Source organism: Alicyclobacillus sacchari, from assembly GCF_004366795.1.
GTDB lineage: Bacteria > Bacillota > Bacilli > Alicyclobacillales > Alicyclobacillaceae > Alicyclobacillus > Alicyclobacillus sacchari.
The window spans coordinates 288,356-451,281 of sequence record NZ_SORF01000001.1 but is presented as its reverse complement, the minus strand read 5'-3'; the positions used below and the strand labels follow the sequence as shown (position 1 = coordinate 451,281).

The following is a 162,926-nucleotide window of genomic DNA, read 5'->3' as shown; positions in this document are numbered from 1 at the left end:
TCCACAGTCCACTTACGTCCTGGCATGAGTCAAACACCTCTCTACGTCTATTTTACCTCACGTCATCTGTCTGGGTTGACTCTGGGGCCAGTATAGGGGCACGCGTAGAACGAGTCGACCGATTCTTGTTGTCAAGGCATGAGGAATCGTACCGTTGCGATAGCCCCTCCGCTCATCTGAACGCTCATACGGCTTCGCTTTCAACTGCTCGGTCACCTGCGCCTGCAAGACTTGATTGAGCACCTGCTCGACGAGCTTCGCCACACCACCATCCTGCAAAAACAGACCTTTCAAAAATTCATCATCCACGTTAATCTGATATTGAGCCATATTCGTTCCCTCCTGGTGAGTGGTTTCTCTCAATCTCACATTCTACCAGAGAGGACGGAGATGGCTCATCTTTTATACCTCAAATGTGCCATCCCTTTTTACACAGCATACTGGACTCAACTGTTTTTTATGCCATGAAGACTTTCCGTATAAGCTAGCCAACCTCGCCGCCCTACGCCTATAATTATAGGTAGAACTTGCATTTTGACAGAGGATGAGGAGAAATGAAATGGCAAATGATACAGTGAATGAAGTAATCAAACCGCAATTACATCCCGTCGTGGAAACGATGATACAATTGGCTCCTGTGCTCGCGGAGGTCTTTCCGGACGATGTGACCATCGGTGTGTCCGATTTGACGACGCTCTGGTTGTCCGTTCCAGGCAAGACATTTTCGTTGGGTTTGCAACCAGGTTATCGTTTGACGCCGGGTGATGGCATGTACGAGGTGGTGGACCAAGGCAGACCGACACGCACGTTTGTACCCGAGTCGGTATTCGGCGTACCGATGATGGCTAACTCCATTCCACTTTGTGACGAGCAAGGGAATATTGTAGGTGCGATGGGCGTTGGCATCAGCATGCAACGCTACAACCATCTGTTTGAGGTCGCGTCGGCGCTTTCCAGCGCTGTGGAACAAATTAGCGCGACGGTCGAGGAAGTGGCTGGTTCCATCAACGTACTGGCTGACAACATGTCTGACATCTCACATCAATCGGACGAAGTTCTGAAGAGTATGAGAGATATCCGCAAAATTTCCGATCGCGTCAAGGACATTTCGAATAACAGTCGTATCCTGGGCTTGAATGCATCGATCGAAGCATCGCGCTCGAACCAGATAGGCAAGGGTTTTGCTGTCATTGCACGGGAAGTTCGCAAACTGGCAGACGATGCCAAGCGGCAAACCGAAATCATTAGTGGCACGGTGGATGAAGTGGAGCGTTTGTTAAACCGCTTGGCCGAGTCTATCGTCGCTGTGAATCGCGAAACGGAAAGCCAATCCGCTGCGACGCAGGAGTTGGCGTCCACCATTCAGGAAGTGAGCCAGTCTGCGGTGGCCTTGGCGAAGTATGCAGAGAGCATTGTGTCTGGGGATGGGAGCCAAAACGAATAACGAACTTTGGCAGCGAGCGGAACCCATTCATGCAACTCCTTCGGTTTCGATCGCCGCTGATATCTTGACTGTGGGAGTCTTGATGGCTGTCCTGTCGATTTGAGCTATGAAGCACAACGATATTATGACTGAAAGAAGGTTTGTCTTATGCACGAGGAATTGCGGATTGCAACAGAACCCGTGGTGGTCCAGGCTATTATCAATGGTAAGCAGGTAGCTGCGGAGAAGCGTTATGCGCGTGAAAATCCAGCCAACCCAGAAGAAATTGTCGGGTATGGTCCGGTGAATACACGCGAAGATGCTGTACAGGCCATTGACGCGGCCGCGGTTGCATTTCCAGCCTGGGCACAAACACCGCTGCGCGAGCGGATCGAATACATGCGTCGCGCGATCGCGCGATTCCGGGAGGCGGCTCCCGAGTTGGTGCCGTTGTTGTCGCGCGAACACGGAAAGCCTGTCTACGACGCGCAAGGCGAGATATTTGTGAGCCTGGCATGGATGGAATACGCCTGTGACATTGCGGAAGAGGTTCTGGCGGAAAAGGTGGAACAACACGAGAACGGCAAAACCATCATTACGCGCGACCCAATGGGTGTCGTTGCGGCAATTACGCCGTGGAACTATCCGCTTGCGCTGTCAACCATCAAGATTGCACCGGCCTTAATTGCAGGAAACACGATGGTGCTCAAACCGAGCCCGTTTGCGCCGCTTGCCGTGAGCAAGGTGGTCGAATGGATGGCCGGCGAACTTCCTGCCGGCGTCTTGAATATGGTTCACGGCGATGCGGATGTTGGCGTCGAGTTGACCACGAATCCTAAGGTTGCGAAGATTGCGTTCACTGGCGGGACGAAGACCGCAACACACATTATGAAATCTGCTTCCGATACGATCAAAAACATGACGCTTGAACTCGGGGGGAACGATGCGGCGCTCGTGCTATCCGATTTTGATGTCAACGACGAGCGGGCGATGCGGCGGCTCGTCATCTCCAACTTCTTGACGACCGGACAAATTTGCATGATTGCCAAGCGCGTCTATGTTCATCGTTCGATTTACACTGCATTTGTCGAGAAGTACATTGAAGCCGCAAACAAGTGGATTCGCGTCGGCGACGCCTTTCATCCTGATGTCACGGTTGGACCGATCAACAATTTGCCGCAAGTGCGTCACGTCGAGCGGTTGATCGAAGACGCCAAGAGCCGTGGAGCGCAGGTGATTCCACTTGGCCGCATTCTCGACGAGAATGTTTTCGCAAAAGGATATTTCATGCAACCAACCTTGGTCTTGGGGGCTGGGTATGACGATCCGATTGTCGTCGAGGAACAGTTCGGACCTACGGTTCCGGTCTTGCCGTATGACGATGAAGAACAGGGGATTCAACTGGTGAATAACAGCATTTACGGTTTGACCAGTTCTGTATGGGGCGAAGAGGAACATGCACTCCGTGTTGCACGCCGAATCGAGGCGGGAACCACGATGATCAATACTGCGGCGATACAGGGTCTCGACATTCGTTACCCATTTGGCGGTTTCAAGCAGTCCGGCATTGGACGTGAGTACGGTGTAGAAGGTTTGCTAGGTTACACGGAATTGCACGTCATCAACATACCCAAAGTCGGTGAACTTCCCAACATTCCGGAGTGAAGGTAAAGCGGTCGTGGCGAACACAGGGCCACGACCGTGTAGTCTCCTCAAACCTCAACAATGACATCATGAGTCCATTTGCGCGAGGTGAATAGATTCGGTCACTTTTCTTGCTTCTATAATTACCTCATCGATATGGGCATGCATGTTCTGGACGTTCTCATGTTGACGCTCGACCGACGCGAAAAGTTGCTCTAACACTCGATTTGCCTCTTCGATGACCCCTACGGTATGTGCGCTCATGTTTTGAATCGTTTCGTGAAACGAGACGATGCGTTCAATATAGGATACGAGTTGTACAATTGTTTCGGACACCTGGCTTGCATGGTCCCGAATACACAGTGCGAGATGGCTGATTTCATGGGCGATGACAGCAAAGCCACGGCCGTGATTGCCGGCTCGCGCGGCTTCAATCTGTGCGTTGATCGTTAACAGCTGGCTTTGCCCCGCGAACTGCGAGATGATATCGGCAATGCCCTCAATGGCATCGATTCGAGAAGCCAACGATTGGATGTATTCGGTCTGCTGTTCGGCAGCGCGGGTGAATTCCTCTAGCACTAACGAGACATGTTTGTCTAAGACGGTTTGGGCACGAGTTGTCGTCTCCGTCATCTGTAGCGATTCTATATGACTTGCCTCGGCTGCGGTTATCGTCTGATACACGAGTGACTGGATGCGTTCTACCATATCTTTCGCCTGCCAAAGTGCTTGTTTTCTCATTTGCTCCGCTTGGTCCTGAGCGTTGCGAGACACTGTAAGTAAATCGCGAATTGTCAGGATGCCGTAATATCTGCCTTTACACGTTACAACAACGGGATCGTAGAATGTTTCGACTGGTCGCGACAGTGCTGAATCGACCACGTCAGCGGCCGGAGTGTGAACAGAAACTACCAAAGGCTGGGTGTCCATCAATAGGGAGACCGGGCGTCCCAGATACAGATCAGCGCCGAAACGCTGACCAATCTGTTCGAAAAACCGTCGATTTACAATCGTCCCCACAACGTTTTCCTCAGGTGTGCATACGACGATGGCTTCTGATCCTGTTTGTTCGAACAACTGACGAACATAGAGGCCTGTCGCGACTTCGGGCACATGAGGAGCGTGTTGCACGTACTCCCAAAACGAGCTGGATGGGGCCATCCCTTTCGTATCCAGAATCAATTCGCATCCTCCTTCGCGCCTTGTGCAAGGCACGGTCGGCCAAACCAAAACCCTTGGCCAACTTCTACACCACATGCTTTGGCAGCCATCAATTCTTTGTCCGTTTCGATTCCCTCGGCGATCACGATTCCCGAAAAGGCGGATGCAATCTCACAGGTGGCTTGCACAACACGGCGTTTCAAAGGATGTTCATCTAAGTTGTCAATCATTTGTTTGTCGATTTTCACAAAATCCGGCTTGATCTGAATCAGCGTGAGCAGACCTGAGTACCCTGCACCGAAGTCATCAATGGCGATTTGATAGCCCTGTTCGCGATAGTGACATAGCAAGCGGGTAAATTGTGCGTAGTCCTCGATGGCTTGCCGCTCTGTCACTTCAAAGACGACTTGGCTGGGTGTAAGGCCCGCGGATTCGAGCACTTTTCGTGTCTCTCCCACGCGAAACGAAGGATCGAGCAGAATGTGAGGTGACACATTGATAAACAACTTTTGCCCGAGGGTGAGGCGTGCACGTCGAATACCAGCATTTCGACAAAGTCTTTCCACTTGCAAGAGACATCCTGCTTGTTCAGCTGCCGCAAACAGCGCCAGTGGTGACTCGTAAGGCGTGCCCAGAGGACCCCGTGACAAGTTCTCAAAACCTAGAACCTCGTATGAACGGAGATCGACAATGGGCTGATAATAACTACGTATGCACGATTCATCTAGAGACTGAAGCAAGGAATCCATGGAAGCGCTAAAGGCTGGTGTGCTCACCTTTACTTCATTGGTGTCTTGTGTCATTTGTGGATGACAGATGTTGGCTGTCTTCAATGGATGGAGGGTTGGCATGTTCGATGAGAATCCTCCCTATAGGGTGTCATGATTAGCATACTGGACGCACTGTGGCAAAGGGTGAATGCCACGTAATGGTTTGTTGAAACTTGGAACAAACAGGTGGATCCTGTTGGTTCATGGAGGCCTTGTCCTGAGAAATTTGTCATGTGCGAACTTCTCAGCTACCTGTCCGTCATGTTTTGGTGTCAAGGCGCATACAAGGAGAGTGCCCGGCCATCTTGATGGACCAACCGTTCATGCTGCTGTTCTTGTTTCGGATGAAGAATAGGGTTGCGCAACGAGGAGGAGATCGAGCTTGTCAAAACGTGTGCTCATCTTGACCGGTGATGCGGTTGAGGCTTTGGAAGTCTATTATCCGTACTATCGTCTTTTGGAAGGGGGCGTGGAAGCGGTCATTGCGGCGCCGACGAAAAAGACGCTGCACACGGTCGTCCACGATTTTACGGATTGGGAGACGTACACCGAGAAACCGGGCTACCTGCTGGAGGCAGACATTGCATTTGCAGACGTCCAGCCGGAGTCATTTGACGGCATCATCATTCCCGGCGGCCGGGCGCCCGAGTACATTCGCCTCAATGAACACGTGCCACGCATTCTCCAGCACTTCATAACCACCAACAAGCCAATTGGCGCCATTTGTCACGCGGCACAGGTGCTTGAAGTTGTACGCGATCAACTGAAAGGACGCACCTTAACGGCTTACATTGCGTGCAAACCGTCTGTTGAAGGCATGGGGGCCAATTACGCACCGGAGACATTGTTTGTTGACGGCAACCTAGTTTCAGGACACGCATGGCCTGACTTGCCAGGGTTTATGCGAGAATTTATGAAACTGTTACAGGCATAACAAGCTTGAAAAAACATCAAGGAGCGCAAGTGTGTGCGCTCCTTGATGTTTTTTGGCCGTTCTTCACGTCATTAAGACGGAATAGAACGACCTGACCCTGGGGCAACCGGGTTATCGATCCGGCGTTGTTTATCCGGATGATGGAAGAAGAGGACAGCCAGCACCGATGTTGCTGCCAGCGCCGCCATCAGCCAGAAGGCGCTGTTGAAGCTGCCTGTTGCATTGACGATCGCGCCGGTGATCACGGGGGCGAGGAAACCTGCAATCGCGAAGAAGGTATCCATGACGCCCAGGGCCGTTCCTGTGCGATCTCGCATCATGTCGACGTTGATCGCGTAGAACGTCGAGTTGGAACTCATGCCGAAGCCAACAGCCAGCGTGATAAAGATAATCGCGATCGTAAAGTTATGTGTGAAGGTGAGCGGTATGACGCAGAGGGCGGACAACAGTTGCGATATCCAGATTGGGTACGATCGCGCGAGCCGTAGGCTGCCCGTGCGCTTCAAAATACCATCCGATAAATACCCAACCAGCCATAGCAATACGGTTGCCAATGCCCATGGCAGCACCGAGAATAGGCCCACCGACTTCAAATTGAGATGGTATTGCTTCTCAAAGTACGACGGAAGCCATGTCATAAAGAAAAAGAGATAATAGCCAAAGACAAAGAATGACCAGTTATTTGCCATCAGCGTGCGGTTCGCGAGCAAATACTTCCACAACGATCCGGACGGCAGGCGATGGGCTTGCGCCCTGCGCATGTCAGCAGGTTGAACGCTGCGGTCGATTGTGTCTGTGCCGCGAATATGCCGTAACTCGGCATCATTGACGCGCTTGCTGTGCTCCGGAAAATCGCGGAACAGAAAATACCACACCGGCACCCAAATGAGGCCGATGATCCCCAGGATGATGAACATCCCGCGCCACGATGTGCCCAGGATCAGCGCGGTTGCAATCGGCCCTCCAATGGCAAGCGCCAGCGGAACGGCGACCAAGGAATTCGACAAGGCGATTGCACGTTCACGACTGGACAACCAGTCGCCTACCGCACGGTTGACCGCCGGGAAGTTCGGCCCTTCTGCGACGCCAAGCAGGATGCGCATCAAGAAGATCATGGCGAAGCCGACAGCCGCACCAGTCAAGCCAATGGATAAGGTCCACAGGAGCGAGGCCCAGAACAGAGCCCGCCGGGCACCGACGTGATCGACCCAAATGCCACCGAAGAAGGTTGTGATCATGTAGCCGACGCCGAACGCACCAAGAATGAGGCCAGTTTGATCCGCATTCAGATGAAGCACTTTGGAAATGTCGGAGATGGCATAGGAGATGGCGGATCGATCGATGTAGTTGACGACGGTGATGAAAAAGAGTAGTGCGATGATAACCCAGCGAAACCGAGATCGCATCGCGTGTTTCCCTCCTTTTGTTGTTTTGTGCATCGAAGTAGTTTAGGAAATCGGTTTCATTGTACGTCCAGGACAGGCCTGGAGACAAGTCTTCGTTACAGCATGTCCGCGAGTGCTGTTTCAAGGTCAGGAAATTGGAACGAAAATCCGACCGATTCAGCCTTGGTGGGCAGCACGCGCTGGCCAGTCAACACCAATTCGGCCCTTTGGCCAAGCGCCAAACGGATGACTGGTGCAGGGACCGAAAACCAGTGCGGGCGGTGCAGTTGCCGCGCGATCGCGCGGGTGAAGTCGCGCATTTGTACCGGATGCGGGGCCGTCGCGTTCAGAGGGCCCGCGATGCGCTGGTCGAGCAAGCAGAATTCGATGAGTGTACTCACGTCCGCCACATGGATCCAAGATATCCACTGTACTCCGCTGCCAATGGTACCGCCCAAGCCAAGGCGAAAGAGCGGCAGCAACGACGCAAGAGCCCCGCCGTCCTGGCCGAGTACCATGCCCAAACGGACGCCGACAACGCGCGTGTACGCACTGGCAGATTGCGCGGCCGCTTCCCAGGCAATGCATACACGGGCCAGGAAGTCATCTCCTGGCGCATCGTCTTCCGTGAAGGTTGCGGTTGGTGAGGTACCGTAGTAGCCAACGGCGGAAGCTTGAACATACGCCTTTGGCGGGCGCGGCATCTGCGAGATAGCCGTTACGATGGCCTGGGCAGTCGTCACGCGCGATGCGAGTATCTCCTCGCGGTCATGTGCGGACCAGCGTCCACGGTTGAGAGAGGCGCCCGCGAGGTTGACGATGGCGTACGCTTGGTCATTGTCTAAGGTCGTGTTGAATTTGCGTATAGGCACGGCTGTGCAAGCGTGGAGTAGACGTTCGACTGTATACGGCCGGCGTACGACGGTCACTTGATGCCCTGCGAGCCCTAGGTGTTTGCATAAATGACTGCCAATAAAGCCCGATCCGCCGATGACGACGATGCGCACGTGGCATTCCTCCGAGAAATATGGATTGGGCTTATCATAGCAGAATATGAAACTTCGTTTTGGTGAGGAGATCCTGTCAGGATGGATGGGTTTGTTGAATTTGCAACAATGAAAGGCACTCGAATGCTGCCCAGATAGTTGATACCTGTGAGATGTCACGCAAACGCACGTCAAGAAGTTGTTCAATCTGTTTAATGCGGTAAAGCAAGGTGTTTCGGTGGATGTATAAGGCCTTGGCAGTTTCGGTTGCATTTTGGTTGGTGGTCAAATACATGCGCATGCGCTATCATCGGCAACTGATGAACGCCATTCTCAATGGGCAGGCTCAAATTGCGAAGGCTGTGAATGCGACTGTCATTGATCTCGATCATGCCCCGGAAGGCTATCGCGACTTCGACAAAGGCGTGGCACGCAAGTTCGTCCTCGATCCACATGGTATTGTCCGCAAACATCATCCAGAGCGAACATTGTAGTTCCCGCCCCCTCGTGATTTTGCTATACCTAGTCCTGCAGGGGTATAGTCATGGAGGTAGTTCTTCGCGAGGTGGGGCACATCATGACTCAACCAATCAAGGTAGCACACGCATTCAGCAACTTGGTTCGGGAAGTCCGTAAACAACACGTTGGCAAAGGTCCAGAGCACATTACCACACGCTTCGTCGGTCCCTGGGCGATTTGTGAGCTCAGAGGCAATCTCACAAGCGTCGAGAAGTTCGCGGTCAAGTCGGAAGAGGGACGTCGCCTTGTACGCGAATTGCGAACGACGTTTATCAAGGAAATTTACAAGGACGAAAAAGTAAAATCGCACGTTGAGCAGTTGGTTGGGGCGTCACTGGTCACCCTGTTCTGTGACTTTGATGTCGATCTCGACATGGCTGTAACGGTCTACGTCTTTGATCGTGCACTTGGACTCGACTCGTCGTCCTGGCTGTGATAAATTGTTTCTATCAACAACATGTCCATGTGGATTGGCCTAAAAGTACCACCTGTGCTTTTTGCTACTCCACCGAAATTCAAGCCTGTTTTGGCGTGGATTTTGGTGGAGTTTTTATTTTGTTGCAGAAGTCTCTGTTTTGATGTTGGAGGGGTCACCGTGGCGCAATCGTTGGATACAGGTGTCTGCACCGTCGAGATTGACGGACGCGTTATCGAAGCGAAGAGTAACAACACGATTTTGCAAGCGATGATAGAAGCTGGTATCGAGCATCCACATATTTGTTATCACGAGCAGCTTGGACCAATCCAAACGTGTGACACGTGTATGGTGGATGTCGACGGCGAATTGGTGAGGGCCTGTGCTACCGCGATCAGGGCGGGCATGCGCGTATCAACATCGAGCGCATTAGCCAGATCAGCGCGCACAGAGGCGATGGATCGGATCCTAGAGAATCACATGCTGTACTGTACAGTTTGCGATAACAACAACGGGAATTGTGTATTGCATAACACGGCGGAGTTGATGCGCATAGAGCATCAGGCTTATCCGTACCGACCAAAGGGGTATGAGAAAGACCTATCCAATCCGTTTTATCGTTACGATCCAGATCAATGCATCCTATGCGGCCGTTGTGTGGAGGCGTGCCAAAACTTGCAGGTCAACGAGACGCTGTCCATCGACTGGGAGCGGGAGATGCCGCGCGTCATCTGGGATGAGGATGTGCCCATCGATCAATCTTCCTGTGTATCGTGCGGTCATTGTGTAACCGTATGTCCGACAAACGCTCTGATGGAACAAACGATGCTCGGGGAAGCCGGCTACTTGTCAGGCATCCCGGATTCCATTTTGTCGCCCATGATCGATCTGATTAAAGCGGTTGAACCGGGCTATGGCGGCATTTTTGCGATCTCAGAAATGGAATCTGCCATGCGTGAACAGCGGATCCGCAAGACAAAGACCGTTTGCACGTTCTGTGGGGTTGGCTGCTCCTTTGACGTTTGGACCAAGGGGCGCGACATCCTGAAAGTGGAGCCGAGCATGGATGCTCCTGTTAATGGTATATCCACGTGTGTCAAAGGCAAATTTGGTTGGGACTTTGTCAACAGTACGGAACGCCTTACAAAGCCCCTCATTCGACAGGGCGACAGCTTCCGCGAGGCTACTTGGGACGAGGCCTTGGATCTGATAGCGGGCAAGTTTCGGGAGATTCGCAATGAATCCGGCTCCGATGCACTTGGTTTTATTTCGTCTTCCAAGGTCACCAATGAGGAAAATTACTTGATGCAGAAACTTGCGCGCGCCGTGATCGGCACAAACAATATCGACAACTGTTCGCGCTATTGCCAGTCACCGGCCACTGATGGGCTCCTGCGCACCGTAGGCCTGGCGGGAGATTCGGGGACGATTGCCGATATTGCAAGAGCAGGTCTTGTCATCATCGTCGGCGCCAATCCGGCAGAGGCACATCCCGTGCTGGCGACCAGAGTCAAACGAGCACACAAGTTGCATGGGCAAAAGTTGATGGTAGTAGATTTGCGTCGCCACGAGATGGCGGATCGCGCTGATTTATTCGTTCGTCCTAACCCCGGTACGGATCACGTCTGGTTGTCGGCCATCACACGCTACATCATCGACCAGGGATGGCACGACGATGTGTTCATCCGCGATCGTGTCGACGGCTTCGAGGCGTATGTGGAATCTCTTCGACCTTACACGTTGGAATACGCGGAACAGGTCACAGGGATTTCAGCGACGACCTTGGTTCGTATGGCTGAAATGATTCGTGAGGCGGACGGTGTCGCCATTCTGTGGGCAATGGGCGTCACACAACAGCGCGGGGGTAGCGAAACAAGCGCGGCGATCAGTGACCTCCTTCTCGTAACCGGGAACTATGGCCGCCCTGGGGCAGGGGCCTTCCCCTTACGCGGTCATAACAACGTGCAAGGTGCATGCGATTTTGGGACATTGCCGAATTGGTTGCCCGGATATCAACTGGTCAGTGACGCGGGTGCCCGCCAACGGTTGGGCGCTGTATGGGGAGTGGAATTGCCGGAACGACCTGGCATGGATAATCAGGCTATGCTCGATGCGATTGTGCGTGGTGAATTGCGTGGCCTGTACCTGATGGGCGAGGAGATGGCGTGGGTTGATGCAAACGCAAACCACGTGCATGCGGCGCTGAGTCAGCTCGAATTCTTTGTCGTGCAGGATATCTTTTTATCAAAGACGGCGCAATTCGCCGATGTCGTTTTGCCTGCAAGCCCCAGCTTGGAAAAAGAGGGAACCTTTACAAACACGGAGCGGCGTGTTCAAAGGCTCTATCAAGTGCTTCCACCTTTGGGCGATGCAAAACCAGACTGGAAAATTATTATGGAAATCGCGAATCGGCTCGGCGCTGACTGGAAATATGCACATCCATCCGACATCATGGCGGAGGCGGCGTCAATCGCGCCACTTTTCGCTGGAATTCAATACGACCGTCTGGAGGGTTATCGCAGCCAAATCTGGCCGGTGGCCGCAGACGGCACGAGTACGCCTTTGTTGTACAAAGATCGATTTGCCCATGCAAACGGTAGGGCGAAGTTGGCGCGCGCCAACTGGATTGCCCCGGAACAGCCGGATACCATGTACGATTTACATTTGAACAATGGGCGCTTGCTAGAACATTTTCACGAGGGGAACATGACCAATCAATCAGCAGGTCTCACGCACAAGGTGCCTGACACGTTTGTCGAGATCTCACCGGAATTGGCTGCTGAACGAAGCATTGAGGATGGAGCTTTGGTGCGCTTGATATCGCCGCATGGTCAGGTTGAGGTGCGGGTCATGGTGACGGATCGCGTGCATGGCAAAGAGATCTATCTGCCGATGAATACGGTGAGCGAACAGTCGGCGGTAAACTTGTTGACCGGTCCTGTGGTCGACTTGCGTACCCATACGCCTGCGTACAAGGAGACCTATGTGCGCTTGGAAGTTATACACCGGCGTGGCCGGCGGCCGCTGGACAAGCCACGTCCGCGTTACGGAAGGCGCCACCCGCAACAGGGTGTGGAGGTTTGGCGCAAGTGGAAGCGGCCGGGATACGTATCGGTGGAGCGACTGGCAAAGGAGAGAATGCAACATGGCACAACCGATTCGAGCCATTGAGCGCCCAACTATGAGTGAAGAAAAGAATGTGGAGGAAGCACTGCACCAATTGCAGACCGAAGTTGCCCGCCATGGGCAGGCGTTGGCGGCGGCGCTGACCGTACTCGAAGATATGCAACGAAGCGGACTTATGGATTTGGCACATGGCATGCTCGGTGCCAAACAACAAATTGCGGAGATTGTTCTCGAGCAAGTGATGAAGCCTGGTGTTCTCGGCGCCGTCCAAAATGCGATGGCGTTCATGGAACTGGCAGGCGGGCTCGATCCGCACGCGGTACGTACGTTGACGCACGCATTGGCAGCAGGCGTTGAGGAAGGACAGCGACGCATCGCCAGCGGCCGGAAGGTGGGCTTTCTGACATTGGCGCGCGTTCTGTCCCAGCCTGACGTCAATCGAGCTGTTGCATTTTTGGTAGGGCTACTTGAAGGGATTGGACGCGAGCTTAACACAGAAGGGCAGTGAGGAAGATTTCGGCGTCGAACTGATGTACGATACACACATGGGGTGGTATGCTAGTCGCCGATTGATGACATGCCGCGTTCCCTACAATTTGGTCTGCTTTGGAGGAAAGGGTATGATTCAGGAAGTCGCTGATCTGTATCAATTGTTCGTCAGTGTGCATGCGACGGTCGATAAGATGCTGGAAGGCTTATCCGATGACGATTGGGTAAAGAAACCGCAGCCGAACTTTAACAATATCGCCTCGATCGTCGAGCATGTCGCGCTGGTCGAGCGCCGTTTCTTTGCGCAAGTCAAAGGAGAACTCAGTCAGCTCGATGCAGGGGAACCATTTCGGGCGGAGTCATGGGATGTTGCGAAAATCAAGGAACTTTGGGTCAGCAACCTGGAGTTTGCCAAGAGTGCACTCGAGCCACTGTCGGAGTCCGATCTCGCCGAATTCGGTGCAAAACTCGGTGTCGGCGAGGTGAACAAGCGGCAGCTCATTGCTTATGCGATTGCCCATACAGCCCATCATCGGGGGCAGATCCCGCTGGTGAAAAAACTCCTGGGGCTATGACGTGCGTGCTGCGGCCGGGGCAGTCCGGCCGCTTCGTGTATATATACAATTCTATGTATGGTTATTTCACGAAAGTTCAGACGAAATTCTTGTTTTGGCGAAAATGCAGTACGATCTTTACAAAACTATTCACGAAAGTTTACAATGAGATAGGTTTATCTGAACTATCCGCGTCTTCCGATGAAACTTGCGGATTTTGCGGAAGTTAGTTGTAAATATAGCTTACAGATGAGATGACGATTTCTGGGAGGTACAAATGGTGCAGAGAAAAAAACGGGTTCTGACGTCTGCAGCAGCGGCTGCTGCTATTGTTCTAGGTATAGCGGGATGTGGGACGACAAGCGCTTCCAACGCATCCGGCACATCATCGAATCAAAACACAACGAACACGGCGACGACTGGGGCAGCGAGCACGGCGGCGGGTGGCGTGATCGAGTTTGCGTTGCCAGCTGGTACAAACTTAACGTGGTTTTTGCCAATCTTTGATGCGGCCAACGACTCACTTTACAATTCCCAGTTGGTCGATCAGCTCTATATTCCGATGCTTCAGTTAAACAATGATTATTCCGTCAACTGGAACAATTCGATAGCTCAGAAGATCACGTACAACAAACAAGGAACGGTGTACCACATCTTCATCAATCCAAAGTGGAAATGGTCGAATGGGCAACCTGTTACGTCGAAGGACGTTCTCTTTACGTGGAACGTCATCAAGGCTGCCTCCGCGAAAAATGCCCCTGCTCCTTGGCCGTTTGTTGGTGTAGGTACAGGTGATATCCCGGATGGCATCCAGAGTGTTGAGGCGACGGGTAAGTATGAGGTTACGATCACGCTGAAGCAGCCGGCCAACCAGCAATGGTTTGAATACAATGGCATTATGCAGTTAACACCGCTCCCAGCTTCCTATATGGATGTCAAGAGCAACATTCAGGATGAAATTAAGTATTTGGGTGCGAACGCAACCAACTTGATGTTCGATAAGGTTGTTGACGGCCCATTTAAGCCAGTAAGCGCGAAGTCGAGCCAGGATTGGGTGATTGCGCCGAATCCAAGCTATGCTGGCCACAAGAGCACAGTCAGCAAGATTGTCTTCCAGTATGAAGGATCGAGTGCTGCTGAATTTGCAGCTTTGCGCAGTGGCCAGATCAACGTTGGCTATCTGGATCAATCGCAGTTGGGATCCGAGTCTGCCCTGACTTCTCTTGGCGACAGCATCACGCCGGAATACCCGTTTGGCATTTTCTGGACGGAGATGAATATGTATTCGGGTGCACCGCACGCGAGTGTCTTTGACCAACTCTATGTGCGTCAGGCTTTGCAAATGAGCATCGACAATAACACGATTGCGAAGAGCATCTACAAGGGATTTGCAGAACCGCTGTCGGGTCCGATTCCGGGGACGCCGAGAACGCAGTTCTATGATCCTGCGGAAAACAATCTGTACCCGTACAACCCAACCAAGGCGAAGCAATTACTTGAATCGCACGGCTGGAAACTTGTCAACGGCGTGATGACCAAGGGCAATCAGAAGTTGAACCTGACGCTGATGTATGTGACAGGCAATCAGTCTTCTCTCGACGCAGCCGAGTTGATGCAACAGGATTGGGGTCAAATCGGCGTCAAAGTATCTCTCAAGGGCGAAGAGTTCTCGACGTTCTTGACGAAGACGAGCAATCCTAAGGACTATACTTGGGATTTGGCGACGGGTTCCGGTTGGGTATACAACGGACCGGGCTTCTACCCATCTGGCGAGGGCCTGTTCAACACGGGTGCGCCATCTGGTACGGGCTTTAGTGATAAAGAGGAAGACGCTTTGATCAATGCGACGCACGTGCCGTATTCGACACAGCAGCAAACCATGCAACACTTCTACCAGTACGAAATGTACACGGCGAAGCAGCTGCCATTCCTCTGGGGTGTCAACGTTGCAACGTTGGCTGTCGTAGCACCGAATGTACACAACGTTTTGCCGTACTACAACGGTGCAACTGGCGTTCCGGAAATGCAATATTGGACAGTCTCGAAATAAGTCGTTGTGCCGCCTTCATCACGGCGCTATTGATCACGAACATGCTTGGCCCGCCATCACGGCGGGCTTTTTGTTTTGCATCACCAATTTTGCATTGTGATCGTAACAGTGTTATGTTACGATAGTTGTGCAGGAGATGGTGGATGTGGAACAGGAGTTGATTTCAAAAAAAGAGCTGCTCGATGTAACGGGGATTTCATACGGTCAATTGTACCGGTGGAAGCGAAAGGACTTGATTCCGGAAGAATGGTTTATTCGCAAATCGACGTTTACAGGCCAGGAGACTTTCTTCCCGCGGGAAAAGATACTCACCCGGATCGAGCAAATTAAACAATTGAAGGACGATTTGTCGCTTGATGAGCTGGCTCGCAGATTTTCTCCGGATCCGGCTGAAATCGCATTGAGCGGTGAAGAGATGGTGCGCAAGGGGATCGTTTCAGAACAGTCGTGGCGCGTCTACCAACTTGAGCATCCCAATGTGGCCGTTTGTTCATTTCAGGAGACGGTGTTCGCAAGTGTTGTCCATCGGGCGCTTGCAAGCGGTGATGTGGGGCTTGACGAAGCGCGAAGTGCTTTGCGTGCATTGGAACAGAGCATAACAGTGTTTTCTGACCTTCGTGTGCGGATCGTCTGTGTTCGTAAACTCGGCGTATCCGTGTGGGTGGTTCAAGCGGCGGACGGGCAGCTAGTCGTGGATCCGGATGCCAAGCTGGTGTTTGAAGCGGATGTGAGCGAGTGCATCGAGGAGTTAAAGCTGAAGTTGATGTAGGGGGACTCGATATGCAGACGGAGATGGGCCATGATCTCCATTTGTCCGGTCACGGTTCGTCCACTGGCGGTTTCTATCGAAATGTGCATTTGGAAGGTCTAAGCACCATTGACGGCGATGTGGTGTGCGAGCAATGTACGGCGCATGGTGTGGCGCGAATGCACGGCAACCTCCGAGCCGACATGACTGCGTTTCACGGGAAAGCAGACGTTTTGGGGGATATGGTGACTGGTTCGGCCGAAATCCATGGAACCATCCGTGTGAGCGGCGTCTGTGACGTGGCGAAGATCCTTCGCATACATGGGACGTCGCGGTTGCAAGGCGGCGTTCGAGCCGATGTTCTCAATATACACGGGCGTACACACGTTGGGGCAGAATGTGTTGCCCGCGAGGTTGAGTTGCACGGAATTGCCCAATTCGCACAAGACATTCGAGCAGAACGAATGGATTGCAGTGGCGTTCTGCATTTGGGCGGCCCGTGTGAAGCTGAGAGCTTTTCATGCAAAGGACAGGTGCACAGTTCAGGACTCATCAATGCGGAAAGAGTTCACATTCGTCTACATGCCAAATCAGAGGTACAGGAGATTGGCTGTACGGAGTTGCGTGTCGAGCGCGGGCGAGGATGGTTTGCTCGTCGACACAAGTTGGTGGTCGATATCATCGAAGGCGACCATATTTATGTGGAGAATGTAGTTGCCAAACGTATACGTGGAAACCGCATTACACTAGGAAATGGCGTGTACGCTGAACGTGTTGAATATCGGGAAGAGTTGAATCGGCACCATGGCGCGAAGGTTAAGGAGGCTGTGCAAGTTTAACAGTTGAGCGATGCGGCCGTGAGATCAGTACGGGATGTGAATGCGATGAACGATGAAAGGGCGAGAAGTTGGCGAGTGATGGGTAGTTCCATGACGTCGGGAGGAATCTTTGGCCATGTCAACGTGATGGGGGAAGCCGTGACGACGGGGCCTATGGAGTGCCAATCGTTGCGCGTTATGGGGGTGTTTCAAACGCACGCCGACGTCCAGGTTGGATTTGCCAATATCATGGGGCAGATGGACGTCGAAGGGCAAATGCGCGGCAATCGCGTTCGTGTTATGGGGGAATTGACCGTACGCGGCGACTGTGAGGTGGAGCAGTTCGTCTCACGTGGCACGTTTGTCATCGATGGTTTATTGAATGCGGGAAACATTGATGTGCGTCTTTACGGGCCTTGTCGTGTTCGCGAGATTGGCTGTGGCACGTTGCGCGTAGAGCAAAAGAAGCCGTTTTTCGGACGCGCCGGACGCGCGGAACACGTGTTGACGGCGGACGTGATCGAAGGAGACGATGTGGTTTTGGCATATACAAGGGCGCGCATCGTGCGCGGAGATAAAATTCGCATCGGTCCCGCGTGCGACATCGACATCGTCGAGTATCGAACGGATTGTACGTGTCATCCTCGATCTCGGGTGGCATCCTGCGAGCAACGAGGTTTGTAGGTTCTCCGTGCAGGGCTTCAATGTGAAAGGAGTGTATCGATGAACAGTGAGCGATCTCGCTTAGGCCTTGTGATCGCGGGGCTTTTGCTCGGCATTTTTGTTTCGGCAATGGACAATACGATTGTCGCCACGGCCACGGGAAACATCGTCGCACACCTAGGTGGCTTGGACAAAATCGTATGGATCACAGCGGCGTACATGTTGACCGAGATGTCGGGGATGCCGATTTTCGGGAAGTTGTCCGACATGTACGGGCGTAAACGATTTTTTGCGTTTGGGCTGATTGCGTTTCTGATCGGTTCCATTCTCTGCGGTACCGCACAGAACATGGACCAACTGGCTCTGTACCGCGCCATCCAAGGGGTTGGCGGAGGCGCCTTGATGCCGATCGCGTTTACGATCATTTTCGATATCGTCCCGCCTGAGCAATCCGGCAAGTTTTCTGGCATGTTCGGAGCGGTATTCGGGATCGCCAGCATTTTTGGACCGTTGCTTGGCGCGTACATCACGGAGCACATGAGCTGGCGGTGGGTCTTTTATATCAACGTGCCGATTGGGATTGTCGCGTTTTTACTGGTCACCTTGGGTTATCACGAATCCAGGCGTCACGGTAAGCAGGTGATCGACTGGGTGGGCATCGTCACGCTCGTGCCGGCGGTCGCATCCTTCATGTTTGCGCTCGAGTTTGGTGGAGCACAGTATCCCTGGAATTCTCCTGAAATTATTGGCGGTTTTGTCGTCGCGGCGGTTCTGTTTGCTGTCTTTCTTGGCAATGAGCGGCGTGCTCGCGAGCCGGTTGTCTCCTTTCATATGTTTCGCAAGCGGGCCTTTGCCAGCAGCAACATTGTGGGTATTTTGAGTGGCAGCGCATACATCGTGGCGGTTGTGTATGTTCCAATATACATCCAGGGTGTTCGTGGTGGCTCCGCCATGACGGCTGGGCTGGAGTTACTGCCGATGATGCTTGGTTCGTCCGTCACAGCACCAGTGGCTGGACAGCTGGCGAATCGGATGACCTATCGCAGTGTGCTGTGGCCGTTCTGTGTATTGTTCTTTGCGGGGATTTATCTGCTCAGCCGCTTGGCTGGCACAACACCGACCTGGCAACTGCTGTTGGTGATGTTGATGGTCGGTTTTGGTATCGGGCCTTTCTTCTCCGTGATTGGCATGGCGGCGATGGGGGACTTCGATGATCGAAACCGCGGCGCCGCGAGTTCGACGAATGCCTTCGTGCGCGAACTCGGGATGGCTGTTGGCATCGTCATCTATGGCGTGGTACAAAAGCATGCCTTTGAGTCCGATGTCGCTGTTGCGTTTCGCAATCTTGGCGCCTATGCGGATCGATTGCGAGGGATGGATCCGCGCGCGATTCTCACACCGACAACAAGAAGCCAGATTCCGGTGCCTATCGTGGAGAAACTGTCGCATGCGATGAACGCATCTATTCATACCACGTTTGTTTGGGATCTCATACCCGCTGGTGTGACGATGCTCGCTATCCTGTGGATGGGGAAGGCCCGCTTTCAAGGAAAAAGTGCCACCGTTCCCGCCTCGGATGTGAAGCTTGGCGAGCTCGAACCCAATGGTTGATGGTCGTCCCTAGTACAGATGTGGTGTCTAAACTGATATACTCTACGTTAGTGCTTACTACATAACGTGGAGGAGTATAGGGTTATGGCAAAGATGCTCGTTTTCGGTCATAAAAATCCGGATACCGACGCGATTACGTCGGCAATCGTCTATGCACATTTGAAGGCACAATTGGGTGAAGATGTCGAGGCGGTTCGTCTTGGCAACCCGAATCCGGAGACCCAGTTCGTGTTGGATCACTTCGGCGTCGCTGCACCGCGTTTCGTCGAGACCGTCGCCAACGAAGTCAAGCAGGTGATCTTGGTCGATCACAACGAGCGTCAACAGAGCGCTGCAGACATCGAGCAGGTGGAAGTCGCCGAAGTGATTGACCATCACCGTATCGCCAACTTCGAGACGGCAAATCCACTATACTATCGAGCGGAGCCGGTTGGTTGCACGGCGACCATCTTGAACAAGCTGTACAAAGAGCATGGCGTAGATGTACCGAAGGCGATAGCTGGTCTTATGCTTTCCGCCATCATCTCCGACACGTTGTTGCTCAAGTCGCCGACCTGCACAGAGCAAGACGTCGCTGCGGCGCGCGAGTTGGCTGAAAAAGCGGGTGTCAACCTGGAGGAGTATGGCCTGCAGATGCTCAAAGCGGGCGCAGACCTCAGTCAAAAGACGATCGCCGAATTGATCTCTCTCGATGCGAAAGAGTTCCAGATGGGCAGTCACAAGGTCGAGATCGCACAAGTCAACGCGGTCGATGTCAATGACGTCCTTTCGCGCAAAGAAGAGTTGGAAGCTGCCTTGGAGCGGGTGATTGCGGAGAAAGGGCTCGACTTGTTCTTCTTTGTCGTCACCGACATCCTGAATAACGACTCTGTCGGTATCGCTCTTGGCAAGGCGGCCAATGCGGTCGAGCAGGCGTATGGCGTAACGTTGGAACATCATCAGGCTCTGTTGCAGGGCGTCGTTTCGCGTAAGAAGCAAATCGTACCGGTGCTGACCGACGTCCTTGCTAAGTGATGGCATGAAGAGCTTGGCAATTGCATAGATCAAGCGTGAGGATGCGTTTGTGAGGTTCAAAGTGGAAACCTGCCGTACCCGTTTCTTTGGGTACGGCTTTTTTGTTGAGGTGACAAGATGACGGCTGTTTTACACGTGTTGAGTGATAGAACTCGCAATGGGGCGCTGCCTCTAGTTGAGGCACTAGCCGAGGCGGCAGCCGGTGGTGCGGATGTCCTGCAGGTGCGGGACAAAAAGGTGCCCGCATCCGTGACGTACGACTTGGTTGGCGAGCTTCGTGCATCCTTAGCCGTTCGCGCATGCCACCCGCAATTGTTTGTGAACGACCGTGTCGATATCGCGATCGCGGCCGATCTCGATGGTGTTCATCTGGCTGCCAAGTCACTGCCTGTTGACACGGTGCATGCTCTGCGCAAACGGCTCGACCTAACCTTTGCCGTTGGCTGCTCTGTGCATGCGTCGGATGAGGCCGTGGCGGCGGAACGCGCGGGAGCTGATTACGTCACGTTTGGCCATGTTTTCCCTAGTGCTTCGCACCCGGGATTGCCGCCGCAAGGATTGCGAGCGCTGGAGCGAGTGGTCGAGGCTGTTTCGATACCTGTCATCGCCATCGGCGGCATCGATGAGCGCAATGTTCGTGAGGTGTTGGCGACCGGATGCAGCGGGATCGCCGTGATTGGGGCGGTATTAGCTGCCGATCGCCCGCGTGACGCCGCCTCCAGGCTGAAGGATGCGATGGCGAGCGCGAACGTGAATCCGAAAGTTCCTTTCTCGACGGCGACAACCAGAAAGGGGAATCGAGGATGAAGTCGATCTACGACGTGGTTGTTGTGGGAGGCGGTGCCATTGGCATGGCGAGCGCGTGGCGCCTTGCAGCGCGCGGCATGAAAGTGCTGGTCATCGATAAAGGGCGCTTGGGGGCAGAGGCGTCCAGTGCCGCGGCGGGGATGCTTGGTGCACAACTCGAAACCCATCAGGCAGGGCCGTTCTATGATCTCTGTCGCGAGAGTCGCGCCTTGTACCCTGCCTATGTGGCGGAGTTGCTGGAGTACACAGGTATCGACGCACAACTCGTACACAACGGGATTCTGCAATTGGCATACACAGAAGCGGACGCAACTCTGCTTCTGAAGCGAGCAAATTGGCAGCGGCAAGCGGGCGATTCGGCTGTGTGGATGGATGCATCGGAGATTCGGGCAGCAGAGCCGGCCATTCGCCCAGTGCATGGGGGATTGTTCTTGCCGAATGACGGCAATGTCAGCGCGCCGCGCCTAGCGAAGGCGTTGGCCCGGGCGGTTGGCATGAGTTGTGATGTGCGCGAAGGATCGCCCGTGTTTGCCATTGAAAAGCAGACAGGCGGGACGTTCGAAGTGGTGACCGCGAATGAGCGATTCCCAGCAGACAAGGTGTTGATTTCTGCTGGTACATGGGCTTCATCCTTGTTGCGGCCATGGGGCTGCGCCCTTGAAATTCAACCTGTAAAAGGGCAGATGTTGTCGATCCGGCCGCCCTTCGGGACGACCCTGCGGCGCACGGTATACGCAGGCGGTACGTACTTGGTGCCGAAACGAGACGGCACGGTTGTTGTCGGTGCCACGGAGGAGCGTGAGGCGGGGTTCAGCCGCGAGGTAACCATCGGGGCCATCTCGGCGTTGAGCGAGGCCTTGCGCGAGATTGCACCGGGCCTTAGCCAGGCGGAATTTCTGCAAAGTTGGACGGGATTGCGCCCTGGGTCCCCGAATGGCGAGCCTCGCATTGGCGAACTGCCAGGTCTGCCCGGACTGATGATTGCCGTCGGCCATTTTCGCAATGGCATCTTGCTCTCGGCGATTACGGCAGAGATGGTTGCCGCCGCTGCGACAGGTGAGGTCTGGCCTGAACGATGGCGGCCGTTTCATCCTGCGCAGACCGTCAAGGTAGGGAGGTGATCGGCGTGCAGGTTACAGTCAATGGAAAGTCAATGGACGTGCCGGATGGATTAACGGTAGAGGGTCTCCTGGTGCAATTCAATCTGGTGGAGGAACGCGTGGCTGTCGAACATAATCAGCGTGTGCTCGATCGCGGAGCGTTCGCCGAAACGGTGCTCGCATCTGGCGATGTGATCGAAGTCGTGCGCTTTGTCGGTGGGGGCTGAGCAAGAACCTCGCGTGGTGAACATAACTCAAGGAGGTATATCGACGATGGAGCAGCTTACAATTGCGGGGAAGTCGTTTCGCTCACGATTGATGGTGGGTACAGGGAAGTATGCGTCGCTCGCACAGATGCGCGAGGCGCTCGCGGCGTCCAATGCGGAAATTGTTACCGTCGCGGTGCGGCGGGTCAACTTGGATGCCCGTGAGGAGTCCATACTGTCTTATATTGATTTGAATCAGTACACCTTACTTCCCAACACGGCGGGCTGCCACACGGCGGAAGAGGCGATTCGCACGGCCCGTTTGGCACGGGCTGCGGGATTGTCGAATTGGGTGAAGCTCGAAGTGATCCCGAATGACGGCACGCTTTTGCCTGATCCCATTGCAACCGTGGAGGCGGCAGAGCAACTGGTAAAGGAAGGATTCGTCGTCCTGCCGTACACGACGGACGATCACACGGTGGCTCGCCGCCTACTCGATGTCGGCTGTGCAACCATTATGCCATTTGCATCCGCCATCGGCACGGGCCAGGGCTTGGAGAGCCTGGATCGCATTGCGCGAATTGTGGATGTGGTCGCCGGGCGCGTCCCGGTCGTTGTCGACGCAGGGATCGGTGCCCCGTCGGATGCTGCCCTTGCCATGGAAACAGGCGCGGACGCGGTACTGGTGAATACGGCCATTGCCAAGGCCAAGGATCCAATCGCGATGGCACGGGCTATGGCTATGGCTGTTGAGGCTGGCTGGTTGGGGCGGCAGGCCGGCAGAATTCCGCGTTCGGCCGTGGCGTCGCCTAGCAGCCCGGAAATCGGACGTATTGGGTCCGAGGCGGCAGCACACCCATGAAAGTGAAAGGAAGCATGAAGATTCGCTAGGTCGATAAAGGAGTCACAAGTATGAACGACGAACGGTATTCGCGGCAAATTCGCTTTCGCCCCATTGGCAGGTCAGGTCAGGAGCGCCTGCGCGCCGCACGCATCGCGATTGTCGGTATGGGGGCGCTTGGTTCGGTCTCAGCACCCCAACTGGTGCGCGCCGGTGTCGGCTATGTACGCGTCATCGACCGCGATGTCATCGAGCCGTCGAACTTGCAACGGCAATCGCTGTACACCGAGGCTGACGCTAGGGTGGGGCGCCCGAAGGCCATTGCCGCGGCGGACGCCCTGCGCGCGGCAAACAGCGATATCACTGTAGAGCCGGTTGTGGATGACGTCCATGCGGGAAACGCAGAATCGCTATTGGCCGATGTCGACGTAATTGTGGATGGATCGGACAATTTTCAGGTTCGTTATGTGGTCAACGACGTTGCCGTGAAATGCGGCGTGCCATGGGCGTATGGCGGCGCCGTTAGTTCGCATGGTACGGCAGCGTTTTTTCGGCCTGGGCAAACGCCTTGTTTTGTTTGCCTACTCGGTCCCGATGGCGGGGGTGGACACGATACCTGTGAAACGGTCGGCGTCATTGCGCCCGTGGTGTCGATGGTTGCATCCTATCAGGTTGCTGAGACCATCAAATATTTGACCGGAAATCTGGACGCGCTCAGCGATGCCATCTTCCAAGTCGATGTTTGGCAAAATGAGTTTCATCAAACAGCCCTGGGCGAACCGAATCCACAGTGCCCCTCTTGTGGAAAGCACGAGTTTCCAGCCTTGACAGGCGCCAGAGGTGCATTGACTGTTTCGTTATGCGGCAGACAGACCATTCAGGTGCGTCCGATGAACACTCGTCCGTTGTCACTAGAGCGGCTTGCAGAACGCTTGCGCCCGTTCGGAGAGGTGCGTGTAAACGAGTATCTGCTTCGCTGGCAACACGGCGAGATTGCGTTCAGCGTATTTCCGGATGGCCGCGCCCTGGTTCATGGAACGGACGATCCGGTTCGGGCCCGCAGCTTGTATGCACAGTACATAGGCATGTAAAGAAGGACGAACGATAGTTCCTGGTTCCAGGAGAACTCAATGCTCAAATCGGCAAGGTAAGCTGCCTACTCTGCGGCTGAGAGGCCATGTTGACCGATTGCGGGCGCCGTGCAGGTTGGGTGTTCATGCCCAAGCGGCGCACCATGGCGGCAGCCTTCTCGGTCAACTGGCGTCGATACCACGAGGGCGCGTAGGGGGTTTTGTACAATTGTTCGTACCTCTCCAGCAGATGCGGGTACTCGTGCCGGATGGCCGCCAAAAACCAGGGCTTGACTTCCGGTGTAAGCCGTAGTGTGGAGGGCATGACAAACTGTGCCCCGTGCGCGGCCGCTTCTTCGATCACGCTGTACATCTGGGCCTCATCGTCGTTGATATATGGCAGGATGGGTGCAAGGAACACGCCGACAGGCAAGCCCTGTTCCGCGAGCGTGCGCAAAGTGGCAAGCCGCGTTTTGGGAGCGGGTGTAGCGGGTTCAAATGCTCTCCAAATGCGTCCGTCCAGGGTATGAATGCTCAATTGAATGGACTCCAACCGCATTCGCCGCAAAACGTCCACATCTCGTAAAACCAATGGCGATCTCGTCGTGATGGTCGTCCGAATTTGGTAATGCGCAAGAATGTCGAGGCATCTCCTCGTGATCTTCCGCTTCGCCTCAATGGATTGATATGGGTCTGTCGCAGTGCCGATCGCCAGTATGCCGAACGACTGAGACAAGCGTTCGCGGTTGCCGCCGCAGGCCCGCAGTTTGGCTTCTAGCTGCCGCTCCAAGGCCTCAGGCGCTTCTGCTTTGACCATGATACGTTTGCGAAATGAGTCATCTGCCGCGAAACCGAGAAATGCATGGGTCGAACGCGCGTAGCAAAACGCGCAACCGTGCGCGCAGCCCCGGTAAGGATTGAGCGACCAAGAGAACGGCATGCTCTGCGTGTGCACTTGGTTAGCCGCCAATTTGACAGGTATGTCGTGGTATTGTGGGACATCCAACACGACGTACCCCCCTTTCACCCAATGTTCGAACATATGTTCTGTTGTGAGTTTATCACACGTGTGGTGAGTGTCAATCTACCGTTATTCAATCCAAATTACCCCAGTGTGCAAACTTAACATGTGTATGCTAGTGTATATACAGCAAGAGAAAGAAGTCGGCATTCGATGCGAAGGATGAGGAGGCTGCAGCGTTGCAGATCGACTTTCATACAGAGCAACTCATTCGCTTGGCGTTGGCCGAAGACATCGGCCGCGGGGACTGCACCACGGTGTATACGGTTGACCCGGCGTTACAGGCACGTGCTGTCGTGTGGGTGAAAGAGCCCAGTCGAATTGCGGGATTGCCGCTCGTCGAACGCATATTTCACATGGTGGATCCAAACTTGCAGTTCACGTATTTGGCGCGCGATGGCGATGACGTGCCGGATCGGCAGGTGGTTGGCGCGATATTTGGCACGGCATCTTCGATTTTGACCGCGGAGCGGACAGCGTTGAACTTCTTGGCGCGGCTGACGGGTATAGCGACGAAGACGCGCGATGCCGCAAAACTGATTGCCGGAACCAAAGCGCGCCTGCTCGACACGCGAAAGACCACGCCTGGCTGGCGGAGTATCGAAAAGTACGCCGTCGTGACGGGCGGTGGCTGCAATCACCGCCATGGCCTCGACGATATGGTTCTGATCAAAGACAACCACATCGCGATGGCTGGGGGCGTTCGCGTGGCAATTGAGCGGGCGCGGGCGAACGCTGGCGTCGCCCAGAAAATCGAGGTCGAGGTCGATACCTTGGAACAGTTGGAAGAGGCTCTGGCAGCTGGCCCTGACATGATTCTCTTGGACAACATGTCAACGGCCGAAATCGTGCAAGCAGTCGCAATATGTGAAGGTCGAGTGGTGCTTGAGGCATCTGGAAACATGACGTTGGCGCGTCTTCCTGAAGTCGCGGCGACAGGAGTCGACTACATCTCGATGGGAGCTCTGACACATGCTGCCCGAAGTGTCGACGTCGGCCTCGACATCGAGCCATGGCTGGCGGAACAAACGGGGGATGCGCGATGAAACAGGACACGGCCGACATCGTCATCGTTGGTGCAGGACTTGCCGGCATGGCGGCGGCATTGGCAGCCGCAAAACACAGCGATGTCGCCGTGTTGAGCAAGACGGCCATCGCGGGCACCAATTCTTACTTCGCCCAAGGCGGAATTGCCGCGAGTGTCGATCCAGCGGATGAAGCTATTTGGCATATGGAAGATACGCTGGCTGCCGGTGCAGGGCTATGCGATCCGGCTGCCGTGCGGACGTTGACCGAATTGGCGCCAAACACCATCCACTGGCTGATTGGGGCGGGGGTTCGGTTCGATCGCGACAGCACCGGCCAGTTGCGCCTGGGGCTGGAAGGTGGGCATGGCCACTCGCGGATCGTCCACGCGGACGGCGATGCGACCGGGCGTGTGATCGTACAGTCGCTCGCCAGCGTCTTGGCCGAGAAGGGAAATGTGCGGATCATCACGGGGAGCTTTGTGGAGACCGTGGTGAAAGATGTGAGCGGCAGAGCCATTGGCGTGATCGCGAAATGCGGCGCTGAGGAGACGTTTTGGCGGGCGCGCAAGGCTGTTGTCCTGGCGACTGGGGGAGCCGGACGGCTGTACCCGCATACATCCAATCCGCCTGGGGCGATCGGGGAAGGTCTGGCGTTGGCGTATCATGCGGGGGCGGCTTTAGGCAATCTCGAATTTGTGCAATTTCATCCGACTGTGCTCCACGTTGAACGCGGCGAGACGTTGCTCATTTCCGAAGCTGTGCGCGGTGCCGGCGGGCAACTTGTCGACGCGCGCGGCGAACCGTTGTTCGCAAACCCGCGCGACAACCTGCGCACTCGTGATGTCGTGGCGCGTGAAATGTTTCGCGCCCAGCGCGATCGCGGCCCTGTCTTCCTCGATGTGACGGGCGTTTCTCATTTTCACGAACGGTTTCCGAACATCGCCCGCCGGTTGCATGACGTCGGGATTGATCCGATCTCGTCGCCGATTCCCGTCACGCCGGCAGCCCATTTCATGATGGGCGGCGTGTTAGCTCGGATGGACGGCACGACTTCGATTCCCGGCCTCTTTGTTCTCGGCGAGGCGGCTTGTACTGGCGTTCATGGCGCCAATCGCTTGGCCAGCAATTCGCTCCTGGAATGCGTCGTGATGGCCACATTGTTCGCCGAGGCCATGCGTGACACGCCACGTGCGCCGAGGTTGCCCGAGGTCGATGTCGAATCGCGGATTTGGGCCGTCGAATCAGAGGCGGTGTTGTCGCAGGTGCAAGCGATCATGTGGAATCATGTCGGGATCGAGCGAACGGGTGAGGGTTTGGCATCGGCGCAGCGCAAACTTCGGGAGTTGTCTGAGCAGTGGCCGGAATCGGCGATCGCGTGTGTGGGGTGGCTCGTTGCACAACTAGCGCTGGTCCGCGAGGAGAGCCGCGGCGCCCATTTCCGGTGCGATTATCCAGAGATGCGATCCGCATTTGCACACAGCAGTGTCATTTCCAAGGCGACACATACATCCATCGGTCGAGGGGAGACAGTATACGGATGGCGATGACAATCGAACAAGGAACGTTGCTTGAGCAAATTCGCGTTTGGAAGGAGAAGCGCAACGCGCTTATCCTCGCACACAACTACGAGTTGCCAGAAGTACAGGACGTTGCTGACATACTTGGGGACTCGCTTGCCCTTGCTCGTGCCGCCGCGCAGACGGCGGCCGACGTCATCGTCCTGTGTGGCGTTCATTTCATGGCGGAAACGGCGGCCATCTTGAATCCAGAGAAGACGGTGCTGCTCCCGGATGCAGAGGCAGGATGCTCGTTAGCCGATTCGATCACGGCGGATCAACTGCGGGCCTGGAAACAAGAGCATCCTGGAGCCGTCGTTGTGTCCTATGTGAATACGTCTGCCGAAGTGAAGGCGGAGAGCGATTATTGCTGTACATCGGCGAATGCAGTCGAGGTCGTCAACAGCATTCCTGCTGATAAGGAGGTGCTGTTCTGTCCCGACATGTTTCTCGGTTCGTATGTGAAACGCATGACAGGTCGTGAAAACATGCACATTTGGCTCGGTGAGTGCCACGTGCATGCAGGCATCGCTCCGGCGGATATCAGCGACACCTTGTCGGCGCATCCGCAGGCAGAACTTCTCATTCACCCGGAGTGCGGTTGTTCGACGTCCAATATGTATCTGCTTGCCGAGGGGCAATTGCCAGCGGATCGCACGCACGTGCTGTCGACCAGCGGTATGTTGCAGCGAGCACGAACGTCGTCACAAGAAGAGTTCATCGTTGCCACAGAAGTAGGCATCTTACATCAAATGGAACGGCAAAATCCGCATAAGCGCTTTATTCCAGCCAACCGCAAGGCGATTTGTCCCTTCATGAAGATGATTACGTTGGAAAAGGTGCTTGCTTCTTTAGTTGAGATGCGCACGGTCATTGCTGTGCCCGCGGAGACTGCAAAACGCGCACGTATCGCGTTGGAACGCATGGTCGAAATCGGTTAAGGTGACAAGGGGACATTCGTTACAGGATAAACCCTATATCGGGCACACCCGGATACCGACGGCGGAGTACGGGTGTGCCCTTATCCTGTTATGTGAAATTGAATCGTTTTTTGTATTTTCTTTATACTCTATCACGTGTATGATGGTGGCAGAATCGCCAAGAACAAACCTGCTGTAGCGATATCCAGATGGAGGCGGCCATGGTAGCATCGATACATATGAATCAGTTGGGTTATCGCCCACAGGATCGAAAGCGCTTTTATGTAAGCGGTTATACCGGTGGTTTTGTTGTTTGTCATGAGGATGGTAGCAAGGTGTCAAGCGGTCAGTTGCAGGCAATGGCGGACGAACATGCGGTCGGGGGGCGCGTGTCTGTGGGCGACTTTAGCGACGTCACAGTAGCTGGCCGGTATACGCTCACCGTTCCCGAGCTTGGACAGTCGGTTTCTTTTCGTGTCGATCCCAATGTATATGACCACCTTCATATTGGCTTACAGAAGTTTTTCTACTTCCAACGCTGCGGGGTTGATCTGCCTCCGCAGTGGGCGGGCGCGTGGGCACATGCCGCGTGCCATACGGACAAGGCGCATGTCTATGGGGAGCCATCCCGCGAGATCGCCTGTCATGGTGGGTGGCATGATGCAGGCGACTACGGCAAATATGTCGTCCCGGCAGCGAAAGCGATTGCGGACTTATTGCTCGCTTTTGAATTCTATTCGGAAGCGTTCACCAAAGAAGTTGGCATTCCCGAATCGGGATTGGCTCTGCCTGATGTTCTTTCCGAGGTTCGGTTCGAACTGGAATGGATGTTGCGCATGCAGGATCCATATACCGGGGGTGTCTATCATAAGGTGACGACCTACCGATTTCCGTCGCTTGCGACCATGCCTGAGGACGATTACGGCGAATTGGTCCTTTCGCCAATCTCGTACGCGGCGACAGCGACGTTTGCAGCAGCCTTGGCTCACGCCGCACGCATTTATCAAGCGTTCGATCCAGTTTTTGCGATCACGTGTTTGCAGGCCGCCGAGCGGGCTTATGAATGGTGTAAGGCGCATCCAGCGACGCCGTTTCGCAATCCGAATGGGGTGTTTACGGGCGAGTATGGCGACGGGACATTGACGGACGAGATGTATTGGGCAGCCGCTTCGCTTTTCCAGGCGACGGGAGAACAGCGTTATCACGAGGCGTGTTTGCGCGTGATCAAAGCAGCAGAGATTTCGCTCGTTTCACTTGGGTGGGCCGATGTCGGCGGGTATGGAACCATTTCATATCTTCGAGCGGATCGCACGTCTACCGATGAAGATGTTTGCGGAGAGTTGCGAAAAGTGTGGTTGGCGGAAGCGGATCGTCTCGTCACACTGGCAAACCGTACTGCTTTTGGCGTTCCACTCGCCACAGAGGATTATATCTGGGGAAGCAACATGGTTCTGTTTAACCGGGGTATGCATCTGTTAATCGCAGCGACACTTGCAGCATCGGACTCATATGTCGATACGGCCTTACAGACCGTTCATTATGCACTCGGAGGCAACGCCTTAAATCAGTCCTACATCACAGGTTATGGATTGCGTCCGCTGCTTCACCCCCATCACCGCCCATCTGTGGCCGATCGTGTACAGGATCCCGTGCCAGGCATGTTGGCTGGCGGCCCCAATCGCAACTTGCAAGACGCTGCAGCCCGTGAGCGCCTGCAAAATCGGCCGGCAGCCCAATGCTTTCTCGATCACGAGGACAGTTATTCGACCAATGAGGTGGCTGTCTACTGGAACTCGCCAGCGGTATTCGTGGTATCGCATTTTGTGTGTCGATAGATTGCGGCATGTTAAGGTTCTTTTCGGTGTCAGAAACTTGAGTTTTTGTGTTCTATTTTGCCTTGGTTTGTGACTTTCAGCAAACCAAGACAAGATGAGCAAAAAAAAGGGCAATCATTGCCGGAATAGACTATTGATTTCGTCTCGTGTCAATTTTATGTTTGAAGCATCAACGAATTTGTTAGCGGTGGCCACAAATCGATTTGGGTTGCCGGATGTCAACCGTCAGGGTTTCCCTTAATTTCACCCGTTAAGGGGGTGATGTCAAAAGGTACGAATGGGTCACTTGCACGATCCGTGCAACGTATGGTCCAACGGTTGGAATCGTGGGGGTCTTGTAAGCGCTATCTTCCCTATTGAGACAAATTGTTGAGGGGTGAATGGTTTGGCAAAGTTGTGCTTTAAATTCAAACTACCGCTTGCTGTGATGGCTATGGGTGGAACGGCTATGGCCGGTCTCTTGGGCGCCAGTGCACCGATTGCGTCTGCTGCTGCTTCGAATGGTACTGTGACGACGACGGCTCCGTCGACACCGGCCATTTCTTCGCTGGATCCTTCACAATGGGGGCCGCAAATTCTGGTCGACCAAGGCACCATTTTCGAGGGACTCTTCGGTTACAACCAACAAAACCAAGTAGTTCCGAAGATTGCATCGGGCTATTCCGTATCGAAGGATGGGCTGACATGGACCATCTATTTGCGCCACGATGCGAAATGGTCGAATGGCGATCCGGTCACCGCGCAAGATTTCTATTTTGCCTGGATGCGTCAGCTCAATCCGGCAAACTCGCAGGCACAGCTGTGGGCAAGCGTGTTGAACAACGTCAAAAATGCCTACCAGTACCACTCTGGTGCGGTACCAGCAAGCCAAGTCGGCCTTAAAGTCGTCAACGACTACGAGTTGCAAATCACCACCAACACACCGCACGCCATCTTGGGCGAATTGGCTGTATCCGCCTCGATGCCTTTGGATCCCAAGGTTGTCAACGCGCATCCGACGGATTGGTACATGCCGCAGTATTTCGTGGGGGACGGCCCATTTGTAGTCAAGTCGTTTGTACCAAACGGCACGCTGACGCTCGTTCGCAACCCGAACTACGTAGGTCATCCAGGCCAAGTGAATGAAGGCAACGCGAAGGTTATCAACATCGTGCCTGGCACCACCGTCGCCGTTGAAGATTTCATGGCAGGCAAGCTGGATGTCGCGATGGTTGGGTCGACTTCCGACTTGCAATACATCAAAACGCACAATCTCAGCAAGGAGTTGCATGAGGCGCCAGACTACAGCATCGAGTACCTGCAGTGGGATAACTCGGCTGTCGCTTCGCCATATGACAAGCAACTCGTGCGGCAGGCCATCGCGGAAGCCATTGAGCGCCAACCCATCGTACAGTCGGTTCTCAGTGGTATGGGCGGCGTGACGACGACCTTCGCGACACCGGGCTGGCCGGCGGCCAAGTACGAAAAGGGGCTTCCAGAAAACGTAGCACAGGCACGTAAGTTGCTTGCCAAAGCCGGTTATCCGAACGGCAAAGGTTTGCCGACCATGTACATCTACGCTCCCGTTCCTGCACTCAATGAGCGCGGTGTACCCGTTGCGGAAGCGGTTTCTGAAGAATTGCAACAAAACCTCGGAATTCAAACGAAGATCATCCAGTTGAACCAGACGGATTACAGCTTCTTGACTTACGGCGGTCCGATGAAAAATGTACAACCTGGTTTCAACGTTGCTTCAAGTGGTACCAACTGGAGTGAGCCGGGACAATTGGATATGGGCGGATCGCAGGGCGTTTACTTCCCTGGTGATTATGGCTGGAGTGCCGCGCAGACGGCGTATGTGCTCCCGTGGTATAACAACCCGTACGATCCAGCATCAGTGAAGAAATATGGCGATCCGACGAATCCGAATGTCGGCGTCAAGTGGAGTGATTGGACGGCTCTCAATCAGGCGGTCCAAAAAGACATTCCAATCATCACGAAGTGGGTCAAGGAACAGCCGAAACAGTGGCAAGCCATTCTTAATCCGCCGGGAAGTGAGTCGTTGCCACAACAGTGGAATGCCATCGTCAACCAATGGAAGACGGCGAAGACAGCGGCTGCGAAACACGCTGCATTCCAATTGGCCTTCCAGTTCGTCGCACCGGCAGCGACCACGGCGTCGACGGGCAGCGTAAATACGGGGGCGCTTGACATCCAGGCGTACTGGGATACGCATGAAACCACTCAGGTGAAGAACTGGAGAATGTGGCAGGCTTACATGCAGAACAGCATGACGACACAACAAGCAGCGCCATGGGCTGGCCAGTTGATGACGAGCTTGATGCAGGCCGGGTATACCATTCCGTTGTTCTACAACGAGACCTACTACCTGGAACGCTCGAATGTCACCGGTACGCAACCAAATCCGTGGTCCTGGGGCAATTTCTATCAGTTCCAGTACCTCTCGGTGAAATAAGCGAGAAGCTGGCAAACAGTACAACTTGCACCTGCAGGCACCTATGGGTGCCTGCAGGGGTAAAGGAGGTTGAGTTTCGAGCATGTTTTTCCTTAGGTTTCTCGCGAAGCGGATCGTTGCCATAATCATTACGTTGGCTGCCGTCATCGCCATTTCGTACATCATGATGTACGCGTCACCGGGCGGCTTCATGAGTACAACGCAGATTGCCACGGCACTGGCGCCACTGGCTGCACAGGATCCAGTTGCTTACCAAAAGGTGATGGAGCAATTCCAACAGCGCTATGGGTTGAACCTACCACTGTGGCATCAGGTGCTTCTGTATATCTGGCACTCGTTTACGTTCAACTTCGGCAATTCTATGGAAAACCCAAGCATTACAATCATGTCACAGCTTAAGAGTGCACTGCCAATCAGCGTAATTTTGGCGTTTGCGTCCGTGGTTGTGTCGGTTGTTGTCGGCATCCCGATGGGCATTATTGCCGCTCTTAAGCGTAACACGTGGATCGATTACACGGTGACGACACTGTCGATGTTTGGGCAGGCGATCCCGTCGTTCGTCCTCGCCGTCATTTTCGTTCTTATCTTTGGTGTCGTGTGGCAGAACGTGCTTCCGGTTACAGGTTGGGGGACCTTTTCCGAAGCCATTTTGCCGGTCATCTCGCTCGCCGCTGGGAATATCGGCGTGGTCGCCCGTTATATGCGCGGCAGTTTAATTGAAACGATGCGGCAAGACTTTATCCGCACCGCCAAGAGCAAAGGTGTGAAATATTGGCCACTCGTCTTCAAACATGGTGTAAAAAATTCGTTGACCGCACTCATTACTGTCATCGGGCCGCAGTTTGCCTTTACCGTTGTCGGTACGGTTTGGGTGGAAAATATTTTTGCGATTCCGGGGCTTGGCAAAGTCATCAACACTGCATTCACGAATTTTGATTTTCCGTTAGCCATCACTGCCGTCTTCATTCTTGGCGCGACGATCATGGTGACCAATTTAGTGGTGGACTTGATTTATGCGTGGGTCGATCCGCGCGTCAAGTTGCAATGATTCAAAATGATATGACCCGTTTGCGAAGCGGGATACAGGAGATAGGAGGGGAACCCTTTGGCCATAGCAGTTTCGCAAGCAGGACCTGTTGCGGCGCCTAAGCGACACTCCCAGTTCTACTTGGGGTGGAAGCGGTTTAGCAAGAACTATTTCGCGGTTGCAGGTCTCGTCTGGGTAGCGATTTTTTTCATCGTCGGCATTATCGGTCCGTGGATTGCGCCGTACAGTTACAAAGATGCCGATTTCCTCGCCATGCATACGGGACCATCTTGGAAGCACTTATTCGGCACCGATACGGTCGGGTATGACGTGTTTAGCCAGATTTTGTTCAGCATTCGCTACGCTTTGGAAATCGCGCTTGGTGCAACCTGTGTCAGTTTCGTGATCGGCGTGATTCTTGGTCTTTGGGCAGGCCTTGCCGGTGGCATCGCGGACGTCATCATCATGCGCGGCGTCGATTTCATGTTTGCGCTGCCGTCATTCTTCTTTGCGCTGATCCTGGTCGTCTTGCTGGGCAAAGGTCTTGGGCCGATGATGTTAGCCATTGGTGTCCCTGGCTGGGCTGGGTACGCTCGATTGATACGGTCGCTGGTCTTGAGCATGCGCAACGGTGAGATGGTCGAGGCTGCGCGTGCTCTTGGCGCGTCGCAATCGCACATCGCATTCAAGTATATGTTTCCAAATGTCGTGGGCAGTATGGTCGTCTCGCTAGCTTTCGGCATTCCGTATGATCTGACTGCGCAAGCCGGTCTGAGCATCGTTGGCATGGGTTTGAATCCGCCGATGCCATCTTTCGGTAACATGCTTGCAGCCGCTGGTGAAAACATTCTTGGTTTCCCGTGGCTGCTCTATTTCCCAGCAGGCATATTCGCGATTACGCTTTTGTCTTTTTTGTTCGTCGCGGATGGCCTGCAGGAAGCGTTCAGCCCGAAAGGAGGTATGTGAGATGGCAGAGGCATTATTGGCGATTGACGATTTACGCGTGCAGTTCGATCGCGGCGAAGACGAAGTGTTCGCCGTCAACGGCGTCAGCTTTTCCATCGCCGAAGGCGAAGCCCTTGGCATTGTTGGCGAAAGTGGATCTGGCAAGTCGGTGACCTTGATGTCCGCTCTCGGCCTCATTCGGGAAAACGGTAAGATCAAGTCGGGAACGGCAAAATTTCAAGGGCACGACCTTCTCAAGATGCGCCCGCGGCAGTTGGAGGATATTCGCGGTCGCGACATCGGCGTCGTTTTCCAGGATCCGATGACGAGTTTAAACCCAGTCATGCGTATTGGCGATCAAATCATGGAATCGATGCTGACGCACCAATATGCTGGGCGCCGCGAAGCGTTTGAACGTACATTACAACTTTTACATGAAATGGGCATACCTGAGCCCAAGGCGCGTTTTCGCAATTATCCGCACGAGTTTTCGGGTGGTATGCGTCAGCGCATCATGATCGCCATCGCACTCGCTTGCGAGCCGCAACTGCTGATTGCGGACGAGCCGACGACGGCGCTCGATGTGACGGTTCAGATGCAGATTCTTGCACTGTTGCAAGAACAACGGCAAAAAAAACGGATGAGTATTGCGATCATTACACACGATTTCGGTGTCGCGACCAATTTTTGCGATCGGATCATCGTATTGTACGCTGGACAGATTATGGAGATGGCTGATACTCGTCAGTTTCTGCGGCAACCTGCCCATCCGTACACGGTTGGCTTGAAAAACTCGATTATCGAAATTGGCCAGCGCGATCGCCAATTGTCACCGATTCCTGGCATGGCACCAACGCTCACCGAACCGCCCAAGAGCTGTTCCTTCGCATCGCGTTGCCCGTTTGCCACAGAGCGATGCAGGTCTGAGTTACCAGCACTTCGCGAAATCAGCCCCAATCACCATGTCGCATGCCATCGTGCGGAGGAGGTCCTCGCTCATGCCATCTAGTCCATTGCTGCAAGTAGAGGAAGTATCCAAGCGGTTCCGCGTGCAAGGTCGAGACCTGCATGCGGTAGAAAAAGTATCGTTCCAACTGGACGCGGGCAAGACGATGGGACTCGTCGGAGAAAGTGGCTCAGGCAAATCGACGCTAGGGCGGTTGGTGCTTCGCCTGCTTGATGCAAATGAGGGTCGCATCCTTTTCGATGGCAAGGATATCACCAGTTTGTCGCCGAAACAGATGCGACCACTGCGCCGCGACATGCAGATTATCTTTCAAGATCCTCAGGCCAGCATGAGTCCGCGGATGACGATAGGTGCGGCAATCGAAGACGCCATGGCGATTCACAATATCGGTACCAAGGCGGAACGGCAAAAGCGCGTCGACGAGCTTCTCGAGCGCGTCGGGCTGCCAACGGTGGTGAAATACGCGTTCCCCCACGAATTGTCCGGCGGCCAGTTGCAACGCGTCGGGATCGCCCGCGCCCTGTCGTTGAATCCCAAGCTGGTGATTTGTGACGAGCCGATTTCAGCCTTGGACGTTTCGATCCAGGTGCAGGTCATTCAATTGTTGCAAGAACTGCAAAAGGACTTCAATCTGACGTATATTTTCATTTCGCACAATCTGGCGGTCGTCGAATATTTGAGTGACCAAGTGGCCGTGTTGTATCTCGGCGAAGTGGTGGAACAGGGGCCGGCTGAAGAGTTGTTTGCCAACCCGACGCATCCTTATACGCAGGTGTTGTTGCAGTCGATTCTGAAGATGCCGGACGACACGGAAAAACGTCAGGCGTTGACATCGATTCAGGGCGAAATACCCTCGCCATTTAATCCGCCAAGTGGATGCACATTTCATCCGCGCTGCCCGTTTGCGACCGATGTGTGTCGAGAAAAAAAGCCGGAGCGAAAAGTGGTGGGGAATCAACACTCGGTGACTTGCCATTTGGCGAACTGATAAAGCACAGACAAAGCCCGGCGATGAAAGTGAGCCGGGTTTTCCCATGTACGCATTCTATCGACTTTGTTCTTGCAACCAAGTTGGCCAATCGATTTCGTCCAACGATGATACATGGTTGCAATGGTCGGGAAACGGAAGCTGGCGAGTGACGTCGTTTGGGATACACAGGACATGCATGCCGGCACGCACAGCCGCCAGCGCACCGTTTGGAGAATCCTCAATGGCAACAGCCTCATCTGGCCTTAGCCCCAGGCAGGCAAGCGTGAGCTCGTACAGTGCAGGATCTGGTTTCACACGTTTGACATCATCTGCGGTTCGAATGCAATCGAAGGCATCTGCGATGCCAAGACGTTCGAGATATGGATCGATCCACACCCGATGTGAACTCGTTGCAAGGCCGATGCGAAGGCCTTGTTTACGGGCCGTTTGGATGGTCTTTTTCACTCCAGGCCGCAAGTCCCTGTCACGCATAAGCTCACCGTGGCGGCGCTGAATAAACTGCTCGATCTCGCTTCTGGTGATGGGGGCCTTTGTAGCCGCCATTAGGTGCGCAACCGGGTCGAATGCGTCGTGACTTGTTCCGATGCATTGTGCGTACAAAGAAAGCGGAAGTTCCACCCGATGTTGCTGGTAAAGATCGCAAAAGGCGGCGTACCAGGCAGATTCGGTGTCGATCAAGGTCCCATCGAAGTCAAACACGATGCCTCGGATCATGGACATTGGCTCCTTTAAATTGAGGGCTTGGGGCAATTGTCAACGATGATGTATCCCTTCTACGAACGTAGCACGCCGTGCCGGGAGAAGCAATGTCTTTGGATGATGGCACTATCGTTAACCATATGAAACATGCACGCTTTGAGAGGGTGGTCACATGCAGTACCGTCAAATCGGAAGTAGTGGACTGCGAGTCAGCGAGGTTGGTCTTGGTAGTTGGTTGACCTATGGAAATGCTACGGAGCGCGAAACGGCTGTTGCCTGTATCGATCGCGCCTATGAACTCGGTATCAACTTTTTTGATACGGCAAACGCGTACAACCGTGGTCAAGCCGAGTTGGTCGTGGGTGAAGCGTTGCGCAAATATCCGAGGACATCGTACGTTTTGGCGACGAAAGTCTACTTCCCCATGGGAGATGGACCTAACGATCGCGGTCTATCGCGCAAACACATCGTCGAACAGTGCGAAGCAAGTTTACGACGCTTAGGTGTCGATTATATCGATTTGTATCAATGCCACCGCTTCGATTCGACTGTGTCTTTGGAAGAGACATTGTATGCCTTGGACGATCTCGTTCGTGCAGGCAAGATTTTGTATGCAGGTGTCAGTGAATGGTCTGCTGCTCAGATTACACAGGCTGTCGCAATTTCGGATAAGCGTAATCTACGCCCAATCATCTCAAACCAGCCGATTTATAACATGCTGGTACGCTATATCGAAAAAGAAGTCATGCCGACTTCTGAACAACTTGGGGTTGGGCAGGTTGTGTTTTCACCATTGGCACAGGGCATCCTTACAGGAAAATATCGTCCTGGCGCACAAGTTCCTCGCGACAGCCGAGCTGCGAATGATGATACAAACTTTTGGATTCGCAGTTATCTGCGTGACGATGTGTTGACTTGTGTGGTGAAACTGGAGGACATTGCAAAGTCGATAGGGGCTTCCTTGTCACAGTTGGCCATCGCCTGGACATTGCGCCAGCCAAACGTGGCATCGGCTATCATCGGCGCCAGCCGTATCGCGCAGGTGGATGAGAACGTGCGGGCGGTGGATTTGGAACTGACGCCAGACATTCTGCGCGCAGTTGATGATGTTCTTCACGAAATCGATGGCTTCGTGCCGATTTGGTAAAACTCGATTCCATAAACAGGCGCCGCCAGCCTGGGCGAGCGCCTGTGTTTAGTGGCTATAGCCTGACTTCGGCCTTCTGGCGATTCGCAAACAGCGCGTACAGGACGAAGGCAATCACAAAGCTCACATAGTACGAAATGTCACCAATTTGTGGATAGTGTTTTGCAAAATATCCGGTGTATATGACCTGGTTGAAAAATGGAATGGAACAGGCAAAGCCAATCAGAAATGCCCAGAACCCGGTGCGTAGAGGCCGATGTTTATCGTAGAAGTCATCCACAACGTCCCGGTGCCGGCGAATGAGTAAGTAATCGCAGATGACAACGGCTGCCCAGGGACTGATCCAATAAGCGAGCACGAATAAAAAGTTGCTGTAATTCTGGTAGTAGCCGGACTGACCGCCTATGTAGGACAGAATGCCTCCAAGGATGCCGACCAACAGTGCGGCAACCCAACGTTTCGGGGCGATGGCACGAACGATGCCGACGTCGATGGAAAGCAGCGAGATCGATCCCGAGTAGATATTGATGACGTTGGCGGTGATGGTTCCGAGAATGATCGCAAGCATGGTGACAATGGCAAGGGGATGCGGAAGTATGCCAGACACCAAATCGGTGGGCTTGCTAACAGACGTGAATGTGGACAAACCCGTACCGAGCAATTCCAACCAAACAGCCGGAATGACATTGCCCCAAAAAGCGGCGGAAAACGCCTTCGACGACCTCGTATCACGAGGGAAGTAGCGGCTGTAGTCTGAACTGTAGGTCATCCACCCCATCATGTACGAGAGTGAAATGGCAATGGACAAAATCATCGAACCGGAAGTGCCGGAGAAAGCTGAGGCGTGCGGATTTTCCGCGATGTTGAAACGGATGTGCGGAAACGCGTACATGCTGACCAAGATAAAGATGACCAGCAGAATGAGCACGGCTACGCGTTCGACCCAGTGAATCATGTTATGGCCGTAAATGCTGATGATGGCTTGTAAGATGATCATGATGATCAAGTTTGGCAGAAAGCCGATGGGTAGCAGCCACTGCAGGGCGTAGACGCCGAGGACAGTGTTCACCGTGTACCAACCGATCCCGCAGAGGAAGTTGAGTATACCAGGTAAAAAATTCCCGAAGTAACCGAACGCAGCTCGCGACTGAATCAATTGCGGCAATCCCCAACGATAGCCAAACGTCGTGAGAAAACCAATGGCGAGTGCCCCCACGACAGTGCCTATGACAATCGCAATTGCCGCCTGCCAGAACGACAGTCCAAATACGCCGACAGCTAAGACGCCAGTCGTCAGTGTGGCAAATTCCAAATTGGCGCTGAACCAGAGCGTGAACACGCTACTGATCCGCCCGTGACGCTCCGATTCAGGAATCGGATCAATCCCGTGTGGCTCGACATGCAGCACCTCCGAGCCGTACGTGTCCGATGCATTCGCATACGACATATCGAAATGCCCCCTCAACGATTCCGCCGTCATTCCATCTTGTTCATCAAGTGGACGCTGTTACTATGACAATGCTTGTACAAGTCGTCAATATTCGACGACAATAAATCTGACATGAAGGTCGAATTTTGTCTTCGTCGACGTATGTTTTCCGGTTGTCTCGAGCCTTATGTAGATATGTAGGGAAGGTGGCATTTGTAGGTGGATCGTACGCGATGTTAGGATGGGTTGGACAAGGTCTTTCTCCATGGAGGTGGCTGCATGTTTGACGTTTTGCTTTCGGATGTTCGCGTCATGGGGCGCGAAGGGCTTTTTGATATCGGCGTTCGCGATGGACATATTCGGGAAATTGCACTTGCGGGTACGCTGGCGCACAGCGGCAAGGTGCTTTCGGGAAGTGGACTGCTTGCGATGCCGCCTTTTGTCGAGCCGCACATCCATTTGGATTCGGTGTTGACTGCTGGGCAACCGCGCTGGAATGAAAGCGGAACCCTCTTTGAAGGCATTCAGCGATGGAGTGAGCGTAAACCCTATCTGACACGGGAGGATGTACTGGCTCGAGTCGACGAAGCTTTGCGCTGGATGATGGCACAAGGTACGCTGCACATTCGTACCCACGTCGACGTCACCGATCCGAACCTGACCGCATTGCAGGCATTACTCGAGTTGCGTGAAAAAGTTCGCGGCGTGATCGACATCCAAATCGTCGCGTTTCCGCAGGAGGGCATCTACTCGTATCAGAATGGCCGCGGGCTCGAACTGTTGGAGGAGGCGCTGCGCCTTGGCGCCGACGTGGTCGGTGCGATACCGCACTACGAATACACGCGCGAGTATGGCGTGCGCTCGATTGACGCATGTTTCGATCTCGCTGAAAAGTACGATCGTTTGGTGGATGTCCACTGTGACGAGATCGACGATGAACAGTCGCGCTTTGTCGAGGTGGTTGCGACGCGAGCCCTGGAGCGAAGCATGGGGCAGCGTGTTACGGCGAGCCATACGACGGCGATGGGCAGCTATAACGATGCATATGCTTACAAGCTGTTCGGGTTGTTGCGCAAGGCCAATATCCATTTCATTGCAAATCCGTTGATCAACATTACGTTGCAGGGGCGGTTTGACAGCTATCCGAAGCGGCGTGGCTTGACACGCTTGAAAGAACTATGGCAGGCGGGGATCAATGTCTGCCTCGGCCATGACGACATCATGGATCCGTGGTACTCGTTTGGTACGGGCAGTATGCTTCAAGTCGCGCAGATGGCGATGCACGTTGGACAGATGACAGGGCGTCAAGAAGCGATGGTTTGTGTGGACATGGTGACAGAGCGATCCGCCAAGACTTTGCAGATTGAGGATCGGTATGGTATCGAGGTCGGGAAGCCTGCGTCGTTGTTGCTCGTCGATGCGGATGACAAGTGGGATCTTCTGCGGCGCATGCCGCCCGCCCAGATGGTCATGAGTCGCGGGGTGGTCGTCGCCACAACGGAACCCAGCAAGCGGCAAGTGTATTGGACTTCTCGCGAAGGCATGCTTGGGGATGGTGGACGCGAGGTCGATTTCCGCGTGCGAACCGGATCGCCAGTGTCGGTATCAGAACCCAGAGCCTGATGTTCGCAAGGGAAACGAAATGAAACCCGATAACCGAGTTAGCTGGAGGTGTGGCTTCCGGCAAACTCGGTTTTTTATACGGAGTTGCCACCTACTCACTCCTCCTTCTATGTGAATACAATTTACGTCATCATCGGAGAATCCGTCGGTTTACACATCATATTTTTCATATGTGTAAGATAATATTACACAAGTCATTGACGCCATTCCACCTTCCCGTGTACGGTTATGAAAAAATTCAGGATAAGGAGTGGAGACGGAGATGAACACACGGCTTGGGCCAAAATGGCGTTGGATTCTATTCACATGCTTGGGCATCCTGCTGTTCCCGAGCACCAGTTTTGCCGCCACCACGTCGCCCATCAACTCGGGTGACACGGCTTGGATTCTCGCATCTTCCGCACTCGTATTGCTCATGACACCCGGCTTGGCATTTTTCTACGGCGGCCTCGTTCGCACCAAAAACGTGATCACGACGATGCTGCAGGTCGTATCCGTTATGCTTGTGGTATCCCTGCAATGGGTCATCGTCGGATACAGTCTGGCGTTTGGACCTGACGTTCATCATATTATTGGCAACCTGAGTTGGTTTATGATGCGAGGTGTCGGCGCCGCTCCAGACTCCGACTATGCTGGCACCATCCCGAATATGGTCTTCAGCATTTTCCAGATGATGTTCGCCATCATTACACCGGCGCTTATTGTCGGCGGCTTGGCAGAGCGTGTTAAGTTTGCATCGTTTGTCGTCTTCATCGTCCTCTGGGCAACCATCATTTATGATCCGCTTGCGCACTGGGTGTGGGGCGCAGGTGGCTGGTTGCACGCGCTTGGCGTACTGGATTTTGCAGGAGGGACTGTCGTCCACATCTCGTCGGGTGTTGCTGGTCTGGTGGCAGCTTTGTACCTCGGCCGTCGCGCAGAACATGGATCCGGTGAGATTAAAGCACACAATGTGCCGTTCGTCCTGCTTGGTACTGCACTTCTATGGTTCGGGTGGTTCGGCTTCAACGCAGGTAGTGCACTTGCCGCCAACTATCTTTCGGCCGAGGCGTTTCTCGCCACCAATACCGCAACCGCTGCGGCCGCAGTCGGTTGGATGATTGCCGAGAAACTGCGCACCGGTCACGTTACACTCGTCGGCGCCTGCGCTGGTGCGGTGGCAGGATTGGTCGCGGTGACGCCGGCAGCCGGATTCGTATCGGCAGGCTGGTCGATTGTGCTCGGACTTCTCGGTGGCGCGATTTGTTATCTCGCCTCGACGTTCATGAAGTCGAAATTGGGCTACGACGATGCGCTGGACGCGTTTGGCGGCCACGGTATCGGCGGTACGTGGGGGGCTCTGGCAACCGGGCTGTTCGCGTCGACCGCCATCAACTCCGCGGGTGCCAATGGGTTGATCCATGGCAATGCGCATCAGGTGCTGCTGCAGTTGACGGGAATCGTTGCGACCTGGCTGTTCTCCGGTATTGGCACGTTCATTCTGCTTTGGGTGGTCGACAAACTCATGGGCATTCGGGTGACCAAGGAAGAGGAGATCATGGGTCTGGATCTCGCTCTACACCACGAGTCGGCATACCCGGAGACTTTGACCGCGAGCGAACTGCCGAAATATTTCGGAGCCTCTGGCCAAACGTTCGGGCATGATTCGTAACGGTGCCGGGCGTTGACCGCTGACCGCTCATCCCAAGAGATACTGCTCGTGTTCCCACCTGTGAATCGTTCTGCTGTACGCCTCCCATTCGGCGGCTTTCGCACCGACGTAATGGGTGAGCGCGTGTTCTCCGAGGCAAGCGCGGATGGTTTCGTCTTCTTCCAGGAACGTTAGCGCATCATCCAGATGGACTGGAAGGCGGGGGATGGAGCGCAAAAAACGTTCTTCCTCCGTCATGGCCGTTGCCGACTCGAACAGCGCGGGGGGCGCGTTCAGCCGGCGGCGGACGCCGTCCGTTCCCGCCGCAAGAGCTGCGGCAAATGCCAGGTAGGGATTGCAACTCGGATCAGGGGAACGCAGTTCAATAGACACGGCGCCGTTGGCGTCCATCGCGGCACGCACGAACGGCATTGGATGTCGCGTCGACCAAAAGGCGTATACCGGTGCTTCGGATCCCGGTCTTAGTCGCTTGTAGCTGTTGACCAGGGGATTGGCGATCGCGGTGAGTGCTGCGGCGTGATCAAGCAGTCCTGCGATAAAACGGCGACCGCAACCGACGTTTCCGTCGCGCAGCACATCTTGAAAATCATCCATATCGGCCCGTTTTGCTTGAAAGCGCAGGTGGAGACCAGAACCGGCAAAACCGGCAAAGGGCTTTGGCATCCAGGACACGTACAGGCCGTGTTCCTGTGCGACGGTGCGCATCGCGATTTTGGCTGTGACCAGTGCGTCTGCCGCCTGCACGATCGGCAGTGGCGCGATGTCGATTTCGTGTTGGCATGGCGCGGTTTCATGGTGCGTGCCGAAGAGCGGGATGCCGAGCTTCGCCAGTGCGTCCGCCATATCCAGGCGACAGTGAGCAGCAGCTTGCTGCTGATCGTTGCCGAAGTAGCCAGCGTGATCGACCACGGCGAGAGCGGGTTGGCCGTCGTTGCCGAGCGGGAACAGGAAAAACTCTAATTCGGTCGCGATTGTCAAAGCGTCCAAACCGCACACTTGCGCGTCGGCGACGGCGCGTTTCAGGATGGCTCGCGGATCACCTGCAAAAGCAGAGCCGTCAGGCAGTTTGATGTCGCAAATCATCCGAGCCAGCGGGCGGCTGGCGTCGTCCAGCCAAGGCAGCAGGACCCAAGTACTTGTGTCTGGGCACAGGTACATATCAGATTCCTCGACGCGGGCAAAGCCGTGAATCGACGATCCGTCAAACAGCACGCCTTCCGCACACGCTTGGGCAAGCCCGGTGACGGGCAGTTCGACCGTTTTAACCGTACCGAACAAATCCGTGAATTGAAGGCGGACAAAGCGGATATCTGCCGCTTGTGCCAGGGAAATCAGGTTGTCCGCAGTTGTCTGGCCTTTCATCTGCGATTCCTCCGTGCCGGGCCTTTTGGCCGTTCCATTTGGTTCATCATAATGCAATGTTCCATGTTTGCACAGATGTGGCCGTATGCCAAGCGTTTTCAGGAGGTCTAGCCGTGAAGCTGCCGGTGATTGTCAAAGCTCCAGATTTGAATATCGAGCGTGCCGCCCATATTGCCGCCGCGTGGTCGGACGCGGTTCTACAAGACACCGAATCGCCGTTCGATCACGCTCCCTTCTCGCGATGGCTGCACGCCTACCAACAGCAGCGCGAGCAACTACTGGCGTTTGGCTGGCAGACATTTGTACCTGATTCGATTCGGCGCGGGCTCACGTACATTCGGCTCGGCTCGGCAGCGCGCGGCGAGGACTTGCCGCACAGCGACCTCGACTTCGCCATTGTCAGCGACGGGACCGTTTCCTTCGCACAGGCGGTCGATCCGCTGCAGCAGTTCGTCCGCACGATGACAGCCCTCGGCTTCCAGCCGTGCCGGGGCAACGTCATGGGCCCGAATCCGCGGTGGTTTGGCACGCCCGCCGATTGGTACAGCCGGATCGAACAGTATTGCGCCTTTCCTGATTGGAAGAGCGCGCGCTACCTGTTCATGGCGATGGACGCGACGCCGCTGTCCCCTTGTGAACCGTGGCAGGGCATCGCTGTCACCGTGCGGTCCCGCCTCGCCGCGTCGCCCTTTTTCCTCTGGCAGATGGCGCACTTGGGCATCCGGCGCACGGTTGGCCTCCATCCGTTCGGGCGCGTCAAGTGGCAGGCCGCGGCGGAAGGCGAATTCTTTGACGTCAAAGAGCAGTTGCTGGCGCCCATCGTCTATGCCATTCGACTGCTTGCCATCGCTGGGGATGTGCAAGCGATGGCAACCGTAGCTCGCCTCGAGGGGCTTACACAGATGAAGATGCTGGATCCGGTGTTTGCTGCGGCGGTCAGCGATGCGTTGTGGTTCGGTTGGCGGCTGCGCGCTCGATTGCACGCCCAGGCTGCCAGGTCGGGCACAAACGCAGAACGTATGGAGAAAGGACGAATGCCACAAGCGTGGCGGGATTGCCTGCAAGTTCATTTGCGTACCGCGAAACGACTGGAACAGTTGGTTTGCCGGCGTTTCCGAAAGCCGAGGGGGTCGCGATGAAATGGTTTTTCACCGCGCGCAAGGAGGAGTCGGACCAACTTATACTTGGCCTGGTTGATCCAGCGGCCCGCGTGTGGGAGCGGCCTCTGGCTGCCGCCGATTACTTCGTTGTCGATCTCGAGACGACAGGCTTCTCGGCAGAGGCGGATCGCATCTTGTCGGTGGCGGCCGCGTGTATGACCGGGCGCCAGGAGTTGAGCGAGATGTACTACGAACTCGTCCGGCATGACGATCTCGCCGGCGTTTCGGACACCGTCTGGCGTTTGACAGGCTTGACGCCGGAAGCGTTGGAAGCCGGCAAAGAGCTCGAGCGCGTCCTTCGCCAGGTCCTCGGGATGGCAGTTGGCCGCGTGTGGATTGCCCACCACGCGCGGCACGAGCTGTCGTTTTTGCAGCGCCAAGCGCGGCTGCTTTGGCGTCTCAAACTCCGCCCCATCGCCATCGACACGGCGGTCGTGGCACAGGCGTTGGCTCGCATTTCACGAACGCCGACACTGGAGGAAGTCTGTGCGTGGCTTGGCGTCGAGGTGAAACATCGCCATCAGGCAGACGCCGACGTGCGCATGACCGCCGAAGTTTGGCGCCGGGAGATGGAGATGTGCGAAAAGCTGGGCTTGCGCACGGTCGTCGACGTGATCGACTGGGCCAGCGCGCGGGCGATGGGTTGAAAGGGGAAGGAGCGGCATGACGCACATGATGGCGAGCCACTGTATTCATGAGTTGACGGCTGCCTGCTGTTCCTTTACGATCTGCGCAGCGGCGAGCGCAGGTGACAGCACGCATCGTCCGCGCAGACCACAGCACGCATACCTGTGTAAGCGCGTTGAAGGTCTTATATGGCAGCCTTCAGCCGGCAGTGAGCATCCAGGATGTGAGATTGGGCTGGATTTCTCGTATGAATGACGTTTGATTGAAATGGAGTGGATAGCCAGTTGCTACTTCGATCCTATGGATTTTCCCACCACATGTACTCCAGTTTCGGTTCTGGATTGGGACACGAATTTGCCCGAGGCGTTGTGCATGGGCTGGGGTGGGGCATCGGTTATTCCATCGCTCGGCACATCCCGTTTTTTCTTATATTGTTGATCCTGATTGTCGTTGGCTTTTGGTGGATGGCGCGCCGCCGCTGACAGGCGGCGGCGCAATGTTTTACAGGGACTTGTCGTCAATACTGTGCAACCAGCTGGCAATGTCGCCAATCATGGATTCAATACAGTTTTCGTCGAACGGTGAACGCAAGTTGGCGGCTTGCACCAGTTCGACGAAAGATCGACTGCCGCCCAACTGACATAGGCGCAGATAGTCTTTCCATGCCTGCTCTTTGTCGGACTGAATTTTGGTCCAGAACTGCAGTGCGCAGACTTGTGCCAGGCCGTAATCGATGTAGTAGAACGGATAATTGAAAATGTGAAGTTGCTGGTGCCAGAAACCGCCGCGATCGAGATACTTGTTTTCCTCATACGTGCGGCTTGGGAAGTACGTGCGCTCCAATTCTCGCCAGAACGACTTGCGCTCTTCCGGTGTCACCGACGGGTTTTCGTAGACGAAGTGCTGAAATTCGTCGACGACTGCAAAGTACGGAATCGTCATCACCGAAGTGCTTAGGTGATAGAACTTAAATTTTTCTGTATCTTCTTCGAAGAACAGGTTCATCCAATCCCACGTAAAGAATTCCATGCTCATCGAGTGGATTTCAGCCGCCTCCGATGTCGGGAAGTAGTACTCCGGACAAGGGAGATTGCGCGATTCATACGCTTGGAACGCATGGCCTGCTTCATGCGTAAGTACAGTGACATCGTGAGCCGTGCCGTTGAAGTTGGCGAAGATAAATGGAGCCTTGGCGGACGGAATGATGGTGCAGTACCCCCCGACTCGCTTGCCGTCGCGGCTCAGCAAATCGAGCAGTTCGTTGTTTACCATGAAATTGAAAAACGCGTCTGTCTCGGGCGACAGTTCGCGGTACATGCGTTTCCCGTTTTCGACAATCCAGTCGGGATCGCCTTTTGGCTCTGGATTGCCCGTTGGGAAGTGAAGCGCGAGATCGTAATACTGCAGTTTGTCGAGACCGAGGCGCTGCCGCTGGCGATCGCGCAGTGATTCCGCGAGTGGGACAATATGCTGTTTAATCTGGTCGCGAAACTTCTTGGTTTCCGCTGGACCATAGTCCGTACGATTCATGCGGTCGTAACCCATTTGAACATAATTGTCATAGCCCAGCTTCTGAGCCATGCGCGTCCGCAATTTCACCATGTCGTCATAGAGCTTATCAAACTCTGCCTCATGTTCCGCAAAGAAAGCGTAACGCGCCTCATTGGCAGCCCTTCGCACATTGCGATCCCGCGCATTCAAATAGCGGCCCAGCTGGCTGAGGGTCAACTCCTTCCCTTCAAATGGAATCTTCGCGCTGGCGATCAGCGCGTTGTATTCCGTCACGAGCCGGTTTGTCCCCTGCATATCTGTCACGATCGCATCGCCAAAGGAGCGTTTTTGGACTTCGGCAAGCTTAAACAGTTGGGTCCCTAGGTGCTTCTCCAATTCCAGGCGAAATGGTGAAGCCAGCAATGCTTCACGAAACTTGGTTTCGATGGCTTCCATCTCCGGTGATACCGTGTCAAAGTATTCTTTTTCAGCCTTATAGAATGCGTCACGCGTATCAATGGAGTTGCGAATCGATGCAATTTCGGCCATAGACATAAAGTGATTGCGAAGATCGTTCATGGCGGCAATCTGCTCGAGCTGTTCATCGGCTGTTGCAGCGCTCGACAACGCAGCAATGTGCTTTGTCATTTGCGAAGTGATGTCGCTCATGTTTGGGCGTTCGTACGTCATTTCAGAAAATTTCATAGAGTCCCCTCCCGTTTCACGATTCCGCGAGATCGCGATGATCAACCTCAGCCAATTATACCAGTGTGGAGAAATTCAGTGTGTCGAAATGCGCACGGGCATGCTACACTGGTTCCACATATCGCCGTAGAGATTGCAAGGAGATGGGTATGAAAGCGCTGTCGGATTTGTCCTTTCGCATGGAAAGATGTGCAATCTACTTATTAAATGTAACCATTTACACGGATGTTCGCAGAGCGTTGGAGGCTGTGCCAAACGACGCGCTCGTTTGTGTGAACGAGATGGTGCAAGCTCGCTATGGAGGGTTACTGCGCGGCAGGAAGACCGTTTGCATTCGGGCTGCGAAACCGAGATCGTTTGCGCCGTTCATACGTCATCTGCAGAATGGAAAACCCGTTTTCGTCGCCCTCGACACCGATCAAGCAACGTTTCAAGCGGTTGCGAGTTATGCATTTCGGCGGGGAATTCCGATTGTTCCGGTGTATGGACATACGCAGCGCACCAGCATGGGCGACGCTCTACCATTGACCGATGGGCGCAAAACGCTGGATGAGTTACAGCGCTTTTTGCTTATGAGTTATCTTGGCAGACAAGATGATTCGCAGGTCAATCTGTTCGACGAGTTGGTGCGATCCGCCAAGTACTATGGGGAGAACAGGGTCATTTGCAAGGACATCGGCGGCAAGGCAACGTATCGCGAGATCCTGTTGAACTCCTACGTGCTAGGGACGATGTTTCGCCGAATGTTCGCAGGCACGGAGCGAGTCGGTCTGCTCTTACCCAATTCCATTGGCCAAGTGGTCGTCCTGTTCGCGCTGTTCTACGCTGGGATCACACCGGTGATGCTCAATTACTCTAGCGGCATTCAAACGATTTTGGATGCGTGTGAGACGGCCGCCTTGCGCACAGTCCTGACATCGCGCGAATTTATTCAAAAAGGCCAGTTGCAAGACGTCGAAGCGGCGCTGAGTGTCCGTTTTTCCGTTCGCGAAATGGAGGACGTGCGCAAGAATATTTCCATGTTTGAGAAAGTGCAAGGTTTGCTTGCGTTCAAGCGGCGGGCACGCGCGAAACATGGATTGCGTGAGATGGTATTGTTTACATCGGGCAGCGAGTACAAACCGCGAGGTGTGGTGCTGTCGCACGATAACATCTACGCGAATGTCCAACAAACGAGATCGGTCATCGACTTTGGGACACAGGATAGAATGCTGAACGCCATGCCGATGTTTCATTCCTTCGGGCTGACGGCCGGGGCTTTGTTGCCGCTTTTGGCCGGTATTCAGACTTACCTGTACCCATCGCCCTTGCACTACAAGCGAATTCCCGAGTTAGCCGGAGAGGAACAATCCACCATTCTTTTTGGCACGTCTTCCTTTTTGGAGAAGTATGGACAGAACGCTACGTCTGAGCAGTTTGCGTCGTTGCGCTATGCTGTGGTGGGGGCTGAGCGGCTGAAGCCCGAAGTCGAACGCGCGTGGCTAAAGAAGTTCGGATTACAGATCATGCAGGGATATGGTGCGACTGAGACGTCACCCATTCTTTGCTTGGACACACCCATCAACCATCGCCAGGGAACGGTTGGGCGACTCTTGCCAGGGATTGCTTACCGCCTCCATGCTGTGGAAGGAATCCCTGAGGGCGGCGTATTGCACGTACAGGGCCCGAACGTGATGAAAGGCTACTTATTGCACGGCCAGGGCTACGTGGAGCAGAGCGGTTGGTATGACACAGGCGATGTTGTGACGATCGACGAAGACGGGTTTGTTACCATCATCGGTCGCCTGAAGCGCTTTGCGAAAATCGCAGGTGAAATGGTGTCGCTTAATCTTGTCGAACAGTTGGCGGCCCGTGCCTATGACAGTCCTGATTTTGCTGCCATCACGGTACCTGACGAGGTGCGGGGAGAACGGATTTTGCTCGTCACCACCGTTGCCGGATTGACCTTGGCGCCGATGCGGAAGGTCGTAGACGAATCAGGATACTCTCGCATGCACGTCCCAAGCGAATTGCGCACCATCGAGGAATTTCCGTTGCTCGGAAGCGGGAAAACGGATTATGTGTCGCTGCGCAGCTTGATCCTGGCGGATGGCAAGTGACAACGAGCATCGGGCCCGGAACACGGGCCCGATGCTCGTATGTTACGCCGCGCGCTGGACAGCTTGCTGTTTATGGCGGCGCCACTGCGTACGCCTGCCGACGGTGTACGTTAGGAGCGGTATTTTCCCAAGAATGTACGAAATGAGCATGGACGAAAAGTAGACAAACAAAATGGACACAGGCAACAAGGCGTAGTGAAGCCACGTTGGAATACCCACGCCGTCGATGTGGTTGACCGTGAGTTCCATGAGGTACAGGGGAAACGGTTGAGCCAAGTAGATGCCAAACGAAGTGTTTCCCGCAACCTGAATGAATTTGCTGAACGGCCGCCATCCGGGGCGATCCATGCGCTTGGCCCAAGATAGGCCTGCATACCAATAGACCATGGTTACCAGAAGGCTGTACGGAACCATAATCGGTTGTAGAACAAGTTCTGCCGAACCTTCACTTTCGCCGACGACCAAGCGTTCCAAAAAGTAATAACTCCAAACAAGACAAACGCCAACGCCCAAGGAGATGAAAAGCGCACGGCGATGCTGGCAGACAAACGCTGCCACGCGGTCATAGTGGCAAGCCAAAATGCCGCCCGCAACGAACCAGAATTGATACATGACGATGTTGCGATCGCGATATTCGTACAAGTCATAGAGTACCTTTGGCAGGTGGGCCACGTTGACAGTTCCAAGTGCGTATTTATTTATCCACATCAAACAGATTTGCAAGACAAAGCTTGCGACAAGAATATGAATGTGATACTTCTCCCATGTTCTCAGCATGAACAAAAGAAGGGGGAATACGATATAGAGTTGCATGGATACGACAAGGAAATAGAGAAAGTACATGTTTCCGGTTAGTACATTGTGCACGATGGCGGGCCAAAGGATTGACCAAGACCAATTGAAACCGGGTGTTAACCATCCGACGAAAGCGATATACGCAAGTGTCCATATGATATAGGGAATGGTGATAAGCAAAAAACGCTTTCGCCAAAACACCAGTGGATGGAATGGGTTGCGATAATACGTGATGAACAATACCAGGCCGGTGACGAACATAAACGTCTCGCGCGTGTAGTGCATGCTGGTAATGAGCGCGCCCAGTGTCAGGAAGCCGGGAGTCATATTGTTGTTAAGAACATTAAAAAACGATGTCGTATGCACGGATAACACGCCTAGGATGACAAATGCGCGCATGAGGTCAATCTCATGCAAATACCGCCGCGCCAAGCACAGTCCCCCTTTTTTCTCGCATTTCGTTGCTTGTATCATACGAACATTATGTTGAAATCGAATTGAAAAGCCAAACCCATCTTGTTGACAGGCGGTTTATTACAATATTCAAATAGACAAATGCGTGGTAAGCTTCCGGTAAGCAGCCGTAGTACGGGGGTGTAAGCGTTTGCAAAGTGGATCTAGGGTTCGTCGTATCACCGCGATCGCATTAGGGATACTCATGCTCATGTCTCCAGCACCGCTTGCCTTTGCCGCCATCAACTCGCCGCTTCCCGTCAATTGGACCGTGCAGGCAGGCGTGCAAGCGGCCGACGGGGTCTTTGCCGCCGCCTTTTTACCGAATAGCATCACCATCGACGCCGGAGACAGCGTGTCCTTTTCAGGTGTCGGCCAATCCATTTACCTACCTCCAGTCGGCAAGCTTATGCCCCCACCGTGGACGAGCTCGTTGCATGCCTTTGGCGGCGATGTATACGATGGTTCGCACGCGGTGGCATCCGGGGTACTGACGACCGTTCCGTATCGCTTGACGTTCGTGAAACCGGGGACGTATGTCTACTTTGATCCGGTGCACCCGGGGATGGAAGGGGTCGTGATCGTCCAAGCGGCCGGATCGCCGTATCCCTTTGATGCATCTTCGTACAACTCTGTGGCGGCGCATGAGGCGGAAGTGGATTTGGCTGCAGGGGAACAGGCGTTGGCAAAGGTTCGGGCCAAGGTGATGGACAACGCGAACGGCACGCGAACGTACATTGAGGACGTCGATCTGCCTGATGCTGACGGTGTGCAAACGGCACTCGAGCCGCTCGCTGGAAGCGCCATCCACGGAAGTGTCACACTGACGCCACAGCCAAATGCGAACGATCCAAACGGGACGTATGCCATCTTGGTCCAGCTTGCGGGGGGGCGTGCTGGAGACCGATACGTAGGCGAGTTGCGCTACGCAGGTGTGGCAGGTCCGTCGGTGCCGGGAGTATCCACGTTATGGGCCACCGCGGATGCGCAGGGGCGGGCTGTATTCCAGGGAACGGTTCGATCCGCTGGTGTTCCGCAGGGCGTTTGGGAGTTTGTCGTGTTGAACGCAGAACGACAATCGGTGGCGGCATGTTCCGTGACCGCGCCTGCTTACGCGTATGCGGGATATGTGCCTGCATCCTTGACCATTCATGTTGGCGATTCGGTTGCCTGGAGGGAAGTTGGTGTACATGGTGTACATGCGGTCACATATGAGGCGACGAACACACCGGATGCCGTTTCGAGCCTCATGGTTCCGACGGCGAGCGGCAGCCATTCGTTCGACGGCATAGGGAATGTCAGCTCAAACGTCTTGACGAGTGGTAGCAGCTATTCGCTCACATTTGACGAAGCTGGGGTCTATCGATTCGCAAGCCCGATTGACGATGTTTACCACGCCGTCATGATCGTGAACGTATTGCCGTCAGCAAACCGTATATCCGTGGTTGCGGGCGCTCTGTCGACCACGATGCCGGCACAAAGAATCGGCAAGGCTGTCTTTGTTCCTTTACAAAGCGCGATCGTCTGGATGAATGCCATTGGAGTCTCAAGTCGTATACATGGTTTGAACGTCGTGATTCATGCACCTGCGGTTGCCACCGTCTCGCAACAGGTTCCAATCGAGGGCATGGTCCATTTTGCAGTGAACGGAACGATCATCGGAAATGCTTTAACAGAAACCGCAATCGATCCCGATACGGGGTGCAAAGCCCTATATGTCTGCGTGAACGACTTCGTGAATCTCCTCAACGAAATCGGCGTGCACACGTCGTTCGACGGCTCGATCTGGAGTGCCCCACCTGCATCGACACAGCCAACAACTTGATGATCGAATGATAATCCATGCCTCTTGTGTGCATTCTCATAACAGCGATTGTCTGCACAGGTTGCATCTTGCGGTTGGATGATGACAGGTGGCAAGCGAAATCGCCGTTAGCAAATGGTACAATATTGGTGACGGAAATGGGGGAATGTCCATGGGACGGCAAATGGGTCCAACTGCAGTCCGTTCGGCGTTTGTACGCGGACTCATGTATGGCGTTGCCGTGGCCTTTGTGTTTTTTGCCGCCGCGCTAGGGGTTGGGATCAGTCAGGGGAAAGTCGTGCCGACGTTGTCCCTGATTGGCACCTCGATCGTACTGGAAGCGCAGCCGGCTGCAGCAGCCAGTATACCGTTGGGTTTTCAACCGTTCACGGGTGCCGTGATTTCCATTCTTGCCAACCTCATCTCATTGCCGATTATGATGTTTGCCTTCGGCGAGATCGTGCACAGGTGGAAGTGGGCGCGCAAGCGATTACAGAAGGCCGAGCGTCTATCCCAGAAGTACGGTCGCTATGGTGTCTGGATTCTCATTCCTCTGTGTCCCATCTTAGGGGCATACGTGTGTATGGCGATTGGCTATTTACTGAGATGGAACACGGCCTTGGTGGTAACCAGCATCCTCATTGGCATGATAAGCTCCACATTTATCATCGCCTATGGAGGATGGGCCATTGTTGGTCTGTTTCGATAAGCGTCAAGGCTCCGCTGCTCGATCGGCCGCATATTTGTATAGTACATCACATACAAGACAGCGTGGGCCTTTCTTGTTTTATTTTGCGTTTCGGATTCGTGGATGACATACAAGAGTGGTCGATGATTCGAAATCTGCCAAACTCGATTGTTCAGGTACACGAAAAATTTAGCTGTACGATTGCAGGCGCACCTCAAAATTTGGTACGCTTCAAGTTGAGAAATTTTATGATTTGTCATTTTTCCTTCGACCAACTTTGCATTGGGGGGTGGAGCCTCGAAGACCGGATCGCCGCGTGCACAGGAAGGCCCATTGCGGCTTGTTGTCTGTTGTACACTCTGGTGCAATCGAGGTGTTGATTACGTTACTGGATTCGATTCAAGACCCAAAAGATTTGAAGCAACTGACGGAGTCGCAACTAGTGACACTGGCTCAGGAAATCCGTGATTTCCTGGTGTCGTCCATCTCGAGGACGGGCGGCCACTTCGGCGCGAATATGGGCGTGGTTGAATTGACCTTGGCTCTGCACCGAGTGTTCGACAGCCCTCGCGATAAGATTTTGTGGGACGTCGGCCATCAGGGATACGTGCACAAAATCTTGACCGGCCGCAAAGATATGTTTCCGACCTTGCGCAAGCTGGGCGGTCTTGCTGGCTTTTTGAAGCGGAGTGAGAGTCCGCACGATGCTTTCGGTGCAGGCCACTCCAGCACCAGCATCTCGGCGGCCGTAGGCATGGCCGTTGCCCGCGATCTTCGCCGGGAAAATCATCACGTGATTGCCGTGATCGGCGATGGTGCACTTACGGGCGGTATGGCCCTGGAGGCGATGAATCATGCGGGCGATCTCGGGCTCGACTTGATTGTCGTCCTCAATGACAACGAGATGTCCATTTCGAATAATGTTGGGGCGGTTTCCAAGTACCTGACGCGCTTGCGTACGGATCCGAGTTATGCCAAAGCTAAGGCGGATATTGACCACATTCTCCGCCAGTTGAGCGGTGTTGGGGCGAAAGTGACGAAGGTCCTGGATAGAGCCAAGGACGCTGCACGCCACATGCTGTTGCCGATCACGCCTTTTGAAGGGTTCGGCTTTAAGTATATCGGACCCATCGACGGACACGACTTGCCTCAATTAATTTCTGTTTTTGAGCGCGCGAAGGACATTCGCGGCCCTGTCCTCATTCATACGCTTACACAAAAAGGCAAGGGGTATCCACAGGCGGAGAGTTCGGAAGACAAATGGCATGCGTGGCCGAGCGCTGTGAAGGGCAACCAGCCTCCGTCGTATACGAATGTGTTCGCCGCGACGGTCGCGGAGATGGCCCGGCGGGACGAGCGCATTGTCGTCGTGACTCCGGCGATGCTCTCGGGCAGTGGATTGACAAAATTCCAGAAGGAGTTCCCGACGCGTACGTTTGACGTGGGCATAGCCGAACAACATGCCGGTACGTTTTGCGCAGGTTTGGCGGCTGCCGGCAAGCGTCCGATCTTTGCGGTGTACTCCACCTTCCTGCAGCGCGCGTACGATCAAACCATCCACGATATCTGCATACAAAACTTGCCTGTTCTGCTTGCGGTCGATCGCGCGGGCATTGTCGGTCCCGACGGCGAGACGCATCAGGGTGTATTCGATGTCGCATATCTGCGCGCGGTGCCGAACATGGCGGTGATGATGCCAAAGGATGAAAACGAGCTCCGGCATATGCTCTATACAGCCAGCCAGCACGATGGACCTGCAGCCGTTCGCTATCCGCGCGCGGATGGATTGGGCGTAGCGCTTGACGAGCCGCTTCAGGCCTTGCCTTGGGGGAAGTCGGAAGTACTTCGCGAGGGCGCGGATTTGACCATCATTGCACTCGGTTCGATGGTTAATCCGGCGATGAAGGCCGCCCAGACGCTTGCCGCTGATTATCAAATCGAATCGACGGTCGTCAACCTCCGGTTTGTCAAACCTCTCGATGAGGAACTGATTGTGCAGCTGGGCAAGACGGGAAGGCCAATCTTAACGGTCGAGGAAGCGGCCTTGGCGGGTGGCGCCGGCTCGGCGGTGGCCGAATTATTGCTCGATCACGGGCTTGTCCTCCCCATACGTCGCAAAGGTGTGCCCGATACCTTCGTGGAGCACGGTGGGCGCGACGAAGTGTTGCACAGGTTGGGACTGGATGCCGAGGGTATTGTGCAGGATGCATTGCAGCTTTTAGGTCATAAAGGGAAGTCGACGCATATATTGGACAAAGTAGGGACGTAAGCACGGCTGCGCCCCTGTTGGCGACAGAAAGAAGGAGACGGAACATGGCGAAGGTGGTTGGAGATCTGCGGCAGCGCCGCAAGGTCGAGCACGTCGCTGCGGTGCGCGCGCTCGGCGATCACCCGGCGAGCACCAACTGGTTCGAGGACGTATCTCTCGTTCCGTGCTGTGCACCGGAGCTGGCGGTGGACGAGATATCCATCGCGACCGAAGTGTGCGGTGTGACGCTTCCGTCTCCCATTGTCATCAATGCAATGACTGGCGGTGCAGACGAGGTCTATGCCATTAACCGCAGCCTCGCCGCGGCTGCGCGTCGGCATGGGCTGGCTATCGCCTTGGGCTCTGGCACTGCGGGTGTGCGTTCGCCCGAAGTTGCGTACACGTACAGCGTTGTGCGCGAGATGCATCCGGATGGTGTCGTGATCGCGAACGTCGGCATGGGCACGGATGCGGAAACCGCGAAAGCGGCTATCGACATCGTCGGTGCACAGCTTTTGCAGGTGCATTGGAATGTCGCTCAGGAGATGTTCATGGCTGAGGGAGACCGCGACTTTCGCGGTGCGCTCGCCAAGCTCGAGGACGTGGTGCAGCGCGTAGGCGTGCCGGTGATTGCGAAGGAAGTCGGTCAGGGGATTGCGGCCGAGCAAGCTGTTCAGTTTGTGGAGTGCGGCGTGCGAGGGATTGATGTCGGCGGCCGCGGCGGAACGAATTTTATCGCGGTCGAGGCTTGGCGCCGCGGCCTGCAACTCGCCGAGTCTTGGCAAAACTGGGGGCTATCCACGGCTGCCTCGCTTGCAGAAGTGATCGACGCTGTGGGCAATCGCGCGGACATCTTTGCTTCAGGTGGGATGCGTACGGCTGACGAAATCGTCAAAGCGATGGCGATGGGGGCCAAGGCGGTAGGGATCGCCGGTCCGCTTGTGCGTCTGCTGGGGCAGCCAGATGGTGAGGCGGCACTGGATCGCTATTTGGAAGAGTTGCATGCCGAGCTGCGTACATTGCTCGTCTTGACTGGGTGCCGAACCTGGGCGGACTTGAGGAAGAAGCCAGTTGTCGTCATGGGAAGACTGCGCGAATGGCTCCTGGCGCGGGGCAGGAACTTTTACTTGGAGAGCTTGCAGCGGGGCGGCGGGATACGTGGCGCAGGCGAGGTGTAGTTTCCGGGAATTTGCTTCTGACCCCGGATGTGGGATATTGTTCCCTCAGACCGATTGATTTCTATCTTCTCATTCGTCGAAGCGGATTGACTAGGAGGGGATTGGGATGGCAAGACAGTCATTGTCGGCGACGGTCGATATGGTCAAGTACCTTGCGAAGAACAAGGTCAAGGGCGTCAAACGTTACCCGATGGTGTTGATGCTGGAGCCGACAGAACTTTGCAACCTGACGTGCACGGGTTGCGGGAAAATCAGGCAAAGTGAAGAGGTGCTGAAACTCCGCTTGACGGCGGAGGACTGCTTCAAGGCGATCGAGGAGTGCGGCGCACCCGCGGTTTCGATAGCCGGCGGTGAACCGCTTGTTCACCCGGAGATTGTCGATATCGTGAACGGCATGCTGGCGCGCAGAAAACTCGTCATGCTCTGCACAAACGGCATTTTGCTGCACCGCGTCCTCGACAAGCTGAAGCCGCATCCGAACTTCACGTTCGTGTTTCACTTGGATGGCAAACGCGAGCACCATGACCGTATGGTCGAGAGGGCGGGCGTGTTTGATATCGTGATCAAAGGCATCAAAGCGGCCAAGGAGCGAGGGTTCCGCGTTGCGACCAATACGACCTTGTACAAGGGAGCAAGCGCCAAGGATACCGCAGAATTGCTCCAAGAGCTGATGGATCTTGGCGTCGACAATTGCATTGTGTCGCCTGCGTTCACCTATGAAGAGGTGGATTCCGCACACAGTGACATCTTCCTTCACCGCAAAGAGGTCAATCAACTAGTTTCGGAAATCCTCGAACACGCTGGCGACAAAATCCGCTTCTACGACACGCCCGTTTACTTTGACTTCCTGACAGGTAAAAAAGATTTGCGTTGCACGCCGTGGGCGATGCCGAACCGCAACCCAAAAGGCTGGAAAGGCCCCTGCTATCTATTGACGGACGATCACTATGATTCGTTCCAAGAGATGATGGAAAAGACGAATTGGGATGAGTTTGGGTATGGCGAAAACCCGCGTTGCGCGAGTTGCATGATGCACAGCGGTTACGAGATGTCTGCGGTCAAGGCCGTGTCGCCGGCGGATACGTGGAAGCTCGTGCGTTGGTTCTTCGCATCGTAATCAAAGATGGTTGCAAGACTCGTTTTGACCGCGCTGACGTTTGAGGCAAATGCCCTTCGTTCTTTGCGATCCGCCCCGGAATGGGGCGTGATCGCAACCGGAGTGGGACCGGCGCGCGGCCGTGCGACGGCAGAGCGGACATTTGCGGTATCTCGCCCATCGTTGGTGCTCGGGGTGGGCGTGTGCGGGGCGCTTTGTGCAGATGTGCGGCGCGGCGAAATTGCGTTACCACAAACGGCGGTTTCCGATGCTGGCAGCGTCGAACCGATTGCGCCTTTGCCGGAACCTTTGATGGGCGCAGTGCTGGAGGCCGCACGCAAAACTGGGGTAGGCGTGCAGGCTGACCACGGCATCGCTTCGGTCGAACGCGTCGCTGCATCGCCTGCGGACAAGCGCGAACTAGCACTCCGTGCGGGAACTCGTTGGGTGGATCAGGAGACGTTTGCCTGGGCACAGGCGGCGCGATTGCAGGGAATTCCGTTTTACGCCATTCGCGTCGTGCTCGACACTGCGTTCGACCAACTGCCGTCCTGGCGCCCTGGGACGTGGGGCCATGCCTTGCGCTTGCCGTTTCATGCCCTGCGCGCGCGTCGGATTTTGCAGCAGATTGGGAGGGAACTGGCGTGCTTGCGCTGGTGACAGGAGGCACTGGGTTCGTCGGCTACCATGTCGTCGCGGCTTTGCGCGATCAAGGGCATCAGGTGCGGGCACTCGTGCGCGATCCGATGCGGGCGCAAGCACTCTTGGCGCTCGGCGCAGACGTTTGCGTTGGCGATCTCGCGACTGGCGCGGGGATCGAGGCGGCGGTTCGCGGCTGTGATGCTGTCTTTCATGTGGCTGCGCACTACTCGCTCGACCGCCGGGACGATGCGCTGATGTACGCGGCGAACGTCGAAGGAACGCGTCGGCTCATTGAGGCGGTGCGCCACGCGGGTGGACCGCGGCTTGTCTACACCAGTTCGACGGCGGCAGTGAAGCTGCGGCACGACGGGAAGCCGGCGACAGAAGCGGATGGCTTCAACGACCCGGATAAGGTCTATAGCACGTACAAAAAAACGAAAGTCTTGGCCGAGCGCCTTGCCATAGATGCAGCGAAAGCTGGTATGGACATCGTGATCGTCAATCCGTCGACACCCGTCGGACCCTATGACGTCAAGCCGACGCCGACGGGGCGAATTGTCCTTAATACGATGCTCGGACGGATGCCTGCATACGTGGAAACCGGGCTCAATTTGGTTGCGGTAGAGGATGTCGCGCTCGGGCATCTCCTTGCCTACGCGCGCGGACGGCGCGGGGAGCGCTATATTCTCGGCAATCGCAACATGCACTTTGGCGATCTCGTTGGCACGGTGGCGCGGCTGGCCGGGAGGCGTCCACCGCGGACGAAGATTCCGTTCTGGGTCGCCATGTCGGTGGCCATTGTGGACGATTACCTGCTGTCGCGGTTGTTGCATCACACGCCGCGGGCACCGGTGGATGGGGTCAAACTGGCGCGCGAACCGATGTATTTTGACGCAACGAAAGCGGTACAGGAGCTTGGCATGCCGCAGTCGTCCGTTGAAGATGCCTTGCTTCGAGCGATCACATGGTTTCGCGAAGCAGGTATGGCACCCGTATCGAAATGACAGAACTGACGTGTAAGGGGGTTATCGGGATGACCAAGCAACTAGCGGAAGTTCCAGCTTATATGCAGACGCTCGACAACGGTGTCGAGTATCTGTTGAGCCGCCAGCACGAAGAAGGATACTGGTGGGGACCTCTGCTCAGCAACGTAACCATGGAGGCAGAATACGTGCTTCTATGTCACTGTCTGGGCAAGGTGGACAACGAGCGTCTGGAGAAGATTAAGACATATCTTTTGCACGAGCAGCGAGCGGATGGCACATGGGCGCAATATCCGGGTGGTCCGCAAGACCTCGACACGACTATCGAGGCCTACGTTGCTCTGAAATACATCGGTTTAGCCCCTGACGATGAACGCATGCGCAAGGCGTCGACATTTATTCAAAGTCAGGGTGGGGTTGAATCAGCACGCGTATTTACGCGCTTGTGGTTGGCCTTGGTGGGCGAGTATCCGTGGAACAAATTGCCGGTTGTCCCACCCGAGATCATGTTCTTGGGCAAAAATATGCCGCTCAATATTTACGACTTCGGTTCGTGGGCGCGGCCGACGATCGTCGCACTCACGATCGTGATGAGCCGCCGTGCGGTGTTCCCGTTGCCAGCGCATGCCAAAGTGCCCGAGTTGTTTAAGACCAACGTGCCTCCGCGTCGGCGTGCGGCCAAGGGTGGCAATTCAGGCCTCTTTTTAGCCATCGACAAGTTGTTGCAAGGTTATCAGAATGGGTCGTTCCACCCGTTCCGCAAGGCCGCCGAGCAACGCGCGATCGATTGGTTGATTGAACATCAGGCAGGCGATGGTAGTTGGGGTGGCATTCAACCGCCCTGGTTTTACGCGTTGCTTGCGCTTAAAGTCATGAATATGACCAACCATCCCGCGTTTATCAAAGGATGGGAGGGACTCGACCTGTATGGCATCGACTTGGAATACGGTGGCTGGATGTTCCAAGCGTCCATTTCGCCTGTGTGGGATACCGGCCTCTCGATTCTCGCACTGCGTGCAGCCGGTTTGGCGCCAGACGAGCCTAATCTGATCAAGGCGGGACAATGGCTTCTGGACCATCGCATCACCACGAAGGGCGACTGGGCTGTGCGGCGGTCAAACGCCAAGCCGGGTGGATGGGCATTCCAGTTTCACAATCCACATTATCCCGATGTCGACGATACGGCGGTTGTCGTTTGGGCACTCAATAGCCTGAAATTGCCGAACGAGGCAGAGCGGCGCGATGCGATGACGGCAGGCTTCCGTTGGCTCACGGCGATGCAAAGTTCGAACGGCGGTTGGGGCGCTTACGACGTCGATAACAACAAGGAACTTCCGAATCGCATTCCATTCTGCGACTTCGGTGAGGTGATCGATCCGCCTTCCGAAGACGTTACCGCACACGTCTTGGAATGCTTCGGCAGTTTTGGCTATGACGAGGCGTGGAAGGTGGTTACGCGGGCGGTAAACTACCTGAAGCGCGAACAAAAGCCCGATGGTTCGTGGTATGGGCGCTGGGGTGTTAACTACATCTATGGCATTGGTGCTGTGGTGCCAGCCTTAAAATCGGTCGGTGTCGATATGAAGGAGCCATTTGTGCAGAAGGCGCTCGACTGGCTTGTCGCACACCAGAACGAAGACGGCGGCTGGGGTGAGGATTGCCGATCTTATGTGGACGAGCGCTTTGCCGGAGTAGGGCCAAGCACACCTTCACAGACTGCTTGGGCGCTCCTTGCTTTGATAGCCGGTGGGCGCGTACAATCTGATGCGGTTTCGCGCGGTGTCGCCTACCTCGTGCGAACCCAGCGGCCGGATGGCGGTTGGGATGAGCCGTATTACACTGGAACAGGGTTCCCTGGAGATTTTTACCTTGGTTACACGCTCTATCGACACATCTTTCCGGTCATGGTACTAGGTAGGTACAAAGACGCGCTGGGCCGGTTGACGAGGTAATGGCGATGCAGTCGGTACCTGTCGGTTTGCGAGCCGATTTCGAGATGTGTGCGCGCTTGACGGCCAGCCATTACGAGAACTTTTCCGTCGTCTCGCTCTTCGTCCCGCGCGGGCTTCGTCCGCACTTTTGTTCTATTTATGCATTTTGTCGCGGCGTGGACGATCTCGGTGACGAGTTGGAAGGAGATCGACTGGCGGCTCTCGACGCGTACGAGGAAGAACTGCGGCGAGCGTACGGCGGTACGCCGCAGACGCCAGTATTTCGGGCCTTGCAACACACGATTGAAGTGTGCGGGCTGCCCATCGAGCCATTTCTGCGCCTGATTGAAGCCAACCGGCGGGATCAACGCCAAGCAACCTATGAGACGTGGGACGACCTGCGGGATTATTGCCGCTACTCGGCGGATCCCGTGGGCCGTCTCGTGCTCGGCGTCTTTGGCTGCTGCGACGAGGAGCGTGCGACATTGTCCGATTATACGTGCACAGCCTTGCAAGTGGCGAACCACCTTCAAGATATTCACCGCGACCTCCAAAACGGGAGAATTTACTTGCCCAAGGCCGATTTGGAGTCATTCGGAGCGTCTTTGGAAGATATCCGCGCGGCTCGCATGACGGACGGTGTGCGTGCTTGCATCAAGTATGAGGTGGAGCGAACGGCAGACTGGTTCAGGCAGGGTGCTCGCCTCGAGGCGCTGGTGCCGCGGCGACTCGCGATGCAGCTACGACTCTATCGGCTTGGCGGTGAAGCTGTTCTCGCGGCGTTGCATCGCCAAAACTACGATCCGTTTGTGCGCCGACCCGTGATCACAAGCGGTCAGAAGCTGCACATCGCCATGCGTACTTTGATCGGGGTCGGGCAACGAGGAGTGGCTCCCGGATGAACATGGAGCAGGCATATCAACACTGTACGAAGCTGACGCGCCAGGCTGGAAGTTCATTCTATTATGGGATGCGTTTCTTGCCGGCGCACAAGCGCCTCGCGATGTACGCCATTTATGCCTGGAGCCGCATTTGCGACGATGCCGTCGACGATTACGAAGGAGACGAGGCCGAGGAGCATCTCGCAAGGGCGGAGCGCATGGCTGAGCAAGCCTTTGCCGATCATTACGCTGCGTCCGGCGATCCAATCGTCATGGCATTGGGAGATACCGTGCGGCGGTTTCAATTGCCTATTGAACCGTTTCGCGACATGGTCAAGGGCATGCGCATTGACATGCACGCAGTTCGGCTGCAAACGATGGAGGAGCTTGAACAGTATTGCGACTACGTCGCGGGCACGGTCGGCATCATGTCTGTGCACATTTTCGGTTATCGCGATCCCAGTGCTTTATCCTTGGCGCGGGACATGGGGCGCGCTTTGCAGTTGACCAACATTCTCCGCGATCTCGACGAAGACATGAAGCGCGATCGCGTGTACTTGCCAACAGAAGAGCTTGCCAAACACGGCTACACGATGGACGACTTAAGGCGAAAGCGCGTCACGCCTGGCTTTTTGGCGTTGATGCACGAGCAGGCCGAGCGGGCAAAGATGTACTACGAGAAAGCCAAAGGGTTGTTTCCATTGGTTGAAGAGGACAGCCTTCGCTGTTTGCGCATGCTGTTTCTCATGTATCGTGAATTATTGACGAAGATAGAAGAGAGTCGATTTCAGGTGTTTGATGGCCGAATCGCGTTATCCAGCTCACGTAAATTGCGCTTGGTGTGGGGTGTGTTATGGAACGCGTCAGCGACAGTATAATCATCATCGGCGCGGGATGGGCAGGGATCGCGGCCGCCGAGGCCCTACTATCACAAGGTATCGAGCCGAAGCGCATCTTACTGCTGGAACGCACGCCCTACCCAGGAGGGCGCGCGTTTTCCTTTGTTGATCGCGAAACTGGTCTCGCATTGGACAATGGACAGCACGTGCTCTTAGGCTGTTGTGATCGGTTTGCGAGTTTATTACAGAGTCTCCATGTGCGAAGCGGGTATCGGCTTCAGCCTTTGCTCGACATCCCTGTCTACCACGGCGGAAAGATGTATCGAATCGCCAGCAGGCGTCTGGCAGGGCCGTTGCATTTGTTGCCGGCGTTGTTGACGTATGGGCACCTCTCGGCGAGCGAGCGCATGTCGGCCATTGCTGGTGCGCTCGCCTTTGTGCGACCGCAGGCGGAAAAACTCGATGCCGTAAGCTTTGCCAGCTGGCTTCAGACCTCCGGGCAGGCCGATACAACCGTACGCTTGTTATGGGATTTGGTTGGTACGGCAATTTTAAATGGCCATGCCGACCAAATTAGTGCAGGGTTGGCCGCCCAATCGTTTCACATGGGTTTTATGCGGGGCTGGCAGCCGGCACGGCTGGGGCTGTTCACACGCCCCCTTGGCGATCTCGCTCGCGACGCCGTCCAACATCTGGCTGCGCGAGGCGTCAACATACGCTACTCGTCTTATGTTGAACAATTGCACTTGGAAGCGAACAAGGTGTCTGGCGTCCATCTGCGCGATGGCTCACTCATCGCGGCAGAACAGGTGATTTCTGCTGTTCCGCACGACGCGTTGCTTCGCATGCTTCCGGAAGGCTGGGCAGATCAAGAGCCCTTTCAAGGCATTGCGAAATTGCGATGGAGTCCTATCCTGAACGTGTTTCTTAACTATGACCGCGTGGTCTTGAACGAGGATGTCTTCGCGGCGACCGATTTTGATGGCATGTTCGTGTTTAACCGTGGCCGGTTGTTGCCGGAGTCCGAGCAAGCTGGCCGTTGGCTATCTGTTTCCATCTCGGCTGCGGATCGATTCCGCGATTGGACGCATGAGCAAATCATCAGCGGCGTACACGCTGCCCTTTGTAAAGCGTGCCCAGAGGTGCGCAACGCGAAACTTCTCACTGGCAAAGTGGTTTGGCAGCCGAAAGCGACGTTTCTCGCGGAGCCAGGTACGTGGCATCTGCGCCCATACCCAAGGACGCCGATTGCAGGCTTGCTGTTGGCAGGCGATTGGACGCGTACCGACTGGCCGGCCTGTCTTGAAGGAGCCGTGCGCAGCGGCGAAGCTGCGGCTGCAGCGTTGTTGCGGCGATGACCATAAGCCTTCTTGGCCTGACCTTTTCGATACGGTTTCAAGGTTTGCGATGCATACTAAAGGCATCAAAGCTGACTTGACGACGAAAGGTGTGAACAGGAATGGGCTATTATCGTTCGAGACAAGGCAACGGTTTCTTTCGCGAGTCTGCTGGCGCATGGAAGTGGGTCGCAACCGTGGTCGTCTCGGCGCTTGTCGGCGCAGGTGCGACGCTTGCGATCACGCCGGTGGTGCGAAACTCCCAAACATCCTTGGCGTCGGGACCTACATTGCCGACGTCGACCACGTCAGCGACCAAGCCGATGTCAGTGAACGTCAATATAAATGACGATATTACACAGGTCGTGAAAAAGGTCGAACCTGATGTCGTTGCAGTCGTCAATTACACGACGACCAGCGACTTCTTTACACAGCAATCGCAGACCCAGGAATCGGATATCGGGTCGGGCGTCTACTTCTATCGGAACGGCGACAATGCTTACATTGTGACGAACAACCACGTGGTTCAGGGCGGATCGAAAGTCGAAATCGTCCTCAATACAAACAAGCAGGTACGGGCTACAGTGGTAGGCACGGACCCGTACACGGATCTCGCGGTGTTGAAAGTACCGGCATCGACATTTCCAGGCATCCAGCCTGCGCAATTTGCCAATTCGGACGACATTCAAGTCGGTGAACCCGCGATTGCAATCGGGACGCCGATGGGACTGGATTTTGCAGACACGGTGACGTCCGGAATCGTGAGCGGCGACCAGCGCATGATGCCGGTCGAGGAACCGACTTCGGATACGACACTCGATTACCAATCTGTCATTCAGACGGACGCGGCCATCAATCCGGGCAACAGTGGTGGGCCGCTGCTGAATGCTGCAGGACAAGTCATTGGCATCAACAGCAGTAAGATTGTCGAGCAGGATTTCGAGGGCATGGGGTTTGCGATTCCATCCAACGAAGTGCTCAATGTTGCGGATCAAATCATCCGCACAGGTCACGCCCTGCATCCGGCGCTCGGCATTGAGGGCATTGACTTGTCCAGTATACCGTCCGGATACTTGCCGGGGAACATTCCGGTCAATTATGGTGTGTATGTTGAAAGTGTCGATTCGGCCAACGCGAAGAGTGCCGGTTTGCGAACGGGTGATGTCATCATCTCCATCGACGGTAAGACCATTCAATCCATTGCGGATCTGCGGACGGAATTGTTTACGCTGAAACCTGGTGAAACGGTGCCGGTCGTCGTATACCGTGGGATTCAGAAGAAGACGTTGCATGTCAAAATCGGTTCGGAGGAATCGCCAAACACGACGGCGTCGGGCGCTTCCAGCCAAAATCAATCGGCCGGAAGTTCCGGGCAGAACCCGTTTTCGTCGGGCGGTGGCAGTGTGATGCCAGACCCATTTAACTCGACGAGCCCGTTTGGGTACTAATAATAACTAGGGAGATTTCCTGCACGAAACAAACATGAATGGTATCAGGGTTGTTCTTGGGCATGTGCGTCCAGAACAACCCTTCTTGTTATGTCTTATGGATAAAATAATGGCCGTATTGGAATGTTATTCTGCGGATGGAGGAAGGCGAATGGACGGACGAGTGTTGATTCGTAAACGCAAAAGGCGCTCTGCCGAACAAGAGCATGGTCCTGACCGCAGGGAAACAGGGTTTGAAACGTCTGCATCGGCGGGAGTGCAGGGCGGACAGCCAACTTCATCGACTTGGCAGAGCCCAGTTTCGGATCACTTGGACGAGAACTTGACCATCATGCTAAAGGCTTTCTCCGAATGCGCAGATTTGCAGGTTCGTCCCTTGCGCGTGGGGCATGCAAGGGACGCTTGTATTCTGTATCTCACAGGGATGGTTAGCGCAACTGACCTAAGTGAGGAAGCACTTCGTCCGCTCATGTATGATTTTGCACCCGTTGATGGGCATGTGAATAACTGGTTAGCGTCTGACAGGATACGTAATGAAGGTATTGTGTTGGCGCAGGTTGGTCGGGCGGACACGTTTTGTCAGGTCATTGACGAGATTGTTGGCGGGCGGGCTGTCTTATTCGTCGACGGACTGCCCCAGGCGTTCTTGCTATCCACTTCTGGGCAGGAACGACGCGGTATCTCAGAACCGGAAACGGAATCGGTAGTCCGCGGCCCGCGCGAAGGGTTTACGGAAGATCTGGAAGCCAATATGGCATTGCTTCGGCATAAGATCCGGACGCCACAACTCAAGGCGTCTTCCTTTACATTGGGCCAGTACACCAAGACGCAAGTCTTGCTCGTGTACATTGAAGATTTAGCTGATCCAAAGGTGATCACGGAAGCAAAACGGCGCATTGGAAGTATCGAAATAGATGGCGTGCTGGAGAGTGGTTACATCGAGGAGCTCATCGAAGACCAACCGATGTCGCCATTTCCACAGTTTCAATATTCCGAGAGACCGGACACCATTGCTGCACAATTGTTGGAAGGGCGCTTTGCCATCCTGACTGAGGGTACGCCATTTGTTCTCGTTGCCCCCGTTACGTGGTGGCAATTTGTGCAGGCGAGCGAAGATTACTATGAACGGTTTTTTCTTGTCTACCTTGTACGTGTCCTTCGGTATATTTCACTATTTTTGGCTCTTTTCCTGCCAGCCATGTACATCGCCGTGACAACATATCACCAGGACATGTTGCCGACAAGTCTGGTCATGAGTGTTGCCGCGGCGCGCGAGAGCATTCCGTTTCCAGCCATTATTGAGGCGTTGATTATGGAGCTCACATTTGAAGCGCTGCGAGAGGCCGGTATTCGGTTACCGAAGGCGGTGGGACAAGCGGTCAGTATCCTCGGTGCTTTGGTCATTGGGCAAGCTGCGGTCGAAGCGGGTATTGTATCGGCGCCGATGGTCATTATTGTCGCGATCACCGGTATCGCTTCGTTTACGCTGCCGCGTTACAATGCCGCGATCGCTATCCGCTTGCTTCGTTTTCCAATGATGCTCCTGGCGGCGGTGCTCGGCATGTTCGGCATTGTCATCGGCGTCATGTGGATTACGATTCACCTTTGCAAGCTCCGTTCCTTTGGCGTTCCTTACCTGTCGGGACTTGCTCCGTACAAGCGCAAGGAAGTCAAAGATCTCTTCTTCAGACCTCCGTGGTGGAAAATGGTATTCCGCCCATCATCCGTCGCACATCACAATCGCAAGCGCATGGGAGAACGGCAGATGCCTACGCCGGATAAGGCATCCGGTTCGCGAGGGGGAGCCAGATGAAGGTCAGGGTATTGACGACCATCATCAGTGCGTTACTGCTGGTGCCATTGACCAATGGCTGCTGGGACAGACGTGAAATCAATGACATTGCATTTGTCACAGCAACGGCTGCTGATTTGACGCAGGACAAGAAGTATCGTGTCACGGTGCAAATTCCATTACCAGGTAAGATCTCTGATGTTGGGCAGAAGGGGGGTGGCGGCGGATCGAGTGGGAATAAGGCTTACTTTCTCGATTCGGCGACCGGAGACACCTTCCGAGCAGCGAATATGCAACAGCAGAATGCCATGTCGAGACAATTATACTTTTCACACATGCGCGTATTCCTCTTCGGCGAAGATCTGGCTAAACAAAACATCGAGTCTCCCATCGACGTCATGAGTCGCATTCCACAAAACCGTATGACGACGTATCTTCTTGTCAGTTCGGGCCCTGCGGCAGATTTGTTGAATGCAGAAGCGACGATGGAAAAAACGCCCGCTGAGTTTTTGCGTGAATTGGCCAATGAGTCGATGACCCATCCGCGAACGGTAAAACGTGTGACAGAAGCATTGCTGGCTGAAGGGCAGGATCCCATCATGCCAGTGGTTTCATGGACGATGACCAAACCGGGGGAAGCGGGTGAGGAACAATCCAACGTAAAGCTGGCAGGTGTGGCCATATTCCAGAAGCAAAAGATGGTCGCCATGCTGTCGGGGCGTGCAGCTGACGGTGTGTTATGGGCGATGGGCGAATATCGACGCCCGATGATCACAATACGCGCCACAAATGGTAGCGGATTTGTGTCGGTCATGGTGACTGGCTATCATGTGCGAACGACGGTCAAGTCAATGCCGGACGGTCGCATGGTTTGCGAGATCAAAGCGCGTGTGACTGGGGAGTTAAGCGAAAATACGTCAAATCTGACGTATGAGCGTAGTCAGAACCTACCGAGCCTCGAGCGGCAGGCAAGTCAGGCAGTCATCGACGATATGCGTTTAGGGGTTGCACAACTCCAACGATACCATGCGGATCCCATCGGTATCTGTAACCGAGTATACCGGAACTATCCACGGTATTGGCATCGCGTAAGGCAGAATTGGCGCGACGACTTTTATCCGAACATCCCAGTTCACATTGATGCGCAAGTGGAAATTCGAAATAGCGGGAATGCGACTTCCCCCGTCGGCGTTCCAGAGGAGGAATTACAGTCGTGATCTTATTGATGACACAGGCTGTGGGTTTGGTAACGGGTTTAGTACTGCTGCAGTGGCGCGAATGGAAAGAGAGCAATCGAGTCACGCGCGTGATATACAGTGTTTGTCTGCTGTCGGCAGCAGGCATGTGGGTGCTCTCCAACACCCTGATGTTCACACACACGACGTTTGCGTGGCTCCCCAAATTCTCATTTGCGGGGTGAATGTTTTGGAAATTACGTCGTCTCGCCAAATCGTAATTATCGGGCTCTGTTACGTGTTTTCGGCTACACTTGTCACCTGGCCTGGACAAATTCTACGTTTAGCTCGTCAAGATGCATGGATAGGGGTTCCAGTGTGTGCGCTTGTCATGCTTGCAATACTCTGGCTTGTCAATCGCACGTTACATGCTCATCCAGGCAAAGACTTATTGACACTTTTTGTCGAAAGGTATGGCTGGTTTGGAAAGTGTTTAGTTGCAGGATATGTGCTGGTGTTATCGCTCGATATGGCAAAGGATATGCGGCTTGGAACTGATTTTGTCAACGTCGTATTTTTGCCTAGAACGCCAGCCATCCTGATTGCGGTGCTCATCGTAGCTACATGCGTGTTCATGGTGCGAGGTGGCATTGAAATCGTCGGGCGCATGGCGGAATTGTACATACCTCTGTTTATTGTCGTTGCTCTGTGTGCTGGCCTACTTTTAATTCCAGACTTGAGTTGGCAGTACTTGCAGCCGTTTTTCGAAAAGGGCGTGATTCGTCCGATGATTGGCATTTGGTATGCGTTGGATCCCATCGGCAATATTATGATTTTGCCTCTCATGTTTTCAAATCGGCATTACACTTTTCGGCAGTCTTGCATCGCCTTATTGGTTTCCTGTGGGTTTCTTGAGTTTGTCCTGATCATCTGCCAGTTAAATCTCAGCAGCACATTGGCCGGCCATTTCATGTACCCAGCGTACGAAGCGGTGCGAGAGATTCGGCTCACCGACTTTCTCGATCGCTTTGATCTCCCGATTGTCGGGCTGTGGTTGCCGACTATTGTGATTAAAATTGGCATCAATCTATATGTCATCTGTTCTGCCTTACAGCGTATTTGGCCAGCTGCAGATGCACGAACGATCGTGCCAGCCGTTGGGGCATGGATTCTGGTGTTTGGGTTCTGGGCGTTTCACACCTCTGTGGAAGTCATCAGCGTCAATGACGTCTGGCCGTCGATGGTCATTCTTTGGTGGATCGTGATTCCCGTGCTCGCTTGCACAGGTTTGTTGCTGATGGCGCGTATGCAACGGTCACGGTCGATGCACGCGTCATAGGGCGTCAGCCCAGCCGACGCCCTGCTGTTCAGTACATCATGCGATCATCATAGTAGTACTTGAACTCCAGTAGATTGTTGGATGGATCGCGCAGGAAAAACATTTCGTGTTCCTCAATCATGCCTTGGAAACGCTTGGATAAATCCTGGAAGAACGGAAGTTCGCGCTGTTTTGCCAGTTTGTACAGATTGTCAAATTGCCGCTTGTCCCTAAAGGTGATACCAAAATGACGTGGATACATGTTTACGTCGCGATCGAAATGGTCCGAGAGGTGGCAAACCACCTGATCACCAAAAAAATCAAGAGTGATGCGATCCGCATAGCGGCGTGCGAGCTTACACCCGAGCTTGGTGACGTAGAAGTCGTACGTTTCATCGAGATCGCGAGCGGGGATGGCAAGGTGAAAGACGTTGTTGGGATCGCGCATGTAAAGTCCTCCTCAATGGCATGAATTCAGTTTTCAAACAACATGAAGGTGTCGGATCGCAGTCCAAGCCGCAAGGTCTCGAGTGGAATAATATCCGCAAAGGGAACATTTGCGAGATTGACATTGCTCCCAACTTTCTCGATAAAGTGCGTCTGCAGTGACTTGTTGGGTGCTTCAAATACAAGTTTGTCGATCTCGATGTTGGCATCGAGAATTTCTTCAATGAGACCAAAGCGCAACTCGCCATTTTCGCGGCAAATGCCACTGGTACCGGACTCGCGGGCTTCGGTGATGACGTACCTGGCGCCTGCTGCGAAATCCTCTTGAATGTACTGAATCCAGCGGTTGGGCGGAAGCATCAGTGATTGGTTGACATCTTTGTAGCCCACTTCACTCAGGACTTGGAAGCGTTCCGAGAAGTGCGTAATCCAAGCGCATTTCTCTGCATTGGTCATAGGCACGGTACCGTTGGAAATTTCCACGTAGTTGCATTCGTGGCGTTTACAGAACTCCTCATAGGCTTCAAGTTGATTCTGCACATAAAATTTTTCGAATAACGTTCCGCCAAAAAAGTAATCGATGCCCAATCTGCGTAAACATGCGATCTTTTCGACGAGCCGCGGTGTGACAAGCGACGTTCCCCATCCGAATTTGACGAGATCGACCAAATCTGAGGCACTTTCCATGACATCTTCAAAGTGGCGGAGCGGCACACCGTTGTCGATCACGATGGTCAACCCGCTCAGTCGGGGTTTCACGGCGCGGGAAGGCAGCCGCAAGCCGACTTCTAACGTACCTGACATCAGGGTTCACACTCCTGAGATTCTCATGTTATTTGGGTGAATTCAGTCTTGCACAGCATAACTGGCTTGCATTGAAAACGTGTTGAAGTTTCAGGCTCCTGACAGCGGTGTGAACTGGTGCATAGCACCTACACTCATGATGAGCAACATTGTATCTCAAAAAAAGGTCAAAATGAAACGGCATTCACTGGTGGGCATCGGTTTATCGTAGCAAAAAAAAAAGAAAGCAAATGTCATCGATTTTTGCGGCAGGATTTTTGAATAACTTGTCGAATTAGGCTAGAAACGCAGTTTTGTTGTTGGAATTGCGCCGGTGACGGCCGTCATAGAATTCTATCACCATGTTGGCAGTGAGGAGCGAATATGCAGAATAAGTCAAAATGGATGTTGGGTGTCTCTGCAATTGTTGCGTTGTCGTTTGCGTTGTTTCCGAGGGCTGCATATGCGAATTCACTGGCTGAAGATCAGCAAAAGCTGTCGCAGTTGCAAAGTGAAAAGAGCAGCGTGGAACAACAGGTTCAGTCGGACGCAGTCAAGGAATTAGCCCTTAAAAATGCCATCGCCACCTTTGATAATTCGATACATACCGTAGAATTGCAGATTGAGACGAATCATGCGCGCATGGCATCGTTGCGGGCGCAGGAGCATCAACTGGGTATTCAGTTGGCGCAGAATCAACAAGAGCTGGAAACGGATCAAAATGAGCTCGCCCAGATCGTCCGCAGTGAATACGAGGATGGCAATGTTTCATACTTAGAGGTTCTATTTAATGCCACGAGTTTTACGGACTTTCTCTCTCGCCTCTATGATTTATCTGTCGTATCGAAGACCCAGAATCAAGTTGTGCAGTCTGTAAAGACCCTTCAGCAAGCCATCGTTCAGAAACAAGACGAAGTCAAAGCCTCAGAAAATCAAGTTGCGCAGGTTGAGGCTCAGTTACAGGCCTTGCAGGCGACAGACGAGGCTCTCAAAGGTGAGAAGCAGCGCAATTTAGCCGTCGTTGAGGCTGACATCCAAAGTGGGAAGAAACAGCAGGGGCTTCTCGAGAGTCAAATTCAGTTGACCCAGTCGGATATTCAGGCAATTCAGGCTGCAACGCAGGCTGCTGAGCAGCAGGAGAGCAACCCTCAATATGTTCAGCAGCAACAGGCAGCATTGGTACCAGCGGATCCGAACTCCATTATTGGCTATGCGGAGCAGTTTCTCGGTACGCCGTATGTGTGGGGAGGGACATCGCCCAGCGGATTCGACTGCTCAGGATTTACACAATACGTGTTTGCTCATTTTGGCGTCTATATCAGCCGCACTTCGGAAGAACAATTTGCGGCCGGTGTGCCTGTGAGTCAAAACGATCTGCAGCCGGGTGATTTGGTCTTCTTTAGCACGTATGCGCCAGGAGCGTCTCACGTCGGTATTTATATTGGCAATGGGCTGATGATTGACTCTCAGGACATGGGCGTGTCCATCGACAGCGTGTTCAATTCCTACTGGGGACCCAAGTACATCGGAGCTCGTCGTTACATCACGCATTGATTTTTCGCGATACCATGCAAAACAAGGTGTGCCGCTTGGGGCGCACCTTGTTTTGCATAATAGGCGATGCTGTGACGAGGCGGGCTCTTCGTATGGGGTCACAGGCCCCGGCGGAGTTCGCGCAGCGTGTAGAATGTGTCGCGCCACATCAGACCGCCTCGGCGAACGGCCAGAACTGCGGATCGGATAAACGCATAGCTGTAAAGAAGCATTCCGACAGGCAAAATGAGAAACTGGTGCTTCGGCAGCTTTAAAAAGGCCGCATGCAATTCGTACAGGATGCACATGAGGAGCAACGCATAGCCATACAACAGACGGTACCAACCAGGTCCTACAACCGCCCCGACAAACGGCACGCTGTATAACGCCATCATCAAGACCATGCTCAGACAGAGCAACAGCGCCGAATAGCGAAAGGCTGGAAGCGGCGCTTTTTCCATTCCCACTATCATCGACGATAAATCTGGGTACCATTCAATCTCAATACATTGTTGCGCGACGACAAACCGTTGCCGGAAGCCGTGTTGTTTGATTTGCTTGCCGAGATACAAATCGTCGTCAGGGCGCAACGCAATTGCCTGGTGCGTGCCACTCTCCTCATATGCGCGGCGTGCAACCAGGTTGAATGCTCCAATTCCCGCATGCGCCCGTGCGCGCCTGCGATACGCGCTCTGTGGGCGCTTGAAGAGAACGTAGTTGAAGATGTACATGGCGGTCAGCATGCGCAGCCAGTAGCCCGTAGCAATCAAGCGCGGGGCGACGGTCAAATGCTGAAGCTTGTGCGTATGTACATACTGCATGGCGCGTTCGATGGCATCTGGATAGAAATACACATCTGCATCCGCGAACAAGAGCCAATCGCCACTGGCCTGTCTCGATCCGACATATAGCGCATGGTTCTTGCCGAGCCACCCGCGCGGCAGTTCCATAATGTGGACAGGCACTACGTTTTCCGCCAGCGCGGCCTGGTGATCAATTTCTGCTCCTGTCCCGTCGCTGGATCGATCATCGACCAAAATGATCTCCATATTCGGATAGGTCTGTGCCGTCAGCGATTCGACCGTTTGCCGAATTCGCTCGGCTTCATCCCGAGCCGCCACGATCACGCTGACTTTGCCAAGGTCGTGCTTCGCCGTCCAACGCTCTTCGTCAGTACCCCGCACTTGTTTGAGGCGCGGCGTGCGGACCAAGTCAGGTATGGTACGCAAGAAGATAAAGGTCCAAACGGCTGCCACCACGGCGGGAATCACAGCGTGCCAGTGCAGTGTCTGGAGGATGGATAGCCAGGTCTGTGCATAATCTGAAAACATAGACCAGTCCCCTTCATTCCCCGTCTGTCTGTTTTCATTTATGGTAATCTAGTCGTTAGGCGTCGACAAGAAAGTGGGATGTGTTGCTCTGTCAGTCTTATTATATGTCCAAGTGCACCTCTGTTGCTCGGCTTTGCTGTCCATAGTTGCGCGAGATGATACATTATTCAGCGTTGGGGTTGTGCAATGAGAAAATGGAAGGATAAACAAGAACAGCTGACGGACGAAGAGAAGCGGCGCCGGCGCCGCGCGTTTCGAACGAACGTGGTCTACGGGATCGTGTTTTTGTCATTCACATCGCTCGTGCTACGTGCAGGGTACGTACAAGTCGCGAAAGGACAATCGTTCCGCCAGGCGGAATTGACGACACAAATGGCGAGAATCCCCATATTGCCACAGCGCGGCTGGATCTACGATGCCAATGGGCAGGTGCTCGCATGGGACAAACCCACGATGAGCATCGTGCTCAATCGCTATTCCACCGTCAGTGACGCGACGTACCATCAGGTGGCGCGCGTGTTGGCACCTGTGTTACAAACGACGGCGGCGAACCTGTATCAAACGATGAACAGCGACACGGGTACGATTCAGGTGACGCTCGCGAACAACGTGACCGACGCGCAGGTTGCGTTTGTCGTGGAGCACCAGTCGCAGCTTCCTGGCGTACAGGTCATTCAGGAATATCAGCGGCAGTACCCGAATGGCGATCTCGCTGGTCAGGTTCTCGGCTATGTAGGTGCGATCACGGCGGAAAACGTGAATCAGTACAAAGGATATCTATATAGCCAAAAGGTCGGCGAAACAGGTATCGAGCAGGAGTATGAATCGATTTTACAGGGCAAGCCTGGCTACGAATTGGTTGCTATCAACAGCGCTGGAAATGCCATTGGCAGCGTCGGGGAAATTGCACCACAAGACGGCGACAACATTCAATTGACCCTTGATGGCCATGAACAAGCAGAAGCGCAAATGATCATGCAAAACATGATCAATAGCAACAGCAATAAGAACAATGTCGAGAATGCGGCCGCCGTGATGCTGAATGTGAAAACGGGCGGCGTGATTGCGATGGTCAGCTATCCGTACCTGGACCCGAATTGGTATACGACCGGTACGCTTGGTCAACATGCGAATTACTTGAGCACCTCCGGCGCTCAGATGAACAATGCTATCGGGATGTACAATTATCCGGGATCGACGGTGAAGCCGGCCAATCTCATCACAGCCCTGAAGGCTGGCGTGGTCAAGCCGAATACCATCATCGAAGACGATGGCTATATCTACATTGGTACGTCCCGGAAAAATGAAGACGAAGGTTTTGCTTTTGGCGGTGTCAATCCGATTGAGGCCATCACCGTATCCAGTGACGTGTTCTTTTATCAAGTGGGTCTATGGCTGGGTCAATGGTTTGGCAGCAGCACGTCGAGCGGCGGCGGCTATCCTCCGACTGCTGGCAGCTTCCAAAACTATCTCAACACCGACTTCGCAAAAGGTATCAATCAACTGTTTCAGGGTGAGGTCGACTTTGGGCTCGGCTATCCGACAGGCGTAGACTTGCCATATGAAGCAGCTGGACGGTTCTATGTCGAGGACTATACACAGGGAAATAGTCAAGTGCCGTACAACCTGAAGGCAAGTGAGGCTTCGGTGGCGAAGACCGGGAAGTATGTCAACTACGGATCGCCAGCCAGCTTGGCAGACGCCGCCATCGGCCAGTCGCAGCAGTTCACGCCCATGCAGCTTGCGGAGTACGCGATGACGTTGGCGGATCAGGGGCTGCGCTTGAAGCCGCATTTGCTCGAAAACGTCTTTACGGAAAACGGCACGCCGAGTTCTGGGGCGAAGCCATTGCAGTCGGTAAAACCGCAAGTTCAGGGGAAAGTGCAGGCGGCCAGTTGGCAGTGGAACTTGGTTAAGCAGGGCATGTATGGTGTGACGTCCAACCCAAGTGGAACAGCGTATTCTGCATTTGCTGGTGCACCATACCAGGTGGCCGGAAAGACGGGCACGGCGCAGATTTATCTGGGCGGTAAGCCGACCGACAACTCGGTGTTTATATGCTATGCGCCACTCGATGATCCGCAAGTCGCCATTGCCGTGATGGCTCCAGGCGGTGGTTATGGCGCTCAGTTTTCAGCCGTCATCGCTCGGCAGATGCTCGATGCTTACTTCAATGAACACCACGAACCGTTCATGCCAAAGAGCGGCTGGACGAGTACGGCGATCCCAGCAAATTGGAAATCTTCGTCGGCTTACACGTTGCCGGAGCAGAGTCACTGATCAAGGGAACAAGATCAATACGGAGTGATGTGAGGATGGGAAAGCGAATCGATTTGCGGAGCGACACGGTGACACAGCCTACCGAGCAGATGCGCCGGCTCATGGCCAAGGCCGAGGTGGGCGATGACGTATACGGAGAAGACCCGACGGTTCGCAGGCTGGAAGAATTGGCCGCAGACATATTCGGAAAGGAAGCGGCCCTGTTTGTCACAAGTGGCACACAAGGCAACCAGGTCGCCATTGCCGCATGGGCGGAACGCGGTGATGAGGTCATTGTCGAGGCCGAATCGCACGTATTTTACTATGAGGTCGCAGGGATCAGCGTGATCGCAGGGGCGCAGGCACGGCCCATCGCCGGACGCATGGGGGCCATGGATCCGGAGGAGGTGCGCAGGGCCATCCGTCCCCGCGACATTCATCAACCTAGGACAGGACTCATCTGCGTCGAGAACACGCATAATCGGGCAGGAGGCACGGTGTTGCCAATCGAGATTCTGCAGGCGACGGCGAGCGTTGCGCGCGAGGCAGGGGTGCCGCTGCATATGGATGGTGCGCGTATCTGGAACGCGGTTGTCGCGTCCGGAATTGATGAACGAACGTGGGCCAGCCACGTCGATTCGTTGCAGTTCTGTTTGTCCAAAGGGTTGGGCGCACCTGTTGGGTCGGTTGTGGTCGGTTCGTGGAGCATGATCGATCGCGCTCGGGTCTGGCGAAAGCGCCTTGGCGGTGGGTTGCGGCAGGCGGGTGTATTGGCTGCACCTTGCATCTGGGCTTTGACGAATATGGTGGAACGCCTGGCGGAAGATCATGCGAATGCGAAGTTGTTGGCGGAGCGACTCGCCAATATGCAAGGGATCGCGGTCAAGTTGGATACAGTTCAAACGAATATTGTCCTTGCTGAGCTCACCGATGCGCACACGACGGCCGATGCGTTCATTGCGGAGCTCGCCAAAAACGGCGTGTTGGCTACCGCTTTCGGCCCTCGCACCGTACGCTTTGTGACGCACAAAGACGTCAGTCAAGCCGAGGTCGAGACGGCGGTCGACAGAATCCACGAGACAATCAAGGAGTTTGGCGCAGCCTGACGGCAGCAACTGCTGCTTTTGGCCGGTGCTACACAACAAACCCACGGCGATTCGCCGTGGGTTTTGCATTCCATATTGTTCTAGAGCGAATTCGTTTTAGCGGCCGATCAATTTTCGTATCGTTTGGACACCCTAGCCTTGAGAGCATGGAAACGAGGAGGCATCTTGGGTGAACGCGAAGCGATTGCTTTTAATCCAAGTCATCATCATCGTGGTCGTCGTCGCCGCTGGTTTCGTCGGGTACTACTTTTATCACCAATCCACCCAGTACCTGCGCACCGACGATGCCCAAGTAACGGGCCAACAGATCGTCATTGCGGCGCCAGCCAGCGGTCAGTTGTCGTCGTGGAATGGTACAGAAGGCACACAGTTTGCCACGGGCGACGTGATCGGAACGATTTCGGTGCCATCTGGTACGCGTACCGCGACAGTGAACATCACGGCGCCACAGACGTCGACCATTGTGCAGAACTCGGCGGTGGATCGGGAGTTTGTCGCGGCGGGCACGCCGCTTGCTTACGCGTACAATCTGAACAACCTGTGGGTCACCGCTAACATCAAGGAGACACAGATCAATGATGTCCACGTGGGGCAGGCGGTCGATGTGTATGTCGACGCTTATCCGGGAACATCGTTCTCTGGTGTGGTCCAGCAAATCGGTTTAGCTACCGCTTCGACGTTTTCGCTGCTCCCGCAGACGAACACAAACGCAAATTTCACCAAGGTGACACAGGTCATTCCGGTGACGATCCGCTTGCAGACGTACACTGGGCAGTTGGCGCCAGGCATGAGTGCGACCGTGCGCATTCATAAGTGAGGAGGGGCAGCCGTGAGTGTGGAGAACGACGCCCCAAAGCAGGTCGCCGCACCGAAGGCCCCAGGGCCAGGCGGCCCGACAGGCGAGCCGATTGCACACAAAGCCCCGATTCTCATTTCGTTGATTTTGGGGGCGTTTGCCGCAATCCTTAACCAAACTTTGCTAAACGTCGCAGTGCCTAAACTCATGACAGAGTTCAACGTCTCGGCGAGCACCATTCAATGGCTGTCGACAGGCTACATGTTGACCAATGGTATCGTCATTCCCCTGACCGCGTTTCTGATTGGCACCTTCACGACGAGGCAGCTGTTTCTCGGGGCCATGTTCTGCTTTGGCATCGGCACGCTCTTTTGTGCTGCGGCCCCGGATTTTCCGGTCATGCTGATTGGCCGTATCGTTCAGGCAGCGGGTGCCGGTATCATGATGCCGTTGATGATGACGGTGATTTTGAACCTGTATCCACCGGAAACACGAGGCAAGGCGATGGGCACGATCGGGATCGCCATGTTTTTTGCCCCGGCCGTCGGTCCCACGTTGTCCGGGTGGATCATTCAACAATTTTCCTGGCGCGTTCTGTTCTACATTGTGATTCCGGTCGCCGTGATCGACATCATCGTGGCGTCTATTTTTCTCAAGAACGTGACCGAGCGAACGTTTCCAAAGTTCGAAGGCGTCAGTTTCGTCGCGTCGACAATCGGACTTGGGGCTCTGCTCTACGGCTTTAGCGAAGCGGGGAACAAAGGGTGGCACGCAGGCGAGGTGCTTGGCAGCATCGCCGTCGGGGTCGTATTTCTGATTGTCTTCGTGGCCCGGGAGTTGACATCGGATCATCCGCTTCTTAACCTTCGCGTCTTTCGCTACCCTGGCTTTTCGATCGCGGCAGGTGTCAGCTGCGTGGTCAACATGGCGATGTTTGGCGGCGCGCTGCTCACGCCGATGTACGTGCAAAACATTCGTGGCTACTCGGCGCTCGATTCGGGCCTGATCCTGCTGCCCGGAGCCATCCTTATGGGCGTGATGTCGCCTATATCGGGTGCCCTCCTCGACAAAATTGGCATTCGGCCACTAGCGATCATCGGCCTTATCATCACGGTGATCACGACGTGGGACTTAGGGCACTTGACGTCGGATACGCCGCTGCGCCACATTATGTGGGTTTACACCATTCGCATGTTTGGCATGGGATTTATCATGATGACCATCATGACATCCGGTCTCAATCATTTGCCGCGGCAGTTCAACAGCCACGGCACCGCAGCGGCGAATACCGTGCGAACCATCGCCGGGTCACTCGGCACATCACTCCTGATTACCGTGATGACGGATCGTTCGAACATGCATTATAACCAATTGGTCAACAGTGTTCTCACCACGAATCCGCAGCTGTCGGCGACCATGTCCGAGTTGACAGCCATGTTGGCACGCATGATGTCGCAGCCTTTGGCGGTCGCGCACGAGATTGTGACGTATCTTATGTATGGACAAGCACAGATCGTTGCGTCTGTTCAAGGTGTCGACGACGCCTATTTGGTCGCAGCCGGCATTTCGCTCTTTGCGCTGATCTTGTCGCTCTTTTTACGCAATGCCAAGCGGCTGGCTCCAGCGACCCAACAGGGCCAGCCGGCGGATGATGGGGAGCAGCGGGCTCTTGCGAACAGCCGTACGCGTCGCGCGGTCGTGGTGCGGCGCACGCTCACGCCGCGCCCCGAATAGCGCAATATCCAGCCATCATGTGCACATGAAGGGGCGTCGCACCGACCTCGATGGGCGGTCAGACGCCCCTTGTTTGCGTTGTCAGATGGCAATGGGTCAGGCGAGATCGATCACGTAAGCCCAACAGCGCCAGTTTCGGATGCCATCGAGTCAAGAGGTGTGAACAGCCAGCCAGACCTGTACATACGATGTCGGGACGATCAACGTGAAAGCGAGTCGGGCAAGGACCGTAGCATGGACACAAAGCGGTTGCCGCCGTCTTCCATATCGGCCGCAAGCGCCAGGCGCAACGCCTTGGCGGTCGCAGGCGAGGAGCCGCCTGTGGAAATGGCCACTTGTACAGAGCCGCAGGCGACGACACTCGGCAAGAAAAAGTCACTTTCCGCTTGGCTGTCTGCCATGTTGCAAAGGATGCCCTGTTTCCGGGCGTCGCGTCCTATCGCAGCATTCACGTCGCGGCTGTCCGTTGCCGCGATGACCAGTTTGCTGTCGGTCACGTGCGATGGATCATAGCGGGCGGGGATATACGCAATGTCGCCGCATTCATGCATGGCTGCCAGTTCGGGACACAGTTCTGGACTTACGACCACGACGTGCGCACCGCAGCTCAGGAGCGTCGTCGCCCGCCGCAGCGCGATCTGTCCGCCGCCCACCACGAGGCATTTGGCCTGCGTAACTTTCAGCCACACTGGATATAGCACAACCATCTCTCCTTTGCCGATCCGCTCCGATTTCACGTTGACTTTCTCGTTATACAAGTTTACAGTTACACTAGGATTAATTCCAGATATGTTTATCGGAATATGAGGTGAAAGGCGCATGTCCACGACCGAGAAGGAACTTGGTTGGATTGAACGGCTTGCTGATGAATTTGAAGAAGCGAGTCCAGAGAAAATCATAGAAGAGGCGCTCAAGCGTGTGCCCAATCTCACGTTTGCGTGCTCGTTTGGTGCGGAGGATATGGTCCTTCTGGATATGCTGATGAACATCGATCCAGAGGCGAACGTGTTCTACCTCGATACGAACGTGCTCTTCCAAGAGACATATGACCTGCGCGATCGCGCCATTGAAAAGTACGGAATCCCCAATCTGCGGCAAGTATTGCCGGCGCTCACACTGGAACAACAGGAGGAACAGTACGGGGAAGCCCTTTGGGGGCGCGATCCGAACCAGTGCTGCAACATTCGCAAGGTGCAGCCCTTGACCAATGTGTTGAAAGAGTACGACGGCTGGATTACCGGCATTCGCCGCGAGCAAGCGCCGACACGCGCGAACGCCAAGGTGTTCGAGTGGGACGGCAAATTCAATCTGATTAAGGTCAACCCACTTGTTCGTTGGACAGAAGGGCAGGTTTGGCGCTACATCAAGCAACATGAGGTACCATACAATCCGTTGCACGATCAAAACTATCCAAGCATCGGTTGCCTCCACTGCACGCGTCCGGTTAAGCCAGGAGAAGATCCGCGCAGCGGCCGTTGGGCAGGCTTCAACAAGACCGAGTGCGGTTTGCATCCGAGCGCGTGATACCCGAGTTGAGTCGAAAGTGAGGCGAGGTCGCAGCGTGGAGCAGGAACGGAAGCTTTCAAAAATTGAGCATATCAAACGCGATAGTCGTTTTTTGCGCGGTTCCATCCAAGAAGCGCTGGAGGACGGCTCCAGCCACTTCAGCGAAGAGAATATCCAGGTATTGAAATTCCATGGTACCTATCAGCAAGATGACCGCGACTTGCGCAAGCAATTGACCAAAGAGGGCAAAGAGCGTCATTACACGATGATGATCCGCGCTCGGATCCCGGGCGGTGTCCTGAACGCAGATCAATATCTGCAATTTGACAGGCTCTCTGACGAGTATGGCAACGGCACGATGCGCATTACCACGCGGCAGACGTTCCAGTTGCATGGCGTGCTCAAGGGGAACCTGAAAGCCACGATTCGCGCCATTAACGATGTGCTGATCACAACGCTTGGCGGGTGCGGTGACCAGGTTCGCAACACGGTTGGATGTGCCTTCCCTCACGAAGGGCCATTTTACGATGCTGTGCGTCGAGATATCCTGGCGTTGGTCGATTCGGTATCGGCCAAGACCAATGCCTATCACGAAATTTGGCTCGATGGTGAACGGGTCGATCCCGAAGTCGATCGCGAGCGCGAGACCCTTTACGGCGAAACGTATTTGCCGCGTAAGTTCAAGATTGCCTTTGCGTATGAAGGCGATAACTGCGCCGATATTTACTCCAATGATATCGGCCTCATCGCACATCGAAATGGCGATCAAGTTGCCGGCTATACGCTTGTCATCGGTGGGGGCATGGGTCGCACCGCAAGCGACAAGCAAACGGCGCCGCATTTGGCAAAACCGTTTTGTTTTGTGACACCGGATAAGCTTATCGATGTGTGCCGCACTGTGATTTCCATTCAACGCGATTTTGGCAATCGTGAAAATCGGAAATTTGCGCGAATGAAGTACCTTGTACTGGAACGTGGCATTCCTTGGTTCCGCGGGGAGGCGGAAAAGCGGCTTGGCTATCCCCTTGACGAACCACGTGAACTCGTGTGGCACTCGGCGGACGATCACCTGGGCGAGATGGTACAAGGTGATAAGGTGCACCTGGGATTGTTCATCGAAAATGGCCGCATTGCTGACAAGCCCGGCATGGCGCTCAAATCTGTCTTGCGGGAGATTATGATGGCGTACCGGCCCGGTGTCCGCTTGACGACGCAGCAAAACTTGATATTGACGGACCTCACGCGTGAACAGGCGACTGAAGTTACTGCGAAACTTGAGGAAGCGGGCGTGAAGTTGGCTTCGTCGTATACGCCTGTGAAGGTGCGTTCGATGGCCTGCCCGGCGTTGCCGACTTGCGGTTTGGCCATTGCAGAGTCGGAACGTGTGTTGCCTGGCGTCATCGCTGACTTCGAAAAGGCATTGCAGGAGCTTGGATTGCAGGATGAGCCCATCACGGTGCGCATGACAGGTTGCGCGAACGGCTGTGCGCGGCCATATATTGCGGAAATTGGGTTTGTCGGCCGCGTGATCGGCAAGTATGACATTTTGCTTGGTGCCAACCTCGTCGGGACGCGCACGAACCGCGTGTTCCGCGAAATGGTGCCGCTTGCCGAACTTGTGCCGACACTGTATCCACTGCTCCAGGCGTACCGCGATGAGCGCAAGCCGGCCGAAACATTTGGCGATTATTGTGAACGTGTCGGAATTGAGCAATTGCAGGATCGGTTTGTCCCTGTTTCATAACATGTCGTGAGCGGAGGTGCGCGGTGATGGCAGCGGGGAAAGTTGCGCTGGTCGGTGCCGGGCCAGGTCATCCGGGGCTCCTTACGGAGCGCGGCAGGCAGGTGCTCGGTGAGGCGGACGCCATTGTTTTTGACCGGCTCGTCTCGCCGCGCATTCTGGCCTATGCCCGGCCTGATGCGGCATTGATGTATGCGGGCAAGGAAGCAAAATGCCACACATTGCCTCAACAGGAGATTGAAGATCTGCTGATTCAGCTCGCAGAACGCGGGCTGTTTGTCGTTCGGCTCAAGGGCGGCGATCCTTTTGTCTTCGGCCGCGGTGCGGAAGAAGCGATGCGGCTCGAGGAGCGAGGCATCGCTTGGGAAGTCGTCCCCGGCATTTCATCCGCTGTGGCTGTGCCGGCCTTTGCGGGCATTCCGGTGACGTTACGCAATGCGGCACCCGGATTTGCCGTCGTCACAGGCCACCGTGCCGACGGTACGTTCGGAGATGTCCGCGGCGCCGCGAATGTACATGGTACTTTGGTCATTCTGATGGGGGTCGGTCAGCTCGCGGCGCTGACGGATGAGATCATCGCTGTGGGCCGTTCGCCCAATACGCCGGCAGCTGCGATTGAATGGGGGACGCGATCGCGCCAGCGTTCGGTGACGGGGACTTTGGCTAGCCTCCCTGCGCTTGCGCGCCGGGTGGCGCTTTCGTCGCCAGCCGTGATCGTCGTTGGTGATGTGGTGCAGTCACAGGAGCGACTGCACTGGTTCGAGCGTCTGCCGCGTTTTGGCCAGCGCATCCTTGTCGTTGCGGGTACGAATGCGGAAGCCCTGGCGGTCGCCGAACAACTCGAAAGCGAAGGCGCGGAGACGTGCGTGACTACGCTTGAGCAACGCTGGCGTCCAGAACGAGAACAAGTGGAAGCAGTCGCTGTGGCCGCCGCGAATGGGAGTGCGGTCGGGATTCTCTTTCGAACGTCACTCGTTGTGAGTGCCTTTTGGCAGGCGCTTCAAGCATCGCAAACCGATTTTCGCCGTCTTTCACGTGTGCGTTTTGCCGCGCTCGATGAAGCGGTGGCGGCACAGCTGCGACGTTGCGGGATCGAGCCGGACTTCACAAGTTTGGGCGAAATTGCGCGTGCGAACGTCGATGCCTGGTGGGTGGAAGACCTGCCTTATTCGTCTGTGCGTGCGGAACTCCGTGCGGCTGTGGAGGCCTTTGGCGGACCAGTCAGGACGTTTGTCGGGTTGAAGGAGCCCTTTTTTGATGGAAGTATGGAACCTTCGACGCTTCGTCACACGTGGACCGATGTGCTTGCTGGCTGGGTACGCGAAGGGCATCCCGACGCCGTCCATATCGTGGGCGATCCCAACGCGCTTGCACCGCTCTACACGGACTTGCTTGGAGATGTCCCTGTCATGACACGTACGCTACAGGTGAATGCTCGCCCCGGCAATCGTTTGCCTTACGCCTTGGCGTCAGAGTGGAGGTAAGACCGGTGAATCGCGGTGTGCTGTTTATCGGGCACGGAACGCGGCGGCGCCATGGCATGATCGAGTGGCTCACGTTTGTACGACACGTGGCGGCGTGCCTGCGGCCGGCTGGAAGCTCGCTGCTGACTTGCGCGTTTGTCGAGATCGAACCGCCGGCCATCGAGGATGCCCTGCGTCAACTCGTGGCCGCAGGGGCGGATGAGGTGGTCGCGGTGCCGCTTCTCCTCTTTGCCGCGGGCCATATGCACACAGACATTCCACGGGCGTTTGCTGCAGCAGAGAATGATTTGCATGGTGTGCCTGTCCGCTTGTTGGAGCCGTTTGGTGAGGAGCCTGAGTTTGTCGATGTCGCATCGTTGCGCATTCGGCAAACCTTGGCCACATGGCATATACCGCCCTGTAACTCCGCCATTGTACTCATTGGGCGTGGTAATCGCGAGTTCAAGGCGCAACAGGCCTTTGCGCAGGTTGTGAGGAACGTGGCACAACGGTTTCCACGGCGGCGGATCGAAACGGCTTATCTCGCGGGTACCGGGCGGTCACTCGAACAGGCGCTGGACGAAATGTGGACGCAGGGTGTGCGGACTGTGGCTGTCGTGCCGTTCCTCTGGTTTTCCGGGTGGCTCACAGATACGTTGCCGACGCGGGTTGAAACGTGGGCTCACGCACATCCGGGCGTCGACATTCGCATCGGCAGCCATCTCGGCGGCCATTCGCTGTTGGTCAAGGCTGTGGCAAGGCGGGTACAAGCCTATATGCAGGCAAAAGCAACGCCGATCCGCTGAGTGGGATCGGCGTTTTGATATGCCTTAGGGATTCGATGGTTGATGTGCTTACCACCAATACCCTGGATAGCCGTACCCATACCCATAATACGGGCGGGCCAGCGCACCAAGTGTAAGTCCGGTTAAGGCGCCAAAGGCGAAATAGCTCGCAGGCGCATAGACGTGATCCACGGTATCGCCGGACGGCGTTTCGCTCAGGGTGATGAATGACGCTTCTTTGTCGGACGACGCTGGCGTTGCGTGGATCAGGTAAATGCCGTGATCGTAAACGCTGTGTAAAATGCCAGGGTATGATCGACCATTGATGTGATGGGCGATGACGTGACGGCCCACGAGGCGCCGCGCAACAGGGTACAACGGATGTGCCATGCTGCATTCCCCTCCTTTCGCTTCAGCGTATGCCTCTCGGCAAATGGCCGAAGCGTACACGTGCCCGGGGATTGGGCATAGGGCCCTCGTCAGGCAAAGACGATGGTCTTGTTGCCGTGCACAATGACTTTGTCTTCGAGATGCCACTTGACGGCGCGGCTGAGCACTGCGCGCTCCACTTGGCGCCCTGCAATGCGCAGGTCGGAAGCGTCAAAGCGATGATCTACGCGCGTCACATCCTGCTCAATGATGGGGCCTTCGTCCAATTCTTCGGTCACGTAGTGCGCCGTTGCGCCAATCAGTTTGACACCGCGATCATACGCGCGTTGGTATGGATTGCGACCAATAAACGCTGGCAAGAACGAGTGGTGGATATTGATGATCCGCTGCGGAAACCGTTCGAGAAACGATGGACTCAAGATTTGCATGTAGCGTGCCAGTACGATGACGTCAATGTCGTCGGCGAGCAATTCCAATTGCCGCTGTTCCGCGTGTGCCTTGGTCTCGGCCGTCACCGGGATGTGGTGGAAGGGGATGCCGAGGCTTTCGACGAGCGGGCGGGCATCCGGATGATTGCTGACGACCATCCTGACGTCGGCGTCGAGCAAACCGTCTTGCCAGTCCCACAGCAGTTCCTGCAAGCAGTGAAGTTCCCGTGAAACAAAGATCGCCATGCGCTTTTTGGCACGCGCCGGGGCATAGCGCCAACGCATTCCGTAGTCGTTCGCCAGTTGCGCGAAGCCTTCGCAGAGCCTGTCCTCCTTTCCGGCAAGGTCATCCAGCTCGAACTCGATCCGCATGAAAAAGTCGCCGCCCTGCGGTTCGGTTGAATACTGGGCGGATTCTGCAATATTCGCACCATGCGCGGAGAGAAACTGGCCTATGGCTGCGACGATGCCCAGTCTGTCCGGGCATGAAATCAAGAGCCTGCCCCGATTGTCCCTTGCTGCCATTATGACAACTCTCCAATCCCCAATTCTTCTTTCTGTGCTTTCGTCAGAACAATCATTTTGGCGTTCGAAGACGCCTTTTCCTCGCCGTCTTCTCCCGTGATTCTCGCCTCGACCAGCAATAGCCGCGACGATACCTTCGTCGGGTGAGCTTCGATCCGGACGCGTTCACCTACGCGGATAGGTTTCTTAAATGAAATATTCAGTTGTGCGGTCACAGTTACGAGGCCGAGGTTGAGTGGCACGTATGCCGAGGCCTCGTCGAGCAATGAGCTCGTGATGCCGCCGTGCTGTACGTTGGGCCATCCCATGTGATGCCGTTCCGTTTGAAAATAGCCGACGACCCCGTCGCCGTCCCTTTCAAAATGAATGTGCAGGCCGTGCGGATTGTTCTCACCGCACACGAAACAGTAGTCGAACCCCATCCAGACACCTCCCATCGCCCCGAATCTGGCACAGGGCGCAGTCAAGCCGTTTCTATTATGAATGTCATGAGGGGAGGAGGGCAACGCCTCCGTTTTTTTCGGCGTGAAACTTGTCCCATCATGCTGCAGAGAAAGGGCGGTATTTGTAGTAAGATGAGGATGCGTAAGTGATTTCGCGAGGAGTGTGCCGAATGGACAATGAATCGGTCCCAGGAGATCAAAAAAGGTCAGGACAGTGGCTCGTATCCTTCAGTCTGCGGACGAAGATCATCCTCATTGTGGTGTTGAGCCTGCTCGTCAGTGCGCCCATCGCCAATTATCTCAATCGGTTGGTGCGCCGCGCCCTTCCAAACACGCATTACGGGGTCTATATCAACACCGCCATCAGTATTATCGTATCGGCCCTGATTATCACGTGGCTCGTGCAAATACTTGCAATCCGCCCTTTGCACGGGGTGATGGATGTGTTGCGGGATATTGCGGCGGGCAATTTGACCGCGCGCTCCAGCCATCGATCCCGAGATGAAATCGGCCAGCTCGCACATGAAATGAATGCGATGGCAGAAAACCTGAATCGCTTGGTGAGCGAGGTCGGCAGTGCCGCCGAGCAACTTGCTGCGGCTGCCGAGGAACTAGCAGCCAGCGCTGAACAGACAGGCAAGGCGTCGGAACAAATCGCCGTGACGGTGCAAGAAGTATCGGCGGGCGTCGGGCGCCAGGAGGAACGAATCGAGAGCAGCACTGATGTCTTCACCGCCATTGCGGGGGGCATTGCGGACATTGCCAATCGGTTCCGCGCCGTTTCGCAGTCGGTTGCGGCGGCCACCGACTTGGCTACAGCGGGCGGTTCATCGGTTCGCAAGGCGATGGAGCAGATGGCTTCGATACAGCAGTCGGTTGCGTCGTTGGCTGACGTCGTGCAAGGGCTCGGCGAACGCTCTGCCGAGATTGGCGCCATTGTCGACGTGATGACGCGCATCGCGCGGCAAACCCACCTACTTTCGCTCAACGCCGCGATCGAGGCGGCCAGGGCAGGCGAGAGCGGACGCGGCTTTGCGGTCGTTGCCGATGAGGTGCGCAAATTGGCGGAGCAGTCGGCGGATCAGGCGACGCAAATTGCGGGCTTGATCGAGTCCATTCAGTCTGAGACCAACGTGGTCGTTGCGTCAATGGCGGCTTCCACCGAGGAAGTGGCGGCAGGCATGGATATTGTGCGCAGCACCGAAAGGTCGTTTGCCGACATTGAGGCGTCCGTGCACAATGTAACGGATCATATCAGCGAGGTATCCGGTTTTATGGACCGGATTTCGAGTGGTACTCAGCAGCTGCAGGACGGTATCAAAGAGCTAACGCGCGTCTCCAGCATGACCAACGCCGGGATGCAGACGGTGGCCGCCTCGACCGAGGAACAACTCGCTTCCATGGAGGAGATCACGGCTTCCAGTACGACATTGACGCAAATGGCGGAGCGGTTGCAGTCGCTTGTCGGCACATTTCGCTACACGTCAGTCGATACAGACAGGTGAGGGACATAGAAGCAAAGGGGATTCTGCAGGATGAACCAAGACGTATACACTCGGTTGGCAAATTGTAAGTTGTTTATTTTCGATCTCGATGGCACCGTGTACGCGGAGACCGAGCATTTCGAGCATTATCTGCAACAGTTGGCGACCTTTGTCGGCGAAGAGCAGCGTGCGGCGTTCCTACGCGAGGCGCGGGCGGGCATCGCGGAGGATGATGGTGCGTTTTATGGGCGTGCGTTTACACGGGCGACGGGCGAACCAGTCGCCCTGGAGGATGAACCGAGCGAACAACACCTGCATGTCGACGATCCCTGGGGCGTCCTGCAGGCGGTGGCCGCTCGGCATGGCGTCTCTGTGACGGATCGAGATAAGGCGTTTTTGCGGACGCGCGACTTTATGGCAGGCGCGTTTGCGATGATGCCGCTCGCTGGTTTGCGGGACGCGATGGTGGCCTTGCGCAGAGAGGGCCGACACGTCGTGATGGCAACCAACAGTCCGGAACCGGACAGTCGCGCGATTTTGCGCAAACTGGAGCTTGAAGACGTCTTGGAGGACTACGTGTTTCAGGCGCGCAAGCCGTATCGGACAGCCGAACACTTCACGCGCTGGCTCACGGCATACGACATTCCTCCTGCCCAGGCGGTCAGCGTTGGCGATCACTATCGCAACGAAATGCGCCCTGCGATCAAGCTTGGTATGAACACCATTTACATTGATCGCTACATAGGTCAGCCTCGCTCTGACGTCACTCTGCAGCTTCGGCATCCGGGAGAACTCGCTGATGTGTTGCGCCGTTGCGTGTCTGGCGCAAAATAGGTTCTTCGCAATGTATTGAGGAGGCAGATGGCATGGAATATCGCGAATTTGGCAAGACAGGCATGAAGGTCAGCGCTTTGGGTTTTGGCGGATCGGAAATCCGCGGCGTCGACGTTGGGACCGTCGATCGGTTGCTTGGCAGTGCGCTTGATGCGGGTCTGAACGTCATCGACACGGCAGCGTGCTATGGCGACAGTGAAGAGTTGATTGGCAAGGCGGTGTCGCATCGTCGCTCAGATTACTTTGTATTCAGCAAGTGCGGGCATGCGTCGGGCTTGTCTACACCCGATTGGGATCCACGCACCGTTCGCGATAGCATCGACCGCAGCCTGAAGCGGCTGAAGACGGATTATGTCGATTTGATGCAACTCCACAGTTGTGGCGTCGACGTGCTCCAAGAGGGCAGCGTAATTGAGGAATTGCAAAAGGCAAAGCAGGCGGGGAAGATTCGTTTCTTGGGGTACAGTGGGGATCGAGAGGCGGCTCGTTCCGCGGTAGAGTTGGGTGTCTTTGATAGTCTGCAGACGTCCATCAATGTCGCGGACCAAAGCGTCCTCGATGAGGTTTTACCACTGGCTGTGGCGCGCGGTATGGGCGTGATCGCCAAACGGCCAATCGCGAATGTCGCGTGGCAGTATCAGACGATGCCGGAAGTCGACTACTACGTCGAGTACTGGCGGAGGTTTACGAAGTTACAATTTCCGTTCACCAAGTTGCCCGTTTCGGAGGCGGTCGGGGTTGCACTTCGTTTCACCCTGTCGACCCCCGGGGTATCTACGGCGATTGTCGGCACGCAAAATCCGGGGCGGTGGCAACAGAACGCGGCTTATGTCGATGCGGGATCGTTGCCGACCAGTGAGTACGAAGCCATCCGCGACGCATGGCGACGAGCCGCCGAGCCGGGCTGGATGGGGCAAACCTGATGCTATAGAAAGGGTTCACAAACGCGAAAGAGCGGGGCACGCGCCCCGCTCTTTCTTTCCACACTGTACCTTTTATCTCTCATCCCGAATTTTAACATGAACATACAAAAACGTCCATAGGGGATTTTGTATGTTTTGTGACGGGATGTTTAGAACGATGTTTTCTGCCAGATAAGGACACCGTTCTGGCCGCCGAAACCGAAAGACGAACTCAGTGCCGTTGCAATGTCGGCTGCGCGGCTCTCGTTGGCAACGACGTCGCGGGGCGCGACATCTTCCTTGTCATCGCAGTTGAGCGTCGGCGGGAGCATGCCGGTCTCTAAGGCCTGAATACACGCGATACTTTCGATCGCGCCAGCCGTGCCAAGCATGTGCCCAACCGCACCCTTGATGGAGCTCACCGGAATGGCGTCGATGTGATCTCCGAACATGTCGCGCAAGGCGGTGGATTCAGCGAGATCGCCAGCGGGTGTTGCCGTCGCGTGAGCGTTGATATAGTCAATGTCATCTGGTTTGAGCCCCGCGCTTTTAAGCGCGCGCTCCATGGCCAACTTCGCGCCGCGGCCAGTCGGATCGGGTGAGGTTTCATGATAGGCGTCGTTTGACGAGCCATAACCGGTTAACTCTGCGTAAATATGAGCCCCGCGAGCCTGTGCGCTCTCCAGCGTCTCAAGCACTAGCATCGCCGCACCTTCGCCCATCACCATACCCGTTCGCGCCTTGTCAAACGGACGCGACCAGGCGGCAAATGACGCCGGTCCTTCTGTCGCAAGCGCCCCGGCCGCTCGCAGTCCCGCTAAAATGGCCGGACTGAACAGACATTCGGCGCCACCTGCCAGCACCATGTCGACCTCGCCTAAACGCAACCAATAGCTAGCCTCGCCAATGGCGTTGGCCGACGATGCACAGGCGGTCGAATAGGTCATCACCGGGCCGCGAATTCCATAGCGCATGGCGATGCTGGCCGCCGCAGCGTTCGGTATGGATTTGGGCACAAGGCGTGGACCGACGCGTGACGATCTCCCGGATGACAAACGTGCGGCACCGTCTTCCAAAGTCTGAACGCCACCGAATGCGCAGCCAACGGATATGCCGATGCGATCCATGGCATACGATCCGAAATCGCCGCTCTCGCCAAAACCTGCGTCACGGATAGCTTCCATGGCGGCAACAAGCCCCATTTGCGTGAATCTGTCACTGTTTTGAACCTGCTTTTTATCAAGGTACAGCGCTGGATCGAAATCGTGCGCTGCGGCGACGACGGGGGCCCAGCCGCGAAGATATTCGTCTTCCGTTTGCCGCACGGCCGATTTGCCACCTACAATGCCATCCCAGAACGTGGTTACCCCGACCCCGAATGGCGTAACGGCACCCATTCCGGTGACGACGATGCGCGTCTTTTCCGCCATGTATGTTCTCCTCTCGTGCTGGATCGCAAATGCGCCCAACTTGCCGGTGAATTTATGACTTGGTCATAGAACTGATTCTATGATACCACGTCGTTGGACTTGCTGCGATGACAATCAGGTGCTAAAGCCTGTTGGAGTTTGCTATGATGAACGAAGTTAGGCCCTAGCGCGGCTACAGGAGGCACTGAGAATGGGACAAGCGTCAGGCAATCGTTATCAGAATCAAGTCGTCTGCGTCACGGGAAGTTCGCGCGGGATTGGCCGCAGGCTTGCTGTGCGCTTTGCGGAGGAGGGCGCAGACGTCGTCATCAACTATTTTCGAAACGGGGATCAAGCCCGCGAGGTGGCAGCTGAAGTCGAGGCATTGGGGCGCAAGGCCTTGCTGGTTCGCGCCAATATGGCGCAGGAGGAAAAGATCGTCGCCATGTTTGAACAGATTCGCGAGGTTTTTGGGCGGATCGACGTCTTCGTCCATAACGCGGCTTCCGGGCGCAACCGCTTCGCCATGGAGGTTGACACCAAGGGCTGGGATTGGACGATGCAGGTCAACACGCGGGCATTTCTCATCGGAGCGCAGCAGGCCGCGAATTTGATGCCGGAAACAGGTGGTGCGATGCTGGCCTTGTCGTCCTTTGGGGCGGATCGCGTATTTCCGTATTACGTGTCTGTGGGATCGAGCAAAGCGGCTCTGGAGTCCATTGTCCGTTATTTCGCCATCGAATTGGCGCCAAGGCGGATCAATGTGAACGCCATCTCGGCGGGGGCGGTGTTGACGGATGCGCTCGGTCATTTTCCGGAGATGGACAAGACGTTGGCCGCAGTGGAAGAGAAGATGCCGTATCACCGCATGGTGACGCCGGACGACATCGCGAATCTGGCCTTATTCCTCTGTTCGTCAGAAGCTGAGATGATTCGCGGGCAGACCATTCGCATCGACGGTGGCATCACCCTGCCAATACCCTGAGCGGCCATTTGTGAGTTCTGGCGAAGGAGAGGTTAAGGTGGAAGGCTTTCGGTTTCACTACGACATTCGCGTGCGCTGGCCAGAGGTCGATGGCCAGTTAATCGTCTACAACGCAAACTATCTCATGTATCTCGATCTCGCGTTTCAAGAGTTCTTTCGGCATGAACTCAAGCTATACGGCGAGGTGCCCACGACCGTGCTCGCCAAAACGACATTGCAGTATCACAAGTCGGCGCGGTTTGAGGACGATTTGTCGATTTGGGTGCGGACAAATCGCATCGGCAACACGAGTATCGTGCTCGATTTTGCGATCACGAGGCAGGATGAACTGATTTTTGAAGCGCAATCCATCTACGTCCACGTCGATGGCGCCGGGACTCCGAGCCCAGTGCCGGATGATTGGCGAGCGGCGTTGACAGGCTACGAACAGGGGGAAGCGGTGTGAATCGATTCGACGGGCGCGTCGCCATTGTAACAGGTGGAGCGGGAGGCATCGGCGGCGCGAGTGCGCGGCTATTCGCCGAACAAGGGGCCAGGGTCGTCGTTGCGGATATCGACGCTGAGGCTGGTGAGCGCGTGGCCGCTGAGATTCGTGAAGCGGGCGGCGAAGCATCGTTTCACCGCGTCGACGTGACCGCTTACGAGAGCGTCGAGGACCTCGTGCAATTTGCCGTGGAGACCTTTGGCCAGGTCGATATCATGTTTAACAACGCCGGTGTGTTTGGGGACGGATCGCAAAACGTGATCGACATGCCAATAGAAACCTATCATCGAACCATTGCCATCAATCAGCACGGCGTTTACTACGGGATCCGGGCGGCAGCGGCACAGATGCGCGAGCGCGGCGGAGTCATCATCAACACGGCATCGATTTACGCCTATATTGCGGATAAGAACCAGTTTCCGTATCACGCGAGCAAGGCGGCGGTTGTCGGCATGACGAAGGCGGCTGCTTTAGAGCTTGCGCGCTACAACATCAGGGTCGTGGCCATTGCGCCAGGGATGATCGACACGGGGCTGGTCGATGCTTGGCGGGCCGACGAGCGCGTGTGGAACACGATCCAAAAGGCGCATATGCGGCGGCAAATGGGCACGCCGGAGCAGGTCGCGCAAGTCGTGGCGTTTCTCGCCAGCGACGAGGCGTCTTTTCTCAATGGACACGCCTACTTTGTCGACGACGGCGCTGCGTCGTTCAAGCGATAGGCGTGAGGGCGGGCGATGGAGCCCGCCTGAAGTTTTGCGCATGAGAAAAAGGTGTCACACCGCATGTCTCCACTCTCGTCGTCACATCAGTAATTCAGTTCCACCTTGCAGATGCGCGTGCGAAACGACTTGTACCAACGTTGCTTCGCTTCATGTTTCGCTGCTTGGTGAAATGAGTCCGCACTCCAAATGCGGATGGCGTCGATGGACTCCCAGTACGAGACGACGATCCCGATGTCGGATTCAGCCATTTCGATTCCCAGAAAACCGGGGTGTGTTTTGGCCTTTGCAACGAGGTGCTGACACATCTCGCGGTAGCCGTCGAGATCGTCACCGGGCACAACGGTTAAGATGACAGCGTAGTGGGGAAGGGGTGCGCCAATGGTCTCTGAGTTGGTCATATCCATTCCTCCGTGGCCTTATTGTGGTCACGGAGGGTAATGTGTATCCGGCGTTGACGCACCCATCGACGTTCTCGACGTGCCGAACATGGAAAAAGGGCCGCTGCCCGTCATTTCGCAGCGTGCCCTGAAGTAAAGTTTCAAGCCTTCTGATCTTGTCAAACGCCTACAAACGCCTTTTTACGAGTGCCATGTAAGACGTCAGCGATCAGGTTCACTTCTTCTACCATCAGCCCAAACTCCTGATAATCAATCGTTTGTGCCGCATCAGACATCGCTTGATCTGGCGTCGGGTGAATTTCCACGATCACGCCGTCGGCTCCTGCCGCTACGCCGGCGCGTGCCATCGGTCGAACAAAGGCTCGTTTGCCGACGCCGTGCGACGGATCGACAATGACAGGCAAGTGCGACAGGCTTTTGATCACTGGCACGGCGTTCAAATCGAGCGTGTTGCGCGTCGCCGTTTCAAACGTGCGGATACCGCGCTCACAGAGAATGACGTTCGGATTGCCTTGTGCCAGAATGTACTCTGCGGCCATCAGCCACTCCTCAATGGTTCCGGATAGACCGCGCTTGAGAAGCACAGGTTTCATCGACTGACCCGCTTCTCGCAACAAAGGATAGTTCTGCATGTTGCGTGCACCAATTTGGAGAATGTCGACGTACTCTGCCACGAGCTCGACCTTATTGGGTTCCATGACTTCCGAGACGATGGCGAGCCCTGTGATGTCCCGTGCCATGGCCATCATCTTGAGTCCTTCTTCGCCGTGGCCTTGGAAGGAATAGGGGCTTGACCGCGGTTTGAACGCTCCGCCGCGCAAGACGTGGCCCCCCAAGCGCTTGACAGCTTTCGCGATGTCGATGATATTCTCCACCGACTCGACAGAGCACGGTCCCGCCATGACAACTGGTTGCGAGCCGCCAATGAGGATGTCGCGTACCTGAATGACGGTGTCTTCCTGTTGAAACTCGCGACTTGCGAGCGGGTACGGGCGCGCAACGGGGACGACTTCCACGACTTCGGGCAGCTGTGACAGGCGATTTGCCAGGTCGGCGTCGTTTCCAGGGATCATGACCCGGTTTGCGCCCGCAGGGTAGGCGGTCACGCCGAGTTCGGCCAAGAATTGCGCCAACTGTTGCTGGTTGAGCTTTGGGTTCAGCATGACAATCATCCGCGATTTCTCCTTTCACGCGCCGCTTTCGCCTTGTCCAGCACGTCGCGCGCAATCACCATCTTCTGAATTTCTGATGTTCCTTCCTCAAACCGTTGCATTCGCGCGTCGCGATACAAGCGTTCGATCTCGCTGGATTGAAAGTAACCTGGCCCACCGTGGATTTGCAGGGCCTTATCGGTGACCCGCTGCAACATCTCCGTCGCGAACATCTTCGCCATGCTCGCGTCAACTGTAATCGAATGTCCCTCGTCCAACTTGCGCGCAGCATGCAACACGAGCTGACGCGCGGCTGCAATGTCAGTCGCCATCTCGGCAAGCCACATCTGAATCACTTGCCGTTTGGCGAGTGGTTGCCCAAATGTCACGCGGGTGAGCGCGTGTTCGGTCGCAAGATCCAAGCTGCGCTGTGCCGCACCCACACATGTCATACCGATCGCGGTGCGCGAGGGATCCAGAAAGCCGCGAAAAGCAACTTCCAGACCATCCCCCTCTTCGCCCAAACGATTGGCGACAGGCACGCGACAATTGCTAAGGCGCAAGTGACCGTGCTGTGTACCGGTGACGCCCATGGCCGGAGCCATATATTCAATCTGAAGTCCCATCGCATCCCTTGGTACCATGAGTGCCAAGGTGCCTTCACCGCCGCTCGTCCCCTCGAGTCGGCAGAACAGCAGGAAGTAATCCGCGACATCACTGAAGATAATCATCCATTTTTCGCCATTTACGACATATTCATCGCCTTCACGACGAGCGGTAGTCTTGATATCCGCGCCGGATCCTGAATTCGGTTCCGTTAAGGTGAACGTCGCCCGCAGCTGACCCGCGATAAACGGTTTGACAAAGCGTTCCATTTGTCCGAGCGACGCTTTGCTGGCCAAGGAGCGCCACAAGCTGTTCATGACGTGGACGATGACGCGCATCGAACCATGCATCGCAGCAAATCGTTCGAGCAGGCGCAGGTATTCAACAAATGTCAAACCGAAGCCGCCGAAATCGCGCGGGGCCGCGAGGCGCAGGTAACCGCGGTCGTTCAGTTCCTGCCATACCGCTTGTGGCACAGCGCCCGTTGTTTCAATCTGTTGCGCCCACGCGGCAGCAGGGCCTGCGACATAAGCGTCGACGTCCGCCATCCACTCGGCAAATGTTCGCGTCTGCATCGTTCATCCCCCTTCTTCGCTTTAGGCTTGGGCTCGTTCCTGCTGCAGTTTGTTTGCGATATCGTTGCGCAGGACGTACTTTTGAATCTTGCCGCTTGCGGTACGCGGCATCTCGTCGATGATCTCCACGCGCTCCGGCCAATAGATCTTTGCCATGCCGCGCTCACCTAGAAAGTCGGTGATGTGCGAGAGGTCGATGGCGGTGTGCCCTGGCTGCAGCACGACGTATGCGCATGCCCGTTCGCCCAACCGTTCGTCAGGCATTGCCACGACCGCGGCGTCCGCGATGGCGGGATGCTGATAAAGCAAGTCCTCAATCTCGACCACCGGGATCTTCTCACCGCCGCGGTTGACGACGTCCTTTTTGCGGCCGGTGATCTTCAAATAACCGTCCTCGTCGATCACGGCGAGATCACCAGTGTCAAAAAATCCATCGTTCGTGAATCCTGCTTCGTACCACTCATGATGGTGCAAGTAGGTGGCGAACATCGCTGGCGTCTTGATTTGATAGTTTCCTTCTCGCCCCGGTGGCAAAACATGACCTTCGTCGTCGACGACGCGGATCTGCATGCCGTCGATGGCACGGCCGTCCGTGCCCCAAAGTTTTTCTGGCGGATCGTTGGGACGACCGACGGTGACCAGGCAGGCTTCCGTGGATCCCCAAGCGCCGACGATGGAGCAGGCCAATTTTTCGCGGGCTTCTTGAGCCAATTGGCGAGGGATAGCTGCGCCCGTTGCAATAAAGAGACGCAGTCCCTTCGGCGGTTGCTCGCTGCGCGTCATGTCGGATAAGAAAGGCATGGCGGCCTGCACGAATGTCGCGCCATGGATCTCGATGGCGGCACGGGCCGTGTCGACATCCCAAACCGCTTGGTAAATCCCCGTGCCGCCGATGTAGAAGGAAACGAGCATTCCATAGAGAAATCCTGTTTGGTGAGCAAGCGGGGATGGCACCCAGATGCGGTCGTTCGCCGTCAGCCCCAATGTCGTCGTGTGTGCGAGCAAAGCGTTTGACAGGCTCTGATGCGTGTGCAGGACGCCCTTGGGCTCGCCGGTTGTCCCGGACGTGTAGAGCAGTTGCGAGTAGGACGTCGCTGTCGCGCGCCGGCGTGCCACATCCGCCAGCATGTCGTCGGGCATCTCGCCTTGCCAAACGATGCCGCCGAGGTCGGTTGCGGCGGGATCGTACTGCAAATGGTCGATCACAATAACGTGTTCAAGCGCGGGGAGTTCTGGCCGGATTCTATCGACAAGCTGGGCGTACGTGAATCGGCGAAACTCGTCCGGCACAATCAGCAAACGGCTCCCGGACGACTGCATGATGAACGTCACTTCCCGTTCCCGCAATGAAGGCAGCAGGGGGCAGGGAACGGCACCAAGTTTCCAGAGGCCGAGGGTGATGACAATAAACGGCCAGCCGCTTGGCAACTGGTAGGCGACGGCGTCGCCCGGTTGGACGCCGCGTTGTAAAAGGCCGATGGCAGCGCGAGTGGATAGTTCATCCACTTGCGCATACGTCAGCTGAATGGGAGATGAGGCAGCGAGATCGATAACAGCCAATTGATTCGGGCTCTGCGCCCGGAACATGTCAAATTTGTCGAGAAACAGCGGAGCGCTCACAGTGGCGCCGCCCCTTTCATTCCGAAATTCGTACCTGGTTATAAAACATTCTAGCACGCTTGTCGACGAATTCAATACCAGGTGCTAATATCAGATTATAAAAACGGCTTGGGAATATGCGCGAGGATGTTGCCTCGCAAGCCAGTGGTGAAGAGGTGTTGAATGTGGCACCGCAAAACGTATTGCGCCAGTTCCAGGCCTTAAGCCAACCCGGGCGAATTGGCTCGCTCGCTCTGCCTCATCGCATTTTGATGGGTTCCATGCACATGGGGCTGGAGCGCAACCCGGAATATATGGATCGGCTTTGTACATTTTATCGCGATCGCGCAGAGGGCATGGCTGCGCTGATCATCACGGGCGGCGCCGTGGTGCTGCCGGAGGGCGGCGGCGAGATGTACGTGCTCACGAATCCTGGGCACATCGAGATGCTCGCGAAGTTGCCGGAAGCCGTCCATGCTGGCGGAGGTCGCATTGCCTTGCAGTTGTTTCACGCGGGTCGATATGCGTTTTCGGAAGAGATCGGCACGCAGCCGGTGGCGCCGAGCGCGATACCATCGCGGCTGACGCGCGAGACGCCGCGCGCGATGACGGCGGAAGACATCGCGCGCACCATTGAGGGCTTCGCCAATGCTGCGATCACGGCGAAGCGGCTCGGCTTTGACGCCGTGGAAATCATGGGGTCGGAAGGCTATCTCCTCAACCAGTTCTTGTCGCCGCTCACCAATGTGCGCGACGACGAGTATGGTGGCGATTTTGAGCGCCGCATGCGCATGCCGCTGGAAGTGGTAAAGGCGGTGCGTGCGGCCGTCGGCGCCGAATACCCCATGATCTACCGGATGTCGGGCGCTGATCTGATGCCGGACAGCACGACCGACGAGGAGACCATTCGCTTCGCGCAGGCTTTGGTGAAAACTGGCGTCGATGCGCTGAACATCGGGATTGGCTGGCACGAGTCGCGCGTGCCGACGGTGCAACAGGTCGTTCCGCGCGGAGGCTTTGCGGCCGTCGCCGGCCGCATCCGTCAGCATGTGACGGTGCCGATACTGGGCGCCAACCGTTTGAACGTGCCCGAGTTGGCAGACCAGTTGGTGGCCGACGGTTATCTCGACTTCATCGCGCCCGCGCGTCCTTGGTTGGCCGATCCGGATTTTGCACGGAAAATACTTAAAGGGGATCGGCAAGGGCTCAACGTTTGCATCGCCTGTAACCAGTCGTGTTTGGATCACACGCTCGTCAAGCCGTATCAGCCAGTGAGTTGCTTGGTCAATCCGCGCGCTGGACAAGAGTCGGAATGGCCGCTCGTCAAGGCGGGCGTGCGCCGACGTGTTGCTGTGGTCGGCGGCGGTCCGGCCGGTTTGGCTGCCGCTGTGGCGGCGGCGATGCGCGGGCACGAGGTGACACTGTACGAGCGCGATCGCGAATTGGGCGGGCAATTCCGCATGGCTGCCCGCATTCCTGGGAAAGCGGAGTTTTACGAGACCATCCGTTATTACGAAGAGATGCTTGAACGGCTTGCTGTGACTGTTACAATGCAGACAGAGCCCACGGTGGACGAACTGGCTTCGTTCGAGGATGTGATTGTCGCTGTCGGTGTCGAGCCGAAAAGACCTAGCCTTCCTGGCGAAGACCTGCCGCATGTGGTGACGTATGCGCAGATCTTGAATGGACAAGTGCAGGTTGGACGAAACATCGTGATTGTCGGAGCCGGGGGAATTGGTTGTGACGTCGCGACATATCTCGCCGAGCATCGGCATGCCTCGCCTGAGGCGGCGTCGTTTTTCCGGGCGCAACGGCTGGTGGAGCCTGCTTCGCTCGCTCGCAACATCACGGTGCTGGCGCGCAGCGAACGCTATGGACACGGCATCGGTCGCAGCACCCGCTGGGTTGTCAAGCAGGAGCTGCAACGCCTTGGTGTCGATGTGCTGACCGGGGCCTCAGTGCGCGACATTCGCCCGGATACCGTCGTGATCGATCACGATGGGCAGGAAAAGGTCGTGGCCGCGGATCAGGTCGTGTTGTGCACTGGGCAGGAGTCAGCGCGCGTCGACTGGCTGGACGAGTTGGCCGCAAAGGCACGTGTCCACGTCGTCGGCGGTGCGCGCGAGAGCCGCGGCATCAACGCCGCGCGAGCCATTCGCGAGGCGTTTGCGGCGGCGTATCGAATCGAGTAAAGAGGCGCTTGGACATAGCGGCGTTCTGTTGGTCGCAAGGAGGCATGACTGAATGTTGTTGGCAGGGAAAAAGGCGTTTGTAACCGGCAGCAGTCGCGGCATCGGACGCGCTGTTGCCATCGCGATGGCACGCGAGGGCGCAGATGTCGTCATCCACTATCGGCGCGAGCCGGAACAGGCGGAGGCGACGGCGGCTGCTGTGCGCGAACTGGGGCGTGAGGCCTTGGTCGTCAAAGCGGAGATGGAGAGCCAGGAGGAATTGAACGCTGCGTTTGACGAGATTGAACGAGTCTTCGGAGGCCTTGATATCTTTGTCGCAAATGCTGCGGCCAGTGCATTCAAGCCCATCGATAGTCTGAAAGACTACCATATCGATCGCACGTATCGCGTGAATATCCACAGTTTCGTCTTCGCCGCACAGCGCTGTGTACCGCTGATGGAAAACCGCGGTGGCGGGCGAATCATCACGATGTCGAGCATGGGCAGCACATACACGTTGCCGCGCTACGCGACGCTTGGGTCCGCGAAAGCGGCACTCGAAGCGATGACGCGTTATCTCGCGTCGGAAGTGGGCGACAAGGGAATCACGGTCAATTCCATCAATCCAGGTGTCGTCGACACCGAATCGGCCCGCTATTACGGTGGAGACAACTATGATGCGTATCGACAGGACGTCATTGCGCATACGCCGCTAGGCCGCTTGGCGACTCCTGAAGATGTCGCAGACACAGCTGTCTTTCTGGCGAGTGATCTGTCCCGATTTATCACAGGTCAGGTGATTCGCGTCGATGGCGGTTTAACGCTTTTGACAGGCGGATTTGAGAGCTTTTAAGAGATGCAACGGGGTTTTCAAGCCGTGTATCAGGTTTGTGGCAGCAACATCAAGCCAATAGAAAAGGAGAAGACAGATGGCAGAGGCATTGAATAAGCAACAGATCGAAGAACGCGTGCGCAAAGTGGTGGTGAACCAATTGCAGGTGGACGCGGACCAAGTCAAGCCGGACAGTCTGTTTGTCGATGATCTTGGTGCCGATTCGCTCGATCTGACGGAACTCGCGGTCGCCTTTGAGGACGAGTTCGACATCGAGATTCCAGAGGCCGATTTTGGTCAACTTTCGACGGTTGAAGGTGTCGTTCAATACATCAGCGGGCGCTTAGCACACTGACAAAGACAAAGGGCGGCCAATGGCTGCCCTTTTCCCCTGCTAGGGCGGATCGCGCGAATCGACAGCACGATTTGACATCCGAATGAATTGTGTCGCACCAACCATGTACATGAGGAGGTACTCGGATGTTTGATTTTGAGGGCAGGACCCTGACACGTGAGCGCGCTCAATTATATATCGACAAAGGCTACTGGACAGAAGAGTCGTTTGTCGACGTGTTCTACAACGACGTCAAGCAATATCCGAACTTTGTCCATCGAGATGAAGAACGGGAAGCGAGCTATGAGCAACTTTGGAACGAGATCGAAGCGGTTGCGGCAACTCTGTACGAAATGGGGGTCCGCAAGGGCGATACCGTGGCCTTGCAGTTGCCAAATGCGCTCGATTACGTGGTCGGTGTATTTGCAGCAGCGCGGATTGGTGCCATTGGCGTGTCCCTTCAAATTGATCTAGGGCGGCAGGCGCTGTTGACGAGTCTCCAAACATCGCGCGCAAAAGTCTGGATCATTGCGGACTACTTCCGCGGCCAGCCTCTTTACGATATGGCGGTTTCACTGAAGGCTGAATTGCCGGATCTCAAGGAGATTGTCCTGCAGGGCGATCCGCAACGGGCTCCGGAAGGGGCCCTGACGTTTGCGAGCCTCCGCGATTCCGGCAAGAAGTTGGGAGACACGGAACTCGCCGCAAACCGCCCGGGGGCGCTCGACGCCTTCCTCATGGTGTTTACGTCCGGTACGACAGGTTCTCCCAAGGGCGTCGTCCACTATCACGCCAACTACCTATGGGCCGCGCGCGCCTACGCGAAGAATTTTGGGTACGAACCTGGAGAAGGTGTGCTCTGTCTCGCGCCCATCTGCCATCAGACAGGCATGCTTGCCGGTGTGATGATGACCGTCGCCAAGGGTGGACGGATCATGTTGCTCGAGCGTTTCTCGGCGGCGCGCGTCTTGAAGTGGATCGAGGAATATCGACCGACCTACCTGGTGGGCGCGCCACCGCACGTCATTCACGTGGCGAATGCGCCCAACCTGAAAGCGACCGATACGTCGAGTGTCAAGTTGTTCATCTACGCGGGTGCGCCTGTGCCGAGCGCTGTGCTCGTGCAACTCCAGGCCGACAGTGGTATCAAGGTCGGCTGTATGTTTGGCTGGTCGGAAGGATTCTTGGCGACGGCAACGCGCCCTGACGATCCGCTTGAGGCTCTGTCGTCGACTGTCGGTTTTGCCATTCCTGGTACAGAGGTGCGTCTGGTCGATGAGGATGGCCATGACGTGAAGCCGGGCGAACCTGGGGAGATGTGGTCGCGAGGCCCGAACTTTAGTGCGGGCTATTACCAAAATCCGACGGCGGCGCACAAGCAATGGGACGCCGATGGCTGGTTCCACTCAGGGGACGTCCTGCGCCAAGACGAGAACGGGCGCTACGTGTTCATCGCCCGTGCGGACGACATCATTAACCGAGGCGGCACCAAGATCGACCCGAAGACTGTCGAGGACGCTATTTCCAAGCATCCGTCTGTGGAAAACGTCGCCGTGGTCGGGGCTCCAGACGCAACGCTGGGCCAGCACACAGTTGCCTGCGTGATCTTGCGCGAAGGGCACGCGGCGTTGTCATTGAAAGAACTACGGGAATTTCTCGCTGAGCAAGGACTTGCGAAGTTCCAATTTCCGGATCGGCTCGAATTGATGACGGAGTTTCCGCAGACACACTCTGGAAAAATCAAAAAGAAAGATTTGCGTGAGCGTTTCCGCCTTGAAGCGGAAGGTCAGGCAAACGGCCGCTAGGAGGACTTGTCATGAGCATTCTTAACCCTTCCATGCCCGACGCGATTCGCCCACAGTTGCCGCACTATGACGAAGCGCTGGTGCAGAGGGCAAACGAGATTCGCAACCGCGTCATTCAGTTCCGCCAGGAGGAGGCGGCAGAATGGGGCGCGCAGATCGAACGCGACGAAAAGATCCCCGCTGCGCTGTGGGCGCGGGTGCGCGAATTAGGCTTTCACAAGTTGACACAGCCGACTTGGGTTGGCGGTGAAGGTCTGCCACTTGGCCTGTACTTTCCGATTCTCGAAGAAATTGCCCACTGCCACGGTTCGATTCGCATGGTGTTCCACGCGTATAACAGCATCTGGCGAACCGTCGGTCAAGGCACGCGCGAACAACAGGAGTACTGGCTGAAGAAGTTGGTCGACGAAGGTGCGCTTGTCGCCTTCGCGCTGACGGAACCGGACAATGGCACCGGGATCGATCTGCGGACCACAGCGACCTACGAGAATGGCAAATTCATTCTCAACGGGCGTAAACATCTCATCACGTTTGCGGAGGAAGCCGCTGTTCTCGCCGTGATCGCCAAGATGGAAGGCGGGGCCGGCCGTGGCGGATTGACCGCATTCCTTGTACCGCAGGGCCGCAAAGGCATGAAGTTAATCCCGATGCCGCACATGATGGGCGACAAAGGCTGCTCGCACGCCGTGATCGAGTTCGACAACTGCGAGGTCGGCGAAGACGAGATTCTTGGCGAGATTGGCGAAGGGTTTGGCGTGGCGGTGCGCGGTTTTCTCGATCAGAGCCGGGGATGCATTGCGCAAAGTGCAGTCGGCTTGGCACAGGAATCGCTGGACAGGACACTCGATTTCGTGCGGCAGCGGACGACGTTCGGCAAGGCACTGGCAAGCCGGCAGGCCGTGCAGATGCGTTTGGCTGAAATGCAGATTGCCGTCCAGGCGGCGCGCCTGTTGTGTCTTGACGTCGCTTATAAGTACGATCTCGGCCAGGACATTGCGCTGGAAGCCTCGATTGCGAAAGCGAATGCGATTCGCATGGTCGGCGATGTCACGGACGGCGCACTGAGCTTATTTGGAGGGATCGGCTACGCGGTGACCAGCCCGGTGGAGCGGCTGTACCGCGATGCGCGGTCGCTCTGGTTTGAGGAAGGTACCATCGAAATGCAGAAGATGACCATTGCCGAGGCGCTTTTGACCAACGCACGCCGTCGTGAGCGCGAAGCAAAGCGGGCGGAATGAGATGCGGGCGTTGCAATTCGCGCCGGATCGCGGCATAGGCGTGGTCGAACTACCTGTACCAGTGCCGGCGGCAGATGAGGTGTTGTTGCAGGTCGATGCCTGTGGTGTGTGTGGCAGCGACCGGCAAATTGTACGCGGTGAGACGCCGCCGTTTGGCACGCAGTTTCCTCTCGTTTTGGGGCATGAAATTGCCGGTACCATCGTATCTGTCGGCGACGACGCAGCCGGCTGGAACGTGGGCGATCCGGTAATCGTACACCCGTTTCGCCCGTGTGGAACGTGTGCGGTGTGCCGCAGGGGGGAGTCGAACCTTTGTGCACAACAGGGGTGCATTGGCTTCACGCGCCAGGGTGGGTTTGCGGAGTATGTGGCTGTACCACACGACCAACTCGTCCGTCGCCCAGTCGATCTCGATCCGGCAGCAGCAGCCATCCTGGTCGATGCCTACGCGACTCCACAGCGAGCCCTCGTGGCGGCAGGAGCGGACGTGGCATCGACGGCCCTGGTCATCGGTACGGGAGGATTGGGCCTGGCTGCCATTCAGTTGCTCAAGGCCAGTCAGGTTGACCGCGTCGCGAGTGCAAGCCGGCGCGAGGCCGGGCTCGCGGCGGCGCATGCCGCAGGTGCAGATGTCGCCGCTCTGCTTGCAGACGCGCGTGGTGCCGCCCGTACCATCCGGCGTTTTGCTGGTGCGGGTGGGGTCGATCTCGTGCTCGACACGATTGGCGATGGGCAATCGCTCGCCTTCGCTCTCGATGCGCTGCGCCCGGGCGGTACCGTCGTGATCGTAGGGATGCCCGCGGGCGACGTGGCCCTGCCGATGGCGAGGCTGGTGCGCCGTGGCGTTCATTGTATCGGCAGTTACGGTTCGCAATTGGCCGACGTCACGGCGGTCGTCAACCTTGCGGCAGACGAGCGGATCGACCCGGCGGCCCTGCTCGGGCGAAGCGTTGCCCTACAGGATGCGCCATTGGCGTTGGCGACGCAAAGCGGTGGGCGCGACGTCGTCCTGCCGCAGAGGTGAGCCCCGGTGCGGGACGGAGGCGATGGCATGCACGACGAAGAACGCATTGCAATGCTTCGCAAGGCGTGTGAGATGTTGTATCACGACGTGCGCTTGCCGTTGTACGAGCGTTCGCATGTTTGGCCAGAACATTTTGCACAGAATCTGGAACACGCAGCAAATGGGGAGGACAAGTTGCGGCAATGGCTCGTCGAGTTGTTGCGCGTCGAGGCGGACGAACCGATTGTACTCCATGGTGTGAGAAACGCGTTGTTCCACGTATTTGACGCGTTTAAGCCCCATCTGTCTGCAGCCCACAGACATGACTGGCTGGATCTGATTTTGCGCGATCCGGCAAAGGCCCGATCGCGCATGCACCAACTGTTGCTTGCCCATCCAGATACAATGCTGGCCAGTTCGTATTACTGGCGCGCGGACCGCTGGCGGATCGCTTGGTTTTGGCATGAGAATGCATGGTGGCAGTTTCGTGTACGCGATATCGGTGGGAACGGTTTGACGCTGGCGTGGGAGATACGTCCGCGCGCGGAAGTAATGGCGCGGATGCGTCAGACGAACAGTGGCTACGACGTCGAGTGGATGCACGCAGAACGGCTGGCGGTGCGCTTTGACAATGGTGAGTACATCGCGTATCGTTGGCTGGCGGAAAGTCACTAGGGAAGCATCGGTACGGAGGAGGCGGCAGCGTGGAACGCGAGCCGAATATCCAGAAAGCGCGGCGCTGGCTCTATGCTTTAGGCGGCTTGGGCGCTGTGATTGTCATCTTTAGTGTTGTGGTCAACCACATTGATTCGGGCATTTCCATTGTCGGTTATGTCGTGGGCTTTGTCTGTCTGTTGTTGGCGGCAATGGCGGCGTTTGCGAAACAGGACGGGAAGCCTGACCGCGGGAACGGCAGCGATAAACGGCGGCGCTGAGCGAATGAATCGCCAATAAATCGATCTCATAGAACTCGTGAGCGCGTAACATCCTAGCGGGTGAACATCACCTGGATGGAGGGATGAACGCGATGGCAAAGCCGGACAACCGCGCGGACAACGTCGAGCATTTGCAACAAGCATTAAACCACACGATGGAAAATATCCGAGAAGCAGGGACATTTTTGGCTGCGCATGCGGACGATATGAACCCGAAGGACGTAGCGGCGCTCGAACAAAAAAATGAAAGGCGCCGCCAGGCCATTTCGGGCTTTCGCGAAGAAATCAAGGACGAAGCGGCGCACCAGCGCAAACAGCATTAAGTTGTTATGGAAACACAAACAGCCATTTCGCACGCGTGCGAGATGGCTGTTTGTGTGTGATATTGCAACGGTATTCAATACGCTTTGGCAAACCAAACCGCATATGTTGCTGGCTTGCCGCACGTGACGCAGCGCTCTGGTCGCGCCGGTGGATCAAATGGGATGTTTCGACTCGTAGCCGAGCACGCATCCTTTACGGCGCGTTCGCAAGCTTCGGCACCACACCAACCGGCGAGAACCAGGCCGCGCTCGTTTTGGATGTAGTTGACTAGGGCAGCGAGATCGTCAGCGACATACGAGTGCTCCTGCATCCGTTCTTTTGCCGCTTTGAACATGTCGGATTGAATGGTCGCCAATAGTTGCGTCACCGTCTCAGTCACTTGCGCCAATGGTACGGACAGCTTCTCGCCCGTGTCGCGACGAACGAGAACGGCGTGGCCACTTTCCAAGTCGCGCGGTCCGATTTCGATGCGGATGGGAATGCCGCGCATCTCGTATTCGTTGAACTTCCAGCCTGGGCTAACGTCGTCGCGGGCGTCCATCTTTACGCGAACACTTGCACTTTGCAGCGATGTGACCACTTGCTCGGCAGCTGGAACGACCATTTCTCGCGCTTTGGCTGGCCCGATAGGAATCACGACGACTTGGGTTGGTGCGACTTTCGGTGGAATGATTAAACCTCTGTCGTCGCCGTGCACCATGACGATGGCACCAAGCAAGCGCGTTGTGATGCCCCATGACGTCGTGTACACATATTTGCGCTGATTGTCCTTGTCCAAGTACTGAATTTCGAATCCTTTTGCGAAGTTTTGCCCAAGATAGTGCGATGTCGCCGTCTGCAGGGCTTTGCCATCCTTCATGAGAGATTCGAGCGAATATGTGTCAACGGCTCCAGCAAATTTTTCGCTCGGCGTTTTTTGGCCGCGAATCACTGGAATGGCTAAATATGACTCGACGAAATTGGCGTAAATCTCGAGCATTTGCATGGTTTCTGCGCGCGCTTCTTGTTCGGTCGCGTGGGCCGTGTGACCCTCTTGCCAAAGAAACTCGCTTGTCCGCAAAAACGGCAAGGTGCGTTTTTCCCAGCGTACCACGTTCGCCCATTGGTTCAAGAGTACAGGCAAATCGCGATACGATTGAATCCACTGAGCATACATATGTCCGAACATCGTCTCCGACGTCGGTCGCACGGCGAGGCGCTCTTCGAGGATGTCGCCGCCCGCTTCGGTGACCCAAGGCAGTTCCGGGTTGAAGCCTTCTACGTGCTCTTTTTCCTTTTCGAAAAAACTCTCTGGAATAAAGAGTGGGAAGTAGGCGTTGCGGTGGCCAGTGCGTTTGAATTCCCGATCCAACTCCTGTTGGCAACGCTCCCATATTTCATAAGCATCTGGCTTGAAGACGATGCAACCGCGCACAGGCGCATAGTCCATCCAGTCGGCTTTTTGAATCACGTCCAAATACCAACGGGAAAAGTCCTCGGATTGCGGGGTGATTTCTTTTACAAATGATTTGTTTTCCTTTGCCATGACGGCCCTCCTACGCACGTTCCTGCTTGCCATCTTACGGAATGCAACAATCCGCGTCAATTACAGCATACTTTGAATCAGAACGGATCGGGGGTAGCGCTTGTGGACAACTTGACACACGCTTGTCTCGGGCTCGGTGTATATGGCACATACATCGCCGCGACAGGCCACCCAATAGGCGGTGCCGTTGCTTCGGCAGCATGTGCGGCTGCAGTGATTGGTGCGGAAGCCCCGGATGTCGACATCCTCGCACGGCTTTTTGGCGATTCAGTAACCTATTTATACCAACACCGGCAATGGTCGCACAGTCTGCCATTTTGGTTTGCTTATAGCTTCATCATCGGTGGTGCTTTAAGTTTTTGGGCAGGGGGACACACGCTCCTGTTGGTCACCCTTGCGTTCGCCGGTGTTCTTACACATATCGCCTCAGACATGCTGACGACGTATGGCACCAAAGCACTGTGGCCGATCACCGGCAAACGTTTTCGCGGCGACAGTCTTTTCGTCGGCGAACCTATCTTTGTCGTGCTTGCGCTCATCGGTATCGTGCTGTATCGACGAGGTCTGCCCTTGCCAGGCTTTGTTTTTCCACTGGACGCGATCGCGCTCTTCTATACATTGTGGCGCGTTCTTTTGCACCAGTATTTGCTCCGTCGACTGCGCCTGGAACTGCCTCGCCTCGTCGGGCAAACGGCAGCAGATACATGCAGAATACGCGTGACGCCGATGCTCTTGCCGATCCCGCAGGCACACAAGTACGTGATTGTGAACCACCATCGGTACTGGTTCGGATCGTTTACCTTGGGCGGGCGACCCGTGCCAGAGGCGGAGGTTGAGAGCGATACGGCCCCGGCCGTGGCCTTCGCCTTGCAGAACAGCCGAGTCGGGCGAGCCATGGCGTGGTTTACACCGATGTTGGTGGCGAGACTCGAACAAGAAGGACAATTGACCATCGTTCGCTTAGCCGACGCGGGCGTTCGCTATTTTGACACGCTTCTGTTCAGTGCGGCCATTGATCTGGCAGCTACCGAAGATGGTTCGTATGTACTCGTCCATGAAGGGCTGCGGGCACAAAGTATGCATGTCCGCCGTTCCATTCTCGGCGGGTGGAAGAGATTGGGCCGGCGCATGCGGTTGACCATAGCGAGCCCTAAGGGCTATCGGTCCGGGCGTTGAGCGTTCCTGTCCGATTCCGCCCCGTCCGCATCTGTATCAGGATCCGATTGGTATTGTTGTTCCCGTTCGCGCAGATAGGCTGCGAGCACCTCGAGTAGTACGGCGGGATTGTCCAAGGCGTCCGCTTCCGCGAGGCGCTTTGCCATTTCCGCATAAGAGGCGGACATATCGAGGCTGACGTCAGCATCTGCAGTTGCTTGAGCATTGGGTAAGGCATCCGAATCGAGAAATGAATCGATGGGCACCCCGTAGGTCCGCGCCAGTTTGGCGACGACCAGAAACGACGGATTGGGACGGGTTCCGTTTTCAATAGCGCTCAAGTGGCTGATGGAGATACCGGCTGCGTCGGCGACTTCAGCCAACGTGAGTCCGCGCTCTTCCCGCAGTTGGCGCAAACGCCGTCCTAATTGCATGGCGCAGCTCCCTTCCAGATGTTCTGTCTACAAATGTAGAATGAATGCATCTGAGAATCAATCCACAAATGTATAATCAATCGTGCAATGGTGTGATATACAGTGCAATCGGGGTGCCTGCGGCAAACTGTCGGCGGCGCCAATACTGGTACCAGGGACTCGTCTTCTCGCCTGTGTACACAAGGTGCGGAAACGGGAGTTTTGCGTATGCGCGGGCAGCTCGTTGATTGGCGACTGGAATGGCCGCGATCAGCCAATCGGCACGAAACCCATGTTTGGCCGCGTTCCAGGCGTGCTGCTTAAGGGTTTGATTGAGACCAGTGCCGCGGGCGGATGGTGCTAGATACGTGCCAATTTCCATGGCATGCCCGAGTTCCGGATGTTCGGAAAATGCCGTTGTGAGTGCCGCATAGCCCATGGGATGTGCGCCTGGTTGCCGGATCGCGACTTCGACCTGGCCGTCGCCAAGCCATGCCGCCGCCGACCAGATTTCTATCATTTGTGCAAATGCCTCTTGCTTTCGCAGCTCGACAGGCCAGCCGGCTTCTTTCGAATATGTGCGATAGAGGCGCCACAGTGATTTCCAGTCGTCCAACTGGAATAGCGTGCGAGGGTTGTCCCATCGATTTGGCATCGTTGTCCCTTCCGCCGAGCCAGATGCATTGTGTTGGTGTTCTACAATTGAAAAAATCAACCTACCGAAATTGGGTTTGGTTTGATATGATTTTCTCAATCGTAGAACTGTCATGGAGTGGTTCGGTTGGGTGAACTTGCTCAGCGGTTAAGATATTATCGCAAATTGCGCGGCATGTCAGTCCGCGAATTGGCGGAGAAAGCGGGCGTGAGTGTCAGTTACATTTACGCCATCGAGTCGGGGGTTCGCGGGAGCAATGTTGTGAAACTGGGGCAGATCGCCGAAGCGCTCGGAGTTCAGTTGAGCGAATTATGGGGCGATGCGCCGGAACGACCATGGTGAAACAGCCGTGGGAGGTCATTACAGAGGCACGGCGCGCTCAGGGACTGACGCAAATGCAAGTCTGCACAGGCATCTGTTCACAAACTGTGTATTCGTTGTTCGAGCAAGGGGTATGGATACCCGATGACGCCGAGGTTGAACAAATCTGTACGCGGGTTGGATGGCAGGACGCTCTAGGGCTTACGAAGTTGTGTGCGCTTCACAGGGAGCGGCTGCAACAGAAAGTCGCACTTTGGCGAGCATTTGTGCACCAGGATACACATGGTGTGGGCGGTTTGCTGGCACAATTGACCGACGATGCCCTTTTCATCGACATCCTGTGTTATCGGACGTGGCTTTTCACCGCTTCACCGGACGTCGGTCTTACGTTCACAGAGCCGCCCGCTGTAAGTGGCTTGGCGGAATTGCGTAGCCATGTCGTTGCACAGCGGGATTACCTGCCAAAGAGCATGTTGGGGCGCGGAGATACTCGGTTGCTTGTGGTGCTCGCGATGGTGGAAGCAGATTTGGCTGTGTCGTGCGGGCGGCACGCTGCCGCTGCATATTGGCGAGATCGCGCTTGCGAATTGAAGTTGCAGGTGCCGCGGTACTGGGTGTAAGGTAGTGCGATGAACAGATGCGGCTGTGGCATGGGAGGCGATCACGTGGAGACGGATGCACAGCGTGGATACCAGGACGCAATACGGCATGTGGAACGAGCACTTGAGCATCGCAAGCATCATCTGCAGGAGCAAATTCTGGACGCGTTTCCCGGTGGGGAGGAAGAACGAAAGGCGCGTCTCGACGAACTTGCGCATATGCAGCAAGTCATTCGCTCCTTGCATCGCTGAGTGTAACATGGCATCTTGAGCGGTTGTCTGGTACACTACTTTCGTACGTCAAAGTAGTAAAGGATGAATGGCAATGGCGCTCGAGAGGCTGGATACGCACGACGTTCGCCAATTGTTTCAGGCCATTCTGGCCTTGCAAAACGAACAGGAATGCTTTCAGTTTTTTGAGGATTTGTGTACAGTCGGGGAAATACAGTCGTTAGCACAGCGCTTGGCTGTCGCGCGTATGTTGCGCAATGGTTCGACGTATCATGCCATCGAAGTGGAGACTGGGGCAAGTACGGCGACCATCAGCCGCGTAAAGCGTTGCTTGCACTACGGAGCCGATGGTTATCGACTGATCCTTGACCGACTTGCGGAAAACCCGACAGAGACTTGAAGTGTAGAGAGGCCAAAGCTATAACGGGGTCTGAATCCGTTCACCATAGGACTGCGGCAGGGCGTTCCGCTTTGGAATGCACAATGTCGCAGTTTGTTCATTTGACATTCTCCAACGTTCTTTGTAATCTCATATGGTGCGGATGAATTGTCTGTGTTATGCGGATAATTTAAACAACAGAAACAATTCACCGATTGCCATGGCACTTGGTGATTGAGCAGAGACAGATCGATTTTTACGAAGGAAAAAGGTGACGATAGCTGTGAAGCTGTTAGAACAAGTTCAGGAACTCGGGCAACTGCTCCATCGATCCCACGAGCAGGTGGAATTTCACGAAGTCGCAGAATTTTTAAGTAAAGTCATGCACAGTAACGTGTATATTGTCGGGCGCAAAGGGAAGATCCTCGGTTACGGTGTCGCGGAACACGCACTGACGGAAGAATGGCTGAACATTATGACCAAAGATCAGCGCTTCCCGGGCGATTTTAACAAGCATCTCTTGCGCATCGAACAGTCTGTTGCCAATCTGTCCGATGAACAGAAACAGCCATTTTACGTTTTTTCGCCGGAAGAGAATGAATCGTTCCGCAGCAAGTACATTGCCATCACGCCGGTCATTGGTGCGCGTGAGCGCCAGGGGACGCTCGTATTTGCGCGATCAGAACAACCGTTTGACGAGAATGACGTCATCTTGGCTGAGTACAGTGCGACCATCGTCGCGCTTGAAATTGTCCACTCGCGTCAACAGCAAAAGGAAGAAGAAGGGAGACAGCGGGCGTTGGCGCACTTGGCCGTCGAATCGCTCAGTTTTTCGGAACTTCAGGCTGCCAAGTATTTACTTGACGCTGTTCGCAACTCTCCGGACGGCATTGTGGTCAGCAGTCAGATTGCCGATGAGCATGGTGTGACGAGATCCGTCATCGTCAACAGCATTCGCAAGTTGGAAAGCGCAGGGACGATTGAGAGCCGCTCACTTGGCATGAAGGGCACGCATTTGCGCATCTTGAACCAGTTTGTCGAAGATGAAATCAATCGCCAGTTTGAACGTTGACGGCAAGTTTTAGCATCTCGTACGACAAAAAGGCCACCCTTGAATCGGGTGGCCTTTGCCGTGTCGACGATACATTAAGCCTGACCCATCGCTTGGGGCAGGTGTGTGTAGTAGTAACACAAGGTGCGCAATCCTTTGTCAAAGTTATCGAGTGAAAAGTGTTCGTTTGGTGCGTGGAAGTTCTCATCGCCAAGGCTGAAGCCCATCATCACGACAGGGATATTGAGCACGTTGGCGAACGTCTCAACCACGGGAATGGATCCGCCCATGCGCGTGAACACGGCTGGTGTGCCATATGCGTGGGCATATGCCTCAGAAGCCAGTTGGATGGCTGGGTGGTCATATGGTGCGAGATACGGCTTGCCACCGTCCTGGCGAACCAACGTCACCTGTGCACCCGTGGGCGTATGCGTCGCCAGGTGGTTTTCAATCAGGTCGAGAATTTCCCCCGGATCTTGGTTTGGCACCAACCTGCATGTGATCTTCGCGTGTGCTTCACAAGGAATCACGGTTTTTGTGCCTTCACCTTGGAAGCCGCCGTATATGCCGTTGATTTCGAGTGTTGGACGCGCCCAAAGCCGCTCCAAGGTCGTGTAGCCGGGTTCGCCGTGCAACTGAGTAAGACCAAGAGACGCTCGATAGGATTCGTCGTCATGACCCAACTTTGCGTACTGTTCTTTCTCGTCTTGTGCGAGGGGAGTCACCTTGTCGTAAAAGCCTGCGACTGCCACCGATCCGTCTGGATTGTGGAGACTGTTGAGCACTTCCACCAAGGCGTGAATCGCATTGGGAACGGCACCGCCATAGAGGCCGGAGTGGAGGTCGCTTGCCGCTGTTCTGACGTCGATTTGACAAGCGGTCAGGCCGCGCAGTCCATAGACGACGGCTGGCTGAGTCGGCGAGATCATCGTCGTGTCGGAGATGAGAATGAGGTCTGCAGCAAAGTGTTCGCGCTCTTTCTCCATAAAGGAGTGCAGATGTGCGGATCCAATCTCTTCCTCGCCCTCAATGCAGAATTTGATATTGACCGGGAGTTTTCCCGACACGGCGAGCAAGGCACCCAAAGCATGGATGTGCATGAGTGTCGGTCCCTTGTCATCACTGGCACCGCGCGCAAAGATCTGGTTGCCTTGGATGGTTGGCTCAAACGGCGGCGTCTTCCACAACGAGACAGGATCAACGGGTTGCACGTCATAGTGACCATAAACCAATACGGTTGGCGCATGTTCTGCGTGCAGCCAGTCCGCATAAACGACTGGATGGCCGCCCGTTTCCATCAGGGTGGCGTGCTCGAAACCGGCATCGGACAGCTTCTGTTGAATCCAGACCGCCGCATGGCGAACGTCCGCCTTATGCTCGCTCAGCGCGCTGATACTTGGAATCGACAACAAGTCGACAAGTTCGTCCAAGTGGCGCGAGCGGTTGGTGGACAAATACGATTCGATAGCGTCCATTGGATCCACACTCCTCTCTGCCTGTCACTTCGTCGCTGACAGGTGTTTCATATAGGAGCATATCGTAAAAAGGCCCCACGGAAAATGGCGTCCATCCTGGGTATGTGGCACGATGCGAAAATCCCACTTTACACACGGGATTACAGAGTTTTTTGCAAACTTATAGCGATGTATACTCGTAAGAGACGCACAGGCAAAGGGAGCGAGAGGGGAAGAGAAACGGGATGAACACCCAGGACATTGCCAGCCATTTGCTGCAAAACAGTTGCCGTATGTTTAAAGGGCGTACCTGTCATCCAGAGCCGGAGGCCATCCGAGAAATCGTCCTCTTGACCAGGTCATCCTTGTTGCCAAATTACTTTGAGGTTGAGGCGGATCGCCGCCTTACAGATAAAATTGAACGCTTGCGTTCCGTACTTGCGGAGCAGATTCATCGCGCATCTTATCAATCTTGTCTCGCAAGCGGCGGTACGGAGGACACCCGCAGGGACGCTTGGGCCAAAGCGGATGCGTTTATCGAACATCTGCCAACTCTGCAGGACTTTGTGTATGAAGACGTCGTCGAAACGCTCAATGGAGATCCGGCAGCGTCCGGTCACGACGAGGTCATTTTGACATACCCGGGCATTCTTGCGCTCCTGATTTATCGCGCTGCAAATCTGCTGCATCGCTTTGGGGTACCGTTGCTTCCACGGATGATGACCGAATACGGGCACCGTTTGACTGGGGTAGATCTGCACCCAGGTGCGACCATTGGCCGCGGCATTATGATCGATCACGCAACTGGCATTGTTGTTGGCGAAACAGCGGTCGTCGGAAACCACGTGAAGATTTACCAAGGTGTGACGCTCGGTGCATTGTACTTCCCGAAGGACGAGGGCGGTGAATTGGTTCGCCATATTAAGCGTCACCCGACCGTTGAGGATTACGTCGTGCTATACGCGAACTCCACCGTACTGGGTGGTGACACGGTTATCGGCCATCACAGCGTAATTGGGAGTAACGCGTGGGTGACGCAGTCGGTGATGCCATACAGCAAGGTCGTGTATGAAACGGAAAGCGTCGTCCGGCCGCGCGGTGTAAAGTCGTGACTCTTGGTTGACATGACATGCTGACCAGCCTCGCTTACGGGCGAGGCTGGTCAGCATGTATTATTGTTTTGTTCATGACCTCGCTCTGTGTAGACGTTCTATCTTGTAATTGATTATGACCCCTACGGCAGCACGGCTGCTCACAATGTCTTCATAATCACATTGTTCTCCACTTTATTTCGTCATCTCCGGTTCTAAAACACCACACGTTCACAAATAATCCAACGATTCGGAATGCATTCTCATTTTCCGATCTATCGATTGCAGATTGGGTGGAAAGCGTCAGGGTGCAAGCGGGCGTTTGAGAATTCGACGATACCGTTGGTCCCTCCTAATACCGTCGGCTGTGGCCAGAGAGGTTGAACAGTTTGTTCTGGAGTATAATTGTTAAATAATATAACATATCATCTCGTTAATTCTCCAGTTTGGCCTGATATGAGCTAAGATGAAGGTTGTATTATATAACATAAATATCATCGCGATTCAGATGTTCCTAAAAAATTGATTATACATGTTAGTTTATATAACAATTTTGATTGCCAATGTGCGGTTTGGAATGTTAGGTTGAGTTTGCAAACAGTTCAGATGGTTTGGGAGGGGTTTCGATGTCTCATCCGCAGCCAGAACAAGGGCACTTGAGGCCCAAGCGTACATTCAATCGTTGGGTACAAAATCCCGTGCTGGAGGACTATGCCCTCCGCTATGCACCGAAGTCATTCCGTCGTTGGGGTGAATGGACCGTGATGAATTCAGCTCTTGGCGGGATCGCTTATATGGCTGATTTCGCCATTGGTGGTTCTGTAGTGCTAACGTACGGTTTTGCGAACGCCATGACCGCCATTCTAGTGGTGGCGGCTATGATTTTCCTTACTGGTATTCCCATCGCATACTACTCGGCCAAGCACAATATTGATATGGATTTGTTGACGCGCGGAGCAGGCTTCGGCTATTACGGTTCCACCCTGGCCTCACTGGTCTATGCGTCGTTTACATTCATCTATTTTTCACTTGAAGGTTCTGTTATGGCGCAGGCGTTGCAAGAGTTCTTCCACATTCCTCTGGCTATCGGATACCTTATCTGTTCCTTGGTTGTCATCCCACTTGTCATGTTTGGCATGACGGCTTTGTCCAAGCTGCAGATGATCACCCAACCTGTTTGGCTCGTGCTGATGCTCGGCCCGTTCGTCGCGATCGCGCTTCAGGATCCGTCCGTGTTTTCGCACTGGATGCAATTTGGTGGAGCCTCGGCTTCCGGCAGCCACTTTACCCCTTTGGAGTTCGGTCTAGCTGCCGGTGTAACGTTGTCCTTAATCGTGCAAATTGGAGAGCAGGTGGATTATCTGCGCTTCATGCCAAACCTCACTTCCCAAAATCGCAACAAATGGTGGTTAGCCGTCATGTTTGCAGGCCCGGGTTGGGTCATCTTAGGTGCCATCAAACAACTGGGAGGCTCCCTTTTAGCTTCGTGGATTGACCCGGCTATGGGAAGCAAAGCGGCTGACGAGCCAATCAGAATGTACACGCAAGCCTTTCATACAGTGATAGGCAACGGTTATGCAGCGCTTGCATTAGCCACATTCTTCGTACTGCTATCACAGATCAAAATCAACGTGACAAATGCGTATTCAGGATCACTATCATGGTCTAACTTCTTTTCGCGTATCTTCCACTCGCATCCGGGCCGCATCGTCTGGCTTTTCCTGAACGTGGGGATTTCGCTTGGTCTGATGGAAGCAGGCGTGTTTGGGTTCTTGAACACAGTGCTCGGGTTTTACTCGAATCTTGCGGTCGCCTGGATCGGGGCGGTGGTTTCCGATCTCGTCATCAACAAAGGTCTTTTGAAAATCAGCCCCTCTTATATCGAATTTAAGCGCGGACACTTATACAACTTTAACCCAGTTGGATTTGGATCCATGATCATTGCGGCAAGCGTGTCTATTGCGGCCTTCTTTGGGGCGTTTGGATTGATACTCCAGGCATACTCGCCGTTCTTATCTTTCGTGTTGGCCTTCGTACTCGCTCCCGTAATTGCCCTTGTGACGCGGGGCAAATACTACATTGCGCGGGAGAATGCCTTCGAACATTCGGATAGGCATCACGAGACCCACAAACATTCGGACTCACCTGATGAGTTGACTTGTGCATCGTGCGGATTTGTGTATGAAAAGGTCGATGTGTTGTACTGTCCTTTTCACAAAGCGCCTATCTGTTCGCTCTGCTGCAGCTTGGAGAGTGCGTGTCACGACCTGTGTAAAACGTCTGTGTCTGCACATTGACCGACACCATGTAGCGATGGATTGCCCGTTTGGCCATGGAAATATCTCCGCCGTTGTGCTACATTTGTATTAACCCTTTACCCCTGATTTGGGCCACCTGCGTTTAGGTGTGCCTCTTTTTTTATATTTGTGGATGGTGCGATGGGAGGAAGCGAGGGTGCCACTAGCTGACTTGGGTGCTGTCGAGCTGTATTACGAAGTGCATGGAGAAGGCCAGCCACTTATTTTGATTATGGGTCTTGGCGGAAACGCCGACTGGTGGGGGAGTGGCTTTGTTCGGCGGCTTGCCGCTAAGCGTCAGCTCATCGTCTTCGACAATCGCGGTGCCGCGAGGACGGTGTTGCGTGGGGACAAGCCGTTTACGCTGGTCGATATGGCGGAGGACGTCGTCGGTCTTATGAAACACTTGGGTCTCGCGATGGCTGACGTGTTTGGCGTTTCGATGGGTGGTATGGTTGCCCAGGAGGTTGCCCTGCACCACCCTGGGCACGTGCGAAAGTTGATTCTTGGGTGTACGACGTGTGGAGGAAAGGAGCAGACGCCCCCGACAGCGGAGGCCGCCGCCATGCTGGTGGGACAGCCGGGCGATGCGGGGCAAGAGCTGCAAAATCAGATTCGACTTCTCTTTCCAGACGCATTTATTGCCGAGAATCTGCCGTTGCTCGAAAACAGCTTCCGCGCACTGATGCGCCATCCGATGCCGCGGGAGAACTACTTTCGACAACTCCATGCCATACAGACGTGGCCGGGGACGTATGACAGGCTGCCAGCCATCACGCATGAGACGCTCGTGCTGCATGGTACGGACGACATGTTGATCCCTGTGGAAAATGGCCGTACACTGCACCGCAGGCTTCCTAACTCGATCCTGCGCGAGTATCCTGGCACCGGACATGGCTTCACACTGCAAGCTGCAAGCGACGTACTGGCCGACGTCGAATCGTTTCTCGAAGCATGAACAAGGACGTTGCCCGACTCGAATCGGATGGCGATCGTGGACAAGGACACTTCGTGTACATCGTCGAGTGCGGCGATGGAACTCTCTATACCGGCTATGCGACCGACGTGTTGCGGCGGATCGCAATGCACAACAAAGGCCGCGGCGCGAAGTACACACGCGGGCGCGGCCCTGTTCGTCTGCTTTACGTCGAATCACATGCCGACAAATGTGCGGCTTTACGGCGCGAACGAGCCATCAAGCGGCTGCCGCGCGCCCGAAAGCTCGCGTTGGTGAGAACATACCAGGGGCTCTGGGGCACGTTCTAGTGCCCATCAGCGCCCCACGGCAAGCGTCAATGTTCTTCCATTCACATCCCATTCCTTCTCGAGATCCGCGTCCACAAGCGGTGTGTACGCCCATTCACGGATCAGCACCGTCGACTCGATCCGCTCGCGATTGCGCTCGATCACCCCGAGCAATTCTGGGTCCCCGGCGGCGTAAAAACGCACTTTGTGCGTCACGCCGTAGTCGACTTCTTTGCGCATCATCTGCATTTTCGAGATGATCTCGCGGACGTAGCCCTCTTCAATGAGCTCTGGTGTCAATTCCGTGACAAGTCCCACGAAACCGCGATGGTCGACGCTGACGAGGCCTTCGAAGTTTGCGCGGTAGCGGATTTCACCGTGTTCTGTCGTCAGCGTTTCGCCTTCGAGTTCGACAGCACCATGCTCGCGAAACGCCTCAATCTGTTCTGCCGTGGCTGCTTTTGCCGCCTGGTTAAGCTGCTGCGTCTTCTTGCCAAAGCTTTTTCCGACCGCAGCCAACTGCAGATACAACTCCGGCTTCGCGATGTCGTCGAGATCGACAAACCGCACGTCTTTGACGTTCAACTCGTCTTTCAAGATTTCGGTAAACCTGCCAAGAACGGCCTCTTCCGCTTTCGGTACATACATGGCCGACAAGGGTTGGCGCGTCTTGATCTTGCTTTCGTTGCGAAGATGACGCCCTGCTTCGACCACGCGGAGGACGGTTGCCATTTCGCGGATCAGTCCTTCGTCGACCAGTCCTGGATTGGCAGCCGGGAAGTCGCACAGATGCACGCTCTCGGGCACGTCCGTTGAAGCGCCGTTTAAGCGTACGATGTTTTGGTAGATGTCTTCCGCCAAGAACGGTGTCACAGGTGCCGCCAGCATCGCTGTCGTCGAAAGTGCCTCGTACAGTGTCAGATATGCCGATACCTTGTCGTCCTCCATGCCTGACGCCCAAAACCGATCCCGGTTGCGCCGCACGTACCACGTCGAAAGCTCATCGACAAACGCTTGCAAAGCGCGTGCTGCCGTCGTCGCATCATAGCGCTCGTATGCCGCGTCGACAGTCGCGATCGTCTGGTGCAGGCGCGCCAGCAGCCAGCGGTCCATGAGCGGCCGCATTGCCACCGGAATTTCCTTCGCCGTGCGCGGATCGAACCCGTCGATGCCGGCATATAGCGCGTAGAACTGGTGAATGTTTTGCAACAAATCGATGAACTTCGCTTTGCTCTCGGCCACTGCGCGGTGGTAGAACAACTGCGAATTCCACGGCTGTGTGTTCGCGACAAAATAGAAGCGCAGCGCGTCGGCTCCATGCATGTCGAACGCCTCGAATGGATCGATCACGTTGCCTTTCGACTTCGACATCTTTTTGCCGTGTTCATCGAGCACGTGGCCAAGCACCAACACGTTCTTGTAGGGCGCCTTGCCTGTGACGGCCGTCGAGATCGCAAGCAGGCTGTAAAACCATCCCCGCGTTTGGTCGATGGCCTCGCAGACAAAGTCGGCGGGGTACAGTTTTTCAAATAGCTCCTGATTCTCGAAGGGATAGTGCAATTGGGCAAACGGCATGGATCCCGAATCGAACCAGACGTCGATCACTTCGGGGACCCGAGCCATGGTTCCGTCGCCACACGAACAAGGCCATGTCAGATCGTCGATGTACGGCTTGTGCAATTCCTGCGGCAGGCGGCCAGCTTTGTCTTCAAGTTCCGCTTTCGAGCCAATGCATTCGAGCTGCCCGCATACGTCACAGCGCCAGATTGGCAAAGGGGTTCCCCAGTAGCGGCTGCGTGACAAGTTCCAGTCAATCACGTTTTCCAGGAAGTTGCCCATGCGCCCCTCGCGCACGTGCGGGGGAATCCAGTTGACCGACTGCGAGTTGCGCATCAAGTCGTCTTTGAACTCGGTCGTGCGAATGAACCACGAGTCAATGGCATAGTAGATGAGCGGCGTGTCACAGCGCCAGCAGTGCGGGTATGAGTGTTCGTGCTTGTGCTTGTCATATAGCAGACCGCGGTGCGCAAGGGACTTGACGAGATCGACATTCAAGTCCTCATCTTTGACGAAACGGCCCACATAGTCCGGAACATCAGGCGTGTAGCAACCGGTCTCATCGACAAAGTTGATGAAGACGAGGCCAGCGCGCTGGCAGGCTTTGTAGTCGTCTTCGCCGTGCGCAGGTGCCATGTGAACAATGCCCGTCCCACTGTCGTCCGTGACGTGATCGGAGGCAATGACAATGTGCTTCTTGCCATCTTGGACGACGTATGGAAACACCGGCTCGTATGCGGTGCCGACCAATTCCCGCCCCGTCTTTTTCGCGATCACGCTGTCACCTGCGGCGAGGAAGCGCTCTTGCAAACCTTCCGCGACCCAGATGTTTTCATTCAGATCTGCCTTGTGAATCAGCACGTACGTAAGGTCGTCGTGGACGGCGAGTGCGACGTTGCTCGGCAAGGTCCACGGCGTCGTCGTCCAAGCGAGAATGTACGTTGGACGGCCGTCCACGTCGCCGTCTTTGACGCGGAACTTCGCGGTGACGGAGAGGTCCTTGACGTCCGCATAGCCTTGTGCGACCTCGTGGCTCGAGAGTGTGGTCTCGCAATGCGGGCAGTACGGGCTGACGCGGTGCCCCTGCACCAACAACCCTTTGTCGAAAATGGTTTTAAGCAAGTGCCATACGGATTCGATATAGTCGTCGGTCAGCGTCATGTATGGGTGATCGAGATCGGTCCAATAGCCCAGGCGCTCCGTCAATTGCCGCCAGGTCTGTTCGTACTTGAAGACGCTCTCGCGGCATGCTTGCACGAACTTCTCGACGCCAAACTCCTGAATTTGCTTTTTACCGCTGATCTGAAATTTCTTCTCGATCTCGATTTCGACGGGCAGCCCGTGCGTGTCCCAGCCCGCTTTGCGCATCACGTGATAGCCCTTCATCGTCCGATAGCGGGGGTATAGATCCTTGAATACGCGCGTCAACACATGGCCGGGGTGAGGCAGGCCGTTTGCCGTCGGCGGGCCTTCGTAGAACACCCATTCTGGGCGCCCATCGCGGTTCTGCTCGCTCGCGTGAAAAACGTCGCGATCGCGCCAGAACGACAGTACGCGTTCCTCACGCGCTTTTGCCGGCTCTTTGGCATCGACTTTGCGGATCGACATGTCTGACTCCACTCCTTCTTTGTCCATCAAAAAACACCCGTCCGCGAAGGGACGAGTGTTTGCTCGCTGTACCACCCAACTTAGCGATTCGGCTTGCCATATGCCGATCGCTCCATCTGTCGAAGGTGGCCGCGGTACGACGCGCATGGCGCGACAGAGGACCACCATTCGGCCCTTGATAACGGGAGGGAACCGATTCTGCTTACTTTGCCGGGCGATAGTCCGCCAGGCGTGTTCAGCAGATGCCTTGGAGGGGATATTCGCGGCGGATTCGTGCACGGGCTCACACCACTTCCCGATTCGCTTGGGCACGCTCGCGGCCGCTACTCGGCCTCGTCATGGGCGGTAGCAGTTTTTGTTATTGACGTATAGTATACTGACTGACATCGCTTATTGTAAATTTGTTTGCACAAATGTCCAGCGGCGGCTTTCCGATGGTTGGATATGCATCGTGACGCGTATTGTGAGAGGCGCTACAATGAACTGGGAGGGGAGGCACCTCATGCCGACGTTCACGAGTGCAGCGTGTTCTGAAATCGGGCGGTTCCATCGCGAGGAATTATGTTCGGGAGAATTTATTCGCATTGCCCGCGCGTATCAGTGCGGGGGACCAAGGTTTCAACTGACGGTCGACGATGTGATGACCGGACTGGACCGCATTGTGCCTGTAGCGAACGGGAGTGCAGAGCAGACACAGGCAGAGCTAGGCGATGGCGTCACCGTCGTGATCGACGAGGTGTGTTTGCAATTGCTTGAGGGCGTACTTGTCGACTTTGGAGAGAATGGCTTCATGTTTGCGGAGGCACCGCCATCGGCGTGTTAACGCTCGACATAGAACGGACAGGCGGACAAGCATATAGAAATGAGGCGTATGGAAGTGGCCAAGGCAGTTGTCATTTTAAGCGGTGGACTGGACAGCACCACCTGCATGGGGATCGCACAGCACGCCGGGTACGAGTTGTTTCCCATCACGTTTGATTACGGACAGCGCCATCGGATAGAGCTTGAGTGTGCCAAAAAGGTGGCGGCGCATTATGGAGTTCGCGATCATCGTATCGTCTCCCTCGACTTCCTGAGGCAAATCGGTGGCAGCGCTCTGACCGACGACGCCATCGAGGTGCCGGTGTCTGGCCTGTCGCGGGATATTCCTGTGACGTACGTGCCTGGACGCAATCTTTTGTTTTTGTCGATCGCGGCCTCATATGCGGAAGTCATCGAGGCAACAGCGATTTACATTGGCGTGAATGCGCTGGATTACAGCGGATATCCGGATTGTCGGCCGGAGTTCATTGAAGGTGTCCAGCACGTGTTGCGCATTGGTACCAAGGCAGGCGTGGAAGGCCGTTCGATGCAAATCGAGACGCCTTTGCTCCATTGGTCGAAAGCCGAAATCATTCGCAATGGTCTGGACTTGAACGTCCCGTATGAACTTACGACGTCTTGTTATCAAGGCGGTGAGGAGGCTTGCGGCGAGTGTGACAGCTGTCGATTGCGGCTGAAGGGATTTGCGGAGGCCGGAGCACGCGATCCAATTCCATATCGGGTGTCGGCAAGCTGATATGTGCGCAAGGCAGCGCGTCGAACGAAAACATGGCGGCTGGTTCAAGCTTGAAAGGCTTGAATCAGCCGCCATGTTTTTTCCAACTGTTTGCGTTTTTCAGCATCAGCCGTTACAAGTTGCTGCAAAAAAGGCATCGCGTCCGGGTGCATGCGCACAAAAAGGATGAGCCTTGCCTCTTCAAGGGTCAAGGCAAGTTGCGTGACCCCCTGTGCGTCGGAGGAGGCCTCCTTGACGCTTTGCAGACTTTGCAGATTTTGCGGGCTTTGCACGCTAACCGAACTGGTCTGTTCGCTCCCCATCACGGGAGCACGCGGCGTCACGGTGGTTGTCGGTCCTGCGGTCAGTTGCTCTGCGGTGTCTGGTTTTAGCGTCGTGATCGGTACTTCCAAGGCCTTTGCGAGTGCAAGCAACGTGGCATCGTCTGGTTGTCGCCGATTCGTTTCGTACATCGCGACAGCGCTCGTCGAGATGTTGGCTCGTTCCGCCAGCCTGGCTTGGGTCAATCCACGCTGTTTGCGCAATTGGGCGAGCCGTTCACCCAGTGTGCCAACGGGTGTTTCATCTTTCATGTCGAGTTGTTTCCTCCTCCAGTTCCGTATTGACCATGTGGTAGGCTGTCGCAGTCAATCGCTGCAACATGGCCTCGCGCGCGGGCGCGGGGATTTCCGCATCGATCATCGCGCCTGTCATACAACGCAACCACGCCTGTGCATGGCGCGTCGTGATCGGAAACGGCAGGTGGCGGGCGCGCAGCATGGGTTGTCCGCGGCGTTCCGTGTAGAGGCGGGGGCCACCGAACAGTTGTGTCATAAACCAAAATTGGCGTTCTTTCACTTCATCGAAGGTCGGCGGGAACAATGGGCGCAGCAGTGGGTCGGCAGCTACTTTGTCGTAGAATGACTCCACGAGTCTGCGCATGGTGGTCTCGCCGCCAATGGCTTCATAAACGGTCATGGCACTCATTTGTCCACGTCCTTTCCACGATGACAGTATAACTAAACAGGCATATCAAGTCTTGTACGATCTCGTCACACACCCAACTGGTGAACAGGATTGGATTTGGACGATGCATCCAACAAGAATTATAATGCTATGGGGAGGGAGTTCGGTGAATCCGTATGACCATGCGCACGCGCTGGCTAAGGCGATTCGCGAGTGGGAGCCCTTTTTGCGAGCACGCGAGGCCGTACGCGCCTTAGATCAGGATCCGTCGGCGAAAGACATGTTGATCGATTACCTTCGACGGCGAATGAGGATGGAAGCCAAACAACTCCGTGGGGATCGGTTGACGGAAGAAGAAGTATCCACGATGCAAAAGCTTGCGGAAGTCGTACAGTTGAACGTGAACGTCAACAAGTATTTGCAGGCGGATCGAGAACTGCAGACGCTACTGATGGATGTTCACGCCATTCTGGCCAAGACATTGGCTGACGTGCAAGTTGTTTCTGCGGCAGAGATGTTTGAAGAAATGGGGCGCAACGAATGAAGATTACATATCATGGACAATCCTGTTTTATCGTCGAGAGCGGGGAACATCGACTGATTATTGATCCGTTTCTCAGCGGCAACGAAAAGGCCGTTATCAAGCCCGAAGACGTCAAGGTCTCGTACGTTGTGTTGACGCATGGCCATGCCGATCACGTCCTTGATGCAGAAGCCATTGCCCGCAACAACGATGCGACGATCATCGCAGCAAATGAACTGGCGGTTTACTATGCTCGCAAAGGGTTGCAGATTCATCCGCTCGGCATCGGAGGGAAGGCGGATTTCCCGTTTGGCCGCGTCAAAGTCACCTTGGCATTCCATGGCTCTGGTGTTGAGACGGACCAAGGCCTTGTCTATGTCGGGCCGCCCGTCGGCTATTTGTTGACCATCGAAGGAAAGACGATTTATCACGCTGGCGATACGGGCTTGTTTGGCGATATGAAGATTCTCGGCGAATTGAACCAGATCGATCTCGCCCTGCTCCCGATTGGCGACAACTTTACCATGGGACCTGAGGATGCCTTGATTGCAAGCGAGTGGTTGCACGCAAAAACGGTGATACCGATGCACTATAATACGTTCCCGCTTATTGCCCAAGATGGGGCGCAGTTTGTGAAAGACCTCAAGGCGCGCGGCATTCAGGGCGTCGAGTTGAACATTGGGGAAACGTACGTGCTGTAACCGTGCGAAGTGATACTGAAAAAGCGGGCCGCGCTTGCGGCCCGCCGCTGCTTCTTAGTGAGCCTTGTCGGCCATTTTGACCATGACGCTGGCAATCGCGTTGCGTTCTTGCTCGTTTGCGCTGTCCCACATTTCTTTGAGCAAACGTTGCTCGTCGTTTTTCGGATCGACTTTATCCGCCAAGAATTCACCCATCTTTTTCGCCACGTTCGAGATCTGTTCGTCACTGAATCCCATCGCTTGGGCCTTGTCGACGTGTTCCCCCAAAAACTCCCGCCACTTGTCGAAGCTGTCGAGTACGCTCATGCGTTCTCCTCCTCCACATAAGTGATTTCGGACTCAATGTTCCCCATGCGGCGACGGGTCATACTTCTTCGAAAGCATACATATACGTGGACAAGGTGGAAAAAAGGAGTTGGTTGTGGTGCGAAGGAAGGTTGGGGTTCCACGCCAAATTCGGCGCCAGTCCATCATGTACACGTGCGCCGCAATAGCGCTTGGCGCTTACGGTATCCCACGGCTGCCGCGGATGTCGCATGGCATTGCGGGTACATTTACGGCAGCGTGGATGTTGGTGTTAGCCTTGTCTATCTGCGCCAATCTGTATTTCGTTTTCGGAGCCGATAAGGAGCGTAAACGGCTTCTTGAAGAGCAGGAGTACCGAGCGGAAGCAGAAGCGCCGGTTTCCCAAGCGCGCGTACGTGCGCGTGGGTGAGGTCGCTCTGGGTTCCTTTCATCGCTAGGGTCTGCGCCTATTCGCGTTTGCTTGTCCAAGCGACCAGGCCAATGGCCAAAGCGAAACAGGTCAAGATTGCAACAATCGGGTCCAGATTTCCATTCATGACTTCCATTTGTTAGACTCCTCTTCATGTAGGTTGTCTGTCTGCAGCGACGTGCCGTGAGCCCGCTTATCATGAGTGGCCCGGCCGTCGCGTTCAATCATCCGGCCGCGGACGACGACATTCTCACCAAATCGATTGCGTAAAGTATCGGTGACCTCTGTCAACCTTTGAAGGCGCAACCGCTTCTCAAAGGCGGCCTGACTGCGCGGATTATCGAACAACCCAAGTTGCCATGTGGTGTCGATCTCCGCTGCGTCGATCAAGTCGCTGACGCTGATGCCGAGCAGGCGGATAGGCTTTTGTACGGGCCAATTCGCATTGAGTAAGGCTGTGGCGTCGCGGTAGATGTCATCTGTCAAATTCGAGGCCAGCGCTCGCTTGGCTTGCCGCGAGATGGTCTGCATGGACTTGTCGCGGACGATTAGCGTAACGACACGGCCAGCCTTGCCGTGCTTGCGCAACCGTCTGCCCACTTGATCCGCTAATTGCAGGAGTGTGCGTCGGATCAAATCCCGATCTGTGGTATCGAGGGGCAATGTGACAGAATGGCTTACACTTTTGGGATCTGGACGGCCGCTGACGACAGGGCGTTCATCCAAGCCATTTGCATACTGGCGAAGCACGGCGCCGCGACTGCCGCAGAGCCGCTTAAGAAGTTCAATAGGAGCAACGGCGAGATCGCCAATCGTACGAATGCCGGCTTTGTGCAGGGCCAACGCGGTGCGATGTCCTACACCGTGCATCTCCGAGACGGGTAGCGGCCAAAGCAGAGTTTGATAATTTGTCTTGTCAATGCGCGTAATTGCCATGGGTTTGCGCAGATCACTGCCCATTTTCGCAAAAAACTTGTTGGTCGCAACGCCGATGGAGCAGGGAAGCTGCAATTCAGCGCGAAGCATACATTGAATCCTACGGGCAATCTCGATGTCGTCGCCAAACTGCGAACTGCCGGTCACGTCCGCATAGCATTCGTCGATGCTGACGATCTCGACAGCAGGCGTAAAACGGCGTACCGTGTCAAATACTTGGCGTGCGAATGATCTGTAGAGTGGGAAGTCTGGGCGAATGACGAGCAGCTCGGGGCATGCCCGCAAGGCTTCGGCGACCGTCATCGTCGTCCGTACGCCGCGCGCTCGCGCCTCGTAGCTTGCTGTGACGACGATGCCATGGCGCGTTTCTGGATTGCCGGCCACGGCAATCGGTTTGCCAGCGTAGCGGTGTGGTGACTGGGCAACATGGCACGAAGCGTAAAACGCGTTCATGTCGATGTGGAGAATTTGTCGCTCCCGGTCCATCTTGACCCACCTCTCACACTTAGTGTAGCGAACTGCGTCCAAAAAGGGAATGCAGTGGGAGGCCAATGGTTGCCCTGGTGTACTCAAACGGCAGGAGGCAATACACGTGAAAGAACAGCGGTTGTTGCGTATACGAGAACTGGTGAGCCAACAGGAAATCGAAACGCAGGAAGAACTGGTTCATGCACTCGAGGCAGCTGGTTTTCAGGTGACTCAGGCGACTATCTCTCGCGATATTAAGGAACTACAGTTGATTAAAATTGTCGGATCGAACGGAAAATACAAATACGCCATACCGACGGCAACGAATACGGTTTCGCTTGACGCTTTGCGCAGGCGTCTGGCTGATGTATTTATCTCCCAGGCACGTGCCAACAATCTGATTATCATCAAGGTGGCACCGGGAAACGCGCATGCAATCGGGGCCTTGATGGACGCGCTGAACCCGCCTGGCCTTTTAGGTACTATTTGCGGCGACGATACCATGTTGCTTGTGTGCCAGGACGAGCAAAGTGCCGTCGACTTGTTAAACGAGGTGTTGAACGTCGGCTGAGTCAGCTGGTGATTCTCAAAACAGCAACTGAAATTTCACTTTTTCCGAGTTATACTATAAGAGTTGAATCTATTTTGTAGTGCTAGGTGTTCTGCTGTCGATCAAGCACCTTAGCTCAATTCGAACAAGGAGCAAATGCCATGCCATTGTACAATTCGATTCTCGAGCTCGTCGGCCATACGCCCACAGTTCGTCTTAACCGACTTCCAGACCCGAATGGTGCACAAGTCTATGTGAAATTGGAAGGGAAAAATCCGGCTGGCAGCGTGAAGGACAGGCCAGCCCTGAACATGATTTTGCAAGCTGAGAAGGAAGGCAAGCTGATTCCAGGAAAGAGCACCGTGATCGAAGCGACATCGGGAAACACTGGTATTGGTTTGGCGATGGTGTGTGCCGCCCGGGGGTATCGTTGTATCATCACGATGCCGGAAAACGCGACCGAAGAACGCGTCAAGCTGCTCAAAGCCTACGGAGCAGAAGTTCATCTCACACCAGAGGCCCAGCGGATGACAGGGGCGATTAAGGAGGCCGAAGAGTTGGCGGCAAGCATTCCGCACAGCTTTATCGCGCAACAGTTCGATAATCCGGCGAACCCAGACGCCCATCGTGGCACGACGGCGGTTGAAATTTATGAGGACTTTGAGGGTAAGCTCGATGCTTTTGTTCTCACTGCTGGCACGGGTGGCACTGTCACTGGTACGGGTGAAGAACTGAAGAAAAGGATTCCTGGACTCAAAATCTATGTCGTCGAGCCGAAAGGATCGCCGGTCTTGTCGGGTGGGCAACCTGGACCTCATAAAATCCCAGGGACAGGCCCAGGCTTTGTGCCGAGCATCTTGAATCGCAAAGCTTTCGATGAGATTCTGCTCATCGAGGACAAAGACGCACAAAATACAGCGCGGCGCTTAGCTGCAGAGGAAGGTATTTTACTTGGTGCATCGGGGGCAGCTTCCGTTTTCCACGGCTTGCAGGTGGCCAGTAAACTGCCCAAGGATGCACGAGTCCTGTGTTTGGCGCCGGACACTGGCGAGCGCTATCTTTCGTCCGATCTGTATCAAATGTAAGTCGTCTTTTTTGGCTGTCGGGATCGACACCATGACACAAAGGAAATGTGTTTTTTGCAAAAGATAGGTCTCAGGACTCATGTGCAAGGCTTGGAACCTCAGTATACTTCATAGTGTGGTGTAGACGAACTGTTCTACACTGTACCTAAACCCGAGTGTCCTGCGTATGCAGGAAGGCCCATCAGCTTAATGCTGAGGGTCTTTTTTTTTTTTAGTACCTATTTCCTCAATTATGTGAATCAAGTCATGTGTTGCTGGATTACGTGGTGGTCTCCGCGAATCATCGTTTGAGGACTGATAGTACGACTTTTTGAATGCGTTTACAAAACAGCCAGTTGAGGATATAATGCGCAAGAGAAAGTTTGTTTGGTGTAAGAGCAAACAAACCTGCTGGGGAGTGTACGGAATGCGAATGGGTACTGTCATGCGCAACGTCAATCGTGCCAATGTATTGAGGGAGGTGAGATTGAATCAACCCATTTCAAGAGCTGATATCGCGAAGCGATTAGAACTCAGCCGTTCGGTTGTATCAGACATTGTTGACTCTTTACTTGTGGAAGGTTTCGTACGCGAGGTGGGAACTGGAAGCTCAACATCCAGAGGAGGACGCCCTTCTGTTCGATTGGAGTTTGTTCCAACCGCCCGGTATTCATTTGGAATGGACATTGGCGGAACCAAGACGATGTTTTTGCTCACCGATCTCGCCGGAACTGTGATTGCACAGCGGAAAATTGCATCACGCCGAGAAGGTGTTGATACAGTTGAGCATTTGCGTACGGAAGCGCAAAGGTTTCTCCAGGAGTCTGGCGTTCCAATGGACAAAATGGTTGGTTCCGGGGTTGGCGCACCGGGTCTTATCAACTATATGGACGGCACGGTCTTAGCTGCCCCAGGCTTAGATTGGGTGAATGTCAATCTCAAAGAGGCTTTTCACTCGTACTTGCCGGAGCCTATCATTGTCGACAATGACGTGAATATGGCGTTAATAGGGGAAAAGTGGGTTGGTGCTGGCCGTGACGATGACGACGTCATCTTTGTAGCCATTGGCACTGGAATCGGTGCAGCACTTATGATCCAAGGGCAGATTCATCGTGGCGCGGCCGGGTATGCAGGTGAGGTCGGATACGTCCCTATCGATCCGTTTACCAATGCTCAAAGTGACGTGACCCGATTCGGTGCCCTTGAGAATGTCGCATCAGGCACTGGTATTCGATTGGAAGTGCAATCGAATATGAATAAATTTGGTCATTCGAGTCTTCAAGGTAGGGAAATCCGTGCCGAGGATGTCTTCGAAGCCGCACGTCAAGGCGATGAACTTGGGCAATATGTCGTGAACAAGACGGTCAAGTACCTGGCTTTTGCTTTAGCTCATATGATTGCCTTAGTAAACCCTGCAAAGATCATTTTGGGGGGAGGTGTCATGCGAGTTGGAAATACACTCGTACAGTGCATTGATCAACGTTTGAAACAAATCATGCCGATTCAAGCAGATCTAACATTGGCGCAGCTAGGCGAATTAGCAGGTGCCTATGGAGCGGCGGCGAGTCCGATTTTTGAGATGTACCGGATGTAAAACGAACTCATAGTCGTGAGGTGAACATGTCGTGGAGCTTCGAGAAGGACAACGCTTGGAGCGTGGAATCGGGCTTTTCCAAGCTACAGCCACCAATATGTCACAGATGATGGGAGCTGGTCCATTTATCACGGTACCCATCATTTTGTCGGCAATGGGAGGCCCGCAAGCGATTTTTGGATGGATGATTGGCGCTGTTTTGGCGGCTCTTGACGGATTGGTATGGAGTGAGTTGGGCGCTGCTATGCCGGGTGAAGGCGGGACTTACGTATATTTGAGAGAGGCGTTTCAATATAGAACAGGCAAGCTTATGCCATTTCTTTTCGTCTGGTCAACACTGATTGTCACACCACTCATTATGTCCACTGGTGCCATCGGGCTGACACAATATTTGGCGTATTTCTTTCCGCATATGACGGGGCTGGAATCAAAGTTAGTTGCCGTTCTTGTCACCATCATCACGATGGTTCTGTTGTGGCGAAGGATTACATCCGTTGGAAAATTGACAACCGTATTATGGATAGGTGCTATCTTGACGGTTGTTATGGTGATCGTGGCAGCCTCGATACATTTTAACGCACATCTGGCTTTCACGTTTCCACCTAACGCATTCGCGCCTTCAAAGTTTTTGCTTGGTCTCGGTGGTGGAATGCTGATTTCCATTTACGATTACATGGGGTACTATACCGCCTCGTATCTTGGGGATGAGATTTCAAATCCTGGGAAAACCATTCCACGCTCCATTCTATTGTCCATTCTGTTCGTCGCCATGATATATCTCTGCATGAATATTGGGATGATTGGGAATATCCCATGGCAGTTGGCGATGAAGAGTACGGATATTGGCACACAACTGGTTCAAGACGTTTGGGGACGTCCTGGTGCGGTCATCATTACGCTATTGATTATTTGGACTTGCTTTGCATCCGTGTATACGGGCCTGCTTGGCGCTTCTAGACTTCCCTACAACGCGGCCCGTGATGGACTGTTTTTCAGATCCTTTTCGAAGTTGCATCCCAAGCTCAATTTCCCTTATGTAGGCCTTCTTGTCATGGGGATAATTATGGCAATTTGTTGTTTTTTCAACCTCACAGACATTATCAATGCACTCATGGCGATGGCGATTGTCATTCAATTCATGGGTCAGATCGTTGCCTTAACAATTCTTAGAAAGCGTCAACCGAATCTCAAACGACCATTCCGTCAGTGGTTCTATCCGATTCCTAGTATTCTAGCGTTCATCGGCTGGGCTTACGTGTTTTGTTCCTCGGGTTGGGCAGCTATTCGGTTGGCTGTTGTATGGACGGCGCTTGGGATTATCGCCTTCTTGGCATGGGCATACCGGAAGAAAGAGTGGCCATTTGGACAAAAAGTGATTCAAGAAGCTTATACAGAGGCATGCATTGACTCTGCTGAGGCGCTCTCGATGGACTAGAGAGCAATAGGCTATGGCGATTTGATATAAAGGGCGGTGGAGAGGACATGAACATTCGCGTGTTTCGCACACCTTCCGATGCGGGCATCTATGCCGCTTCGATGGTAGAAAGAGTTATTACCTCATCGGAGCGCCCCGTCATTGGTCTGGCAACAGGAGAAACGGTCTTGCCGGTCTATGATGCGTTGGTGAATCTCGTTCGTTGCGGTCTGGATGTTTCCCATGTAACGACGTTGAATTTGGACGAGTACGTTGGTCTTTCACCCAATCATCCGCAAAGCTATCATTGGTTTATGCGTGAGCATTTGTTTTCGCGAATAGGGACTCCCATGCAAGCGACGCATCTACCTAACGGAGTCGCGCCGGACCTTGAGGCCGAATGTGAACGATACAACGATTTGATTCGGAATCATCCGATTGATATTCAACTGCTCGGGATCGGCGTAAACGGACACATTGGATTTAATGAACCGTCTCATACGTTAATCACGGGTACGCACGTGGTGAATTTAACACCTGAAACGATAAACATGAATGCGAGATTCTTTTCGAGAAAGGATGATGTTCCTCGCCAGGCGATTACCATGGGCATACAATCAATATTGCAGGCTAAGCAGATTATGCTCTTGGCATTTGGAGAGCACAAGGCTGATATTATCTACGAGGCGTTAAAAGATGGAATTCGTACCGATGTTCCAGCGAGTATGTTGCAACTTCACAAGGATGTTACCGTTATCCTAGATAGTCACAGCGCAGCGCGTCTCGGTCTGTAAGCTGCAATGGTAACAGCACAGGTGTACGTAGCAAGTTAAATGCACCGCCGTGAAGGAGAGGTTGGCTGGTTCAGTCAAGGTATAGACCCAAAATCACGGATCCTTGGATCGGCGGGGAATATCTAACTCGTCATGTGGGTTGATATGGAGAACTTGCGGACATCCCATTCCTACAGCTATGTTAATCTGGCCAAGGAATCACTTTCGATTAACAGGGGCATGTCCGTTTCTCCGTGTCAAGCCATTTACTGCGAGAAGACCCTTGGTCACGGTCACCTCGCCGAACCTGTTTTGGAGTGTATGATCTTTGTGGTATCCAATGAGACCTGAGACACAACACGGAAACTGGGCTTATCAGCAATTTGCTCTTTTGGATGTCTCAAGTTCAACATATACATGAGCGCTATCAGTAATATCACAAGCGATGCAAACATTGGCATATGGATCCAATACAGGGATGCATAGTGATGGGTCACATGATTGAGCAGGAACGTGAAGGGTAAAGATTCGAAGATATATGCCAATATAACAGTTACCCTGAGGATATGGAGCGTAAGTCCATCATGGTTGCTATTGAGGGTCAAGCAACAAAGTAATGCCACCAAAGCCGGAAATGTAAATACCATGTGCGGCTGCTCGACAAGAGGCGAGATCACAATCGGCATCATACTCGTCATGCCCATACGCAGAATCCACTTGTCGGCGGTAGATCGTAGAACTGAGACAGCAATCATGAAACACACAACGACCACGTAGGCAGAAAAGATGATCGTTTCAGTTGGGCGCATCGGATGATTGGAGTGCAGTGCAAACATTTGCAGGACACCGAGCAACGATTGGTTGTAAGGAGCTGGGCCATTTCTCATGCTTTGCTGCCCGAACTGTAAAAAATGGATTATGTACTGAACGGTTGTAGATAGTCCAGTCAACGGAAAGGAAAAAACGGTGAAACCAGCTACAAAGAGAATGGTATACTTCATGGTCGTCCATTTTTTTTGCAAAGCGAGTAACACGAAGACGAATAACGGCGTGACCTTAATCAGAACGGCTAAGGCCAAAGGGACCGCTGCCATGGCTTCGTTGTTTTTTCTGTACATGAAAAAAAACGATAATGAGAAACAAGCGAAGAGTATGCTATTTACATTTCCTACACCTATGTCCATTTGAAAGGGGGTAAGTGTCAAGGCAGCCGATAGAAGAAGGATTAAATGAATTCGACGAATTCGTCCCCACACCGTGCGGACAAGCCAATATACGCCCAAAATGCATGAAATAAGGGAGGCTGTTTGCCATAAGACAACTGAAGTCCAAAATGGAATGACAGCTAACCAACAAAACAACAGGGCAAATTGAGGTGGATAAACGTATTGGTTGTTCGGATTATTCGGAAAGCCTTGCTGATGCAGAAAACGCAGTTGATTGTGTTGATTATACAAAAAACCCCAGCTTGTGTGATGGTATAGGACTTGCTGGAATGCGTAATAAAAATATCCGTAATCATAGCCTATATACTTCATATGATACAGGCCTATCCATTCATCGGTTGCGGTGGATATTACGTACAAAAATAAGGCGAGGATTCCAATGCCCCAAAGTGCATCTTTGTGAAATGCGAAATGATATTTCATGTGTCTACAACCCCTCGTTCGCGTGAACCGTGCTTTCAGCAACCGCTCGCGTAAATCCTTCGATACATTACCATGCCTTGCTTGAACGCATCTTTGAAGGTTGCTTCCTTTACCATGACGGTGAGAACACGGGGTCGAACGTGACAAGAGTACTAGAGAGGGGCATGTAAGCTGCTGCTACCTTTTGCATGGTACTTGTCAAGACGGTGAAGGTTTACCGCGAATCCGTTCGTGTACATATGCCTATCCGTCAATCACATGTGGGAACACGCTCTGAGTCGAAAGCCAATCGAAGGTGGAAAAGTGCATACGAGTTGCTCGGGCTTAGCGAGACTCGGGAGGTATCGTCAACCCGACCGAACGATGCGAAGGTGAGATACGGGTGTGCGCGCATGGAGCCAAAACCGTTGGCGCAGCCAAAACGCTATCATCCCCCATAACACAAAAATGACAAAGGCCGTTCCAACAAGAATTCACGCATGCTGGAACGGCCTTAAACGAAATAGTTTCGTCGATAGTGGTACAGCTTAGGTGTGCAACCGGGGTCTATTCATTTGACAGTTTAGCAAGCAACGCGCTTGTGGCTTTCTCCAGGATTCGCGACGCAGCTCGAATATCAGCAACCTTTTGCTCTTCTTCTTGCGTCATATCCGTCAATACAGAAAGCATAGTTGAAGCGTCTTTGTCAGATGCAGCCTTTCGAAGACCTTTAAGGCCGGCATCTACCGCGTATTGATTGACGAGGGCATCTTCCAGGTAGGAAATGACGTTGGTCGATTGCGGTTCTTGCGCTGTCAGCAAGTCTGTTTGCGATTCTGAAACAGCCTCTTGCAGTGCTGCAATGTATGCATTCACAGCGGTTTGCAGTTGAGTTTGCGCCGCCCCGTCGCTTTGTGTTGCCGTCTGATATGCGCTCAGCGTTTGTTGCAAGGCCAAGGCGATATCGTCTGGTGATGTAGGTGCCGGGGCGCTGTCGTTGTCTTGATTTGGATGTGGGACTTTTTTCGGTTCAATATGCTGATAGGGAGCGATAGCCTGTTCAAACTCTGTGATGATGTGGTTGATACTCGACTTGTTGGACTTGTTTGACGAGGGGCGTGATGGCATGGTCGCGTTTCCGGTTCCGTTGTCTATGGCGTTATTGAACGCAGTAAGCAGCGGAACCGGGTTCGATGCAGCGTGAACGCTTGGTCCATGGGCTGTGACGACGAGCGCCGCAGCGGCCGAAAACAGTGCGACAAACAGGCCTCTTGCCACAGGATTCACCTCATTTGCGTGCTACCCATATCATTCGCCAAGATGAGGGTCATCTGTGGGGGTACTTTTCCTGCTGGCAATCCTATTTTACGATCACGCCTTGCGTTGCACCGCCAACTGCCGCAAGCGCTGTGCGGCGTAAGCGAACGTGGCTGTACCGGCTATGATCAGCAAATGCTGGATCAAGTGCGAGACTCGTCCATCGTCGTTGATCAATCCAGGTAGGAACACGAGCGCTACCACCGTTGCCGATAGATACAGCATGACAACGTACATCACAGGGTTTTGCTTCACGATATCACCTCGCCATCGCGATCTTCCGGCTGTGCAAATGCAGAATCTTGTGCGCGTCGAGTCCACCATGCGGCCTGAAAGCCTGCCAAAGCGCCAGCGAGTGCGAAGAGCCCATGCACAAGGGCATGGTGTAGGATGTTGAACTCCGACCAAGCGCTCACGCCTGGCCATTCACCGATGCCGATGGCGACCATCGCCAATACCAATGGAAGCGGGATTTGTGCCACGAATCTTACACTCCTTGTCCAACTTGCAAAATTCATCGCTATCAAGAAGTTTGGACAGGTTGTTCGGCAATTAAACCTATCGCACAACATGACACATATAGATCATTAGGGATTGTTCTGCCGAAAACGGCCAATCACTTCGGTCGTATCGAGAATGGTGATGAACGCATTTGGATCGATAGACTGTACCAGATCTCGGAGGTCGGACATCTCCAGATGTGTCATCGCACACAAAAGCACACCGCGTTCACGCTGCGTGTACGCTCCGTACGCGCGCATGATGGTGCTGCCGCGAACGAGTTTGTGGCCAATTTCGCTGCTGACTTCTGTCGGCTTTTCGGTGACGATGAGCGCGGTCTTGCGCTGTTGGAAATGCATCAGGCCGCTGACCACGCGGGATGCCGCATACATGCTGACCAAGGTATACAGCCCTGCCGGCACGCCGAACACGAACATCGAAAGGATGACGATCACGGCGTTCATCACAAATCCGATGGATCCCACACTGCGGCCCGTCAGCCGGTTGATGACGAGGCTCAGGATATCCGTGCCTCCCATCGAGCCGCCCACGCGAATCACAAGGCCCGACGACAAACCGCTTAAGACGCCGCCGTACAAACCCATCAGAAGTGGATCTTTTGGTGTCTGAAAGTGAATGTGAACGGCGTCGGCGATGATCGAGAATCCTAGGATGGCGATGCCGGTCTGCAAAATAAACCGTCTGCCGAGATACTTATAGCCAATGAGAAACAGCGGAATATTGAAGACAAAGAATAGTGTGCCGACGCCAAGTATGTGTACGTAATGGTGAATGATCTGGGCGACGCCAGTGACGCCCCCGGCCAAAATACGGGCAGGTGTCAAAAAGTTGTTGACGGAGATGGCGCCAATCAAATCGCAAAACAGAATGACGGCAATCCGCCATGTCCAGTCCAGTACTGGGTGCCCCGTCCCTTTCATGCCTACCACGCGCCGCATGCCGTCGTACATGTTCATGTGTCCACGTCTCCTGTTCCTGAATTCACCTCACATTGTACACTGTGTGCGGCGTGATCGATTCCAACTTCTTCGGTAATATGGAGGATAGATATCGGCGGACTTGCAGTCCGGCCTCGGGCGAGGGAAGACACGTGGTTACCAAGCACCAACAAATTCTCGACTACATACGGTCGTTGCCGCTTGGCACGCAAATTTCTGTTCGAAAAATTGCCCGAGTCCTGCATGTCTCCGAAGGTACGGCTTACCGAGCGATTAAAGATGCTGAGCGAGAAGGTTTCGTGTCGACGTTGGACCGAATTGGAACGGTTCGCGTGGAACGCAAGGAAAAGGCGCAGATCGAGCGCCTGACGTTCGCCGAAGTGGTGCGCATTGTCGAGGGTACGGTGCTAGGTGGGCGGGAAGGATTGCACAAGTCCCTCGGCCGACTGGTCATCGGTGCGATGAAAACCGAGTCCATCAGTCGCTATTTAAACCCGGGCAGCCTGATGATCGTCGGCAACCGCGAGCAGGTGCAGCGCATGTCGCTCAAGAGTGGCGCGGCAGTTCTTATTACAGGCGGCTTCACGGCATCGCCAATGGTCGAGCGGCTCGCAAACGAGTATCAGTTGCCCCTGATTTCGTGTTCGTATGACACGTTCACGACGGCTGCCCTGATCAATCGAGCGTTGTACGATCAAATGATTAAAAAAGACATTCTTTACGTCGAGGACGTCGTGCAAGAACAGTCGCTTGCGACGCTGACACCGACGCATTCGGTGCGCGATTACTACCACTTGGTTGAGGCGACGGGGCATTCGCGCGTGCCAGTGGTGGATCGCAATGGAAGGCTGGTGGGCATCATCAGTCCTCGCGACGTCGCGGAAGCCGATTCATCTGCGTCCATCGCGCGTTTTATGACGCGCCATCCGGTTACGGTGACCCCGAAGACGACCATTGCTTCGGCATCTCACCGCATGGCGTTTGAGGGCATCGAGATGATGCCGGTCGTGCGTGATCGCCATCTGGTTGGCGTTCTGACGCGGCAAGACGTGATTCGGGCCTTACAGATTATGAGTCGGCAGCCACAGGTGGCGGAGACGGTGGAAGATGTGGTGGTACGCGACTTTGCGGCCGTGCAGGCGAGTGAGGGACAGGTGTTGCTGCGTGGGCAGGTGACACCGCAGATGACGACGAGCGGGGGGACACTGGCGAGCGGCCCACTTACCACCATCATCCAAGAGGCGGCGCGCGTCTGTCTGCGGCGCGTGCGCCACGCCGACATGGTGGTCGAAAACATGACGCTGTATATGCTTCGACCGATACCCGTCGACAGTACGATCGACGCCCGCGCACAAATCCTTGATTATGGCAGGCGCTACGCAAAAGTGGAAGTCGTGATCGAGGACGAGGCGGATGCGTTCGCCAAGGCCCTGCTGACAGCACAATGGATCGAGAGGTGAATCGCGTTGGCTGATTTCGTCCACCTGCATGTGCATAGTGCCTATACGTTTCGTGAGAGTTTGCTGCGCATCGAGGACCTCATCGAGGCGGCTGCCGCTTACGAGATGCCGGCGATCGCGCTGACGGACACAAACGGTATGTATGGCGCCGTCTCGTTCTATCGCCAGGCGAAGGCGCATGGCATCGCACCAGTGCTCGGGTGTCAACTGCAAATCGACTTGCGGATGCAAGCGGTGGAGGCTTCCGCAGCGTGGACCCGGATGGAGTGGCGGCGAGAACTGGAGACGATTGTGCTGCTGGCGCGGGGGCTTCCAGGCTATCGTGCCTTGACGCGGCTCGTCACCTTGGCCAGGGAGCATGGGCCTGTACCGTTTATCCGCATCGACGATCTATCCGCGCATGCCACAGATCTCATCTGTCTTATCGGCGGGGGCGAATCCCGCTTGTTGGCGCAATTTGCGGCAGGCGATGCGCAAGCGGCCGAGGCGTCTTTGCAGACCCTCTTGAACGCATGTCCGGCGGGACAAGTGTACATCGATGTACAAGACCATCAACGGTCGGTCGAACGCCAGGGATTGCCCAGCTTGTTGCGCGTGGCACGGCTTTGGGACGTACCCTTGGTCGCGACCAACGACGCCCGCTATCGTTTTCCAGAGGACGCCGCCTTGCATCGCGCCTACGCAGCCCTCGATCACCCGGATGCCGAAGACGTCTGGCCGAACGACCGTTTCGCCTTGGTCAGCGCCGACGAAATGCGCCGGCGGTTTACGAATTTGCCCGAAGCCGTTCAAAACACAGTGATCATTGCGGAAGAGTGCAAGTTGCACCTGCCTTTGCATCAGGTGCAGATGCCGCACTATCAGACCAAAGACGGGCGTCCGAGCGATGTCGTTTTGCGGGAAGCGGCACACGCTGGCGCCAAATCGCGCTACGGTGACGTGAAAGGCGAGATCGCAGAACGCCTGCAGTACGAGCTGGACGTGATCTGCGATATGGGGTATGCGGACTACTTCTTGGTTGTTGCGGATTTCATTCGCTACGCTCATCAGCGCGGGATTTCGACAGGTCCTGGCCGAGGCTCCGCCGCCGGTAGTATCGTCGCCTATGCCTTGCGCATCACGGACGTCGATCCGATGGCCAATCACTTGCTTTTTGAGCGGTTTTTGAACCCTGAGCGCGTGTCGCTTCCGGACATCGATACGGATTTTGAATTCGAGCGGCGAGGCGAGGTCATCGCATACGTCGTCGAGAAATACGGGCGCGATCGCGTCGCCCAAATCGGTACATTCGGTACGCTCGCCGCACGCGCAGCGTTGCGCGACGCAGGTCGCATGTTGGGTGCAGATCCGCGCCTTGTGGACCAGTTGAGCAAACTCGTGCCAGCACAGCCAGGGGTGACACTCTCGGCGGTGCGCGCACAGGTTTCCGCGTTTGAGCGGATCGTCGGCGAATCAGAGGCTGCCTTGCGCGTGTACGAGGCGGCGGTGCGGCTCGAGGGACTGCCTCATCACACTTCGATTCACGCGGCAGGCGTCGTCATTGCCCCAGGGCCGCTTGTCGACTGGGTGCCGCTCGATCCGGGCAGCGACGGAACGCCTGTGACGCAGTATGCGATGGACGACGTCGAGGCTCTGGGGCTTGTGAAAATGGACTTTCTCGGGCTCCGAACGCTCACGCTCGTCGACGCCTGTATCCGTTCTGTGCGTGAACGCACGGGGGTGACCATCGACTGGCGGCAGATATCGACAAATGATCCTGCGACGTACGAGATGCTCACGCGCGCGGAAACAAATGGCGTGTTCCAATTAGAGTCCCCAGGTATGCGCCGGGTTCTCAAGCAGTTGCGGCCGACGACGCTCGATGATATCGTCGCGGTGATCTCGCTGAACCGGCCAGGTCCGATGGAGAATATCCCGGCTTTTTGCGACGCCAAGCATGGGCGTGTCGCGGTAAGCTATCCGCACCCGGATCTGGAACCCATTTTGAAGGATACGTACGGCGTGATCGTCTATCAGGAGCAAATCATGCAGATTGCCAGTTCGATGGCTGGTTTTTCGCTGGGCCAGGCCGATCTTTTACGGCGGGCTGTATCGAAGAAAAAGCGGGAAATCCTCGACGAGGAACGATCTCGCTTTGTCGATGGATGCTTGCGCAACGGCTACGATGAGGCAACGGCCAACGAGGTATATGACATCATCGTCCGCTTTGCCGATTACGGGTTCAATCGCTCGCATGCCGCAGCCTATGCGGTGCTGGCGTACCGCACAGCGTACTTGCGGGCGCATTATCTGCCTGAGTTTCTGGCTGCCTTGATGACGATGGCCATGGGAGCGCCGGATAAGATTCGCAGCTATGAGCAGGATGCGCGCAGACACAGGATTTCTGTCTTGCCGCCGTCGGTCGTGTACAGTGAACGCGGCTATGCGGTTGCCACCGATGCCGCCATTCGCACAGGCCTTTTAGCCATTCGCAACGTCGGAGAGGCGGCGGTCGAGCACATTCTCACGTTGCGCCGCGAGCGTCCGTTTGCTTCACTAGTCGACTTCCTGCAACGCATACAATCGCGCTTGCTCAATCGCAAGGCGTTAGACAGCCTGCTCTTGGCTGGGGCGTTTGATGATTTCTTTCCAGAAGCCTCTGCTCCATCGGCGAAACAGCAGATGTTCGAAGAAGCGTGGAAACGCGCCGAAGAAGCCAAGCAATTTGAAGGGCTGGCATTGGGTTTTGGAATCAGCGCTGACGATTCGTCCGCACCGACATCCGTATCTGGCGACGGAACGGAAGTTTTGTATATTCGTTATGCGGGGAGTAAGGGTGGATCGATCCTGCGGTCAGTTCAGGCGGCCTTGGCGGGATACCGAGGTACGACGCCTGTGGCGCTGTATGACGCCACAGCCAGGCGGACTCGTCTGCTTGGTGAGCGCTGGCGTGTTGCCGTGACACCTGAACTTGTGGCACTGCTCGAAGAGGTCGTCGGCATTGGCAATGTGCGGGTGCGTGAGGCACCGAAGAAATCGCAATGAGGGGCATACGCGAACCCCAATCGTCGTAGGGTAGAAACGAGCCGTGCTTGCCCTCTTGTCGAAGTGTGCTATGGTAGAGACGAGGGATGGGTTCAGTCCATTCTGTCTCAACGTGATATAATGCTTGCAAGAATTCTCATTTTGCGTGCTAGGAGCGAAGAACGAATGTGGACGGTCATCTACATCGCACCGACAGCCCGCCAGGCTGACCAGATTCGGAATAAGTTGACGGAAGAAGGCTTCCTAGTCAAAGTGAGGCAAGCGCGAGGCGCGAAAGAGCAGTTCGAAATCTTGATACCCGAGAGTGAATTGGATGAGGGGCAGGAAATCCTGAAGGAGATTCTGCACTCTTCTTTGTGATTGAACCACTGCAAAACGAGGTGGAGTCGTGTTAAAGGACCTGTTTTACAGGCGGCGTCAATATGCCACCCTGGGGACGGCTGCCGAACCGAAACCAGTTCAGAAGCCGCCTGAAGTCGTCGAGCGCGACGTGCCCAAAGGGCTTGTGCAAAAGTGCGAGGCATGCGGCAATCTGCTGATGGCCAAGGAATTGCAGAAGCACGTATACACCTGTCCAGAGTGCAATTTTCATTTTCGCGTCGACGCGCGCACACGCGTCGAATTGACGCTGGACGCCGGTACATTTGTCGAGATCGGCGCAGGGATTACGTCGACCAATCCGCTTGGCTTCCCAGAATACGAGACCAAGTTGGCGAAGGCACAAAGTGCGACCGGAATGGCGGAAGGCGCGCTGGCGGGAAAAGGCGAGATCGACGGCATGCCGGTCGTGATGGCCGTGATGGATCCCGGCTTTATGATGGGGAGTATGGGATCGGCCGTTGGTGAAAAACTGACGCGTGCCATGGAACGGGCTTGTGTCGAACGTAAACCGCTGATTTTGTTCACAGCTTCAGGCGGGGCGCGTATGCAGGAGGCCATTTTGTCTTTGATGCAGATGGCGAAGACCAGCGTGGCGTTGCGCCGCATGCATGAGTGCGGTGTGTTGTTTGTCTCCGTCATCACGCATCCGACGACAGGCGGCGTCAGCGCCAGCTTCGCGAGTCTTGGCGATATCATCATCGCCGAGCCTGGGGCCATGTTCGGGTTTGCCGGACGTCGTGTCGTAGAGCAGACCATGCGGCAAAAACTCCCGGATGACTTCCAGACCGCCGAATTCAATCTGAAGCACGGCATGGTTGACAAGGTCGTGCACCGCAAGCAAATGCGCGATGCGTTGGCGGCCATCGTCCGCATCCATACAGCTCGGGGGTGGGCCGATGCCGACTGAACTCGACTTTGAAAAACCGATCGCCGAACTTCAAAATAAAATCGCAGAGTTGAAGTCGTTCATGGAGAAGAACGGCCTTGATCTGCAAGGCGAGCTCAGGAAGTTGGAGGAACGGCTCGAAGAGTTGACGGAGACGACCTACGCCAATTTGACCGCATGGCAGCGCGTGCAATTGGCGAGGCAGATCGGTCGGCCCACGACGCTCGACTATATCAAAGGGATGTGTGACGAGTTCCTTGAGTTGCACGGCGACAGGCATTTCGCAGACGATCCGACCATCGTTGGCGGTATTGGGCTTGTTGCAGGGCATCCCGTCACTGTGATTGGGCATCAGAAGGGCCGCGATACGAAGGAAAACATTCGCCGCAATTTTGGTATGGCTAATCCAGAAGGCTATCGCAAGGCGCTGCGCCTAATGCGTCAGGCTGAGAAGTTTGGCCGCCCTGTGGTGTTTTTCATCGACACTCCGGGTGCATATGCGGGCATGTCGGCAGAAGAACGCGGACAAAGTGTCGCCATTGCAGAGAATTTGCTGGAGATGGCGGGACTACGGACGCCGACCGTCTCCATCGTCACCGGGGAAGGCGGCAGCGGGGGTGCACTGGGGCTGGGTATCACAGACCGCATTTTTATGCTTGACTATGCCTGGTATTCGGTGATTGCGCCAGAGTCTGCGGCTGCGATCCTGTGGAAGGACAGTAAGCTCGGTCCCAAGGCTGCCGAAGTCATGCGGCTGACGGCCGCCGATTTGCTTGATCTCGGGATTGTCGATGGCGTGATCGCCGAACCGCGGGGTGGTGCCCAAAAAGACCCCAAGGCCATGGTGCAAATGGTTCGCGACAAGGTCGTGGAAACTTTACGTGAACTTTCGCAGATTTCTATTGATGAACTTCTGGCCGCGCGATACCATAAGTATCGGGATATGGGAGAATACATCGAACGGCAGTGAAGCGGTGTCCGGCATCCAGCTGGACATTCCGCTTCTTCCTTTGTTGTCACCTCCGCATTCGGCCGTCCTGACAGGGGGACTTGGGTCTTGTCTGTGGTCGAGGCGGACAACCTTGCTGCAAAGAGAGGGTTTCACATGCGAAAAACCAAGATTGTTGCAACGATTGGTCCTGCGAGCGAATCGCCCGAAACGTTGGCGAAGTTGATCGAGGCTGGTCTGGATGTCGCTCGCTTGAACTTCTCTCACGGTACATACGATGAACACGCAGAACGAATTCGTCGCATTCGCGAAGCGTCTGCAAAGGTCGGAAAACATGTCGGCATTATGTTGGATATCAAAGGTCCCAAAATCCGGACAGGCAAGATTCAAGGTGGACAGGTTGAGCTGGCTGATGGCGACGAGATCGTATTGACGATTGATCCCGTCGAAATTGGCACGAAGGAACGTGTTTGGATTTCATACGAAGGCCTTGTGGACGATGTATATCCGGGCGCACCAATCCGTATCGACGATGGCCTCATCGGCCTTGAAGTCACGGCTGTCAAAGGCCATGACATTCACTGCCGGGTGACAAACGGCGGCACGCTAAAGGATAACAAAGGCATCAACGTACCGGGTGTCACCTTGCGTATCCCCGGCGTCACGGAGAAAGACAAGGCGGATATCGTTTTCGGCATTCAGCAAGGCGTCGATATGATCGCCGCATCGTTTGTACGCAAGGCGGCCGACGTCCTGGAAGTGCGCAGAATCCTCGAGCAACATCATTACCAGGCAGACATCATCTCCAAGATCGAGACACAGGAAGGCATGGATCGGCTTGAGGAAATCGCCCAAGTCAGCGATGGCATGATGGTTGCCCGCGGCGATCTCGGCGTGGAAATTCCGACCGAAGAAGTACCACTTGCGCAAAAACGTATCATCTCGCTGTGCAACAAGTATGGAAAACCGGTGATTACGGCTACCCAGATGCTCGATTCCATGCAACGCAATCCGCGCCCGACGCGGGCCGAAGCGAGTGACGTTGCCAACGCCATTTTTGATGGCACAGACGCGGTGATGCTCAGTGGTGAAACGGCCGCCGGTCGCTACCCGCTCGAATCCGTTCGGACCATGGCGCAAATTGCCGAGCGGGCGGAGGCTGCTTTGGCGCACGAGGAAGTCAGTTACCGCCATCGTACTGAGGTGACCAAATCGGTGTCTGACTCACTCGCGCACGCGGTTCGCACCTTGGCGGCGGATCTCGACGTCGTCGCCATCGTGACGGCTACGACCTCGGGACACACAGCCCGCTCGGTCTCCAAGTACCGTCCGATGTCTCCCATCATTGCCGTGACACCGTATGATCACGTTGCGCGCAGGCTGACCGTGTTTTGGGGCGTACACCCCGTCGTTGCGCCCGACATTGCGGAAACCACCGACGAGCTTTTGGAAGGTTCCATTCAGGGAGCGCTGTCTACTGGCAGTGTGCACACGGGTGATCGCGTCATTATCATGGGCGGCATTCCGGCTGGCACATCGGGCACGACGAACTTCTTAAAGGTCCATACGGTTTAACGGACTGAATGTTTTTGGTTGTACGCCGATATGAACCGACAAAATTGCGCGGAATCCCTCTTTCATCAGCGTGGGATTCCGCGTTGCCGTACCCGGACGTTTGCATACGAGGCTCTATATTCGGGTTGCTCTCATTGATGGGAACGGTAGGTCAACCCATTTGAGCCAATTTTGAAGAGTTAGGAGAATGATGATGACGCGGGTGTTTTCTGGGATTCAACCATCCGGAACGCTGACGATTGGCAATTACCTTGGTGCCATGAAGCACTTTGTGCATCTGCAGAGGGAAGCGGATTGTCTATTCTGTGTGGTAGACTTGCATGCCATCACTGTGCCACAGGATCCGGAGGAATTGCGGACCAATTCGCGGAACTTGGCGGCCTTGTATCTGGCGGCAGGGATAGATCCGGACAGAGCTACACTCTTTGTGCAATCGCACGTCCCCGCACACGCCGAGCTTGGCTGGTTGCTGCAATGTATTGCATACTACGGCGAATTGTCTCGAATGACGCAATTCAAGGACAAGTCTGAGCACAAGGATGTCGTCACGGCAGGGTTGTTTACCTATCCGGCTCTCATGGCCGCCGATATTTTGCTCTATCAGACAGACGTCGTCCCGGTTGGCGAAGATCAGAAACAACATCTTGAACTCACGCGCGACGTGGCCGAGAGATTTAACAATCGCTTTGGCAAGACGTTTGCCGTTCCAAATCCATACATCTCTAAAGTCGGCGGGCGCATCATGAGCCTCGAAAATCCGGCCAAGAAGATGAGTAAGAGCGACGAGAGTCAAGGCGCGTTCATTTCGATGCTCGACGAGCCTGACGTCATTCGTAAAAAAATCAGTCGTGCCGTCACCGATTCGGATCGCGAAGTCCGCTACGATCCCGAGGCAAAACCGGCGGTGAGCAATTTGATGACCATCTATGGATTGTTCGCCGACATGTCGATGGAGGATGTGGAACGGCATTTTGCGGGGCAGGGCTATGGACCATTCAAGAAGGAGTTGGCGGAGGTCATCGTCGAAGGACTCAGGCCTATTCAGGAGCGCTATCGTGAACTGGTCGGTTCGCGCGAAGTGGATGAGATTCTGGCGCGTGGAGCGCAGAGAGCGGCGGAACTGGCCGCGCCTACACTCTCAGACGTCAAGTTGAAACTCGGTTTCTTACCAACATGACCCTGGCCTTGCGATTCCGGTTGCGCACCGACTCGCAGGAAGGGACGAGGGGAGGGAGCGCAGTGAGGCTGTTGGTTGTTGAAGACGAGCCGCAGCTTCGCCGGGAACTCGTAGCGCTCTTCGAGCGGCACGGCTACCTGGTCGATGCGGTCGAAACGGTGTTTGACGCAGTGGAACATGGGATGAGCATGGCGTATGACTGCATTGTGCTCGACTACATGCTGCCTGACGGCGACGGGATTGAGGCCCTGACGCAACTGCGCGAGGCCGGGTGTCCGACGCCAGTCCTGATGTTGACGGTAAAAAACGATCCTAAAGATCGCGTGTTCGGCCTCAATAAAGGGGCAGATGATTACCTTGGGAAACCGTTCCATCCAGATGAACTGCTGGCACGCATAGGCGCTCTTGTGCGTCGAACCCCATCCCTGTCCGACGAAGAAGCTTTAACGTATGGCAAGGCGACGCTGCGTACCAAGTCGCGCAGCTTGGAATACGAGGGCAAGACACTCGAATTGACAAGCAAAGAGTTTGCCCTGATGGAAGCTTTGATGCGCCATAAACACCAGTTGATGACGCGGGATCAACTCATTGCCAAGGTCTGGGGACCGGATGCAGAGGTTGCCGACAGCGCCCTGGACACCTACATTTACTTTCTGCGGCGAAAGTGCGCGAATATCGGGTGGAAGAACGCGATTGTTACAGTGCGTGGCCGAGGGTACGCCTTGCAGCCGGAGGGCGAATGAATATGTTTCGACGCATGTACGTCACCATATCAGGCCTGCTCATCATGAGCACAGGCCTTTTACTTGTGCTTCTGGGAATTGTCGTGTATCACGAGTTGCAAGGCGACTTGGTGCGCGACAGCGAATTGGCCATGGAGAACAGTGTTCCCGCAGTACAGGCGGCCTTGGCACGCAGCGCATATCGCGAAGGCGAAGGGCCTCCCGTTCGCGACAGTCTGGGCAATAGTATCTATTATTATGCCGTCGGTAGCAGCGCGGAAGTCGCACACTCACCGCACGCGCCTGTACCGTTCGAAGTCGTTCATGGCGTCGCTGTTCTTCATAAATTCGCCACATTTTCCTATAACGGTGAGCCGTATCGTCTCTACACCTTGACGATCCCAGACCCCGATGCGCTGCCAAACGACGTGGTGGAGACCGCGTACAATCCCTTGACGGCTCCGACGAAAGCGACAGTTGTTCTGTATATGTACAGCTTGATCACGCAAGAGCGCTCCATGCTGCAGCACACGCTTCGGCTGATGGAGATGGTTGGCGGTGCCGGTTTCTTACTCGCCGTCGCTGGCGATCTCGTGTTGGCACGTCGGCTCGTCCAGCCGGCTTTTCGCACATGGTCAGCTTACAATGAATCGATACTCGAACTGTCACATGAATTGCAGACTCCCATCGCGACGGCGAATGCGATGCTGGCAAGCCGAGGCGTTGATCTGCAGACTGCAGCCGACATCAGGCGCGAACTCGATCGCGCCTCAAAAATGGTGTCTGATATCCTGTACTTATCCAAGCTCCGATCCGGCGTTGCGGACCAGCCGACGGAGCCAGTTGCCGTCTCCGATATCACCAATGAGTTGGCCGAGCGTTTCACAGCGGTTGCCGCTGACTTCGGAATTGACGTGTCTGGCACGGCGCAGGAGGGGTTGTTTGTCGAGACGACGACGGGAGAATGGGAACGACTGGTTAGCACCTTGTTTAAAAACGTGATCGATCACGCCGCGCGACCTTCCACGGCATCGTGGTCGCTGTATGGCGAGGGGCGTCGCATTGTGTTTCTTGTGGAGAATGCTGTCGGAAATCGCCCCGACGGAGATCGACGGCAGGCGCCAGAGCGCGGTGTTGGGTTGAAGATTGTCGAACGGTTGGCACAGCGAATGCGTGGGGTGGCTCGCATGGAACGCACGCCCTCACGCTTTTTGGTCGAAATCGATGTACCGGCTCTACGGCCGCATTGATAGCGATTGCAGACGAGACTTGTTGTGCTATTATGGAATGGGATGGATTGCGGGGCGCACCTACTTACTCCCATGTTCTGCATCTGTGCAAGGGTTTCGCATCGCGACCGCCAGAGTTGGTTCACTACATACGAGGAGGGCCTGCCATGCCGAGCTTTCAGCAGTATTCGCTACCGACTTCGGGAGAGCCAATCACACTTACAGATGGACGTCTGAATGTTCCGGACCACCCCATTATTCCGTTCGTCGAAGGGGATGGAACAGGTCCCGATATCTGGCGCGCTTCGCAACGTGTGTTCGACGCCGCCGTTGAAAAAGCCTATGGCGGCAAGCGGAAAATCGCATGGTATGAAGTGTATGCTGGTGAAAAGGCGTATGACAAGTTTCAGGAATGGCTTCCACAAGATACGCTCACAGCCTTTTCGGAATATATCGTGAGCATCAAGGGACCCTTGACGACACCTGTGGGTGGCGGCATTCGATCGCTCAATGTCGCGGTTCGTCAGGAGTTGGATCTCTACGTCTGCCAGCGGCCCGTCCGCTATTTTCAAGGTGTGCCTTCGCCTGTAAAACACCCTGAACTGGTTGACATGGTCATCTTTCGCGAGAACTCAGAAGATATCTACGCGGGTGTTGAATGGCAGGAGGGAACATCGGAAGTTCAAAAAGTAATTCAGTTTCTGCAGAATGAAATGGGCGTGAAAAAGATTCGTTTCCCTGAAACATCGGGAATCGGCATTAAGCCAGTGTCTCGCGACGGCACGGAGCGGCTGGTGCGGGCTGCAATCGAGTACGCACTCCGCCATCGGCGCAAGAGCGTCACGCTTGTGCATAAAGGAAACATTATGAAGTTTACGGAAGGCGCTTTCAAGAGCTGGGGCTATGCATTGGCTGAACGCGAGTTTTCGGATCGCGTCTTCACGTGGGCACAGTATGATCGAATCAAGGCTGAGCAAGGCACAGATGCTGCGGATCGAGCGCAGAATGAAGCCGTGCAGGCAGGGAAAATCGTCGTGAAAGATGTAATTGCGGACGCATTTTTACAGCAGATTCTGACGCGCCCGGCGGAATATGACGTGATTGCTACCCTGAATTTGAACGGTGACTATATTTCGGATGCGTTGGCTGCCCAGGTCGGTGGTATCGGCATCGCTCCTGGGGCGAACATCAACTATGAGACGGGCCACGCGGTGTTTGAAGCGACGCACGGAACCGCACCGAAGTATGCGGGTCTCGATAAGGTGAATCCCGGCTCCGTAATTCTTTCCGGCGTGATGATGTTTGAGTATCTCGGCTGGCAAGAAGCAGCCGACATGATCACGCGCGCCATGGAAAAGGCCATTGAACAAAAGGTCGTCACCTACGACTTTGCTCGTTTGATGGATGGGGCTACAGAGGTCAAGTGCTCCGAATTCGGGGACCAAATCATCAAGAACATGGAGTGAGGAATACCCCATATGCTCAAACGAAAGAAGATTTCAGTCATCGGCGCTGGCTTCACAGGGGCTACTACCGCTTTCATGCTCGCGCTGAAAGAGTTGGGGGATGTCGTCCTGCTCGATATTCCCCAACTTGAAAGTCCCACCCAAGGCAAGGCTTTAGACATGCTTGAGGCAATGCCAGTCGTCGGCAGTGACGTCCGGGTGACGGGCAGCAGTGACTACAAGGATACCACGGATTCGGATCTCGTCATCATCACGGCTGGTGTTGCGCGCAAGCCAGGAATGAGTCGTGACGATCTCGTCACGACGAACGCTGGTATCGTGAAGGCAGTGACGGAACAGGTCGTGCACCATTCGCCCAACGCGATCATCGTCGTGTTGTCGAACCCGGTCGACGCGATGACATACGTCGCTTACAAAGCGAGTGGTCTTCCCAAACAGCGAATCATTGGTCAAGCAGGGGTGCTTGACACCGCGCGCTTCAATGCGTTCGTCGCCGCGGAGCTTGGCGTCTCTGTCGAGGATGTGCATGGCTTCGTGCTCGGTGTGCACGGTGACGACATGGTGCCGCTCGTTCGTTACTCCAACGTCGGCGGAATACCGCTTGCGAAGCTCTTGTCTGCGGAGAGGATCGAGCAAATTGTTCAGCGTACGCGCACAGGTGGCGGGGAGATCGTTGGTTTGCTCGGTACGGGCAGTGCGTACTATGCGCCAGCGGCGTCTCTCGCGCAGATGGCTGAGTCGATTCTCAAGGACAAGAGGCGGTTGCTTCCGGCGATTGCCTACCTGGAGGGCGAGTACGGCTACCACGACTTGTTTCTTGGCGTGCCCACGATTCTCGGGGCAAACGGGATCGAGCGAATCGTTGACATCGAACTGCTGCCAGAGGAAAGGGCGGCTCTCGACAAATCGGCTGATTCTGTCCGAAAAGTCATCGCTGTGCTGCAATGACAGGTTAATGGTGATTCCATGGCCAAAGGAAGGCTACTGTCTTCCTTTGGCTGTTTTTGCGTGTGGCCGCGGGCGATGGCATCGAAAAACGAGTCGTTAGGCTAAATGTGATAGAATAAAACGAGGGTCCATTGCATTTTCGAGTCCCCCCGGATGAGACCGGTATTAGAGGTGTTTTATGCCACAAAATCCTAAGTTACTGCTGGTTGATGGAAACAGCATTCTCTATCGTGCTTTTTTTGCGTTGCCTCCGCTCTCCAATCAGCAAGGGGTACCGACACACGCGGTTTATGGCTTCACCATGATGCTCTTGCGCCTGCTCGCATCGGAACAGCCGACGCACTTGGCAGTCGCATTCGATAAATCGAAGAGCACATTTCGTCATGCAGATTATGCAGAGTATAAAGGGACGCGTGAACAGACTCCGGATGATCTTGTCCAGCAGTTTCCACTGGCCCGTCAAACCTTGCAGGCGTTGTCCATTCCTGTCGTCGAGCTTCAAAACTATGAGGCGGATGATGTGATCGGCACGCTGTCGAAACGTGCTGAAGAGGCTGGTTGGAATACGAAAATTGTATCTGGAGATAAAGATTTGCTTCAATTGGTTTCGTCGCGGGTCCATGCATTACTCACGCGCCGTGGTATCACGGATGTTGAATATTACGATGAAGCGGCGGTCGAGCAGCGCTATCGCCTTCGCCCCATTCAAATCATTGATTTAAAAGGTTTGATGGGCGATACCTCCGACAATATTCCGGGGGTGCCGGGCGTTGGAGAGAAGACCGCCATCAAGCTGCTGACGAGCTTTGATACGGTCGAATCTGTATTGGATCACATCGATGAGGTTCCAGGCGCCAAGTTGCGGGAACGGTTGGCGGAACATCGCGATCAGGCTTTACTTTCGAAGAAACTCGCAACCATTCATCGCGATGCACCGCTCGAAGTCACGCTGGACGATCTCGCTTATCATGGGTATGACGCCAATCAGGCGATCGCATGGTTTAAGGAATTGGAGTTCCATTCGTTAATCGACAAAATTTCCGAGGAAATGAGCCAGGCGTCGACGGATGACGAGTCCAGCGAACAGGATGCATGGACGACGTTTTCGTTTGAGCGGATCGTTCAGGTCGCCGATTTAAAACGGGTATGGAATGGTTTGACGGGGCCTGTGGGCTGCATTCTCGATTTGCAACCCCCGGATTACCATTACGCGGAAATCCGTGGCGTCGCGTTGGCGACAGCGAAACAGGCGTTCTATGTATGCTTTGATGAAGAACTTGAGTTGAGTGATATCCGTTCTTGGTTGCTCAGCGACACTCCGAAAGTCGTGTTTGATCTGAAGTCGATGGCATTCGCCCTCGACGCACACGGAATTGGACTGTCTCCTGACGGTCATTGGGACGATGTCAAATTGGCAGCGTATTTATTGAATCCAACTGACGGTGAAGTGGAGTTGGGAGACATCCTTCGCCGTGAATTGCACGTTGAGGTGCCAGACGTGACAGAAGTCACACATCATCGTGAGGCACTGCTCACGTACGTTGCGGCCAAACTTCCCGAGTTGTGCCAATCACTTCAATATGCCTTGACTGCGCAGGAGTTAGACGATCTATACAGACAGGTCGAGCTACCACTGGCGTTTGTCCTTGCGAAAATGGAGATCACCGGGTTTCACGTGAATGCGGACAAACTGCGAGCGTTTGGAACCGATTTGTCGGCGCGCATCGACCGTTTGACGCAAGAAATTTATGAACTGGCGGGTGTTTCATTCAACATCAATTCGCCGAAACAACTCGGAGAAATCTTGTTTGAGAAACTCAACCTCCCAGCTGTGAAAAAGACGAAGACGGGATATTCGACAAGTGCGGATGTACTCGAAAAACTTGCGCCTTATCACGATGTGGTGGCCAAGATACTCGACTATCGCCAACTCTCAAAGTTGCAGTCGACCTATGTCGACGGTTTGCTGAAGATGATTCGCAAGGAAACCGGCCGTATTCACACACGCTTTCACCAAGCGTTGACCGCGACCGGACGCCTGTCCAGTAGCGAACCAAATCTGCAAAACATACCCATTCGCTTGGAGGAAGGCAGGCGCTTGCGCCAGGTGTTCGAACCGACCTATCCGGATTGGCTGATCTTTGCGGCGGACTACTCGCAAATCGAGCTGCGTATTTTGGCGCATCTGTCTGGGGATGAAGCTCTGATCGGCGCATTTCGCAGCGGCATGGACATCCATACACGGACTGCAAGTGACGTGTTTGAGGTTTCGCCCGAAGAGGTGACGGCTTTGATGCGCCGGCAGGCGAAAGCCGTGAATTTTGGGATCGTGTACGGCATCAGCGACTTTGGTCTTGCGCAGAACTTGAACATCCCACAGAAGGACGCGAAGCGGTTCATAGAAGAGTATTTTCGCAAGTTCCCAGGGGTGCGCAAGTATATGGACGAGATCGTCGAACAGGCGAGATCGAAGGGCTATGTCACGACATTGATGAACCGCCGGCGCTATGTACCCGATATCCGGAGTCGCAACTTCCACTTGCGCAGTTTTGCAGAGCGCACGGCGATGAACACGCCGATTCAGGGTACGGCTGCCGATCTGATCAAATTGGCGATGGTGCGGATCGATCAAGCGCTGCGAGCGGCACAGATGGATGCGCGTATGTTGCTGCAGGTGCACGACGAATTGATTTTTGAATGCCCACACGATGAATTGGAAGAGCTACAGCGTTTGGTGCAGGACAACATGGAAAACGCGATGACCTTAAATGTGCCGCTGCGCGTGGATACTGCGTATGGACATACTTGGTACGATGCGAAGTAAGTCTGCAATGCACAAGGGGAGGGGATCGGTATGCCGGAACTGCCGGAAGTGGAGACAGTTCGCCGTGGGCTTGCTGAGTTGGTCAACGGCGACACCATTGTCGATGTACAGGTCACGCTACCCCGGATCATTCGCTACCCTTCTGTGACGGAATTTGTCGATCGCGCGAGTGGACGGACCATCCGTGGCATCGGGCGCAGAGGCAAGTACCTTCTGTTCGACTTGGCTCCCTACACGCTCGTTTCGCATCTTCGGATGGAGGGCCAGTATCGAGTCGTCCCAACCGGTGAGCCTGTGGCTTTGCATTCGCATGTCATCTTTCGACTCGCGAGCGGACGAGATCTCAGGTATCGCGACGTGCGGCAGTTTGGGACAATGGACTTGCTGCTGCCGGACGAGTCGTGGCCCAGTGGGCTACGGGCGCTCGGACCTGAGCCTTTTGATCCGAGCCTGACGCCAGCCGCTTTACGTCGTTCGCTCGCAAAGCGAACAGCTCCGGTGAAGGCTGTGTTGCTCGATCAGACGGTCATTGCGGGGCTTGGCAACATTTACGTGGACGAGGCGCTGTTTTTGAGCGGCATCCATCCCTTGGAACCGGCCAATCGCATCGGCCCCAAGCGGCTTATCAGGTTGTTGGCGGCCGTACGGGATGTGCTGGGGAGAGCGATTGACGCGGGAGGATCGTCCATTCGCACGTATCAGGACGGCTATGGGCGACATGGAGGCTTTCAGATTCAATTGAACGTATATGGACGAACAGGAGAACCTTGCTGCCAATGCGGCCGCGAAATTCAGCGAATCCGCATCGGCGGGAGGGGCACTCATTACTGCCCGCATTGCCAGCGCCCCGGTCGCACTTCAAGGGTCGCAGCGAAGCCAGAGCGAGAGGTGGGTCGATGAAAGGGCGAATCATCGGTTTGACGGGCGGGATCGGCAGCGGCAAGAGCACGGTGACCGCGATGCTGCGCGATCTCGGTGCCTATGTCGTGGATGCAGACGTTTGGGCGCGGCGCGTAGTCGAGGTTGGCAGCGACGGTCTTGCGGAAATCGTGCGCGAGTTTGGGCAAGAGGTGTTGTTGCCAGACGGTTCACTCAATCGCAAGCAGCTCGGAGCCATTGTCTTTCAAGACGCCACGAAGCGTATGCGGCTCAACGCCATTACGCACCCGCGGGTTCAGCGCGGCATGTTGGAGGAAACCCATGCATACTGGATCAAGCACCCTGGAGAAGCCGTGATTTGGGACGTTCCACTGCTCTTTGAAGGAACGGCGAAGCGGTTCGTCGATGCGACGATTGTGGTCTACGCGAGCCTCGAAACGCAGATCCATCGCGTGATCGCGCGCGACGGGTTGGATCGATCCGCCGCGCTGGCACGCATTCATGCGCAGATGCCGCTCGCAGAGAAGTGCAAATTGGCGACTTATGTGATTGACAACGACGGATCCATCGAAAACACTCGGGAGCAGGTGTTGCAGGTATGGAGCGAGATTCGCAAGGGCGACGGCCGCGCTTCATTGTCCTGAACCGACGTTCGATAATCGCGGCGGTTCTGCTGGTTGCAGTCCTTGTCGTGATTTCCACGAATGCCTTCTGGCGGATGATGTACCCGATTCACTATCAAAAGAACATCCAACAGGCTGCCGCTTCTGCGAATGTCGATCCACTGCTGATTGCAAGTGTAATCCGAGTTGAGAGTAAATTTCACACTCAGGACGTGTCACATGCTGGGGCCGTGGGACTTATGCAGTTGATGCCGCAGACGGCAGAGTGGATTGCAGAGATGATCCGCAATCAAACAACAGGTTCCGGGGCAGCTGTGAATCGGTTGCCCAAGGACGCGAAGAAGTTGGCCAGCCCAGAATACAACATTTTGATTGGCAGTTGGTACGTGAAGAGCTTGATACAGCAGTTTCAGGGCAACGAAGTGGCGGCCATAGCCGCGTACAACGCTGGTCCACGCCGCGTCTCCACATGGTTAAAGGCCGGCGTGTGGAACGGTAAGCTGGATGACATCGATGAGATCCCCGTTGGCGAGACGAGGCACTTTGTCGATCGCGTCTTTTACAATTATGAATTGTACCGTAAGATTTATGGCCGCAATCCTGCATGGAAGACGATCTCGTCGGCAAATTCGACGACATCCTGACAAGAACCTAGGTGAAGATAATTGGCGGCGAATGGGTCATCGACGGTACGCTATTTACAGACGGCTCGCGCGCTCCGAAGCGTGGCACAAGGCGTTGCGATTGTCGATATGACACTGTATTTGCGGGATTTACAATGGTCGGCGGCGGAAATTGGAGGCGTCATGTCGGCTGCGGGCGTGTGTGGAGCGGCGCTCATTCTGCTCGTGGGTGTGCTGAGTGATCGAGTTGGTCGCAAACCGTTTCTGTTTGCCTACGAGTGCATGACAGCCTGTGCAGCGCTTGTCATTGGATTGTGCAGGAATCCGTACATACTTGCTGTGGCCATCGTCCTCACCGGCTTCGGCAGGGGGCAGAATGGCGCTGCCGGGCCATTTACACCGGCAGAGCAAGCGTGGTTGGCGAGCGGGGTAGCACGCGAACGGCGAAGCAAAGTGTTTAGTACAAATACGGCCTTAGGCTTTTTCGGTATGGCCTTGGGAGCTGTTCTTGGTGGCCTGCCGCGCCTGTGGATGCATTCGCTGGCTGGAGCTGCCGCGTACCGACCTCTCTTTTTTGGCTTGTGCGTGATATCGCTAGGTTGTGCCATGGTGATTGCACGTGCTCCCGGCGGAAAGGCTCCGCAACGCCGGGGATCGAAAGACCATGCAAACGCTGAACCCCTAGATTCAAAGGCCACTGAACAAATCTTGGAACGCGATGTTCGTCGCCAGGAAAATCGCAACATGGCCAAGCTGGCCTTTGTCAATTTGCTAAATGGTCTTGGCGTGGGTTTTGTCGGACCGATGGTGACATACTGGTTTGCGGCGCGGTTTGGTGCAGATTCCGCACAAATTGGTGTTACACTTGCCGGTTCCTTTGTTGTCACAGGGCTTGCAGCTATGTTCTCAGGAATAGCTGCAGAGCGGTTTGGCATGGTGCGATCCGTCGTTTGGCTGCGCTTGGCCGGCGTTGTATTCATGCTCATTCTACCACTCATGCCGACATTCTGGCTGGCATCGGCAGTGTATACGATCCGCTCCGCACTGAGCCGCGGTACGCAAGGTACTCGCTCGGCTCTTGGAAGTAGTGTAACCAGGGATCAGCGACGCGGTTTTTCATTGAGCATAAACTCGTTTTTCACGCGCCTAGCGTCTGCTATCGGTCCGTCCCTTTCAGGAGCGCTCCTGGACAGTGGCAGTTTCGCATTACCTTTTCTGCTTGCCGGTGGCTTGCAATTAGTCTCGTCACTGCTTTATGGATATATGTTTCGATATTTTGACGCAGACAGGTCGCAAAAAAGTCCTTAGTCATCGTCGGCAACCGACTGTTTTCCAGCGTGTGAAATCAAATGGCGTATTGTCCTTGACAAATGGAGTCTCGGCCAGTATAATCAAAAACGTTGATTCGCTTTACATCGCATGTCGGGATGGCGGAATTGGCAGACGCGCACGTTTGAGGGGCGTGTGGGGAAACCCGTGCGGGTTCAAGTCCCGCTCTCGACACCAAACTGTTGCGAGGACTCGTTGGCAGAGATTTTTCTGTTGACGAGTTCTTTTTTGTTGCGTATGTTTTCATGGAAACCACCGCCCGAGAAGGGGTGTATGAACGTGGCCACTACAGATACACGCATCAAGGAGCCTAAATCGGCTGAAGATTGGGCTTGGTTATACGACGTATGGATTCGCGAGTGGGGCGGTGACACGATGATCTCCAAAGGAAAGGTCTATTTCCTCCGGGATGTTGCAGCTGTCATTGCCATTCGGAATGGCAACCGTGTAGGTGCCGCAACGTACGTGCAACATGGGAACAAATGCGAGTTGCTAAGCATCAACGCCATAACCGAGGGAACTGGGGTCGGCAGCGCACTACTGCGAGACGTCGAAGAAAGGGCCAGAACGGCTGGGTGCGAAGCCGTCGAGTTGATAACGTCGAACGACAATCTGCAAGCGCTTCGCTTTTACCAGCGTCGAGGTTACCGTATCACCGCAGTCTATCTCGGGGCAATCGACGAGGCGAGAGTTCAAAAGCCGTCGATTCCGGTGATCGGATATCAAGGTATACCCATACACGACGAAATTGAACTGATCAAGTGGCTGTAACCCTCATTGTGATAGAACAACTTCGACAGAACGGGTGAGTTGATGCGTCGAATCTGGGGAATTACCATGATTGTGGCCGTCGCCATACTATTCGGTGTTGGCGCCATAGGGTCTCGACAACCAGTCTCCCGGCATGCCGCGACCAACAGCTCGCGTTGGTGGGCAGGCGGTGGCTGGCGTGTGAATGCTATCGTGGATCGCTCTCACCCCTTAACGTTCAGATACGACGTGTGGACGACAGATTCAGCGTCTTTGACCAGCGCTCGTTTACTGAATCAAACAGGAGGCGTTACGCTAGGAAGCTTTTGGCGGGAACCAATAGGTTCAAAAGATAAAGGCCGCTCTTATAGCGTCTATCACTTTGTGTTTAACTTTAAGCCATCACACAGCCTGTACAATCAAAGACTGAATTTTTATGTGTCTACAAATCTTTGGCAGCGAATACTACCCTATGGTACGGTAACGTGTCGTGTTGTTCCGCATTCTGCAACTTGGCTCGGCGTCGACACGTATACTGGTGGCGCGTCAGGCGCAATGGTGTGGTCGAATCAATGGCTCGCGATGACGCTTACAAACAACACAAACGATCCGGTATCCATATTGGGGTTTGAACAGGCTGGCGACGATTGGATAGGGGATATTCATTATTCGCGCCAGGCACTGCAGGCACCGCGACCAAATCGCACACTTGCCTTTCAAGCACCTGTGATGGTGCAGCCGGGAAAGGAAATCACCCTGTTGTACAAGCTGTCCGTTCGGCCGGAAAGTATTCAACACGGACTCGTGTTTCAGCCTGCTTTGAGGTTGCAGAAGGGCAAGGAGAGAGTCCTCGAAGTCTTGCCACCAGTTATATTTTCCGTCGATTTCACACCCAGTCAGGGGAAGGTTCCGGCCGGAACAGAGAGATTTATTTCAGCATCTTGACCACCTCGATATTACAGTCATCGTCCTAGGCCATTAGGCAATATTGATGGCTCTTGCCGCGATCACGGCGACAACCACCAGCGAGATCGACGATTGTGTCATCATCAACACTTTGATGCGTTGTGATAAGGCCGCTGTGTCGGTGGGGCTGAAGGCCGTGCTTGTATTGAAGGCGAGGAACAGATAATCCACAAACGCGGGATGCCAATTCTGCCAATATGAAATGTCCGATATCATCTGCGGAAACAGAAGGTCAGGAGCCTCTGGTACGCCGGCGTGACGCTTCAACGGCCCCCCTTGGTCCACTTCCCAGTACCATACCGCAAATATAAGAACGTTTGTCGTCCAGAGAAGTATGGCGTCCCGGAAAAGGGAGAGCGCGGATTCCGTATGGTGGAATAGCGCGACGACGAGGTAAAACACACTAATCAAAAGCCCAGTGGTTAGCACAGTGATGGTGGTCAGCGCCATCCTGCGTGTCCAGACATGGTGCTTGCGCAGCACCGATGCAATGAGTGGAATGATAAGTATGCCAGTCACGCCTACAACGGTCCACCATGGCAGGATATGCAGTGTGAGGGAGAGCGCAGTAAGCAGTGCCCCGATAACACAAATGGCGAGGAAAAATGACGTGCGCGGCACCCGCATGGCGTACCGCGCCCATTGTTCAACTTCTGTTTCGACCAACGATTCGATGTGAGGATGATGAGACCCAGGTTTTTGCCGATCTTCGTCCATCGTGCGCCCCCTATGGCATCGGGCGGATTAGCGCTCCCGCAATTGATCCAGGCGGATCGCCCGTTTATGCACCGTATGGTACCATTTGCGGTTGCTTCGTGTGAAGTAGGCTTGCAATGTGACAGGTCCCCAGGTCCACAGGAAGAACGGAAGCAGTGCCAGCCCAAAGTACGCACGCCAATTTACGCGTTCAAGAATGAGCGCAAGTGGGATTTCCAAGAACAAAAGCAGGTTGACGGCGACCCACAAATTTGTGGCAAAGGTTGCGGCCACACTGACCGCACCTGTCGGTTCAGGCGCAGCATACTGCATGGCGAACATCAGCATCGCGCCGACAAACAAAAGCATCGATCGCATGGGTTGGAAAAGATATACGGCCATGTCGATCTTAGCTAGATTTCTCTCGCGAATCCCCTGAATGAGCATGGGC

At 55.0% G+C, this 162,926-nt stretch carries 151 protein-coding genes, 1 tRNA gene and 3 pseudogenes (1 of these 155 cut by a window edge); 115 read left to right on the top strand and 40 right to left on the bottom strand.

What is annotated here, in order from left to right; translation table 11 throughout:
- Positions 1 to 90: 90 nt before the first annotated feature.
- Positions 91 to 330, bottom strand: a pseudogene (locus tag C7445_RS02115) (transposase); the annotation flags it as partial.
- Positions 331 to 559: 229 nt separating this feature from the next.
- Between C7445_RS02115 and C7445_RS02110 the strand changes: the two are divergent.
- Positions 560 to 1,444, top strand: coding sequence for a methyl-accepting chemotaxis protein (locus tag C7445_RS02110; RefSeq protein WP_166668951.1), 885 nt, complete (start codon positions 560 to 562; stop codon positions 1,442 to 1,444).
- 147 nt (positions 1,445 to 1,591) lie between these two features.
- Positions 1,592 to 3,088, top strand: a complete 1,497-nt coding sequence (locus C7445_RS02105; RefSeq protein WP_134158367.1) for an aldehyde dehydrogenase family protein — start codon at positions 1,592 to 1,594, stop codon at positions 3,086 to 3,088.
- Positions 3,089 to 3,154: 66 nt separating this feature from the next.
- Here the strand turns inward: C7445_RS02105 and C7445_RS02100 are convergent, their stop codons facing one another.
- Both C7445_RS02100 and C7445_RS02095 read right to left on the bottom strand, forming a co-directional pair.
- Positions 3,155 to 4,249, bottom strand: a complete 1,095-nt coding sequence (locus C7445_RS02100; protein WP_166668950.1) for a methyl-accepting chemotaxis protein — start codon at positions 4,247 to 4,249, stop codon at positions 3,155 to 3,157.
- Positions 4,246 to 5,079 (bottom strand): EAL domain-containing protein, encoded by an 834-nt coding sequence (locus tag C7445_RS02095; protein WP_134158365.1) that lies wholly within the window; start codon positions 5,077 to 5,079, stop codon positions 4,246 to 4,248. The genes C7445_RS02100 and C7445_RS02095 overlap by 4 nt, the downstream gene beginning before the upstream one ends.
- 301 nt (positions 5,080 to 5,380) lie before the next feature.
- Here C7445_RS02095 and C7445_RS02090 point away from each other — a divergent pair, with 301 nt between their 5' ends.
- On the top strand, positions 5,381 to 5,932 hold the full coding sequence (locus C7445_RS02090; protein ID WP_134158364.1) for a DJ-1/PfpI family protein: 552 nt from the start codon (positions 5,381 to 5,383) through the stop codon (positions 5,930 to 5,932).
- A 71-nt stretch (positions 5,933 to 6,003) separates the two neighbouring features.
- On the opposite strand, the gene C7445_RS02085 is transcribed toward C7445_RS02090, so the two are convergent.
- The 3 genes from C7445_RS02085 to C7445_RS14950 all read right to left on the bottom strand — a co-directional run bounded on the left by C7445_RS02085 (position 6,004) and on the right by C7445_RS14950 (position 8,598).
- Positions 6,004 to 7,338, bottom strand: coding sequence for an MFS transporter (locus C7445_RS02085; RefSeq protein ID WP_134158363.1), 1,335 nt, complete (start codon positions 7,336 to 7,338; stop codon positions 6,004 to 6,006).
- A 95-nt stretch (positions 7,339 to 7,433) separates the two neighbouring features.
- Positions 7,434 to 8,324, bottom strand: coding sequence for a TIGR01777 family oxidoreductase (locus C7445_RS02080; protein ID WP_134158362.1), 891 nt, complete (start codon positions 8,322 to 8,324; stop codon positions 7,434 to 7,436).
- Positions 8,325 to 8,400: 76 nt separating this feature from the next.
- Positions 8,401 to 8,598 carry a helix-turn-helix domain-containing protein gene (locus C7445_RS14950; RefSeq protein ID WP_166668948.1) on the bottom strand — a complete coding sequence of 66 codons (198 nt, stop codon included), beginning with the start codon at positions 8,596 to 8,598 and terminating at the stop codon, positions 8,401 to 8,403.
- Positions 8,599 to 8,602: 4 nt separating this feature from the next.
- On the opposite strand from C7445_RS14950, the pseudogene C7445_RS02070 reads away from it, so the two are divergent.
- From C7445_RS02070 to C7445_RS01995, 16 genes and pseudogenes are all read left to right on the top strand, one after another.
- Positions 8,603 to 8,797: pseudogene (locus C7445_RS02070) on the top strand (hypothetical protein); the annotation flags it as partial.
- Between the two features lie 83 nt (positions 8,798 to 8,880).
- The gene (locus C7445_RS02065) at positions 8,881 to 9,258 is read left to right on the top strand and encodes a Na-translocating system protein MpsC family protein (RefSeq protein ID WP_166668947.1); all 378 of its coding nucleotides are present in this window, start codon (positions 8,881 to 8,883) and stop codon (positions 9,256 to 9,258) included.
- 171 nt (positions 9,259 to 9,429) lie between these two features.
- On the top strand, positions 9,430 to 12,408 hold the full coding sequence (fdhF, locus tag C7445_RS02060) for a formate dehydrogenase subunit alpha (RefSeq protein WP_134158419.1): 2,979 nt from the start codon (positions 9,430 to 9,432) through the stop codon (positions 12,406 to 12,408).
- Entirely contained in the window at positions 12,383 to 12,871 is a 489-nt protein-coding gene (locus C7445_RS02055) for a helical membrane plugin domain-containing protein (protein WP_134158359.1), read from the top strand. Before fdhF ends, C7445_RS02055 begins: the two co-directional genes overlap by 26 nt.
- Positions 12,872 to 12,983: 112 nt before the next feature.
- Positions 12,984 to 13,427 carry a DinB family protein gene (locus tag C7445_RS02050; RefSeq protein ID WP_134158358.1) on the top strand — a complete coding sequence of 148 codons (444 nt, stop codon included), beginning with the start codon at positions 12,984 to 12,986 and terminating at the stop codon, positions 13,425 to 13,427.
- A 256-nt stretch (positions 13,428 to 13,683) separates the two neighbouring features.
- Positions 13,684 to 15,456, top strand: a complete 1,773-nt coding sequence (locus C7445_RS02045) for a peptide ABC transporter substrate-binding protein (protein WP_134158357.1) — start codon at positions 13,684 to 13,686, stop codon at positions 15,454 to 15,456.
- 145 nt (positions 15,457 to 15,601) lie between these two features.
- Positions 15,602 to 16,225 carry a YhbD family protein gene (locus C7445_RS02040; RefSeq protein ID WP_134158356.1) on the top strand — a complete coding sequence of 208 codons (624 nt, stop codon included), beginning with the start codon at positions 15,602 to 15,604 and terminating at the stop codon, positions 16,223 to 16,225.
- Between the two features lie 11 nt (positions 16,226 to 16,236).
- Positions 16,237 to 17,043, top strand: a complete 807-nt coding sequence (locus C7445_RS02035) for a bactofilin family protein (RefSeq protein ID WP_134158355.1) — start codon at positions 16,237 to 16,239, stop codon at positions 17,041 to 17,043.
- Between the two features lie 45 nt (positions 17,044 to 17,088).
- Complete coding sequence (locus C7445_RS02030) at positions 17,089 to 17,706, top strand: polymer-forming cytoskeletal protein (RefSeq protein WP_134158354.1); 618 nt, start codon at positions 17,089 to 17,091, stop codon at positions 17,704 to 17,706.
- Positions 17,707 to 17,745: 39 nt separating this feature from the next.
- Positions 17,746 to 19,296, top strand: coding sequence for an MDR family MFS transporter (locus C7445_RS02025; RefSeq protein ID WP_134158353.1), 1,551 nt, complete (start codon positions 17,746 to 17,748; stop codon positions 19,294 to 19,296).
- A gap of 84 nt (positions 19,297 to 19,380) precedes the next feature.
- Positions 19,381 to 20,310, top strand: coding sequence for a manganese-dependent inorganic pyrophosphatase (locus C7445_RS02020; RefSeq protein ID WP_134158352.1), 930 nt, complete (start codon positions 19,381 to 19,383; stop codon positions 20,308 to 20,310).
- Between the two features lie 117 nt (positions 20,311 to 20,427).
- A complete protein-coding gene (locus tag C7445_RS02015; RefSeq protein ID WP_134158351.1) occupies positions 20,428 to 21,117 on the top strand; it encodes a thiamine phosphate synthase in 690 nt (229 codons plus the stop codon).
- Complete coding sequence (gene thiO / locus C7445_RS02010; protein ID WP_134158350.1) at positions 21,114 to 22,238, top strand: glycine oxidase ThiO; 1,125 nt, start codon at positions 21,114 to 21,116, stop codon at positions 22,236 to 22,238. The genes C7445_RS02015 and thiO overlap by 4 nt, the downstream gene beginning before the upstream one ends.
- Before the next feature lie 5 nt (positions 22,239 to 22,243).
- Positions 22,244 to 22,444, top strand: coding sequence for a sulfur carrier protein ThiS (gene thiS, locus C7445_RS02005; RefSeq protein WP_134158349.1), 201 nt, complete (start codon positions 22,244 to 22,246; stop codon positions 22,442 to 22,444).
- Between the two features lie 46 nt (positions 22,445 to 22,490).
- Positions 22,491 to 23,285 (top strand): thiazole synthase, encoded by a 795-nt coding sequence (locus C7445_RS02000; RefSeq protein WP_134158348.1) that lies wholly within the window; start codon positions 22,491 to 22,493, stop codon positions 23,283 to 23,285.
- 50 nt (positions 23,286 to 23,335) lie between these two features.
- Complete coding sequence (locus C7445_RS01995) at positions 23,336 to 24,355, top strand: ThiF family adenylyltransferase (RefSeq protein ID WP_134158347.1); 1,020 nt, start codon at positions 23,336 to 23,338, stop codon at positions 24,353 to 24,355.
- Between the two features lie 43 nt (positions 24,356 to 24,398).
- Here C7445_RS01995 and C7445_RS01990 read toward each other — a convergent pair whose 3' ends face one another.
- Positions 24,399 to 25,343: an SPL family radical SAM protein gene (locus C7445_RS01990; protein WP_243834878.1), complete on the bottom strand. Its 945-nt coding sequence runs from the start codon at positions 25,341 to 25,343 to the stop codon at positions 24,399 to 24,401.
- A 191-nt stretch (positions 25,344 to 25,534) separates the two neighbouring features.
- Here C7445_RS01990 and nadC point away from each other — a divergent pair, with 191 nt between their 5' ends.
- The 9 genes from nadC to C7445_RS01945 all read left to right on the top strand — a co-directional run bounded on the left by nadC (position 25,535) and on the right by C7445_RS01945 (position 37,076).
- Positions 25,535 to 26,401: a carboxylating nicotinate-nucleotide diphosphorylase gene (gene nadC / locus C7445_RS01985; protein WP_134158346.1), complete on the top strand. Its 867-nt coding sequence runs from the start codon at positions 25,535 to 25,537 to the stop codon at positions 26,399 to 26,401.
- Positions 26,398 to 27,930, top strand: coding sequence for an L-aspartate oxidase (nadB, locus tag C7445_RS01980; RefSeq protein ID WP_166668946.1), 1,533 nt, complete (start codon positions 26,398 to 26,400; stop codon positions 27,928 to 27,930). Before nadC ends, nadB begins: the two co-directional genes overlap by 4 nt.
- A complete protein-coding gene (nadA, locus tag C7445_RS01975; protein ID WP_243834877.1) occupies positions 27,921 to 28,880 on the top strand; it encodes a quinolinate synthase NadA in 960 nt (319 codons plus the stop codon). Before nadB ends, nadA begins: the two co-directional genes overlap by 10 nt.
- 200 nt (positions 28,881 to 29,080) lie before the next feature.
- Complete coding sequence (locus C7445_RS01970) at positions 29,081 to 30,694, top strand: glycoside hydrolase family 9 protein (RefSeq protein WP_243834876.1); 1,614 nt, start codon at positions 29,081 to 29,083, stop codon at positions 30,692 to 30,694.
- A 376-nt stretch (positions 30,695 to 31,070) separates the two neighbouring features.
- A complete protein-coding gene (locus C7445_RS01965; RefSeq protein ID WP_341770512.1) occupies positions 31,071 to 33,149 on the top strand; it encodes a peptide ABC transporter substrate-binding protein in 2,079 nt (692 codons plus the stop codon).
- 82 nt (positions 33,150 to 33,231) lie between these two features.
- Positions 33,232 to 34,197 carry an ABC transporter permease gene (locus C7445_RS01960; RefSeq protein WP_134158343.1) on the top strand — a complete coding sequence of 322 codons (966 nt, stop codon included), beginning with the start codon at positions 33,232 to 33,234 and terminating at the stop codon, positions 34,195 to 34,197.
- Positions 34,198 to 34,254: 57 nt separating this feature from the next.
- Positions 34,255 to 35,142, top strand: coding sequence for an ABC transporter permease (locus C7445_RS01955; protein ID WP_134158342.1), 888 nt, complete (start codon positions 34,255 to 34,257; stop codon positions 35,140 to 35,142).
- Position 35,143: 1 nt separating this feature from the next.
- On the top strand, positions 35,144 to 36,130 hold the full coding sequence (locus tag C7445_RS01950; RefSeq protein ID WP_134158341.1) for an ABC transporter ATP-binding protein: 987 nt from the start codon (positions 35,144 to 35,146) through the stop codon (positions 36,128 to 36,130).
- On the top strand, positions 36,120 to 37,076 hold the full coding sequence (locus tag C7445_RS01945) for an ABC transporter ATP-binding protein (RefSeq protein WP_134158340.1): 957 nt from the start codon (positions 36,120 to 36,122) through the stop codon (positions 37,074 to 37,076). The genes C7445_RS01950 and C7445_RS01945 overlap by 11 nt, the downstream gene beginning before the upstream one ends.
- Positions 37,077 to 37,133: 57 nt before the next feature.
- On the opposite strand, the gene C7445_RS01940 is transcribed toward C7445_RS01945, so the two are convergent.
- Entirely contained in the window at positions 37,134 to 37,793 is a 660-nt protein-coding gene (locus tag C7445_RS01940; protein ID WP_134158339.1) for an HAD family hydrolase, read from the bottom strand.
- 157 nt (positions 37,794 to 37,950) lie between these two features.
- Between C7445_RS01940 and C7445_RS01935 the strand changes: the two genes are divergently transcribed.
- On the top strand, positions 37,951 to 38,925 hold the full coding sequence (locus C7445_RS01935; RefSeq protein ID WP_134158338.1) for an aldo/keto reductase family protein: 975 nt from the start codon (positions 37,951 to 37,953) through the stop codon (positions 38,923 to 38,925).
- Between the two features lie 55 nt (positions 38,926 to 38,980).
- Here the strand turns inward: C7445_RS01935 and C7445_RS01930 are convergent, their stop codons facing one another.
- Positions 38,981 to 40,372, bottom strand: a complete 1,392-nt coding sequence (locus tag C7445_RS01930; protein ID WP_134158337.1) for a purine-cytosine permease family protein — start codon at positions 40,370 to 40,372, stop codon at positions 38,981 to 38,983.
- 261 nt (positions 40,373 to 40,633) lie between these two features.
- Here C7445_RS01930 and codA point away from each other — a divergent pair, with 261 nt between their 5' ends.
- Positions 40,634 to 41,977, top strand: coding sequence for a cytosine deaminase (codA, locus tag C7445_RS01925; protein ID WP_134158336.1), 1,344 nt, complete (start codon positions 40,634 to 40,636; stop codon positions 41,975 to 41,977).
- A gap of 361 nt (positions 41,978 to 42,338) precedes the next feature.
- Entirely contained in the window at positions 42,339 to 43,628 is a 1,290-nt protein-coding gene (locus tag C7445_RS01920) for an ammonium transporter (RefSeq protein ID WP_208320813.1), read from the top strand.
- A gap of 27 nt (positions 43,629 to 43,655) precedes the next feature.
- Here the strand turns inward: C7445_RS01920 and C7445_RS01915 are convergent, their stop codons facing one another.
- Entirely contained in the window at positions 43,656 to 44,990 is a 1,335-nt protein-coding gene (locus C7445_RS01915; protein ID WP_134158334.1) for a glutamine synthetase family protein, read from the bottom strand.
- A gap of 113 nt (positions 44,991 to 45,103) precedes the next feature.
- On the opposite strand from C7445_RS01915, the gene C7445_RS01910 reads away from it, so the two are divergent.
- The 3 genes from C7445_RS01910 to C7445_RS01900 are packed head-to-tail and all read left to right on the top strand — an operon-like array spanning position 45,104 to position 47,032.
- Complete coding sequence (locus tag C7445_RS01910) at positions 45,104 to 46,129, top strand: putative nucleotidyltransferase substrate binding domain-containing protein (RefSeq protein WP_166668944.1); 1,026 nt, start codon at positions 45,104 to 45,106, stop codon at positions 46,127 to 46,129.
- The gene (locus C7445_RS01905; protein WP_208320807.1) at positions 46,126 to 46,797 is read left to right on the top strand and encodes a 3'-5' exonuclease; all 672 of its coding nucleotides are present in this window, start codon (positions 46,126 to 46,128) and stop codon (positions 46,795 to 46,797) included. The genes C7445_RS01910 and C7445_RS01905 overlap by 4 nt, the downstream gene beginning before the upstream one ends.
- A 16-nt stretch (positions 46,798 to 46,813) precedes the next feature.
- On the top strand, positions 46,814 to 47,032 hold the full coding sequence (locus tag C7445_RS01900) for a hypothetical protein (RefSeq protein ID WP_134158332.1): 219 nt from the start codon (positions 46,814 to 46,816) through the stop codon (positions 47,030 to 47,032).
- 246 nt (positions 47,033 to 47,278) lie between these two features.
- Here the strand turns inward: C7445_RS01900 and C7445_RS01890 are convergent, their stop codons facing one another.
- Positions 47,279 to 48,973 (bottom strand): M3 family oligoendopeptidase, encoded by a 1,695-nt coding sequence (locus C7445_RS01890; RefSeq protein WP_134158330.1) that lies wholly within the window; start codon positions 48,971 to 48,973, stop codon positions 47,279 to 47,281.
- Positions 48,974 to 49,122: 149 nt separating this feature from the next.
- Between C7445_RS01890 and C7445_RS01885 the strand changes: the two genes are divergently transcribed.
- On the top strand, positions 49,123 to 51,072 hold the full coding sequence (locus C7445_RS01885) for an AMP-binding protein (protein ID WP_134158329.1): 1,950 nt from the start codon (positions 49,123 to 49,125) through the stop codon (positions 51,070 to 51,072).
- A 42-nt stretch (positions 51,073 to 51,114) separates the two neighbouring features.
- Here C7445_RS01885 and C7445_RS01880 read toward each other — a convergent pair whose 3' ends face one another.
- Complete coding sequence (locus C7445_RS01880) at positions 51,115 to 52,299, bottom strand: acyltransferase (protein ID WP_134158328.1); 1,185 nt, start codon at positions 52,297 to 52,299, stop codon at positions 51,115 to 51,117.
- Between the two features lie 172 nt (positions 52,300 to 52,471).
- Between C7445_RS01880 and C7445_RS01875 the strand changes: the two genes are divergently transcribed.
- From C7445_RS01875 to C7445_RS01800, 16 genes are all read left to right on the top strand, one after another.
- The gene (locus C7445_RS01875) at positions 52,472 to 54,145 is read left to right on the top strand and encodes a cupredoxin domain-containing protein (RefSeq protein WP_134158327.1); all 1,674 of its coding nucleotides are present in this window, start codon (positions 52,472 to 52,474) and stop codon (positions 54,143 to 54,145) included.
- A gap of 88 nt (positions 54,146 to 54,233) precedes the next feature.
- Positions 54,234 to 54,833: a small multi-drug export protein gene (locus C7445_RS01870; protein WP_243834875.1), complete on the top strand. Its 600-nt coding sequence runs from the start codon at positions 54,234 to 54,236 to the stop codon at positions 54,831 to 54,833.
- Between the two features lie 352 nt (positions 54,834 to 55,185).
- Positions 55,186 to 57,081, top strand: coding sequence for a 1-deoxy-D-xylulose-5-phosphate synthase (gene dxs / locus C7445_RS01865; protein ID WP_134158326.1), 1,896 nt, complete (start codon positions 55,186 to 55,188; stop codon positions 57,079 to 57,081).
- A 44-nt stretch (positions 57,082 to 57,125) separates the two neighbouring features.
- On the top strand, positions 57,126 to 58,238 hold the full coding sequence (gene fni, locus C7445_RS01860; RefSeq protein ID WP_208320805.1) for a type 2 isopentenyl-diphosphate Delta-isomerase: 1,113 nt from the start codon (positions 57,126 to 57,128) through the stop codon (positions 58,236 to 58,238).
- A 106-nt stretch (positions 58,239 to 58,344) separates the two neighbouring features.
- Positions 58,345 to 59,355, top strand: a complete 1,011-nt coding sequence (gene hpnH, locus C7445_RS01855; RefSeq protein WP_134158325.1) for an adenosyl-hopene transferase HpnH — start codon at positions 58,345 to 58,347, stop codon at positions 59,353 to 59,355.
- A 6-nt stretch (positions 59,356 to 59,361) separates the two neighbouring features.
- Positions 59,362 to 59,994, top strand: a complete 633-nt coding sequence (locus C7445_RS01850) for a phosphorylase family protein (protein WP_134158324.1) — start codon at positions 59,362 to 59,364, stop codon at positions 59,992 to 59,994.
- A complete protein-coding gene (hpnA, locus tag C7445_RS01845; protein WP_134158323.1) occupies positions 59,979 to 60,980 on the top strand; it encodes a hopanoid-associated sugar epimerase in 1,002 nt (333 codons plus the stop codon). Before C7445_RS01850 ends, hpnA begins: the two co-directional genes overlap by 16 nt.
- 29 nt (positions 60,981 to 61,009) lie before the next feature.
- Positions 61,010 to 62,911, top strand: a complete 1,902-nt coding sequence (gene shc / locus C7445_RS01840; protein WP_134158322.1) for a squalene--hopene cyclase — start codon at positions 61,010 to 61,012, stop codon at positions 62,909 to 62,911.
- A 5-nt stretch (positions 62,912 to 62,916) separates the two neighbouring features.
- Entirely contained in the window at positions 62,917 to 63,792 is an 876-nt protein-coding gene (gene hpnC / locus C7445_RS01835; protein WP_134158321.1) for a squalene synthase HpnC, read from the top strand.
- A complete protein-coding gene (locus C7445_RS01830) occupies positions 63,789 to 64,649 on the top strand; it encodes a phytoene/squalene synthase family protein (RefSeq protein WP_134158320.1) in 861 nt (286 codons plus the stop codon). Before hpnC ends, C7445_RS01830 begins: the two co-directional genes overlap by 4 nt.
- Positions 64,625 to 65,968 (top strand): hydroxysqualene dehydroxylase HpnE, encoded by a 1,344-nt coding sequence (gene hpnE / locus C7445_RS01825; protein WP_134158319.1) that lies wholly within the window; start codon positions 64,625 to 64,627, stop codon positions 65,966 to 65,968. Before C7445_RS01830 ends, hpnE begins: the two co-directional genes overlap by 25 nt.
- Positions 65,969 to 66,069: 101 nt before the next feature.
- Positions 66,070 to 67,395: a S1C family serine protease gene (locus C7445_RS01820; protein ID WP_134158318.1), complete on the top strand. Its 1,326-nt coding sequence runs from the start codon at positions 66,070 to 66,072 to the stop codon at positions 67,393 to 67,395.
- Positions 67,396 to 67,546: 151 nt separating this feature from the next.
- The gene (locus C7445_RS01815; RefSeq protein ID WP_243834874.1) at positions 67,547 to 69,208 is read left to right on the top strand and encodes a spore germination protein; all 1,662 of its coding nucleotides are present in this window, start codon (positions 67,547 to 67,549) and stop codon (positions 69,206 to 69,208) included.
- Positions 69,205 to 70,404: a Ger(x)C family spore germination protein gene (locus C7445_RS01810; RefSeq protein ID WP_134158317.1), complete on the top strand. Its 1,200-nt coding sequence runs from the start codon at positions 69,205 to 69,207 to the stop codon at positions 70,402 to 70,404. Before C7445_RS01815 ends, C7445_RS01810 begins: the two co-directional genes overlap by 4 nt.
- Positions 70,401 to 70,607, top strand: coding sequence for a hypothetical protein (locus C7445_RS01805; protein WP_243834873.1), 207 nt, complete (start codon positions 70,401 to 70,403; stop codon positions 70,605 to 70,607). The genes C7445_RS01810 and C7445_RS01805 overlap by 4 nt, the downstream gene beginning before the upstream one ends.
- 5 nt (positions 70,608 to 70,612) lie before the next feature.
- Positions 70,613 to 71,701, top strand: coding sequence for a GerAB/ArcD/ProY family transporter (locus C7445_RS01800; protein WP_134158316.1), 1,089 nt, complete (start codon positions 70,613 to 70,615; stop codon positions 71,699 to 71,701).
- Between the two features lie 28 nt (positions 71,702 to 71,729).
- Here the strand turns inward: C7445_RS01800 and C7445_RS01795 are convergent, their stop codons facing one another.
- A complete protein-coding gene (locus C7445_RS01795; RefSeq protein WP_134158315.1) occupies positions 71,730 to 72,128 on the bottom strand; it encodes a VOC family protein in 399 nt (132 codons plus the stop codon).
- Between the two features lie 26 nt (positions 72,129 to 72,154).
- Positions 72,155 to 72,931 carry a phosphosulfolactate synthase gene (locus C7445_RS01790; protein ID WP_134158314.1) on the bottom strand — a complete coding sequence of 259 codons (777 nt, stop codon included), beginning with the start codon at positions 72,929 to 72,931 and terminating at the stop codon, positions 72,155 to 72,157.
- 363 nt (positions 72,932 to 73,294) lie between these two features.
- Here C7445_RS01790 and C7445_RS01785 point away from each other — a divergent pair, with 363 nt between their 5' ends.
- On the top strand, positions 73,295 to 74,464 hold the full coding sequence (locus tag C7445_RS01785) for a C40 family peptidase (RefSeq protein ID WP_134158313.1): 1,170 nt from the start codon (positions 73,295 to 73,297) through the stop codon (positions 74,462 to 74,464).
- Positions 74,465 to 74,562: 98 nt separating this feature from the next.
- Here C7445_RS01785 and C7445_RS01780 read toward each other — a convergent pair whose 3' ends face one another.
- Positions 74,563 to 75,774, bottom strand: coding sequence for a glycosyltransferase family 2 protein (locus C7445_RS01780; RefSeq protein WP_134158312.1), 1,212 nt, complete (start codon positions 75,772 to 75,774; stop codon positions 74,563 to 74,565).
- A gap of 186 nt (positions 75,775 to 75,960) precedes the next feature.
- Between C7445_RS01780 and C7445_RS01775 the strand changes: the two genes are divergently transcribed.
- From C7445_RS01775 to C7445_RS01760, 4 genes are all read left to right on the top strand, one after another.
- Positions 75,961 to 78,054 (top strand): peptidoglycan D,D-transpeptidase FtsI family protein, encoded by a 2,094-nt coding sequence (locus C7445_RS01775; protein ID WP_134158311.1) that lies wholly within the window; start codon positions 75,961 to 75,963, stop codon positions 78,052 to 78,054.
- A gap of 35 nt (positions 78,055 to 78,089) precedes the next feature.
- Entirely contained in the window at positions 78,090 to 79,139 is a 1,050-nt protein-coding gene (ltaE, locus tag C7445_RS01770) for a low-specificity L-threonine aldolase (RefSeq protein ID WP_134158310.1), read from the top strand.
- Positions 79,140 to 79,308: 169 nt separating this feature from the next.
- Entirely contained in the window at positions 79,309 to 79,956 is a 648-nt protein-coding gene (locus tag C7445_RS01765; protein WP_134158309.1) for an HlyD family secretion protein, read from the top strand.
- 12 nt (positions 79,957 to 79,968) lie between these two features.
- On the top strand, positions 79,969 to 81,669 hold the full coding sequence (locus tag C7445_RS01760) for a DHA2 family efflux MFS transporter permease subunit (protein WP_134158308.1): 1,701 nt from the start codon (positions 79,969 to 79,971) through the stop codon (positions 81,667 to 81,669).
- A gap of 200 nt (positions 81,670 to 81,869) precedes the next feature.
- Here C7445_RS01760 and C7445_RS01755 read toward each other — a convergent pair whose 3' ends face one another.
- Entirely contained in the window at positions 81,870 to 82,406 is a 537-nt protein-coding gene (locus tag C7445_RS01755) for a precorrin-2 dehydrogenase/sirohydrochlorin ferrochelatase family protein (protein WP_166668943.1), read from the bottom strand.
- Between the two features lie 82 nt (positions 82,407 to 82,488).
- Here C7445_RS01755 and C7445_RS01750 point away from each other — a divergent pair, with 82 nt between their 5' ends.
- The 4 genes from C7445_RS01750 to C7445_RS01735 are packed head-to-tail and all read left to right on the top strand — an operon-like array spanning position 82,489 to position 87,185.
- Positions 82,489 to 83,193: a phosphoadenylyl-sulfate reductase gene (locus C7445_RS01750; protein WP_134158306.1), complete on the top strand. Its 705-nt coding sequence runs from the start codon at positions 82,489 to 82,491 to the stop codon at positions 83,191 to 83,193.
- Between the two features lie 37 nt (positions 83,194 to 83,230).
- Positions 83,231 to 84,919 carry an NADPH-dependent assimilatory sulfite reductase hemoprotein subunit gene (locus C7445_RS01745; protein ID WP_134158305.1) on the top strand — a complete coding sequence of 563 codons (1,689 nt, stop codon included), beginning with the start codon at positions 83,231 to 83,233 and terminating at the stop codon, positions 84,917 to 84,919.
- A gap of 26 nt (positions 84,920 to 84,945) precedes the next feature.
- Complete coding sequence (cobA, locus tag C7445_RS01740) at positions 84,946 to 86,400, top strand: uroporphyrinogen-III C-methyltransferase (protein ID WP_134158304.1); 1,455 nt, start codon at positions 84,946 to 84,948, stop codon at positions 86,398 to 86,400.
- A gap of 5 nt (positions 86,401 to 86,405) precedes the next feature.
- The gene (locus C7445_RS01735; RefSeq protein ID WP_134158303.1) at positions 86,406 to 87,185 is read left to right on the top strand and encodes a sirohydrochlorin chelatase; all 780 of its coding nucleotides are present in this window, start codon (positions 86,406 to 86,408) and stop codon (positions 87,183 to 87,185) included.
- A 48-nt stretch (positions 87,186 to 87,233) separates the two neighbouring features.
- On the opposite strand, the gene C7445_RS01730 is transcribed toward C7445_RS01735, so the two are convergent.
- The 3 genes from C7445_RS01730 to C7445_RS01720 form a co-directional block, all read right to left on the bottom strand.
- A complete protein-coding gene (locus tag C7445_RS01730; RefSeq protein ID WP_134158302.1) occupies positions 87,234 to 87,554 on the bottom strand; it encodes a hypothetical protein in 321 nt (106 codons plus the stop codon).
- Positions 87,555 to 87,643: 89 nt separating this feature from the next.
- Positions 87,644 to 88,507 carry a formyltetrahydrofolate deformylase gene (purU, locus tag C7445_RS01725; RefSeq protein ID WP_134158301.1) on the bottom strand — a complete coding sequence of 288 codons (864 nt, stop codon included), beginning with the start codon at positions 88,505 to 88,507 and terminating at the stop codon, positions 87,644 to 87,646.
- Positions 88,507 to 88,929 carry a PaaI family thioesterase gene (locus C7445_RS01720; protein WP_134158300.1) on the bottom strand — a complete coding sequence of 141 codons (423 nt, stop codon included), beginning with the start codon at positions 88,927 to 88,929 and terminating at the stop codon, positions 88,507 to 88,509. The genes purU and C7445_RS01720 overlap by 1 nt, the downstream gene beginning before the upstream one ends.
- 191 nt (positions 88,930 to 89,120) lie before the next feature.
- On the opposite strand from C7445_RS01720, the gene C7445_RS01715 reads away from it, so the two are divergent.
- From C7445_RS01715 to C7445_RS01705, 3 genes are read left to right on the top strand one after another with little or no spacing between them, the layout of a single operon-like run.
- A complete protein-coding gene (locus tag C7445_RS01715) occupies positions 89,121 to 90,455 on the top strand; it encodes a methyl-accepting chemotaxis protein (RefSeq protein WP_134158299.1) in 1,335 nt (444 codons plus the stop codon).
- Positions 90,456 to 90,485: 30 nt separating this feature from the next.
- Positions 90,486 to 91,268 (top strand): HAD family hydrolase, encoded by a 783-nt coding sequence (locus tag C7445_RS01710; RefSeq protein WP_134158298.1) that lies wholly within the window; start codon positions 90,486 to 90,488, stop codon positions 91,266 to 91,268.
- Between the two features lie 32 nt (positions 91,269 to 91,300).
- Positions 91,301 to 92,191 carry an aldo/keto reductase gene (locus C7445_RS01705; RefSeq protein WP_134158297.1) on the top strand — a complete coding sequence of 297 codons (891 nt, stop codon included), beginning with the start codon at positions 91,301 to 91,303 and terminating at the stop codon, positions 92,189 to 92,191.
- Between the two features lie 149 nt (positions 92,192 to 92,340).
- On the opposite strand, the gene C7445_RS01700 is transcribed toward C7445_RS01705, so the two are convergent.
- Complete coding sequence (locus C7445_RS01700) at positions 92,341 to 93,600, bottom strand: beta-ketoacyl-[acyl-carrier-protein] synthase family protein (protein ID WP_134158296.1); 1,260 nt, start codon at positions 93,598 to 93,600, stop codon at positions 92,341 to 92,343.
- A 190-nt stretch (positions 93,601 to 93,790) separates the two neighbouring features.
- Between C7445_RS01700 and fabL the strand changes: the two genes are divergently transcribed.
- Genes fabL through C7445_RS01685 form a run of 3 tightly spaced genes read left to right on the top strand, consistent with a single transcriptional unit; the run spans position 93,791 to position 95,767 of the window.
- Positions 93,791 to 94,564, top strand: coding sequence for an enoyl-[acyl-carrier-protein] reductase FabL (fabL, locus tag C7445_RS01695; protein ID WP_134158295.1), 774 nt, complete (start codon positions 93,791 to 93,793; stop codon positions 94,562 to 94,564).
- A gap of 37 nt (positions 94,565 to 94,601) precedes the next feature.
- Positions 94,602 to 95,009 (top strand): acyl-CoA thioesterase, encoded by a 408-nt coding sequence (locus C7445_RS01690; protein WP_134158294.1) that lies wholly within the window; start codon positions 94,602 to 94,604, stop codon positions 95,007 to 95,009.
- Positions 95,006 to 95,767: an SDR family NAD(P)-dependent oxidoreductase gene (locus tag C7445_RS01685; RefSeq protein ID WP_134158293.1), complete on the top strand. Its 762-nt coding sequence runs from the start codon at positions 95,006 to 95,008 to the stop codon at positions 95,765 to 95,767. Before C7445_RS01690 ends, C7445_RS01685 begins: the two co-directional genes overlap by 4 nt.
- A gap of 86 nt (positions 95,768 to 95,853) precedes the next feature.
- Here C7445_RS01685 and C7445_RS01680 read toward each other — a convergent pair whose 3' ends face one another.
- From C7445_RS01680 to C7445_RS01665, 4 genes are all read right to left on the bottom strand, one after another.
- Complete coding sequence (locus C7445_RS01680) at positions 95,854 to 96,168, bottom strand: antibiotic biosynthesis monooxygenase family protein (RefSeq protein ID WP_166668942.1); 315 nt, start codon at positions 96,166 to 96,168, stop codon at positions 95,854 to 95,856.
- A gap of 158 nt (positions 96,169 to 96,326) precedes the next feature.
- The gene (aroF, locus tag C7445_RS01675; protein ID WP_134158291.1) at positions 96,327 to 97,340 is read right to left on the bottom strand and encodes a 3-deoxy-7-phosphoheptulonate synthase; all 1,014 of its coding nucleotides are present in this window, start codon (positions 97,338 to 97,340) and stop codon (positions 96,327 to 96,329) included.
- Positions 97,337 to 98,500 (bottom strand): acyl-CoA dehydrogenase family protein, encoded by a 1,164-nt coding sequence (locus C7445_RS01670; RefSeq protein WP_134158290.1) that lies wholly within the window; start codon positions 98,498 to 98,500, stop codon positions 97,337 to 97,339. Before C7445_RS01670 ends, aroF begins: the two co-directional genes overlap by 4 nt.
- Before the next feature lie 21 nt (positions 98,501 to 98,521).
- Positions 98,522 to 100,120, bottom strand: coding sequence for an AMP-binding protein (locus C7445_RS01665; RefSeq protein ID WP_134158289.1), 1,599 nt, complete (start codon positions 100,118 to 100,120; stop codon positions 98,522 to 98,524).
- 164 nt (positions 100,121 to 100,284) lie between these two features.
- On the opposite strand from C7445_RS01665, the gene C7445_RS01660 reads away from it, so the two are divergent.
- From C7445_RS01660 to tlp, 9 genes are all read left to right on the top strand, one after another.
- Positions 100,285 to 102,291 (top strand): FAD-dependent oxidoreductase, encoded by a 2,007-nt coding sequence (locus tag C7445_RS01660; RefSeq protein ID WP_424922977.1) that lies wholly within the window; start codon positions 100,285 to 100,287, stop codon positions 102,289 to 102,291.
- A gap of 52 nt (positions 102,292 to 102,343) precedes the next feature.
- Positions 102,344 to 103,123 carry an SDR family oxidoreductase gene (locus C7445_RS01655; RefSeq protein WP_134158288.1) on the top strand — a complete coding sequence of 260 codons (780 nt, stop codon included), beginning with the start codon at positions 102,344 to 102,346 and terminating at the stop codon, positions 103,121 to 103,123.
- A 76-nt stretch (positions 103,124 to 103,199) separates the two neighbouring features.
- Positions 103,200 to 103,457: an acyl carrier protein gene (gene acpP / locus C7445_RS01650; RefSeq protein WP_134158287.1), complete on the top strand. Its 258-nt coding sequence runs from the start codon at positions 103,200 to 103,202 to the stop codon at positions 103,455 to 103,457.
- A 125-nt stretch (positions 103,458 to 103,582) separates the two neighbouring features.
- Positions 103,583 to 105,241, top strand: a complete 1,659-nt coding sequence (locus C7445_RS01645; protein WP_134158286.1) for a class I adenylate-forming enzyme family protein — start codon at positions 103,583 to 103,585, stop codon at positions 105,239 to 105,241.
- An 11-nt stretch (positions 105,242 to 105,252) separates the two neighbouring features.
- Positions 105,253 to 106,479, top strand: a complete 1,227-nt coding sequence (locus C7445_RS01640) for an acyl-CoA dehydrogenase family protein (protein ID WP_134158285.1) — start codon at positions 105,253 to 105,255, stop codon at positions 106,477 to 106,479.
- Position 106,480: 1 nt separating this feature from the next.
- Positions 106,481 to 107,503 (top strand): alcohol dehydrogenase catalytic domain-containing protein, encoded by a 1,023-nt coding sequence (locus C7445_RS01635; protein WP_134158284.1) that lies wholly within the window; start codon positions 106,481 to 106,483, stop codon positions 107,501 to 107,503.
- Positions 107,504 to 107,530: 27 nt separating this feature from the next.
- A complete protein-coding gene (locus tag C7445_RS01630; RefSeq protein WP_134158283.1) occupies positions 107,531 to 108,157 on the top strand; it encodes a hypothetical protein in 627 nt (208 codons plus the stop codon).
- A 29-nt stretch (positions 108,158 to 108,186) separates the two neighbouring features.
- Positions 108,187 to 108,417, top strand: coding sequence for a hypothetical protein (locus C7445_RS01625; protein WP_134158282.1), 231 nt, complete (start codon positions 108,187 to 108,189; stop codon positions 108,415 to 108,417).
- 92 nt (positions 108,418 to 108,509) lie between these two features.
- Positions 108,510 to 108,740, top strand: coding sequence for a small acid-soluble spore protein Tlp (gene tlp / locus C7445_RS01620; RefSeq protein ID WP_134158281.1), 231 nt, complete (start codon positions 108,510 to 108,512; stop codon positions 108,738 to 108,740).
- 74 nt (positions 108,741 to 108,814) lie between these two features.
- Here tlp and proS read toward each other — a convergent pair whose 3' ends face one another.
- The gene (gene proS, locus C7445_RS01615) at positions 108,815 to 110,266 is read right to left on the bottom strand and encodes a proline--tRNA ligase (protein WP_134158280.1); all 1,452 of its coding nucleotides are present in this window, start codon (positions 110,264 to 110,266) and stop codon (positions 108,815 to 108,817) included.
- Positions 110,267 to 110,368: 102 nt separating this feature from the next.
- Between proS and C7445_RS01610 the strand changes: the two genes are divergently transcribed.
- Positions 110,369 to 111,442, top strand: a complete 1,074-nt coding sequence (locus C7445_RS01610; protein ID WP_208320804.1) for a metal-dependent hydrolase — start codon at positions 110,369 to 110,371, stop codon at positions 111,440 to 111,442.
- Here C7445_RS01610 and C7445_RS01605 read toward each other — a convergent pair.
- Both C7445_RS01605 and C7445_RS01600 read right to left on the bottom strand, forming a co-directional pair.
- The gene (locus C7445_RS01605; protein ID WP_134158278.1) at positions 111,424 to 111,855 is read right to left on the bottom strand and encodes a helix-turn-helix domain-containing protein; all 432 of its coding nucleotides are present in this window, start codon (positions 111,853 to 111,855) and stop codon (positions 111,424 to 111,426) included. The genes C7445_RS01610 and C7445_RS01605 overlap by 19 nt on opposite strands.
- Before the next feature lie 76 nt (positions 111,856 to 111,931).
- Complete coding sequence (locus tag C7445_RS01600) at positions 111,932 to 112,489, bottom strand: GNAT family N-acetyltransferase (RefSeq protein ID WP_166668941.1); 558 nt, start codon at positions 112,487 to 112,489, stop codon at positions 111,932 to 111,934.
- Between the two features lie 117 nt (positions 112,490 to 112,606).
- Here C7445_RS01600 and C7445_RS01595 point away from each other — a divergent pair, with 117 nt between their 5' ends.
- From C7445_RS01595 to codY, 5 genes are all read left to right on the top strand, one after another.
- Positions 112,607 to 112,831 (top strand): helix-turn-helix domain-containing protein, encoded by a 225-nt coding sequence (locus C7445_RS01595; protein WP_006447211.1) that lies wholly within the window; start codon positions 112,607 to 112,609, stop codon positions 112,829 to 112,831.
- Complete coding sequence (locus C7445_RS01590; protein WP_134158276.1) at positions 112,828 to 113,430, top strand: helix-turn-helix domain-containing protein; 603 nt, start codon at positions 112,828 to 112,830, stop codon at positions 113,428 to 113,430. The genes C7445_RS01595 and C7445_RS01590 overlap by 4 nt, the downstream gene beginning before the upstream one ends.
- 45 nt (positions 113,431 to 113,475) lie before the next feature.
- Complete coding sequence (locus tag C7445_RS01585) at positions 113,476 to 113,661, top strand: hypothetical protein (RefSeq protein ID WP_243834871.1); 186 nt, start codon at positions 113,476 to 113,478, stop codon at positions 113,659 to 113,661.
- A gap of 73 nt (positions 113,662 to 113,734) precedes the next feature.
- Positions 113,735 to 114,040 (top strand): YerC/YecD family TrpR-related protein, encoded by a 306-nt coding sequence (locus C7445_RS01580; RefSeq protein ID WP_134158274.1) that lies wholly within the window; start codon positions 113,735 to 113,737, stop codon positions 114,038 to 114,040.
- Positions 114,041 to 114,302: 262 nt separating this feature from the next.
- Positions 114,303 to 115,091 carry a GTP-sensing pleiotropic transcriptional regulator CodY gene (codY, locus tag C7445_RS01575; protein WP_134158273.1) on the top strand — a complete coding sequence of 263 codons (789 nt, stop codon included), beginning with the start codon at positions 114,303 to 114,305 and terminating at the stop codon, positions 115,089 to 115,091.
- A 74-nt stretch (positions 115,092 to 115,165) separates the two neighbouring features.
- On the opposite strand, the gene C7445_RS01570 is transcribed toward codY, so the two are convergent.
- The gene (locus tag C7445_RS01570; RefSeq protein ID WP_134158272.1) at positions 115,166 to 116,545 is read right to left on the bottom strand and encodes a dipeptidase; all 1,380 of its coding nucleotides are present in this window, start codon (positions 116,543 to 116,545) and stop codon (positions 115,166 to 115,168) included.
- 224 nt (positions 116,546 to 116,769) lie between these two features.
- On the opposite strand from C7445_RS01570, the gene C7445_RS01565 reads away from it, so the two are divergent.
- From C7445_RS01565 to C7445_RS01550, 4 genes are all read left to right on the top strand, one after another.
- Positions 116,770 to 117,636, top strand: a complete 867-nt coding sequence (locus C7445_RS01565; protein ID WP_134158271.1) for a serine O-acetyltransferase — start codon at positions 116,770 to 116,772, stop codon at positions 117,634 to 117,636.
- Positions 117,637 to 118,241: 605 nt separating this feature from the next.
- Positions 118,242 to 119,912 (top strand): purine-cytosine permease family protein, encoded by a 1,671-nt coding sequence (locus C7445_RS01560; RefSeq protein WP_134158270.1) that lies wholly within the window; start codon positions 118,242 to 118,244, stop codon positions 119,910 to 119,912.
- Positions 119,913 to 120,069: 157 nt separating this feature from the next.
- Complete coding sequence (locus C7445_RS01555) at positions 120,070 to 120,870, top strand: alpha/beta fold hydrolase (RefSeq protein ID WP_166668939.1); 801 nt, start codon at positions 120,070 to 120,072, stop codon at positions 120,868 to 120,870.
- Positions 120,867 to 121,178, top strand: coding sequence for a GIY-YIG nuclease family protein (locus C7445_RS01550; protein ID WP_134158268.1), 312 nt, complete (start codon positions 120,867 to 120,869; stop codon positions 121,176 to 121,178). Before C7445_RS01555 ends, C7445_RS01550 begins: the two co-directional genes overlap by 4 nt.
- A gap of 6 nt (positions 121,179 to 121,184) precedes the next feature.
- Here C7445_RS01550 and ileS read toward each other — a convergent pair whose 3' ends face one another.
- A complete protein-coding gene (gene ileS / locus C7445_RS01545; protein ID WP_134158267.1) occupies positions 121,185 to 124,322 on the bottom strand; it encodes an isoleucine--tRNA ligase in 3,138 nt (1,045 codons plus the stop codon).
- Between the two features lie 502 nt (positions 124,323 to 124,824).
- Between ileS and C7445_RS01540 the strand changes: the two genes are divergently transcribed.
- Both C7445_RS01540 and queC read left to right on the top strand, forming a co-directional pair.
- On the top strand, positions 124,825 to 125,145 hold the full coding sequence (locus tag C7445_RS01540; RefSeq protein ID WP_134158266.1) for an iron-sulfur cluster assembly accessory protein: 321 nt from the start codon (positions 124,825 to 124,827) through the stop codon (positions 125,143 to 125,145).
- A gap of 48 nt (positions 125,146 to 125,193) precedes the next feature.
- Positions 125,194 to 125,880: a 7-cyano-7-deazaguanine synthase QueC gene (queC, locus tag C7445_RS01535; protein ID WP_208320802.1), complete on the top strand. Its 687-nt coding sequence runs from the start codon at positions 125,194 to 125,196 to the stop codon at positions 125,878 to 125,880.
- A gap of 44 nt (positions 125,881 to 125,924) precedes the next feature.
- Here the strand turns inward: queC and C7445_RS01530 are convergent, their stop codons facing one another.
- The gene (locus C7445_RS01530; protein ID WP_134158264.1) at positions 125,925 to 126,452 is read right to left on the bottom strand and encodes a helix-turn-helix domain-containing protein; all 528 of its coding nucleotides are present in this window, start codon (positions 126,450 to 126,452) and stop codon (positions 125,925 to 125,927) included.
- Complete coding sequence (locus tag C7445_RS01525) at positions 126,442 to 126,846, bottom strand: globin domain-containing protein (protein WP_134158263.1); 405 nt, start codon at positions 126,844 to 126,846, stop codon at positions 126,442 to 126,444. The genes C7445_RS01530 and C7445_RS01525 overlap by 11 nt, the downstream gene beginning before the upstream one ends.
- A 145-nt stretch (positions 126,847 to 126,991) precedes the next feature.
- Between C7445_RS01525 and C7445_RS01520 the strand changes: the two genes are divergently transcribed.
- Positions 126,992 to 127,369, top strand: a complete 378-nt coding sequence (locus C7445_RS01520) for a YlbF/YmcA family competence regulator (RefSeq protein ID WP_134158262.1) — start codon at positions 126,992 to 126,994, stop codon at positions 127,367 to 127,369.
- Positions 127,366 to 128,049, top strand: coding sequence for a metal-dependent hydrolase (locus tag C7445_RS01515; protein WP_134158261.1), 684 nt, complete (start codon positions 127,366 to 127,368; stop codon positions 128,047 to 128,049). Before C7445_RS01520 ends, C7445_RS01515 begins: the two co-directional genes overlap by 4 nt.
- A 54-nt stretch (positions 128,050 to 128,103) precedes the next feature.
- Here C7445_RS01515 and C7445_RS01510 read toward each other — a convergent pair whose 3' ends face one another.
- The gene (locus C7445_RS01510) at positions 128,104 to 128,355 is read right to left on the bottom strand and encodes a DUF3243 domain-containing protein (protein WP_006447229.1); all 252 of its coding nucleotides are present in this window, start codon (positions 128,353 to 128,355) and stop codon (positions 128,104 to 128,106) included.
- Between the two features lie 118 nt (positions 128,356 to 128,473).
- Between C7445_RS01510 and C7445_RS01505 the strand changes: the two genes are divergently transcribed.
- The gene (locus C7445_RS01505; RefSeq protein WP_243834870.1) at positions 128,474 to 128,764 is read left to right on the top strand and encodes a hypothetical protein; all 291 of its coding nucleotides are present in this window, start codon (positions 128,474 to 128,476) and stop codon (positions 128,762 to 128,764) included.
- Between the two features lie 123 nt (positions 128,765 to 128,887).
- Here C7445_RS01505 and C7445_RS01500 read toward each other — a convergent pair whose 3' ends face one another.
- Positions 128,888 to 130,186, bottom strand: a complete 1,299-nt coding sequence (locus C7445_RS01500) for a DNA polymerase IV (RefSeq protein WP_134158260.1) — start codon at positions 130,184 to 130,186, stop codon at positions 128,888 to 128,890.
- A gap of 49 nt (positions 130,187 to 130,235) precedes the next feature.
- Here C7445_RS01500 and argR point away from each other — a divergent pair, with 49 nt between their 5' ends.
- The 6 genes and pseudogenes from argR to nagB all read left to right on the top strand — a co-directional run bounded on the left by argR (position 130,236) and on the right by nagB (position 135,584).
- Entirely contained in the window at positions 130,236 to 130,739 is a 504-nt protein-coding gene (gene argR, locus C7445_RS01495; RefSeq protein WP_208320801.1) for an arginine repressor, read from the top strand.
- 140 nt (positions 130,740 to 130,879) lie between these two features.
- Complete coding sequence (gene cysK, locus C7445_RS01490; RefSeq protein ID WP_134158259.1) at positions 130,880 to 131,803, top strand: cysteine synthase A; 924 nt, start codon at positions 130,880 to 130,882, stop codon at positions 131,801 to 131,803.
- Positions 131,804 to 132,149: 346 nt separating this feature from the next.
- A pseudogene (locus C7445_RS14945) lies at positions 132,150 to 132,362 on the top strand (MarR family transcriptional regulator); the annotation flags it as partial.
- 63 nt (positions 132,363 to 132,425) lie between these two features.
- On the top strand, positions 132,426 to 133,376 hold the full coding sequence (locus C7445_RS01485; protein ID WP_243834869.1) for an ROK family protein: 951 nt from the start codon (positions 132,426 to 132,428) through the stop codon (positions 133,374 to 133,376).
- Between the two features lie 55 nt (positions 133,377 to 133,431).
- Positions 133,432 to 134,811, top strand: coding sequence for an APC family permease (locus C7445_RS01480; RefSeq protein ID WP_208320799.1), 1,380 nt, complete (start codon positions 133,432 to 133,434; stop codon positions 134,809 to 134,811).
- 47 nt (positions 134,812 to 134,858) lie between these two features.
- Complete coding sequence (nagB, locus tag C7445_RS01475) at positions 134,859 to 135,584, top strand: glucosamine-6-phosphate deaminase (RefSeq protein ID WP_134158257.1); 726 nt, start codon at positions 134,859 to 134,861, stop codon at positions 135,582 to 135,584.
- A 272-nt stretch (positions 135,585 to 135,856) separates the two neighbouring features.
- Here nagB and C7445_RS01470 read toward each other — a convergent pair whose 3' ends face one another.
- The 5 genes from C7445_RS01470 to C7445_RS01450 all read right to left on the bottom strand — a co-directional run bounded on the left by C7445_RS01470 (position 135,857) and on the right by C7445_RS01450 (position 139,986).
- On the bottom strand, positions 135,857 to 137,212 hold the full coding sequence (locus tag C7445_RS01470; protein WP_134158256.1) for a glycosyltransferase family 87 protein: 1,356 nt from the start codon (positions 137,210 to 137,212) through the stop codon (positions 135,857 to 135,859).
- 546 nt (positions 137,213 to 137,758) lie between these two features.
- On the bottom strand, positions 137,759 to 138,469 hold the full coding sequence (locus tag C7445_RS01465; protein ID WP_134158255.1) for a hypothetical protein: 711 nt from the start codon (positions 138,467 to 138,469) through the stop codon (positions 137,759 to 137,761).
- 93 nt (positions 138,470 to 138,562) lie between these two features.
- Complete coding sequence (locus tag C7445_RS01460; protein WP_134158254.1) at positions 138,563 to 138,763, bottom strand: hypothetical protein; 201 nt, start codon at positions 138,761 to 138,763, stop codon at positions 138,563 to 138,565.
- A complete protein-coding gene (locus C7445_RS01455) occupies positions 138,760 to 138,990 on the bottom strand; it encodes a hypothetical protein (RefSeq protein ID WP_134158253.1) in 231 nt (76 codons plus the stop codon). Before C7445_RS01455 ends, C7445_RS01460 begins: the two co-directional genes overlap by 4 nt.
- Positions 138,991 to 139,095: 105 nt before the next feature.
- Complete coding sequence (locus C7445_RS01450) at positions 139,096 to 139,986, bottom strand: YitT family protein (protein WP_134158252.1); 891 nt, start codon at positions 139,984 to 139,986, stop codon at positions 139,096 to 139,098.
- Between the two features lie 134 nt (positions 139,987 to 140,120).
- Between C7445_RS01450 and C7445_RS01445 the strand changes: the two genes are divergently transcribed.
- From C7445_RS01445 to C7445_RS01355, 19 genes are all read left to right on the top strand, one after another.
- Positions 140,121 to 141,428 carry a DRTGG domain-containing protein gene (locus C7445_RS01445; RefSeq protein ID WP_134158251.1) on the top strand — a complete coding sequence of 436 codons (1,308 nt, stop codon included), beginning with the start codon at positions 140,121 to 140,123 and terminating at the stop codon, positions 141,426 to 141,428.
- A 6-nt stretch (positions 141,429 to 141,434) separates the two neighbouring features.
- Positions 141,435 to 144,452: a DNA polymerase III subunit alpha gene (dnaE, locus tag C7445_RS01440; protein WP_134158250.1), complete on the top strand. Its 3,018-nt coding sequence runs from the start codon at positions 141,435 to 141,437 to the stop codon at positions 144,450 to 144,452.
- Positions 144,453 to 144,617: 165 nt separating this feature from the next.
- A complete protein-coding gene (locus C7445_RS01435) occupies positions 144,618 to 144,812 on the top strand; it encodes a hypothetical protein (protein ID WP_006447244.1) in 195 nt (64 codons plus the stop codon).
- Positions 144,813 to 144,840: 28 nt separating this feature from the next.
- Positions 144,841 to 145,740: an acetyl-CoA carboxylase, carboxyltransferase subunit beta gene (accD, locus tag C7445_RS01430; protein ID WP_134158249.1), complete on the top strand. Its 900-nt coding sequence runs from the start codon at positions 144,841 to 144,843 to the stop codon at positions 145,738 to 145,740.
- Positions 145,730 to 146,689 carry an acetyl-CoA carboxylase carboxyltransferase subunit alpha gene (locus C7445_RS01425; RefSeq protein WP_134158248.1) on the top strand — a complete coding sequence of 320 codons (960 nt, stop codon included), beginning with the start codon at positions 145,730 to 145,732 and terminating at the stop codon, positions 146,687 to 146,689. The genes accD and C7445_RS01425 overlap by 11 nt, the downstream gene beginning before the upstream one ends.
- A gap of 135 nt (positions 146,690 to 146,824) precedes the next feature.
- Positions 146,825 to 148,243 carry a pyruvate kinase gene (gene pyk, locus C7445_RS01420; protein ID WP_134158247.1) on the top strand — a complete coding sequence of 473 codons (1,419 nt, stop codon included), beginning with the start codon at positions 146,825 to 146,827 and terminating at the stop codon, positions 148,241 to 148,243.
- Between the two features lie 193 nt (positions 148,244 to 148,436).
- Positions 148,437 to 149,420, top strand: coding sequence for a tryptophan--tRNA ligase (gene trpS, locus C7445_RS01415; protein ID WP_134158406.1), 984 nt, complete (start codon positions 148,437 to 148,439; stop codon positions 149,418 to 149,420).
- Positions 149,421 to 149,482: 62 nt separating this feature from the next.
- Positions 149,483 to 150,163 (top strand): response regulator transcription factor, encoded by a 681-nt coding sequence (locus C7445_RS01410; RefSeq protein WP_134158246.1) that lies wholly within the window; start codon positions 149,483 to 149,485, stop codon positions 150,161 to 150,163.
- A 2-nt stretch (positions 150,164 to 150,165) separates the two neighbouring features.
- Positions 150,166 to 151,392, top strand: coding sequence for a sensor histidine kinase (locus C7445_RS01405; RefSeq protein WP_134158245.1), 1,227 nt, complete (start codon positions 150,166 to 150,168; stop codon positions 151,390 to 151,392).
- Between the two features lie 146 nt (positions 151,393 to 151,538).
- The gene (gene icd, locus C7445_RS01400; RefSeq protein WP_134158244.1) at positions 151,539 to 152,837 is read left to right on the top strand and encodes an NADP-dependent isocitrate dehydrogenase; all 1,299 of its coding nucleotides are present in this window, start codon (positions 151,539 to 151,541) and stop codon (positions 152,835 to 152,837) included.
- Positions 152,838 to 152,849: 12 nt separating this feature from the next.
- Positions 152,850 to 153,785 (top strand): malate dehydrogenase, encoded by a 936-nt coding sequence (gene mdh / locus C7445_RS01395; RefSeq protein ID WP_134158243.1) that lies wholly within the window; start codon positions 152,850 to 152,852, stop codon positions 153,783 to 153,785.
- A gap of 178 nt (positions 153,786 to 153,963) precedes the next feature.
- Positions 153,964 to 156,609 (top strand): DNA polymerase I, encoded by a 2,646-nt coding sequence (polA, locus tag C7445_RS01390; protein WP_134158242.1) that lies wholly within the window; start codon positions 153,964 to 153,966, stop codon positions 156,607 to 156,609.
- Positions 156,610 to 156,639: 30 nt separating this feature from the next.
- Positions 156,640 to 157,509, top strand: a complete 870-nt coding sequence (mutM, locus tag C7445_RS01385; protein WP_134158241.1) for a bifunctional DNA-formamidopyrimidine glycosylase/DNA-(apurinic or apyrimidinic site) lyase — start codon at positions 156,640 to 156,642, stop codon at positions 157,507 to 157,509.
- A complete protein-coding gene (gene coaE, locus C7445_RS01380; RefSeq protein WP_134158240.1) occupies positions 157,506 to 158,132 on the top strand; it encodes a dephospho-CoA kinase in 627 nt (208 codons plus the stop codon). The genes mutM and coaE overlap by 4 nt, the downstream gene beginning before the upstream one ends.
- Positions 158,087 to 158,755, top strand: a complete 669-nt coding sequence (locus C7445_RS01375) for a lytic transglycosylase domain-containing protein (protein ID WP_134158239.1) — start codon at positions 158,087 to 158,089, stop codon at positions 158,753 to 158,755. The genes coaE and C7445_RS01375 overlap by 46 nt, the downstream gene beginning before the upstream one ends.
- Before the next feature lie 21 nt (positions 158,756 to 158,776).
- Positions 158,777 to 160,042, top strand: coding sequence for an MFS transporter (locus tag C7445_RS01370; protein ID WP_134158238.1), 1,266 nt, complete (start codon positions 158,777 to 158,779; stop codon positions 160,040 to 160,042).
- Between the two features lie 113 nt (positions 160,043 to 160,155).
- A tRNA-Leu gene (locus C7445_RS01365) sits at positions 160,156 to 160,240 on the top strand.
- Between the two features lie 102 nt (positions 160,241 to 160,342).
- Entirely contained in the window at positions 160,343 to 160,834 is a 492-nt protein-coding gene (locus tag C7445_RS01360) for a GNAT family N-acetyltransferase (protein WP_424922976.1), read from the top strand.
- 66 nt (positions 160,835 to 160,900) lie between these two features.
- Positions 160,901 to 161,758: a hypothetical protein gene (locus C7445_RS01355; RefSeq protein WP_134158236.1), complete on the top strand. Its 858-nt coding sequence runs from the start codon at positions 160,901 to 160,903 to the stop codon at positions 161,756 to 161,758.
- Between the two features lie 33 nt (positions 161,759 to 161,791).
- Here C7445_RS01355 and C7445_RS01350 read toward each other — a convergent pair whose 3' ends face one another.
- The gene (locus C7445_RS01350; protein WP_134158235.1) at positions 161,792 to 162,496 is read right to left on the bottom strand and encodes a DUF1345 domain-containing protein; all 705 of its coding nucleotides are present in this window, start codon (positions 162,494 to 162,496) and stop codon (positions 161,792 to 161,794) included.
- A 27-nt stretch (positions 162,497 to 162,523) separates the two neighbouring features.
- A protein-coding gene (locus C7445_RS01345; protein WP_134158234.1) for a glycosyltransferase family 2 protein crosses the window boundary here: on the bottom strand, positions 162,524 to 162,926 show its 3' end. 848 nt of this gene lie beyond the right edge of the window; the window shows 403 of its 1,251 coding nt (coding positions 849–1,251); the start codon falls outside the window, past its right edge — the gene reads right to left on this strand; its stop codon occupies positions 162,524 to 162,526.

Coding starts and splice junctions, on each gene's coding strand:
- C7445_RS02110 (WP_166668951.1), top strand. CDS start 560: ATGGCAAATGATACAGTGAATGAAGTAATCAAACCGCAATTACATCCC.
- C7445_RS02105 (WP_134158367.1), top strand. CDS start 1,592: ATGCACGAGGAATTGCGGATTGCAACAGAACCCGTGGTGGTCCAGGCT.
- C7445_RS02095 (WP_134158365.1), bottom strand. CDS start 5,079: ATGCCAACCCTCCATCCATTGAAGACAGCCAACATCTGTCATCCACAA.
- C7445_RS02085 (WP_134158363.1), bottom strand. CDS start 7,338: ATGCGATCTCGGTTTCGCTGGGTTATCATCGCACTACTCTTTTTCATC.
- C7445_RS14950 (WP_166668948.1), bottom strand. CDS start 8,598: ATGTATTTGACCACCAACCAAAATGCAACCGAAACTGCCAAGGCCTTA.
- C7445_RS02065 (WP_166668947.1), top strand. CDS start 8,881: ATGACTCAACCAATCAAGGTAGCACACGCATTCAGCAACTTGGTTCGG.
- C7445_RS02055 (WP_134158359.1), top strand. CDS start 12,383: ATGGCACAACCGATTCGAGCCATTGAGCGCCCAACTATGAGTGAAGAA.
- C7445_RS02050 (WP_134158358.1), top strand. CDS start 12,984: ATGATTCAGGAAGTCGCTGATCTGTATCAATTGTTCGTCAGTGTGCAT.
- C7445_RS02045 (WP_134158357.1), top strand. CDS start 13,684: ATGGTGCAGAGAAAAAAACGGGTTCTGACGTCTGCAGCAGCGGCTGCT.
- C7445_RS02035 (WP_134158355.1), top strand. CDS start 16,237: ATGCAGACGGAGATGGGCCATGATCTCCATTTGTCCGGTCACGGTTCG.
- C7445_RS02030 (WP_134158354.1), top strand. CDS start 17,089: ATGAACGATGAAAGGGCGAGAAGTTGGCGAGTGATGGGTAGTTCCATG.
- C7445_RS02025 (WP_134158353.1), top strand. CDS start 17,746: ATGAACAGTGAGCGATCTCGCTTAGGCCTTGTGATCGCGGGGCTTTTG.
- C7445_RS02020 (WP_134158352.1), top strand. CDS start 19,381: ATGGCAAAGATGCTCGTTTTCGGTCATAAAAATCCGGATACCGACGCG.
- C7445_RS02015 (WP_134158351.1), top strand. CDS start 20,428: ATGACGGCTGTTTTACACGTGTTGAGTGATAGAACTCGCAATGGGGCG.
- thiO (WP_134158350.1), top strand. CDS start 21,114: ATGAAGTCGATCTACGACGTGGTTGTTGTGGGAGGCGGTGCCATTGGC.
- C7445_RS02000 (WP_134158348.1), top strand. CDS start 22,491: ATGGAGCAGCTTACAATTGCGGGGAAGTCGTTTCGCTCACGATTGATG.
- C7445_RS01995 (WP_134158347.1), top strand. CDS start 23,336: ATGAACGACGAACGGTATTCGCGGCAAATTCGCTTTCGCCCCATTGGC.
- nadB (WP_166668946.1), top strand. CDS start 26,398: ATGAAACAGGACACGGCCGACATCGTCATCGTTGGTGCAGGACTTGCC.
- nadA (WP_243834877.1), top strand. CDS start 27,921: ATGGCGATGACAATCGAACAAGGAACGTTGCTTGAGCAAATTCGCGTT.
- C7445_RS01970 (WP_243834876.1), top strand. CDS start 29,081: ATGGTAGCATCGATACATATGAATCAGTTGGGTTATCGCCCACAGGAT.
- C7445_RS01960 (WP_134158343.1), top strand. CDS start 33,232: ATGTTTTTCCTTAGGTTTCTCGCGAAGCGGATCGTTGCCATAATCATT.
- C7445_RS01950 (WP_134158341.1), top strand. CDS start 35,144: ATGGCAGAGGCATTATTGGCGATTGACGATTTACGCGTGCAGTTCGAT.
- C7445_RS01945 (WP_134158340.1), top strand. CDS start 36,120: ATGCCATCTAGTCCATTGCTGCAAGTAGAGGAAGTATCCAAGCGGTTC.
- C7445_RS01940 (WP_134158339.1), bottom strand. CDS start 37,793: ATGATCCGAGGCATCGTGTTTGACTTCGATGGGACCTTGATCGACACC.
- C7445_RS01935 (WP_134158338.1), top strand. CDS start 37,951: ATGCAGTACCGTCAAATCGGAAGTAGTGGACTGCGAGTCAGCGAGGTT.
- C7445_RS01930 (WP_134158337.1), bottom strand. CDS start 40,372: ATGTCGTATGCGAATGCATCGGACACGTACGGCTCGGAGGTGCTGCAT.
- codA (WP_134158336.1), top strand. CDS start 40,634: ATGTTTGACGTTTTGCTTTCGGATGTTCGCGTCATGGGGCGCGAAGGG.
- C7445_RS01915 (WP_134158334.1), bottom strand. CDS start 44,990: ATGAAAGGCCAGACAACTGCGGACAACCTGATTTCCCTGGCACAAGCG.
- C7445_RS01905 (WP_208320807.1), top strand. CDS start 46,126: ATGAAATGGTTTTTCACCGCGCGCAAGGAGGAGTCGGACCAACTTATA.
- C7445_RS01900 (WP_134158332.1), top strand. CDS start 46,814: ATGACGCACATGATGGCGAGCCACTGTATTCATGAGTTGACGGCTGCC.
- C7445_RS01890 (WP_134158330.1), bottom strand. CDS start 48,973: ATGAAATTTTCTGAAATGACGTACGAACGCCCAAACATGAGCGACATC.
- C7445_RS01885 (WP_134158329.1), top strand. CDS start 49,123: ATGAAAGCGCTGTCGGATTTGTCCTTTCGCATGGAAAGATGTGCAATC.
- fni (WP_208320805.1), top strand. CDS start 57,126: ATGGCGAAGGTGGTTGGAGATCTGCGGCAGCGCCGCAAGGTCGAGCAC.
- hpnH (WP_134158325.1), top strand. CDS start 58,345: ATGGCAAGACAGTCATTGTCGGCGACGGTCGATATGGTCAAGTACCTT.
- C7445_RS01850 (WP_134158324.1), top strand. CDS start 59,362: ATGGTTGCAAGACTCGTTTTGACCGCGCTGACGTTTGAGGCAAATGCC.
- shc (WP_134158322.1), top strand. CDS start 61,010: ATGACCAAGCAACTAGCGGAAGTTCCAGCTTATATGCAGACGCTCGAC.
- hpnC (WP_134158321.1), top strand. CDS start 62,917: ATGCAGTCGGTACCTGTCGGTTTGCGAGCCGATTTCGAGATGTGTGCG.
- C7445_RS01830 (WP_134158320.1), top strand. CDS start 63,789: ATGAACATGGAGCAGGCATATCAACACTGTACGAAGCTGACGCGCCAG.
- hpnE (WP_134158319.1), top strand. CDS start 64,625: ATGGAACGCGTCAGCGACAGTATAATCATCATCGGCGCGGGATGGGCA.
- C7445_RS01820 (WP_134158318.1), top strand. CDS start 66,070: ATGGGCTATTATCGTTCGAGACAAGGCAACGGTTTCTTTCGCGAGTCT.
- C7445_RS01815 (WP_243834874.1), top strand. CDS start 67,547: ATGGACGGACGAGTGTTGATTCGTAAACGCAAAAGGCGCTCTGCCGAA.
- C7445_RS01810 (WP_134158317.1), top strand. CDS start 69,205: ATGAAGGTCAGGGTATTGACGACCATCATCAGTGCGTTACTGCTGGTG.
- C7445_RS01795 (WP_134158315.1), bottom strand. CDS start 72,128: ATGCGCGATCCCAACAACGTCTTTCACCTTGCCATCCCCGCTCGCGAT.
- C7445_RS01790 (WP_134158314.1), bottom strand. CDS start 72,931: ATGTCAGGTACGTTAGAAGTCGGCTTGCGGCTGCCTTCCCGCGCCGTG.
- C7445_RS01785 (WP_134158313.1), top strand. CDS start 73,295: ATGCAGAATAAGTCAAAATGGATGTTGGGTGTCTCTGCAATTGTTGCG.
- C7445_RS01780 (WP_134158312.1), bottom strand. CDS start 75,774: ATGTTTTCAGATTATGCACAGACCTGGCTATCCATCCTCCAGACACTG.
- C7445_RS01775 (WP_134158311.1), top strand. CDS start 75,961: ATGAGAAAATGGAAGGATAAACAAGAACAGCTGACGGACGAAGAGAAG.
- ltaE (WP_134158310.1), top strand. CDS start 78,090: ATGGGAAAGCGAATCGATTTGCGGAGCGACACGGTGACACAGCCTACC.
- C7445_RS01750 (WP_134158306.1), top strand. CDS start 82,489: ATGTCCACGACCGAGAAGGAACTTGGTTGGATTGAACGGCTTGCTGAT.
- cobA (WP_134158304.1), top strand. CDS start 84,946: ATGGCAGCGGGGAAAGTTGCGCTGGTCGGTGCCGGGCCAGGTCATCCG.
- C7445_RS01730 (WP_134158302.1), bottom strand. CDS start 87,554: ATGGCACATCCGTTGTACCCTGTTGCGCGGCGCCTCGTGGGCCGTCAC.
- purU (WP_134158301.1), bottom strand. CDS start 88,507: ATGGCAGCAAGGGACAATCGGGGCAGGCTCTTGATTTCATGCCCGGAC.
- C7445_RS01720 (WP_134158300.1), bottom strand. CDS start 88,929: ATGGGGTTCGACTACTGTTTCGTGTGCGGTGAGAACAATCCGCACGGC.
- C7445_RS01715 (WP_134158299.1), top strand. CDS start 89,121: ATGGACAATGAATCGGTCCCAGGAGATCAAAAAAGGTCAGGACAGTGG.
- C7445_RS01710 (WP_134158298.1), top strand. CDS start 90,486: ATGAACCAAGACGTATACACTCGGTTGGCAAATTGTAAGTTGTTTATT.
- C7445_RS01705 (WP_134158297.1), top strand. CDS start 91,301: ATGGAATATCGCGAATTTGGCAAGACAGGCATGAAGGTCAGCGCTTTG.
- C7445_RS01700 (WP_134158296.1), bottom strand. CDS start 93,600: ATGGCGGAAAAGACGCGCATCGTCGTCACCGGAATGGGTGCCGTTACG.
- fabL (WP_134158295.1), top strand. CDS start 93,791: ATGGGACAAGCGTCAGGCAATCGTTATCAGAATCAAGTCGTCTGCGTC.
- C7445_RS01680 (WP_166668942.1), bottom strand. CDS start 96,168: ATGACCAACTCAGAGACCATTGGCGCACCCCTTCCCCACTACGCTGTC.
- aroF (WP_134158291.1), bottom strand. CDS start 97,340: ATGATTGTCATGCTGAACCCAAAGCTCAACCAGCAACAGTTGGCGCAA.
- C7445_RS01670 (WP_134158290.1), bottom strand. CDS start 98,500: ATGCAGACGCGAACATTTGCCGAGTGGATGGCGGACGTCGACGCTTAT.
- C7445_RS01655 (WP_134158288.1), top strand. CDS start 102,344: ATGTTGTTGGCAGGGAAAAAGGCGTTTGTAACCGGCAGCAGTCGCGGC.
- acpP (WP_134158287.1), top strand. CDS start 103,200: ATGGCAGAGGCATTGAATAAGCAACAGATCGAAGAACGCGTGCGCAAA.
- C7445_RS01645 (WP_134158286.1), top strand. CDS start 103,583: ATGTTTGATTTTGAGGGCAGGACCCTGACACGTGAGCGCGCTCAATTA.
- C7445_RS01640 (WP_134158285.1), top strand. CDS start 105,253: ATGAGCATTCTTAACCCTTCCATGCCCGACGCGATTCGCCCACAGTTG.
- C7445_RS01635 (WP_134158284.1), top strand. CDS start 106,481: ATGCGGGCGTTGCAATTCGCGCCGGATCGCGGCATAGGCGTGGTCGAA.
- C7445_RS01630 (WP_134158283.1), top strand. CDS start 107,531: ATGCACGACGAAGAACGCATTGCAATGCTTCGCAAGGCGTGTGAGATG.
- tlp (WP_134158281.1), top strand. CDS start 108,510: ATGGCAAAGCCGGACAACCGCGCGGACAACGTCGAGCATTTGCAACAA.
- proS (WP_134158280.1), bottom strand. CDS start 110,266: ATGGCAAAGGAAAACAAATCATTTGTAAAAGAAATCACCCCGCAATCC.
- C7445_RS01605 (WP_134158278.1), bottom strand. CDS start 111,855: ATGCAATTAGGACGGCGTTTGCGCCAACTGCGGGAAGAGCGCGGACTC.
- C7445_RS01600 (WP_166668941.1), bottom strand. CDS start 112,489: ATGCCAAATCGATGGGACAACCCTCGCACGCTATTCCAGTTGGACGAC.
- C7445_RS01580 (WP_134158274.1), top strand. CDS start 113,735: ATGGCGCTCGAGAGGCTGGATACGCACGACGTTCGCCAATTGTTTCAG.
- C7445_RS01570 (WP_134158272.1), bottom strand. CDS start 116,545: ATGGACGCTATCGAATCGTATTTGTCCACCAACCGCTCGCGCCACTTG.
- C7445_RS01565 (WP_134158271.1), top strand. CDS start 116,770: ATGAACACCCAGGACATTGCCAGCCATTTGCTGCAAAACAGTTGCCGT.
- C7445_RS01560 (WP_134158270.1), top strand. CDS start 118,242: ATGTCTCATCCGCAGCCAGAACAAGGGCACTTGAGGCCCAAGCGTACA.
- C7445_RS01550 (WP_134158268.1), top strand. CDS start 120,867: ATGAACAAGGACGTTGCCCGACTCGAATCGGATGGCGATCGTGGACAA.
- ileS (WP_134158267.1), bottom strand. CDS start 124,322: ATGTCGATCCGCAAAGTCGATGCCAAAGAGCCGGCAAAAGCGCGTGAG.
- C7445_RS01540 (WP_134158266.1), top strand. CDS start 124,825: ATGCCGACGTTCACGAGTGCAGCGTGTTCTGAAATCGGGCGGTTCCAT.
- queC (WP_208320802.1), top strand. CDS start 125,194: ATGGAAGTGGCCAAGGCAGTTGTCATTTTAAGCGGTGGACTGGACAGC.
- C7445_RS01530 (WP_134158264.1), bottom strand. CDS start 126,452: ATGAAAGATGAAACACCCGTTGGCACACTGGGTGAACGGCTCGCCCAA.
- C7445_RS01525 (WP_134158263.1), bottom strand. CDS start 126,846: ATGAGTGCCATGACCGTTTATGAAGCCATTGGCGGCGAGACCACCATG.
- C7445_RS01515 (WP_134158261.1), top strand. CDS start 127,366: ATGAAGATTACATATCATGGACAATCCTGTTTTATCGTCGAGAGCGGG.
- C7445_RS01510 (WP_006447229.1), bottom strand. CDS start 128,355: ATGAGCGTACTCGACAGCTTCGACAAGTGGCGGGAGTTTTTGGGGGAA.
- C7445_RS01500 (WP_134158260.1), bottom strand. CDS start 130,186: ATGGACCGGGAGCGACAAATTCTCCACATCGACATGAACGCGTTTTAC.
- argR (WP_208320801.1), top strand. CDS start 130,236: ATGCAGTGGGAGGCCAATGGTTGCCCTGGTGTACTCAAACGGCAGGAG.
- cysK (WP_134158259.1), top strand. CDS start 130,880: ATGCCATTGTACAATTCGATTCTCGAGCTCGTCGGCCATACGCCCACA.
- nagB (WP_134158257.1), top strand. CDS start 134,859: ATGAACATTCGCGTGTTTCGCACACCTTCCGATGCGGGCATCTATGCC.
- C7445_RS01470 (WP_134158256.1), bottom strand. CDS start 137,212: ATGAAATATCATTTCGCATTTCACAAAGATGCACTTTGGGGCATTGGA.
- C7445_RS01450 (WP_134158252.1), bottom strand. CDS start 139,986: ATGAACATGTACGACGGCATGCGGCGCGTGGTAGGCATGAAAGGGACG.
- C7445_RS01435 (WP_006447244.1), top strand. CDS start 144,618: ATGTGGACGGTCATCTACATCGCACCGACAGCCCGCCAGGCTGACCAG.
- C7445_RS01425 (WP_134158248.1), top strand. CDS start 145,730: ATGCCGACTGAACTCGACTTTGAAAAACCGATCGCCGAACTTCAAAAT.
- pyk (WP_134158247.1), top strand. CDS start 146,825: ATGCGAAAAACCAAGATTGTTGCAACGATTGGTCCTGCGAGCGAATCG.
- trpS (WP_134158406.1), top strand. CDS start 148,437: ATGACGCGGGTGTTTTCTGGGATTCAACCATCCGGAACGCTGACGATT.
- C7445_RS01405 (WP_134158245.1), top strand. CDS start 150,166: ATGTTTCGACGCATGTACGTCACCATATCAGGCCTGCTCATCATGAGC.
- icd (WP_134158244.1), top strand. CDS start 151,539: ATGCCGAGCTTTCAGCAGTATTCGCTACCGACTTCGGGAGAGCCAATC.
- mdh (WP_134158243.1), top strand. CDS start 152,850: ATGCTCAAACGAAAGAAGATTTCAGTCATCGGCGCTGGCTTCACAGGG.
- polA (WP_134158242.1), top strand. CDS start 153,964: ATGCCACAAAATCCTAAGTTACTGCTGGTTGATGGAAACAGCATTCTC.
- mutM (WP_134158241.1), top strand. CDS start 156,640: ATGCCGGAACTGCCGGAAGTGGAGACAGTTCGCCGTGGGCTTGCTGAG.
- coaE (WP_134158240.1), top strand. CDS start 157,506: ATGAAAGGGCGAATCATCGGTTTGACGGGCGGGATCGGCAGCGGCAAG.
- C7445_RS01375 (WP_134158239.1), top strand. CDS start 158,087: ATGGAGCGAGATTCGCAAGGGCGACGGCCGCGCTTCATTGTCCTGAAC.
- C7445_RS01355 (WP_134158236.1), top strand. CDS start 160,901: ATGATTGTGGCCGTCGCCATACTATTCGGTGTTGGCGCCATAGGGTCT.
- C7445_RS01350 (WP_134158235.1), bottom strand. CDS start 162,496: ATGGACGAAGATCGGCAAAAACCTGGGTCTCATCATCCTCACATCGAA.